The sequence below is a fragment of the Rhodococcus phenolicus genome (assembly GCF_001646785.1).
Taxonomy (GTDB): Bacteria; Actinomycetota; Actinomycetes; order Mycobacteriales; family Mycobacteriaceae; genus Rhodococcus; species Rhodococcus phenolicus.
Genome location: NZ_LRRH01000061.1, coordinates 1 through 178,978, shown reverse-complemented (window position 1 = coordinate 178,978; position 178,978 = coordinate 1). Strand labels below are relative to the sequence as shown.

The 178,978-nt window shown below is 69.0% G+C and carries 162 protein-coding genes, 5 tRNA genes and 2 pseudogenes; 96 read left to right on the top strand and 73 right to left on the bottom strand.

The annotated features are described in order from the left end of the window. Positions 1 to 31: 31 nt before the first annotated feature. The 10 genes from A8G15_RS17965 to dapB all read left to right on the top strand — a co-directional run bounded on the left by A8G15_RS17965 (position 32) and on the right by dapB (position 14,683). On the top strand, positions 32 to 1,009 hold the full coding sequence (locus A8G15_RS17965; RefSeq protein ID WP_082899973.1) for a bifunctional riboflavin kinase/FAD synthetase: 978 nt from the start codon (positions 32 to 34) through the stop codon (positions 1,007 to 1,009). A gap of 135 nt (positions 1,010 to 1,144) precedes the next feature. Further along, positions 1,145 to 1,414 (top strand): 30S ribosomal protein S15, encoded by a 270-nt coding sequence (gene rpsO / locus A8G15_RS17960; protein ID WP_068162391.1) that lies wholly within the window; start codon positions 1,145 to 1,147, stop codon positions 1,412 to 1,414. A gap of 311 nt (positions 1,415 to 1,725) precedes the next feature. Beyond that, the gene (locus A8G15_RS17955) at positions 1,726 to 4,002 is read left to right on the top strand and encodes a polyribonucleotide nucleotidyltransferase (protein ID WP_068162387.1); all 2,277 of its coding nucleotides are present in this window, start codon (positions 1,726 to 1,728) and stop codon (positions 4,000 to 4,002) included. 309 nt (positions 4,003 to 4,311) lie between these two features. Next, the gene (locus tag A8G15_RS17950) at positions 4,312 to 5,529 is read left to right on the top strand and encodes a nitrate/nitrite transporter (RefSeq protein ID WP_068162384.1); all 1,218 of its coding nucleotides are present in this window, start codon (positions 4,312 to 4,314) and stop codon (positions 5,527 to 5,529) included. A 23-nt stretch (positions 5,530 to 5,552) separates the two neighbouring features. Continuing rightward, positions 5,553 to 9,245 (top strand): nitrate reductase subunit alpha, encoded by a 3,693-nt coding sequence (locus tag A8G15_RS17945; RefSeq protein ID WP_068162382.1) that lies wholly within the window; start codon positions 5,553 to 5,555, stop codon positions 9,243 to 9,245. A 45-nt stretch (positions 9,246 to 9,290) separates the two neighbouring features. Beyond that, positions 9,291 to 10,967 (top strand): nitrate reductase subunit beta, encoded by a 1,677-nt coding sequence (gene narH / locus A8G15_RS17940; RefSeq protein WP_068162379.1) that lies wholly within the window; start codon positions 9,291 to 9,293, stop codon positions 10,965 to 10,967. Then, positions 10,967 to 11,632 carry a nitrate reductase molybdenum cofactor assembly chaperone gene (gene narJ, locus A8G15_RS17935; RefSeq protein WP_068162376.1) on the top strand — a complete coding sequence of 222 codons (666 nt, stop codon included), beginning with the start codon at positions 10,967 to 10,969 and terminating at the stop codon, positions 11,630 to 11,632. The genes narH and narJ overlap by 1 nt, the downstream gene beginning before the upstream one ends. A gap of 1 nt (position 11,633) precedes the next feature. Continuing rightward, the gene (gene narI / locus A8G15_RS17930) at positions 11,634 to 12,365 is read left to right on the top strand and encodes a respiratory nitrate reductase subunit gamma (protein ID WP_068162373.1); all 732 of its coding nucleotides are present in this window, start codon (positions 11,634 to 11,636) and stop codon (positions 12,363 to 12,365) included. 122 nt (positions 12,366 to 12,487) lie between these two features. Continuing rightward, positions 12,488 to 13,831 carry a M16 family metallopeptidase gene (locus A8G15_RS17925; RefSeq protein WP_068162370.1) on the top strand — a complete coding sequence of 448 codons (1,344 nt, stop codon included), beginning with the start codon at positions 12,488 to 12,490 and terminating at the stop codon, positions 13,829 to 13,831. A gap of 96 nt (positions 13,832 to 13,927) precedes the next feature. Beyond that, entirely contained in the window at positions 13,928 to 14,683 is a 756-nt protein-coding gene (gene dapB, locus A8G15_RS17920; RefSeq protein ID WP_068162367.1) for a 4-hydroxy-tetrahydrodipicolinate reductase, read from the top strand. Between the two features lie 9 nt (positions 14,684 to 14,692). Here dapB and A8G15_RS17915 read toward each other — a convergent pair whose 3' ends face one another. Beyond that, positions 14,693 to 15,490 (bottom strand): class I SAM-dependent methyltransferase, encoded by a 798-nt coding sequence (locus A8G15_RS17915; RefSeq protein ID WP_068162365.1) that lies wholly within the window; start codon positions 15,488 to 15,490, stop codon positions 14,693 to 14,695. A gap of 113 nt (positions 15,491 to 15,603) precedes the next feature. Here A8G15_RS17915 and A8G15_RS17910 point away from each other — a divergent pair, with 113 nt between their 5' ends. Further along, positions 15,604 to 16,080, top strand: a complete 477-nt coding sequence (locus tag A8G15_RS17910; protein WP_068162482.1) for a tetratricopeptide repeat protein — start codon at positions 15,604 to 15,606, stop codon at positions 16,078 to 16,080. A 10-nt stretch (positions 16,081 to 16,090) separates the two neighbouring features. Beyond that, positions 16,091 to 16,579, top strand: a complete 489-nt coding sequence (locus tag A8G15_RS17905; RefSeq protein ID WP_068162363.1) for a flavodoxin family protein — start codon at positions 16,091 to 16,093, stop codon at positions 16,577 to 16,579. Positions 16,580 to 16,600: 21 nt separating this feature from the next. On the opposite strand, the gene A8G15_RS17900 is transcribed toward A8G15_RS17905, so the two are convergent. The 3 genes from A8G15_RS17900 to A8G15_RS17890 are packed head-to-tail and all read right to left on the bottom strand — an operon-like array spanning position 16,601 to position 18,345. Further along, positions 16,601 to 17,242, bottom strand: a complete 642-nt coding sequence (locus A8G15_RS17900; protein ID WP_068162360.1) for a thioredoxin-like domain-containing protein — start codon at positions 17,240 to 17,242, stop codon at positions 16,601 to 16,603. Positions 17,243 to 17,247: 5 nt separating this feature from the next. Beyond that, complete coding sequence (locus A8G15_RS17895) at positions 17,248 to 17,685, bottom strand: SRPBCC family protein (protein ID WP_068162357.1); 438 nt, start codon at positions 17,683 to 17,685, stop codon at positions 17,248 to 17,250. A 60-nt stretch (positions 17,686 to 17,745) separates the two neighbouring features. Next, positions 17,746 to 18,345 carry a toxin-antitoxin system HicB family antitoxin gene (locus A8G15_RS17890; protein ID WP_082899971.1) on the bottom strand — a complete coding sequence of 200 codons (600 nt, stop codon included), beginning with the start codon at positions 18,343 to 18,345 and terminating at the stop codon, positions 17,746 to 17,748. A gap of 132 nt (positions 18,346 to 18,477) precedes the next feature. Here A8G15_RS17890 and thyX point away from each other — a divergent pair, with 132 nt between their 5' ends. From thyX to A8G15_RS17855, 6 genes and pseudogenes are all read left to right on the top strand, one after another. Continuing rightward, positions 18,478 to 19,233, top strand: a complete 756-nt coding sequence (gene thyX, locus A8G15_RS17885; RefSeq protein WP_068162354.1) for an FAD-dependent thymidylate synthase — start codon at positions 18,478 to 18,480, stop codon at positions 19,231 to 19,233. 62 nt (positions 19,234 to 19,295) lie between these two features. Continuing rightward, positions 19,296 to 20,204, top strand: coding sequence for a 4-hydroxy-tetrahydrodipicolinate synthase (gene dapA, locus A8G15_RS17880; protein ID WP_068162351.1), 909 nt, complete (start codon positions 19,296 to 19,298; stop codon positions 20,202 to 20,204). Continuing rightward, the gene (locus A8G15_RS17875; RefSeq protein ID WP_068162348.1) at positions 20,201 to 22,018 is read left to right on the top strand and encodes a ribonuclease J; all 1,818 of its coding nucleotides are present in this window, start codon (positions 20,201 to 20,203) and stop codon (positions 22,016 to 22,018) included. The genes dapA and A8G15_RS17875 overlap by 4 nt, the downstream gene beginning before the upstream one ends. A gap of 61 nt (positions 22,019 to 22,079) precedes the next feature. Next, complete coding sequence (locus A8G15_RS17870; RefSeq protein ID WP_068162480.1) at positions 22,080 to 22,703, top strand: TIGR03085 family metal-binding protein; 624 nt, start codon at positions 22,080 to 22,082, stop codon at positions 22,701 to 22,703. A 1,324-nt stretch (positions 22,704 to 24,027) separates the two neighbouring features. Then, positions 24,028 to 25,591: pseudogene (locus tag A8G15_RS32515) on the top strand (DNA translocase FtsK); the annotation flags it as partial. 182 nt (positions 25,592 to 25,773) lie between these two features. After that, on the top strand, positions 25,774 to 26,772 hold the full coding sequence (locus A8G15_RS17855; RefSeq protein ID WP_068162340.1) for a TerC family protein: 999 nt from the start codon (positions 25,774 to 25,776) through the stop codon (positions 26,770 to 26,772). 3 nt (positions 26,773 to 26,775) lie between these two features. On the opposite strand, the gene A8G15_RS17850 is transcribed toward A8G15_RS17855, so the two are convergent. Beyond that, complete coding sequence (locus A8G15_RS17850) at positions 26,776 to 27,060, bottom strand: YciI family protein (RefSeq protein ID WP_068162338.1); 285 nt, start codon at positions 27,058 to 27,060, stop codon at positions 26,776 to 26,778. Between the two features lie 52 nt (positions 27,061 to 27,112). After that, complete coding sequence (locus tag A8G15_RS17845) at positions 27,113 to 27,640, bottom strand: amino-acid N-acetyltransferase (protein ID WP_068162335.1); 528 nt, start codon at positions 27,638 to 27,640, stop codon at positions 27,113 to 27,115. A 150-nt stretch (positions 27,641 to 27,790) separates the two neighbouring features. Between A8G15_RS17845 and pgsA the strand changes: the two genes are divergently transcribed. The 5 genes from pgsA to pspM all read left to right on the top strand — a co-directional run bounded on the left by pgsA (position 27,791) and on the right by pspM (position 31,326). Continuing rightward, positions 27,791 to 28,468, top strand: coding sequence for a CDP-diacylglycerol--glycerol-3-phosphate 3-phosphatidyltransferase (gene pgsA / locus A8G15_RS17840; protein ID WP_068162332.1), 678 nt, complete (start codon positions 27,791 to 27,793; stop codon positions 28,466 to 28,468). Next, positions 28,469 to 28,978 (top strand): CinA family protein, encoded by a 510-nt coding sequence (locus A8G15_RS17835; protein WP_068162330.1) that lies wholly within the window; start codon positions 28,469 to 28,471, stop codon positions 28,976 to 28,978. It begins immediately after the preceding gene. Between the two features lie 104 nt (positions 28,979 to 29,082). Further along, on the top strand, positions 29,083 to 29,475 hold the full coding sequence (locus A8G15_RS17830; protein WP_068162327.1) for a helix-turn-helix domain-containing protein: 393 nt from the start codon (positions 29,083 to 29,085) through the stop codon (positions 29,473 to 29,475). Between the two features lie 200 nt (positions 29,476 to 29,675). Further along, positions 29,676 to 30,491, top strand: a complete 816-nt coding sequence (locus A8G15_RS17825) for a PspA/IM30 family protein (protein WP_068162325.1) — start codon at positions 29,676 to 29,678, stop codon at positions 30,489 to 30,491. Positions 30,492 to 30,516: 25 nt separating this feature from the next. Beyond that, on the top strand, positions 30,517 to 31,326 hold the full coding sequence (gene pspM / locus A8G15_RS17820; protein ID WP_068162321.1) for a phage shock envelope stress response protein PspM: 810 nt from the start codon (positions 30,517 to 30,519) through the stop codon (positions 31,324 to 31,326). A 68-nt stretch (positions 31,327 to 31,394) separates the two neighbouring features. Here pspM and A8G15_RS17815 read toward each other — a convergent pair whose 3' ends face one another. Further along, on the bottom strand, positions 31,395 to 33,083 hold the full coding sequence (locus A8G15_RS17815) for a class I adenylate-forming enzyme family protein (RefSeq protein ID WP_245687884.1): 1,689 nt from the start codon (positions 33,081 to 33,083) through the stop codon (positions 31,395 to 31,397). Between the two features lie 174 nt (positions 33,084 to 33,257). Between A8G15_RS17815 and A8G15_RS17810 the strand changes: the two genes are divergently transcribed. Beyond that, a complete protein-coding gene (locus A8G15_RS17810; protein ID WP_082899970.1) occupies positions 33,258 to 33,932 on the top strand; it encodes a TetR/AcrR family transcriptional regulator in 675 nt (224 codons plus the stop codon). Here A8G15_RS17810 and A8G15_RS17805 read toward each other — a convergent pair. The 3 genes from A8G15_RS17805 to A8G15_RS17795 are packed head-to-tail and all read right to left on the bottom strand — an operon-like array spanning position 33,929 to position 35,818. Continuing rightward, entirely contained in the window at positions 33,929 to 34,534 is a 606-nt protein-coding gene (locus A8G15_RS17805; RefSeq protein ID WP_068162315.1) for an energy-coupling factor transporter transmembrane component T family protein, read from the bottom strand. The genes A8G15_RS17810 and A8G15_RS17805 overlap by 4 nt on opposite strands. Beyond that, positions 34,531 to 35,211 carry an energy-coupling factor ABC transporter ATP-binding protein gene (locus tag A8G15_RS17800; RefSeq protein WP_068162313.1) on the bottom strand — a complete coding sequence of 227 codons (681 nt, stop codon included), beginning with the start codon at positions 35,209 to 35,211 and terminating at the stop codon, positions 34,531 to 34,533. Before A8G15_RS17800 ends, A8G15_RS17805 begins: the two co-directional genes overlap by 4 nt. 10 nt (positions 35,212 to 35,221) lie before the next feature. Continuing rightward, positions 35,222 to 35,818: a biotin transporter BioY gene (locus tag A8G15_RS17795; protein WP_068162310.1), complete on the bottom strand. Its 597-nt coding sequence runs from the start codon at positions 35,816 to 35,818 to the stop codon at positions 35,222 to 35,224. A gap of 231 nt (positions 35,819 to 36,049) precedes the next feature. On the opposite strand from A8G15_RS17795, the gene A8G15_RS31140 reads away from it, so the two are divergent. Beyond that, on the top strand, positions 36,050 to 36,223 hold the full coding sequence (locus tag A8G15_RS31140; protein ID WP_169833906.1) for a hypothetical protein: 174 nt from the start codon (positions 36,050 to 36,052) through the stop codon (positions 36,221 to 36,223). Positions 36,224 to 36,244: 21 nt separating this feature from the next. On the opposite strand, the gene A8G15_RS17785 is transcribed toward A8G15_RS31140, so the two are convergent. Both A8G15_RS17785 and A8G15_RS17780 read right to left on the bottom strand, forming a co-directional pair. Then, the gene (locus A8G15_RS17785) at positions 36,245 to 38,755 is read right to left on the bottom strand and encodes a bifunctional lysylphosphatidylglycerol flippase/synthetase MprF (protein ID WP_068162304.1); all 2,511 of its coding nucleotides are present in this window, start codon (positions 38,753 to 38,755) and stop codon (positions 36,245 to 36,247) included. After that, on the bottom strand, positions 38,752 to 40,083 hold the full coding sequence (locus A8G15_RS17780) for an alpha/beta hydrolase (protein WP_068162474.1): 1,332 nt from the start codon (positions 40,081 to 40,083) through the stop codon (positions 38,752 to 38,754). Before A8G15_RS17780 ends, A8G15_RS17785 begins: the two co-directional genes overlap by 4 nt. A gap of 58 nt (positions 40,084 to 40,141) precedes the next feature. Between A8G15_RS17780 and A8G15_RS17775 the strand changes: the two genes are divergently transcribed. Beyond that, a complete protein-coding gene (locus A8G15_RS17775; RefSeq protein ID WP_068162301.1) occupies positions 40,142 to 40,861 on the top strand; it encodes a PIG-L deacetylase family protein in 720 nt (239 codons plus the stop codon). Between the two features lie 126 nt (positions 40,862 to 40,987). Here the strand turns inward: A8G15_RS17775 and A8G15_RS17770 are convergent, their stop codons facing one another. Together A8G15_RS17770 and A8G15_RS17765 are read right to left on the bottom strand one after the other, a co-directional pair. After that, positions 40,988 to 41,887 (bottom strand): diacylglycerol kinase, encoded by a 900-nt coding sequence (locus A8G15_RS17770; RefSeq protein WP_068162298.1) that lies wholly within the window; start codon positions 41,885 to 41,887, stop codon positions 40,988 to 40,990. Further along, entirely contained in the window at positions 41,884 to 43,506 is a 1,623-nt protein-coding gene (locus tag A8G15_RS17765; RefSeq protein WP_068162295.1) for an FAD-binding oxidoreductase, read from the bottom strand. Before A8G15_RS17765 ends, A8G15_RS17770 begins: the two co-directional genes overlap by 4 nt. Before the next feature lie 20 nt (positions 43,507 to 43,526). Here A8G15_RS17765 and A8G15_RS17760 point away from each other — a divergent pair, with 20 nt between their 5' ends. The 7 genes from A8G15_RS17760 (at position 43,527) to recX (ending at position 49,885) form a co-directional block, all read left to right on the top strand. Further along, positions 43,527 to 44,147 (top strand): TetR/AcrR family transcriptional regulator, encoded by a 621-nt coding sequence (locus A8G15_RS17760; protein ID WP_068162293.1) that lies wholly within the window; start codon positions 43,527 to 43,529, stop codon positions 44,145 to 44,147. Next, on the top strand, positions 44,144 to 45,679 hold the full coding sequence (locus A8G15_RS17755; RefSeq protein ID WP_068162291.1) for a glycerol-3-phosphate dehydrogenase/oxidase: 1,536 nt from the start codon (positions 44,144 to 44,146) through the stop codon (positions 45,677 to 45,679). Before A8G15_RS17760 ends, A8G15_RS17755 begins: the two co-directional genes overlap by 4 nt. A 248-nt stretch (positions 45,680 to 45,927) precedes the next feature. Further along, positions 45,928 to 47,076 carry a glycosyltransferase gene (locus tag A8G15_RS17750; protein ID WP_211270189.1) on the top strand — a complete coding sequence of 383 codons (1,149 nt, stop codon included), beginning with the start codon at positions 45,928 to 45,930 and terminating at the stop codon, positions 47,074 to 47,076. Positions 47,077 to 47,143: 67 nt separating this feature from the next. Next, positions 47,144 to 47,338, top strand: a complete 195-nt coding sequence (locus tag A8G15_RS17745; RefSeq protein ID WP_068162470.1) for a DUF3046 domain-containing protein — start codon at positions 47,144 to 47,146, stop codon at positions 47,336 to 47,338. Positions 47,339 to 47,528: 190 nt separating this feature from the next. Further along, the gene (recA, locus tag A8G15_RS17740) at positions 47,529 to 48,566 is read left to right on the top strand and encodes a recombinase RecA (protein WP_068162285.1); all 1,038 of its coding nucleotides are present in this window, start codon (positions 47,529 to 47,531) and stop codon (positions 48,564 to 48,566) included. 58 nt (positions 48,567 to 48,624) lie between these two features. After that, complete coding sequence (locus tag A8G15_RS17735; protein WP_245687883.1) at positions 48,625 to 49,266, top strand: DUF459 domain-containing protein; 642 nt, start codon at positions 48,625 to 48,627, stop codon at positions 49,264 to 49,266. Positions 49,267 to 49,276: 10 nt separating this feature from the next. Continuing rightward, positions 49,277 to 49,885, top strand: a complete 609-nt coding sequence (gene recX / locus A8G15_RS17730; protein WP_068162463.1) for a recombination regulator RecX — start codon at positions 49,277 to 49,279, stop codon at positions 49,883 to 49,885. Between the two features lie 554 nt (positions 49,886 to 50,439). On the opposite strand, the gene A8G15_RS17720 is transcribed toward recX, so the two are convergent. From A8G15_RS17720 to gluA, 4 genes are all read right to left on the bottom strand, one after another. Continuing rightward, on the bottom strand, positions 50,440 to 51,369 hold the full coding sequence (locus tag A8G15_RS17720; protein ID WP_068162279.1) for an amino acid ABC transporter permease: 930 nt from the start codon (positions 51,367 to 51,369) through the stop codon (positions 50,440 to 50,442). After that, positions 51,366 to 52,046, bottom strand: coding sequence for an amino acid ABC transporter permease (locus tag A8G15_RS17715; RefSeq protein ID WP_068162276.1), 681 nt, complete (start codon positions 52,044 to 52,046; stop codon positions 51,366 to 51,368). Before A8G15_RS17715 ends, A8G15_RS17720 begins: the two co-directional genes overlap by 4 nt. Before the next feature lie 112 nt (positions 52,047 to 52,158). Next, complete coding sequence (locus tag A8G15_RS17710) at positions 52,159 to 52,992, bottom strand: glutamate ABC transporter substrate-binding protein (RefSeq protein WP_068162272.1); 834 nt, start codon at positions 52,990 to 52,992, stop codon at positions 52,159 to 52,161. Positions 52,993 to 53,068: 76 nt separating this feature from the next. Continuing rightward, positions 53,069 to 53,797: a glutamate ABC transporter ATP-binding protein GluA gene (gene gluA, locus A8G15_RS17705; RefSeq protein ID WP_068162269.1), complete on the bottom strand. Its 729-nt coding sequence runs from the start codon at positions 53,795 to 53,797 to the stop codon at positions 53,069 to 53,071. Between the two features lie 204 nt (positions 53,798 to 54,001). Here gluA and miaB point away from each other — a divergent pair, with 204 nt between their 5' ends. After that, positions 54,002 to 55,540, top strand: a complete 1,539-nt coding sequence (gene miaB, locus A8G15_RS17700; RefSeq protein ID WP_068162267.1) for a tRNA (N6-isopentenyl adenosine(37)-C2)-methylthiotransferase MiaB — start codon at positions 54,002 to 54,004, stop codon at positions 55,538 to 55,540. Continuing rightward, entirely contained in the window at positions 55,537 to 56,118 is a 582-nt protein-coding gene (locus tag A8G15_RS17695; RefSeq protein WP_068162263.1) for an Rv2732c family membrane protein, read from the top strand. Before miaB ends, A8G15_RS17695 begins: the two co-directional genes overlap by 4 nt. Positions 56,119 to 56,201: 83 nt before the next feature. Here A8G15_RS17695 and A8G15_RS17690 read toward each other — a convergent pair whose 3' ends face one another. Next, the gene (locus tag A8G15_RS17690) at positions 56,202 to 57,608 is read right to left on the bottom strand and encodes a DUF349 domain-containing protein (RefSeq protein WP_068162259.1); all 1,407 of its coding nucleotides are present in this window, start codon (positions 57,606 to 57,608) and stop codon (positions 56,202 to 56,204) included. A gap of 151 nt (positions 57,609 to 57,759) precedes the next feature. Between A8G15_RS17690 and A8G15_RS17685 the strand changes: the two genes are divergently transcribed. The 5 genes from A8G15_RS17685 to A8G15_RS17665 all read left to right on the top strand — a co-directional run bounded on the left by A8G15_RS17685 (position 57,760) and on the right by A8G15_RS17665 (position 62,881). After that, positions 57,760 to 58,473 carry a class III extradiol dioxygenase subunit B-like domain-containing protein gene (locus A8G15_RS17685; protein ID WP_068162256.1) on the top strand — a complete coding sequence of 238 codons (714 nt, stop codon included), beginning with the start codon at positions 57,760 to 57,762 and terminating at the stop codon, positions 58,471 to 58,473. Continuing rightward, positions 58,470 to 59,396 carry a tRNA (adenosine(37)-N6)-dimethylallyltransferase MiaA gene (miaA, locus tag A8G15_RS17680; protein WP_211270188.1) on the top strand — a complete coding sequence of 309 codons (927 nt, stop codon included), beginning with the start codon at positions 58,470 to 58,472 and terminating at the stop codon, positions 59,394 to 59,396. Before A8G15_RS17685 ends, miaA begins: the two co-directional genes overlap by 4 nt. A gap of 5 nt (positions 59,397 to 59,401) precedes the next feature. Further along, positions 59,402 to 60,268: a diaminopimelate epimerase gene (gene dapF, locus A8G15_RS17675; protein ID WP_068162252.1), complete on the top strand. Its 867-nt coding sequence runs from the start codon at positions 59,402 to 59,404 to the stop codon at positions 60,266 to 60,268. Positions 60,269 to 60,359: 91 nt separating this feature from the next. After that, entirely contained in the window at positions 60,360 to 61,811 is a 1,452-nt protein-coding gene (gene hflX / locus A8G15_RS17670) for a GTPase HflX (RefSeq protein WP_068162250.1), read from the top strand. 5 nt (positions 61,812 to 61,816) lie between these two features. Next, positions 61,817 to 62,881 (top strand): hypothetical protein, encoded by a 1,065-nt coding sequence (locus tag A8G15_RS17665; protein WP_425415102.1) that lies wholly within the window; start codon positions 61,817 to 61,819, stop codon positions 62,879 to 62,881. A gap of 6 nt (positions 62,882 to 62,887) precedes the next feature. Here the strand turns inward: A8G15_RS17665 and A8G15_RS17660 are convergent, their stop codons facing one another. Genes A8G15_RS17660 through A8G15_RS17645 form a run of 4 tightly spaced genes read right to left on the bottom strand, consistent with a single transcriptional unit; the run spans position 62,888 to position 67,008 of the window. Then, on the bottom strand, positions 62,888 to 63,145 hold the full coding sequence (locus tag A8G15_RS17660; RefSeq protein WP_068162247.1) for an HPr family phosphocarrier protein: 258 nt from the start codon (positions 63,143 to 63,145) through the stop codon (positions 62,888 to 62,890). Positions 63,146 to 63,181: 36 nt separating this feature from the next. Next, positions 63,182 to 65,245 (bottom strand): PTS fructose transporter subunit IIABC, encoded by a 2,064-nt coding sequence (locus A8G15_RS17655; protein ID WP_068162245.1) that lies wholly within the window; start codon positions 65,243 to 65,245, stop codon positions 63,182 to 63,184. 9 nt (positions 65,246 to 65,254) lie between these two features. Next, a complete protein-coding gene (locus tag A8G15_RS17650) occupies positions 65,255 to 66,244 on the bottom strand; it encodes a 1-phosphofructokinase family hexose kinase (RefSeq protein ID WP_068162242.1) in 990 nt (329 codons plus the stop codon). Then, positions 66,241 to 67,008, bottom strand: coding sequence for a DeoR/GlpR family DNA-binding transcription regulator (locus A8G15_RS17645; protein ID WP_068162238.1), 768 nt, complete (start codon positions 67,006 to 67,008; stop codon positions 66,241 to 66,243). Before A8G15_RS17645 ends, A8G15_RS17650 begins: the two co-directional genes overlap by 4 nt. Before the next feature lie 125 nt (positions 67,009 to 67,133). On the opposite strand from A8G15_RS17645, the gene A8G15_RS17640 reads away from it, so the two are divergent. The 3 genes from A8G15_RS17640 (at position 67,134) to A8G15_RS17630 (ending at position 71,430) form a co-directional block, all read left to right on the top strand. Then, positions 67,134 to 68,837 (top strand): phosphoenolpyruvate--protein phosphotransferase, encoded by a 1,704-nt coding sequence (locus A8G15_RS17640; RefSeq protein WP_068162454.1) that lies wholly within the window; start codon positions 67,134 to 67,136, stop codon positions 68,835 to 68,837. A gap of 52 nt (positions 68,838 to 68,889) precedes the next feature. Continuing rightward, a complete protein-coding gene (locus tag A8G15_RS17635) occupies positions 68,890 to 70,182 on the top strand; it encodes a uracil-xanthine permease family protein (protein ID WP_245687882.1) in 1,293 nt (430 codons plus the stop codon). 105 nt (positions 70,183 to 70,287) lie between these two features. Next, positions 70,288 to 71,430 carry an acyl-CoA dehydrogenase family protein gene (locus A8G15_RS17630; RefSeq protein WP_068162235.1) on the top strand — a complete coding sequence of 381 codons (1,143 nt, stop codon included), beginning with the start codon at positions 70,288 to 70,290 and terminating at the stop codon, positions 71,428 to 71,430. A 72-nt stretch (positions 71,431 to 71,502) separates the two neighbouring features. Here the strand turns inward: A8G15_RS17630 and lexA are convergent, their stop codons facing one another. After that, the gene (lexA, locus tag A8G15_RS17625; protein ID WP_068162233.1) at positions 71,503 to 72,207 is read right to left on the bottom strand and encodes a transcriptional repressor LexA; all 705 of its coding nucleotides are present in this window, start codon (positions 72,205 to 72,207) and stop codon (positions 71,503 to 71,505) included. Positions 72,208 to 72,481: 274 nt separating this feature from the next. Between lexA and A8G15_RS29990 the strand changes: the two genes are divergently transcribed. Both A8G15_RS29990 and nrdR read left to right on the top strand, forming a co-directional pair. Further along, positions 72,482 to 72,985, top strand: a complete 504-nt coding sequence (locus A8G15_RS29990) for a LysM peptidoglycan-binding domain-containing protein (protein ID WP_156665443.1) — start codon at positions 72,482 to 72,484, stop codon at positions 72,983 to 72,985. 186 nt (positions 72,986 to 73,171) lie between these two features. Next, on the top strand, positions 73,172 to 73,654 hold the full coding sequence (nrdR, locus tag A8G15_RS17615; RefSeq protein ID WP_068162230.1) for a transcriptional regulator NrdR: 483 nt from the start codon (positions 73,172 to 73,174) through the stop codon (positions 73,652 to 73,654). Between the two features lie 41 nt (positions 73,655 to 73,695). Here nrdR and hrpA read toward each other — a convergent pair whose 3' ends face one another. Both hrpA and A8G15_RS17605 read right to left on the bottom strand, forming a co-directional pair. Continuing rightward, positions 73,696 to 77,589 carry an ATP-dependent RNA helicase HrpA gene (hrpA, locus tag A8G15_RS17610; protein WP_068162227.1) on the bottom strand — a complete coding sequence of 1,298 codons (3,894 nt, stop codon included), beginning with the start codon at positions 77,587 to 77,589 and terminating at the stop codon, positions 73,696 to 73,698. Positions 77,590 to 77,731: 142 nt separating this feature from the next. Beyond that, complete coding sequence (locus tag A8G15_RS17605) at positions 77,732 to 78,703, bottom strand: TIGR03621 family F420-dependent LLM class oxidoreductase (RefSeq protein WP_068162226.1); 972 nt, start codon at positions 78,701 to 78,703, stop codon at positions 77,732 to 77,734. A 148-nt stretch (positions 78,704 to 78,851) separates the two neighbouring features. Between A8G15_RS17605 and A8G15_RS17600 the strand changes: the two genes are divergently transcribed. Further along, positions 78,852 to 80,045, top strand: a complete 1,194-nt coding sequence (locus tag A8G15_RS17600) for an aminotransferase family protein (protein WP_068162441.1) — start codon at positions 78,852 to 78,854, stop codon at positions 80,043 to 80,045. Positions 80,046 to 80,051: 6 nt separating this feature from the next. Here the strand turns inward: A8G15_RS17600 and A8G15_RS17595 are convergent, their stop codons facing one another. Beyond that, positions 80,052 to 80,318, bottom strand: coding sequence for a hypothetical protein (locus A8G15_RS17595; RefSeq protein ID WP_068162225.1), 267 nt, complete (start codon positions 80,316 to 80,318; stop codon positions 80,052 to 80,054). 89 nt (positions 80,319 to 80,407) lie between these two features. On the opposite strand from A8G15_RS17595, the gene A8G15_RS17590 reads away from it, so the two are divergent. Next, positions 80,408 to 81,097 carry a hypothetical protein gene (locus tag A8G15_RS17590; RefSeq protein ID WP_068162224.1) on the top strand — a complete coding sequence of 230 codons (690 nt, stop codon included), beginning with the start codon at positions 80,408 to 80,410 and terminating at the stop codon, positions 81,095 to 81,097. Here A8G15_RS17590 and A8G15_RS17585 read toward each other — a convergent pair. Continuing rightward, on the bottom strand, positions 81,077 to 81,793 hold the full coding sequence (locus A8G15_RS17585; protein ID WP_068162223.1) for a PhzF family phenazine biosynthesis protein: 717 nt from the start codon (positions 81,791 to 81,793) through the stop codon (positions 81,077 to 81,079). The genes A8G15_RS17590 and A8G15_RS17585 overlap by 21 nt on opposite strands. A gap of 82 nt (positions 81,794 to 81,875) precedes the next feature. On the opposite strand from A8G15_RS17585, the gene A8G15_RS17580 reads away from it, so the two are divergent. Continuing rightward, a complete protein-coding gene (locus A8G15_RS17580; RefSeq protein ID WP_068162222.1) occupies positions 81,876 to 82,796 on the top strand; it encodes a hydrogen peroxide-inducible genes activator in 921 nt (306 codons plus the stop codon). Between the two features lie 55 nt (positions 82,797 to 82,851). Next, positions 82,852 to 83,229 carry a VOC family protein gene (locus tag A8G15_RS17575; protein WP_068162221.1) on the top strand — a complete coding sequence of 126 codons (378 nt, stop codon included), beginning with the start codon at positions 82,852 to 82,854 and terminating at the stop codon, positions 83,227 to 83,229. Between the two features lie 16 nt (positions 83,230 to 83,245). On the opposite strand, the gene A8G15_RS17570 is transcribed toward A8G15_RS17575, so the two are convergent. Both A8G15_RS17570 and A8G15_RS17565 read right to left on the bottom strand, forming a co-directional pair. Further along, on the bottom strand, positions 83,246 to 83,794 hold the full coding sequence (locus A8G15_RS17570) for a twin-arginine translocation pathway signal (protein ID WP_425415103.1): 549 nt from the start codon (positions 83,792 to 83,794) through the stop codon (positions 83,246 to 83,248). 17 nt (positions 83,795 to 83,811) lie between these two features. After that, positions 83,812 to 84,591, bottom strand: coding sequence for a hypothetical protein (locus tag A8G15_RS17565; RefSeq protein WP_068162220.1), 780 nt, complete (start codon positions 84,589 to 84,591; stop codon positions 83,812 to 83,814). 477 nt (positions 84,592 to 85,068) lie between these two features. Here A8G15_RS17565 and A8G15_RS31910 point away from each other — a divergent pair. Together A8G15_RS31910 and A8G15_RS17560 are read left to right on the top strand one after the other, a co-directional pair. Next, positions 85,069 to 85,813, top strand: a pseudogene (locus A8G15_RS31910) (hypothetical protein). A 365-nt stretch (positions 85,814 to 86,178) separates the two neighbouring features. After that, on the top strand, positions 86,179 to 86,766 hold the full coding sequence (locus tag A8G15_RS17560; RefSeq protein ID WP_245687881.1) for a hypothetical protein: 588 nt from the start codon (positions 86,179 to 86,181) through the stop codon (positions 86,764 to 86,766). A gap of 281 nt (positions 86,767 to 87,047) precedes the next feature. Here A8G15_RS17560 and A8G15_RS17555 read toward each other — a convergent pair whose 3' ends face one another. The 3 genes from A8G15_RS17555 to A8G15_RS17545 are packed head-to-tail and all read right to left on the bottom strand — an operon-like array spanning position 87,048 to position 89,573. Further along, complete coding sequence (locus A8G15_RS17555; protein ID WP_068162219.1) at positions 87,048 to 88,421, bottom strand: cytochrome P450; 1,374 nt, start codon at positions 88,419 to 88,421, stop codon at positions 87,048 to 87,050. Positions 88,422 to 88,476: 55 nt separating this feature from the next. Further along, positions 88,477 to 88,668 carry a ferredoxin gene (locus A8G15_RS17550; protein WP_068162218.1) on the bottom strand — a complete coding sequence of 64 codons (192 nt, stop codon included), beginning with the start codon at positions 88,666 to 88,668 and terminating at the stop codon, positions 88,477 to 88,479. A gap of 44 nt (positions 88,669 to 88,712) precedes the next feature. Then, a complete protein-coding gene (locus tag A8G15_RS17545; RefSeq protein WP_068162217.1) occupies positions 88,713 to 89,573 on the bottom strand; it encodes a mycofactocin-coupled SDR family oxidoreductase in 861 nt (286 codons plus the stop codon). A 704-nt stretch (positions 89,574 to 90,277) separates the two neighbouring features. On the opposite strand from A8G15_RS17545, the gene A8G15_RS17540 reads away from it, so the two are divergent. From A8G15_RS17540 to A8G15_RS17515, 6 genes are all read left to right on the top strand, one after another. Beyond that, positions 90,278 to 91,114 (top strand): SDR family NAD(P)-dependent oxidoreductase, encoded by an 837-nt coding sequence (locus tag A8G15_RS17540; protein ID WP_068162436.1) that lies wholly within the window; start codon positions 90,278 to 90,280, stop codon positions 91,112 to 91,114. 216 nt (positions 91,115 to 91,330) lie between these two features. After that, entirely contained in the window at positions 91,331 to 91,978 is a 648-nt protein-coding gene (locus tag A8G15_RS17535; RefSeq protein ID WP_068162216.1) for a TetR/AcrR family transcriptional regulator, read from the top strand. A 50-nt stretch (positions 91,979 to 92,028) separates the two neighbouring features. After that, positions 92,029 to 92,223: a ferredoxin gene (locus tag A8G15_RS17530; protein ID WP_068162215.1), complete on the top strand. Its 195-nt coding sequence runs from the start codon at positions 92,029 to 92,031 to the stop codon at positions 92,221 to 92,223. Positions 92,224 to 92,249: 26 nt separating this feature from the next. Beyond that, a complete protein-coding gene (locus A8G15_RS17525; protein WP_068162214.1) occupies positions 92,250 to 93,491 on the top strand; it encodes a cytochrome P450 in 1,242 nt (413 codons plus the stop codon). A 192-nt stretch (positions 93,492 to 93,683) separates the two neighbouring features. Next, positions 93,684 to 94,853 (top strand): amidohydrolase family protein, encoded by a 1,170-nt coding sequence (locus tag A8G15_RS17520; RefSeq protein ID WP_068162433.1) that lies wholly within the window; start codon positions 93,684 to 93,686, stop codon positions 94,851 to 94,853. Between the two features lie 163 nt (positions 94,854 to 95,016). Continuing rightward, positions 95,017 to 97,410, top strand: a complete 2,394-nt coding sequence (locus tag A8G15_RS17515; protein ID WP_068162430.1) for a CaiB/BaiF CoA-transferase family protein — start codon at positions 95,017 to 95,019, stop codon at positions 97,408 to 97,410. A 64-nt stretch (positions 97,411 to 97,474) separates the two neighbouring features. Here A8G15_RS17515 and A8G15_RS17510 read toward each other — a convergent pair whose 3' ends face one another. Then, positions 97,475 to 98,677: a cytochrome P450 gene (locus tag A8G15_RS17510; protein ID WP_068162213.1), complete on the bottom strand. Its 1,203-nt coding sequence runs from the start codon at positions 98,675 to 98,677 to the stop codon at positions 97,475 to 97,477. Between the two features lie 392 nt (positions 98,678 to 99,069). Here A8G15_RS17510 and A8G15_RS17505 point away from each other — a divergent pair, with 392 nt between their 5' ends. The 9 genes from A8G15_RS17505 (at position 99,070) to A8G15_RS17465 (ending at position 108,725) form a co-directional block, all read left to right on the top strand. Beyond that, positions 99,070 to 99,675 carry a TetR/AcrR family transcriptional regulator gene (locus A8G15_RS17505; protein WP_068162427.1) on the top strand — a complete coding sequence of 202 codons (606 nt, stop codon included), beginning with the start codon at positions 99,070 to 99,072 and terminating at the stop codon, positions 99,673 to 99,675. Positions 99,676 to 99,973: 298 nt separating this feature from the next. After that, the gene (locus A8G15_RS17500; protein ID WP_245687880.1) at positions 99,974 to 100,687 is read left to right on the top strand and encodes an MlaE family ABC transporter permease; all 714 of its coding nucleotides are present in this window, start codon (positions 99,974 to 99,976) and stop codon (positions 100,685 to 100,687) included. Positions 100,688 to 100,729: 42 nt separating this feature from the next. Then, positions 100,730 to 101,539: an MlaE family ABC transporter permease gene (locus tag A8G15_RS17495; RefSeq protein ID WP_282582075.1), complete on the top strand. Its 810-nt coding sequence runs from the start codon at positions 100,730 to 100,732 to the stop codon at positions 101,537 to 101,539. 10 nt (positions 101,540 to 101,549) lie between these two features. Further along, positions 101,550 to 102,812 carry an MCE family protein gene (locus A8G15_RS17490; protein WP_068162210.1) on the top strand — a complete coding sequence of 421 codons (1,263 nt, stop codon included), beginning with the start codon at positions 101,550 to 101,552 and terminating at the stop codon, positions 102,810 to 102,812. After that, complete coding sequence (locus tag A8G15_RS17485; protein WP_068162209.1) at positions 102,812 to 103,834, top strand: MCE family protein; 1,023 nt, start codon at positions 102,812 to 102,814, stop codon at positions 103,832 to 103,834. Before A8G15_RS17490 ends, A8G15_RS17485 begins: the two co-directional genes overlap by 1 nt. Position 103,835: 1 nt before the next feature. Further along, on the top strand, positions 103,836 to 104,867 hold the full coding sequence (locus A8G15_RS17480; protein WP_068162208.1) for an MCE family protein: 1,032 nt from the start codon (positions 103,836 to 103,838) through the stop codon (positions 104,865 to 104,867). Then, positions 104,864 to 106,114 carry an MCE family protein gene (locus A8G15_RS17475; RefSeq protein ID WP_068162207.1) on the top strand — a complete coding sequence of 417 codons (1,251 nt, stop codon included), beginning with the start codon at positions 104,864 to 104,866 and terminating at the stop codon, positions 106,112 to 106,114. The genes A8G15_RS17480 and A8G15_RS17475 overlap by 4 nt, the downstream gene beginning before the upstream one ends. Next, positions 106,111 to 107,247, top strand: coding sequence for an MCE family protein (locus A8G15_RS17470; protein ID WP_068162206.1), 1,137 nt, complete (start codon positions 106,111 to 106,113; stop codon positions 107,245 to 107,247). The genes A8G15_RS17475 and A8G15_RS17470 overlap by 4 nt, the downstream gene beginning before the upstream one ends. Continuing rightward, on the top strand, positions 107,247 to 108,725 hold the full coding sequence (locus A8G15_RS17465) for an MCE family protein (protein ID WP_068162423.1): 1,479 nt from the start codon (positions 107,247 to 107,249) through the stop codon (positions 108,723 to 108,725). The genes A8G15_RS17470 and A8G15_RS17465 overlap by 1 nt, the downstream gene beginning before the upstream one ends. Before the next feature lie 31 nt (positions 108,726 to 108,756). On the opposite strand, the gene A8G15_RS17460 is transcribed toward A8G15_RS17465, so the two are convergent. The 3 genes from A8G15_RS17460 to A8G15_RS17450 all read right to left on the bottom strand — a co-directional run bounded on the left by A8G15_RS17460 (position 108,757) and on the right by A8G15_RS17450 (position 110,291). Then, positions 108,757 to 109,512 carry a LysR substrate-binding domain-containing protein gene (locus A8G15_RS17460; protein ID WP_068162419.1) on the bottom strand — a complete coding sequence of 252 codons (756 nt, stop codon included), beginning with the start codon at positions 109,510 to 109,512 and terminating at the stop codon, positions 108,757 to 108,759. A 78-nt stretch (positions 109,513 to 109,590) separates the two neighbouring features. Further along, positions 109,591 to 109,932, bottom strand: a complete 342-nt coding sequence (locus tag A8G15_RS17455; protein WP_068162205.1) for a DUF3703 domain-containing protein — start codon at positions 109,930 to 109,932, stop codon at positions 109,591 to 109,593. Beyond that, complete coding sequence (locus A8G15_RS17450; protein ID WP_068162203.1) at positions 109,920 to 110,291, bottom strand: ArsR/SmtB family transcription factor; 372 nt, start codon at positions 110,289 to 110,291, stop codon at positions 109,920 to 109,922. The genes A8G15_RS17455 and A8G15_RS17450 overlap by 13 nt, the downstream gene beginning before the upstream one ends. A gap of 105 nt (positions 110,292 to 110,396) precedes the next feature. Here A8G15_RS17450 and A8G15_RS17445 point away from each other — a divergent pair, with 105 nt between their 5' ends. The 3 genes from A8G15_RS17445 to A8G15_RS17435 are packed head-to-tail and all read left to right on the top strand — an operon-like array spanning position 110,397 to position 112,305. Next, positions 110,397 to 110,783: an ArsR/SmtB family transcription factor gene (locus A8G15_RS17445; RefSeq protein ID WP_068162199.1), complete on the top strand. Its 387-nt coding sequence runs from the start codon at positions 110,397 to 110,399 to the stop codon at positions 110,781 to 110,783. Next, the gene (gene arsB / locus A8G15_RS17440; protein WP_068162196.1) at positions 110,780 to 111,889 is read left to right on the top strand and encodes an ACR3 family arsenite efflux transporter; all 1,110 of its coding nucleotides are present in this window, start codon (positions 110,780 to 110,782) and stop codon (positions 111,887 to 111,889) included. Before A8G15_RS17445 ends, arsB begins: the two co-directional genes overlap by 4 nt. 2 nt (positions 111,890 to 111,891) lie before the next feature. Then, the gene (locus tag A8G15_RS17435; protein ID WP_156665446.1) at positions 111,892 to 112,305 is read left to right on the top strand and encodes an arsenate reductase ArsC; all 414 of its coding nucleotides are present in this window, start codon (positions 111,892 to 111,894) and stop codon (positions 112,303 to 112,305) included. Between the two features lie 48 nt (positions 112,306 to 112,353). Here A8G15_RS17435 and A8G15_RS17430 read toward each other — a convergent pair whose 3' ends face one another. Beyond that, positions 112,354 to 112,836: an ArsI/CadI family heavy metal resistance metalloenzyme gene (locus A8G15_RS17430; RefSeq protein WP_068162193.1), complete on the bottom strand. Its 483-nt coding sequence runs from the start codon at positions 112,834 to 112,836 to the stop codon at positions 112,354 to 112,356. 95 nt (positions 112,837 to 112,931) lie between these two features. Here A8G15_RS17430 and A8G15_RS17425 point away from each other — a divergent pair, with 95 nt between their 5' ends. After that, on the top strand, positions 112,932 to 113,291 hold the full coding sequence (locus tag A8G15_RS17425) for an Rv2640c family ArsR-like transcriptional regulator (protein ID WP_068162192.1): 360 nt from the start codon (positions 112,932 to 112,934) through the stop codon (positions 113,289 to 113,291). 93 nt (positions 113,292 to 113,384) lie between these two features. Here A8G15_RS17425 and A8G15_RS17420 read toward each other — a convergent pair whose 3' ends face one another. From A8G15_RS17420 to A8G15_RS17405, 4 genes are all read right to left on the bottom strand, one after another. Beyond that, positions 113,385 to 114,833, bottom strand: coding sequence for an amidohydrolase (locus tag A8G15_RS17420; protein WP_068162189.1), 1,449 nt, complete (start codon positions 114,831 to 114,833; stop codon positions 113,385 to 113,387). Between the two features lie 3 nt (positions 114,834 to 114,836). Beyond that, on the bottom strand, positions 114,837 to 117,341 hold the full coding sequence (locus A8G15_RS17415) for a DEAD/DEAH box helicase (RefSeq protein ID WP_068162187.1): 2,505 nt from the start codon (positions 117,339 to 117,341) through the stop codon (positions 114,837 to 114,839). Positions 117,342 to 117,411: 70 nt separating this feature from the next. Beyond that, complete coding sequence (locus A8G15_RS17410) at positions 117,412 to 118,449, bottom strand: alpha/beta fold hydrolase (RefSeq protein WP_068162185.1); 1,038 nt, start codon at positions 118,447 to 118,449, stop codon at positions 117,412 to 117,414. Positions 118,450 to 118,653: 204 nt separating this feature from the next. Beyond that, entirely contained in the window at positions 118,654 to 119,595 is a 942-nt protein-coding gene (locus A8G15_RS17405; RefSeq protein WP_068162182.1) for a proteasome assembly chaperone family protein, read from the bottom strand. A 201-nt stretch (positions 119,596 to 119,796) separates the two neighbouring features. Between A8G15_RS17405 and A8G15_RS17400 the strand changes: the two genes are divergently transcribed. Both A8G15_RS17400 and A8G15_RS17395 read left to right on the top strand, forming a co-directional pair. Then, positions 119,797 to 120,492: a hypothetical protein gene (locus tag A8G15_RS17400; RefSeq protein WP_068162180.1), complete on the top strand. Its 696-nt coding sequence runs from the start codon at positions 119,797 to 119,799 to the stop codon at positions 120,490 to 120,492. 172 nt (positions 120,493 to 120,664) lie between these two features. Continuing rightward, positions 120,665 to 121,801, top strand: a complete 1,137-nt coding sequence (locus A8G15_RS17395; protein ID WP_068162177.1) for a DUF4192 domain-containing protein — start codon at positions 120,665 to 120,667, stop codon at positions 121,799 to 121,801. A gap of 1 nt (position 121,802) precedes the next feature. Here A8G15_RS17395 and galE read toward each other — a convergent pair whose 3' ends face one another. Together galE and A8G15_RS17385 are read right to left on the bottom strand one after the other, a co-directional pair. Then, positions 121,803 to 122,798 carry a UDP-glucose 4-epimerase GalE gene (gene galE / locus A8G15_RS17390; RefSeq protein WP_068162174.1) on the bottom strand — a complete coding sequence of 332 codons (996 nt, stop codon included), beginning with the start codon at positions 122,796 to 122,798 and terminating at the stop codon, positions 121,803 to 121,805. 51 nt (positions 122,799 to 122,849) lie between these two features. Next, positions 122,850 to 123,536, bottom strand: a complete 687-nt coding sequence (locus A8G15_RS17385; RefSeq protein WP_068162171.1) for an iron-dependent transcriptional repressor DtxR — start codon at positions 123,534 to 123,536, stop codon at positions 122,850 to 122,852. A gap of 104 nt (positions 123,537 to 123,640) precedes the next feature. Between A8G15_RS17385 and A8G15_RS17380 the strand changes: the two genes are divergently transcribed. Both A8G15_RS17380 and A8G15_RS17375 read left to right on the top strand, forming a co-directional pair. Further along, positions 123,641 to 124,912, top strand: coding sequence for an acetoin utilization protein AcuC (locus A8G15_RS17380; protein ID WP_068162168.1), 1,272 nt, complete (start codon positions 123,641 to 123,643; stop codon positions 124,910 to 124,912). Beyond that, positions 124,905 to 127,652, top strand: coding sequence for a bifunctional acetate--CoA ligase family protein/GNAT family N-acetyltransferase (locus A8G15_RS17375; protein WP_082899965.1), 2,748 nt, complete (start codon positions 124,905 to 124,907; stop codon positions 127,650 to 127,652). Before A8G15_RS17380 ends, A8G15_RS17375 begins: the two co-directional genes overlap by 8 nt. Positions 127,653 to 127,760: 108 nt before the next feature. Here the strand turns inward: A8G15_RS17375 and A8G15_RS17370 are convergent, their stop codons facing one another. From A8G15_RS17370 to A8G15_RS17360, 3 genes are all read right to left on the bottom strand, one after another. Beyond that, a complete protein-coding gene (locus A8G15_RS17370; RefSeq protein WP_068162160.1) occupies positions 127,761 to 128,723 on the bottom strand; it encodes a sigma-70 family RNA polymerase sigma factor in 963 nt (320 codons plus the stop codon). Positions 128,724 to 128,915: 192 nt separating this feature from the next. Further along, on the bottom strand, positions 128,916 to 130,394 hold the full coding sequence (locus A8G15_RS17365) for a DUF7782 domain-containing protein (RefSeq protein ID WP_068162414.1): 1,479 nt from the start codon (positions 130,392 to 130,394) through the stop codon (positions 128,916 to 128,918). 51 nt (positions 130,395 to 130,445) lie between these two features. Next, complete coding sequence (locus tag A8G15_RS17360) at positions 130,446 to 130,814, bottom strand: DUF3099 domain-containing protein (protein ID WP_068162157.1); 369 nt, start codon at positions 130,812 to 130,814, stop codon at positions 130,446 to 130,448. A gap of 58 nt (positions 130,815 to 130,872) precedes the next feature. Between A8G15_RS17360 and A8G15_RS17355 the strand changes: the two genes are divergently transcribed. Then, positions 130,873 to 131,109, top strand: a complete 237-nt coding sequence (locus A8G15_RS17355; RefSeq protein WP_068162154.1) for a DUF3039 domain-containing protein — start codon at positions 130,873 to 130,875, stop codon at positions 131,107 to 131,109. On the opposite strand, the gene A8G15_RS17350 is transcribed toward A8G15_RS17355, so the two are convergent. Further along, positions 131,082 to 132,341 carry a YihY/virulence factor BrkB family protein gene (locus A8G15_RS17350; protein ID WP_082899964.1) on the bottom strand — a complete coding sequence of 420 codons (1,260 nt, stop codon included), beginning with the start codon at positions 132,339 to 132,341 and terminating at the stop codon, positions 131,082 to 131,084. The two genes, A8G15_RS17355 and A8G15_RS17350, sit on opposite strands and share 28 nt — an antisense overlap. A gap of 218 nt (positions 132,342 to 132,559) precedes the next feature. Between A8G15_RS17350 and A8G15_RS17345 the strand changes: the two genes are divergently transcribed. Beyond that, positions 132,560 to 134,284, top strand: coding sequence for a DEAD/DEAH box helicase (locus A8G15_RS17345; protein ID WP_068162151.1), 1,725 nt, complete (start codon positions 132,560 to 132,562; stop codon positions 134,282 to 134,284). A 112-nt stretch (positions 134,285 to 134,396) separates the two neighbouring features. Here A8G15_RS17345 and A8G15_RS17340 read toward each other — a convergent pair whose 3' ends face one another. Further along, a complete protein-coding gene (locus tag A8G15_RS17340; RefSeq protein WP_068162148.1) occupies positions 134,397 to 134,597 on the bottom strand; it encodes a DUF7455 domain-containing protein in 201 nt (66 codons plus the stop codon). A gap of 218 nt (positions 134,598 to 134,815) precedes the next feature. Here A8G15_RS17340 and A8G15_RS17335 point away from each other — a divergent pair, with 218 nt between their 5' ends. From A8G15_RS17335 to A8G15_RS17325, 3 genes are all read left to right on the top strand, one after another. Beyond that, complete coding sequence (locus A8G15_RS17335; protein ID WP_068162144.1) at positions 134,816 to 135,160, top strand: DUF952 domain-containing protein; 345 nt, start codon at positions 134,816 to 134,818, stop codon at positions 135,158 to 135,160. Positions 135,161 to 135,267: 107 nt separating this feature from the next. Further along, a complete protein-coding gene (locus A8G15_RS17330) occupies positions 135,268 to 135,750 on the top strand; it encodes a cation:proton antiporter regulatory subunit (protein ID WP_068162142.1) in 483 nt (160 codons plus the stop codon). Between the two features lie 9 nt (positions 135,751 to 135,759). After that, complete coding sequence (locus tag A8G15_RS17325) at positions 135,760 to 136,968, top strand: cation:proton antiporter (protein WP_068162137.1); 1,209 nt, start codon at positions 135,760 to 135,762, stop codon at positions 136,966 to 136,968. Positions 136,969 to 137,034: 66 nt separating this feature from the next. Here the strand turns inward: A8G15_RS17325 and A8G15_RS17320 are convergent, their stop codons facing one another. Together A8G15_RS17320 and ppgK are read right to left on the bottom strand one after the other, a co-directional pair. Then, positions 137,035 to 138,414: an RNA polymerase sigma factor gene (locus tag A8G15_RS17320; protein ID WP_068162134.1), complete on the bottom strand. Its 1,380-nt coding sequence runs from the start codon at positions 138,412 to 138,414 to the stop codon at positions 137,035 to 137,037. Positions 138,415 to 138,549: 135 nt separating this feature from the next. After that, entirely contained in the window at positions 138,550 to 139,326 is a 777-nt protein-coding gene (gene ppgK, locus A8G15_RS17315; RefSeq protein WP_068162131.1) for a polyphosphate--glucose phosphotransferase, read from the bottom strand. Positions 139,327 to 139,516: 190 nt separating this feature from the next. On the opposite strand from ppgK, the gene A8G15_RS17310 reads away from it, so the two are divergent. Next, on the top strand, positions 139,517 to 140,356 hold the full coding sequence (locus tag A8G15_RS17310) for an inositol monophosphatase family protein (protein ID WP_082899975.1): 840 nt from the start codon (positions 139,517 to 139,519) through the stop codon (positions 140,354 to 140,356). A 3-nt stretch (positions 140,357 to 140,359) separates the two neighbouring features. Here A8G15_RS17310 and cei read toward each other — a convergent pair whose 3' ends face one another. Further along, positions 140,360 to 141,043 (bottom strand): envelope integrity protein Cei, encoded by a 684-nt coding sequence (gene cei / locus A8G15_RS17305; RefSeq protein ID WP_068162128.1) that lies wholly within the window; start codon positions 141,041 to 141,043, stop codon positions 140,360 to 140,362. Positions 141,044 to 141,421: 378 nt separating this feature from the next. Here cei and A8G15_RS17300 point away from each other — a divergent pair, with 378 nt between their 5' ends. Further along, positions 141,422 to 141,724 carry a DUF4193 domain-containing protein gene (locus tag A8G15_RS17300; protein ID WP_068162126.1) on the top strand — a complete coding sequence of 101 codons (303 nt, stop codon included), beginning with the start codon at positions 141,422 to 141,424 and terminating at the stop codon, positions 141,722 to 141,724. A 59-nt stretch (positions 141,725 to 141,783) separates the two neighbouring features. On the opposite strand, the gene A8G15_RS17295 is transcribed toward A8G15_RS17300, so the two are convergent. Further along, positions 141,784 to 142,287, bottom strand: coding sequence for a DUF3093 domain-containing protein (locus tag A8G15_RS17295; RefSeq protein ID WP_245687879.1), 504 nt, complete (start codon positions 142,285 to 142,287; stop codon positions 141,784 to 141,786). 41 nt (positions 142,288 to 142,328) lie between these two features. Between A8G15_RS17295 and dut the strand changes: the two genes are divergently transcribed. Then, on the top strand, positions 142,329 to 142,799 hold the full coding sequence (dut, locus tag A8G15_RS17290; protein WP_068162123.1) for a dUTP diphosphatase: 471 nt from the start codon (positions 142,329 to 142,331) through the stop codon (positions 142,797 to 142,799). 1 nt (position 142,800) lies between these two features. Further along, a complete protein-coding gene (locus tag A8G15_RS17285) occupies positions 142,801 to 143,622 on the top strand; it encodes a DUF3710 domain-containing protein (protein ID WP_068162120.1) in 822 nt (273 codons plus the stop codon). A gap of 202 nt (positions 143,623 to 143,824) precedes the next feature. On the opposite strand, the gene A8G15_RS17280 is transcribed toward A8G15_RS17285, so the two are convergent. Then, on the bottom strand, positions 143,825 to 145,210 hold the full coding sequence (locus A8G15_RS17280; protein ID WP_068162119.1) for a WS/DGAT domain-containing protein: 1,386 nt from the start codon (positions 145,208 to 145,210) through the stop codon (positions 143,825 to 143,827). Between the two features lie 23 nt (positions 145,211 to 145,233). Then, positions 145,234 to 145,962, bottom strand: a complete 729-nt coding sequence (locus A8G15_RS17275; protein WP_068162116.1) for an alpha/beta fold hydrolase — start codon at positions 145,960 to 145,962, stop codon at positions 145,234 to 145,236. A gap of 136 nt (positions 145,963 to 146,098) precedes the next feature. Here A8G15_RS17275 and A8G15_RS17270 point away from each other — a divergent pair, with 136 nt between their 5' ends. Next, positions 146,099 to 146,473, top strand: coding sequence for an OB-fold nucleic acid binding domain-containing protein (locus tag A8G15_RS17270; RefSeq protein ID WP_068162113.1), 375 nt, complete (start codon positions 146,099 to 146,101; stop codon positions 146,471 to 146,473). Positions 146,474 to 146,568: 95 nt separating this feature from the next. Then, on the top strand, positions 146,569 to 147,231 hold the full coding sequence (locus A8G15_RS17265) for a DUF3159 domain-containing protein (protein ID WP_068162111.1): 663 nt from the start codon (positions 146,569 to 146,571) through the stop codon (positions 147,229 to 147,231). A 7-nt stretch (positions 147,232 to 147,238) separates the two neighbouring features. On the opposite strand, the gene A8G15_RS17260 is transcribed toward A8G15_RS17265, so the two are convergent. Continuing rightward, a complete protein-coding gene (locus A8G15_RS17260; protein WP_068162108.1) occupies positions 147,239 to 147,892 on the bottom strand; it encodes a potassium channel family protein in 654 nt (217 codons plus the stop codon). 13 nt (positions 147,893 to 147,905) lie between these two features. Further along, entirely contained in the window at positions 147,906 to 148,571 is a 666-nt protein-coding gene (locus A8G15_RS17255; RefSeq protein WP_068162406.1) for a potassium channel family protein, read from the bottom strand. Positions 148,572 to 148,768: 197 nt separating this feature from the next. Between A8G15_RS17255 and A8G15_RS17250 the strand changes: the two genes are divergently transcribed. From A8G15_RS17250 to dxs, 5 genes are all read left to right on the top strand, one after another. Further along, complete coding sequence (locus tag A8G15_RS17250) at positions 148,769 to 150,769, top strand: APC family permease (protein WP_068162103.1); 2,001 nt, start codon at positions 148,769 to 148,771, stop codon at positions 150,767 to 150,769. Continuing rightward, the gene (locus A8G15_RS17245) at positions 150,766 to 152,058 is read left to right on the top strand and encodes a class I SAM-dependent RNA methyltransferase (protein WP_068162100.1); all 1,293 of its coding nucleotides are present in this window, start codon (positions 150,766 to 150,768) and stop codon (positions 152,056 to 152,058) included. Before A8G15_RS17250 ends, A8G15_RS17245 begins: the two co-directional genes overlap by 4 nt. A gap of 132 nt (positions 152,059 to 152,190) precedes the next feature. After that, entirely contained in the window at positions 152,191 to 152,652 is a 462-nt protein-coding gene (locus A8G15_RS17240; RefSeq protein ID WP_068162097.1) for a MarR family winged helix-turn-helix transcriptional regulator, read from the top strand. Next, positions 152,652 to 154,229 (top strand): MDR family MFS transporter, encoded by a 1,578-nt coding sequence (locus tag A8G15_RS17235; RefSeq protein WP_425415101.1) that lies wholly within the window; start codon positions 152,652 to 152,654, stop codon positions 154,227 to 154,229. The genes A8G15_RS17240 and A8G15_RS17235 overlap by 1 nt, the downstream gene beginning before the upstream one ends. A 270-nt stretch (positions 154,230 to 154,499) precedes the next feature. Beyond that, complete coding sequence (gene dxs, locus A8G15_RS17230; protein WP_068162094.1) at positions 154,500 to 156,434, top strand: 1-deoxy-D-xylulose-5-phosphate synthase; 1,935 nt, start codon at positions 154,500 to 154,502, stop codon at positions 156,432 to 156,434. Between the two features lie 68 nt (positions 156,435 to 156,502). Here the strand turns inward: dxs and A8G15_RS17225 are convergent, their stop codons facing one another. The 6 genes from A8G15_RS17225 to A8G15_RS17200 all read right to left on the bottom strand — a co-directional run bounded on the left by A8G15_RS17225 (position 156,503) and on the right by A8G15_RS17200 (position 165,536). Beyond that, the gene (locus A8G15_RS17225; protein ID WP_068162401.1) at positions 156,503 to 157,900 is read right to left on the bottom strand and encodes a sugar porter family MFS transporter; all 1,398 of its coding nucleotides are present in this window, start codon (positions 157,898 to 157,900) and stop codon (positions 156,503 to 156,505) included. A gap of 141 nt (positions 157,901 to 158,041) precedes the next feature. Then, a complete protein-coding gene (locus tag A8G15_RS17220) occupies positions 158,042 to 160,153 on the bottom strand; it encodes a 3-hydroxyacyl-CoA dehydrogenase NAD-binding domain-containing protein (protein WP_068162090.1) in 2,112 nt (703 codons plus the stop codon). After that, complete coding sequence (locus A8G15_RS17215) at positions 160,154 to 161,374, bottom strand: thiolase family protein (protein ID WP_068162085.1); 1,221 nt, start codon at positions 161,372 to 161,374, stop codon at positions 160,154 to 160,156. 286 nt (positions 161,375 to 161,660) lie between these two features. Next, positions 161,661 to 163,454: a thiamine pyrophosphate-requiring protein gene (locus A8G15_RS17210; RefSeq protein ID WP_068162082.1), complete on the bottom strand. Its 1,794-nt coding sequence runs from the start codon at positions 163,452 to 163,454 to the stop codon at positions 161,661 to 161,663. A 208-nt stretch (positions 163,455 to 163,662) separates the two neighbouring features. Continuing rightward, positions 163,663 to 164,898 carry an HRDC domain-containing protein gene (locus tag A8G15_RS17205; RefSeq protein ID WP_068162077.1) on the bottom strand — a complete coding sequence of 412 codons (1,236 nt, stop codon included), beginning with the start codon at positions 164,896 to 164,898 and terminating at the stop codon, positions 163,663 to 163,665. A 62-nt stretch (positions 164,899 to 164,960) separates the two neighbouring features. Continuing rightward, positions 164,961 to 165,536 carry a DUF3000 domain-containing protein gene (locus tag A8G15_RS17200; RefSeq protein WP_068162075.1) on the bottom strand — a complete coding sequence of 192 codons (576 nt, stop codon included), beginning with the start codon at positions 165,534 to 165,536 and terminating at the stop codon, positions 164,961 to 164,963. 141 nt (positions 165,537 to 165,677) lie between these two features. Here A8G15_RS17200 and hemE point away from each other — a divergent pair, with 141 nt between their 5' ends. The 4 genes from hemE to A8G15_RS17180 are packed head-to-tail and all read left to right on the top strand — an operon-like array spanning position 165,678 to position 171,208. Beyond that, positions 165,678 to 166,775 carry a uroporphyrinogen decarboxylase gene (gene hemE, locus A8G15_RS17195; RefSeq protein ID WP_068162072.1) on the top strand — a complete coding sequence of 366 codons (1,098 nt, stop codon included), beginning with the start codon at positions 165,678 to 165,680 and terminating at the stop codon, positions 166,773 to 166,775. Beyond that, positions 166,772 to 168,154, top strand: a complete 1,383-nt coding sequence (locus A8G15_RS17190) for a protoporphyrinogen oxidase (protein WP_068162068.1) — start codon at positions 166,772 to 166,774, stop codon at positions 168,152 to 168,154. The genes hemE and A8G15_RS17190 overlap by 4 nt, the downstream gene beginning before the upstream one ends. A gap of 5 nt (positions 168,155 to 168,159) precedes the next feature. After that, positions 168,160 to 168,855, top strand: coding sequence for a hydrogen peroxide-dependent heme synthase (gene hemQ / locus A8G15_RS17185; RefSeq protein ID WP_068162066.1), 696 nt, complete (start codon positions 168,160 to 168,162; stop codon positions 168,853 to 168,855). Positions 168,856 to 168,862: 7 nt separating this feature from the next. Then, a complete protein-coding gene (locus A8G15_RS17180; RefSeq protein ID WP_082899974.1) occupies positions 168,863 to 171,208 on the top strand; it encodes a molybdopterin-dependent oxidoreductase in 2,346 nt (781 codons plus the stop codon). Positions 171,209 to 171,218: 10 nt separating this feature from the next. Here the strand turns inward: A8G15_RS17180 and A8G15_RS17175 are convergent, their stop codons facing one another. The 4 genes from A8G15_RS17175 to A8G15_RS17160 all read right to left on the bottom strand — a co-directional run bounded on the left by A8G15_RS17175 (position 171,219) and on the right by A8G15_RS17160 (position 175,574). Then, on the bottom strand, positions 171,219 to 172,184 hold the full coding sequence (locus A8G15_RS17175) for an L-lactate dehydrogenase (protein ID WP_068162063.1): 966 nt from the start codon (positions 172,182 to 172,184) through the stop codon (positions 171,219 to 171,221). 46 nt (positions 172,185 to 172,230) lie between these two features. Further along, a complete protein-coding gene (gene msrB, locus A8G15_RS17170) occupies positions 172,231 to 172,659 on the bottom strand; it encodes a peptide-methionine (R)-S-oxide reductase MsrB (RefSeq protein ID WP_068162060.1) in 429 nt (142 codons plus the stop codon). A 10-nt stretch (positions 172,660 to 172,669) separates the two neighbouring features. Next, on the bottom strand, positions 172,670 to 173,953 hold the full coding sequence (locus tag A8G15_RS17165) for a glycosyltransferase family 87 protein (protein ID WP_245687878.1): 1,284 nt from the start codon (positions 173,951 to 173,953) through the stop codon (positions 172,670 to 172,672). Positions 173,954 to 174,014: 61 nt separating this feature from the next. Further along, positions 174,015 to 175,574, bottom strand: a complete 1,560-nt coding sequence (locus A8G15_RS17160; protein ID WP_211270187.1) for an alpha/beta hydrolase — start codon at positions 175,572 to 175,574, stop codon at positions 174,015 to 174,017. A 176-nt stretch (positions 175,575 to 175,750) separates the two neighbouring features. Here A8G15_RS17160 and zapE point away from each other — a divergent pair, with 176 nt between their 5' ends. Then, positions 175,751 to 176,764: a cell division protein ZapE gene (gene zapE / locus A8G15_RS17155; RefSeq protein ID WP_068162053.1), complete on the top strand. Its 1,014-nt coding sequence runs from the start codon at positions 175,751 to 175,753 to the stop codon at positions 176,762 to 176,764. 76 nt (positions 176,765 to 176,840) lie between these two features. Here zapE and A8G15_RS17150 read toward each other — a convergent pair whose 3' ends face one another. Then, on the bottom strand, positions 176,841 to 177,395 hold the full coding sequence (locus tag A8G15_RS17150) for a GNAT family N-acetyltransferase (protein WP_068162051.1): 555 nt from the start codon (positions 177,393 to 177,395) through the stop codon (positions 176,841 to 176,843). A gap of 370 nt (positions 177,396 to 177,765) precedes the next feature. Between A8G15_RS17150 and A8G15_RS17145 the strand changes: the two genes are divergently transcribed. After that, the gene (locus A8G15_RS17145; protein ID WP_068162047.1) at positions 177,766 to 178,296 is read left to right on the top strand and encodes a 2-isopropylmalate synthase; all 531 of its coding nucleotides are present in this window, start codon (positions 177,766 to 177,768) and stop codon (positions 178,294 to 178,296) included. A 131-nt stretch (positions 178,297 to 178,427) separates the two neighbouring features. Here A8G15_RS17145 and A8G15_RS17140 read toward each other — a convergent pair. From A8G15_RS17140 to A8G15_RS17120, 5 genes are all read right to left on the bottom strand, one after another. Beyond that, positions 178,428 to 178,502: transfer RNA gene (locus A8G15_RS17140), tRNA-Val, on the bottom strand. A 20-nt stretch (positions 178,503 to 178,522) separates the two neighbouring features. Next, a tRNA-Gly gene (locus A8G15_RS17135) sits at positions 178,523 to 178,598 on the bottom strand. A 44-nt stretch (positions 178,599 to 178,642) separates the two neighbouring features. Further along, positions 178,643 to 178,717: transfer RNA gene (locus tag A8G15_RS17130), tRNA-Val, on the bottom strand. Position 178,718: 1 nt separating this feature from the next. Beyond that, positions 178,719 to 178,789 (bottom strand) — tRNA-Cys (locus A8G15_RS17125). Positions 178,790 to 178,814: 25 nt separating this feature from the next. Beyond that, a tRNA-Gly gene (locus A8G15_RS17120) sits at positions 178,815 to 178,887 on the bottom strand. Between the last annotated feature and the right edge of the window lie 91 nt (positions 178,888 to 178,978).

The window sequence follows — 178,978 nt, the reverse complement described above, 5'->3', positions numbered from 1 at the left end:
CGGCCCGGGCCCGGGCCGTAGGCTGCCCGATGTGCAGAGATGGCGAGGCCTCGAGGAAATACCTGCGGACTGGGGTCGTTGTGTACTGACGATCGGCGTGTTCGACGGAGTGCACCGCGGACATCAGCAACTGATCACGCGGGCGGTCAAATCCGCGAAGGAACGTGGAATCCCCAGTGTGCTCATGACATTCGATCCGCACCCGATGGAAGTGGTGCGGCCGGGCAATCATCCGGCGCAACTGACGACGCTGGCGCGCCGCGCCGAACTCGCCGAGGAGCTCGGTGTCGACGTCTTCTGCGTCATGCCGTTCACGCCCGAGTTCATGAAGCTGACCCCGGAGCGGTACGCCCACGAGATTCTCGTCGAACGGCTGCACGTCGCCGAGGTCGTGGTGGGGGAGAACTTCACGTTCGGAAAGAAGGCTGCCGGCACCGTCGACATGCTGCGGACGATCGGTGAACGGTTCGGATTCGCCGTCGACGGCCAGACGTTGCTCGCCGAACACGCGGTCACGTTCTCCTCGACCTACATCCGCTCGTGCGTCGACGCGGGCGACGTGGCCGCCGCGGCCGACGCGCTCGGCCGGCCGCACCGCGTCGAAGGGGTCGTCGTGCACGGCGACGGACGCGGACGCGATCTCGGGTTCCCCACCGCGAACGTCGCCCCGCCGATGCACTCGGCGATCCCCGCGGACGGCGTGTACGCCGCGTGGTTCACGGTTCTGGGACCCGGCCCGAGCCTGGGCACCGTGACGCCCGGCGAACGCTACGGCGCGGCCGTGTCGGTCGGCACCAATCCCACGTTCTCCGGGCGCACCCGCACGGTCGAGGCGTTCGTGCTCGACCACGAGGCCGACCTCTACGGCCAGCACGTCGCGGTCGACTTCGTCGAGCGGCTGCGAGGCATGGAGAAGTTCGACTCGATCGAGGCGCTGATCTCGGCGATGCACGGGGACGCCGACCGCGCCCGCGACATCCTCGCCCGCATCGTCGACGACCCCGCCTGACGCCACCCGGTCGGGGAGGGCTCGCGGGCTCTGGTAGCCTGGATTCTTGGTGTGTGCTGCGGTTCGCGGTGGCCGCACCGACGGGTTCGTGCCCGTTTTCGTATCACGCGGACGTCAGTGATCAGGAGTATCCCAGTGGCATTGACCACCGAGCAGAAGAAGCAGATCCTCGGCGAGTACGGCCTCCACGAGACCGACACCGGTTCGCCGGAGGCGCAGGTGGCACTGCTCACCAAGCGCATCGTCGATCTGACCGAGCACCTGAAGAAGCACAAGCACGACCACCACTCCCGCCGCGGCCTGCTGCTGCTGGTCGGTCGTCGTCGCCGCCTCCTCAAGTACGTCGAGAAGGTCGACGTCGAGCGTTACCGCTCGCTCATCCAGCGTCTGGGCCTGCGTCGCTGACGCGGACCCCGAGCACGACGATCTGCCTACGCTGATCTTTGCCGGTAGCCGACGGGAATGCCTCTACACTGGGCCTCGTCGGCTACCGGTGTTTGCGCCGGAAGCCCGGCGCGCAACGCCGCCTCGGTAGGCGGCGGACCGTATGCGCCGACGGTGTCGGTCCTCGGTAGTGACCTTCCGAATCCGGTGATCCGGGACCGGTGGGTTTCGATCGACGACCGCCTCCGCAAGTCGGTGCGCAGCCGCGGCCAAGGGGGCCGCGGCGCCCACGCGGGTACGGCGAAGACGAAGAGGGAAGAGAAGACACAGAGATGACCAGCAATACTGCAGTCGAGGTCGACGAGGGCGTGTTCGAGACCGCCGCGACCATCGACAACGGGGCCTTCGGTACCCGCACCATTCGTTTCGAGACCGGCCGCCTCGCCCAGCAGGCCGCCGGTTCCGTCGTCGCCTACCTCGACGACGAGACCATGCTGCTGTCGGCCACCAGCGCCTCCAAGCAGCCCAAGGAGCACTTCGACTTCTTCCCGCTGACGGTGGATGTCGAAGAGCGCATGTACGCCGCGGGCCGTATCCCCGGCTCGTTCTTCCGTCGTGAGGGCCGCCCCTCCACCGACGCGATCCTGACCTGCCGTCTCATCGACCGCCCGCTGCGCCCGTCGTTCGTCGACGGCCTGCGCAACGAGATCCAGGTCGTCGTGACGGTCCTGAGCCTGAACCCGAACGACCTTTACGACGTCGTAGCGATCAACGCCGCGTCCGCGTCCACCCAGATCGCGGGTCTGCCGTTCTCCGGCCCGGTCGGCGGCGTGCGCGTCGCGCTGATCACCTCGGACGAGAACAAGGCCGGCCAGTGGGTCGCGTTCCCGACGGTCGAGCAGCTCGAGAACGCCGTGTTCGACATGGTCGTCGCGGGCCGCATCGTCGCCGGGGGCGACAACCCGGACACCGCCGACGTCGCGATCATGATGGTCGAGGCCGAGGCCACCGAGAACGTCATCGCGCTCGTCGACGGGGGCGCGCAGGCGCCGACCGAGGCGATCGTCGCGCAGGGCCTCGAGGCCGCCAAGCCGTTCATCGCCCGCCTGTGCATCGCGCAGCAGCAGCTCGCCGCCGCCGCCGCGAAGCCCACCGGCGACTTCCCGCTGTTCCCGGCGTACGCCGACGACGTGTACGCCGCCGTCGAGACCGCCGCCTCCGCGAAGCTGGCCGAGGCGCTGACCATCGCCGGCAAGCAGGAGCGCGACGACCGCACCGACGAGATCAAGGTCGAGATCCTCGAGCAGGTCGCCCCGAGTTTCGAGGGGCGCGAGAAGGAGATCGGCGCGGCGTTCCGCTCGCTGACCAAGAAGCTGGTGCGTCAGCGCATCCTGCGCGACCAGTTCCGCATCGACGGCCGCGGCATCACCGACATCCGGGCGCTCTCGGCCGAGGTCGCGGTCGTGCCGCGCGCCCACGGTTCGGCGCTGTTCGAGCGCGGCGAGACCCAGATCATGGGTGTCACCACCCTCGACATGGTCAAGATGGCGCAGCAGGTCGACTCGCTCGGTCCCGAGACCACCAAGCGGTACATGCACCACTACAACTTCCCGCCGTACTCGACCGGTGAGACCGGCCGCGTCGGTTCGCCCAAGCGTCGCGAGATCGGCCACGGCGCTCTCGCCGAGCGCGCCCTCGTGCCGGTGCTGCCGAGCCAGGAGGAGTTCCCGTACGCGATCCGTCAGGTGTCCGAGGCTCTCGGCTCCAACGGTTCGACGTCCATGGGCTCGGTCTGCGCTTCGACGCTGTCGCTGCTCAACGCCGGTGTGCCGCTGAAGGCTCCGGTTGCGGGCATCGCCATGGGCCTGGTCTCCGACGAGGTCGACGGTGAAACCCGGTACGTGGCGCTGACCGACATCCTCGGCGCCGAGGATGCGTTCGGCGACATGGACTTCAAGGTCGCCGGCACGAAGGACTTCGTGACCGCCCTGCAGCTCGACACCAAGCTCGACGGTATTCCGTCGCAGGTGCTGGCGGGTGCGCTCTCGCAGGCCCACGACGCTCGCGCCACGATCCTCGAGGTCATGGCCGAGGCCATCGACTCGCCGGACGAGATGAGCCCGTTCGCTCCGCGCATCACCACCATCAAGGTTCCGGTGGACAAGATCGGCGAGGTCATCGGCCCCAAGGGCAAGATGATCAACTCGATCACCGAGGAGACCGGCGCCAACATCTCCATCGAGGACGACGGCACCGTCTACGTCGGTGCGGCGGACGGCCCGTCCGCGCAGGCCGCGATCGACAAGATCAATGCCATCGCCAACCCGCAGCTGCCCAAGGTCGGCGAGCGTTTCCTCGGCACCGTGGTCAAGACCACGGCGTTCGGTGCGTTCGTCTCGCTGCTCCCGGGCCGCGACGGCCTGGTGCACATCAGCAAGCTGGGCAACGGCAAGCGCATCGCGAAGGTCGAGGACGTCGTGAACGTCGGCTCGAAGATCCGCGTCGAGATCGCCGACATCGACAACCGCGGCAAGATCAGCCTCGTTCCGGTCGCCGAGGACGACGCGGCTGCCGCGCCGGCCGAGGGCGCGGAGAACGCCGAGGGCTGATCGGCGCCCGCGCCGGTCTGATCGGCGCCCGCGCCGGTACGACACCACGCGGCTCGTGCCGCCCCGCCCCGGAAGGACTTCGGTCCTTCCGGGGCGGGGTTCGTTGTGCCGAGGCCGACGCGGCCCTTCGGCCCGTTCCGGTGCCTACTTTGTGCTGTCCTGTGCCACAACGTAATTCACAAGAATAGGCCGGTTCGAGGCCGAAGGGAACGGATCGCGGCGAACCGATCCCGAATTCACAATCCCCCGGCGATGTAACGTTTCCCCCAAAGTTCCGCCAAGATCACCCGCCGGTGGTTTCGTGATGGTGTGAACACGGCAACGACACCGGGTACCGGTACGGGACGTGGTTTCAACCTCGCGCTCGCCACCTGGGTATCCGCGATCAACTTCTGGGCCTGGAACATGATCGGCCCGCTGTCCACGACCTACGCCCACGACCTGTCGCTCACCAGCACGCAGGCTTCGCTGCTCGTCGCCACCCCGATTCTGGTCGGTGCGCTCGGCCGGATCGTGGTCGGATCACTCACCGACCGATACGGCGGCCGGATCATGTTCATCGGCATCTCGCTGGCGTCGATCCTGCCGGTCCTGGCGGTCGGCGTCGCCGGCGTCGCCGGTTCATATCCGCTGCTCCTGGTGTTCGGCTTCTTCCTCGGCATCGCCGGCACCATCTTCGCCGTCGGTATCCCGTTCGCCAACGCCTGGTACGAACCGGCCCGCCGCGGTTTCGCGACCGGCGTGTTCGGTGCGGGCATGGTCGGCACCGCGCTCTCGGCGTTCTTCACGCCGCGGTTCGTGAACTGGTTCGGTCTCCTGACCACCCACGTGATCATCGCGGTCGCGCTCGCGGTCACCGCCGGCGTGTGCATCCTGTCGATGCGCAACTCTCCCGAATTCGTGCCCAACACCGATCCGGTGGTGCCGAAGCTGACGGCCGCGCTCAAGCTCGGCGTCACGTGGGAGATGTCGTTCCTCTACGCGATCGTCTTCGGCGGTTTCGTCGCGTTCAGCAACTACCTGCCGACCTACATCAAGACCATCTACGGATTCTCCGCCGTCGACGCCGGTACCCGCACCGCCGCGTTCGCCCTCGCCGCGGTGATCGCCCGCCCGATCGGCGGCGCGCTCTCCGACCGCATCCCCCCGAAGTACGTGGTGCTCGCCTCGCTCGCCGGGACGGCGGCCATGGCCTTCATCGCCACCTTCCAGCCGCCGCCGGACATCTGGTCCGCCGAGACCTTCATCGCCCTCGCGATCTTCCTCGGCATCGGCACCGGCGGTGTGTTCGCCTGGGTCTCCCGCCGTTCGCCCGCGCAGTCGGTCGGATCGGTCACCGGCATCGTCGCCGCGGCAGGTGGCCTCGGCGGCTATTTCCCGCCGCTCGTGATGGGCGCGACCTACGACAGCGTCGACAACGACTACACCGTCGGCCTGCTGCTCCTGGTGGCCACCGCCCTGATCGCCCTGGCCTACACCGCGTTGCGGTTGCACGCCCGCGAACCCGCACGCGACCCCGCCGCCTGACTTCCCTCCCGAAAGGAGCCACCGTGAATGCCCCCCAGATCGGCGGACCCGTCGACGAACTGCTGCAACGCAGCGGACGCTTCTTCACCCGGGGTGAGATCTCCGCCGACGGCCGCACCGTGACCCGTCAGGGCGGTCGTGAGGGAGACGTCTTCTACCGCGACCGCTGGAGTCACGACAAGGTGGTGCGCTCGACGCACGGCGTCAACTGCACCGGATCGTGCTCGTGGAAGATCTACGTCAAGGACGGCATCATCACCTGGGAAACCCAGCAGACGGATTATCCGTCCGTCGGACCGGACCGTCCCGAGTACGAGCCGCGGGGCTGTCCGCGCGGTGCCGCGTTCTCCTGGTACACCTACTCGCCGACGCGGGTGCGCTACCCGTATGCCCGCGGGGTCCTCGTGGAGATGTACCGCGAGGCGAAGGCCCGTCTCGGCGACCCGGTCCTCGCCTGGGCGGACATCCAGGCCGATCCCGAACGCCGCCGGCGCTATCAGGGGGCCCGCGGTAAGGGCGGACTGGTGCGGGTGACCTGGGCCGAGGCCACCGAGATGATCGCCGCCGCCCACGTCCACACCATCAAGGAGTACGGCCCGGACCGGGTCGCCGGGTTCTCTCCGATTCCTGCGATGTCGATGGTGTCGTTCGCCGCCGGTTCCCGATTCGTGGAACTGCTCGGCGGGGTGATGACGTCGTTCTACGACTGGTACGCCGATCTGCCGGTCGCCTCGCCGCAGGTGTTCGGCGACCAGACCGACGTCCCTGAGTCGGGGGATTGGTGGGATGCGGCATACCTCATGATGTGGGGATCGAACGTGCCCGTCACCCGCACCCCGGACGCGCACTGGATGGCGGAGGTCCGGTACCGCGGCACCAAGGTCGTCACCGTCAGCCCCGACTACGCCGACAACACGAAATTCGCCGACGAGTGGATGCCGTGTGCGGCGGGCACCGACGGCGCTCTCGCCATGGCGATGGGTCACGTGATCCTCACCGAGTGTTTCGTGCGGAACCGGGTGCCGTTCTTCGTCGACTACGTGCGCCGCTACACCGACCTGCCGTTCCTGGTGAAACTCGAGGAACGCGACGGCCGGTGGGTGCCGGGCAAGAACCTGACCGCCGCCGACCTCGGGCAGGACGTGGAGAACGCCGCGTTCAAACCGGTGCTGCTCGACGGTGCCACCGACTCGGTCGCGGTGCCGCACGGTTCGCTCGGCTTCCGGTACGGCGACGACGGGGTCGGCAAATGGAACCTCGAACTCGGCGATCTCGTGCCGGCGCTGACCGTCGCACCGCACGACGACGCGGTGGGGGAGAGCGCCCTGATCCATCTGCCGCGCTTCGACACCCTCGACGGGCACGGCGAGACCCTCGAACGCGGTGTCCCGGTGCGGCGCGTCGGCGAACACCGCGTGTGTACGGTGTTCGACCTGATGCTCGCGCAGTACGGTGTGGTCCGGCCGGGACTGCCCGGTACGTGGCCCTCCGGTTACGACGACCCGGCCGAGCCCTACACCCCGGCCTGGCAGGAATCGATCACCGGGGTGTCCGCGGCGCAGGCCATCCGCGTCGCGAAGGAGTTCGCGCGCAGCGCCGAGGAATCCGGTGGACGGTCCATGATCATCATGGGTGCCGGCATCTGCCAGTGGTTCCACGGCGACGCGACCTACCGGGCGGTGCTCGCGCTGCTGCTGCTCACCGGTTCGATGGGACGCAACGGTGGCGGCTGGGCGCACTACGTCGGTCAGGAGAAGTGCCGCCCCGTCACCGGTTGGGCCGCCATGGCCATGGGCACCGATTGGTCGCGTCCGCCGCGGCAGATGGCGGGCACCTCCTACTGGTACGCACACACCGGCCAGTGGCGTTACGACGGGTACCGGGCCGATGCGCTGGCGAGTCCGCTCGGCCGCGGCAGGTTCGCGGGCAAACACACGATGGACGTGCTGGCCGCAGCGAACGCGATGGGCTGGAGTCCGTTCTTCCCGCAGTTCGACCGGTCGAGTCTCGACGTCGCCGACGAGGCCCGCGCCGCCGGTGAGGAGATCCCCGCCTACGTCGCGAGCCGGCTCGCGACGGGCGATCTGAAACTGGCGGTCACCGATCCGGACAACCCGCGCAACTGGCCGCGCGTGCTGAGCATCTGGCGGGCGAATCTGCTCGGTTCGTCGAGCAAGGGCAACGAGTACTTCCTGCGCCATCTGCTCGGCACCACCTCCACCGTGCAGGCCGAGCCGACCCCGGAGAATCTGCGCCCGAACGGTGTCGCCTGGCCCGACGACATCCCCGAGGGCAAGCTGGACCTGCTCATGTCGATCGACTTCCGGATGACGTCGACGACCCTGCTGTCCGACGTGGTGCTGCCCGCCGCCACCTGGTACGAGAAGGGCGACCTGTCGAGCACCGACATGCACCCCTATCTGCACGCGTTCAGCCCCGCGATCGACCCCCCGTGGGAAACCCGCTCGGACTACGAGGCTTTCGGTGCGATCGCCCGCGCGTTCAGCGCACTGGCGGCGCGGCATCTGGGTACCCGCACCGACGTCGTGCTCGGCACGTTGCAGCACGACACCCCCGGTGCGATGGCGTATCCCGGTGGCACCGAGAACGACTGGCGGACCACGGGCGAGGTGCCGGTGCCGGGGAAGACGATGGGGCCCGTCGCCGTCGTCGAACGCGACTACGCCGCGATCGCCGACAAGTGGTCGACGCTCGGCCCGCTCGTCGACACCCTCGGCCTGACCACCAAGGGCGTCACCACTCGCCCGACCGCGGAGGTCGCCGAGCTCGCTGCGAAGTTCGGCGTGATGAATTCCGGTGCGGCGGAAGGTCGCCCGGCGATCACGACGGCCGAACGGATGGCCGACGTGATCCTCGCCCTGTCCGGAACCTCCAACGGCAGGCTTGCCGTCGAGGGTTTCCGGGAACTCGAGAAACGCACCGGGCGCCGTCTCGTGCATCTCGCCGAGGGCAGCGAGGAACGGCGCATCACCTACGCCGACACCCAGGCCCGCCCGGTGCCGGTGATCACCAGCCCGGAGTGGTCCGGCAGCGAGACCGGGGGCAGGCGCTATGCCCCGTTCACGGTGAACATCGAGGAACTCAAGCCGTTCCACACCCTCACCGGCAGGATGCACTTCTACGTCGACCACGACTGGATCGAGGAGGTCGGCGAACAACTGCCCACCTATCGTCCGCCGCTGGACATGACCCGGTTGTTCGGTGAGCCCGCGGTCGGGGAGAGCGGCCGGGACGGAATCGGGCTCAGTGTGCGTTACCTGACGCCGCATTCGAAATGGTCGATCCACTCCGAGTATCAGGACAACCTGTTCATGCTGTCGCTCTCGCGGGGCGGCCCGACCATGTGGATGAGTCCGGTGGACGCCGAGAAGATCTCGGTGCGCGACAACGACTGGGTCGAGGCCGTCAACCGCAACGGTGTCGTGGTGTGCCGGGCGATCGTCTCCCACCGCATGCCGGAAGGGGTCGTGTACGTCTACCACGCTCAGGAACGGACCATCGACACCCCGCTCACCGAAACCACGGGCACCCGCGGCGGAATCCACAATTCGCTGACCCGGCTGCTGATCAAGCCCACGCATCTGGCGGGTGGCTACGCCCAGAACGCCTTCGCGTTCAACTATCTCGGTCCGACCGGCAACCAGCGCGACGAGGTGACCGTGGTGCGTCGCCGGTCGCAGGAGGTGACCTACTGACATGAATGTGAGGGACGTGAGCGGAGCCTGCGGAGCGAGGAAATCATGAAGGTCATGGCACAGATGGCGATGGTGATGAACCTCGACAAGTGCATCGGCTGTCACACCTGTTCGGTCACGTGCAAGCAAGCGTGGACGAACCGGGCCGGCACCGAGTACGTGTGGTTCAACAACGTCGAAACCCGTCCCGGACAAGGATATCCACGAACCTACGAGGATCAGGAACGATGGCGGGGCGGGTGGGTACGAGACCGCAAGGGCCGGCTGCGGCTGCGGGACGGCGGCCGCCTGCACAAGCTGTCCCGGATCTTCTCGAATCCCAAGCTGCCGTCCATCGACGACTACTACGAGCCGTGGACGTACGACTACGAGAACCTGACATCGGCGCCGCTGGGTGAGCACATGCCCGTCGCTCCGCCGCGCAGCCTCATCAGCGGCAAGCCGATGAAGGTGTCGTGGTCGGCGAACTGGGACGACGATCTGGGCGGGTCACCGGAGATCGTGCCCGACGATCCGATCCTGAAGAAGGTCGGCGACCGGGTGAAGCTCGAACTCGAGCAGACGTTCATGTTCTACCTTCCGCGGATCTGCGAGCACTGCCTCAATCCCTCGTGCGTGTCGTCGTGCCCGTCCGGGGCGATGTACAAGCGCGTCGAGGACGGCATCGTGCTGGTCGATCAGGACCAGTGCCGCGGCTGGCGGATGTGTGTGTCCGGGTGTCCGTACAAGAAGGTGTATTTCAACCACAAGACCGGCAAGGCCGAGAAGTGCACGTTCTGCTATCCGCGCATCGAGGTGGGCCTGCCGACCGTGTGCTCGGAAACCTGCGTCGGCCGTCTGCGGTACCTCGGGTTGGTGCTCTACGACGTCGACCGGGTCCTCGAGGCCGCCTCGGTCGAGGACGAGACCGACCTGTACGAGGCGCAGCGCGATCTCATCCTCGACCCGCACGACCCCGAGGTGATCGCCGGGGCGCGCGCGGAGGGAATCTCCGACGAGTGGATCGAAGCGGCGCAGCGGTCCCCGGTGTACACGCTGATCCACACCTACAAGGTCGCGTTGCCGCTGCATCCGGAGTACCGCACGATGCCGATGGTCTGGTACATCCCGCCGTTGTCGCCGGTGGTCGACGCCGTCAGCCGTGACGGGCACGACGGCGAGGACCTCGGCAACCTGTTCGGGGCGCTCGACGCCCTGCGTATCCCGCTGCAGTACCTCGCGGAACTGTTCACCGCCGGTGACGTCGCGCCCGTCGAGGCGGTGTTGCGCAGGCTCGCCGCGATGCGCTCGTACATGCGCGACATCAATCTCGGGCGCGAAACCCAGCCGCACATCCCCGAGGCCGTGGGGATGACCGAGGAACAGATCTACGGCATGTACCGGTTGCTGGCTATCGCCAAATACGAAGAGCGATATGTCATTCCGTCCGCCTATGCCGCCGAGGGGCACCGGCTCGAGGAGTCGGTGACCGACTGCGCTCTGTCGTTCGACGGGGGACCGGGCATGTACGAGTCGGGACCGTTCGGCGAGGCCAGCGGCGGTCCGGTACCGGTGGCGGTGGAAACCTTCCACGCGCTGAAACAACGCCAGACCAGCGAGGGCATGGCCGCCAACGCCAGCCGCCCGTCGCGGGTCAACCTGCTCAACTGGGACGGAAAAGGGGTACCGGCGGGCATGTTCCCCGGCGCGCACCCCGGCGGCGAACCGGAGGGAGAGCGATGATGAGACTGCTGTCGCGAATCCGGCCCGCCCCGGGGGCGAGCCTGCAGGACCGGCTGGTGTGGCAGGCGGCGTCGCTGCTGCTCGCCTACCCGGACGAGGCGCTGACGCAGCGTCTCGACACGGTCGAGCAGTTGCGCGCACACGTGACCGGCCGTGCGTCCGACCTGCTCGGCCGCACCGCCGCCGCGCTGCGCGAGGCCGACCCGGTGGCTGCGGCGACCTCCTACGTCGACGTGTTCGATCTGCGGCGCCGATCCACGATGTACCTGACCTACTGGACCGGGGGCGACACCCGCAACCGGGGCTCCGAGATCCACGCGTTCGCGCAGGTGTACCGCGCCGCGGGCGCCGAACCGCCCGTGGGGGAGATGCCCGACCACCTGCCGGTCGTCCTCGAATTCGCCGCGACGGTCGATCCCGAGGCCGGCCGGCGACTGCTCGTCGAACACCGGGTGCCGATCGATGTGCTCCGCGAGGCACTGACGGAGGCGGGTTCGCCCTACGCGCACACCGTCGATGCGGTGTGCGGGACGCTGCCGGCGGCGACCGACCAGGAACTGCGGCGCGCGGCGCGGCTCGCGCAGGACGGGCCGCCCGCCGAGGCCATCGGACTGCAGCCGTTCACGCTGACCGTTCCACCCCGACGAGACGAAGGAGACCGGTGAGATGTCCGCAGGGGAGATCTTCTGGGATGTCGTGCCGTACGTGACGCTGGCGATCGTCGTCGTCGGGACCTGGTGGCGCTACCGCTACGACAAGTTCGGCTGGACCACCCGCTCGTCGCAGCTGTACGAGTCCCGGTTGCTGCGCATCGCGAGCCCGATGTTCCACTTCGGGATTCTCGTGGTGATCATCGGGCACATCATCGGCCTGGTGATCCCGGAGTCGTGGACCGACGCGATCGGGCTGAGCCAGCACGCCTACCACGTCCAGGCGGTCACGCTCGGTTCGATCGCCGGAATCGCGACGCTCGTCGGCATCGTGCTGCTGATCTACCGGCGCCGCACCCGCGGTCCGGTGTTCCTCGCGACGACCGCGAACGACAAGCTCATGTACATCGTGCTGGTCGCGGCGATCGTCGCCGGTCTGGCGGCGACCCTGCTCGGCTCCGGTGTGGTCGGTGAGGAACACAACTACCGCGAGACCGTCTCGCCGTGGTTCCGCTCGATCTGGATCCTGCAGCCGCGCGGTGACCTCATGGCGCAGGCGCCGCTGTACTTCCACATCCACGTGCTCATCGGGCTCGCCCTGTTCGCGTTGTGGCCGTTCACCCGGCTCGTCCATGCGTTCAGCGCCCCGATCGGCTACCTGTTCCGGCCGTACGTCGTGTACCGCAGCCGGGACGTGGCGGGGAAGGGACAGCTCGTGGGGTCACAGCCGCGCCGCCGCGGCTGGTGAGGCCACGGCACGGCCGGGCCGGCGAGCCGGTGAGCTCGTCGGCCCGGCGGCGCCGCGTGTAGGGTGTGCTTTTCCCACTTCGTACCCACGTGCCGATCGCCTCAGGACCGCAGAACACTTCCATGGCTTCCAACCGCCGTACCCCCTCCGCCACCACCGCCGACCTTGCCGCAGCCGTTGCGGATTCCGGTGTGCGGCGCACCGTCCTGCCCGGCGGTGTCCGTGTCGTCACCGAGCACGTACCGGGCGTGCGGTCCGCCGCCGTCGGCATCTGGGTCGGGGTCGGGTCCCGCGACGAGCAGCCGTCCGTCGCCGGTGCCGCCCACTTCCTCGAGCACCTGCTCTTCAAGGCCACCCCGACGCGCACCGCGCTCGACATCGCCGAACTCGTCGACGGGGTCGGCGGTGAACTCAACGCATTCACGTCCAAGGAACACACGTGCTTCTACGCACACGTCCTCGACGACGACCTCCCGCTCGCCGTCGATGTCGTCGCCGATGTGGTGCTGCGCGGACTGTGCCGCAGCGTCGACGTCGACGTCGAACGGCAGGTGGTGCTCGAGGAGATCGCGATGCGCGACGACGACCCCGAGGACCTGCTCGGCGACAGCTTCCTCACCGCCCTCTACGGAGAGCATCCCATCGGCCGCCCCGTCATCGGCTCGGTCGAGTCGATCGAGTCGATGCGCCGCAGCCAGCTCCACTCGTTCCATGTCCGGCGCTACACCCCCGAGCGGATGGTCGTGGCGGTCGCCGGCAACGTCGACCACGACCACACCGTCGAGCTCGTGCGCCGCGCCTTCTCCGACCACCTCCACCAGGGGGCCGAGCCGGCGCCGCGCCGGGAGGGGCAGGCGCGGCTGCGCACGGCACCGGCACTGAGCATCACCGAACACGACGGGGAGCAGACGCACCTGTCGCTCGGGGTGCGCGCGTTCGGGCGGCACGACGGACGCCGCTGGGCGCTGTCGGTGCTCAACGCCGCGATCGGCGGTGGCCTCAGCTCGCGGCTGTTCCAGGAGGTGCGCGAGAAGCGCGGGCTCGCGTACTCCGTCTACTCCGGGGTCGATACGTTCGCCGACACCGGCGCGTTCTCGATCTACGCCGGCTGCCAGCCGGAGAACCTGCGCGAGGTCACGACCGTCGTCCGGGAAGTGCTGCGCGACGTCGCCGAGCACGGCATCACCGACGCCGAATGTGCGCGGGCGAAGGGCTCGCTGCGCGGCGGCCTGGTGCTCGGACTCGAGGACACCGGGGCCCGGATGCACCGGATCGGGCGCAGCGAACTCAGCTACGGCACCCACTGGAGCGTCAGCTCCACCCTCGAACGCATCGCCGGGGTCACCTCCGACGAGGTGCGCGCCGTGGCGGCGGAACTGCTGAACCGGCCGTTCGCCGCCGCCGTCGTCGGGCCCTACCGTCGTGCCCGCGATCTCCCCGCATCGGTGCGCGGCATCGTCGGATGAGGCACGACCGGGCGTGCGCGACCGCCTGACCGGCGGGGCAACCTGGTTGCGTACGCTCTTGTGCGACGGACGTGACGGAAGGGCGTGACGAGAACAGTGAACGCAGCAGCTATCCGGGTGGGTGTGCTCGGAGCCAAGGGCAAGGTCGGGCAGGCGATCTGCAAGGGCGTCGAGGACGCGGCCGATCTCGAGCTGGTCGCGACCGTCGACAAGGACGACAGCCTCGACGCGTTCGTCGCTTCGGGCACGCAGGTCGTCGTCGACTTCACCAACCCCGATGTCGTCATGGGCAACCTGGAGTTCCTGGTGCGCAACGGCATCCACGCCGTCGTCGGCACCACCGGCTTCGACGACGAGCGACTCGGGCAGGTGCGCGGCTGGGTCGCCGAGTCGCCCGGAACTGGTGTGCTCATCGCGCCGAACTTCGCGATCGGCGCGGTCCTGTCGATGCGGTTCGCGCAGGCCGCCGCGCGGTTCTTCGACTCCGTCGAGGTCGTCGAACTGCACCACCCGAACAAGCTGGACGCGCCGTCCGGCACCGCCTACCGCACCGCCGCCCTCATCGCCGAGGCTCGTGCCGCTGCCGGTGTGGGCCGCAGCCCGGACGCCACCGCCACCGAACTCGACGGTGCGCGCGGCGCCGACGTCGACGGGGTGCGCGTGCATTCGGTGCGGCTCGCGGGCCTGGTCGCGCACCAGGAAGTTCTGCTCGGCACCGAGGGGGAGACCCTCACCATCCGCCACGACTCGATCGACCGGACCTCGTTCGTGCCGGGCGTGCTGCTCGGTGTCCGGGAGATCGGCGCTCGGCCCGGCCTGACCGTCGGGATCGATCCGCTCCTCGATCTCTGACAGGGCGGCTCACGGGGTGGCGGGGCGGCGGCCGGCGCCACGGGGAATCGTGGCCCGCGCATACCAGGCGCGGGCGTCGAGCGAGAAAGCCCCGGACGCCGGAAGATCCGCCCGGCACGCCTCGCGGACTGCGGTCCGCTGGTCGGCGGTCAGGGTCCGGAGGTAGCTGCCGGCCGGTCCGACCGCGAAGGTGAACGGCTCCCAGAAATCGTCGAAATCGGCGTAGTCCGCGCGGGCGATCAGTTTCCCCGCGATCACCTCGTCGAGTCCGGCGCGACGGAATCGCTCGGCGATGTCGCCCTCGGTGGTTCCGGCCATCGCGGTCTCTCCGGTGGCATCGGGGACGACGCTGCGCACCGCCGACCAGAACACCCGCAGCATCGTCATGCCGCCGGAGGCGATGTCCCACATGCACGCTGCGACGGTGCCGCCGGGCCGGGTGACCCGGGCCATCTCCCGTACTCCGAGGTCGGGGTCGGACATGAATCCGATCACCAGCGACGCCGCCGTGACGTCGAACGTATCGTCCGGCCACGGCAGATCCTCGGCCACACCCACGCGCACGTCGACCCCGGCATTGCGTTCCCGGCACGCCGCGGCGAACTGCGGCGCCGGATCGATCGCGGCGACGCGGTTCGGTCCCACCCGGGACACCATCTCCGCGGTCAGACCTCCCGGGCCGCAACCGACATCGCACACCCGGAGCCCGGAGGTCACTCCTGCGGCGTCCGAGAGCGCGGTCGCGAGTGTGGGGGCGTAGCGGCCCATGAACCGGTCGTACTGCTCGGCGGGGGCGGCGAACTGCATGAGACCAGTGGACGCTGTGGCCGCAGGACCGTCAAGGGTGCGCGCACGTGGGCGCGCTCACCTCGGCGGCGCTCGAGCGCGGGCACCGGGACACGGCCTGCGACAATCGGGCCGTGAAGAACGAACTGACCAAGGTCCTCGTGCCGATCGCGTTCATCGTGGTCGCGCTCGTCTTCTACTTCGTGCTGCTCGGCAGGGTGGGGATCGAACTGGTCGGTACCGGCGAGGTGGCGGCGGTCGGTCTCGGCATCGGCGTGCTGCTGCTGCCGCTCATCGGCGTGTGGATCGTCTACGCCACGATCCGGGCGGGACTCCAGCATCAGCATCTCGCGCGTCGCATCCACGACGAGGGTCTGGACCTCGACGTCAGCGGCCTCCCGCGGATGCCGTCCGGGCGCGTCGACCGGGACGCCGCCGACGCCCTTTTCCAGCAGGTCAAGCAGGAGTGGGAAGCGGATCCCGACAACTGGCGCAACTCGTACCGGCTGGCCCGCGCGTACGACCATGCCGGCGACCGGTCCCGCGCCCGCGAGACCATGCGCCGCGCGGTGGCACTCGAGAAGCTCGAACGCGACGGAAACCCGTCGTAGTCTGCACCGTGTGACCGACCTCGACGCCCCGACCGAACCGCGCGAGCGCGTCCTGCTCGTCGTCCACCACACGCCGTCGCCGCCCACCCGGGAGCTGCTCGAGGCGGTGCTTGCCGGGGCGAACGACCCCGAGATCACCGGCGTGCGCGTGCATTCGGTTCCGGCGCTCGGCGCGACCGTGCCCGACGTCCTCGGCGCCGACGGCTACGTGTTCGGTACCTCGGCGAACTTCGGATACATGTCCGGAGCCCTCAAACATTTCTTCGACACCGTGTACTACCCGTGCCTCGACGCGGTCGCCGGCCGCCCGTACGGACTGTGGGTCCACGGCAACAACGACACGTCCGGTGCCGTGACGTCGGTACGGAAGATCGTCACCGGCCTGGAACTGGTCCAGGCCGCCGCGGATGTCGAGATCACCGGACCGATCGACGGCGCGGTGCGGGAGAAGTGCTACGAACTGGGGGCCACCGTGGCGGTGACGGTCGCGGACGGGTAGGGCCGCCGCGACCGCATCCTCTCACCGTTCGGGGACGACCCCGGGTTCCGACGGGTCGGGAACCGGTTCGAAGGGCGGGGGATTCGCCGGGTCGAAACTCGTCGGCAGTGTCGCGCACGTGGCACCCGGCTCCGGGTAGGTGTTCGGGTTCAGGCGCAGTGCGTCGATGAACCGATCGATGCGCGGATCGTCGGCATCGTCGACGAACAGCCGATGTCCCCACGACTGCAGCGAGATCGGCTGTGCGAGATCCGGATACGGAGACATGAGCATGTAGGTCACACCGTCCACTCGTGCGGCGAGCAGATTCCGCTGCTCGCCGGAGACGCGCTCGGGGTCGTAGGCGATCCACACCGCACCGTGCTCGAGCGAGTGCACCGCGTTCTCGCTGCGGATCGGCGCCGGGTAGACGATGCCCGTGCAGGTCGCCCACACCGCGTCGTGGGGACCACCGAACGGGGGACTGTATTCGTACGCGACCCGCTGGGACGCTCCGACGTGATCGCCCGCCGGATAGTCGACGATCTCGATCCCCTGGATCTCGGCCGCCGGATCGGTTCCGGCCGCGGCATCGGGGTGTGCGTTCCCGTCGGTCTCGGATCCGCAGCCGGCGAGTACGGTCGCGAGGACGGCGGCGGCCACCACCGCGAACGGCTTCCGCATCGCGGTCAGACCGTCTTGGCGACGAATCCGGCCAGGCCCTTGCTGGCCGTCTCGACCGCCATCTTCTGGGCCTTCTTGACGAGGAAACCGGGCAGCGGGATCTTCGGGTCGACGGTGAGCGAGAACTCGACGCGAGTGCCGTCGGCCGACGGTGTGAGGGTGTACGCGCCGTCCTGCTGCTTCTGCTGGCTGCTCTCGACGAGCGTCCACGACATCGATTCGTCGCCGTTCCACGCGTAGTCGACGACCTGCTCGTCGGTGATGCCGATGATCGACACGGTCATGCGCACCCGATGCGGGCGACCGTCCGGATGGGTGCTCTCGATCGTCACGGACTTGTGGGCCGAGGACCACTCGGGAAGGCGGTCCACCGCTGCGATCGCGGCCATCACCTGCTCCGGGGTCGCCTTGATCTCCGAGGTGAGGGAACTGCTGACGGCCATCCGGTTTCACTCCTTGTTCCAGGTGCGGTGCGACGGCAATCTACCGCACCCGATCGGCACTCACGTGTCGTCGCGATCGGTGTCGCCGCTGTCGGGAGCGGGTCCGGATCGCTCGGGGCCGGGACCTGCGGGACCGGAGTCCTTCCGGGTGTCCGAGGTGCCGGGCCCGGGCGTGCCGGGGCGCCGATACGGGCCGTGCGGCCAGCGGTTCCGGTCGAATCCGGAGGACTGGTAGCGCATCTGGTCACGCAGCGCGCCCTGTACGGCCTGCGCGACCCACGTGTTGAGCGAGAGCCCGTTCTGCGCGGCGGCTTCCTCGGCGCGGGATTTGATCTGCTCGACGAGTCGCAGCGTCACGCGGCTGATGTCCCCGGTGACCTCCTCGAAGGTCGGGGGCTGGGTCTCGGCCTCCGGGTCGGGGCCGTGGTGGACCTCGACCACCGCGTCGCGCCCGTCCAGGCGGACCGTCACGCGGCGGTCCCCGAGCTGATCGGAGACCTCGGTGGCGAGATCGGAGAGCGCGTCGAGCATCGCGAGCCGGACGGGCGCGGCGATCGCGGTGGCCAGGGCGGCCGCGGTGCGGCGGGTCTGTTCGTCACCGAGTTCGGCCGCGGCGAGCACGGCGTCGGTCACGGCGGCTGTATAGGTGTCGATGTTCATGACGCCATCGTGATGTCATTTTTGACATCGGTCAAGCATCGCGGTGACATCACCGTGGCTTCGCCTCGGTGGGGCCGGCGCGTCACCGCTACCGTTCGCACCAGAGGTCGTGAGCGAAGGCAGGAGAATGCGATGGCGCCCGAAGTTGTCACACCCGAGGTCAGGCTCGTCGCCCGAACCGAATTCGTCGCCCCCGACGACGTACCGTGGGACACCGACGCCGACGGTGGCGAAGCGCTCGTCGAATTCGCCGGCCGTGCGTGCTATCAGAGCTGGTCCAAGCCCAACCCCCGCACCGCGACGAACGCCGGCTACATCAGGCATCTGCTCGATGTCGGTCACCTGTCCGTCCTCGAACACAGCTCGGCGAGCTTCTACATCACCGGTATCTCCCGGTCGTGCACCCACGAGCTGATCCGACACCGGCACTTCTCCTACTCCCAGCTCTCCCAGCGGTTCGTGCCCGGCGGCGACACGCCCGTCGTGGTGCCACCCGCGATCGAGGGTGACGAGGAACTCGAGCGGTTGTTCCTCGCCGCCGCCGAAACCAGCCGGGCGGCCTACACCGAACTGCTCGGGGCTCTCGACGAGAAGTTGTCGCACGTTCCCGCAGGCCCACTGCGTGCCAAACGGGTCCGTGAGGCCGCCCGCGCCGTGCTGCCCAACGCGACCGAGACACGCGTCGTGGTCACCGGCAACTACCGGGCATGGCGGCACTTCATCGCGATGCGCGCCACCGAGCACGCCGACGTCGAGATCCGGCGTCTCGCGGTGGAATGCCTGCGTCGTCTGCAGGAGGTCGCGCCGAACGTCTTCGGCGACTTCACCGTCACGACCCTGCCCGACGGCACCGAGGTCGCGGCCACCCAGTTCACGACCGACGGCTGAGCCGCAACTCGGGTGGGCGGGCGTGTGTCGCAGCGTCTTCTGCACGCGGTAGCCTTCTGACCATGACCAACGGTGATTCCGCTTCAGCTGTCGAGCTTCCGTTCGGCACCATCGCCACGGCGATGGTGACCCCGTTCACTGCCGACGGCAAGCTCGATGTCGATGCGGGAGTGCGTCTGGCGACCTATCTGGTCGACGGCGGCTGCGACGCACTGGTTCTCGCCGGCACCACCGGTGAGTCGCCCACCACGACCGAGAACGAAAAGCTCGAGCTGATGCGCGCGGTTCTCGCCGCGGTCGGCGACCGCGCGAAGATCATCGCCGGCGCCGGCAGCAACGACACCGCACACAGCGTCGAACTCGCCCGCGACGCGGCGCGCGCGGGTGCTCACGGCCTGCTCGTGGTCACCCCGTACTACTCGCGGCCCCCGCAGGCCGGCCTCTACGCGCACTTCACGGCCGTCGCCGACGCCACCGACCTGCCGGTGATGCTCTACGACATTCCGCCCCGATCGGTGGTGCCCATCGAGACCGAAACGTTGCGCCGGCTCGCCGAGCACCCGCGGATCGTCGCGGTCAAGGACGCCAAGGGCGATCTCAACGCCGGTGCCGAGCTCATCGGAACCACCGACCTCGAGTTCTATTCGGGCGACGACCCGCTGAACCTCCCGTGGCTCGCGGTCGGCGCGGTCGGCTTCGTCAGCGTCATCGGCCACCTCGTTCCCGGCCGGCTGCGCGAACTGCACACCGCGTTCGGAGCCGGCGACCTCGCCCGCGCCCGCGCGATCAACCTCGAACTCGTCCCGATCCTGCGTGCCGTCGCCCGCCTCGGTGGGGTGAGCGCGTCGAAGGCAGGGCTCCGGCTGATGGGCATCGACGTCGGGGAACCGCGACTTCCGCAGGTACCCCCGACCACCGCGCAGATCGACGCACTCGCCGCCGACCTGCACGCCGCGGGGGTGCTGTCGTGAGCCGCCCGTCGCGCGGCCGCGGCCGGGCCACCCGCAGCGCCGGCCCCCCGGCCACCCGTCCGCGCCGCACCCCGCAGAACTCCGCGGCGACGCAGCGACCCGACCGGCGGCAGCCCGTCGATCCGACAGCGCGTCTGGGCACACCGCCCAAGGCACCAGCGAAGGGCCTGCGCGTCGTCGCGCTCGGCGGTATCGGTGAGATCGGCCGCAACATGACCGTCTTCGAGCACCAGGGCAGGATCCTGATCGTCGACTGCGGCGTGCTGTTCCCCGAGGACCAGCAGCCCGGCGTCGACCTGATCCTCCCCGACTTCCGGTACATCGAGGACCGGATGGACGACATCGAGGCGATCGTGCTGACGCACGGTCACGAAGACCACATCGGCGCGGTGCCGTTCCTGCTGCGGCTGCGACCCGACATCCCGGTCGTCGGCTCCAAGTTCACATTGGCGCTGGTCGCAGCGAAGTGCCGCGAGCACCGGCAGCGGCCCGTGCTCGTCGAGGTCACCGAGGGCGAGAGCACCACGCACGGCCCGTTCGAATGCGAGTACTTCGCAGTCAACCACTCGATCCCCGACGCCATCGCCGTCGCGATCCGCACCGACGCCGGTCTCGTCCTGCACACCGGCGACATCAAGCTCGACCAGTTGCCCCTGGACAACCGGCTCACCGACCTGGCCGGGTTCTCCCGGCTCGGCGACGAAGGCGTCGACCTGTTCCTCGTCGATTCCACCAATGCGGAGGTGCCGGGCTTCGTCACTCCCGAACGGGAGATCGGCGCCGTCCTCGACGGGGTCATCGGCAAGGCAACCAACCGCGTCATCGTCGCGTCGTTCGCCAGCCACGTCCACCGCATCCAGCAGGTCGTCGACGTCGCCGTCCGGTACAACCGGCGGGTCGCGTTCGTCGGCCGGTCCATGGTCCGCAACATGCAGATCGCCCAGGACCTCGGATACCTCCGCGTCCCCGACGGGCTGGTCGTCGACATCGACACCGCGGCGAGCCTGCCCGGCGACCGGCTCGTGCTCGTCTCCACCGGATCGCAGGGCGAACCGCTCTCGGCGCTGTCGCGCATGGCCCGCGGCGAGCACCGCCAGATCAACATCCGCGCCGACGACCTCGTCGTGCTGGCGTCCTCGCTGATCCCCGGCAACGAGAACTCCGTCTTCGCCGTCGTCAACGGGCTCTCCAAGCGCGGCGCTACCGTCGTCACCCAGCAGAACGCCAAGGTGCACGTCTCCGGACACGCGTCCGCGGGCGAGCTGCTGTACCTGTACAACGCGGTGCGCCCGACCAACGCGATGCCCGTCCACGGCGAATGGCGGCACCTGCGCGCCAACGCGAAACTCGCCGAGGCGACCGGTGTGCCGCCCGAGCGGATCGTGCTCGCGGAGGACGGTGTCGTCGTCGACATGGTCGACGGTCTCGCCGAGATCGTCGGGCAGGTCCCGGTCGGCCACGTCTACGTCGACGGCCTGTCCGTCGGCGATGTCGGCGAATCGACGCTCTCGGACCGGCTCATCCTCGGCGAAGGCGGATTCATCTCGATCTCCCTCGCCGTCGACGCGACCACCGGTCGTGCCGTCAGTTCCCCCGAGGTGTCGGGCCGTGGATTCTCCGACGACCCGTCGGCACTGTCCGAAGCCGCCCGCCTCGTCGACAAGACGCTCGACGAACTCGCCGCGGAAGGCATCACCGAGACCCATCGCATCGCACAGGCCGTGCGGCGTGTGGTCGGTCGCTGGGTGTCGGAGACCTACCGTCGCCGGCCGATGATCGTGCCGACCGTCATTGCGGTGACACCCCCGGAGTGACCACCGCGGCGGCGCCGCCGCGGTGGTGACGGTGGGTGTTGTGCCGTGTACCGTCGGCGCGGTGACCCTGGCCAAACGTGAACGCGCAGCACTGATCCGCACGATGTCGGAGGTCGGGCCGGACGCGCCGACCCTCTGCGGTGACTGGACGACCCGGGACCTCGCCGCGCACCTGCTGGTGCGTGAGCGCCGGATCGATTCGATGCCCGGCATCGTCCTGCCGCAGCTCGCCGACCACACCGAGAAGGTCCGTCGCGCGGCCACCGACCGGCCGTGGGCGTACCTGCTCGCCGACATCGAGTCCGGGCCGCCGAAGTGGTCGCCGCTGTTCCTGGTCGACGCCGTCGCGAACGCGGGGGAGATGTTCGTCCATCACGAGGATGTCCGGCGTGCCGGCGAGGGCTGGGAACCCCGGCACCTGCCCGCCGAGGATCAGGACCACCTGTGGCGGCTGGCCCGGCAGATCGGGCGGCGCAGCTACCGCGGCAGCGACGTGACCGTCGTCTTCGAACGCCCCGACGGCTCGCGGGTCACCGTCCGGAAACGCGGACCCCGCACGGTCGTGCTGCGGGGAGAACCGGCCGAGCTGCTGCTGCACGCCTTCGGACGCGACCGGGTTCGGTTGGAGACAGACGGCGAACAGTCCGACATCGACGAACTCACTGCGTCGCAACGTGGCGTGTGACCGTAGGAAACAGCAGGTCACGGCTGTGGCTGTGACGCGAGCCGCGATCCGGTACCGGTGTTGCGGATGGTTCCGATGGGGTTCGAGCGGCTAACCTGACGGGTATGGCAGGAAAGTCGAGCAGTCGCGGATCGTCCACGACCTCCCGGTCGAGGTCGACAACGCGCGGCTCGGCCGGGACCTCCAGCCGGTCCGCCGCCGCGAGCCGGTCCGCCGGTGGTTCCACGAAGAGCGGAACGTCGAGGAATTCCACCGCCAAGGGCGGCGCGGCCAAGGGCGGCACCGCGAAGTCGGGTGCCGCGAAGAACGGTGCGGCCAAACGCCGGTCCGCACCGTCCTCCGGGCGCGCCCCGGCACGTCGGTCCGCCGCGTCCACGCGCCCGGCACGCGCGGCTGCGACCTCCGCCTCCGGCCGCCGCGGCCCCAGCGTGCTCGATTCCATCGGCAGGGGGATCGGGGCCGGATGGTTCATGATCGCCCGCGGTCTCGGCGCCACCGTCCGCACGATGGGCAAGGCGGGTGATATCGAACACGGTCACCGCCGCGACGGCATTGGACTCGGACTGATCGCGCTCGGCGTCGTCGTCGCCGGCAGCGTGTGGTTCGGCGTCGGTGGTCCGGTCGGCGGCTGGATCGAATCGGGGGTACGCGCGGTCACCGGCGGCGCCAGCGCCGTTCTGCCCCTGGTCGCCATCGGCATCGCCGTGGTTCTCATGCGCACCGAGCCGCGCCCCGAGATCCGCCCGCGTCTGATCCTCGGCGGCCTGCTCGTCGGGTTGCCCGCTCTCGGCCTCTGGCACATCGCCTCCGGGTCGCCCACCAGCCCGGAGGGCCGCTCGCAGGGAGCCGGATTCGTCGGCGCGGCGGTGGGGGGACCCCTCACCTCGGGCCTGACCGTCTGGTTGTCGGTGCCGCTGATGGTGCTGGCGGCCGGTTTCGGCATCCTGCTCGTCACCGGCACCACCGTCCGTGAACTGCCCGGCCTGTTCCGCGACTACTTCGGGCTGTCCTACCGCGCAGACGACGAGTACGGCGACTTCGACGAGTACGACGATCACGACGAGCCGCTGTACGACGACCACGATCCGGCATTGTTCGACGCCGACGGGTACCCCACCGAACGCCGCTCGCGGCGTCGCCGCACGCCGGCCGAGAACTATCCGACCGACGAATTCGACGGCAATGCCCGCACCGAGGTGCTGCCCCTGTGGGATTCGCCGCCGACCAAGCCGTTCGAGGCACCGCCCGCTCCGGAACCCGAACCCGTACCCGAACCGCCCCGGCAACGAGCCCGGCCCAAGCCCACTCCGAAGCCCGCACCTCCGCCGACGCCGGCCGTCGACGAGGCCGACGAACTCGACGCGATGGTGCCGGAACGGGTCGTCGACGGCGACTACACGCTGCCGTCCGTCGGGTTGCTCCAGAAGGGCGATCCGCCGAAGACCCGATCGTCGGCGAACGACCAGATGATCGACTCGATCACCGAGGTCCTCGAACAGTTCAAGATCGACGCGGCGGTCACCGGTTTCACCCGCGGCCCGACCGTCACCCGCTACGAGGTCGAACTCGGCCCCGGCGTCAAGGTCGAGAAGATCACCGCGCTGGCCCGCAACATCGCCTACGCGGTCGCGACGGACAACGTGCGCCTGCTGGCCCCGATCCCCGGAAAGTCCGCGGTCGGCATCGAGGTTCCCAACTCCGACCGCGAGCTGGTCCGCCTGGCCGACGTGCTCGCCGCGCCGAGCACCCGCAAGGATCAGCATCCCTTGGTGATCGGTCTCGGCAAGGACATCGAGGGCGATTTCGTGCACGCCAATCTCGCGAAGATGCCGCATCTGCTCGTCGCGGGGTCCACCGGTTCCGGTAAGTCCAGCTTCGTCAACTCGATGCTGGTGTCGCTGCTGATCCGGGCGACACCCGAGGACGTGCGGATGATCCTCATCGACCCGAAGATGGTCGAGCTGACTCCCTACGAGGGCATCCCGCACCTCATCACTCCGATCATCACGCAGCCGAAGAAGGCCGCGGCGGCGCTGGCATGGCTCGTCGAGGAGATGGAGCAGCGATACCAGGACATGCAGGCCAACCGGGTCCGGCACATCGACGACTTCAACACCAAGGTGCGTTCGGGGGAGATCACCGCGCCGCTCGGCAGCGAACGGGTGTACCGGCCGTACCCGTACATCCTGGCAATCGTCGACGAGCTCGCCGACCTGATGATGACCGCGCCCCGTGAAGTCGAGGAATCGATCGTGCGGATCACGCAGAAGGCCCGCGCCGCGGGTATCCATCTCGTGCTGGCCACCCAGCGACCGTCGGTGGACGTCGTCACCGGCCTGATCAAGACGAACGTTCCGTCGCGGCTGGCCTTCGCGACCTCGTCGCTCACCGACTCACGCGTCATCCTCGACCAGCCGGGCGCCGAGAAGCTCATCGGTATGGGAGACGGGTTGTTCCTGCCGATGGGGGCGGGCAAGCCGCAGCGTATGCAGGGCGCCTTCATCACCGATGAAGAGATCGCCGCCGTCGTCGACTTCACGAAGAACCAGGCCGAGCCGGAGTACACCGAGGGCGTCACGACTCAGAAGGCCGGGGAGAAGAAGGACGTCGATCCCGACATCGGTGACGACCTCGACGTGTTCCTCCAGGCCGTGGAACTGGTGGTGTCGAGCCAGTTCGGATCCACCTCGATGCTGCAGCGCAAGCTGCGCGTCGGTTTCGCGAAGGCCGGCCGGCTCATGGACCTGATGGAGACCCGCGGTGTAGTCGGTCCGAGCGAGGGGTCGAAGGCCCGCGAGGTCCTGGTCAAACCGGACGAACTCGACGGCCTGCTCTACTCGATCCGCGGAGGCGGCGGGGACGACGACACGGTCGCCGACCAGGCCTGATACGGATTACGCCCGCCGGTGTGGTTGAATGGACCTCGTTGTGGAGGGGAGTATCCCCGTTTCCGCGGCAGTTCCGTCAACACGTGCGGCAGCGTTGCCGTCCCGGGACTGTCGGTCTGCGCTCGCGCAGGCGGGAGAGACCTCCGGTGCCCTTTCAGGTCTACCGGAGGAAATGAACGTCCATGCATGTGACCCCCCTGGTCTGGCTCGTCACGATCGTGGTGATCGCCGCGCTGTTCGTGTTCGACTTCGTCTCGCACGTCCGCAAACCCCACGCACCCACCTTGCGCGAATCCGGATTCTGGTCCGCGGTGTTCATCGGCATCGCGATCGTGTTCGGTCTCGTGGTGTTCGCGCTGTGGGGACCTCAGTACGGCGGTGAGTACTTCGCCGGCTACGTCACCGAGAAGGCGTTGTCGGTCGACAACCTGTTCGTGTTCGTGGTGATCATGGCGACCTTCGCGATTCCCCGCGAATACCAGCAGAAGGTGCTGACCATCGGCATCGTGCTCGCTCTCGTGATGCGCGGTGCGTTCATCGCGGTCGGTGCCGCCGCCATCAACGCCTACAGCTGGGTGTTCTACCTGTTCGGCGTCTTCCTGCTGTACACGGCGATCAAGCTGATCATCGACCACAACCAGGACGAGGACGCCAAGCCCGACGAGGGCCGTGTCGTGAAGCTCGTGCGCAAGGTGGTGCCCACCACCGACCACTACGACGGCGATCGCCTGATCACCCGGATCGACGGCAAGCGCATGATCACCCCGCTGATGCTCGCGCTGCTCGCCATCGGATTCGCCGACGTGCTGTTCGCGCTCGACTCGATCCCCGCGATCTACGGTCTGACCCAGGAGCCGTACCTGGTGTTCACTGCCAACGCCTTCGCCCTGATGGGCCTGCGCCAGCTCTTCTTCCTCATCGGCGGCCTGCTGGACCGCCTGGTGTACCTGTCGTACGGCCTGTCGATCATCCTGGCGTTCATCGGCGTCAAGCTGGTGCTGCACGCGCTGCACGAGAACACGCTGCCGTTCGTCAACGGCGGTGAGCACGTCGCGGTCCCGGAGATCTCCACCGTCACGTCGCTGGTCGTGATCATCGGTGTGCTCGTCGTGACGACGGTTCTGAGCCTGCTCAAGAACCGCAGCGACGCCAAGCGCGCCGAAACCGAGGACGCGCGCTGATCGTCAGGAGTTGAACACGCCCATCACCGGCTGCCATGCGGTGATGCGGACGGCGTCGACGAGGTCGCGTTGCGCGAACGGGTCCTGGGCCATCAGTTCGCGCGCCGCGGCCTCGTCTGCGACCTCGATGAGGATCAGGGCGCCGGAGCCGTCCACCCACGGGCCCGTCGCCCGGACCGTGCCCGCGTCGACGAGGTCGCTCAGCCAGCCGCGATGCTTCGGGCGGTGTTCGTCGCGCGCGGCGACGGTGGCTTCGGAGTAGGTGTACTCGACGGCGAACAGGGCCATGGTTCCTCGCTGACGTTCGGGGGTTGTCCTTCGGGGCGTGATCCGGACCCCCTCACAGGGTGAGCAGCATCCGGGTGTTGCCGAGAGTGTTGGGTTTGACGTAGCTCAGATCCAGGAACTCGGCGACGCCGGTATCGTACGACCGGCACATTTCGGCGTAGACCTCGGCGGTGACCGGGGTGCCCTCGATCTCGGCGAAACCGTGCCGGCCGAAGAAGTCCACCTCGAAGGTGAGCACGAACAGCCGGTCGAGTTCGAGTTCCCGCGCGACCTCGATGAGCTTGGCCACCACGAGGTGTCCGGCACCGCGGCCCTTGACCCTCGGATCGACCGCGACCGTGCGCACTTCGCCCAGGTCCGACCACAGCACGTGCAGCGCGCCGCAGCCGATGACCTCGCCGCCCGCCTCGGCCACCCAGAACTCCTGCACAGCCTCGTACAGGGTCACGAGGTTCTTCTCGAGAAGGATCCGACCGGCGTAGATGTCGATGAGGCGCTTGATCTCCGGAACGTCCGACGTTCGCGCCCGGCGCACGATGATCCGGTCGTCGGGTTCGTGATCGGGCGTCGGAGAAGTCATGCGGTGAACAGTAGCGGGTGCTCGGAACGATATTGTGGGTCACGTGCCGGTCGGATTGTCGAGTTCATCCCTGATTCCGGGAGAGCTGCGTCCACCGGTTCGCGCTGTGCCGACTTCCGGTACTTCACCACGCTGCATCCGGAGGTCCGCATGAGCACGCCCCGTCCCCATGTCGCCGCCGGGGCCGGCAGCGCCGCCGCCCCGGGACCGAATGCTGGTGCCGCGCACGAGCCCGTGCCGCTGTGGAACATCGCGAACATCCTCACCATGCTGCGGATCGCGCTGGTGCCGGTCTTCCTGGTCCTGCTGTTCGTCGGCGACGGCCACGAGACCGGGTGGCGTATCGCGGCCACGGCGGTGTTCGCGGTCGCGGCGATCACCGACCGCATCGACGGCCAGCTCGCCCGCCGCCGCGGCCTGGTCACGGACTTCGGCAAGCTCGCCGACCCGATCGCGGACAAGGCGCTGATCGGAGCCGCGCTGGTCGGCCTGTCCGTTCTCGGCGATCTGTCGTGGTGGGTGACCGGCATCATCGCCGCGCGCGAGCTGGGCATCACGGCACTGCGATTCGCGGTGCTGCGGCACGCGGTGATCCCGGCGAGCCGCGGCGGTAAGGCGAAAACGCTGGTCCAGACGCTCGCGATCGGGGTGTATCTGTTGCCGCTGCCGGACGCGGTGATGCCCGTTGCGGTCGCGTTGATGGCCCTGGCGGTTCTGCTGACCATCGGCACCGGTATCGACTACGTCGTCCAGGCGGTGCGACTGCGGGCGGGGGTGCGCACGGAAGCGCAGCATCACCGCGCCGAACCGGGCGGAGCCGAAGCCTAGATGGACTCGGCACCGGATCCTCTCGTCGCCGCCACCCGCGCCGCAGAACTCGTACAGGCCCTCACCGAACGGGGGCAGACCGTCGCGACCGCCGAGTCGCTCACCGCAGGCCTGTTGTCGGCGACGATCGCGGGGGTGCCCGGAGCCAGCGCGGTGCTGCGTGGCGGACTCGTCGTGTATGCCACCGACCTGAAGGCATCGCTGGCCGGTGTCGACGCCGATCGTCTCGGGCGCGACGGCCCGGTCGCCGAGTCGACCGCCGCTGCACTCGCGGAGGGGGCTGCCGTGCGCTGCGGGGCGACGTGGGGTGTCGGACTGACCGGGGTCGCCGGCCCCGACGACCAGGACGGGCACCCGCCGGGAACCGTTTTCCTCGGGATCTGCGGCCCGGACGGCACCGTGGTGACGTGTCCCGCGGTGCGCGGGGACCGATGGTCCATCCGAGCCGGTGCGGTCGATGCCGCCGTGTCGGGGCTACTCGCGCGCCTGACATCGGACTCGGCGTTGTAGTGTCTGCTCACCGCGGTTTCGGCGCAGGCTGTCGCGACCGCGGGAACCCGGCAGCGTGTTCGCGCGTTGTCCGGGATAAGGCACGACGGACGAAGGAGGACGCGATGGCACTGTTGTTGCGTGAGGCAATCGGTGACAGCCTTCGGCGCACCCGGGTGTCGCAGAGCCGCACATTGCGCGAGGTGTCCAGCAGCGCGCGGGTCAGTCTCGGCTACCTCTCGGAGATCGAACGCGGACGCAAGGAAGCGTCCAGCGAACTCCTCGCGGCGATCTGCGACGCTCTCGAGGTGCCGTTGTCCGACGTGCTGTTCGACGTCAGCGAGTCGCTGGCGGATGCGACACCGCATCGCGGCCGGAAGGACGCCGCAGCTGCGGCGACGCTCGATTCCGGTGTGGCCGTGCACGGCCCTGCCGGCGATCCTGCTGCCGCACGAATCGCCCAGGACACCCGCGTGGTGATTCCCGCACCTGCGACGCGCGCGCTGGCTGCCGCCTAACATGGATCACGACCGCGACGGCTTGCCGGATGCGGACGAAAGCGACAAATTTTTTCGGGTCACCATCGGGGGGTGACCCGGACCCGACAGGTGGGACCGCCCGGTGAACGGTGAAGGTGCGGCGGTCCGAACCGGTGCGCGAGGGCCGCGCATCGGGTCGCGTTCGGCGCGGCGTACCAGATGGAGGCAGGATCACACCCATGGCTAATCCGTTCGTCAAGGGTTGGAAGTACCTCATGGCGCTTTTCAACTCCAAGATCGATGAGAAGGCCGATCCGAAGGTCCAGATTCAGCAGGCGATCGAGGACGCTCAGCGTCAGCACCAGGCCCTGTCCCAGCAGGCTGCGTCCGTCATCGGCAATCAGCGGCAGCTGGAGATGAAGCTCAACCGCCAGCTGGACGAGGTCGAGAAGCTCAACGCCAGCGCGCGGCAGGCCGTACTCATGGCCGACCAGGCCAACGCCTCCGGCGACACCGAGAAGGCCATCCAGTACACGAACGCCGCCGAGGCGTTCGCGGCCCAGCTCGTGACCGCCGAGCAGTCCGTCGAGGACCTCAAGGTGCTGCACGACCAGTCGTTGCAGGCCGCCGCCCAGGCGAAGAAGGCCGTGGAGCAGAACGCGATGGCGCTCCAGCAGAAGGTCGCCGAGCGCACCAAGCTGCTCAGCCAGCTCGAACAGGCCAAGATGCAGGAGCGCGTCAGCGAGTCGCTTCGCTCGATGGATTCGACTCTGTCCGCTCCCGGCACCACCCCGAGCCTCGACGCCGTGCGCGAGAAGATCGAGCGGCGCTACGCCGACGCCCTGGGCTCGGCCGAGCTTGCACAGAACTCGGTGCAGGGCCGCATGCTCGAGGTCCAGCAGGCGACCGTCCAGATGGCCGGACACAGCCGCCTGGAGCAGATCCGCGCGTCGATGAAGGGTGAGGCCCTGCCGGGCGGCGCCACGGGCACCTCCGCTCCCGCCGTGAACACCGCGAAGGAACCGCCGGCCGCCGGCGCCGCGGGAACGCAGTAATCGGCCCTCGGAACGTGATCCAGAGATGAGTACTCCGGGAGACGGCCGGGTCGGGAACCTTCCCGCCCCGGCCGTCGCCGCGTTCAGGGAGGCCGCCGACGGCGTCGTCGACGCGGCGCGTCGCTGGCATGATCCGGCGGCCAGGTTGCGCCGGAAGAAGCGGCGGGCCCGCCGTCGGGTCCGGATCTTCGGTGCCGCTTCCGGCATGTGGGGGATCGGCACCGCCACGCTCGTCGCCGCGTCCGCGCCCGACTGGACGATCGTCGCGACCGGCGGCACCACCGCCGCGCTCGCGGTCCCCGCGGTCCTGGCGGTCCGCAAGATGCGACGCCTCGACGCGGTGCCCCTGCCACCTGAGCCTCCACGGCGTCGCGTCCTGCCGCCGGACGGTTCCGTCGCCCGCGCACCGATGGCCCGGCTGGCCAGCAACGAGCAGAGCCTCGCGCATCTGCTCGGTGTCCTCGCCCGGTCCCAGGCGGTCGTCGCCGAGGATCTCGACGAGATCGGTGATGCAGCCCGCGCCGCGTCGTCGGCGCTCGAGGCCGTCGCGGTCGACGTCGTCGCACTCGAATCGGCCGCCCGCGGGAGCGCGGCGGCCGGGGCGCAGCTCGGCCAGGCACTCACCGCGGCCGGGCACCGGCTCGAGACCGGTGTCGACCAGTTCGAGGAGCTGGTGGCCGCGGCCGCGCGGTTCGCGGGTGCACCCGAGGGCAGCCGCCCCATGGCCGTGCTCGAACAGCAGCGTGCCGAGCTGATCTCCGCGTCCGACCGCCTGGAGGGCTGGGCGCAGTCGTGGCGCGAGGTCGACCGGATCGAACACCGCTTCCGTTCCTGACGGGCGCCACCCGACGGGCGATCACCGGGGTCGCCGGAGCGATCGGGCTTCCGCGAGGTCGGGGGCGATCAGCGGCTCACCGCCGGCCGATGGTTCCGCCGGAGTTCGGTCTTGAGGATCTTCCCCGCCGCCGACGTGGGGAGCGCATCGGTGAAGTGCACCTCGCGCACCTTCTGATACGGCGCGACCTGTGCCGCCACGTGGTCGAGGAGTTGCTCGGCGGTGTCGGCGTCCGGGACCGTGCCCGTGGTGGGAACGACATAGGCGACCGGGATCTCCCCGGCGTCACCGGCCGGAACCCCGATCACCGCGGACTGGGCGACGGACGGATGGGTCGCCAGGATTTCTTCGAGCTGCCCGGGATAGACGTTGTAGCCCTTGTAGATCAGCATGTCCTTCGCGCGGCCGACGATGTAGATGTTGCCGCGCTCGTCCCTGCGGGCGAGATCGCCGGTGAGGAGCCACCCGTCCCGGAACTGCGCTGCGGTCAGCTCGGGATGGCCGAGGTAGCCGTCGGCGATCTGCGGTCCGCGTGCGTAGAGTTCACCGACTTCGCCGGTCGGAACGATTGCGCCGGGGTCCGAGGGGTCGCGGATCTCGATCTCGGTGTCGAAGACCGGCACCCCGACCGATCCGACCGGCGTGGGGTCGCCGGCATCGAGGAGTCCAGAGCACAAACCCATGGTCGCTTCGGTGAGACCGTAGGACTCCACCACGATCGCATGGGGGAAGGGGGCGCGCAGCGCCTCGAGCGTGGAGGTGTCGATCGGCGCCGCGCCGGAGGTCAGCGAACGAACGGACGTGAACTCGCGGCCGGCCAGTGCCGGTGACGCGAGCAGCGCGTGGAAGAAGGCCGGCGAGCCGGAGAGTTGCGTCGCCCGGTGCTCCTCGACGAGGTCGAGGAACCGCGCGGGGTCGAAGCGGCCCATGATGACCGAGGTGCCGCCGATGATCACGTTGAGGTTCTGGGTGACCAGGCCCATCGCGTGGAACAGCGGTGCGACGGTGACGGCGCACGCCTGCCCGAGTGGTGACATGAAGCCGGTCCGTGCACCAGGGACCTCCTCGAGGTGCACTGCCCCGTCGTCGACGACGGGCACCGTGCCGGAACGCCACGTCGCCATCTGCAGCGCGTTGGCGACGACGTTCCGGTGCAGGACACGGACTGCCTTGGATCGTCCGGTGGTGCCGCCGGTGAAGGACAGATGAGCCAGATCGTCCGGTGAGATCGGTTGTGCCGGTTCGGGTTCGAATGTCAACAGCTCGTCGAGCGGGACGGTCGGCGACGTGGGTTCTCCGGGAGCGGGGGCGGCCGCCGTCGCGGGCACCGCGACCACCAGGCCCACGGTGGGGGCCGCCGCCGCCTCGATCAGCGGGGCCGTCGAAGCGTGCACGATCGCGGCGGTTGCTCCGACCTCGTCGAGCTGATCCCGGATCGCAGCGGGGGGAAGCGTCGGGTTGATCGGCGCGACCACGGCTCCGGCGAGCAGTGATCCGAAGTAGGTCACCGTGAACCATGCGGAGTTGGGCTGGCACAGAGCGACGGCGTCGCCGCGTCGGATTCCGTGCCGGCGCAGACCGTGGGCGACCCGCAGCGCGTGGTCGTGCAACTGGGCATACGTCAGCGAGAGGTCGCCGTCCAGGAGGGCCACGCGGTCGCGGTATCGCCGCGCCGCCCCGGAGAGCAGGGCGTCGATGCCGACCGGCGGATAGGTCAGACCGTCGGGCATGCCGACGGGAAGTCGCAGAGCAGTCACGGATGTCCTTGTCCCGAGCGAAGTGCGGTGCGCTGTGATCGGCGTCATAGAGCGGCCGATCGTTGCCGAGGCTACCTTACGAATGTTCAGTGGGGAAGGTCCGATTTTCCCGAAAATGCGACCTTCTGCGGTGTGGTGTCGGGGAACTTCGGCCTGTGGCTATACGCTTGTTCAGTGAGTATCGGTGCCGAGCCGAACCCGTCCCCGACCGAACGGAACACGATGAGCGCACAACCGCCGGGGCACGGCGCCATTCTCGAGGCGGCTCGTGCCGAATTCGCCGAGCGGGGTTACGCCGCCGCCACCATCCGGAACATCGCACAGCGCGCCGGTCTGAGCCTCTCGGCGTTGTACTACTACTACCGGAGCAAACACGAGGTGCTCGTCGCGCTCCTCGAGGACGGTCTCGCCGCCTACACCGAGGCGTGCGAGCAGGCCCTCGCAAAGGCCGGGTCCGGCGCCGCGGACCGGCTCGACGCACTGGTCGAGGCAACGGTCCGGTTCCGGGCGACCCATCCCGCGAAGAGCACCATCGGGCGGACGGAGCGGCGCAGCCTCGACCCGGAGCACCAGCAGGCCTATCGCGATCACGAGGTGCGCGGCACCGAGCGGTTCAGGGCGATCATCGAACAGGGAATCGCGGACGGCCAATTCCGGACGCCGTATCCCGACGAAGCGCGCCGCACCATCATCGCGATGTGCAACGCGATCGCCGAATGGTTCGACCCGGACGGCGGCGTCTCCCTCGACGAGGTCGTCGAGCGGTACGTCGCGATCGCCTTCACCGTCGTCGAATACCGGCCGCGGCGGGCGCGCCGAGGCGACCGGACGGTCCCGGGCATCGGTTAGTCGTCGACCCCGCGCGCGGAGAGCGCTTCACCCATCGCGTCCGCGGACCGCAGCGCTCCCACGACCACCGGCACCACCAGGGCGCGCACGGAGAAGCCCAGGCCCCGAGCCTTGCGCGCGTCGCTCACCTGCGTGACCAGCTCACCGAGCAGGGGAATGCAGCGAATGGTCATGACCAGCACCAAACCCACGCGTTCCGGATTCACGCCGACCCGGCGCAGCGGCCCCAGGCCGGTCACGATCGCGTCGAGCATGTCCGTCACCCGGGTCGTGAGGGTCACCAGCGCCGCGAGCGCGACGGCGAGCAGCAGCGAACCGCACACCACCACCGTGCGTTCCCAACCGGCCACCACGAGCTGGAACACGGCGATGAACGCGAGCATCCACAGCAGCGGACGTAGCTGGACGAGGGCGAGCCGGACCGGAATCCGCGCCACGGCATACAGCCCCGCCACGACCGCTGCGACGGGCAGCACCTGCCAGGGACGGTCGATCCACAGCGTCAGAGCGACGATCGCCACCGCGGTGACGGCGAGCTTGGGGCCGGCGGGAGCCCGATGCATCGGCGTGGCCGCCGGATGGTAGAGCCCGAGCGTCGTCATGCGACCAGCGACCGGTAGAAGTCGACGGCGGGGCCGGGCGCGTCGTCAGCGACGATTCGGCCGCCGTCGACGACGAGCACCCGGTCGAAGTCGGCGAGCAGATCGAGCTGGTGGGTCACGACGATCAACTGCTGATCGAGGTTCGCGAACGTGTGCGCGATGCGCCGGGCGTTGCGGAGGTCCAGCAGGGTGGTCGGCTCGTCCGCGACGAGGATCTGCGGGTCGGTGACCATGATCGAGGCCAGCGCCAGCAGCTGCTTCTGGCCGCCGGACAGCAGATGGCTGGGATGGTCGTGATGGCCACCGAGCCCGAAGTCGTCCAGGACCCGCCGGACTCGTTCGGCGCGTTCGGGTTTGCCGAGCCCGCTGCGGCGCAACGAGAAGTCGACGTCCTCGGCGACCGTCGGCATGACGATCTGATGGTCGGGATCGGTGAACACGAAGCCCACGCGGCGCCGCACCTCCCGGCCCTTGCGCGCGGTGTCGAGCCCGTCGACGGTGACCGTCCCGGAGCTCGGAACGACGAGACCGTTGATCATGCGGGCCAGCGTCGATTTCCCGCTGCCGTTGGCACCGACGATGCCGACCCGGCGTTCGGTGAGGGTCACGTCGATGCCGTCGAGCACGACCCGTTCGCCGTAGGCGTGCCGAACCGAAGCGAAGCGGATCTCACTCATCGGCGGACGGTCAGTGCGCGAAGTCGCCGGCGGGCTTCGGCGTCACACGTGTCGAGATCAGTCCCGGGTAGGCGCGGTGCACCTGCGCGGCGACCGCAGCCGCCACCACGGCCTTGAGCAGGTCGCCGGGCAGGAACGCCACGTTCGCGCTCAGCGCGGCCCACAGAGTCAGGTCGGTGCGCAGCAGCATCCCGGCGATACCGAAGGCGTACAGCACGACGATTCCGCCCAGGACGTTGATCGCGACGCCCGGAACCACCCGGTAACGGGGCAGCATCCGCGCGGTCAACCAGCCGATGACGGCGACGGCGGGAATCCAGCCGATCAGGAATCCGGCGGTGGGGGACGCAAGCGAGGTGAGCGTCGTGCGGCCACCCGCCAGGACGGGCAGCGCGAGCCCGAGGACGATGACCGTCGCGACCGAGAGCACACCCTTGCGGGCGCCGAGCAGCGCGCCGGCGAGCATCACCCCGAGGGTCTGCAGCGTGATCGGCACGCCCGACGAGCCGATGGTGATCTGCCCGGGAAGCCCCAGCGCGATGATCAGGGCCGCGAACACGGCGATCTGCGCCAGGTCGCGAGCGGGGGTGCGGCGGGTCGACGACACGATTTCTCAGCCTTCTGACGAGGGATGCGAACCCGTCGAGCCTAGGCGCCGCCGACGTGCTGCGCGTCACCACCCCGGTCCGGGCGGGACCCCGAGGCCCCGGCCCACAAGCTGCGGGTATCCACCCATCTTTCCCTGATTTACGGGCTGACCTGGTGTTTTCCGCTGATTTTGCTGTCAGGATCGACTGTGTGCCGCAACTGGTACACCGAGCGAGACGGGAGAGTGACGATGTTCTGGAAGATCGTGGGTGTGGTGGCGCTGGTGTGGGTCGCGCTGGCGCTGTTCGGTGCCCTGTTCGAGCACCTGTTCGGGATCCTGGTGGTCAGCGCGATCATCTTCGGCGGATACCTGCTCTACAAGGCGATCGCGGGTGACAAGCACGACGACATCATGAAGGTCTGAGCACCGAGGTCCGGATCGTTCTCACCTCCGCAGCAACTGGGCCAGCAGGCGTCGCCCCTGTCCGAGCGACACATCGGGGAGGTACGCGTGGCCGACGGCGACGCCGATCGCCGGTAGTGCCGCGGGGTCCGGGAAGACCATGTACACGGGCCGGTACTCCGGCTGGAACTTGGACTTGAACGCGAGCAGCGACCGGAACCCGTAGACCGGTTCGAGGGTGCGTCCGAGCATCTCCAGCAGGGTGTCGAGCGCGGTCCGGTCCACCGAGCCCGGCCGGCCGGCGGCGGCCAGGGGAGCCCCGGACAGGCTCAGGTATTCGAGGCCCTTCTCCTGGGCGGACAAGGCGGCCGACGCGATGAGGAACTCCATCGACGGGCGGAAGCCGTCGGATCGGCGCCGCATGAAGTCGAGGGTCAGCGCGACGAGCACACCGTCGCGATGGACGGGCATCCAGGAGGTGACCGCGTGGACGTGCCGATCGTCGTCGATCGCGAGCAGCAGCCGGACCTCGGGGTCGTGGAGTTCCTCGAGGCCGCCGAGTGTGAAACCCATCTCGGGAAGACCCTTGTCGGCGACCCATTCTTCGGAGATCGCCACGATCTGCTCGGTGACGGCGAGCGGGGCGTCGTGCATGCTTGTCCACTCGGCCGTGACACCGTCCTTGCGGGCACGGTTGAGGGCGGTACGCACGTCCTGGAACTTCTTGCCGGTGAACGCCAGACCGTCGAGCCGGATCACGGTTTCCTCGGCCACCTGCAGGCACGTCCAGCCGTGCTCGCGGGCGATGACGGCGGTCGGCTCGCCGACCGAGTACAGGCACGGCGTCCAGCCGTTCTCGGCGCAGTACGCGGCGAACTCGTCGATCGCAGCCAGGAGCGTGTCACGGTCACCGATCGGATCGCAGGTCGTGAGTGCGACGCCCGAATGCACGCGGTACGCCACGGCGTGCCGGCCGTCGGACGAGAACCAGTAGTGGTTGCCGTTCCAGGTCGTCATCCACGACAGGGACGAACCGCCGGGGACGTGCAGCAGCTCGCGGACCCGTCGCTGCGCGTCGACGTCGTGACCGAGCGCGGGAACCCGGAAGCTGCGCAGCATCAGCACGCAGAACACGAGCCACACCAGCACACCCGCCCACTCGAAGAGCAGTGTCGCTGCGGAGGTCAGGGGCAGCACCGGGGGCTCGAACAACTGGAGGTAGACCGGGGGGACCAGGCGCCGTGGCATGTCCCGCAGCAGGGTCCACGTCCCCGGATCGCGATCGAAGCCGTCGGACAGCAGTGAACCGGCACCGACGTAGACGACGGTGGCCGCCGCCAGGGCGCCGAGGGTTCCCAGCCACACCGGGGGATAGGTGCCGCGGGGCGCGCGGACCTCGAACAGCCGCCGGCTCGCCAGCAGGAGCACGAGGATCGCGACGAGGGCCAGGAGCGGGGCCAGTTCCATGTACACCGAACTGTGCCGGTGCTGCCCGTACAGCAACGACCGGGTCTCGTCCTGTTCTGTGGCCTCGGCGACGAGGCTCGCGGCGGCGACGCCGATCAGCGCGACGTGCGCCCACACCGACAGCAGCCACCCGGCGCGCCGCCCGCGGCGCAGCCCCTCCGCGGACACGAGCAGCACGATCGACGGCATCAGGTTCATCACGAGCGGCCCCAGCCCGGACAGCCGGAGCGCCTGCTGGCCCTTGCGGCATTCGTCGTGCAGAGCCGGGTCCGCACACACGTCCACCAGCTCGCGCGCGGAATAGGGAACCTGGTCGAACAGCATCCGCAGTGCTGACAGCGGGCCGATGGCGTGCGGCGAGAATGCCGCCAGCGCCGGACCGAGCACACTCGCGGCCACCACCAGCGCAACGAGCGTTCGCCGTTCGCGGACGGTGCCGCCCAGTGCCGGGCCCCGCGCCGAGCGTCCACACAACCACGGTCCGAGAACCACACCGACCGCGGCGGCGCACAGTCGCGTCACATCCTGCAGGTGCCCGGCGAACAGTGCGGCCGTCACCAGGAACACCAGCACCAGCGTCCGGATCCGGCGCCGCCACAGGGTGTCCATCACCGCGGTCGACGCCAGCAGCGTGCCCAGCACCCAGGGGAGCGGATCCTCGATCACGTGTCCGTGCAGGTCGATGCCCCAGGTGTTCGGGACGGTCGAGGCGATCCACGCGACGAGCAGCGCCAGTGCCGCACCGAGGCCCTGCGTGACGATCGCGGTCACGACGAACCGGCCCGTGCCGATCCGGCGTTCGACGGGGACCGCCACCGACAGGATCACCACGGTCGCCAGGACGTATTCGGTGAGGCCGGAAGCGAACAGGCCGGACGACCACAGCACCCAGGGGTGCCCGTCCCCGAAGCTCGCGACCCCCGAGGACACCCACCGCGCGAGGTCGTGGGACGGCCCGTGCCGGAGCGAGCCGGTGGCGATCCCGAGCACCCACAGTGCGGCGAGCAGGACGAGCGACGCCGGTGCGTGACGCAGCGCGGTCGTCGCCCGCCTCGCCGGTGCCGCGAGCGCGGGCCGTGCGCTCACGAGGTGAGACCGAGTCGGTGGCTCAGCCACGGCATCTCCTTCTCGAGGGCGGCGGACCACAGCGAAAAGGTGTGTCCCCCGGGCAGTTCCGTCAAGTGCACGTCCATGCCGGCGTTGCGCGCCGCGTCCGTGAGCTGCTCGATGCCGGAACGGTATTCGCGATCGTCGAGACCGACGACGAACGCGCCCGCGCTGTCGGGAAAACGGTTTCGGGCGAGCAGGTCCGCCGGATTGTTGCGTGCGAAGGCGGCGGCGTCCCCGCCGAACGCCTCCTGCACCGTCCGGTCGCGGCTGCCGAGGGTGGGTTCGGCCTGACCCGAGATGTCGAGGAAGGTGGGGTACACATCGGGCCGGACGGTCGCCAGTTGCAGCGCGCACGTGCCGCCGTAGGAGAGACCGCCGATCGCCCAGGCCCGGGGATCCTCGTCGACCTGGAGATTCTGTTTCACCCAGGCCGGAACGTCCACGGTCAGATAGGTCGCCGCATTGCCCAGGTGCGAATCCATGCACAGCGGGTTGGCGAACTGGCCGCCGGTCCCGTCGGCGAGCACCACCACCGGGGCGAGCCCGTCGTGTTCGGCGGCGAACGCATCCATGGTCTGCGTCAGACGTCCACCGACGAGCCAGTCCTCGGTGCTTCCGGGCTGACCCGCCAGCAGGACCAGCACGGGCAGGGCTGGACGCGGATCGGTGAAATAGGCCGGGGGTAGGTAGATGCGTGCCTCGCGCGCCGGGAATCCGGAGGTCGCCGCGGGTATCGGGGCGGAGACGACCGCGCCCGACGCCGGCATGTCCGGCGGTGCGGACCACTGCGCCGACAACGGTGTCCCGTCGACGGTCGTCGCGGTGCGGGCCTGCGCTTCGGTGAGGGGAACGGTTCGGAACTCGGAGAGGCCGAGCGCGGAGCGGATCGTCGGATAAGCATCGAAGACGAGGTTGATCTGGCCGCCCGCAGCCGCGACCACGGCGCACGCGGCGACGATCAGCGCGATCGCGAACGGAATGCGACGGCGGTCGCGCCGCCGGAACGGCCATCGGAGGGCCAGCAGCGCGAGGGCGAGCATCCCCGTCGCCGACCACCAGTACACCGAATGCGGCAACGGATCCGGAAACGGACGCCACACCTTCTCGATCAGGACGGCCGCGAGCCCGGTCACCACGAGGGCGATCGCGAGCGCCGCGGGAACACCGAGAGGCGGCCAGCGCCGGTGGCGGCGGGCCAGGAGCACCGCGAGCCCGAGCGCGGTCAGGCACCAGAACGTCACCGCGGCGGCCGTGGTGATCAACCGTATGCCGAGGACCGCATCGGCGACACCGGACCACGACATGAGCACAAGTATGCGCGAGCACCCGCGCACTGAGCCGTTATCGCAGATAGTGGACGTTATGGAAGCGATACCGGAGGACTGGGGACGCGGACTGGTGATCGCCGCGCATCCCGACGACATCGAGTACGGCGCGGCTGCTGCGGTCGCGCGATGGACCGGCCAGGGCAAGGACATCCGGTACGTGCTGGCCACCAGCGGCGAGGCGGGAATCGCCGGGTTGGCACCCGGGCAGTGCGGGCCGCTGCGCGAAGCGGAGGAACGAGAGTCCGCGCGGATCGTCGGGGTCGAGCAGGTCGAGTTCCTCGGACACCGCGACGGCACCCTCGTCGCCGGCCCGGACCTGCGCCGCGACATCGCGGCCGCGATCCGGCGGCACCGCCCGCACCTGGTGGTCACCGGCAACTTCGGGCTCACCTGGTTCCCCGGGATCCTCAACAGTGCCGATCACCGCGCGCTCGGGCTCAGCGTGCTTGACGCGGTCTCCGACGCCGCCAACGAGTGGATCTTCCCGGAACTGACCGAACAGGGACTCGAACCGTGGGCCGGGGTGCGGTGGGTCGCGGTCAACACCACCGCACCGACGCACGCCGTGGACGTGACCGACACGGTCGACGTGGCGGTCGCATCCCTGTCCGCGCACCGGCGTTATCTCGAGGCGCTCAGCGATGTGCCCGTCGAGGAGCAGGCGCGGGCCCAGGTGACGATGGCGTCGGGACCGCTGCCGGGGTTCGACGCGGACCGTGCCGCCGGGTTCGAGCTGTACACGTTCGCCGGCTGACAAGGGCTTCGCGTTTGTGCCCGATACGACGGTCGGTGTACCGAAATATCGGTCGCCGATCGTCATGTCGGGTGCATCCGGATCCCGGCCACGATCGACAGCGCGGTGACCACCGCGGCGCCGCGGTCACCCGTGAGGCTCGGGAACGAAAACGCGTCCGGCGCCGGGCACCGCCTCGAGGTCGAGGGGCAGCGGCCCGATGCGTTCACCGTCGGCATACGCGGTGATGCCGGGGCAGTCGAGCTGCACCGATCGCGCCCGGTACACCGACACCTCGTCGAGGTCGACGTGGGTGCCGCGGTAAACGGTCGGAAACAGTCGCAGCAGCCGTGATCGGCTCGCCGAGGTCACCACGATCACGTCGAGCATCCCGTCGTCGAGCAGCGCGTCCGGCGCGATCCGCATCCCGCCGCCATAGGTCGTCGAATTGCCCACCGACACCATCGTCGCTTCGGCCTCGAAGGTCTTGCCGTCCATGGTGATCCGGTAGGGGAGCAGGCGTAGATCGGCGAGTTCGGCGAGCGTGGCGGCGTTGTAGCGCAGGTGGCCGCGCGGCCACCGCATCCGATTCGCGCGGTCGGTGACGAGGGAATCGAACCCGCTGGCGAGTACCGTGCCGAACCACAGCGGCCGCAGTCCCGTCGGGGTTGCCCGGCCGAGGTCGATCGTGCGGATCCGGCCGCCGGCGATCACATCGACGGCGGCGACGGGGTCGGCGGGGATGCCCAGGACCCGGGCGTGGTCGTTGCCGGTTCCGGCCGGAACGATGCCGAGCGGAATCCCGGTGCCCGCCAGCGCCTGCCAGGCCAGGAACACCAGGCCGTCGCCGCCGATCGCGACGAGTGCCCTGGCGCCGTCCGCGACCGCGCGGACGGCCAGTTCCGCGGTTTCGGCGGCGGAGGTGCCTGCGATCTCGGTGACGTCGAAGCCGCGGTCGCGCAGGCGACGCAGGGCCGTGGCGCGCACCGCGGCGGCCCTGCGGCCGGGAGCGGCCGGATTGGTGAGGACGGTGACGGAGCCGGTCACCCGATCAGCTTCCCAGGATTGAGGATTCCGCGGGGGTCGATCGCGTGCTTCACCGCACCGAGCAGGTCGAGCCCGAGACCGCCGACCTCCGCGTCGAGCCACGGCAGGTGATCGCGGCCGATCGCATGGTGATGGGTGATGGTGCCGCCCGCGGTGACGATCGCGTCGCCCGCGGCGCGTTTGGCCTGCGACCACTGCGCGATCGGATCCTCCGATTGCGCGCACACCACCGTGAAGTACAGCGATGCGCCGGTCGGATAGGTGTGGGAGATGTGGCACATCACCAGCGGGGGCGTGCCCTGCGCGGTCAGGTCCGAGACGAGCGCGTCGGTCACGGCGCTGCGGAGTGCGGGCAGGCGGGACCAGGTCGTCGCGGTCTCGAGGGTTTCGGCGAGCGCCCCGACCCGCAGCAGGGCATCGCGCAGATGCGGCGCGTCGAACCGGCCGTGCTGCCACGCGCGGGCCGGTGCGGCGCCGAGATCGGTGCCGCCGGACGACGCAAGCAGTGCCGCGACCTCTGCGGCGCGGGCCCGCACGTGCGCTTCGCCGCCCTCGACGGTGGTGACGGCGAGGCAGCCGCCGGGAGCGTCACCGCCGATGTTCTCGTGCAGCGCGAGATTCATGCCGGTTTCGGTTTCGTCCGACAGTCGCAGGACCGTCGGCAGCGCATCGGTCTGCGCGAGGACGCGCAATGCGGCGGCGCCGGTCGCGAAGTCGGGGAACGACCACGCGCGGAACTCGGTGGTCGCCGGCACGGGACGAATGCGCACCCCCACCGCGGTGACGATGCCGAGCGTGCCCTCCGAGCCGAGGAACATCCGGCGCAGGTCGGGACCGGCGGCGGACGCCGGCGCCCGGCCGGCCCGCACGGTGCCGCGGGGAGTCGCGACGACGAGGTGATCGACCATGTCCTCGAACCGCCCGTACCCGGCCGATGCCTGGCCCGCCGATCGGGTGACCGCGAACCCGCCGAGGGTGGCGTGCCGGTAGCTCTGAGGAAAGTGCCCGAGCGAGAAACCGTGAGCGGCCAGCAGCTGCTCGGCCTGTGGTCCGGTCGCGCCGGCCTGCAGGGTCGCCAGCCCGGACACCGGATCGAGGTCGGTCAGGGCCGTCAGCCGGCGCAGATCGACCGCGACCACCGCCTCGAACGGGCCTCGCACCGGATCGACCCCGCCGACGACGCTGGTGCCGCCGCCGAACGGAACCACCGCGATCGCCTCGGCCGAGCAGTAGGCGAGCACCGCGAGGACCTCGTCGTGACTGCCCGGGAACAGCACGGCATCGGGAGCGTCCTGCTCGTCGCGGCTGCGGCGCCGCAGCAGGTCGAGGGTGCTCTTGCCTCCGGCGTGCCGCAGCCGGGTCCGGTCGTCCCCGGCGAGGTGATCGGCGCCGACGACGCGGGCGAGCCCCTCGAGGTGTTCGGCCCTCAGCCGGCCAGCGGTGAGCCGTACCTCGGCCTCGGGAAGGTCGCGCTCGCGGGTGGTGTCGATGCCGAGCGCCTGCTCGAGCAGGTCGCGTACCGGCGCGGGCAGGTCGGTGCGGCGGTCCTCGGTTCCCCACGCGTCCCACGCCATCGGCGGGGCTTGGTCGGGGTATTGCGGGACGAACTGGGAGCTCATGAGTTACAGTTTTACATACAATGTCGATCCGTAACGATGATTCGAGAACCACCGGCCCGCGCGAAGCGCCCACGATCGAGGACCAGATCCTCGACGCCGCCTACACCTGCATGCTCGATTTCGGGCTGCGCCGCACCACGCTCGCCGAGGTCGCCCGGCGTGCCGGGGTCAGCCGCCCGACCGTCTATCGCCGCTGGCCGGACACCCGCGCGATCGTTGCCGACCTGCTCACCCGCGAGATCCGCCGGCTCGCCCCCGAGTCGTCCGGAACCGGCCCTACCCGGCAGCGACTCGTTCACGCAGTGGTGACCACCGCCGGCGCCATCGGCGCCCACCCGCTGTTCGAGAAGATCGTGAACACCGACCCCGAAGTACTGACCACCTACATCGTCGACCGGCTCGGCACGAGCCAGCGCATGCTGCTCGACACCCTGACCGCCGGCATCGGCGAGGGGCAGCGCGACGGCTCGATCCGCCCCGGCGACCCTCGCCGGATCGCCGTGATGGTGCTGCTCACCGCGCAATCGGTGGTCCAGTCGGCGCGTGCGGTCGCCGACACCGCGCCCCGCGACGACATGCTGACGGAACTCGGTTACGCCGTGGACGCCTACCTGGCCCCCAACCCCGAAGGAACACCGTGACCGGACCCGGATCCGCCGCGCTGTCCGCGCCGCGCCGACACCGCGAACTCGAGCGGCTCGCCGACGACCCCGCCGTCGACGTCCTGGTGATCGGCGGCGGGGTCACCGGCGCCGGAGTCGCCCTCGACGCCGCCGCCCGGGGCCTGAGCACCGTCCTGGTCGAACGGCACGATCTCGCGTTCGGGACCAGTCGGTGGAGTTCGAAACTCGTCCACGGCGGACTGCGGTACCTCGCGACCGGCAACGTGGGGATCGCACACGAGAGTGCCGTCGAACGCGGCATCCTCATGACCGTCACAGCGCCACACCTGATCCGGCCCATGCCTCAACTGGTCCCGTTGCTCCCGTCCGTCGGACGCGGCGAATCCGCGCTGGTCCGCACCGGTTTCCTCGCCGGCGACGCACTGCGCGCGGTCGCCCGCACTCCCGCCGCGCTGCTGCCGCGGTCCCGCCGGGTGGCCGCCGGCCGTGCCGCCGCCCTCGTCCCCGCGGTGCGGCGCGACGGCCTCCGCGGGGGCCTGCTCGCCCACGACGGGCAGCTCGTCGACGACGCGCGGCTCGTCGTCGCGCTCGCCCGCACCGCCGCGACCTTCGGTGCCCGCATCCTCACCCGCGTGTCCGCGCATGCTGCCACCGCCGAGACGGCCGTCCTGCGCGACGAGATCACCGGCGGCGAGTTCACGGTGCGTGCCCGCGCGGTGATCAACGCGGCGGGAGTGTGGGCGGGCCACGTCGATCCCTCGATCACGCTGCGCCCCAGCAGGGGCACCCATCTGGTCCTCGACGCGGCCGCCCTCGGGCATCCCACCGCAGCGCTCACCGTCCCGATTCCCGGCGCGACGAACCGGTTCGTGTTCGCCCTGCCCGCTCAGCTCGGCCGCGTCTATCTCGGTCTCACCGACGAGGACGCACCCGGCGAGATTCCGGACGTCCCGCACGCGACCGACACCGAGGTGGAGTTCCTGCTCGACACCGTCAACACGGCACTCGCCACCGAGCTGACACGGGCCGATGTACTCGCCACCTATTCCGGGCTGCGCCCGTTGCTTCAGCAGGCCGGGGGCGGCGCCACCGCGGACCTGTCCCGGCAGCACGCGGTCGTCCGCGCCGAAGGCCGTCCGATCGGCATCGTCGGCGGCAAGCTGACCACCTACCGGAAGATGGCGCAGGACGCGGTGGACGCGGCCGTCGCCACCACCGGGCTGCCCGCCGGTCCCTGCAACACCCACCGGATCCCGCTGGTCGGTGCCGCGGACCGCACGGCGCTGTCGCGGCTCACCGCGCCGGAATCCCTGGTGCGTCGTCACGGGACCGAGGCCGCGCTGCTCGCCGCCGACCCCGGGCGACTGCATCCCGTCGTACCCGGACTCGATGTGTGCCGCGCCGAATTCGACTTCGCGATCACGCACGAAGGGGCGCTCGACGCCGGCGACATCCTCGACCGCCGCACCCGCATCGGCCTCGTCCCCGCCGACCGGGAGGCGGCGCACGAGGCGGCGCTGTCCGTGCTCGCCGACCACGGACTCGACTAATGGGAGGTACCAAGCCTGGCCGTCCGGCAGACTTGGGCACCTGGTAACCGCTGGTGGATGAGCACTCTTCTCGACCGGACCGAGTGCCGAGTCCTGACGTCAGACCGTGCCTCCACCGGCGCACCAGGAGGTCTGCATCGCTGATGGGATGTCGTGCCCGGCCACGGTCGTGAGCACTCGACCATTAGTCCGCGAACCGACTGACCGGGGACGGTGGGCCGGGCCGCGTGATGTGGCAGGCTGTGCCGATGCGAGTTGCGGTGGTGGCCGGACCGGATGCCGGACATGCGATCCCGGCGATCGAACTGTGCCGGCGGCTGGCGGACGCCGGAGACGATCCGATCCTGTTCACCGGTGAGCGCTGGCTGGGCACGGAGTTGCCCGGCGTCACGTTCGCGCTGCTCGCGGGACTCGATCCGAGGCCCGGCGACGACGACAGCGACGCCGGGGCCAAGCTCCACGCCCGCGCCGCGCACATCGCGACCGAACTCCTGCCGGATCTGAGTGCGCTGCTACCGGACCTGGTCGTCTCCGATGTCATCACCGCCGGCGGGGGAATGGCCGCCGAACGGCTCGGCATCCCCTGGATCGAGCTGTCCCCGCACCCGCTGTACCTGCCCTCCCGGGGTCTGCCGCCGATCGGCAGCGGTCTCGCGCCCGGCCGCGGGATTCGTGGCCGGGCCAGGGACGCGCTGCTGCGCCGCATGACCGCGCGTTCGGTGCGCCGGGGAGACCGCGAACGCGGCGTCGCACGGCTGGGCATCGGGCTGCCCGAACAGGACCCGGGGCCCGCAGCGCGCCTGATCGCGACCCTGCCCGCCCTCGAGGTACCGAGACCCGATTGGCCCGGCAACGCGCACCTGGTGGGTCCGCTGCTGTGGGAACCGACGGAGACGGTGCTCACCCCGCCACCCGGCCCCGGGCCGCTGGTGATGGTCGCCCCGTCCACGGCGACCACGGGGGTGGTGGGCATGCTCGACGCCGTGTGCACCGCGCTGGACGGGACGGGGATGCGCGTCGCGGCGACCATGCTCGACGGAGCGGACGGGGTACTGCCGGACTGGGCGGTCGCGGGACGGGGCCGTCAGGACGCCCTGCTCGGGCAGGCCGACGTCGTCGTGTGCGGCGGTGGCCACGGGATGCTCGCCAAGGCGTTGGGTGCCGGAGTGCCGGCGGTGATCGTGCCCGGCGGCGGTGACCAGTGGGAACTGGCCAATCGGGCGGCCCGGCAGGGTAGTGCGCTGGTGGTGCGCCCGCTCGATCCGGCCGCGGTGCGCACCGCGATCGAGACGATCCTGAGCGAGAAGCGTTTCGCGGCGGCGGCCCGCAGCGCCGCCGCGACCGCGGGCCGGGTCGAGGATCCGGTGCAGGTCTGCCGGACCGTGGCCGCGGCCTGAACCCGCCGGTGGGGACGTTGCCCCACCGTTTCGACGTGAGGCGCCGCCGCCCACTACCGTGGGCGGGGTGCGATTGACGGAATTCCACGAGCTCGTCCGGATCGAATTCGGGCAGCTCCACGGCGACGCGTTGCTCCGCGACCACGTGATCCTCTCGCTCGGTGGTCTCACGCCGGCCGAGGCGATCGAAGCAGGTCAGGAGCCGCGGGAGGTGTGGCGGGCCCTGTGCGAGGAGTTCGACGTGCCACCCTCCCGTCGTTGACGGGACGAGCCGGAACGCACCGTTCGAACAATTGTTCGCCTATGCTGGTGTCGTGCACGGTGGCGTAGTTGTCCACAGGCGGCGGATCGATCCACAGATCCGGCGGCTCACCGGTCGCCACGACGAACTTGTCGGTGCCGGGCTCTAACGTCGTCGACAAGCAGGACGAGATTCGATGAAGGGGACCACGATGGCAGCACAGGCACACGACCGCGAGAAGGCACTCGAGCTCGCCCTCGCACAGATCGACAAGAGCTTCGGCAAGGGCTCCGTGATGCGACTGGGGGAGGAAGCCCACCAGCCGATCGCGGTGATCCCGACGGGATCGATCGCACTCGACGTCGCACTCGGTATCGGCGGTCTGCCGCGGGGCCGCGTCGTCGAGATCTACGGACCGGAATCCTCCGGTAAGACCACGGTGGCGCTGCACGCGGTCGCCAATGCGCAGGCCAGCGGGGGCATCGCCGCGTTCATCGACGCCGAGCACGCGCTCGATCCCGAGTACGCCCGCAAGCTCGGTGTCGACACCGACGCGCTGCTGGTGTCCCAGCCGGACACCGGTGAACAGGCACTCGAGATCGCGGACATGCTGATCCGCTCCGGCGCGCTCGACATCATCGTCGTGGACTCGGTCGCGGCGCTCGTGCCTCGCGCCGAGATCGAGGGCGAGATGGGCGACAGCCATGTCGGTCTGCAGGCCCGGCTCATGAGCCAGGCGCTGCGCAAGATGACCGGTGCGCTCAACAACTCCGGCACCACCGCGATCTTCATCAACCAGTTGCGCGAGAAGATCGGCGTCATGTTCGGTTCTCCCGAAACCACCACGGGCGGTAAGGCTCTGAAGTTCTACGCCTCCGTCCGGCTGGACGTGCGGCGGATCGAGACGCTCAAGGACGGCGGCGACGCCGTCGGCAACCGCACTCGCGTCAAGGTCGTCAAGAACAAGGTTTCGCCGCCGTTCAAGCAGGCGGAGTTCGACATCCTCTACGGCCAGGGCATCTCCAAGGAGGGCTCGCTCATCGACATGGGTGTCGAGCAGGGCATCGTCCGCAAGTCCGGATCCTGGTACACGTACGAGGGCGATCAGCTCGGTCAGGGCAAGGAGAACGCCCGCAAGTTCCTGCTCGAGAACACCGACATCCGCGACGAGATCGAGAAGAAGATCAAGGAGAAGCTCGGCATCGGTGCCGTCGTCACCGACGAGGGCGAGGAAGCCGCCGACTTCTGACGCACGACTGCGTCGGGTGGTGGGTACGGTCCACGGCCGTACCCGCCACCCTGTCATCATGGTCGCCATGACCGCGCAGCCGATTCGTTTGTGTTTCTTCGGTGATTCGTTCGTGGCAGGAGTCGGCGACCCCGCCCACCGCGGCTGGACGGGTCTGCTCGCCGAACGCGCCCGGCCGGCGCTCGGCGACATCGATTTCACCGTCTACAACCTCGGTGTCCGCCGCGACACGACCGCCGACGTCCGGGTCCGCTGGTTCGACGAGGCCCGCCGCCGCTTCCCGGACGGGTGCGACAACCGGCTCGTCTTCTCGTTCGGTGTCAACGACACGACACAGCAGGGAGATTCGACGCGGGTACTGCCCGAGGAATCGGTGACCAACCTCACCGCGATCCTCGACGAGGCCCTCGCGTGGGGATGGCCCGTTCTCGTCGTGGGGCCACCGCCGGTCGCCGACGACCGGCAGAACGCGCGGATTGAACGCCTCGACGGCCTGTTCGCCGAGGCGTGCGCCGTCCGGAACGTGCCGTACCGTCCGGTCTTCGAGCACCTCGACGGCGACACCGCGTGGATCCGGGAAGCGGCAGCGGGGGACGGGGCGCACCCGTCCGTACAGGGGTACCGGGATCTCGCCGACATCGTCCTCGACGCGTGGGTCACGTGGATCGGCTCGGTCGATGCTGTCGGTGGGTTCCGATAACGTGCCGGCCATGGACGATTCCACGACTCCGGACCCGCATGCGACCTCCTCGTCCGGGCGGGGTCGCCGGCGCACGCGCCCGGAGCCCGGGGGAGGCACCGAAACCCAGGCCAAGGACGTGTGCCTGCGTCTGCTGACCGACCGGGCGCGCAGCCGTGCCGAACTCGCCACGAAGCTCGAACAGAAGGGGTTCACTGCGGAGATCGCCGAGCGGACCCTGGACCGGCTCGCGGCGGTGGGCCTGATCGACGACGCGGACTTCGCCCAGCAGTGGGTGCGGTCGCGGCACCTGTACGCGGGCAAGGGTAAACGCGCAATCGCACTCGAACTGCGCCGCAAAGGAATCGGGCAACAGGAAGCGGCCGACGCGCTGGACCGGATCGACAGCAACGACGAACGCGACCGTGCTGTCGAACTGGTCCGCAAGAAACTGCGCACTCAACCGCCGCTTCCCACCGAGGGTGATCGACGCGAGATCGCGGCCGAGCGGGACAAACTCGTGCGCCGCCTCGTCGGGATGCTGGCGCGACGTGGCTATTCCCAGGGAATGGCGTTCGACGTGGTGCGCAGCGAACTCGCCGAATTCGGTTCGGAAACAGAAGGTTTCGCGGACAGCTGATCTCGCCGGACTCGGCCTTCACGCAGTGTCGTCGACGCGGTCGAGAGGCGGGAACTTGTGACGGCGCGGCGCGTGTGATCCAGCCGTCGAGGTCGACTGAATCGAGATCGGGGGGAAATGTCGTGCAGTCGAAAATTCGGCGCGGCGTGGCGGTTTCGGCCACAGAGGCAGCGGGGCTCATCGGATGTCTCACTGCCGGTGGTGGAGTCGCCGTCGCGATGCCGGGAGGGCGTCGGCGGCGGGGTGGCCGACCGACTGCACCTACAACACGATCGATCTGGGCGCCACTGCGACGTGCTACAGCGGCGGCGGCCAGTTCCGTGCCGTCGTGACCTGCACTGCGGTCGACGGCAGGACCGTCCCCCGGGTGCCCCCGCGATGGATGAGACCCGGTGAAGGAGCGTCGTTCGTGTTCTGCCCGGAATTCACCGTCGCGGCGATCCACGCGGGAATCGAATCACAATCGGGGTGAGACCCGGCAGTCCGGTCACGGCCGACGGCCAGAGAACGCGCGGTGGCGGTGCGCCGCCCGAAAGCGAGCGCACCGCCACCGTTCACGTCACGGACTTCTTCTCGTTCCCGGTGATGTCGAGCCCCGGAACCGTCAACCCGGACAACACATTGTCGGGCGCGCCGTCCTCCGGCGCCGCGGCGGGCGGGCGGCGCTTGGTGCCCTTGCGCAGGCGCCGTTCCACCCGGGTGGCGAGCACGGTCAGCGAACTGTTCAACACGATCATGATCGCCGCGACCACCAGCAGCGACGGCAGATAGTTGCCGTAGAACGCGCCGAGCTGCTGTCCGGAGCGCACGACCTCGACGTAGCCGATGAGGTAACCGAGCGCCGAGTCCTTCAGCGCCACCACCATCTGCGAAATGATCGCCGGCAGCATCACCGTCACCGCCTGCGGAAGCAGAATCAGGCGCATCACCTGGTTCTTGCGCATGCCCAGCGCGGCAGCGGCCTCGGACTGCCCGCGGGGCAGCGAGCGAATGCCGGCGCGGACGAGCTCCGCGATCACCGACCCGTTGTAGAGCGTCAGGCCGGTCACCACAGCGGCCAGCGCGAGATACGAGGACTTGAACACCTTGTATTCGGCGAACACCTGATACATGAAGATCATCAGGATCAGCACCGGTACGGCGCGGAACAGTTCGACGATGAAACCGGACACCATGCGCACCGGCCGGTGATCGGACAACCGGCCGATGCCGAGGACGAATCCGAGGATCAGCGCGAGCACGATGGACAGCGCCGCCGCGATCAAGGTGCCTCGGATACCGGGAAGCAGATAGGTCGTCCACGACGTGGACTCGAGGAACGGTTCCCACTTGTCGGCGGTGAGCTGCCCCTTGTCGTCCAGCGCGCGGTACACGAAGTATCCGGCTGCGACGAGCAGGACCACGGCCAGCGCGGAGATCGCATGGTAGGTCGCCCGGGCCCGCGGGCCGGGAGCGTCGTAGAGGACGGTTGCGCGGGCGCTCATCGGGCCACCTCGTAGCGCTTTCCGAGCCAGCCGAACAGCAGGCCCATCGGGAGGGTGAGGATGACGAAGCCGAGGGCGAAGATGCCACCGATGAGGAAGATCGCCGCTTCGGTCTCGATCATCTCCGACATCAGCAGCGATGCCTCGGCCACGCCGATCACGGAGGCGATCGTGGTGTTCTTCGTCAGTGCGATCAGGACACTGCCGAGCGGAGCGATCACCGCGCGGAACGCCTGGGGAAGCACGATCAGCCGCAGATTCTGGATGAACGTCAGCCCCAGCGACCGTCCCGCCTCCGATTGCCCGACATGGACTGTGTTGATGCCCGAGCGCAGCGATTCGCACACGAACGACGCGGTGTAGACGCTGAGGCCGAGCACCGCGAGACGGAAGTTGTTGTCGATGATGAACGTCGGTGAGGATGCGGGCGCCAGATTCACGCCGAGGACCTGGGACAGGCCGAACAGGCAGAAGATGATGATCAGCGTGAGCGGGGTGTTGCGGAAGATCGTCACGTACGAGGCGGCGAACCCGCGTGCCACCGGAATCGGTGACACACGCATCGCGGCGAGGATCGTCCCGAGGACGAGCGCACCGATCGCGGACAACACCGTCAGCTGGATGGTCGTCCAGAACGCGTCGAGTAGTTGGCTGCCGTACTTGTTCAACAGATCCACAGATCAGCTCCAGGTCTCGGTTCGACACCGGGCAGTGCCCTCGGCGGGGCCGGGGACGGTCGTCGCCGATCCGGCCGGTCCGTCGTTCCCCGGGCCGGCCGGATCGGAAGGGTCACTCGACGGTCGGCGGGTTCTCGGGCGAGGGCTGGTAGCCGGAATCGCCGAAGTTGGCGTCGAAGGCGGCCTGCCACGCGCCGCTCGCGATCATCTCGGTGATGGCCTCGTTGATCGCGGTGCGGGACGCCTCGTCGCCCTTGGCCAGGCCGATGCCGTAACGCTCGGTCGTGAACGGCTCACCGACGACCTTGAGTTCACCGGGGTACTGCGCGGCGTATCCGGCGAGAATGATGTCGTCGGTGGTCAGGGCGTCGACGCTGCCGTTGCGGAGCAGTTCCACGCACGCCGAGTAGGTGTCGACCTCCTGCAGCTGCACCTGCTGCGCGAACTTGTCCTTGACGTTCTGTGCGGGAGTCGAGCCCTTCACCGAGCACAGCTTCTTGTTGTTGTTCAGCGATTCGGGGCCGGTGATGTCGGTGTTGTCGGAACGCACCAGCAGCGACTGACCGGCGATGAAGTAGGGACCGGCGAAGTCCACCTTCTCCTTGCGGGTGTCGGTGATCGAGTAGGTGCCCACGATGTAGTCGACCTCACCGTTCTGGATGAGCGTCTCGCGCTGGGCGGACGGCGCCTCCTTGAACGTGATGTTCTCCTCGGTGACGCCGAGCTGATCGGCGACGTACTTGGCGACGTCGACGTCGAATCCGGTGAAGGTGCCGTCCGGGTTCCGCAGCCCGAGGCCGGGCTGATCGAACTTGATGCCGATGGTGAGGTTCCCGGCCTCGGCGGATTCGAGGGCGCTGCGCTGTTCGTCGCCGCCACATGCGGTGGCGGCGAGCGCTACGGCGATCGCTCCGATGCCCAGGCGGATGGAGCGGGACAGTTTCATTCGGACTACCTCCAGTGGTCGGGGGCTGGGTGGGCTGTTCGTCGGACGGGTCGGCGGCGCCGGCGACTCCGGGAGATCAGTGGCTGAGGATCTTGCCGAGGAAGTCCTTCGCCCGATCGGACTCGGGGGCGGTGAAGAACGTGGTCGGATCGGTGTCCTCGACGATCTGACCGTCCGCCATGAACAGCACGCGGTCGCCGGCCTTGCGGGCGAAACCCATCTCGTGGGTGACGACCAGCATCGTCATGCCTTCCTTCGCGAGCGAGGTCATCACGTCGAGCACCTCCTGGACCATCTCGGGGTCCAGTGCGGATGTCGGCTCGTCGAACAGCATCACCTTGGGGTTCATCGCCAGGGCCCGGGCGATGGCGACGCGCTGCTGCTGGCCGCCCGACAACTGGGCCGGATACTTCTCCGCCTGGTTGGCGATCCCGACCCGCTCGAGCAGTGCGAGTGCGTCCTTCTTCGCCTGTTCCTTCTTCTTCCCGCGGACCTTGAGCGGTGCGAGCATGACGTTCTCGAGGATCGTCTTGTGGGCGAACAGGTTGAAGGACTGGAACACCATGCCCACGTCGGCGCGTAGGGCAGCCAGGGCTTTGCCCTCGGCGGGCAGAACCTTGCCGTCGACCTCGATCCGCCCGGAATCGATCGGTTCGAGTCGGTTGATGGTGCGGCACAGGGTGGACTTGCCAGAACCCGACGGCCCCAGCACGATCACCACCTGCCCGCGCGGGATCTCCAGATCGATGTCCTGCAGCACGTGCAGGGATCCGAAATGCTTGTTCACGTCCGTCATCGAGATCATCGACGACGGTGTCTCCCCGCGGGGAGCATTCTCCGGAGCGACAGCCTCTGGTGCCATGGTGGGACCCTATGCCGTGGCAGCCGCACAGGACCGGATTTCGCGGCGCGACGCGCGGCGGGAAACGGAACTTTTGCGACAGGGGCAGGTGTGGTCGCCCGACCAGGGCAGATGCGGCGCAGTCCCGGGCCTGAGCTACCCTGAGACGTGTCATTGATCGACGATGAAACCATCTCCGACTCCCCGGCCGACGCCCGAACCTACGAGGTTCGCACGTACGGCTGCCAGATGAACGTGCACGACTCGGAGCGGCTCTCGGGTCTGCTGGAGGAGGCGGGCTTCGCGAAGGTCGCCCCCGGGGGCTCTCCGGACCTGGTCGTCTTCAACACCTGCGCGGTGCGGGAGAACGCCGACAACAAGCTGTACGGCAACCTCAGCCATCTGCGTCCGGTCAAGGACGAGAACCCGAACATGCAGATCGCCGTCGGTGGATGCCTCGCCCAGAAGGACCGCGACGTCGTCGTGAAGAAGGCGCCCTGGGTCGATGTGGTGTTCGGCACCCACAACATCGGCAACCTGCCGGCGCTGCTCGACCGCGCCCGGCACAATCGCAGGGCCGAGGTGGAGATTCTCGAATCCCTCGACGCGTTTCCGTCGACCCTGCCTGCCAAACGTGAGTCCGCCTACGCCGGATGGGTGTCGATCTCCGTCGGCTGCAACAACACCTGCACCTTCTGCATCGTGCCGTCGCTGCGCGGCAAGGAGGTCGACCGGCGGCCCGGAGACATCCTCGCCGAGGTGCAGGCCCTCGTCGACGAGGGCGTGCTCGAGGTGACGCTGCTCGGGCAGAACGTGAACTCCTACGGCCGGTCCTTCGCCGATCCCGATCAGCCCCGCGACCGCGGCGCGTTCGCCGCGCTGCTGCGCGCGTGCGGGCAGATCGAGGGTCTCGAACGCGTCCGGTTCACGTCGCCGCATCCGGCGGAGTTCACCGACGACGTGATCGAGGCGATGGCGCAGACCCCCAACGTGTGCCCGCAGTTGCACATGCCGCTGCAATCCGGCAGCGACCGGGTTCTGCGCGCGATGCGCCGGTCCTACCGCAAGGAGAAGTTCCTCGGGATCATCGAGCGGGTGCGGGCCGCGATGCCGCACGCGGCGATCACCACCGACATCATCGTCGGGTTCCCCGGCGAGACCGAAGAGGACTTCCAGGACACGCTCGACGTCGTCGAGAAGGCCCGCTTCACCAGCGCGTTCACCTTCCAGTACTCCAAGCGCCCCGGCACCCCCGCCGCGGACATGGACGGCCAGCTCCCCAAGGCGGTCGTGCAGGAACGCTACGAGCGGCTGATCGCGCTGCAGGAACGGATCACCCTCGAGGAGAACCGCAAGCTCGTCGGCACCGAGGTCGAGTTGCTGGTCGCCGCGGGCGAAGGCCGCAAGGACGCCGAGACCGCGCGGATGAGCGGCCGCGCCCGGGACGGCCGCCTGGTGCACTTCCGCCCGGACGGAAACGTCGACGGTGCCGTTCGTCCCGGCGACATCGTCACGATCGTGATCAGCGATGCGGCACCGCACCACCTGGTGGCCGACACCCCGATCCTGACGCACCGCCGCACGCGGGCGGGCGACCATTTCGAGCAGGGACGCATGCCCAAGACCCCGCCGATCGGCGTCGGGTTGGGGCTGCCGAAGATCGGGGTTCCCGAACCCCTTCCGACACAGATGGGATGTGACGCATGAGCGCCGCACACGACGACGGCGTGAACGACCCGATGAACGAGGTCCGCGCAGACCTCGAGCAGGCGGAACGCAAGATCGCGAGCGAGATCGATCCCGGCGCGCGGGCGCTGGTCGTCGCCGTCGCGGTGCTGGTGCTGCTCGGATCCTTCAGCCTCCCGCACGCCGGGGCGGCCAACGGATGGGAGATCCTGTCGTTCGGGCAGGATGCCGTCGCCGAGGACATCGCGCTGCCCTCCCGCATCTTCGTGTGGCTGGCGCTGGTCTTCGGTGGTGTGTGCTCGATCCTGGCGTTGCTCACCCGCAAGTGGGTGCTCGCGTGGCTGGCCCTGGCGGGATCCGCGGTCTCCATCGTCTTCGGCATGCTCTCGATCTGGAGCCGGCAGACGCTGCCGGTCGAATCGACGGCGTCCGGCCCCGGGTTCGGCCTCGTCCTCGGCTGGTTCGCCGTGATGGTCCTGACCTTCCACTGGACGCGTGTCGTGTGGGCGCGCACCTCGCTGCAGCTGGCCGCGGAGGAGGAACTCCGCCGGGCCGCCGCCGAGGAGGAACGGAAGGGACTGTTCGGCGACGACCGGTGACGAACCGCCCGTAGCGAGTCCGGCACAGCGAAACCCCGCATCACCGGTTCCGGTGATGCGGGGTTTTCCGTCCGAGCCCCGGGTCAGCGCTCGCCGACGGCGCCTTCGGCCGCGTCGGCCCATTCACGCCACTGCTGCGCCTGCGCCAGTGCCTTTTCCGCATCCTTCGCGCGTCCCGCGGCAGTCGCCTTCGCGGCCTGTTCCTCGAACTGGCGCACCCGCTCACGGAACTGCGCGGCACGGGCCAGCGCTTCGGGGTCGGTACGCCGCCATTCGGACTCGGCCGCTTCGCGCACCTGCTTCTCGATCGCCCGGAGCCGGCCCTCGAGGTCGTGCACCCGCTCGCGCGGAACCTTCCCGATCGCCTCCCACCGGTCCTGCAGCTCCCGCAACTGCGTGCGGGCGACGTCGATGTCACCCTCCGGATCGATCGTGGTGGCCGCGAGCAGCGCCTCCTTCGCTCGGGCGTTGTCCTCGAACTCCGCGTCGCGTTCCGCGGTCGCGGCGTTGCGGGCCGCGAAGAACACGTCCTGGGCGCCCTTGAAGCGCTTCCACAGCTGGTCGTCCGCCTCGCGGGGTGCCCGGCCGGCAGCCTTCCACTCGGTCAGCAGATCGCGGAACGCAGCAGCGGTCGCCCCCCAATCGGCCGAATCCTGCAGCGCCTCCGCGCGCGCGACGAGTTCCTCCTTGCGGCCCTTCGCGGCGGCCCGTTCGCGGTCGAGTTCGGCGAAGTGCGCACCGCGGCGACGATTGAACGCCTCCCGGGCCTTCGAGTAACGCCGCCACAGCGCGTCGTCGACCTTGCGGTCCACCCCGCGGATGGTCTTCCACTCGTCGAGGATCTCCCGCAGCCGGTCTCCGGCGGACTTCCACTGGGTGGATTCGGCGCCGATCTGCTCGGCCTCCGCGGCGAGCGCCTCCTTGCGGGCGGTGTTCTCCGCCCGCTGGTGTTCCTTCTCGTGCTTGGCGGCGGTGGCGGCCTTCTCCGAGTCCGCGACGATCGTTGCGAGCCGTGCGGCCAACCCGTCGAGGTCGCCGATCACCGCAGCCGTCGGCAGCGACTCGGCCAGTGCCTCCGCGGCGGCCCGCGTCTTCTTCGCGTCGCCGGAACCCGAGGTCAGCCGGGACTCGAGGATCGCGACCTCGGTTGCGAGATCGTCGAAACGCCGCCCGAAGTGTGCGAGGCCTTCGGCCGCGTCACCGGCCTGCCACGAACCGATGCACCGCTCACCCTCGGCGGTGATCACCCACGCGGTGCCGTCCTCGTCGACCCGGCCGTACAGGCTCGGGTCGCTCGCGGGCACCGCCGGAGCCGCAGCATGCACGTGCGAGGCCACCGGGTGCGGTTTCGGGGCGGGCTCGGCACCGGGGCGCGGGGCGCCCGGGCGCGGACCCCCGGGTGTGGGGGCGGCCGGTTTCGGAGCCGCGGGTGCCGGCACGGCACCGGATTCTCGAGTTGCGCTCGTGTCCTGTGCGTTGGGGTCGGTCATCGGGTCCTCATCTCTGCCGCGCGGCACGGCTGCCTGGTCGCATGGCTCATCCGTAGGTCCGCCGCGGGTCCACCCGCGACGACGTCCGTCCACTATTGAAACAGGTCGCACCCTCGCGGGGCGGCGGGTCCGGTCGACTACCGTGGCTCGTGTGCTGATCGCTGCGGTATTCGTGCCGTCCCCGCCTCTCCTCGTGCCCGAGCTGAACGGCCTCGCCGCAGACGAGACCGACGAGCTGCGTGCCGCCGCGCTCACCGCGGTGTCCGAGATCGCGGACTGTGCGGACTGGACCGTCGTCGGAACCGGTCCGGCCCCGGCACGGGTCACACCCACCGCCTCCGGGTCCTTCCGCGGCTACGGTGCGGACGTCCGGGCCGAGCTCGGACCGGAGGCGACCGGCGACGCCGACCCCGGGCTGCCGTTGCCCGCGCTGATCGCGGGCTGGTTGCGCGACCGTGTCGCCCCCGCCGTCCGCGCGGACGTCCACGTCGTGCCGGCCGATGCGGCCCGCGACGAGTGCACGGCGCTCGGCCGGCGGCTGCGCGCCGGGCTGGACGAGGGCGAAACCCCGCGTGGGTTGCTGGTGATCGCCGACGGTGCCGCGACCCTCACCGCGAAGGCGCCGGGCGCGTTCGACGCGCGCGCCGAGGCCGTCGAGACGGACCTGACCGCCGCGCTCGCGGCCGGGGACCCGCCGGCACTGACCTCGCTCGACCCCGACCACTGCGCCGAGATCGTCCTCGACGGTCGCGCCGCATGGCAGGTGCTCGCCGGCGCGTTCGGCGCGGCCCCGAGCGCGGTGAAGATCGCCTACAGCGGCGCACCGTACGGCGTCGGCTATCACGTCGGGACCTGGCGGCCGTGACCGCGCCGGTCCCCGTCGCGGTCGTCGGCCCGACCGCCACCGGCAAATCCGATCTGGGTCTGGACCTGGCGTGCGCACTCGGTGGCGAGATCGTCAACATCGACGCGATGCAGCAGTACCGCGGCATGGACATCGGCACCGCGAAGCTGACCGTCGCCGAACGCCGGGGCATCGCGCACCATCAGCTCGATGTGCTCGACGTCGTCGACACCGCCACGGTCGCCCGTTATCAGGAGGCCGCCATCGCGGACATCGAGGCGATCCGCGCACGCGGCTCCGTCCCCGTCGTCGTCGGCGGGTCGATGATGTACGTGCAGTCGCTGCTCGACGAATGGGAGTTCCCGGCGACGGACCCGCAGGTCCGCGCCAAATGGGAGGCGGTGCTGGCGGACGGGGGACCGGCGGCGGTGCACGCGGCGCTGCAGCAGGCCGACCCGGTCGCGGCCGCCACGATCCTGCCGACCGACGGCCGCCGCATGGTGCGGGCGCTCGAGGTGGTCGAACTGACCGGCCGGCCGTTCGCCGCGTCGCAGCCGCAGCGCGGCGAGCCCCGCTGGGGCACGGTGATCCTCGGCGTGGACCGGGACACCGCCGAACTCGACGAGCGCATCGCGCGGCGAACCGACCTGATGTTCGAGCGCGGACTCGTGGACGAGGTGCGGGGCCTGCTCGACCACGGCCTGCGCGACGGGGTGACCGCCAAACGGGCCATCGGGTACGCCCAGGTCCTCGAATACCTGGACGGCGACTGCGATCTCGATCACGCGCGGGAGCGCACGTTCATCGGCACCCGCCGCTACGTCCGGCGGCAGCGATCGTGGTTCCGGCGCGATCCGCGCGTCAACTGGCTCGACGGCGCCGATCCGGACCTGACGGCCACGGCCCTGCGCATCGTGGCCGCGTCGAGCGGCTCGATAAGCTGAGCGGCATGGAGTTCAGCAAAGGGCACGGCACCGAGAACGATTTCGTGATTCTTCCCGATCCCGACGCCCGGCTGGACCTCGCGCCCGAGCGCGTCGCCGCGTTGTGCGACCGTCGCCGCGGTCTCGGCGCCGACGGCATCCTGCGGGTCGCGCGGGCCGGCGCGCTCGTGGATCGGGGTGTGCTCGCGGCACTGCCCGACGGCACGGGCGCCGACGATTGGTTCATGGACTACCGCAACGGCGACGGCTCGATCGCCGAGATGTGCGGCAACGGTGTCCGCGTCTTCGCGCACTACCTGTGCGCCCAGGGTTTCGAGAACCGCACCGAGTTCGTGGTCGGCAGCCGCGCCGGGGGTAAGCCCGTACAGGTGCACGCCGCCGGACCGGTCGACGGCGAGGTCACCGTCGACATGGGTGTCGTGCGGGAGCTGGGGGAGTCCGCCGCGACCGTCGAGGGCCGCGTGTACAAGGGCCTGGGCGTCGACGTCGGAAACCCGCACCTGGCGTGCGTCGACCCGCAGTTCGCGGGAACCGGTCTGGCCGCGCTGGACCTGTCCGCTCCCGGTTTCGATCCCGGCTTCTTCCCGCACGGGGTGAACATCGAGTTCCTCACCCCGATCACGTCGGGAGCGGTCGAGATGCGCGTCCACGAGCGGGGTGTGGGGGAGACCAGGTCGTGCGGCACCGGGACCGTGGCCGCGGCGACGGCCGCGCTGCGCTTCGACGGAGCCGACTCCGGCGTCGTTCAGGTCCGGATACCCGGCGGGGCGGTGGAGGTGCGGATCGAGGATGCGCGGGCGTCCCTGCGCGGCCCGTCCGTGCTGGTCGCGACCGGGACGATCTCGGACGCGTGGTGGTCGGCGCTCTCCTGAATCCCGGTATGTCCGGGATGCCGGGAAAAACTCGAATGCACGGACTCCGGTGGCGTGGGACCATGGATCCTGTATGACGAACACACAGCGTATGACGAAGACACCGCGCAACGGGGAGTCCGTGACCGAGGACCGCACCGAATACGACGGATGGACCACCGACGACCCGTCGGTCGGCGAGATGCAGCTCGAGGATCGCAGCGCACTGCGCCGCGTCGCGGGCCTGTCCACCGAACTCGAAGACATCACCGAAGTCGAGTACCGCCAGCTCCGCCTGGAGCGGGTGGTGCTCGTCGGCGTGTGGACCGGCGGGACGGCCGCGCAGGCCGAGGCGAGCCTCGCCGAACTCGCCGCCCTCGCCGAAACCGCGGGCTCCGAGGTCCTGGAGGGCCTCGTCCAGCGCCGCGACAAGCCGGACGCCGCGACCTACATCGGATCCGGCAAGGCCGACGAGCTGCGCCAGGTCGTCATCGCGACCGGCGCGGACACCGTGATCTGCGACGGCGAGCTCACCCCCGCCCAGCTCACCGCACTGGAGAAGGTCGTCAAGGTCAAGGTCATCGACCGGACTGCGCTCATCCTCGACATCTTCGCCCAGCACGCGACCTCGCGAGAGGGCAAGGCGCAGGTCTCCCTCGCACAGATGGAATACATGCTGCCGCGTCTGCGCGGCTGGGGTGAATCGATGTCCCGGCAGGCCGGTGGCCGCGCCGGCAGCAACGGCGGTGTGGGCCTGCGCGGTCCCGGCGAGACGAAGATCGAGACCGATCGGCGTCGCATCCGCGAACGGATGGCCAAGCTCCGCCGCGAGATCAAGGCGATGAAAGCGGCACGCGACACCAAGAGGACCCGGCGGCTGCGCAATCGCATCCCGTCGGTCGCGATCGTCGGCTACACCAACGCGGGCAAGTCGAGTCTGCTCAACACCCTGACCGGTTCCGGGGTCCTTGTGCAGAACGCGCTGTTCGCGACGCTCGATCCGACCACCCGGCGCGCGGCTCTTCCGGACGGACGCGAGTTCGTGCTGACCGACACCGTCGGATTCGTGCGGCACCTCCCGACCCAGCTCGTCGAGGCGTTCCGCTCCACGCTCGAAGAGGTCGCGGACGCGGACCTGCTGATGCACGTCGTCGACGGATCCGATCCGTTGCCCACCGAGCAGATCAAGGCGGTCCGCGAGGTCGTCACCGAGGTACTGCGCGAATCGGATGCGCCCGCCCCGCCGGAACTGATCGTCGTGAACAAGGTCGACGCCGCCGATCCGGTGATGCTGATGCAGCTGCGCGGGTTGCTTCCCGACGCGGTTTTCGTGTCGGCGCACACCGGCGAAGGCCTGGACGAACTGCGTGACCGGCTCGCGCACCTGCTGGAGGACCCGGACGTCGAGGTCGAGGTCATGCTGCCGTACACGCGCGGCGACCTTCTGGCACGTATCCACACGGACGGGCAGATCCTCGAATCCGCGCATCAGGAAGACGGCACGCGCGTCCATGCCCGGGTATCGAAGGCGCTGGCCTCGGCGTTGGTCGAATACGCCGGCTAGTGCGGGTGCCGGGGGCCGCGCCGGTCGCGGTGACGATCGTGCTGGCGGCTGCGCTCGGCGCCGCGACTCCTGCAGTGGCCGACCCCGGGGATGTGCCGGTCGCGGATGTGCAGGAGGGGGTGCTGTGCACCCCCTCCGACGCCGGCCTCACGGAACTGTCCGGACTGGTGATGCTCGACGGCCGCCTGTTCGCGGTACCCGATGCCGGAGCCGACGAATCGGTTGTCGAACTGGCCGGGGACTGCTCGACGGTGCGGCGGATCTCCGCACCCGTCGACCCGTACGACGTGGAGGACCTCGCTGCCGGTCCCGATCAGCGGTTGTGGCTGGCCGACATCGGCGACAACGCCGCGCGACGGGAGACGGTGGCGCTGATCTCCCTCGATCCCGACACCGGGGCCGGTGAGCTCTACCGCCTGACATACCCGTCCGGTGCCCGGGATGCCGAGACCGTGCTGATCGGCCGCGACGGTGTGCCGCTGATCGTGTCCAAGGCACTGTTCGGGGCGAGCACCGTGTACCGGCCTGCAGGTGGAAAGACCCTGGGGGACCTCGCGTCGCCCGGCCCGAATCCGCTCGAAGAGGTCGGCACCCTCCGGCTCGGACCCACCGACACGCCGGGCGGACCGCTCGCCGGGGGCTCGTCGACCCTGATCACCGGGGGCGCGCTCGGTGGCGAGGGCACGGTCGCGGCCGTGCGCACCTACACCGATGTGTACCTGTTCCACGCGCCGGACGGCGACCTCGCCGCGGCACTCGCCGCCGGCCCGCAACTGCGGATCCCGGTCGTCGGCGAGCCGCAGGGCGAGGCGATCGCGTTCACCCCGGACGGTGATCTGCTCACGGCCTCCGAGGCCGACGGGGGGCCGTTGCCGCAGATCCGGGTGTGGCGCGGTGTGACCGGTTTGTTCGAGCCCCCGGAGACCACCGCATCCGGGACGCGCGGCGTCGCGGTCGCCGAAGTGTCGGTGGCCGCGGCCGCGGCGGCGCTGGTCGTGGCCGTCGCGGCGGGTTGGTGGTGGCGCAGACGCCGACGCCCGGCTCGGGGCCGGGCGTCGGCGGGTCGCTGATACCGGTCAGGCGTCGAGGTCGGCGACCACGAGTTCGGCGATCTTCGCGAGTACGGCGTCGTCGTCACAGGTGACGGTGACGGCCGTGCCCTGGGTGGCGCCGAGCGTCATGATCATCAGCGCGGAGCCCGCGTCGACGGGTTCGCCGCCGTCCACGGCGAGGGTGACCGGAACACCGGCCTCGACGACGGCATCGGCGATGATTCCGGCGGGACGGGCGTGGAGGCCGATGGACGAGCCGACGGCGACGGTGGTGCTGGACATGGGTTCTCCTTCGATCGGTCGAACGGGTTCGGCGGGTCAGGCGGCGACCGGCCGGGCGGCCGGCGCGGTGGCGGTCAGGTGGGCGGGGCGTTTGACTTCCTTGGCGAGCGTGACGCACAGGGCGCCGATGACGGTGCCCGCGGCCAGCGCGACGAAGAACCACAGGACGCGGTCCATCGCGAAGATCACGAACACACCACCGTGGGGCGCGGTGAGGGTGACGTCCGTCGCCATCACGATCGCACCGGTCACGGCTCCGCCGATCATCATCGACGGAATCACCCGGAACGGGTCGGCTGCGGCGAACGGGATGGCGCCCTCGGAGATGAACGAGGCGCCCAGCAGCCAGGCTGCCTTGCCGTTCTCGCGTTCCGCGGGGCTGTAGAGCGTCGGCCGCAGGGTCGACGACAGGGCCATCGCCAGCGGCGGCACCATGCCTGCGGCCATGACCGCGGCCATGATCTGCAGCGACGCGTGGTTGTCGACGGCCAGGCCGGCGACGGCGAACGCATAGGCGGCCTTGTTGACCGGGCCCCCGAGGTCGAAGCACATCATCAGGCCGAGGATCATGCCGAGGATCACCGCGGAGCCGCCGGACAGGCTGTTGAGCCAGTCGGTGAGCCCGGTGGTGATCGCGGCCAGCGGCCGGCCGAGTACCAGGAACATCAGGGCACCGACGATGAGCGTGGCGAGCAGCGGGATGATCACGACCGGCTTGAGTCCGCGCGCCCACACCGGGAGCGGAATCCGGCCCACCCACAAGGCGGCGAAACCGGCGATGATGCCGCCGACGAGACCGCCGATGAAGCCGGCCCCGACGAACACCGCCACCGCGCCCGCCGTGAATCCGGGTGCGAGACCGGGCCGGTCGGCGATCGCGAAGGCGATGTAGCCGGCGAGCGCGGGGACCAGGAACGAGAACGCCAGCGATCCGAGCTGGAACAGCACCGCGCCGAGATAGGTGCCGAGCCCGCCGGCGGGCAGATTCCACAACGTGTTGTCCACGACGATGTCGGCGGCCGAATCGGAGATGTCGTATCCGCCGAGCAGGAAGCCCAGTGCGATGAGCAGACCACCCGCTGCGACGAACGGGATCATGTAGCTCACGCCGGTGAGCAGGATCTGCCGGATGCGTGTGCCCCAGCCGAGTTCCGCCGCCGCGGCCTCGTCGGACTCCGTGGGGGCCGTGCCCGCCTCGACGGTTGCCGTCGACGGATCGGCCGCAGCGCGGACAGCCTCGGCGATCATGGTGTCGGGTTCGTTGATGGCGCGTTTGACGCCGGACGCGACGACGGGTTTTCCGGCGAAGCGTTCGCGGTCCTTGACGCCGACGTCGGTCGCGAAGATGACCGCATCCGCGGCGGCGATGGCGGCGGGGGGAAGGGGAGTGCTGCCGCTCGATCCCTGGGTCTCGACGCGAACGGTGACTCCCGCCCGCTCACCGGCGGCGGTGAGCGCGTCGGCCGCCATATAGGTGTGGGCGATCCCGGTCGGGCATGCGGTGACCGCGACGATCGTCCGTTCGGTGGTGCCCGCCGCGGGAGTGCCGGCCGGGGCCGTGCTCGCCGGCGGGCTCTCCGGCCGCGGTTGCGGCTGTGATTCCGGTGACGGCTCGGGTGGTGGCGGCAGCACACCCTCGACGAGTGCGATGACGTCGGTCTCGGTGGCGGCGGCACGCAGCGACGAGACGAACTCGGGCCGGACCAGGGCCCGGGCCAGCGAGGACAGCAGTTTCATGTGTTCGGCGCCGGCGCCCTCCGGCGCGGCGATGAGGAACACCAGGTCGGCCGGGCCGTCCGGGGCACCGAAGTCGACCTTGGGGGACAGCCGCGCGAACCCGAGCGACGCGGCGGTGACGGCCTCCGACCGGCAGTGCGGGATCGCGAGTCCGCCCGGAAGACCGGTCGCCGACTTGTCCTCGCGGGCCAGGGCGGCGGCGGCGAGGGCCTCGGCGTCGGACGCCCGGCCCGCGGCGGTCAGCCGCTCCGACAGCGCGGTGATCACGGCTGCCTTGTCGGTGCCGAGGTCCGCGTCGAGCGTGATGAGGTCCGCGGCGATGATCGCGGGTCCGCGGTCGGGTCGGGATGCGATGTCTGGCATGACAGGTCCTTACAGGTGGTGGGGCAGTGCCGGGGATCGGGGATCCAGGTCGGTGATGCGGACGGCCGCCGGATCGACCGAGTCGGGTCCCGGCAGTTCTGTTCCGGGCAGGGTGACGGCGGCGCATCCGTAGGCCACCGCGTGCCGGAGCCGTTCGGCCGGGCCGAGGCCCGCGCGTTCGGCGACGAGGTAGCCGGCGAGCGACGAATCGCCGGCGCCGACGGTGCTGCGGGCTGTGACCGCGGGTGCTACGGCCCGCCACGCCCCGTCCGCGGTGACCAGCACCGCGCCGGCCGCGCCCAGCGTCGCCAGGACCGCACCGACGCCGCGGGCGACGAGGCTGCGGCCGGCCGAGACCACCGGGGCGGTGTCGCCCGCGGCGGCTGCGGCCTCGAGCGCCGCGGGGTCCGTGCCGGTCAACTGGGCGAGTTCGTCGGAGTTCGGTTTCACCAGGTCCGGTGCGGCCTCCGGGAACCGGGCAGCGAGAGCCAGGAGCGGCGCCTCCGACGTGTCCACCGCGATCCGGGTGCCGGTGGCACGCAGCGCTCGGACCAGATCGGCGTACCAGTCGTCCGGAACACTCGGCGGCAACGATCCGGAGAGCACGGTCCAGTCCGCGCCGGCCGCCCGTGCGACCACGGCGGCCTGCAGTTCGGTGCGTGTCCGGGGGGCGTACGCACTGCCGGGTTCGTTGAGCTTCGTGGTGGTGCCGTCGGGTTCGGCGACGGTGGTGTTGGTCCGCGCGAGAGCCGCGGTTTCGATTGCAAGACAATCGATTCCGTGTTCGCCGAGGGCGGCGAGGAGGGGGTCTCCGGCGTTGCCCGGGAGGATCGCGAGCACCGGGTGGCCGGACGCGTGCAGGACCCGTGCCACGTTGATGCCCTTGCCTCCGGGGTCGACGAGCACCTCGGCGGTGCGGTGCACGGCTCCGCGGACGAGCGGACCGGACAGCGTGACGGTGCGGTCCAGACTCGGATTGGCGGTCAGTGTGACGATCACGCCGTCACCACCTCGATTCCCTGGTCGATGAGCTGTGTGCGGTCGGTTTCGTCGATCTCGCAGTCGGTGACGAGGACGTCCACGGCGGAGAGGGGCGCGAAGCTCAGCAGGTGGCGGCGGCCGATCTTGGAGGAGTCGGCCACCACCACGACACGGTCGGCTGATTCGACCATCCGGCGTTTGACGGCGGCTTCGTCCGCGTCGGGTGTCGACAGGCCGTGATCGACGGACAGGGCGTTGGTGCCGACGAACGCGACATCGACGTGCAGCATGCCGAGGTAGCGCAACGCGTCGTCGCCGACGGTGGCCTGGGTGATTCCGCGGACGCGGCCGCCGAGCAGATGCAGTCGAACGGAGCCGAGCCCGGCGAGCCGTGCCGCGATGGGCACCGAATTCGTCACGACGGTGAGGTCGACGTCGGTGGGCAGAGCCGAGACCATCCGGCCGGTCGTGGTGCCCGCGTCGAAGACGACGCTCCCGCCGGAGCTCGGAAGGAACTGTGCCGCGGCCGCGGCGATGCGGTCCTTGAAGTCGGCGCGGGTGTGTTCGCGTTCGGTCAGCCCCGGTTCGGTGACGGTGAGGGCTGCGGCCGGCACGGCGCCGCCGTGGACGCGCCGCACGTGACCGAGCCGTTCGAGCAGTGCGAGATCGCGCCGGACGGTTTCGGTGGTCACGCCGTAGCGGGTCGCGAGGTCGGCGACGGACATGCGACCGCGGCGGTCGATCAGCTCGCCGATCGCCTGCTGCCGTTCTTCTGCGTACACGGTGCTCCTCGTCGAATGTGGTTTCATGTTGTTTTACGCCCGTATGTGTTGACATGTCAATGGGTCGGAGTAATCTCGATCACATCGACCCCGGACTGTGACGAGGAGGAAGCATGGAGGACGCGATGCCCCTGACGGACGATTCGCTGCACCGGCCGACGACCACGGGGGCGCCGAGCGAGCTCCGGGGAACGCCCGTGGTGCCGGGTGTGGCCTACGGACCCGTGATCCGGCCTGCACCCCGGCCCGATCTGCCGACCGAACACGCCACCGTTCCCGACACCGCCCGCGAAGCGGAGGCCGAGCGGTTCGTCACCGCGGCCGGTGCCGTCGCGAAGCGGCTCCGGGACCGCGCGTCCGCCGCGTCCGGTGCCGCCTCCGAAGTGCTGCTCGCCAATGCCGGTCTCGCCGAGGATCGCGGCTGGATCGGCGCCGCCACCGGCAGGATCCGCGGCGGATCCGACGCCGTCGCCGCGGCAATCGCGACCACCGAGCAGTTCGCGACCATGTTCACCCGGCTGGGCGGGCTCATGGCGGAACGCGTGACGGACCTGCGCGACATCCGCGACCGCGTCGTGGCGGAACTGAGCGGGCATCCGGAACCCGGGATCGAACTGCCCGATGTGCCCTCGGTGCTCCTCGCGGAGGACCTCGCTCCGGCCGACACCGCCGGACTGGACCCCACCCGCATCGTCGGCCTGGCCACCACACTGGGCGGCCCTACCAGCCACACCGCGATCATCGCGCGCCAGCTGGGCATACCGTGTGTCGTCGCGACCACAGGGCTCGACGCCGTCCCGGCGGGAACCCCGGTCCTCCTCGACGGTTCGACCGGTGAGATCCGCACCGACCCCGACCCGAACGCCGCGAACGCGGCCGTCGCGACGGACCGGCAGGAACGCGCCCGAGCGGCCGCCTGGACCGGGCCGGGTGCCACCGCCGACGGACATCCGATCGCGATCCTCGCGAATGTGCAGGACGGTGCCGGAGCGCGCGCGGCCCGGCAGACCCCCGCCGAAGGTGTCGGCCTCTTCCGCACCGAACTGTGCTTCCTGGACCGGGACATCGAACCGTCGGTCGCCGATCAGGCCGGCATCTACGCGGAAGTGCTCACCGCCTATGCCGGCCGGAAGGTCGTCGTGCGGACCCTCGACGCGGGATCCGACAAGCCGCTCCGGTTCGTCACCCACCCCGACGAGCACAATCCCGCACTCGGTGTGCGCGGTATCCGGATCGGGGCCACCGCTCCGGGGATCCTCGGGCGGCAACTCGACGCGGTCGCCGAAGCCGCTGCGCGTACCGGCCAATCGCCGTGGGTGATGGCACCGATGATCTCGACCGTGGCGGAGGCGGCGGACTTCGCCGCACAGGTCCGGGCCAGGGACCTGGTCCCGGGTGTCATGGTGGAAGTGCCGGCCGCGGCGCTGCTCGCCGACCGGATCCTCGAGCACGTGGAGTTCCTGTCCATCGGCACGAACGACCTCGGCCAGTACACGATGGCCGCCGACCGCATGTCCCCGCAGCTCGCGACGCTGACCGACCCCTGGCAGCCCGCGGTGCTCGCACTCGTCGCCCGGACCGCGGACGCCGGTCGCGCAGCCGGCAAACCGGTCGGAGTGTGCGGGGAGGCTGCGGCGGATCCCCTGCTCGCGTGTGTCCTCACCGGGCTGGGTGTCACGTCGTTGTCCTGCGCGGCGGCCGCGGTCGCCGCGGTCGGTGCCCGTCTCGCGACCGTCACCCTCGATCGGTGCCGCTCGGCCGCCGATGCCGCCCTGGCCGCATCGGATCCGGCCGCCGCGCGCGAGGCGGTTGCCCGCGTCCTGGGATGATCCGGGGTGACGGCTGCGCGGCGCCGCCCGTCGAGGCATACGATTCCCTGTCGTGAACGAACCGGTGAAGACCACGAAGAGGACCCGCGTCGGCGTGGGCTGGACCCTGCACGGAGACGGCCGGCGCATCGCCGCGGGTGGGGTCGTCGCCCCGGACGAACGGCTGTCGTGGCCACGCACGATCGGCATCGGCATGCAGCACGTCATCGCGATGTTCGGGGCCACCCTGCTGGTGCCGACGATCACCGGGTTCCCGGTCACCACCACCCTGCTGTTCTCCGGAATCGGCACCGCGCTGTTCCTGCTGATCACGCGCGGCCGCGTGCCGAGCTACCTCGGTTCGTCGTTCGCGTTCATCGCGCCGCTCACCGCATCGGCCGCCGACGGACCAGCCGCCCAGCTCGGTGGTATCGCCGCGGTGGGCCTGCTGCTCGTTGTCGTCGGACTGGTGGTCAAAGCGCTCGGCGCGCGCGTGATCGACGCCGTGATGCCCCCTGTGGTGACCGGTGCGATCGTCGCCCTCATCGGGCTGAACCTGGCGCCGACCGCAGCCGGTTCGTTCGAAGCCCAGCCGCTGATCGCGGCGATCACGCTCGTCTCCATCCTCGTGGTCACTGTGCTCGGCCCCGGGCTTCTGGGACGGCTCGGCATTCTCGTCGGTGTGGTGATCGGCTGGGTGTTCGCCGCCGTCACCGGCGGGCTGGCCGACGATCGGGTCGCGGCGTTGCGTGAGGCCGCCTGGTTCGGTGTCCCCGAACTGCGGGGGCCGACATTCGAACTGTCGGTGGTGCTGGTGGCGTTGCCGGTGGTGATCGTGCTCATCGCGGAGAACGTCGGCCACGTCAAGGCGGTTGCCGCGATGACCGGGCGCAACCTCGACGACGTCGCCGGCGACGCGCTGTTCGCCGACGGCCTGGCCACGACGCTCGCCGGATTCGGCGGCGGCTCGGGCACCACCACCTACGCGGAGAACATCGGTGTCATGGCCGCCACCCGCGTCTACTCGACCGCCGCGTACTGGGTGGCTGCGGCGACCGCCGTCGTCCTGGCGTTCTCCCCGAAGTTCGGTGCGCTCGTCTTCACCGTTCCCGACGGCGTGCTCGGCGGCGCGACCCTGGTGCTCTACGGCCTGATCGGCATCCTCGGCGTCCGCATCTGGATGGACGCGAAGGTCGACTTCACCGATCCGGTGAACCTCACGGTCGTGGCGGCGGCACTGGTCGCCGGTATCGGCGACCTGACGCTGTCGATCGGATCGGTCGAACTCGGCGGCATCGCGTGGGGATCGATCGGGATCCTCGTCGCGTACCCGATCCTGCGGAAGCTGGCCGGTCTCCGGCGCTGACGCGGGCGAGAACGGTCACAAAACGTGCTCGCTCCTGTCAGCGTCACAGCCTGTCGTCCTTGCCTACGGTAATCGTGACGTACGCCGCGACCTACAGGAGCGCACATGGAACGCACCCTCTTCGAGCCCGAACACGAACTCTTCCGCGAGTCGTACCGGAAGTTCCTCGAGCAGGAGGTGGCACCCTTCCACGAGCAGTGGGAGAAGGACAAGATCGTCGACCGCGAGGTCTGGAAGAAGGCCGGGGCACAGGGCTTCCTCGGCATGGCCGTTCCCGAGGAGTACGGCGGAGGCGGCGTCGACGACTTCCGGTACAACGTGGTGCTCACCGAGGAGACCACCCGCGGCGGCTACAGCGGTGTCGGTTTCATGCTGCACAACGACGTCGTGGCTCCCTACCTCCTCGCGCTGACGAACGAGGAGCAGAAGCAGCGCTGGCTGCCCGGATTCTGTTCCGGTGAGATCATCACCGCCATCGCGATGACCGAACCCGGCACCGGTAGCGACCTGCAGGGCATCAAGACCCGCGCGGTGCGTGACGGCGACGACTGGATCCTCAACGGCTCCAAGACGTTCATCACCAACGGCATCAACGCCGACCTGGTGATCGTCGTGGCCTGCACGGACCCGGAGAAGGGCGCTCAGGGCTTCTCGCTCCTCGTCGTCGAGCGTGGCATGGCGGGCTTCGAGCGTGGCCGCAACCTCGACAAGATCGGTCTCGACGCGCAGGACACGGCGGAACTGAGCTTCGACAACGTGCGGGTGCCGGCGGCGAACCTCCTCGGCGAGGAGGGCCTCGGCTTCATCTACCTGATGCAGAACCTCCCGCAGGAGCGTCTGTCGATCGCCGTGGTCGCCGCGGCGGCGATGGAGCAGGTTCTCGAGAGCACCCTGCAGTACTGCCGCGACCGCAAGGCGTTCGGCAAGCCCATCGGCAAGTTCCAGAACACCCGATTCGAACTGGCCGAGCTCGCCACCGAGACGCAGATCGCACGCGTGTTCGTCGACAAGTGCATCGTGGAACTGAACGCCGGCACTCTCACTGTGCCGGAGGCGGCGATGGCGAAGTACTGGACCACCGACAAGCAGGTCGAACTCATCGACCGGTGCCTCCAGCTGCACGGCGGCTACGGCTACATGCGTGAGTACCCGGTCGCGAAGGCGTACCTCGATTCCCGCGTCCAGAAGATCTACGGCGGCACCAACGAGATCATGAAGGAGGTCATCGGCCGTTCGCTCAACGTCTGATCGCCCCCTCCGGAAACGACGCCGGGGCGGTACCGCACATGCTGTACCGCCCCGGCGTCGTCGTGGAGGACCTCAGATCTTCCGGATCACGGTGACGACCTTTCCGAGAATGACGGCGTCGTTCCCGGGAATCGGTTCGAACATCGGATTGTGCGGCATCAGCCACACGTCCTTCTTCACCCGTTTGAACGTCTTGACCGTGGCCTCGCCGTCGAGCATCGCCGCGACGATGTCGCCGTTGTCGGCGACATTCTGCTGCCGTACCACCACCCAGTCCCCGTCGCAGATCGCGGCGTCGACCATCGATTCCCCGACGACCTTGAGCAGGAACAGCGATCCCTGGCCGACGAGTTCTCGGGGGAGCGGGAAGACGTCCTCGACGGATTCCTCGGCCAGGATCGGACCACCGGCCGCGATCCGGCCCACGACCGGCACCATCGCGGCGGACGGAACCGCCGTCGCGGGAACGGTGGTCTCGCCGGGGGCGTCGGGCACGACCGCGCTGTCCTCGAGACCGCGCACGTCCACGGCGCGCGGCCGGTTGGCGTCGCGGCGAAGGAAGCCCTTGCGTTCGAGCGTGCGCAACTGGTGGGCCACCGAGGAAGTGGAGTTGAGACCGACGGCGTCGCCGATCTCCCGGATGCTCGGCGGGTAGCCGCGTGCGGCGACCGAATCGCGGATGACTTCGAGGACGCGGCGCTGGCGCTCGGTGAGTCCGGCTGTCGAATCGGTGGTCACCGTCCGGGTCGTGCCGCTCGCGGAGTTGGCGTCCGTCATGGTCGTGACCTCCGTGCGTCGAGTGTCGGATGTGCTGGATGTTGTGCATCGAATCTATCCGTATTCGCGCGCGTTATCAAACATCTGTTCGAGATTTCCGGCCCCGAAAAGCTGACAGCTCGATGCCGGCGTGGTAGAAATTCGAACAGATGTTCTTTCGAACCTGTGATCGAACAGGGGATCGGCATCGATCGAACGATTGAGCGATCGACGTAGAGAGGCGCAGGTCGCGCCGCCGATCGAGTACCGCTACCGATCGAGCACGGAGGATCCGATGGGTACAGCAGCAGTTCGTCGAATCGAGGGAAACCACTTCACGGTCGCTCCGGGGCGGTTCGAGACCCCCGTCCCCGGCCGGGACGCGCGGGTCCACCGTTTTCCGGTTCGGCCGCCGTTCCCCCGCCCGGAGGCGGGACACACCGCATACCGGCGTCCGGTGTCGGCTCCGGTCTCGTGCGCCGACCGCACCCGGCCCGCGGCCCTGCCGTTCGCAGCGGCCGCGCGGCAGACAGTGCTCACGGTGCTGCTCACCGCGCTCGCGTTGATCGCGATCCTCGGAGTGGCGCACCTGCGGACCAGCCAGGTCGCGGCGGACGTGCCGCGCACCGACGTCGCCGTCGTCAGGATCGGCGAATCGCTGGCCGACGTCGCGGCCCGGATCGCTCCGGAGGCTGCCGCAGCCCAGGTCGTCGAGCGGATCGTCGAACTCAACGTTTTGTCCGGCACCACCGTGCGTCCCGGCCAGCAGCTCATCGTGCCCGTGATCGGCCGCGGGTGAGCGAACATGTACGGTCGGGTACCGGACCGCCGGGACGAATCGGGCCGGCAGGTATTGTCGATTCCAGTCAGAAACACCACCCCGTGTGGTCGCGTCGAGGCAGCTCCACCTCAGGGCGGGGATGACCTCGGGAGGACGGTTCGACGCCGGCGTCGCGGCCAGCACGGCAGCGACGAAGGAATCGACATGTATTGCCCGTACTGCCGGCACCCGGATTCCCGGGTCGTCGATTCGCGCGAGGCCGATGAGGGCGCCGCGATCCGCCGGCGCCGAGCATGCCCCGAATGCGGTCGCCGATTCACCACGGTCGAAACCGCGGTCCTGTCCGTGGTCAAGCGCAGCGGCGTCACCGAGCCGTTCAGCCGCGAGAAGGTCGTGCGCGGCGTGGCACGCGCGTGCCAGGGTCGCGCCGTCGACAACGACGCGCTGAATCTGCTCGCGCAGCAGGTCGAGGACGCGGTGCGTGCCAAGGGTTCTCCCGAGATTCCTAGCCACGAGGTCGGTCTGGCCATCCTCGGCCCGCTCCGGGATCTCGACGAGGTCGCCTACCTGCGCTTCGCGTCCGTGTACCGGTCGTTCAGTTCCGCCGAGGACTTCGAACGCGAGATCAAGGAACTGCGCGAGCATCAGGAGCGTCGCGACACCGACGCCGGCGCCACCGAGGACTGAACCGTCCCCGGCGTGCCGGGCGCGCCGCCTACGCGGGCAGCTCAGCGGATTGCGCTGATGGCCTTGAGGATTCGCTTCTCGGACACCGGGATTCGAGTGCCCAGCCCCTGCGCGAACAGGCTCACTCGCAGTTCCTCGATCGACCAGTACACGTCGTTGACGTCCGCGCCGGCCCGCCGTTCCTCGGGCAACCGCGCGAGCAACCGGTCGTACTCGGCGTAGACCCGGTCGAGTACATCCATGCCCTGGGCGTCGCGGTGGGCGCTCGCCGGCAGCGCCTCGAGACGTTGCGCTGCCGCCGTGAGGTAGCGCGGCAGGTCCGCGAGGCGGCGACTGCCGAGTTCGGTCACGAATCCGGCGAACAGCAGGGACGACAGTTGTTCCCGCACGTCGTCGGCGGCTTCGCCGCTCACCCGATCGAGCAGTACCCCGACCTCGTGCGCCCGGGAGAGAGCCGGCACGACCAGTTTCAGCAGTGCCGAGACCCGGCCCGGCAGGTGCGCCCGCACCGTCTTGGTCATCGCCTCGAACTCGGCGGGCGTGCGGATCGGCGCGCCGTGGGCCGCGACCAACTCGTCCACCGCGCAGGCCCGGCAGTCCTCGAGCAGCGCGTCGAACGACCCGTCCGGATTGCGGCCGAGCGCGAGCCGTTCCGCGTTGGTCAGCCCCGCGGTGGCCGCCCGCGCCTGGGCCGGAACGGCTGCCAGCAGCAGCGCCCGCAGGCCGGTGCGCGTCGCGGCGCGTTGCGCCTGCGGGGTGCTCAGCACCCGCACCGCGACACCCGTACCCTCGCTCACCAGCGCGGGATAGCCGGTCACCTGCTGGTTCCCGACCGTGCGCGTGACGGTCTCGGGCAGTGTCCCCAGTGTCTCGGCCGTCCACACCAGGGCCGGAGCGCGCTCGGTGCTCGACGCGGCCCGCGCAACCTCGGCTTCGACCCGCACCGCCAGCTTCTTCCGCAGGGCCGCCAGGCTCTTGCTGTGCCCGAGAACCTTCCCGCGTTCGTCGACCGCCGCGAACGTCAGCCGTAGATGCTCGGGCAGCGCCGCAACGTCGAAATCGCTCGGCTCGATGCGGCAGTTCCCGAGCCGCGACAGCTCCCGGGCCATCGCGTTGACGAGCGGTTCACTGCGCGGGGTCACCGACGCGAGTGCTGCCGCCGCAAAATCGGGTGCCGGGACAACCTGGCGCCGAAGCTGTTTCGGAAGCGTCTTGATGAGTGCCGTCACCAGCTCGTGACGCATGCCCGGGACGAGCCAGTCGAATCCGACCGGTCGGATACCGGCGAGCAACGCAACGGGAATGCGGGCGGTGACGCCGTCCTGTTCGGTCCCCGGCTCGAACTGGTAGGTGAGCGGAAACTGCACATCGCCCTGCCGCCACGCGTCGGGATAGTCCCCGTCGAGCACCGCCGCGGCGTCCTGGTTCACGACGGTTTCCGGTGTGAACGTCAGCAGCTCGGGATCCTGCTGCCGCGCCTTCTTCCACCATGTGTCGAAGTGCCGGGCCGACACGGCATCCGGTCCGACCCGCGCGTCGTAGAACGCGAACAGCGTCTCGTCGTCGACGAGGATGTCGCGCCGCCGGGCACGATGCTCGAGTTCCTCGACGTCCTCGAGCAACGCGCGGTTGGCGTGGAAGAACTTGTGCCGTGTCCGCCATTCGCCCTGCACCAGCGCGTGCCGGATGAACAGGTCGCGCGAGACCTCCCGATCGATCGCGCCGTACTGCACCGGGCGCTGTGCAACGAGCGGGATGCCGTAGAGCGTGACGCGCTCGTAGGCCATCGCCGCCTCGCGTCTCGTCGACCAGTGCGGTTCCGAATAGGTGCGCTTGACCAGGTGCGGGGCCAGCTTCTCGACCCATTCGGGTTCGATCCGCGCGGCCATGCGCGCCCACAACCGCGACGTCTCGACCAACTCCGCGGCCATCACCCAGCGCGGTGGCTTCTTGAACAACGACGACCCGGGGAAGATCGCGAACCGCGAGCCGCGGGCACCCAGGAAGTCCCGCTTGTCGCCCTCGCGCAGTCCGATGTGGGAGAGCAGGCCGGCGAGCAATGATTGGTGGACCGCGTCGTCGGAGACCACCTGGTGCCGGGTCTCCCAGCCGAGGTTGAGGGTGATCTGGCGCAGCTGCCCCTGCAGGTCCTGCCATTCGCGGATCCGCAGCCAGTGCAGGAACTCGTTCCGGCACATCTTCCGGAACTGGTTGGAGGACAGCTCCTTCCGTTGCGCCTTGAGGTAGTCCCACAGACGCAGGAATGCGAGGAAGTCCGAGCCCTCGACCGCGAAGCGGGCGTGCTTCTCGTCGGCCGCCTGCTGGAACTCGGCGGGCCGTTCGCGCACGTCCTGGATCGACAGCGCCGCGACGATGATCAGCACCTCGCGCAGGCACCCGTTGCGGTGACCCTCGACGATCATCCGCGCCATCCGCGGATCGACGGGAAGCCGTGCGAGCTCACGGCCGGTCGCGGTGAGCTTCGGCAGTTCGTCGCGCTTGGCAGGTTCGAGCGCACCGAGCTCTTCGAGCAGCGCGATGCCGTCGCGGATCGCGCGAGGGTCCGGGGGCTCGACGAACGGGAACGATGCGATGTCGCCCAGACCGAGCGCGGTCATCTGCAGGACCACCGACGCCAGGTTGGTGCGCAGGATCTCCGGTTCGGTGAACTCCGGGCGGGCTTCGAAGTCCTCCTCGGAGTACAGCCGGATGCAGATGCCGTCGGCGACACGGCCGCAACGACCGGACCGCTGCCGCGCCGATGCCTGCGAGATGTCCTCGATCGGCAGTCGCTGCACCTTGGTCCGCACCGAATACCGGGAGATGCGCGCGGTGCCGGGGTCGACGACGTAGCGGATGCCGGGAACGGTCAGCGACGTCTCGGCCACATTGGTCGACAGCACGACCCGGCGTCCGGTGTGCGGGGTGAAAACCTTGTGCTGTTCGGCCGCCGACAGTCGCGCATACAGCGGCAGGATGTCGGTGTTGCGGAGCTTGCGGTCGCGCAGGGCATCGGCGGTGTCACGGATCTCGCGTTCGCCGGAGAGGAACACCAGGATGTCGCCGTCCCCGGCCGCCTGCAGTTCCTCCACGGCCTCGCACACCGCGTCGACCGGATCCCGGTCGACGAGTTGCTCGCCGACCTCCACGGTCAGCGGCCGGTAGCGGATCTCGACCGGGAACGTCCGTCCCGACACCTCGACGATCGGTGCGGGTGTCCCGTCGGGGCCGGCGAAGTGCCGGGCGAACCGCTCGGGGTCGATCGTGGCCGAGGTGATGATCACCTTCAGGTCGGGGCGGCGCGGCAGCAGCTGCTGCAGATAACCGAGGATGAAATCGATGTTGAGGCTGCGCTCGTGCGCCTCGTCGATGATCAGCGTGTCGTAGCGGCGCAGCATCGGATCGCGCTGGATCTCGGCGAGCAGGATGCCGTCGGTCATCAGCTTGACCAGCGTCGAGTCCGAGACCTGGTCGGTGAACCGCACCGTGTAGCCGACGGTCTCGCCCAGTTCGGTGTCGAGTTCCTCGGCGAGGCGTTCGGCGACCGCCCGCGCGGCGATCCGGCGCGGCTGGGTGTGTCCGATCAGCCCGCGCACACCGCGGCCGAGTTCGAGACAGATCTTCGGGATCTGGGTGGTCTTCCCGGAGCCGGTCTCGCCGGCCACGACGACCACCTGCCGGTCGCGGATCGCGGCGGCGATGTCGTCCTTGCGCTGCGACACCGGCAGCGTCTCGGGATAGGTGATCACGGGCACGGCGGCGGCACGGTCGGCCAGGCGCAGGCGGGCCCGGTCGATCTCGGCGGCGACCGTGGTGAGCGCGTCGGCGCCGCGGGCGCGGTCGAGCTTGCGGCGGAGCCGCTGCTCGTCGCGCAGCGACACCTCTGCGAGGGCCGACTTCAGGTCGCGACGGTTCGGGGCGGGAGAGATGGACATGCTGAAGAGACAGCCTAGCGAAACGAGACGGTCGTGCCCGTCCGCAGGGGCGCCTCCGGACCATCGGGAGGCTCGCCTCCGGACCATTGGGGAGGCTCGCCTCCGGACCATTGGGGAGGCTCGCCTCCGGAACGCCGAGTCGTCACTCGGCCGGCGCGGAAGTCGTGGGGGAGCGGTGGGTGGCGCGAACCCGTGCGATCACCCTCGCGAACACGTCCCGGTACGGAGCGTGGACCGTGAAGTGGGTGAAGCCGTATCGAACGCGGGCGTCCAGGATCTGCGCGGCCATCTCCTCGACCGTCCCGATGAGCACGAACGGGGTGTCGAGCAGGTCTCCCACGGACAAGCCGAGGCGCTCGGCGGCGACGGCTGCCGCGGCTTCCCGGTCGTCCGTTTCGATCACCGTCTGGACCAGGGTGTGCCACTCGATGTGATCGGTCCTCGGTCCGGCGCAGGCCCGCGTGAACCGGACGCGCTCGTCGGCCTCGGTGGCCGATCCGATCCGGAACGTCCCGGGCGGGCGGCCCGGTACCTGGTAGGCGCCGGCGACACTGACGATGTCCGCGTGGGTACCCGCGATCGCGAGGATCCGGTCCCCGGTGCCCCCGATGATCAGGGGCGGGCCTTCACCGCCGAACCCGCGCCGCTGGACCGGCTGCAGCACCGGCATGCCGAAGGCGTCGCGCATCGCGGCCTGCTGCTCGTAGGCGGGATGCGCGAACAGCCGGCGCAATTCCGTGACGGTCGTTTCGAGATGGTCGGCGCGGGCGCCGAAGCTCTCCCACGCGATACCGGCGGACTCGAACTCCCACCGCATGTGGCCCGCACCGAGACCCACCTCGAGCCGGCCGCCGGTGAGCGCATCGGTTGTGGCGATCTCGCGGGCGAGCAGCGACGGATTCCAGAACGCGGCGTTCAGCACCAGCGTCCCCACCCGCAACCGCTCGGTGGCGTGCGCGGCGGCCACCAACACCGGGAACGGAGCAGGCACGCCGAGATGGTCGGCGGCGAAGAGCGCATCGAACCCCGCTTCCTCGACGGCCCGGCAGGACCGTGCGAAGGCTTCCGGGGATTCGACGCCGAGGACGTTGACGGAGAACCGGAAGTCGGTCATGTATCCCAGGGTGACGGGTACGCGGGAGACGCGCCGGAATTATCGCCGACGCATACAGGGTCGTTGCCGACGCATACGATGGCCGGCAGGGATCGTCGGTCGTGGACAGGAGTGGATCGTGGGCGCGTTGTGGCACGGATTTGCCGACATGGGTGTGATCGAACGCGACGGCGCGTTCGTCGTCGCTCGTGGTGAGGGCGCCTATATCTGGGACGACGCAGGCACCCGCTACCTCGATGCGACCGCGGGCCTGTGGTTCGCGAACATCGGGCACGGCCGCACCGAGATCGGTGAGGCCGTGGCCGCGCAGCTCGCGAAGGTCGCGCACTACTCGAACTTCGGGGACCTCGCGCTCGAACCGACGGTCGAGCTCGCCGAGCGGCTCGCCGCGATCGCACCCGTCCAGGACAGCAAGATCTTCTTCACCTCCGGTGGCTCCGATTCGATCGACACCGCCGCGAAGCTCGCCCGCCGCTACTGGCAGGAGGTCGGTCGTCCCGGCAAGACCCTGCTCGTCGGCCGGCAGAAGGCGTACCACGGCATGCACATCGGTGGCACCTCGCTCGCCGGCATTCCCGTCAACGGCGAGGGCTACGGGCAGCTGTGGGACGACACCGCGACGGTGCCCTGGGACGACGCGAAGGCGCTGCTCGAACTCATCGAGAAGGTCGGATCGGACACGATCGCCGCGTTCTTCGCCGAACCGATCATCGGTGCCGGTGGGGTGTACCTGCCGCCGGACGGCTACCTCACCGAGATCCGTGACATCTGCCGTGACCACGACATCCTGTTCGTAGTCGACGAGGTGGTGACCGGCTTCGGGCGCATCGGCGGCTCCTGGTTCGCGTCGTCGCGGTTCGACCTGCAGCCCGACATCATGACCACCGCGAAGGGCCTGACCTCCGGCTACGTGCCGATGGGCGCGGTGTTCGTCGCGCCGCGCGTGGCCGAGCCGTTCTTCGCCGGTGGGGTGTGGTGGCGCCACGGCTACACCTACGGTGGGCACGCCGGGTCGGCTGCCGCGGCACTGGCCAACCTCGACATCCTCGACGACGAACGGCTGCTCGACGAGGCTGCCCGCCTGGAGAAGACGCTGCATGCCAAGCTCGCACCGCTCGCCGGCCACCCGCGCGTCGCGGAGGTCCGGAGCGGTCTCGGTGCGGTCGCCGCGGTCCAGCTCGCCGACCCGGGCGAAGCACCGGGATTCGTGAAGGAACTTCGCGCGCATGGGATTTCGGGTCGAGCGGCGGGGCAGGGGGCGATGCAGATCTCGCCGTCGTTCGTCATGACCGACGAGCAGGTCCAGGATCTCGCCGACGGATTCGCTGCCGCGCTGGGCTGATCCGGGTCAGCGGCTACGGGGACGCAGCCGGCGCAGTGCCCGGCGTATCCGGGTGACCGGCGTCGGCGGGACCTCCGTCAGCGGGACCTCGTTCGAGCCGTCCTGTGCGGCGGTCGCCTGCGCGTACCGCTCGTGCAGGACCGAGCGCACCTGGTCCGGTGTGTATCCCCGGCGCTTGCGTTCCGCGCGTACCGCGACCGCTCCGGTCGCCGCGACCCCGACCACGCCGGCCAGCCCGACCAGCTTCCACCACTGCCTGCCCCGAAGTGCCATGGCCCTGACCCTATCCGGGCGGCAGGTCGCGCCACCCGGGCGGAGCCGGCCCACCGATCCTTCCGTCCCGGCATGGAAGGCTGTCGGGCATGGAGCACAGCGCGGCACGGTCCCGGATCACCCTCGACGAGGCGGTGGCGATCACCCGCACCGGGGACCTGTGGATCTTCCGGGGCAGCAGTGGAGCCGACCGGGCGATCCAGACGCTGACGAACGCACCGGTCAATCATGTGGGGATGGCGGTCGTTCTCGACGACCTGCCCCCGTTGATGTGGCACGCCGAGCTCGGAAAGAGCCTGCCGGACATGTGGACCGGACGGCACCAGCGCGGGGTGCAGCTCCACGATCTGCGCAGCGCGGTCCGGGTGTGGAGCGCCCGGTACGGGCAGCGCGGCTGGCTCCGCCAGATCTCGGCGCAGGTCGGCGCGGAGCAGGAGGACCAGCTTCTGCGGTCGATCGCCCGGCTCGACGGCACGCCGTTTCCGTCCACCGCGAAATTGACTGGCCGCTGGTTCGCCGGTCGCCTGCCGCGACGTCGGAAGGCGCCGGACGTGAGCATCGAGAGCGCGTACTGCGCCGAGGTGGTTGCCGTGACGATGGAGGAGATGGGGCTGCTCGAGCAGCGACGGCGTGGCAGCAACTGGTACGACCCGGGCCGGTTCTGGAGCGGTGACCGGCTTCCGCTCGCACCCGGAGTCGAGTTCGGCGGCGAGATCGAGGTGCTCCTCGACGAGGAAGATCTCGCGGCCGGGAGAGAATCAGCCGGCGAGGGTGCGTGACGCGCAGCGCTCGACGCGGCCGCCCACCTCGACGCGCCCGTCCGGCAGCCACGTCGTCCGGATCCGTGATCCGCGACCCTGGGTGATGTCGAGGTCGCGTCTCAGATGTGCGGTCAGGCGGACCGCGGCCGCACCGGTCGCCTCGTCCTCGGGAATGCCGAAGGCCGGGGCGAACATCCGGGTCCGCACGGCGCCTGCCGCTTCGTCGGTCCACGCCCACACGTACGACTCCGCTGTGTCCGCACGGTCGCCGGGACTGCACCGCTCCACGTCGTCCGCGGACGGTCGTTGTTCGAGTACGAACGCCGGCGCCCACTCCGCACGCGCACTCACCCGGACGATGTCGCCGGTGTACCGCACCGATACCGGTCCGGCCGGGACCTCCAGGGTGTCGATCGGTGTACCGCGGTCGCGGAGCCACCAGGACAGTCCGACCGTGGGGTGTCCTGCGAAGGGAAGTTCGACCGCGGGCGTGAAGATCCGCGCGCGTGCACGCGTCCCACCGGGCCGGGGCGGTTCGACGAAGATCGTCTCGCTGTACCCGAGTTCCGCGGCGATCCGCTGACGTTCGGCGGTGCCGGCACGGGGCCGACCGCCGGCGGCGCCGACATCTGCGTCGAGCACGATTCCGAGCGCATTGCCGTGTTGTCCGCGGTCGTCGGTGAACACCCGGACGACGTCGAGCTGGAGGGTCATCGACCGACCCTAGCGCGGTGCCGGAGTCCGGTCCGCAGGTATTCCAAAGGTAAAGATGATCGGTCCGGATATACTGATAGGCGTGTCCGATCAGCAGTATCAGCCGACCCTGTCGCAACTCCGAGCGTTCGTCGCCGTGGCCACCCACCGTCATTTCGGTACGGCGGCTGCGCGCCTGAATGTGAGCCAGCCGACGCTGTCGCAGGGCCTCGCGTCGCTCGAGGCCGGTCTCGGCGTGCAGTTGATCGAACGCAGCACGCGTCGTGTGCTGGTGACCCCGGACGGCGCCCGGCTGCTGAACCAGGCCAAGGCCATCGTGGAGGCCGCCGACGGGTTCGTCGCCGCGGCCGCGGGCGTCACCGATCCACTGAGCGGACCGTTGCGTCTCGGCCTGATTCCCACCGTCGCGCCCTACGTGCTGCCGACCCTGCTGCCCGAACTGCGGACCCGCATGCCGTCGCTGTCGCTGCACGTCATCGAGGACCAGACGGCGCGGCTGCTCGAGTCGCTGCGCGGCGGAACCCTCGACGCCGCGGTGCTCGCCCTGCCGTCCGGGACATCGGGACTGGTGGAGATCCCGCTCTACGCAGAGGACTTCGTGCTCGTCGTCCCCCCGGACCACACGCTCGCCGGTCGCGACGACGTACCGCTGACCGTGCTCGACGAACTTCCGCTGCTGCTGCTCGACGAAGGGCACTGCCTTCGGGACCAGACTCTGGACCTGTGCCGGTCGGTCGATGCGCACCCGCTCTCCGGCGACACCCGGGCGACTTCCCTCGCCACGGTCGTGCGATGCGTCGCCGGTGGACTCGGTGTCACGCTGATCCCGGCGTCGTCGGTGGCGGTGGAGTGCGCGGCCGGGGATCTCGCGGTCGCGCGGTTCGACGCACCGACCCCCGGGCGCACCATCGGCCTGGTGTTCCGGTCGTCGAGCGGTCGCGCCGACGACTATCGCGCGCTTGCCGATGTACTGCGGGACGTCGCGCCGGAGGGCGCTCGCTAGCGGACCTCCACCCGAACATCCTGCGGCCGGCGGACGGGGGGAGCATCATGGCGACATGTCGCGTCCCGAGATCGGTCTGCAGGTGTTCGTCCTCGATACCCCGGATCCACACGGGCTGGCCGCGTTCTATGCGGCCCTGCTCGGCTGGGACCTCGACGACGCCGCCACCGACGACCGCTGGGTGCAGTTGCGGGCGCCGGCTGGGGGAGGGCTGGCCTTCCAGCGGGCGCCCGCGCACGTCCCTCCGAGCTGGCCCGGTGAGACGGTGCCCCTGCGTGCCCACCTCGACCTCCACGTCGCCGACCTCGTCGCCGCGGAGAGCTGGGCCCTGCGGCACGGGGCGGTCCGCGTGCTCGGGCCGAACGAGAGCCCGACGTTCCGCACCTATCGCGATCCCGGCGGCCACGTGTTCTGTCTCGTGGTCGCCGGATGAGGCGGACCCGGCCGGATCAGACCGGATCGAACGCCGAGATCAGCCATCTGCCCTCGACCTTGGACAGCGTCACCAGGACACTGCTCGACCGCGCGGTCGGGTCGGGTTCGTCGGCGCTCGTGGTCACCTGATTCGTGAAGACCAGCACGGTGGCCGCCTCCGCCTCCAGGTCCGAGACGGCAGCTCGCACCACCGTGGCGGTTGTGGCGACCGACTTCTCGCGCGCGGCCGGCGCGACGACCTGATCGGTGAATTCCGTGTAGTACGCGAGGAAATCCCCCGTCAGAAACGACTTGGCGGTCGCAAGATCCTCGTCGATCGTGTCGGGAGCGTAGGACAGCAGCGCTGTCGTTCCGCTGGTGGCGGCGTCGAGTGCCGCGTGTGCCGCGTCATCATCGGTGCGGAGGTCGTCCCGGTACAGGCCGAAGTACACCCCGGACGCCACCGCAACGGACACGAGGGTCAGCAACGGCAGCAGTATCCGCGCGGACATCAGCCGCCGGGGACCGGCCGTGGCGGTCGCCTCGTCGGTATCCGCTTCCACCTGCCCGGCGTCCACCGGCATCTTCTCGGATTCGATCGTCACGGCACGAACTCCACTTTCGACATCTTCGCCTGCTCACCGTCACGGGTGACGGTCACGCTGAGCCGCCACACCCGTGGTTCCTGGTCGGCACCCGCGGCATTCGTCACCTTCGAGGTCGCGGACACCAGCACCACCGCGGAGTCGTCCGTCATCGATTCCACGGCGGCCGCATCGATCGTTCCCTCGGTCGCGACGTTCGACTCCTGGACGATGCCGACGACCTCCTCGGCCCGGCTTCGGAAGTCGTCGTGGAACTCGCCGGTCGAGTTGTCGAGAACCCGCTGGACATCGGCGTCGGCGTCGCTGAAATCCAGCGTCGTCAGCGTCACGACACCCTGCCGTGCCGCCGCTTCGAACTCCGCCGCGCGGCGGTCTCGATCGCGCGCGTCGACGTGATGCCACACCATGTAGGCACAGGATGCGACGGCCGCACAGATCACTGCGATGGCAGCCGCACCCGCGAGCATCCTTCGACGGCCACCCGCCGCTGCGCCCTCCGGGTCGGTCGCTTCCGTCGCGGTGGCTTCGGGTCGAGTGTCCGCGCCGGAGACGACTGCCCGCGGCGATTCGGCGTTCCCGTCCGTGTGGGCGGTGCTGTCGGCCGCTGCGGTGCTGTCGGACAGCTCGCCGGAATCTCCCGCGTCGGCCGAGCGTGCCTGCAGACGCAGCCGCGCGGCGCGAGCGCGGGCGTCGGCGGCGACCGCTTCGGCTTCGGCTTCCTCCGCGGCGAGAAGTAGCGACTCGGCGTCTGTCGGCGACGGCGCACGGTCCGGCATGGGCACCTCCTTGGTTCGAGCACCGAGCGAACCTCGACCCGGCACGGGCGCTCCGCCCGTACACTTCCGCATCTTCGGGTTCGGCGTCAACGTTCGGCCCGACGAAATGTGTCTTGCCGCCCTGTGCCGTGATAGTCCGAAATGATCCGGAACACAGGGAGAATCGGACAAACGCTGTGATGTGCCACAGTTGGAGGTGGTCGCGGCGGGAGGGTCCGGGGGAGTTGGGTTCGCGACGATCGGCAACCGGGGCGGTCCGGGACTGTGGGGTGACTCCCCGGGGGCCGAAAGTGTCACTGCCAGAGTTTTGTTCGCGGGACGATGAGGGTTGTCGCCGCCGTGGAGACATCGTGATCCGTCCCTGTCCGAGTGCTGTCCATCGAACTCTCGGAAGGTGGGCGAATGCCCAACGAATATCCCGCCGCGTGTACAGGACTGTCGGTGCCCGGGGAGTGGAGCGGCATCACGCCGGAATGGATGACGGCGGCTCTGGCGCAACGCATCCGGAGGTCCGTGTCAACGGGTGGATGCCGATGTCGCGACGACGGGACGAACCGCCGTGTCGGGCTCGCGCTGAGCAATTTTCGAGGGCGAGGGTCCGGCCACTGTCATTCTGAAAGCGGGCGATCCGGCCCGAGGAACTCATTCGTGCGACGCGCGGTTTGTTTCATGAGCCGCGGCTCTTCGCCGTGGGGAGGAATGGAGATCGCGCCGCTCCCGGCCGGCCTCGAGCGGCTGGGAGCGGCGGCGTCTCCGGAGGTTCGGACGCTCACGATCGGTCGCCTGATCGACGACATCCGGACTCGGGACATCCGCACCCTGACCCGTTCGACGCGCACCCTTGTCCACCCGCATATCGGAAACACCTATGTGCTGCCGGACGGCGACGTGGGATTTTCTCGACTCGCAGGTAGTTCGGAAAGGGAACTGGTCGCTCGATCTCGGTTGCTTCTGCAGGGGCGCCGACGGTCGAGGACCGTCGGCGCGCCGAGCGTGACCTGGTCGAGGAATATCGAGGGATCTGTGGCAGCGCCCGGACATTGCCTTTGCGCTTGCGGAGCGCTGTTCGGCGGCGTACGCCGATCTCGGGACGAGCGCCGACCTCGATGCTTCGGTGCCTGAGGTTGAACCGAGCGTAACGTGTAATCGCCACCCGGGGGCCGCCGGTCTTCCGGGCCGGACGTTGCCGCGCCGCCCGGGCGTTGTTGCCGAAAGCTCGTAATGTGTTGGTGTGAACGATGGTTCGCATGTCGTTCGTGCCTCGGCGTGCCGGCCGGTGCGTGAGGCGGGTCAGCTCGACCGCGGGTGTGGCGGGTGGCTGAACCTGTTTCAAATGAGACCCTTGTCACATCTGGCAAACCAACCTACTGTGTGTTTACTAGGTTCTCGGTTCGCAGGGGGTTGCCGTGACACATCGTTGCCGTGCGACGCGCACACGGGTGCACGCGTTGCCGGGGATTCGAGGGGAATGCAGTTCGAAAGAACCCGGTACGCCACGGCCGACGAAGCGCACCGCGCTTGCCGGCCGGCGCCGGACCGGTCGATCGTCAGGGTAATTCGGTCTCGTCAGGCAGAAAGGAACTTTCCATGACCGCTCGGCAGTTGGACACGGCGAACCGGAAGGACTCGGGGGATACGGGGTCGATCGCGGAATCCGACCCCTTCGACTCCCGGTACCGACTCGACGTCGTCGCGCTGAACACCGCGGATGTCGTCCGGTTCGCCGGTGGCTGGCTGTTCGATCGCGTCATGGCCGGCTGGAACGTCACGGTCTTCGTGCAGGATGCATCCGATCTGCGCCCGCTGCGGATCCTGGGGGTGGGCACGGGCGATCTGGAATCCGTCCTGGAGTCGCGCCGCAACGGGATGTATCCGCACACCGTGGCGGTCGAGTCGGACCTGTACAGCTCGGATATTCGAGTACGGGACGGCGTCCACGCCGCGCTGGGGCACCACCCCACGGAAGTGACCCTGTGGGGCGATCGGATTCCGCCCGAACTCGACAGTGACGTACGACTCGTGCAGCACCGCCTGAGTCTGGCCGCGAGGGCGTTCAAGGCCCAGGCCCTCGTCGCGGCGGGGGCGACGGAACCCGACGTGGCGGCCGCCGAGACCTTCTGTACCGGCCGCCTGTCGCGGCCTCGGGTGCGATCGGACCTCCTGCCCGCCGGGTGACTCCCCGCGGAGGCGGCGCGGTCATGGCGACTCGGCTGCTCTCCGACCGGAATGGCTTGTATCGAAAGTTATTTCGATCACGAGTGGGACGGCTGCGGCGTCGTGGCCCGCACCCGATCTCCGGCTGGTGAACGCATCCGTCTGTCGTCGTGCGCGAGCGCACGCGCGACCCCTGCCATGCGCACCATCGCCTCGACCGCCTCCGGGAAGGTGGTCGAGGCGATGGTGCGCGCACAGGCACGTTCGCGCCGATCGATGGTGTGTTCAGTCCACAGGTGTGATCACTGCAGGTCCCCGATCTGTGCCGCGTCGCGGCGCACCGTCACCGGGGCCGCGAGATCCTGCTCGTCGCACAGACGTTGGAGCTTGTCGAGCGTTTCGTCGAGTCCGGGGCCGAGTCGCTTCCCAGGAGTGAAGGTCGCCGGCAGATTGCGCATACCCTGGATGACACCGATCGTCTCGTAGTGAACGGTGCCTTCCGGATCGCACCGGTAGTCGGGCATACGGTCCAGGACGGCGGTGAGCATCGACTTGAACACCGTGCGCGCCACGTTCGATCCGATGCACCGGTGTATTCCGAGTCCGAAGCTGAAGTGGCGATTGGCCTTGCGGTCCATGATGATCCGGTTCGGATCGGGGAACAGGGAAGGGTCGCGGTTCGCCATCGCCCAGGACAGCCAAAGACGCTCGCCTTCCTTGAACTCGGTACCTCCTGCCTCGAAATCCGTCGCGATCGTGCGTCCGTCACCGGGTGCGGGCGTGAAGTAGCGGAGGAATTCCTCGGTCGCGGAGTCGAGCAGGGTGTCGCGTTCGCGGCTGAGTTCGTCGCGTTGTTCGGGATTCTCCGAAAGCCATTCGAGGGCGTGCGCGGTCAGCGCCGTCGTGGTGTCGAAGCCGCCACCGATGATCAGCCCCAGCATTCCCAGCAGCTCGAGGTCCGGGGCGGGTTCACCGTCGATGCGCAGGTCGATGAGCGCGTTGACCAGCCCCGGCCGTGGGTTCTGACGGATCTCGTGCATGTTGGTCAGCAGATCCAGCCCCATCGCCCGGTGCATCTCGGCGACCCGTGCGGCGTCGGGAGAGCTCTCCGGTGTGTACACCGACGCGTGGACCGGTTCGCTGTAGATCGACCACTGCTTCAGCGGGATTCCCAGCATCGCCAGGGTCAGTACCGCGGGCACCACGTTGGCGAGGTCGTCGACGAAGTCGATTCGGCCCTGCTCGATCTTTTCGTCGAGACTCGCGCGGACGACCTCGTCGATGAACGGCTTCCAGCGCTGCACCGCTGCCGGCGACAGATAGGGATTGAGTGCCTGTCGGTAGTCCCGGTGTTCCGGATCGTCCATTTCCAGAATGCCGCCCCGCACGAGCGACGCCCGCTGGGCCGTCGGGATCGAGATGCCCTTGTAGCCCTTGCGTTCGTTGTTGATGTCGTGGTCGTTCGAAATATGCGGACACCGGGCCAGTTCGAAGACCGCGGCACTGCTGCTGGCGACCCAGTGGCCTTCGTAGGTGTCCGACCACGCGACCGGACACGTTTCGTGCATCTCCTCGGTGATCGACTCGAACCGATGCCGGTATTCGGGTGTGTGGCGGTCGAAGTGGTATCGATTCTTCTTGCGATCCTCGTCGGTGATGATGTTGTCGGTCGTCACGATGAAGTTCCCCTCGGCTGGTCGCGGTGCACGATGCTCGGCTGGTCGGGTGTGATCAGAAGATGGACACGGCTTGTTCGGGGCACGATCGCGCTGCCTCCCGCACCTGTTCTTCCTGATCGGCCGGGACCCGGTCGAACACCGCCGACGCGTGACCGTCGATCTCGCTCAGCTCGAAGGCGCCCGGGGCGCTCATCGCGCAGAGTGTATGCCCCTGGCACCGTTGCGAATTGACTTCGACCTTCATTGACTGTTCCTTCGCGTTGTCGTGAATCCGTGCACGTCGGGGGATCAGACGTGGTAGTCGTACCACTTGAGGTAGCCACCGCCGTCCACGCGCAGCTGCACGCCGGTGACGTAGCGGGCCTCCTCGGAGACGAGGTAGACGATCGCGTTGCTGATGTCCTCGGGCTCGATGTAGGGAATGCGCATCGCCTGCTGTACCCCGAACGCAGGCTCGGCATCCGCGCGGGTCGGATGCTCGAGATCGGGGCGGAAGGATCGGTACATCGGTTCGCTCTGCAGCATCGCGGTGTTGCAGTTGGTCGGATGAACGACGTTGGCGCGGATGCCGCGCGGCGCGAGGTGAGTGGCGAGGTCGTAGACGTAGTGGGTCAGCGCCCGCTTGGAATGCACGTAGGCCATGCCGCCGAGATCGGAACCCGGATTGTCGACCTTCGAGGTGTCCATCAGTGCGGCCGTCGAGCCGGTTGCGACGATCGCGGCGCCGTCGCCGAGGTGCGGCAGCGACACCTGGATGGCGTTGATCGTGCCGATCAGGTTCGTGTCGATGACATCGCACCAGGCCTGGATCTGCGGTTCGCCCTTCATTCCGGCGACGCCGGCCTGGGCGACAACGATGTCGAGTTTCCCGAACTCGGCGATCCCCGCCTCCACCGCCGCCCGCAACTGCGCGACGTCACGTACATCCGCCTGTGCCGTCACGATCCGGCGTCCGGTCTTCTCGACCAACCGGGCCGTTTCCTCGAGATCCTCCGGGCGGGCCATCGCGTACCCGATCGTCGAGATGTCCTGGCACAGGTCGATCGCGATGATGTCCGCACCCTCCTCGGCCAGGCGAACTGCGTGACTCCGTCCCTGCCCACGCGCAGCGCCGGTGACGAAAGCAACCTTGCCTTCAACTCGTCCCACGATGTTTCCCTCCTGTGTCTGTTGTCGCTCGGGCCGTCGGCCGGGTACCGGGCGAACCGGGAGTCTCGGCTGTCGGTCGGGCACCTCGGGGTACTCGGGGCGGGGCCCGCGCGTGGTCGGTGAAAGGGAGCTGTGCGTGGGGTGGATCCCCGGCGAATCGCCATTGCCCCCAAATTGGAATGGTCATTTCCCGTGGCGAGAATCATACTCTTCACCGAGGGTTCGGGCAAGGATTCGGACATTCACCCCGCCGGGAGTCGTTGGCGGAGCCGGGATGTCGCCGATTCTATGTTCGTTCGCGCAGCGAAATGGTCTCGTCGAACGGTGAAGAACAAGGGATTCTCTGTCCTCCGGAACGTCCTTTCCCGTACGCTCGCGACCGGCGGGACCTTGCGTCGAGTTCGGGGATCGAAGGAGGCGGAACTCGCCGTTCCTGCGTCGGTGCATTCCGACAGCGCCGCCCGGGTGCCGCGGCACGAGAACTGCAGCGCATCGGGGGGTGCACGCGGCCACGGCCGACGGCGCGGTGCGTGCAGCTCGAAGCTCCGTGGCCTGGCGTCCGACCGTTGCGCGGTTTCTCCGATGTACACCACGTTTCCGGTGCGCACGACGTCGGCTTCCGGCGGCGCTCCGGCAAACGTCAGACCGGTCGAGACGAAGATGCGTCCCGTGAGCGGTCTCCGAATCGAAAGGAAATGGAATCGATGGTCAACGAACTGTCCGGCAAGGTCGCCGTCGTCACCGGTGGAGCATCGGGGATCGGCCGAGCGATCGTCGAGCGGTACATCGCCGAGGGTGCTCGGGTGGTCGTGGCGGATGTGGAACGTGAGCGTGGAGAGGATCTGGTCCGGGCCTGCGGCCCGGCGTCGGTGTTCCGGTACACCGACGTCGGGGAGATCGAGCAGGTCGCGGCCACGGTCGAATTCGCGGTCGATCGCTTCGGCGGACTCGACGTCATGTGCAACAACGCCGGGATTCCGGGAAAGATGCACAAGAGCTTCCTCCACGACGATCTCGCCGACTTCGGAAAGGTCATGGCGGTCAACCTGCTCGGTGTCATGGCGGGCACCCGGCACGCGGCCTTGCACATGGCCGAGCACGGGGGTGGGTCGATAGTCAACATGTCCTCGATCGGCGGTGTTCAGGCCGGCGGCGGCGTGATGACCTACCGGGCGTCGAAGGCCGCGATCGTCCAGTTCACGAAGTCGGCGGCGATCGAGTTGGCGCAGTACGACATCCGCGTCAACTGCATTGCGCCGGGCAGCATTCCCACGGCCCTGCTCGCGACGTCCATGACGACGATGGCCGACGAGCGCAGCGACCGGCTCACGCGTGCGGTCCGCGCATCGATGCAGACCGACCGGCCGCTCGAACGGGACGGGACCCCGGAGGATGTCGCAGAAGCGGCGCTGTACTTCGCGGGGGATCGGGCGCGCTATCTCACCGGTACGGTGCTGCCCGTCGACGGTGGTACGACCGCCGGAAAGCCGTTGCGCAGGAAGGTTGTTCCCACGCAGTCCGTAGCTGCGCCGTCGTCCTGAGGGAGGGAGCCCGACCGTGTGGTTTCGCAGGCCGACAATTTAAATCAACTGCTTGACTTAACGTCAGCGGTGGGTTCTACTGTGATGGGGATCACGGGGGATGGGGTCGAGGAGGCCGCCCGGGTGAAGGCTCGGGTGGCCACCCCCGATCGGAACGTCCCCACCCGAAACGAGGACCGATGCCTCGCTGGGTGGGGCACACAAGGAGCGGATGCGATGACCACCGCACATCGAACAGCTCGCGCCGAGCGTGTCAGCGCGACCCGGGGGGCGATTCTCGCTGCCGCCGAGCGGCTGTTCGCCGAGCGGGGCATCGCGTCCGTCTCCAACCGGCAGGTCAGCGAAGAAGCCGGCCAGGGAAACAACGCTGCCGTCGGATACCACTTCGGAACCAAGATCGATCTGGTCCGGGCCATCGTGCGTAAACACAACGCGCACGTCGAACGACTGTGCCACCAGATGGTCGCGCAGGTCGGCGACTCCACCGATGTCCGGGACTGGGTGACCTGCCTGGTGCGTCCGCTGACCGAGCATCTCGATTCACTCGGAAACCCCACGTGGTACGCGCGATTCAGCGCACAGCTCATGCCCGATCCCACGTTCCGCGACGTGGTGTCGGGGGAGTCGCTGACCTCCCCGTCACTGATGACCATCATCGAAGGATTGGAACGGTCGTTGCCCGACCTGCCGGCCGATGTTCGCCGCGAACGCTTCGCGATGGCCCGATTGCTCATCGTGCACACGAGCGCCCAGCTCGAGCGCACGCTCGCGGACGGCGGCAACGGATCCGATTGGACCGCGACGGGCACCAGCCTGATCGACGCGATCACCGGTCTGTTGCTGGCACCTGCCACGACCGGCTGACCAGCGGTTCCCGGCGCAGCGGCCCCTCACGCACCCAGAAGGAAGACGCCATGAAGGTCTACGTGGACCAGGACAGATGCATCGCCGCAGGGCAGTGTGTCGCGCACGCCGACGAGGTTTTCGACCAGCGAGACGACGACGGCATCGTCGTGCTGCTCGACGACAGCCCATCGGAGGACCTCGCCGACGGTGTTCGCGAGGCCGCGGCGATGTGCCCCGCACTGGCTGTCCGTATCGAGGAATGACCCCGCGACCCATCACGAGGAGCAAGATGTCCGACACGCTGTCAGGACCCGAAAGTTTCACCGCTGCAGACGTTCCCGAGTACCCGATGGACCGGGACGCGGAATGCCCGTTCGCTCCACCGCCGCAGGTGCGGGACATGGGCGCGCAGCGTCCGCTCAGCCGGGTTCGCATCTGGGACGGCAGCACTCCGTGGTTGGTCACCGGCTATGCCGAACTCAAGGAACTGATGTCCGACCCGCGGGTCAGCGTCGACGACCGCAAGCCGGGGTTCCCGCACTGGAACGAGGGCATGCTCTCGACGGTGCACAAGCGCCCGCGCTCGGTGTTCACCTCCGACGGGGAGGAACACACCCGGTTCCGGCGGATGCTCACCAAGCCGTTCACCCTCAAGCGGGTCGACGCGCTGCGCCCGGCGGTCCAGCGGATCACCGACGAGCACATCGACGCGATTCTCGCCGGACCGCAGCCCGCGGATCTCGTCGAAACCCTCGCGCTCCCGGTTCCGTCCCTGGTCATCAGTGAGATGCTCGGTGTGCCCTATGAGGACCACGAGTTCTTCCAGTCGCACGCCACGATCGGCGTCGACCGGTACGCAACCGCCGAGCAGGCCGCCGAAGGCCGGACCGGCCTGGCGAAGTACCTGATCAAGTTGATCGAATCGAAGATCGACGAACCGGCCGAGGATGTCGTGTCCGCACTGGGCGAACGCGTCCGAACCGGTGAGATCAGCATGAAGGAAGCCGCGCAGCTCGGTACGGGCCTGCTCATCGCCGGCCACGAGACCAGCGCCAACATGATCGCGCTCGGAACTCTGGCGCTGTTGCGACACCCCGAGCAGCTCGCCGTTGTCCGCGACACCGACGACAAGAAGGTCCTGGCCAACGCGGTCGAGGAGTTGCTGCGCTACCTGAGCATCATCCAGAACGGTCAGCGCCGCGTCGCGGTGGAGGACATCGACATCGCCGGCGAGACGATCCGCGCGGGTGAGGGCATCATCGTCGATCTCGCCCCGGCCAACTGGGACGCCAAAGCGTTTCCCGAACCGGAGAAACTGGATGTGCACCGGCCGGCCCGTCTGCACGTCGGTTTCGGCTTCGGGCCGCACCAGTGCGTCGGACAGCAGCTCGCGCGGGTGGAGCTGCAGATCGTCTACAGCACTCTGCTTCGCCGTATTCCGACTCTGCGCCTGGCGATTCCGTTCGAAGAAGTCGAGTTCAAGCACGACCGGCTCGCGTTCGGTGTCTACGCGCTGCCCGTCGTGTGGTGATCACCGGGTCGGGGAGACCTCCGATCCTCCCGTACGGTCCTTCCGCGCTCGGTTCCGATCGGGCAACCGGAGGGGCGAACTCCGAATATGTTGTAATGCAGCAGTTTCGGGTTTCGAACAGAATTCGACGGACATCGAACCGATGTCGCGTCCGACATGTGTGAACCAATCGATCCGATCTGGAGAGTCAAGATGCCGGTTCCGAATTCGACCCCGTCGCTGTATCCGCCCGGGGGCTTCGGTCCCCCGAAGGACCGGCGAGGGCACGCCGCAGGCGGGCTGGGGTTGCCCGCAGGTACGAAAGTGTTCTCTGCCGACAACCACATTTCGCTGGCGGACGACATCTTCTTCGAGCGATTTCCGGAAGAGTTGAAGGACCGTGCTCCCCGCGTCTGGTACGAGGAGGGTGCATATCAGCTCGGACGGAAGGGCAAGTCCTTCCTGCCCGGCGATTTCAGCCACGTGCTCATGCAGTACGACCCGCTGGAAGGGTCGGGCAGTACACACCTCGACGCCCGAATTCGGGATCTCGCCGAAGACGGAATCGACGTCGAACTCGCGTTTCCCAATGCATTGCTTGCCCTGCTGTTCTACCCGGACAAGGAAATTCGAGAACTCTCCTTCCGCGTCTACAACGAGTACATCGCGGAACTCCAGGAAAATTCCGACGGCCGGTTCTACGGCGTCGGCCTGATCAATTGGTGGGACGCGGACGGTGCCCGGCGTACGCTCGCGGAACTGAAGTCGCTCGGTTTGAAGACCTTCCTGCTTCCGCTCTCGGCGGGCAAGGACAACGACGGCAACCAGATCGATTACGGCAGCTCGGCGATGATTCCGGTCTGGGACGAGATCGAGGCCTCCGGGGTCCCGCTCTCGCACCACATCGGAGAAGCACCACTGTCGAGTCCGTGCGAGGTCAACAGCGTTGCGGTCGGCATGATGCACAATGTCGCACCGTTCCGGGAGATGTTCGCCAAGTACATCTTCAGCGGAATCATCGACCGGCATCCGGGCCTGCGGATCGGCTGGTTCGAAGGCGGGATCAACTGGGTGCCGGCCGCCATCCAGGACGCCGAGCATCTGCTCGCCTCGTTCCGGCACATGCTCGATCGACCCGTCGAACACGACATCCGGCACTACTGGGACGAACACATGTGGGCTTCGTTCATGGTGGATCCGCTGGGTTTGTCGATGGCAGACGAGATCGGCATCGACAAGATCATGTGGTCGTCCGACTATCCCCACAACGAGAGCACGTTCGGGTACTCGGAGAAGTCTCTCGCAGCGGTCGTCGACGCCGTCGGTCCGGATGCCGCGGCCCGCGTCGTCAGCGGGAACGTGATCGATTTCCTCGGCCTGTGACGATGCTCGAGCTCCGAGGACGAAGGAGCCCGTGGACGGGGAGGGCCTCGGGACGGGCCCGTCCCGAGGCATCGGGATCGGCGTGCGTGCGACCGGAACGGGAGGTTTCGTGGACAGGGACGATTCGGCGGGGCCCGGCTCGGCACCGCTGAGCGGATACGTCGTGGTGGAGTTGTCGACGGGCATCGCCGGTGCGTACTGCACGAAGATGCTCAGCGACGCCGGTGCCGACGTGGTGAAGGTCGAACCACCCCGCGGTGATCCGCTGAGGCTCTGGAGTGCCTCCGGCGCCCGGATCGAACCCGGCAGTGACGGAGCGCTGTTCACGTTTCTGGCAGGAGGCAAGTCCGGTGTCCTCGCAGATCCGGGCATCGGTGCGGATCTCGGTGCGGTGCACGCTCTCCTCCGCACCGCGGACGCGGTGGTGTGGTCGCGTGGATCGGCCGTCGCCGAGCACCCGTCGCTGCATCCGGAGCAGATCCGGCGGACCCATCCGCATCTGACCGTCACTGCGATCACCCCGTTCGGCCTCGACGGCCCGTGGAGTGACCGGCCGGCCACCGAGTTCACGGTCCAGGCGTGGTCCGGTGGGATCATCGGCCTCGGCCGCGGCGCTCCCGACCGGGCACCGGTCCACATCGGGGGCCGGGTGGGGGAGTGGCTGACCGGTGCGACGGCCGCGGCAGCCGTCCTGGCCTCGCGAGCGCGCACCTTGGTGACCGGCGACGGAGAGCTCGTCGACGTGTCCATGCTGGAAACTCAGGTCCTCTCCCTCACCTACCATCCGGTCTCGTTCTTCGAGGGCCTGGGACGTCCGTTCCGTACCGAGCGGCGGCTCACGGTCCCGGGAGTCGCGACCGCGCAGGACGGTCTGGTGGCGCTGGGATGCGGAACGGCTCAGCAGTGGTTCGACCTGTGTGTCATGGTGGGGCACCCCGAATGGATCGACGAGGATTCGCCGTTGTCGATCACCGAGCAGGCCAACAAGATGGCCCCGGAGATCCGGGCGTGGATCGCCGAGCGGACCACCGAGGAGATCCTCGATCTGGCCAGTGCCTTGCGCATTCCCAACGGTCCGGTGGGAAACGGAGGGAATGTCACCGGATTCGATCAGTACCGCAGCAGAGGGTCGTTCACGGTCAATCCCCGGGGAGATTTCGTCCAACCGGGCCGCCCGTACCGCATCGAACCCGGCACCCTGCCCGACCCGCAGCCGTCACCCGCCCTCGGGGAACACACGCACGACTGTCGCCGCCGCAGCGAGACGCCGCGCCCGGTGAGGGACCGAGCCCCCTCCGGGGCCGGATCTCGGTCCGTCCGGCCGTTCGGCGGCCTGCGCGTACTGGACATGACGAGCTTCTGGGCAGGTCCGTCCTGCACGCACGCCCTCGCGATGCTCGGTGCCGATGTCATCCATCTCGAATCGGCGTCTCGGCCGGACGGTACCCGGCTGATCGCGGGTGTGCCGGTGTCCGAGGACGACTGGTGGGAGAAGTCCCCGATCTTCTCCGGTCTGAACACCGGCAAGCGAAGCTTGGCACTGGATTTCCGCACCGAGCGTGGTCGCGAGGTGCTCCGCCGGCTGATCGCGACGTGCGACGTGATCGTCGAGAACTACACTCCGCGCGTACTCGACCAGCTCGGACTGGATTTCGGCACCGTCCGCGCCCTGCGTCCCGACGCGATCCTGGTCCGGATGCCGGGGTTCGGCCTCGACGGCCCGTGGCGGGACAATCCGGCGTTCGCATATGTCATCGAGGACAGTGCGGGCCTGAGTTGGCTGACCGGTCATCCCGATCAGAATCCCGTGGAGCCGTACTCGGTCGGCGATCCGAATGCCGGTGTCCATGCGCTCGTGGGCCTGCTCGTGGCGCTCGAACAGCGGCGCCGCACGGGTGTGGGTGCTTTGGTGGAGGCCCCCATGGTCGACGCGGCGCTCAACATCGCGGCGGAACAGGTGATCGAGTATTCCGCGTACGGAACGATTCTCCAGCGTGACGGGAATCGCGGTCCTGTCGCCGCGCCCCAGAACCTGTACCGGACCGACGAACTCGACGAGTTCGGACGTCCCGACTGCTGGGTGGCCGTCGCGGTCGAGACCGACGAGCAATGGTTGTTCCTGCGGTCCGCACTGGGCGATCCCGGATGGGCAGCGGACCCCGAACTCGGGACCGCTGCGGGCCGCCGACGCCACCACGATCTTCTCGACGAGCAGCTGGCGAGGTGGTGCCGTGGCCGGACCGCGGACGAGATCGTGGGGGTGTTGTGGGATGCCGGTGTGCCGGTGGCGAAGGTGATGCAGCCACACCGGCAGACCGAGATACCGCAGCTCGCCCACCGGGGCTTCTTCGAAGAACTCGACCATCCGGTCTTCGGGCGGGCACGGCACAGCACGATGGCGGCGCGGTTCTCCGAAGCGCCGGCCGTCGTCCACACTCGCCGTGCGCCGCTGCTCGGCGAGCACAATCGCGAGATCCTCGCCGAACTCGGATTGGACGACAGAGAGATCGCCGAACTCGAAGACGACGGCGTCCTCGGGCGAACACCCGTGTGGTGACGAGCCCGTGAACGCCGGATACGACGAAACGCCGCCGGAACCGGCGGCGTTTCGCTCCGTGTCGTCAGGGAACGAAGGTCGGCAGCGTGTCCCACCCCCGCACGGTCGACGTCGGCGACAGGGCCGCGTTCGCCGTATCGACCTGCCACTCGGGGAAACGCTTCAGGATCTCCTCGAGTGCGACACGACCCTCGAGGCGGGCCAGTGCCGACCCGAGGCAGAAGTGCGTGCCGACGCTGAACGTCAGATGCTGGTGAGGCGCGCGATGAATGTCGAATGCATCGCTGTCGGTACCGAACTGGCGAGGATCCCGGTTCGCGGCGGCGATCAGGAACATCATCACACTGCCTTCGGGAACCGTGGTTCCGTGGTACTCGACGTCCCTGGTCACGTACCGCGCAACGTGCGGCGCGGGAGGCTCGAACCGGAGCAGTTCCTCGACCGCCCTGGGAATCAGCGCCGGGTTCTCGACGAGCTGTCGGCGCTGGTCGGGATGCTCGGCGAGTACCTTTCCCGCCCAGCCGATGAGCCGCGTGGTGGTTTCGTTGCCTGCACCGGAGACGACATTGACGTAGGTCAGCAGCTCCTCTCGGGTCAACCGGCGGACCGTACCGGTCTCGTCCTCGAACTCGACCTCGAGCAGCTCGGTCATGATGTCGTCCGACGGATGTTCGGCGCGCCAGTCGATGTAGGCGCCGAATATGTCGCCGCTGACCATGCCGTCGGACGCCGCCTTCATCCGACCGCCTTCCTCCGTCCGCATCTGCTCGTTCGCGAAATCCCGGATCGATTCCTGGTCCTTCTCCGGAATTCCCAGGAGCATGCCGATCGTCCGCATCGGCATCTGTGCACCGATGTCGGCGACGAAATCGAGTCGGCCCGATCCGACGTGGGGGTCGAGGGCCTCGGCGCAGAACTGGCGGATCTTCGGCTCGAGAGCCTGGATTTTACGCGGAGTGAACATCCGCGCCAGCAGTTTTCGGTGAATGTCGTGGATCGGCGGGTCTTCGAAGATCAGTACGCCCGGAGGGATCGGGATGTTCGCCTTGATGAGTTCGAGAATCGCACCTCGGGCGGAGCTGAACGTCTCGTAGTCGATCAGTCCCTGGTTGACGTCCGCGAAGCGGCTCAGGGCGTAGAAGTCGTGAGTCTCGTTGTAGTAGAGCGGTGCTTCTTCGCGAAGGCGTTTGAACATCGGGTAGGGATCGGCATTGATCTCGACGTCGTACGGGTCGTATCGAACGTCGTTGGCCGCGCTGATCGTCACAGGTCTGCCACCTTTCGGAGGATTCGGATTCGCGTGCGCGCTGTGCAGGATTGCAGTCGGAGCGATGTCATCGACTGCTACCAGTGTCGGGCCCCGAGTGTCGCGATGCAAGCATTATTCTCTGTTTTCGAGAGTAGAGTTCTCGGTGCGTCCCGGGGTGGGGCGGGGGGAATTCGAAAGGCGCGAGGTGGCAACGTTTTCGGAATGCACCGGCGAATGCGTCCCGAGGCCTTCTCGGGCAGTGCGGGGAGTCGCCGCGGCGCGCGTTGGCTCGCGCCACGAGTGCGGCGGGAAGCGCCCGGTTCTCGCTCGCGGACGGGTATCGAGAACCATCCTGTTGCGGCATCCCGGCGTGGTCCCCCGCGAATCCGATGATCGACTTGGAGGGTGCTGTGCAGGTCACGAGGTCCTACGACACTCTCCTGTCCAAGGGGGAGGATCGCCGGCAGCAGATCGTCGCAGCCGCCCAGCGAATGCTCACTCGCAACGGGTGGCGTGGTACGACGATCGCGCAGATCGCGCAGGAGGTGGGGGTCACCCCCGCCGGCCTGCTGTACCACTTCTCCTCCAAGGAGCAACTGCTGCACGCCGTGCTCGACGCACGTGATGCGGACGACGACGAGCGAGCCGACCGGACGGGAGATCTCGCCGAGGAGATCCGGAAGGCCGCGTGCCGAATCGAACAGTCACCGGGTCTGGTGGGGACGTTCGTGGTGATGCTGGTCGAGAATCTGATGCCGGACGCACCCCTGCACGGCCGCCTCCTCGACCGGTGGCGTCTGTCCGTCGAGATCGTTGCCGAGTCGATTCGCTCCCAACAACGTTCGGGCCGGTACCGGAAGGATGTCGATGCGTCGGTGCGTGCGGTCGAGATTGTCGCGTTCATCAACGGAATGGAGATCTCGTGGTTGCTCGATCGGTCGATCTCGCTCGGTGACGTCTTCGCCGAGTACTCCCGTTCGCTCGAGCGGGATCTCGCCGCTGTGGGGGTGAAGTGAGGATCTGACCCGTTCTTGCAGCAGTGCAATTCGTGGGATCGATTGTGCGCCAGTAGCGTTCCTCGTGAATCTGCGGGACCTTAGTCCTTGAGTTCTGGAGAATCGGCTGTAAGCTTCACGGTAGGCGAGAATGCCGTTCGCAGATGGGGCAAAGATGCGATCCGAAGCGAGAGAATCGAACTGGAGTCGGGGTGTCTCCGGTGCGCCGCGTGAGTGGCCTGTGCCGGGGGGATGGGTGAACGGCCTGCTGTCGGGCAACTGGTCCGAACCGGTTCGTGCGGTCGGCGGATTGTTCGCAATGTCGGCCGACGCAGTGAAGTTCCTGTTCCGCAGGCCTTTCCAGGCGCGCGAGTTCCTCGAACAATCCTGGTTCGTCGTGCGGGTGTCGCTGCTGCCGACATTGCTCGTGGCCATCCCGTTCACGGTGCTCGTCAGCTTCACTCTCAACATCCTCCTGCGCGAACTCGGCGCCGCGGACCTCAGCGGGGCGGGGGCGGCATTCGGTGCTGTCACCCAGGTCGGTCCGATGGTGACGGTGCTGATCGTCGCAGGAGCCGGAGCGACCGCAATGTGCGCGGATCTCGGCTCACGCACCATCCGGGAGGAGATCGACGCGATGGAGGTCCTCGGAATCGACCCCGTGCAGCGGTTGGTCACGCCGCGGATGCTCGCGTCCGGTCTCGTGGCGATGCTGCTCAACGGACTGGTGTGCATCATCGGGGTCATGGGCGGCTACACCTTCTCGGTGTTCGTCCAGGACGTCAACCCCGGAGCGTTCGCGGCCGGAATCACCCTGCTCACCGGCATCGACGAGGTGATCATTTCCTCGATCAAGGCGCTGCTGTTCGGTCTCATCGCGGGACTCGTCGCGTGTTATCGCGGGCTGACCGTCTCGGGCGGTGCGAAAGCGGTGGGAAACGCCGTGAACGAAACGGTGGTGTACGCGTTCATGGCCCTGTTCGTCGTCAACGTCGTGGTGACTGCCATCGGCATCCAGCTGACGGCCAGGTGAGGACACGTGCCCCCGAGTTACGAGTATGCGCGAACGGTCGGTATTCTGCGCCGTCCCGTCGACGGACTCGGCCGAGTCGGCGACCATGCGATCTTCTACGTCCGTGCCCTTGTCGGCGCCCCCGTCGCCGCCTGGCGCTATCGAAGGGAAACCCTGCGGCTCATAGCCGAAACCAGCATGGGCGCAGGAACTCTCGCGGTCATCGGCGGGACGGTCGTGATCGTCGGATTTCTCACGCTGGCGACCGGCGGCACACTTGCGGTGCAAGGCTACAGCTCGCTCGGGAACATCGGCATCGAAGCACTCACCGGTTTCCTCTCCGCCTTCATCAACGTGCGGATCTCGGCTCCGGTCGTCGCCGGGATCGGTCTCGCAGCTACCTTCGGCGCCGGCGCAACCGCGCAGCTCGGCGCGATGCGGATCAACGAAGAAATCGACGCACTCGAATCGCTCGGCATCGAACCGATCGCCTACCTCGTCGGCACCCGCATCGTCGCGGGCCTGATCGCCATCACGCCGCTCTACGCGCTGGCCGTCGTCGCGTCGTTCCTCGCGAGCCGATTCACGACCGTGTTCCTGCTCGGTCAGTCCGCCGGACTCTACGACCACTATTTCGCGACGTTCCTGAACCCGATCGATCTGCTGTGGTCGTTCCTGCAGGCATTCCTCATGGCGTTGACGATCTTGTTGATCCACACGTACTTCGGGTTCTTCGCCGCCGGTGGGCCTTCGGGGGTCGGCACCGCCGTCGGGAACGCGGTCCGCACATCGCTCATCGCGGTGGTCTCGGTCACCTTGCTCGTCTCGCTGGCGGTATACGGCGCCAACGGCAACTTCAACCTGTCCGGATAGCGAGGTGGGAATGGGACCGAACGTGCTCCGCCCCCTCGCGGGGCTGGCGGCGATCGCGGTGCTCGCCGCGATCGTCGCCGGTGCGGCCGCCCTGTTCGACGGCCGATTCACCGACAGCGTGCGGGTCACCGTGCTCTCGCCCCGCGCCGGGTTGGTGATGTATCCCGATGCGAAGGTGAAGATGCGCGACGTCACGGTGGGCAGGGTGGACTCGATCACCGCCCGGCCGGACGGCCTGGCCGAGATCGCGCTCGCGCTCGATCCCGCTCAGCTGTCGGCGATTCCGTCGAACATCTCCGTCGAGATCGCGTCGACGACGGTGTTCGGGGCCAAGTTCGTGCAGTTCCTTCCGCCGGACGACCCGTCCCCGGTGCCCCTGCAAGCGGGACGGGTACTCGAATCGGACCACGTCACCGTCGAGATCAACACCGTCTTCGAGCAACTCGTCAACGTCCTGGACCGGATCCGGCCGGAGAAGCTGAACGAGACGCTCGGGGCGGTCGCGGCCGCGATGAACGGTCGCGGAGACCGTTTCGGGCAGATGCTCGTCGACCTCGACTCGTTCCTCGGTACGGTCGAACCGGCGCTGCCCGCCCTGACCACGGACCTGGCATCGGCGCCGGCGGTGGTCTCCACCTATGCCGACACCGCACCCGACCTGATCACCACCGGCGCGAATTCCGCATCCATCGGTGACACCGTCGTCGACGAGCAGCACAATCTCGATGCCTTCCTCGTCGGGCTGATCGGACTGTCCGATGCCGGACAGCCCGTACTCGCCGACAACCGGGAGGGGCTGACGACTCTGCTCGATCTGCTGGTGCCGACCACGGCCCTGACCGACGAGTACAACGAGGCGTTGACCTGCTCGCTGACCGGGCTGGCCGACCTTGCCGATTCGAAACCCGTGGACGTGGAAGGTCTCGGTCTGTCCGCGAACTTCCTGTGGGGCACGGATCCGTACCGGTACCCGGAGGATCTGCCCAAGGTCGCGGCCTCCGGTGGACCCCAGTGTTCGGTTCTGCCGGTGCCCTACGAAGGGCGCCCGCCGTTCGTCGTCGCCGATGTCGGAGCCAACCCGTTCGATTCCGGACGGCAGTCGGTCACCGTGGAGGGACTGTCACAGGCTCTGTTCGGGCCGATCGCCGCCCCCGCCGTATCGCCCGCGCTGCCCGATGTGGGACCGGTGGCCTCGGGCGAGGCGCCCGCAGTACCGTTCGGTCTCCCCGGACTTCCGAATCTGATTCCGGCACTGCCGAATCGGGGTCCGTGATGAACGCCCGCAACGGCCCGATCCTCAGATTCGGGGCCTTCGCCGCCGTCATGCTGGTGCTGTCCGCGTTTCTCGTCCTGGTGTTCGGGGAATACCGCACCGGCTCGACGACGACCTACTCGGCGGTGTTCGAGGATTCGTCGGGTCTGCGCTCCGGCGACCCGGTGCGGATCGCCGGGATTCGCGTCGGCACCGTCGGCGCCGTGTCGCTGCGCGACGACCATTCGGTCGCGGTGACGTTCGACGCGAACCGCGACCTGGTGCTCACCACCGGGACGACTGCGGCGGTACGGTATCTGAACCTGGTGGGAGACCGCTATCTGGCTCTCGGCGAAGGACCGGGTTCCACGCAGATCCTCACCAGCGGGGCCGAGATCCCGGTCGAGCAGACCGACCCGGCGCTCGACCTCGACCTGTTGCTCGGCGGCTTCAAGCCGGTCATCGACTCCGTCGATCCGACCGAGGTCAACGCGCTCACGTCGTCGCTGCTGCAGATCCTGCAGGGACAGGAAGGCACCGTCGATTCACTCCTGACCCGGACCTCCTCGTTCACGAACGAACTCGCCGCGAACAGCGAGATCGTCGAGAGCCTGACCGACAATCTCGAACGGGTGATGACCACACTGTCCGACAGCGGAGACGATTTCACCGCGACCGTCGACCGCCTCGAACAGCTCGTCGGCCAGTTGTCGGCGGAACGAGATCCCATCGGCGCGGCCGTCGAAGCACTCGACGCCGGCACTGCGTCGATGACGGACCTGCTCACACAGGCGCGGCCGCCGCTCGCCGGCACGGTCGACGAACTCGCCCGGCTGGCACCACTTCTCGACGACGACAAGCAACGCCTCGATTCCGCGCTGGAGAGGGCCCCCGAGAACTTCCGCAAGCTGGTGCGGGTGGGCGCGTACGGAAACTTCATCCAGTACTACATCTGCGCCATCTCGGTACGGGTGACGGACGAGACCGGCGAGACGGTCCAGCTGCCGTGGATCGAACAGGACACGGGAAGGTGCGCTCCCTGACATGCTGCGCTATCGAGGTACCAGCCTGATCCGGAACGGCATCGTCGGAACCGTCCTGATCGCGTGCATCCTGCTCGTCGGTCTGCAGGCGCAGGCGTTCATCACCGCGGCGACCACGCTGCCCTATCGCGCGACCTTCGTCGAGGCGGGCGGCCTCCAGGCCGGTGACGACGTCATCGTCTCCGGTGTCGAGGTCGGCACCGTGTCGAAAGTGTCGCTGCTCCACGGCGATGCGCTGGTCGAGTTCTCGGTCGATTCGTCGGTGCGACTCGGCGCGGCCACCTCCGCCCACATCAAGACCGGTTCGCTGCTCGGCAAACGAATCCTGACGCTGGTGTCGGACGGATCGGGTCTCCTGCGCCCGAACGAGGTGATCCCCACCGACCGCACGTCGTCGCCGTACTCGCTCACCGACGCGGTCGGGGACCTGACGACGAACGTCTCCGGAATCGACACCGACGCGGTGAACCGATCCCTGGACGTGCTGTCGACGACGCTCGACCGCGTCGCGCCGCAGCTCGGCCCGACCTTCGACGGACTGACCGAAGTGTCCCGCTCGCTCAACGGCCGCAACGAGTCTCTGCGCGACCTGCTCACCGCGACGAGCGACGTCACCGGCATCCTGGCCGACCGCAGCGCGCAGGTGAACACACTGATCCTCGATGCGAATGCCCTGGTCGGTGTCCTCGCCGAACGTCGTCAGGCGATCGTCGACCTCCTCGCGAACACGGCCGCGGTCTCCCGGGAACTGTCGGGCCTGGTCGCCGACAACGAAGCCGAACTGGCGCCGACGCTCGACCGGTTGAACTCCATCGCGACGATGCTCGAGGAGAACCGGGACAACATCGCCGCGGCGCTTCCCGGACTGGCGAAGGTCGCGTTGACCCAGGGCGAGGCGGTCTCCGGCGGCCCCTTCTACAACGCGTTCGTCGCGAACCTCATCGACGGGCACATGATCCAGCCGTTCGTCGACCAGGCCCTCGGTGTCGATCCGCCGGCCGTGTTCCCCGTCCCCGGTCAGGAGCCCAGATGACACGCGGCGTAATCGCGCGACCGATCGCGGCGGTACTGATCTGCGGCCTCGCCGTTGTCGCCTCGGTCATCGGATACCGGGAGATGTTCGGTCCCAGAACCATCCGTGCGGTGTTCACCACAGCAACCGCGATCTACGAGGGCGACCAGGTACGCGTCTCGGGGGTCGAAGTGGGGCACATCGTCTCGATCGAACCTCGCGGGACCGACGCCGAGATCGTCATGGCCGTCGATCGGCACGTGCCGATCCCCGTGGACGCGAGTGCGGTGATCGTGGCGCAGAGCCTGGTCTCGGCCCGCTACGTCCAGTTGACACCCGCCTACCGCAGCTCCGGTGAGACGATGGCCGACGGTGCCACGATCCCCGTCGAACGCACCGCGGTCCCCGTCGAATGGGACGAGGTCAAGACCCAGCTCACCCGCCTCGCGGCCGAACTCGGTCCGGACGGCGACCTCTCGTCCAGTGCGGTGGGACGATTCGTCGACAGCACCGCGGACGCGCTCGACGGCAACGGTGTCAAGCTTCGTGACACCATCGAGCAATTGTCCGGCGTCGGAAGGACTCTCGCCGACGGCAGCGGTGACCTTGTCGACATCGTCGCGGCACTGCAGACGTTCGTGACGACACTGCGGGACAGCAATGTGCAGATCGTCCAGTTCGAGAACCGGCTCGCCACCCTGACGAGCGTGCTCGACGACAGCACCACCGACCTCGACGCGGCGGTGACGAACCTGTCCGTCGCGGTGGGGGACGTGCAGCGGTTCGTCGCGAACAACCGCGACCGTGCCGGTGAACAGATCCAGCGCTTGGTGAACGTGACCGGGAATCTCGTGGAGAACAAGGACGATCTCGAACAGTTGCTGCACATCTTCCCGACGAGCATGGCCAACTTCTACAACATCTACAACCCCGACACCGCCACCGAAGCAGGGGTTTTCGTGGTCAACAACTTCTCGAACCCGATCCAGTTCGTCTGCGCCGGCATCGCCAGCGTCGAGAACTCGACCTCGCAGGAATCGGCGGACAAGTGTGTGCGCTACCTCGGTCCGCTGCTCAATCAGCTGACGTTCAATTACCTTCCGACGCCGATCAACCCGGTGAAGGGGCCGTCCGCGCGGCCGGAGAACCTCATCTACACCGAACCTCATCTGGTTCCGGCGGTCGTCGGCGCGGACGAACCCGTGCCGGGGGCGCCCGCGTCGACTCTGCTCGACATGCTGCTTCCCGGGGGAGGGGCACCGCGGTGACGAGACCCCGAACATCCGCCGTCCGGCGTCGCCGCGCCGTGACGCTCGCTTCGACCGCATGCCTGGCACTGACGGTGACCGGCTGTACTTGGGACGGGGTGAACTCGCTGCCCCTTCCGGGAACACCGGGCCGGGGCGAGGGCTCCTACACCTTCACCGTCGAGATGGCCGATGTCGGCACTCTCGAGTCGAATTCCCCTGTGATGATCGACGACGTCGTCGTCGGCAGCGTCGGACGCATGGTCGTCGACGGCTGGCACGCCGACATCGAAGTGTCCGTGGAGAGGGACGTCACCGTCCCCGCGAACGTGGTCGCCACCATCGGGCAGACCAGCCTGCTCGGATCGAGTCACCTGGCGCTGAACCCCCCGGCCGGTTTTCCGCCCGAGGGCCGACTGGTTCCCGGAGCCACGATCGGCCTCGATCGCTCCTCCACGTACCCGTCGACCGAACGAACCCTCGCGGCCGCGGCGGTGGTCCTCAACCGCGGTGGTCTCGGCCAGATCGGCGACATCGTCACCAACCTCAACGACGCCCTCGGCGGGCGCGAGGACGCGGTACGCGACCTGCTCACCCGCCTCGACACGTTCGTCGGCACACTCGACACCCAGCGCGCAGACATCGTCGAGACCATCGACGGGCTCAACCGGCTCGCCGGCACCGTGTCCGGCCAACGGGACGTCGTCGCGGACGTGCTGGACCGGCTGCCTGCCGCCCTCGAAGTGCTGCTGCAGGAACGACCCGCGTTCACCACGGCGCTCGACCGGCTCCGGACGTTCAGCGACACCGCCACCGCCGTCGTCACCGACACCCGGCAGGATCTGGTGACCAACCTCGAACACCTCGAACCGACACTGCGTGCCCTCGCCGACGTGGGAACCGATCTCGACAAGGCACTCGCGTATGCGACGGTCTATCCGTACGGGCAGTCCGTCATCGACCGGGCGGTGCGCGGAGACTATCTGAACCTCTTCGCGACGGTCGACCTCACCGTGCCCCGGCTCCAGCGCGAATTGCTGCTCGGCACCCCGTGGGGCGATCCGAATGCGGTCGTGCAGGCTGCGGTCGGCGATCCCGGCTACGCGCAGCCGACCCGCGACCCGCTCGGCGCCGGGGTGGGAGGTACCCGATGATCCTGTCGCGCTTCGTCCGCTTCCAGCTGGTCGCGTTCGCGGTCCTCGGGCTCGTGGGGCTGCTCGTCACGACGTTCGTCTACATCCAGGTCCAGTCGCTCGTCGGCGTCGGACGCATCCGCGTCACCGTCGATCTACCCACCGCCGGCGGTCTGTACCGGTTCGCGAACGTGACCTACCGCGGCGTCGAGGTCGGAAAGGTCACCGCCGTCGACCTCACCCCGGACGGCGTGCAGGCCACACTCTCGATCGACGACGACCACGACATCCCGGCAGACCTGGAAGCCCACGTCCGGAGTGTGTCCGCGGTGGGGGAGCAGTACGTCGACCTGCGACCGCGAAGCGACGGAGCGCCCTTCCTCGAGGACGGGGCCGCGATCGCCGCGACCGACACGACCGTGCCGCAACCCGTCGGTCCCATGCTCGACAATCTGAGCGCCCTCGTCGGGAGCATCCCCACCGACAAACTCGACGATCTGCTCGACGAGATGTACGCCGGTGTGAGTGGTGCCGGCTACGATCTGGGTTCGCTGCTGGATTCGTCGTCGACGCTCGCGGCGGACGCGAACTCCGTCGCGGACCGCACCCGGACGCTGATCGAGGACACCGTGCCCCTGCTCGATTCACAGGTCCGGAGCCTCGACGCGATCGACGTGTGGACCCGCAGTCTCGCCGGAGTGACCGGACAGCTCGTGTCGGACGACCCGCAGTTGCGCACGGTGCTGCGGACCGGCCCGGGTTTCGCGCAGGAGACCGCCGCGTTGTTCGACACGGTCGATCTGACATTGCCGGTGATGCTCGCGAACCTCACGACCGTCGGGCAACTCGCCGTCACCTACAACGCCGGCCTCGAGCAGCTGCTGGTGTTGCTGCCTCCGGCGGTGTCCATGATCCAGGCCGTGCAGCCGTCGAAGAACGCGTCGGGGCTGGGACTCGGGGACTTCCGGATCGGCGGGATCTCCGATCCTCCGGCGTGCACCGTCGGGTTCCTGCCACCGTCGCAGTGGCGGCCGCCGTACGAGACGGATACCGTCGACACCCCGGAGGATCTGTACTGCAAACTCCCGCAGGATTCCCAGATCGCCGTTCGCGGCGCCCGCAACATCCCGTGCGCCAACGACCCCGCCAAGCGCGCGGCGACCGCCGCGCTGTGCAACAGCGACCAGGAGTTCGTGCCGCTCGCCACCGAGCAACCGGTCGTCGGTCCTTACCCCCACGATCCGAACCTCGAGGCCCAGGGCCTGCCGCAGGACTCGCGGTACAACCCCGACGGTTCCCTCGTGCCGCCCGAGACCACCCTGCCGCCGATCCCGAGCGCGCACGGAATCGGTGGCGCACCGGCCGGAACGGAACCTGCTTCTGCACAATATGATCCGCGCACGGGCCGGTACTTCGGGCCGGACGGGCAGTTGTACCGCCAGGGTGACCTGGCCGCAGGCGCCGCACCCGCCTCGTGGCAGGACATGATCCCGCACTGAGCCGGGAACACGCTCGGGTCCCGGACGCGACTCAGCCGCGCCGCTTCCGGACTCGGCCGGCGCTCTTGGGCTGGCCGGCGTTGCCGCGCCGCGTCTTCGGCTTCTTGTCGCCCACGACCTTCCGGGGCTGCGAACCCTGGCGCTCCCCGCGCCGTTTCGTCTTCTTGTCGGAATCCTCCTGCCGCCCTCGCGAACTGTTCGCGGTGCGGCCACGGACGATCCCGACGAACTCGTCGACGAGATCGGTCGTGCGGTCGGTGAGCCATACGAGGCCGACCTGCGACTGCGGGGCGTCCACCACCGGGCGGTAGGTCAGATCCTTGCGATGATGCAGGCGGGCCAGCGACTGCGGGGTGATCAGGACCCCGACCTCGGAAGCGACGTGCGAGATCGCGCCCTCGGTGGTCTCCGGACGTTCGAACGCGTCCTCGCCGGGAAGCTGCGCCCAATCCAGCACGTCGTCGAGCGGGTGCAGGACGGTCTCCTCTTCGAGGTCGGCCACCGCCACCTCTTCTACCGCGGCGATCGCATGCTCGTTCGGCACGACGACGACCGAGACCTCGGTGTACAGACCGATGACCGACAGGCCGTCGCGTTCGAGCGGCAGCCGCAGCAGCGCGGCGTCGGCCAGGTCCTCCCGGATGCACGCCGCGCCGGACGTGGACGGCACCGGGACCAGTTCGATCGGGACATCGGGCATCCGCTCGCTCCACACGCGCACCCATTTGGCGGGGGTGACCCCCGGAACATAGGCCAGCCGGAACACCTGCGGAGACTCGTCACTCACCCGGTCAGCGTACCGGTCCGACATCGGCCGTCGCGTTCCGTCGAACGGCCACGTCTCGGCGCGGTGCTCGTCCCGCGATCAGCGGGACAGGGCGGCGGCGAGATCCTCCGGGATCGGCATCGGGGTTGTGAGACCGGCGGCGACACGGCCGGTGTTGCCGTCGGGGTACCGGCCGGTGAGCGACCCCGGTGCGGCGACGACGATACGCAGCACCTGGCCGACTGCTTCGCGCCGGTCCCGTTGGCGCAGCGCCGCCCTCAGCATCGCCGCGTGGTTGCAGGTGTGCAGCCACGGGTTCGGCTGGGAGGCGATGTGGGCGCGTTCGAGGTGATGCCACCGCAACTGTTCGCTTGTGGCGGTCTTCGCGGCCGCCATCTCCTGCCGGTACACGCGGCGGGCGGCCGGGGTCATCCGTGGCATCGTCGAACCTCTCGTCTCGTCAGTGCTCGGGGGCAGCATCCGTCGGCATCGGTGTCGGGGCAACAATTCGGGTCGACCGCGAGGACCAGCCCGACCAGGTCGTCGAGGGCGTGACCGATCCGCGGATCCGCCAGCTCGTAGCGGCTGCGTCGTCCCTCCGGAACTGCCACCACCAGGCCGCAACCCCGCAGGCACGCAAGGTGATTGGACAGGATCTGACGCGACACGCCGATCTGCTCGGCCAGTTCCGACGGGTATCCCGGACCCGACCTCAGGATCAGCAGGATCTGCGTCCGGGTCGTGTCGGACAGGGCGTTGCCGAATCGTGCGAGTGCGTCGCGATGGCCGGCTGTCTCCATGGACCAAATAGTACAGCGTTTTCTGTATTCAGAAAAGTCTGAATGGTTGAGCCGGACGGGTGAACCTCCCGAAGTCTCTGATTCGAAATGTGTCAATATAGATGTATGTCGAATCAACATGCTCCCGGCGGAGACCTGTGTTGTTCTCCGCTGGCGCGTGAGCCGCTGACCGAGGACCGTGCCGGTGACCTGGCTCGAATGTTCAGAGCGTTGGGCGATCCGGTTCGGCTGCGCCTGCTCTCGCTCGTCGCCTCCCACGCCGGGGGTGAGGCGTGCGTGTGTGACATCTCCGACTCGTTCGATCTGTCGCAGCCGACGATCTCGCACCATCTGAAGGTGTTGCGCGAGGCCGGACTGCTCGACTGCGAACGCCGCGGCACCTGGGTGTACTACTGGGTGATTCCGACTGCGCTGCAGCAGCTCTCGGCGATGCTGCTCGTCGAGGGTGAGCCCGCGGTCCCGGTGTCCCGATGCGCGGAGATCACGGCATGAGCGGGACGACCGCGATCGAGCATCCGGCCGTGGTCGGGAAACTCTCGACGCTGGACCGATTCCTTCCGGTGTGGATCGGCGTCGCGATGGCCGCCGGCCTGGTGCTCGGGCGGATGATCCCCGGCATCGGTGACGTCCTGTCCGCGGTGGAGATCGACGGCATCTCGCTGCCGATCGCCCTCGGCCTGTTGATCATGATGTACCCGGTCCTGGCGAAGGTCCGCTACGACCGCCTCGACACCGTCACCGGCGATCGTAGGATGCTCGCCGGATCGCTGGTGCTGAACTGGATGGTCGGCCCGGCGCTGATGTTCGCGCTCGCCTGGATCTTCCTTCCGGATCTGCCCGAGTACCGGACCGGGCTGATCATCGTCGGCCTCGCCCGGTGCATCGCGATGGTGATCATCTGGAACGACCTTGCCTGCGGCGACCGCGAAGCCGCCGCCGTCCTGGTGGCGATCAACTCGGTCTTCCAAGTCGTCATGTTCGCCGGGCTCGGCTGGTTCTACCTCTCCGTGCTGCCCGGCTGGCTGGGCCTCGAGCAGACCACCATCGACACCTCACCGTGGCAGATCGCGAAATCGGTGCTGATCTTTCTCGGCATCCCCCTGCTCGCCGGGTTCCTCACTCACCACTACGGGGAGAAGGTCAAGGGACGCTCCTGGTACGAACAGAAGTTCCTGCCGCGGATCGGGCCGTGGGCGCTGTACGGCCTGCTGTTCACGATCGTGATCCTGTTCGCCCTGCAGGGGGAGCAGATCACCTCGCACCCGGTCGACGTGGTGCGCATCGCGATCCCGCTGCTGGCGTACTTCGCAATCATGTGGGGTGGCGGCTACCTCCTCGGAGCCGTCGTGGGCCTCGGATACGAACGCACCACCACCCTCGCGTTCACCGCCGCGGGCAACAACTTCGAACTCGCGATCGCCGTCGCGATCGCCACCTACGGCGCCACCTCCGGGCAGGCCCTCGCCGGGGTCGTCGGCCCGCTGATCGAGGTGCCGGTCCTCGTCGCCCTGGTCTACGTCTCGCTCGCCCTGCGCAAACGCTTCACACCACCTGCAACCACGACCACCGTCGCCCCGGCGGCAGTGAAGGAGTCCTGACCATCGTGGCCACACCGTCCGTTCTGTTCGTCTGCGTCCACAACGCCGGCCGCTCCCAGATGGCCGCCGGGTTCCTCACCGCTCTCGCCGATGGCCGGATCGAAGTCCGTTCCGCCGGCAGCGCACCCGCCGGGCAGGTCAACCCCGCCGCGGTCGTGGTGATGGCCGAAGTCGGCATCGACATCTCCGCACAGAACCCGAAGATTCTCACTGTCGACGCCGTGCGGGCATCGGATGTGGTGATCACCATGGGTTGCGGCGACACCTGCCCGGTATTCCCCGGAAAGTCCTACCGCGACTGGGTCCTCGACGACCCCGCAGGTCAGGGCATCGACGCGGTACGCCTGATCCGCGACGAGATCCGCGCCGAGGTGGAAGCCCTGATCGCCGAGCTGGCACCCGCCTCGCGGTCGTGATGCCGCCGGGTGGTGCCGGAAGGTCGTCCCCAGCGACGTTCCGGCCGGTCAGCAGCAGGACTTCGCGGCGACCGTGCGGTCCTCTGCCGGTCCGGCGGTGCCGCAGCACACACCGCCCTCGGCGGTGGCCGGGTCGTCGAGGTGCCGGGGGCTCGATCCGAACGTCGCGGAGTCGGCGAGGACGGTGTAGACCTCCCATTTCTCCCCGGCCGGTCCGGTGACCCACACCTTGTCCTGGGTGGCGAAGCAACAGGTGGTACCGATCTCCTCGTCGGTGAACAGTCCTTCGCCGGTCAGGCGGGCGATCTCGGAGTGAACCTTTTCGCTCGACTCGACCTCGACCCCGAGATGGTTGATGGTGCCGCCCTTGCCGGGGTTCTCGAACAGGACGAGCTTCAATGGCGGATCCGCTATCGCGAAGTTCGCGTACCCGGGTTCGAGCTTGGCCGGTTCGGTTCCGAACAGCTTCGTGTAGAACGTGACGGCTGCGTGCAGGTCGTCGACGTCGAGGGCGAGTTGTGCGCGTGACATGTCAGCCTCCACCTGTGTGGCTTATATCGAAATACTTCCGATTTCAGAATGCCACCTTTTCGACATAAGTCAAGATAGCCGGTAGGATCTTCGGCATGCCCAAGGCGCTTCCGGTCCTCGATGTCACCGCACCGATCTGCTGCGCGCCGGTCTCGGCCGCACCCATGACCGACGACGCCGCGCTCGAGGTTGCCCTGCGGCTCAAGGCCCTGGCCGACCCGGTCCGGATCAAGCTGATGTCGATCCTGCTCACTGCTCCCGATGGTGCGGTGTGCACATGCGATCTCGCCGATGGTGTCGACCTCGCCGAATCGACCGTCAGTCACCACCTCGGTCAGCTCCGCAAGGCCGGGATGGTCGAATCGGAGCGCCGAGGGATGAACGTCTTCCATCGCGCTCGCGGCGACGCCCTCGATGCGCTGCGTGTCGTGTTGGATCCGAACTGCTGCAGGTGACCCCACCGGTACGCGTGCTCGTGGTCTCGTCACCGCGGCGACCTCGCGGGAGTGACCCCGTCACCGGCCGCACGCGGCGAGCAGGCGAAGGACTCAGCTCCCGGCGAGAGGTCCGTGAGTCCAGTGCCCGCCCACCATCGTTCCCCACACGGCGGTCTCGGCGAGTGCCGCGCCGGCCGACGGAAGCACGTCGGTGTCCAGCACCACCAGATCGGCGACATCACCGGTCGTGATCCGGTCCCGGCCGCCGGTGGAGGCGGCGAGTGCGACCGGCCACGGTAGCTCGTGTTCGCGGTGCCATCCCCGTCCGTCGGGGAGCGTGCGATCGACGGCGGCCGCCAGGGTCAGCCACGGGTCCAGCCGCGCGACCGGGGCATCCGAACCGAGCGCGAGCGTCGCGTTCGCGCCGAGGAGCGTGCCGTACGGGAACGCGCGGCCGGTGCGACCCGCCCAGTACCGGTCGGCGAGATCGGCATCGTCGTGCACGTGCGCGGGCTGGATGCTCGCAGCGACCCCGAGTTGCGCGAAGCGGGCGAAATCCGCGTCGGCGACCAGCTGCGCGTGCTCGATGCTGCCTCGTGCGCCCGTCGACTCGAAGCAGTCCAGCACGTGCTCGCAGGCACGGTCGCCGATCGCGTGGATCGCGGAATCGATGCCGTGGTCGCGTGCCCGCGACATCCACTGCGCGAGTTCCTCCGGCGGCACGGTCAGTACGCCGTGGTCGCCGCCGGGATACGGATCGTGGCAGTACGCGGTGCGTGTGCCGAGGGAGCCGTCGACGATCACCTTCATCGGGCCGACCGTGGCCAGGCCGGCGGTGCCGGGGATCTCGCCGCCGGTGCGCAACCCGGCGTCGATCGCGGCATCGAGCCACTGCGGCCAGATTCCGCAGCGCACCCGCAACCGGTCGGTTCCCGCCGCGATTCGCCGCGACCACGCGGCGACGTTGTCGGAGATCTCGAAATCGACGATTCCGACCACCCCTCGGGCGGCGGCCACTCGGGTCGCCTCGTCCACCCACCGGTCGAGCACCGCAACCTCGCTGCGCTGGATCTCGTTCATCAGCGGCATGAACTCGGCTTCGCGCAGCAGGCCCGTCGGATCTCCCGCGAGCGAGAAGTGCCGTAGTGCAGCGGAATTGAACCACCCACTGTGCAGGTCGGCGCTGATCGCGACGAGGGGCCGGTGCGGGGCGATCGCATCGAGCAGCGCGGCGGTCGGCGCGTCCGGCCACAGACCGTCCCGGAAGCCGTGCGCCACAACCACATCCGGCTGCGGGTGCTCGAGGTGTGCCGCGAACAGGGTGACCGCTTCTGCGGCCGAGCGCGCGCCCGACAGGTCGAGCGCGGCCTGCGACAGCGCCCACTGATCGAAGTGGACGTGCGAATCCCACAATCCCGGCAGTACCAGGCGGCCTGCGAGGTCGACCACCTCGCCGCTGTCGTCGTGTGTGGCGCTGCCGTCGCCACCGATCCGGCCGTGACGGATCGACAGGTCGACCGGATCCGCGCCGGGAGTCAAGCGGGCCCGACGAAGGAGCAACGCTCAGCCCTCGACGATCTCGAACTCGTCGAACACGACTTCTCCGGCCGCATCCGACTCGGACAGGTTCACCTCGCCGATCAGCGCCCAGCCGTGGTCCCCGGCGGGATCCGCGAGCGTCTGGCGCACCCGCCACAGGGCCGGTTCCTGCACGACGGAGAACAGACCCGGACCGCGCGCGTCGGGGCCGGTGCCGATCTCGTCGTACTCGTCGAAGTACAGCTCGAGCAGGTCCGCCCAGTCCTCGGCCTCGAGGCCGTCACCGAGCGCCGCCAGATCGTCCCACCGTTTCCGCGACGCCAGCTCGACACGCTTGAACATCGCGTTACGGATCATCACCTTGAACGCGCGGGTGTTCGCCGAGATCGGACGGGGGGTGTCCGCGCCGAACGCGAGCTGCTGATCGTCGGATTCGACACCCGGGTTGGCGAGCTGTTCCCATTCGTCGAGCAGCGACGAATCGACCTGGCGGATCAGCTCACCGAGCCACTCGGTGAGATCCTCGAGCTCCTCGGTGCGTGCCGAGTCCGGCACGGTCTGGCGCAGTGCCCGGTACGCGTCCGCGAGGTAGCGCAGTACGAGCCCCTCCGACCGGGCGAGCCCGTAGTGGGAGACCAGTTCGGCGAAGGTCATCGACTTCTCGACCATGTCCCGCACCACCGACTTGGGTGAGAGCGGCGTCTCGGACACCCACGGATGCCCCGCCCGGTACGTCTCGAACGCCGGCTCGAGCAGTTCCACGAGCGGCTTGGGCCAGGTGACCTCCTCGAGCAGCTCCATGCGCTCGTCGTATTCGATCCCGTCCGCCTTCATCTGGGCGACGGCTTCACCGCGCGCGGCGTGCTGTTGCGCGAACAGGACCTGGCGCGGGTCGTCGAGCGTCGATTCGATCACCGACACGACGTCGAGCGCGTAGGTGGGGGACTCGATGTCGAGCAGTTCGAGGACCGCCAGCGCGAAGGGTGACAGCGGCTGGTTCAACGCGAAATCGCGTTGCAGGTCGACGGTCAGCCGTGCCCAGCGACCGTCCTCGTCGGGGGCGTCGAGGCGTTCGACGATGCCCGCCTGGAGCAGGCCCCGGTACAGCTCGACGGCCCGCAGGATGTGCCGGCGCTGCGCCTTGCGGGGCTCGTGATTGTCCTCGAGCAGGTGCCGCATGGCGTCGAAGCAGTTGCCGGGCCGGGCAATGACGTTCAGCAGCATCGAATTGGTGACGTGGAACCGCGAGACCATCGGCTCCGGCGCCGCGGCCACGATCTTCTCGAACGTCGCTTCGCCCCACGACACGAAACCCTCGGGCGCCTTCTTGCGCTGGACCTTCCGCTTCTTCTTCGGATCGTCGCCGGCCTTGGCGAGCGCGCGGTGGTTCTCGATCTCGTGCTCGGGGGCCTGCACGACGACCGTGCCCATCGTGTCGAACCCGGCACGCCCGGCGCGACCCGCGATCTGATGGAACTCGCGGGCCTTGAGCTGGCGCATGCGGGTGCCGTCGAACTTCGTCAGACCCGTCAGCAGAACCGTGCGGATCGGCACGTTGATCCCGACACCCAGTGTGTCGGTCCCGCAGATGACCTTGAGCAGTCCGTCCTGCGCGAGACGCTCGACGAGCCGCCGGTACTTCGGCAGCATCCCGGCGTGGTGCACGCCGATGCCGTGCCGCACCAGCCGCGACAGTGTCCTGCCGAAGCCCGTCGAGAACCGGAACGCGCCGATGGCCTCGGCGATCGCCTCCTTCTCCGCCTTGCTGCACATGTTGACGCTCGTCAGTGCCTGAGCGCGTTCGAGGGCCGCGGCCTGCGTGAAGTGCACGACGTAGACCGGAGCCTGATGCGTGGTGACCAGCTCCTCGATGGCCTCGCCGATCGGCGCGAGCGAATACGAGTAAGTCAGCGGCACCGGCCGTTCGGCGCCCGAGACCTCGGTGGTGGGCCGGCCGGTGCGCCGCGTCAGATCCTCCCGGAACCGGCCGACGTCGCCGAGGGTCGCCGACATCAGCAGGAACTGGGCGTGCGGAAGCTCGATCAGCGGCACCTGCCACGCCCAGCCGCGGTCCGGCTCGGAGTAGAAGTGGAACTCGTCCATGATCACCTGACCGATGTCCGAGTCGGCGCCCTCGCGCAACGCCAGGTTCGCGACGATCTCGGCGGTCGCGCAGATGATCGGCGCCCCGGAATTCACCGAGGCGTCACCGGTCATCATCCCGACGAGGTCGGCGCCGAACACCTCGCACAGCGCGAAGAACTTCTCGCTGACCAGTGCCTTGATGGGGGCGGTGTAGAACGTGCGCTTGCCGGTGGCGAGCGCGAAGAAGTGCGCGCCGAGCGCCACCATCGACTTTCCCGAACCCGTGGGCGTCGCCAGGATGACGTTCGAGCCGGCGACGAGCTCCATCAACGCTTCCTCCTGCGCCGGATAGAGCGTCAGGCCCCGGTCGCTCGTCCAGGAGGTGAAGGCGTCGAACAGCGAGTCCTCGTCGACGGGGTCGGGGATCAGATCCGGCAGCAGCACCGTTACAGGCTAGTCGGCTCCCGCACCCACCCGAGCCACGGTCCACGTCCGCCCGGGCGTCGCAGGGGAATCAGGTGGCGCTGCGCTCGTCGGCACCCATCGCGTCGAGGACGGCCATGCGGGTGGCGGGCCCGCCGCTGATCTGGCTTTCGCTGACTCCGGCGATGAGCAACTGCCGCCATCGGTCGGCGTCGAACTCGAGCGGAGGAGTCGTGCCGAGGAATTCCTCGACGACCCGCAGGAAGCGGATCGGATCGTCCCGGAACGGGAAGTGTCCGGCTCCGCGGAAGACGTCGAGTCGCGAACCGGGCATCGCCGAGTGCGCGAGATAGCCGTGTCCGACGGGGATGACGGAATCGTGGTCGCCCCAGATGAGCTGCACCGGCAGGTTCTCGGTCAGATAACATCGGTCGAGCATGGTCACGACCTGCCCGCGCCAGTCGACGACCGCGCGCAGCGTGCGCAGGTACGCCTCGTAGGCGGTGGGATCGGGGAGTTCACCGAGCACCCGGACCAGGTCGGACGTGTCGTGCAGGAGAGCGCCAGGGCGCAGCGGGGTGCCGTGGAGCTTGTTCAGCAGGCTGCCGGTGAGCCGGATCGCGGGCATCGCACCGGGCAGTCGCAGCAGCTTGAGTACTTCGCTGAACACCGGCATCGACGCCAGGCGCAACACCGGGTGCACGTCCTTGGTGACGCCGCCGGCGGAGACGAGGATGAGCCGGTCGACGAGGTGCGGGAACTGGTAGGTGAACTGCATCGCGACACCGCCGCCGAGGGAATGCCCGATCACGGTGACCTTGTCGATGTTCAGGACGGACAGCAGATCGCGCATGCCGTTGGCGTACGCGGCGACCGAATAGTCGGCGCGCGGCTTGTCGGAACGGCCGTGGCCGAGCAGGTCAGGAGCGATCACGGTGTAGTTCTGCGCGAGATGCGGGATGATCTCCTGCCACGTCGACGAGTTGTCGCCGATGCCGTGGATCAGCAGCAGTGCGGGACCGCTGCCGGCGAGCCGGAAGGCGCGGCGGTACCCGTGGATCGTGCGGAACACCATGCGCGGTTCCGAGTCGGGAACCGGGCGGAGTTTCCGTGTGCGCGCTGTACCCATGAACGTCTCCTGACGACGTCGCAAGAATCCGAGGTCCCGGGGGACCGCCGGAAGGCCGGCCGGTGTGTGCTTACCCGCTGGACCGCTGTTGCATGCTTCGCTGAGCGTACCGACTGTATGTGGGCCACACAACACGAAGAGTAACGGCAGAGTAACCGTTGGGTAATCGCCGCAGGTGGGGCTGCGGCCGGACCGTAACTTGACCTACGGCGCCGTGCCCGGATCGTCGTCGCGACGCTCGTACTCGGCTAGGAACCGCTCGAACTCCGCGCCCAGTTCGTCGCCGGTCGGCAGGCTCTCGTCGGCGGGCAGCGGGGAGGCCTGCTGCTCCTGCGCGGCCACGTAGCTGTCGTACTGCCGTTCGAGGGCGCGGACCACGGTCTGCACCTCCTCGTTGTCGCCGATGTGCTCGTCGACCTGCTCGCGCACCCGCGCTGCGGCCTCGCCGAGCGCATCCAGCGGCAGCTTCAGATCCGAGACCTCCGCGACCTGCTCGAGGAGTGTCTCGGCGGCGGCCGGATAGTCCGTCTGCGCGAGGTAGTGGGGAACGTGCACCGAGAACCCGACCGCTTCGTGACCGTGCTGGGCCATACGCAGCTCGAGCAGCGACGACGCACCGGCCGGAACCTGCAGTTCGCCGGACCAGCGATGGTGATCGGTGATCAGGTCCTTGTTCGTCGAATGGGCCGTGACCCCCAGCGGGCGGGTGTGCGGGATCGCCATCGGAATCGCGTTGATCCCGACGGTGCGCCGCACCCCGAACTGCTCGGCCAGCAACCGCACCGCGGTGATGAACCGCTCCCATTTGAGGTCCGGTTCCACCCCCGCGAGCAGCAGGAACGGCGTTCCGTCCGCGTCGACGATCGCGTACAGATTCAGCTCGGGCGCGGCGTAGTCGGAGAAGTGATCGGACTTGAACGTCATCAGCGGCCGCCGGGACCGGTAGTCGATCAGCTCGTCGACGGAGAACGAGGCGACCAGTTCGGTCTCCAGGCTCTCCCGCAGGTGCGTCGTCGCCAGCCGCACCGCATGCCCGGCGTCGGCGAACCCTTCCAGTCCGTGCACGAGCACAGGCCCCTGACCGTCCGGCGACGTCAGGCGCGGAGCGGGGAACTCCAGCTCGTACATGCGGGACTGCTCGTCCATGCAAACCACTCCGATCGTCTGAACCAGCCGCGGTACCCCGAGGGACGCGACGTGGCATGGTGGACAACAAGTCTAGTTGAACCGGTGAACGGCTCATGCCCGGGCACGGGACCGGGTCGTCGAACGTCGGAGGTCCCAGTGGTAGCGCACGATCGTCGAGAACCCCACTCGCGGGACCGGTTCCGGGGAGCCCGCGCGGCAGTGGTGTCGACGCTGCCGGCGTTTCTCGTCGTCACCGCGTGCGCGACCTCGGTCCCCGGGACGCCCGTCCCGCAGGGGCCGACGGTCGACGGTCTCGCCGCGACCGGACCGGTGGCCACGCCGACGCGGCCGCTCGCGGAGCTCCTGTTGCCGGCCGAGAACTTCCCCGAGCCGTACGCGGCGGTCGTGCTGCCGCCGCAGGCGGTCGCCCAGGCCGCGCCCGATCTGACCGGCATCCCGGTCGGTGCGAAGGTCGACCCGGCGGGGTGCCTGCCCCCGGCGCAGGACTACGGGCCGGACGGAACCGCGATGGCAGTGGGCACCGACAACGGCCGCCGGGCCACCATCACCGTCGAACTCGTCGCCGGGGCGGCCGCGCTCGGGGATCTGCGAACCCGCCTCGCGGACTGCCCGAGCGTCGAGACCACCCATCGCGGCGCCACCGCGACGGTGACGACGGTTCCGGAATCGGCGCCGCCTGCTCCGACGCCGGGTGTCGACACCCTCGAACTGTCCCGCACGGTGCGGTCCGGGGAGGGCGGGGACGCGGTCACGCAGTCGATGCGGACCCGCATCGCACAGGTCGGCGATCTCCGCGTGCTCGTCACCTACATGTCGTTCGGGGACGGCGACCCGGATCTGGACAACCTCGGAACCGTCTACGACGCCGCGGTCGCCCGGGTCCTCGCGGGGTGACCGGTAGCGGGCCGCGGAACACTATCGGCCGGGTCCGACAACCCGGGCGCGCCCGCCTCCGGGGAACCTCGGTGCGACGAGCGTTGTCCACAGGCGCCCGATCCATCCCCAGATTCGGCGAATCCGGTCCTCGGGCCGCTCGGACACGGTGCGCATCGGGGAAGGTCGGCGCATGACCACATTCGCTTCGTCCTCCCGGCCCCTGCGGCTGACCGAACCCGGCGAACTGATCGCCGCCGTCCCCGCGCTGCTCGGCTTCACCCCGACCCGCTCGTTGATCGTCGTGAGCCTGACCCCGTCCCACGACACCCCGGGCAGCGCCACGATCGGCGCCGTCATGAGACACGACCTGCTGCTGCCGGACGTCGGCGACCCGGTTCCCGACGTGATGGGCGCCGCGTTCACCCGATTCGGCACCGTCTGCGCGCGGGACGGCGCCGACGCGGTTCTCGTCGTCCTGGTCGATGCCGGACTCGAACGTCCGGGCGGGCCGGCGGTGGGCGCGGCCCGCCGGATCGTCGACGACCTGGTCGAGGAACTCGCCCGCCACGGTGTCGACGTCGCCGGGGTGCACGCGGTGCCGGAGATCGACACCGGACGGGAATGGTTCACGTTGTGCGGCGACTCCGCGTGCGACGACGCGAGCCGCGGGACGGTGCCGGATCCGAACGCATCACCGGTCGCCGCCGCCCGCGTCTACGAAGGTGGCCTCATCCGGCGATCACGCACCGAACTCGCGGGGGTGCTCGAGCCGCTGTCGATGCCGGTGCGCAGTCGCGTCGCCGGGTATATCGACGACGCCGTCGATTCCCGCGACCTGGCCTACGAACTTGCGGTGCGTGCCGGAGGCCGGGATCACGCGGACCGGCTGGAACTCGAATCGGTCCTCGACCGGATCGCCGATCTCGACAACGGGATCGAGCTGCTCGCCCCGGAATCGGCGGAGCTCGCCGTGCTGCTGTCGAACCCGACGGTCCGCGATGCACTGCTGGCGCTCGCCGCCGGCCCGTACGCGGATGCGGCCGAACGGTTGTGGATCACACTGACGCGGACCCTGCCCGATCCCGAGCGTGCCGAGGCGGCCGCCCTCGTCGGGTTCGGAGCATACGTCCGCGGCGACGGGCCGTTCGCCGGGGTCGCGCTCGGCGTGGCTCTCGAGTCGAACCCGCGACATCGGCTCGCGGACCTGCTCGATCAGGCGCTGCAGGCGGGACTGCGCCCGCACACCGTGCGCGGCCTCGCCGACACCGGATACGAGATCGCGGCGCGGCTCGGTGTTCCGCTGCCGCCACCGGATCCCGTCGTCTGACTCAGCGTCGCGCGGCGTGCGAGCGGTCGCCGAGATCGCGGAGGTAATCCCATGCATCCGAGACGATTTCGTCGAGATCGGTGTGCTCGGGCTGCCATCCGAGTTCGTCGATCGCACGACGGCTCGACGCGATGAGGACGGCCGGATCGCCGGCGCGGCGCGGCGCGTCCACCGTGGGGATCGGCAGGCCGGTGACGCGTTCGCAGGCCGAGATGACCTCGCGGACGGTGAATCCCTCGCCGCTGCCGAGGTTGTAGATCGAGTGTGTGCCCGGCCGCGCCGAGGTCAGAGCCAGCAGGTGCGCGTCTGCGAGGTCCTTGACGTGGATGTAGTCGCGGACCGCGGTGCCGTCCTTGGTGGGCCAGTCGGTGCCGAACACCGACATGCGGTCGCGCTGCTTCAGTGCCACCTGCAGCACGAGCGGAATGAGATGGGTTTCGACGACGCGGTTTTCGCCCGCGCCATGGTAGGCGCCGGCCACATTGAAGTAGCGCAGGCTCGTCGCGGCCAGTCCGTGTGCCCGGGCGTACGACGAAATCGCATGGTCGATGGCGAGTTTGGACGCGCCGTACGGGTTGGTGGGCCGGGTCGGAGCGTCCTCGGTGATCGGAACCTGTTCGGGCTCACCGTAGGTCGCGGCGGTCGACGAGAACACCAGGCGCGGCGTTCCCGAGAGCCGGATGGCCTCGAGCAGGGCGAGCGTGGTGACGACGTTGCCGTGCCAGTACTTCTCGGGTACCTCGACCGACTCGCCGACCAGCGACTGCGCGCCGAAATGCAGGACGCCGTCGAACCGGGGCGTATCCCCGCCGACCCCCAGGACGTCGTCGGCGACCTTCGCGATGTCGCCCTCGACGAACTCGGCGCCCGCGGGCACCGCGTCGGCGTTGCCGGTCGACAGGTCGTCGACGATCACCACCTCGTGGCCCTGCTCGAGCAGAACGGTGCTGCAGACGCTGCCCACGTATCCGGCACCGCCGGTCACCAGAAGCTTCACGATCGTCGACTCCTCTTCGCCGGCCCGTACCGCCGGCGAAGAGGACCTCGGTCAGACCTGCTTCACCTGAACGGCGTGAGCCATTTCATCGGACAGTTCGAAGCCGTCGTGACCACCCACGCTGATGATCACCGACCCGGGCTTCGTCTCGACTGTAACGCGCGCGTCCGGAACGACTCCCGCCTCCCGCAGCCGCGCGATCACGTCGGGGTCGGACTGTACGTACTCGGCCAGGCGGCGCACGACCACCGCGGTCGGCTTGCCGCTGGGGATCTCGGTCAGGCGCACCAGCTTCTCGTCCGTCGGCGCTGGACGGCTCAACCCGAGCTGGGCCAGCCCCGGGATCGGGTTGCCGTACGGGGAGGTCGTCGGGTTGTTGAGCACCTCCACCAGACGGCGCTCGACCTCTTCGCTCATGACGTGTTCCCAGCGGCACGCCTCGGCGTGCACATTCTCCCAGTCCAGGCCGATCACGTCGACGAGGAGCCGCTCGGCGAGCCGGTGCTTGCGCATGACCGACACCGCGAGATCGCGGCCCTTCTCGGTCAACTGCAGATGCCGGTCGCCGGCGACACGCAGGAGACCGTCGCGCTCCATCCGCGCAACGGTCTGGCTGACGGTCGGTCCGCTTTGCTCGAGGCGTTCGGCGATGCGCGCCCGCAGGGGCACGACGCCTTCCTCCTCCAGGTCGTAGATCGTCCGGAGATACATCTCCGTTGTATCGACCAGGTCCTTCACTCTCACACCCCTTCGTCTGGGGCCGATTCTAGCCGGACGAAACGTATGGTGGGGGCGCGCGCGGTGCTCGCGCCGACAAGGGCCGCGCAGTAGCGTCTGCAGGCATGAGCACCACATCCGCCGCGACCGGCAGTTCGGCACATCTGCGCGGCGATCGCGTCGTGGTGTGGAGTCCCGACTATCTCGGCTACCGCTGGGGACCGACCCATCCGATGAACCCGACCCGGCTCGATCTGACGATGGCGCTGTCCCGGAGCATCGGGCTGCTCGACGGCGTCGAAACCGTCCGTCCCACTGCCGCAACCGATGCCGACCTGCTGCGGATCCACACCGCGGGATACGTCGACGCGGTCAAACGGGCCGGGGCGCAGCCCGACGCCGGGCAGGCCGAACCCGATGCCGAGCACGGGCTCGGTACCGAGGACAACCCGATCTTCCCGCACATGCACGAGGCCGGCGCGATCCTCGCGGGCGGCACGCTCGCCGCTGCCCGGGAGATCGCCGCCGGCCGCGCGCGGCGCGCGGTGAGCATCGGAGGTGGCATGCATCACGCCATGGCCGACTGGGCGGCCGGGTTCTGCGTCTACAACGACGCCGCGATCGCCATCTCGTGGCTGCTCGATCAGGGCTACGACCGTATCGCCTACATCGATGTCGACGCCCACCACGGTGACGGCGTCCAGCACGCCTTCCTCGGCGACCCCCGGGTCCTGACCGTGTCCATCCACCAGCATCCGGCCACGCTGTGGCCGAACACCGGATGGTCCAGCGAGATCGGATCCGGCGCCGCCGAGGGCACGGCCATCAACATTCCGGTACTGCCCGGCACGGTGGATTCCCTGTGGCTGCGCGCATTCCACGCCGTCGTCCCCGGTGCGATCGCCGCGTTCCGGCCGCAGATCCTGATCAGCCAGTGCGGCGCGGACAGTCACCGCGAGGACCCGCTCGCGGACCTGTCGCTGACCGTCGACGGTCAACGCGCGTCGTACCTGGCGATGCGCGACCTCGCGGACCGGTACTGCGAGGGCCGCTGGCTCGCCGTCGGCGGCGGTGGATACGGGCTCGTGCGCGTCGTGCCCCGCGCCTGGACCCACCTGATCGCCGCGGCACTCGACCGCGAGATCGATCCGTCCACCGCCGTTCCCGAGGACTGGCGCGAGCGCGTCGCGACGATGGCGCCCGGAGTGGACCTGCCGAGCACGATGGGGGAGGGCGGCGATGTGTCCTATCTGACGTGGGACGGCCCCGGTGGAACTCCGGAGACCGGCGTCGCCTCCATGGACCGGGCCCTGACCCGGATCGATTCCGCGATCATCGCCACACGACGTGCCAGCTTCCCGCTGCTCGGACTGGACCCGGAGGATCCTCGTGACTGATTCCGACAGCACACCCGCCGCTTCGGCCGCGGACTCGGCGAAGGCAGCGGCCGAAGCGGAGAAGAAAGCCGCCCAGGAGCGCGCGGTCGAGGTCGCGCGAAACTTCCCGCGTCACTGGGTCGCCGATGTCCTGGCGTCCGACGGGGGTGCCGTGCACCTGCGGCCCATCGTCCCGGACGACGCCGAACGGCTCCTCGAGTTCCACAGCAAACTGTCCGACCGCACCCGGTACCTGCGCTATTTCGGCCCCTACCCGACGATCTCGAAGAAGGATCTGTTCAACTTCACCGTCGTCGACCACCACAAGCGTGTCGCCTTCGTCGCGGTCCTCGGGGACGAGATCATCGCTGTCGGCCGGTACGAAGGCCTGCCCGGTGAAGGGGACGGAAAGTCCGCCGAAGTGGCGTTCACGGTCGCGGACGCGCACCAGGGACGCGGCCTCGGGCCGATCCTGCTCGAACACCTCGCCGGTGCGGCCGCGGAGAACGGACTGCACCGGTTCGTCGCGGAAGTCCTCGCCGAGAACCGCAACATGATCACCGTCTTCCGGGAAGCCGGATACCAGGTCAGCCGCAGCTTCGACGGCGGGGTGGTACGGCTCGAGTTCGCGATCGACCCGACCGAGGCGCTGGTCTCGGTCCGCAACGCCCGCGAACGCGCCGCCGAGGCCCGCAGCGTCCGCAACCTGCTCAGCCCCGGCAGTGTCGCGGTCATCGGCGCCTCCACCGACAGCCGGAAGGTCGGCAACGCGGTGCTGGTGAACATGCTGCGCAGCGGGTTCAGCGGACCCGTCTACCCGGTCAACGCCGAACATCGCTCGGTGCGCGGCGTGCGTGCCTACCCGACCGTGCGCGACATTCCCGACGAGGTGGACCTCGCGATCGCCGCGGTGCCCGCCGACGCGATCGACGCCGTACTCGACGACTGTCTCGCCAAGGGCGTCAAGGCGCTGCTCGTCGTGTCGTCCGGGTTCGGCGAGACCGGCCCGGAGGGCCGCGATTCGGAACGCCGCCTCGCGCACGCCGCACGGGCACACGGCATGCGGCTGATCGGACCGAACGCCCTGGGCGTCGCGAACAACGATCCGGCCGTGCGGCTCAACGCGACGCTGGCACCGGTACTGCCGGCGGCGGGCAACGTCGGATTCTTCTGCCAGTCCGGCGCCCTGGGCATCGCGATCCTGGACGAGGCCGCCAAGACCGGCGTCGGTCTGTCGTCGTTCGTCTCGGCCGGCAACCGCGCCGACCTGTCCGGCAACGACCTGCTGCAGTATTGGGACAGCGATCCGGTGACCGAGGTCGTGCTGTTGTATCTGGAGAGCTTCGGCAACCCGCGGAAGTTCTCGCGCATCGCCCGCCGGGTCGCCCGCAGCAAACCGATCGTCGCGGTCAAGAGTGGCCGGCATGCGGTGCCTCCGGCGCTGGCCGCCCGCACCGGCGAGATGGACGACACGATCGTCAAGGATCTGTTCGAACAGGCCGGTGTCGTTCAGGTCGAATCGATCGCGCAGTTGTTCGACTCCGCTCTGTTGTTCGGCTACCAGCCGCTGCCGGCCGGCCCACGGGTCGCGGTCGTGGGGAACTCGACCGCCCTCGGACTGCTGGCGGTCGACGCCGCCCGCAGTGAGGGACTGCATCCGGGCGCCCCCATCGATCTGGGTGCGCAGGCGAGCCCGCAGGATTTCGCCGACGCCGTCGCGCGGGCCGTGCACGCCGCCGACATCGACGCGGTGATCGCCGTGTTCGTTCCCCCCGTCGCCGTGACCGTCGAACCGTACGCGCAGGCCCTGCGCGACGTCGTCGCCGGTTCCGACAAGCCGGTGGTCAGCACGTTCCTCGCCACCGAAGGCATCCCGGACGTGCTGGCCGTCCGTGACACCGACGGCAACCCGATCCGCGGATCTGTGCCGTCGTATCCGGGACCGGAACGCGCCGTCCGGGCGCTGGCGCGGGCGTGGCGGTACGCGAAATGGCGCAGCCGCCCCACCTCCCAGGTGGTCCGTCCGTCCGGTATCGAGCCGGAACGCGCCCGCACACTCGTCGCCGGCTGGCTCGCCAATTCTCCCGAGGGTCGATGGCTGTCGGATGCCGAAGCCGCGCTGCTGCTGTCCTGCTACGGGGTGCATGTCGCCGACTTCCGGACCGTGACCACCGCGGACGAAGCCGTCGCGGCCGCCGAGGACATCGGGTTCCCGGTCGCGGTGAAGGCCACCGGAGCCCAGTGGCGGCACCGACCGGATCTGAGCGGTGTGCGTCTGGACCTGCTCGACGCCGAAGCAGTCCGAGTCGCCTACCGCGCGCTGTCGTCGGCGTCCGGCGAGCCGCTCATGCACGTGCAGAAGATGGCCACCAAGGGCATCGGCTGTGTGGTGCGGGTCCAGGACGACCCGTCGTTCGGGTCGCTGATCTCCTTCGGACTCGCGGGTGTCATCTCCGATCTGCTCGGCGACCGTGCCTATCGGGTGCTGCCGCTCACCGAGGACGAGGCGGCCGAGCTGATCGACGCCCCCAAAGCCGCCCCGCTGCTGTCCGGATACCGCAACGCCGCTCCGGTCAGCAAGGCTGCACTCGTCGATTTCGTCCAGCGCATCTCGGCGCTCGCGGACGATCTGCCCGAGGTACGGGAGATGGCGTGCGAACCGGTTCTCGCATCGGCGACCGGCGCCGATCTGACCGATGCGCACGTGAGGATCGGCCCCGAACCGCACCCGCTGGACCTCGGCCCACGCCGGTTGCGCTGAACCCGCCCTCGCCCCGTCACCCGGGGGAGGACGGTGAGCCGCTGCAGACACCACGATCCCCGAGAACCCAGCCCGGTTCTCGGGGATCGTAGGCGCTGACGTGCCCGGTCAGCTGGCGTAGGCGCGGAGGCGTTCTGCGCGGTCGCCCTCGCGGAGCTTGCCCATCACTTCGCGTTCGATCTGCCGCACCCGCTCACGGGACAGGCCGAACAGCTTGCCGATCTGGTCGAGGGTGCGCGGCTGACCGTCGTCGAGGCCGTACCGCAGGCGGATCACCTGCTGTTCGCGCTCGTCGAGGGTGGCCAGCACGCTGCGGACGTCGCTGTGCAGCAGGCCCGCGATCACGGCGTTCTCGGCAGAGGTCGCCTCGGCATCCTCGATGAAATCGCCGAGCGGCGCTTCCTCGTCGTTGCCGACCGGCATGTCGAGGCTCACCGGGTCGCGGCTGTGGTCGAGCAGATCGGAGATCTTTTCCACCGGGATACCCGACTCGGCCGACAACTCTTCGTCGGTGGCCTCCCGGCCGAGCTGCTGATGCAGTTCACGCTTGATCCGCGCAAGCTTGTTCACCTGTTCGACGAGGTGGACGGGCAGCCGGATCGTGCGGGACTGATCGGCCATGCCGCGGGTGATGGCCTGCCGGATCCACCAGGTCGCGTACGTCGAGAACTTGAAGCCCTTCGCGTAGTCGAACTTCTCCATGGCGCGGATCAGGCCGAGGTTGCCCTCCTGGATCAGGTCGAGGAGCGGCATGCCGCGTCCGGTGTAGCGCTTCGCCAGCGACACGACCAGACGCAGGTTCGCCTCGAGCAGGTGGCTGCGCGCGGCCTTCCCGTCGCGCACCAGGATCGCCAGATTCTGCTTCTTGGCGGGACCCAGCCGCTTCTTGGTCTCCAGCAGATGCTGCGCGTACAGGCCGGCCTCGATCCGCTTGGCCAGTTCCACCTCGTCCGCGGCGGTCAGCAGGGCCGTGCGGCCGATGCCGTTCAGATAGACGCGGACCAGGTCCGCAGCCGGGCTCTGGGAATCGAGGTCGGAATCGACTCGAGCGTAGGTGTCGGGGCGTGCCATGACGTGCCTCCTCATCGGTGGTGTCTCACAGCGTTCAACGCTCCGGTCCGCTCGGAAGTTCCCGAGGTTCCCGAGAGGCGATGGCGTTGACCTGCGCCGATGGCGCGCCCGTCCTGAGAAGTTGCTGAGAAGATCCGCCGAGGGAACCCGCGGGAACTGCCGCCGGATCTCCGTCCGGTCACCGCTTCGGGGTCACACCGGCTCGATCAGTCCGTGCCGTACCAGGCCGTGGACGAGCGGTACCGCCTGTTCGACGAGGGCTTCCTCGTCCTCGTCGTGGGCGACCGCGAGCAACGCGATCAATTCCTCGAGCACCAGGCCGTCCGGACGCATACCGGCGAGCAGCGCCGCGGCGAGATCGTCGATCTCGTGCTGCCAGGCGGGCCCGTCACCGCGGTGCACTCGTGCGACGACCTGCCGCCAGCCGTCCTCACCGGGCAGGAACACCCGCTCGAGGGCGGTGTCGGCGCGTACCGCGAACCGTGCCCCGAGGACATCGTGGTCGCGCAGCCACGCGAGCCGCTCGAAGTAGGCGATCGCCTCCGCGCCGAGCGGATCGGTGAAACCGTGCCGCAGATCCTCGGCCAGAACATCCGACGGTGCGTCGGTGCGACGCAGGTACACGAAACCGAAGCCGACGCCTTCGACGCGGTGGCTGTCGAAATGATCGAGCCACGCCTCGGCCCGATCGGCGACGGCGGGATCGCGCGGGTCGGCATCTCCGTCCTGCAGCCACGTCCCGACGTACAGGGCCGGGTCGGCGACATCGCGCTGCACGATCCACGCGTCCACCCCGTGCGCGGGCAACCACGACGCCACCCGGGCACGCCAATCCTCGTCCTCCACGTGCACCCACGACGCGAGGATCGCCGCGGTCCCGCCGGGTTCGAGATGGTCGACGGCCTGCGACAGCATCAGCTTGCTCGCGCCGTCCAGATCCAGACCGGAATCGCGGTAACTGTGCTCGACGCGTCCGGCGCTCACCACGAACGGAGGATTGGCGACGATCCGATCGAAGCGGCGACCGGCGACCGGCTCGAACCACGATCCTTCGAGCAACTCCAGTTCGACCTCGTTGAGGGCGGCGGTGGCCTCCGCCAGCGCCAGGCACCGGGGATTGACGTCGGTCGCGGTGACCGTTCCGGCGAAGTCGGTGGCCCGCACCGCCTGCACACCGCAGCCCGTACCCAGATCCAGGACGGTCCGGACCGGATCGGCCGGGATGGCCCGGAGCAGCGACAGCGATGCCTGTCCGACACCGAGGACATGGTCCGGCCGCGTGGGGACCGGACGGATCGCGCCGTCGAGATCGGACAGCATCCACCGGGTGCCGGTGCCGGCGTCGAGGGGCCGCAGGTCCAGGGCGGCGCGCACTCCGGCACCGTCCTGCTCGAGCAGGCCCGCCGCGACCGCGGCATCGACCGCGAGCGGAGCCAACGCCGCCGCGACCTCGTCGACGCCGCAGGTGTCGCCGAGCAGGAACAACCGGATCAGCGTCCCGAGTTCGCCGCCGCGGACGGCCGCGCGACGAACCGGTACGGGCTCGCTGCGGCCGAGCGCGGCATGCGCGTCGGGCCCGAGAAGCTCGAGCATGGTGTCGGTGTCGTAGCGGCAACGGAGCAGCGCAGTGCGCAGCGGTGAGCAGATCGACAGCAGCAGGTCACGGTCCACGTCCTGCATTCTCGCAGCCCGCCGGCGGGCCGACGGCGGCGAGGTGGTCGGCTATCCGTCGATGACGTGGGGTTTGGGAGGCTCCAGCGCCTGCGTCGCGGCGATGTCCGCACGGCGGCCGTCCCACCGGCTCGGTTCGTCCTTGGAGCGGGGCGGCCGGTCGTTGGCGATGAGCACGGCGATCCAGGGGAGTGGAACGGACACACCGATGATCGCCATGGAGATCCAGGGATTCTCGAACGCGCCGTAGGCCAGCGCCGCCACGATCAGCGCCGGGATGCGGAATGCCATGATCGTCATGTACTTGCGGACCCGTGCCCGGTGCTGGTCCTCGAGAGACGTGGCGGCCTCGGTGATCAGAACCGGGTTGTCGGGTGATCCACTCTCGGGGGATCCACCGAAACCTGAAGTTCTCGCCATATTCCTACTGTCTCACTCCGCCGTTTCGAATGCACACGCGGTGCGGCATCATGGAACGGTGAGCACCCAGATCAAGGAACGGCCCGACACCACCACCGACGAGTCGACCGACGACGACACTCCGAAGTTCTTCCACTACGTGAAGAAGAACAAGATCGCCGAGAGCGCGGTCATGGGTACGCACGTCGTCGCGCTCTGCGGCGAGGTGTTCCCGGTCACCCGGTCGCCGAAGCCGGGTTCGCCCGTGTGCCCGGAATGCAAGAAGGTCTACGACGGCCTGCGCAAGGGCGACTGAGCCACCGAGTCGGACGAACGAGCCGGGGGAGTCCCGGCCCGGATGATCGGGTCGGGACCCGCCGCCTTCTCCTCGTCCGTGACCGTGTCCGTCGACTCCGGTCGATCGGTCGTGTCCTCGGGGAAGTTCTCCGGGCCGGTGTCCTCCGGCCGGCTCTCGATCGGGCACGATTCCGGCTCCCGATCGCCCGGGCGGATCAGATCCGACAGCCGTACCTGACTCGTCGTCAGCCGCCGGGTCAGGTTGGTCACCGGCCCCAGTTCCGGTGACGGCTGCTGCGCGGCCTGCTGGGCCAGCCATTCGCGCCACTGCTCGAGTCGGGTGGCCCGCGCCGGCCAGAATTCCTGCACGGTCGCGTTGAACTCGGCGCCGAGCACCACCGCGAAGCCGAGGAAGAACGTGAACAGCAGGAAGGCGATGGGGGTGGCCAGCGCGCCGTAGGTGTAGCCGGTGCCGGCCAGCCAGCTCAGATACCAGCGCAGTCCCTCGCTGGCGGCGAGGAAGAACGCGCCCGCGACGACGGCGCCGCCCAGCAGCCGGTGCCACGGCAGCGACTTGGGCAGCGCCACCTTGTACAGCGTGGTCAGCCCCACCAGAAGCAGCAGGCCCACCGCCGGGTAATAGAACGTGTCGACGATCCGGGACCCGAGGTCGTACCAGGACTCGGGCAGTGCCCGTCCGATGAGGTTCGGCCCGAGCGCCACCAGCGGCAGCGTGAACACCGCCAGGATGAGAAACATCACGTACAGCAGCAACGCGAACACGCGCTGCCACACCGGGTGGCGGTGCTCCTGCTGGCCGTGCGCTTCGACGATCGAATCGACGAAGGTGGAGATCGCGGACGAGCCCGCCCAGAGCGACAGCAGGAATCCCAGCGACATCAATTCGGGACGCCCCCGGCCCAGCACGTCGGTGGCGGTCGGGCTGATGATGCCGTCGACGACGTTCTCGCTGAACACCGTGCGGCTGAAGGTGATGGTCTTGGACAGGATGATGTCGACGGTGTCGGGTCCGAACCATCCGCCCACGTAACCGAGACTTCCGATCAGCCCCAGCACGAGGGGCGGCAGCGACAGCGTCTGCCAGAACGCGGCGGTCGCCGCCTTGCTGAAGATCGAGTCGCCCCACGCCTTGGCCGCGGTCCGGCCGATCACTCGCAGCACGGTCCGCACCGGCCGCGGGACGCGCCGGTGAGGAGTCCGAGGTGCGGGGGTTCGGGATGTCTCGCTCATGTACTTCCAGCATTCCTGACGACCCGCGGGGACGTGCGGCCGCGGTCGGTGTGTGCGGGTCGAATTCTGCCACGATCGCGTGCGAAACCTCGGCGGCCGGGCGGTTCGCGGCAGGGAACGGCCGCCGGAGACGATAGGCTGCCACACGGTCGGCGGAAGGTCGGGACGACGCAGCGGGAGCCGGCCGATCGTGAGCGGAGAAGGAGCACAAGCAACCGGTGAGCACCGAAACCGTAGGCACGGCCACAACTTCCGCCCCGGCGGGCCAGCTCCGCGCATGGCAGCGGCGCGCCCTGACCAAGTACCTCGCAACCGGACCGCGGGACTTCCTCGCCGTCGCGACACCGGGCGCAGGAAAGACCACCTTCGCGCTGCGTGTCGCGGCCGAGTTGCTGCGCGACCGCACCGTCGACCAGATCACCGTGGTCGCGCCCACCGAGCACCTCAAGCACCAGTGGGCGGCGTCGGCGGCACGCAGTGGCATCGCCCTCGACTCGAACTTCACGAACTCGACCGGCCAGACGTCCAGCGACTACCAGGGCGTCGTCGTCACCTACGCACAGGTGGCGTCGCACCCGTTCAAGCACCGCGTCCGGACCGAAGCGCGACGGACGCTGGTCATCCTCGACGAGATCCACCACGGCGGAGACGCGAAGAGCTGGGGTGAGGGCATCCTCGAGGCCTACGGTGACGCGACGCGCCGTCTCGCCCTGACCGGAACGCCCTTCCGCAGCGACGACAGCGCCATCCCGTTCGTGGTGTACGAGCCGAACGAGGAAGGGCTGATGCAGTCCAGGGCGGACCACTCGTACGGGTACTCCGACGCCCTCGCCGACGGCGTCGTCCGCCCGGTCGTGTTCCTCGCCTATTCCGGCGAGGCGCGGTGGCGGACGAGCGCGGGGGAGGAGTTCACCGCGCGGCTCGGTGAGCCGCTCAGTGCCGAGCAGACAGCCCGGGCGTGGCGCACCGCCCTCGACCCCGACGGCGACTGGATCCCCGCCGTCCTCGGCGCCGCGAACACCCGGCTCGAACAGTTGCGCGCGGGCGGCATGCCCGACGCGGGCGGACTGGTGATCGCGACCGATCAGACGGTGGCGCGTGCCTACGCGAAGATCCTCGAACGCCTCACCGGCGAGATGCCCGCCGTCGTGCTGTCCGACGATCCGACCGCCTCCGAGCGCATCTCCCGGTTCAGCGACGGAGACCAGCGCTGGATGGTCGCGGTGCGCATGGTGTCCGAAGGCGTCGACGTGCCGCGCCTCGCGGTCGGTGTGTACGCGACGAGTGCCTCCACCCCGCTGTTCTTCGCCCAGGCCATCGGCCGGTTCGTGCGGTCGCGGCGCAAGGGGGAGACGGCCAGCGTGTTCCTGCCGTCGGTGCCGGTGCTCCTGGACCTGGCGGCCCAGCTCGAAGCCCAACGCGACCACGTGCTCGGCAAACCGCACCGGGAGAAGGAAGGCTTCGACGACGAACTGCTCGCCGACGCGAACCGGCGCAAGGACGAGCCGGGCGAGGAGGAGAAGGCGTTCACCTCGCTCGGTGCGGATGCCGAACTCGACCAGGTGATCTACGACGGATCCTCGTTCGGGACGGCCACCTTCTCCGGCAGCGACGAGGAGGCCGACTACCTGGGGCTTCCCGGACTGCTCGACGCCGATCAGATGCGCGCACTGCTGCGCCAGCGGCAGGAGGAACAACTCGGCAAGCCTCGGCAGGCGGCCCCGGAACCGCCGCCGCAGGTCGTCGAGCGCGTCGCGACCGCCGACACGCTCGCCCAGTTGCGCCGGGATCTGAATTCCCTCGTGGCGGTCGTGCACCATCGGACCCGCAAGCCTCACGGGGTCATCCACGGGGAGCTGCGTCGCCAGTGCGGTGGCCCGCCCACCGCCCTGGCGACGGCCGAGCAGCTGCGCGACCGGATCGCGGTGCTGCGCAGTTGGTGATCGGGCGACCGTCGGACCGGTCGGCACCCTCCGCGAACGACGAAGCGGGCACCCACGGTGTGGGTGCCCGCTTCGGGTCGGGTTCGGAAGCCGTGCGGCTCCGGACGGCGGATCAGACGGTGGCGGTGGCGTCGTCCTCGGTGAGGATCGTGGCGCCCATCTCGCGGAGCCGGTCGGTGTGTTCCTTGGCGTGGTGGCCGCAGAACAACAGCTCACCACCGGTGGCCAGAACGGCGCGGACGCGAGCAGCGGCGCTGCACCGGTCGCACCGGTCGGCAGCGGTCAACTTCGGGCTGGTCAAGGTACCGGGCATGACTCCTCCAAACTGGCCACCACCACTACGGTCGCCTGGGGTCTGGTCCGCCGCACCGGGGGTGGCGCGGTAGATCTACTCTGACAGACGTTGTGCGTTCATGTGTTGTTCCCGTCGGCGCCGGATCGTGGTGTGTTTCACGTATGGGCAGCGGAAACGCCGGGACGTGGACATATACCGAGTGTTTGTTCGCTCACAGCGCAGCGGGAGGAGTATCGGTGACCGGGAGTCTGCTGCACATCTGCGGCCGGGACGACTGGACGGCGGCACAGCGGGACGGGGCGATGACTCCGGCCTCGCTGGCGGACGTGGGGTTCGTCCACCTGTCCACGCCGGAGCAGGTCCATCTGCCGGCGAACCGCTTGTACGCCGGCCGCCGCGATCTGGTCCTGCTCCACGTCGCACCGGAACGGCTGCCGGATCCCGTGCGATACGAACCCGGTGTGCCCGGCGATCCGGAATCGATGCGCTTCCCGCATCTGTACGGTCCGCTGCCCGTCGAGGCGGTCGTGGACGTGACCCCGTACGAGCCGGACGCCGACGGACGGTTCACCGCCCTGTGAATCGCCGGGCATCCACCGAATTCCCCGGTGCCCGCGAATAACCAGGCAATCCGGACAGGTGTGAACCCGGGCTGCCGACGGTGGCCGCACAGTCCTACTCTTGCGGGATGAACGTCGATGTGACGCCACTTCCGGGTATCGGGGTACGCAAGGATTTCGTGCTGGCGTCGGGGCGCCGGATCGGGGTCATCACCCACCGGGACGGCCATTCCGACCTGATCATCTCCAAGGCCGACGACCCCGACGCGTGCGCCGCCTCCCTGCCGCTGACCGTCGAGGAGGCAGCGACGCTGAGCAATCTGCTCGGCGCACCGCAGCTCGTCGCCCAGCTCCAGGAGGACCACCGGGATCTGCCCGGGATCATCACGCGCCAGCTCCACGTCCACGAAGGTTCGCGTTTCGACGGCAGCGTCCTGGGCGACACCGCGCTGCGCACCCGCACCGGCGTCTCGGTCGTCGCAGTGATGCGCGCAGGTCAGGTGGCGCCGTCCCCGAAACCCGACTACGTCCTCACCGGAGGTGACATTCTCGTGGCGGTCGGCACCGTCGACGGCCTCGACGCCGCCGCCAAGATCCTGCGGAACGGCTGATCCGACCGCATGAATTCGACCAACCTCGCACTCATCGAACTGGGTGCGGTCTTCTTCGCGCTCGGAGTTCTCGGGCGTGTCGCCGCCAGATTCGGCATGTCCCCGATCCCGTTCTATCTGATCGGCGGGCTGTGCTTCGGCAACGGGGGATTCATCCAGCTCGGGGACATCAGCGAATTCAGTCACCTTGCCAGCGAGATCGGCGTCGTGCTGCTCCTGCTGCTGCTCGGACTCGAATACACCGCCAGCGAACTGGTCACCGGCCTCCGCCGCTCCCGTACCGCCGGAATCATCGACCTCGTCCTCAACGCGACCCCGGGCGCCGTCCTCGCGCTGATGCTCGGGCTGGGTCCGATCGGCGCGTTCGTGCTCGCGGGCGTCACCTACATCTCCTCGTCCGGCATCATCGCGAAAGTCCTCGACGACCTCGGACGGCTCGGTAACCGGGAAACCCCGATCGTGTTGTCGATCCTCGTCTTCGAGGATCTCGCCATGGCCGTGTACCTGCCGATCCTCACCGCGATCCTCGCCGGTGTCAGCCTGCTCGGCGGCCTCGAGGCGGTCGCGATCTCGCTCGGACTGGTCACCGTCGTCCTCGTGCTGGTCCTGAGATACGGCCGCTACGTCTCGCTGGTTCTCGACAGCCCCGACCGGGAAACACTGCTGCTCAAGCTGCTCGGTGCGGCACTGCTCGTCGCGGGGATCGCCTCGGCGCTGCAGGTCTCGGCCGCAGTCGGCGCGTTCCTGCTGGGGATCGCCATCTCCGGTTCCACCGCACACAATGCGTCGCGGGTCCTCGAACCGTTGCGCGACCTGTTCGCCGCGATCTTCTTCGTGTTCTTCGGGCTCAACACCGATCCGACCGCGATCCCACCGGTCCTCGGGTGGGCGATCCTGCTGGCCGTGGTCACCTCGCTCACCAAACTCGCCACCGGGTGGATCGCCGCCCGACAGCACGGCATCGCCGTCATGGGCCGGGCCCGCGCGGGCACCGCGCTCATCGCACGCGGCGAGTTCTCCATCGTGATCGCGGGTTTGGGCGTCGCGTCCGGTCAGGTCGACAGCAAACTCGCCGCGATCGCCTCCGCGTACGTGATGATCACGGCGGTGCTCGGTCCGGTCGCGGCACGCGTCGTCGAACCCCTGATGCGCGCCCTCACCAGCCGCAGGTCCGGGCAGCCGGCCACATCACCCGGCACCGAGCCGGATCTCCTCTGACCACCCCCGAACGCGGTCAGGACCACCCTGTCGGGTGGCCCTGACCGCATTCCGGAACGGAAACCTCTAGTCGAGGTAGTCGCGCAGCACCTGCGAGCGCGACGGGTGCCGCAGCTTCGACATCGTCTTCGACTCGATCTGGCGGATGCGTTCACGCGTGACGCCGTAGACCTGGCCGATCTCGTCGAGCGTGCGGGGCTGGCCGTCGGTGAGACCGAACCGCAGCCGCACGACACCGGCCTCGCGCTCGGACAACGTCTCGAGCACCGACTGCAACTGGTCCTGCAGCAGGGTGAAGGACACGGCATCGACCGCCACGACGGCCTCGGAGTCCTCGATGAAGTCGCCGAGCTGGCTGTCGCCCTCGTCGCCGATCGTCTGATCCAGCGAGATGGGTTCACGCGCGTACTGCTGGATCTCCAGCACCTTCTCCGGCGTGATGTCCATTTCCTTGGCGAGTTCCTCCGGCGTGGGTTCGCGACCCAGGTCCTGGAGCAGCTCGCGCTGGATACGGCCGAGCTTGTTGATGACCTCGACCATGTGCACCGGAATACGGATGGTGCGGGCCTGGTCGGCCATCGCGCGGGTGATGGCCTGGCGGATCCACCATGTCGCGTAGGTGGAGAACTTGTAGCCCTTCGTGTAGTCGAACTTCTCGACCGCACGGATCAGACCGAGGTTGCCCTCCTGGATGAGATCCAGGAACGCCATGCCGCGGCCGGTGTAGCGCTTCGCGAGCGAGACGACCAGACGCAGGTTCGCCTCGAGCAGATGGTTCTTCGCGCGGTTTCCGTCGCGGCAGATCCAGTTCATGTCGCGGCGCTGGGCCACCGGGAGCTTCTCGCCCTTCGCGGCGAACTCCTGCATCCGGAAGGTCGCGTACAGACCCGCCTCGATGCGCTTGGCGAGCTCGACCTCCTCCTCGGCGTTGAGCAGCGCGACCTTGCCGATCTGCTTGAGGTAGGCACGCACCGAGTCGGCGGACGCGGTGAGCTCGGCATCCTTGCGGGCCTGCCGCAGGGCCTCGGACTCCTCCTCGTCCCACACGAAGTCGCCGGACGCCTTGTCCTTCTCGCTGGGCTCGTCGGCTTCGGCCTCGGGGTCCTCGTCCTCGACCACGACCTCTTCGGTGCCCGCGAGGTCCTCGTCACCGATGTCGAGGTCTTCGAGCTGGGTGTCGTCGCCGTCGAAGTCGTCTTCGCCGGCGCCCTTCGTCGCCTTCTTCGCCGCGGCCTTCTTGGCGGTGGTCTTCTTCGCGGCCTTCTTCGCGGGTGCCTTCTTGGCTGCGGCCTTCTTCGCGGGTGCCTTCTTCGCCGCGGCCTTCTTGGCCGGCCGCTTCGTGGCGGGCGCGGTACCGGTCGCAGGGTCCGCGGCGGTGCCCGCGGCGTCCGCGACGGGTGCCGATTCGGCGGGAGAATCAGCGGTGTGGATGTCGGTGGCTGCCACGTACGCCCTTTCGTGACGAGGTAGTGCGGCGTCGCGCCAGAGTGGCTCCGGCGGAGAGGTCTTTCGGGATCGGGCCGGGTTCACGGCCGGCTGTGCACCATTGTAACGATCGCCGTGACGATCGATGTGCCGGACTCAGGGAGTGATGCCGGTTTCCGCAGCGTAGGCGGCTCCGGCGATGCCGGCGGTGTTGCGCAGTTCGGCCGCGACGACCGGCGTGACGTTCGTCAGCAGCGGAATCCACTTGTCGCCCTTGCGGCTGATCCCGCCGCCCACGACGAACAGGTCCGGCCACAACAGCGCCTCGAACCGCGACAGCACCCGGGAGACCTCCTCGGACCACCGCTTGTAGGACCAGTCCCGGTCCTCCTTCACCTTCGACGCCGCGCGGTGCTCGGCTTCCTTGCCGTCGACCTCCATGTGACCGAACTCGGTGTTCGGCAGCAGCACTCCGTTGTTCAGCACCGCCGAACCGATACCCGTACCGAACGTCAGCAGGACGACGACACCACGCACATTTCTCGCTGCCCCGAAGCGGTCCTCGGCGATGCCGGCGGCATCCGCGTCGTTCAGGACCGTCACCTCGCGCCCCCCGAGCGCCGCCGAGAACAGTGCGCGCGCGTCGGTCCCGATCCACGTCGGGTCGATGTTCGCGGCCGTCCGGGCGATACCGCCGGTCACCACGCTCGGCAGTGTCAGGCCGACGGGTCCCGCCCAGCCGGCCTCGGCGACGATCTGCGCGACCGTCTCGGCGACGGCAGCGGGTGTGGACGGCTGCGGAGTGAGGATCTTGATGCGGTCACCCACCAACTGCCCGGTGGACAGGTCGACGACGCCACCTTTGACGCCGCTTCCGCCGATGTCGATGCCGAATCCGAGATTCGCCGAATCGGGGCGGGTTTCCTGCGTCATCTCGTAACTCCCTGTCGTCGATGGGGTCGGGGGTCGCTCGTGCCGTCACACTAGTGCGAACCGGGCGGGGAGGTGAGTGGTGCGCAGGCGTGGCGTGTGTTCGGATGGGCGGGTGAGCGAATTCCAGCGACTCGGCGCTTCCCGGGGACTCGACGACGCCGTCCCGGCCGCACCCGACGATCGCGACGCGCTGCGCACAGTGGCGGTGGCGGTCGCGACGGAAGCCGCCGCACACGTCCGTGCCCGCAGGCCCGAGCTGTTCGGGACGGATCCCACGGGTGAGACCGGTGCGGTCCGCACGAAGTCGACCGACACCGATCCCGTCACGGTCGCCGACACCGAGAGCGAGGATCTGATCCGCCGGCGGCTCACGCACCTGCGGCCGGGCGACGGATTCCTCGGCGAGGAACGCGGCGGCGATTCCGAAGTGGGCGCGCATCGGGTGCGGTGGGTCGTCGACCCCATCGACGGCACGGTCAATTTCGTGTACGGCATCCCGGCGTTCGCAGTGTCGGTGGCCGCCCAGATCGACGGGTGCTCGGTCGCCGGGGCCGTCGTGGACGTGACCACCGGCGACACCTACTCGGCGGCGCTCGGTGCCGGAGCGACGCTCACGGCCGCGGACGGCACCGTCTCGTTCCTGCGTTGCACCCCGGTCACCGAGGTGGGGCTGGCGCTCGTCGCGACCGGATTCTCGTACGACGCCGGGCGCAGAGCCCGGCAGGGCCGGCTGGTTGCCGAACTGTTACCTCGGGTCCGCGACATCCGGCGCATCGGGGCGGCCGCGCTCGACCTGTGCATGGTCGCGGCCGGCCGGATCGACGCCCACTACGAGCACGGGCTGAACCCGTGGGACTGGGCGGCCGGCGCGCTGATCGCGGCGGAGGCGGGTGCGACGGTCCGGCTGCCCGCCGGGTTCGGGTCCGGTGGGGAGCTCACCGTGGCGGCCGCTCCGGGTATCGCCGACGGGTTCCTGGCGTTGCTGAGCGAGATCGGAGCGGACGGCCCGATCACGACCGCACGGACGTAACGCTCAGCAGCGGGCGGTGCGGGCCGCCGCGAGCAGGTCGATGTCCAGCGGAGCGGTCTGCCCGTCGACCGCAGCCTCCCGGAGAGCCTGCAGGACCTCCTCGGCGTCGGCGTTGGGGGAGATCTCCCGCGAGTAGGTGCCCAGCGCCAGATCGACGGTGTCGTCGGTGCGCGTGTCCTGGATCAGTTCGGCACACGGGGCGACCAGCCACACCGTGCTCGCGGCGGCGAGCCCGGCGGCACCGAAGCGGATCTGTCCGTGGCACTGCATGTTCTGATCGACGTAGACCGGGTCGTTGCCGGCCTGCACGTCCGGTGCGCTCGCGAAACCGTAGTCGCCGAGCTGGGCCGCCACATGTGTGGCCTGCCCGCGCTCGCCGTTGGCGTTGAACACGCGCACCCGGGTCGCGGCCACCGGCGCGGGTTCGACGTCGAGCAGCGTCGAACGGTCCACCGTCTCGCCCAGGGGCGCGGGCGTGGGACCGCCCGGTTCGGTTGCCGCGGTCGGTGGGGCGTTGCATGCGACGGTGGTGGCGACCGGTTCCGAGGACGTGAACACCGAGACCCACACGACGATCATGATCGTCGCGAGGATGGCGAACAGGACGACGACCGGGGCCTTGCGCCGCCGGACGAAGGGCCGGCCGCGCTTGTCCGTCGCGCTGCCCTCGGTGATCAGGGAAACCACGCCGCCCTGCCTCTCGTGTCGGTGTCGGTGCGGACATCACTGTAGAGGTCGCCGCGGTGGCGGGCCGATCGGCGCACCGCGCCGAGGTGAACCACCCGAGGAATGTCTCGAGTTGCTGTGGCGTTGGTGACAATTGATCGTCAATTCGTGCACACGCGCGAAACGGTTGAGAAATTCGCTCCGCCGTCGGCTATTGTTCGGCGGCCCGGTCGTCGAGGGAGGCGGCCACGAGGGTTCGGAAAAGGAAGCTCCGGGTATGTCCGGGACCGGGACACCACCGGCGGGAACTTCCCGTGAGAGTCGGGCGTTGCCCAGGCCGGAGAGCACGAACAGTGCTCGTCGGAAGAGCACCTGCACGAGGACTAGAGGTAAGAGGATATGGCGACTGACTACGACGCACCGAGGCGAACCGACAGCGACGAAGTGTCGGAGGACTCACTCGAGGAACTGAAGGCGCGACGCAACGAGGCGCAGTCCGCGGTCGTAGACGTCGACGAATCGGATACTGCCGAATCGTTCGAGCTGCCCGGAGCGGACCTCTCCGGTGAGGAACTGTCGGTGCGCGTCGTCCCGAAGCAGGCCGACGAGTTCACCTGCTCGAGCTGCTTCCTGGTTCACCACCGCAGCCGGTTGGCGAGCGAGGAGAACGGCGTCCTGATCTGTAGGGACTGCGCGGCCTGACGGCAGTTCCGGGGACAGCGGGAGACACGGCCCGCGTCCCCGGGGAGACCACGGCCGTGTCAGCTCTTCGAGGTGTCCGCACATCCCAAGGCGGCCAGCAGTTCTGCTGGCCGCCTTGTGCTGAACAGCCAATAGGGTGTCGGGTCGTCCGGGTCGTCCAGCACGACCAGCGCCATGGTGCCCACCCACGGCCGATGCGAGAGATACGCGGCCGGGTCGAACTGACGGCCCATGGCGGCGCTCTTCGCGCTGGCCGGGACGGCGACACCGCGGGCGATCAGATCGAGCGGCAGGTGAGCGCGGTCCACGACGAGCTCGCCGTCGACCACCCGGATCTCCTTCCGGGACAGCCACCACAGGATCCACACCGGAACGACCAGCAGGACCGCGTAGGGCAGCCAGTCGGGCATGCCCGGGGCCGCCATGTTGAGCTCGGCGGCGACCAGTGCGGCCACACCGAAGCCGATGGGCCACCACCACAGCGGCACCCACAGACGTTCGGAGTAGGTCGGGGAACCGGTTACGCTCGCGGCGGCCGCTCCGGGACGAGATGATTCAGACACGCCGTTCAGAGTAGTCGCCCGCACGAGTAGTCTCGGTCCACGTGACCGACCTACCAGCCGTCCCGCTTCGTCGCCTCGACCCCGGGATCCCCGTGCCGCGTCGGGCCCACGCCGGTGACGCCGGCGTCGACCTGTGCACCACGTCCGACGTGACCATCGAACCGGGCAGACGGGTGCTGGTGGGTACCGGCATCGCGGTGGCGCTGCCGGTCGGCACCGTCGGGCTGATCCACCCGCGATCCGGCCTGGCCGCGAAGTTCGGCCTGTCCGTCGTGAACACCCCCGGCACCGTCGACGCCGGATATCGCGGCGAGATCAAGGTCTGCCTGATCAACCACGATCCCGAGAAGTCGATCGAACTGCGACGCGGCGATCGCATCGCGCAACTCGTCGTCCAGAAGGTCGAACTGGTGGACTTCGTGGAGGTCGACGAACTCGACGACACGACCCGCGGTGCAGGTGGCTACGGATCGAGCGGCGGGCACGCCGGCCTCGTCAAGGAAGGTTTGTGACATGTTCGGACGCCGCAAGAAGAACCGCGACGTGTCCGCCTACGACGAGTCGGGCTACGACGATGCCGGGTACGAGCAGTACGGCGACGGGGTCTCCGGCGAGGCTCCCGCTCCGGGAACGGGTCCGTTCGACATCGACGACATCGGTGAGGACGCGATCGGCACGACCCGGCTCGACCTCGGATCGGTTCTCGTTCCGCTCCCGCCGGGCGGCCAGATCCAGGTCGAGATGGCTCAGAACGGCGCCCCGCAGGCCGTGCACCTGGTGACCCAGCACGGCCGGATCACCGTGACGGCGTATGCGGCACCCAAGTCGCCGGGGCAGTGGCGCGAGGTCGCCGGTGAGCTCGCCGACACGCTGCGCAACGACAAGGCCGCGGTGAGCATCGAGGACGGCCCGTGGGGCCGTGAGCTGCACGGCGTCACACCGAACGCCGACCTGCGGTTCATCGGCGTGGACGGGTACCGCTGGATGATCCGCTGTGTCGTCGCGGGACCGTCCGGTGCGGCTGCCGCGAACACGCCGCTGGTCGAGATCGCGCGGGCCGTCGTCGCCGACACGATCGTCCGTCGTGGAACCGATCCGCACCCGGTGCGCACGCCGCTGCCGGTGGTGCTTCCGCAGGCCCTGGCCGAGCAGCTCGCCGCGGCAGCCCAGCAACAGCAGGCCCAGCAGCAGGCTCAGCAGGGGCAGCGCCCGCAGCAGCAGGCCCCGGTCCGGCAGCCCGAAGCGCCGGTTTCTCCGCCTCCCGCGCCGGCCCCGCAGCCGCCGCGACCGCGACGCGGCGAGTCCGGCTCGGCCATGCAGCAGCTCGGCTTCTGAGCGGCGCGCCCGGCCTGGAGCTCACCCGATGGATGACCGCGCCATCAGGTCGATGTGAGGGGCGCGGCAGCGTCGGGACGCGGATCGCACCCGAGCGGCTGCTGCCTGCCGGACGAAGGTTGACGCGGGACAGTGCTCCCGGCTGCGGTGATTCGTGCGGGGGACCGAATCCACGTCGGCGCACACCGTCTCTCGCGTCCGGTCACTCCTCGCGACGGATCGTCGAGGCGACCTCGGCGAATGCTCCCTCGAGCAGGGTGGCGTAGCGCTGGGCGTCGGGCATGACGTCCGGCGAGGTCATCACCGTGAGGGTGAGATCGTCCCCGAGACCGAACAATCCGTGGATGAGTCCGGCCTCCGACGTGAGGGGCGGGCTGCCGGCACCGAACAACAGTCGCCGGCCGGCCATGGCCCACGGCGTGGTGTCCGCGACCCGGATGCTGGTCAGCACGGTGTGCATGCGGGGGGAGGTGCGGGCCTGCAGGCGGCGCCGGTTCGCGGCGAGTTCGATCGGCAGCAGGAACGAGGGAATCGCGGTGGCGTCGTGCAGGCGGCGCAGGGTCGCGGCCGTCGCCGCGGCCCGGCCCTCCGCGAGCGACGCCTGCACCGCGGTGGTGCGCTCCGGGAGCGAGACGATGCCGGGATGCAGTGCGACGTCCGTCCAGCCGATGCGGTTGACGCCGAGCGTCTCGGGCGCCGCACCGACCGCCAGGGTGACGAACGCCGTCAGATCGGGCGGGCACTGCCCGTCCGTCTCGGTGAGATACCGCTGGAGCGCCACCGACAGGGCGGTGAGCGCGAGCGCGGTCACCGTGACGTTCCGGGGCAGCGGCCCGATCCGGCCCAGCCGGAGGACGAGCAGGGTGCGGCGATCGCCGGGATCGCGGTTGAGGCCCGTGGGGGTGAGGTTCGGTGGGGGTGCCGATCCGGGGATCCCCGCGGCCTGTGCCTGTTTCGCGTCGCGGACAGCGGCGCGCATCGTGCGGACGTACCGCACGGCGGCGCGGGGGGCGCGCGCGATTCCACGTGCCGCCGCAAGCGCGCGATTGACGCGCGGCACCGCCGGTCCCAGCCCCGGGAAGTGCACCGCTTCGGTGCCGTTGCCGAAGAAGCCCTCCCACAAGGGATGGACGATCGGCCCGGAGATCAGCGAGTGGTTGCCGCGGAACACCACCACCGTCGCGGTCGCGGTCGCTCCCGGCACGTCACGGACCTGGTGGAAGACGTCGATCCGCCAGGCGGTCGCCCGGGCGTCGAGCGCGTCGGCCGCCAGGCCGTCGATCGCGTCCAGCAACGATGCCCAATCGAGCCCCACCCGCTCGTCGTGCACCACCCGCTCCTCGATCGGGAGCTCGTCGGCCACCCAGTAGGCGTGGTCCAGGTTCGCGGGGACACCGACGAAGCGGCGGTTCATCTGCCCGTAGAACGGCGCTCGCCGACGGAAGTGCTCGGTGACCTCCGCAGCGGTCGGGGGCACCTCGGCCCCGGAATCGAAGACCCAGAAGTTCACGGGGTCGAGGTGGTGACCGCGATCGGCCTCGAGAACGTAGGCGGCGTCGATCGGCTGGACTTGTGATGTCGGTGACATGCCGCTGCTATCGCACGGACCACTCAGTCGGTTACACGATCCCACGCCGACAGGCAGCCGGTTCCGAGCACGGAGGGATCTGTACCGATGGCGTCGAGGCCGACGGTGGTCAACGCGGCACGGGGGAGCAGTGCGGCCCACTGCTGTGCGACCGCCACCGGATGGACGGCATCGTCGGCAGCGGCGGTGATCCCGACCGGCACGGTGACGGTCGCGAGCCCATCCGTGTCGAGGGCGTGGAAGGCTGCGGCCTCCTCGAGCGCGGACGGCAGGTCCGGCCACTGGGCACGCCACGATCGGGACAGTTCCCGGCCCAGCCACTCCGGACTCGATTCCACCATCGCCGCGATCACGGGTTCCAGTCCGTGGGTACGCAATTCGTGTGCCGTCCACCGGGCGCTGGCCGCGGCGGGCGCGTTCTCCGGGGAGCCGGTCCACGCCGGCAGCGCCGCCAGCACACCGCACGCGGAGGACGGGTTGTGCGCCGCCCAGTGCAGCGCGACCGCGGCGCCGATCGACACACCGCCCGCCAGGATCGCACTCGCGCGCGCCTCGCGGTCGAGGGCCTCGAGATAGCTGTCCACGACGCGGCGCGGGTCGGGATCGACCGCGACGACGCGGATGCCGCGACGCTCGAGCGGGACCCGGAAGGCCGCATCCGCGAACTGTGCATCCGAGCCGGTGCCGGGCAGGACGACGGCGGTCAGCGGAGCGTTCCGGACGGGGGAGGCGGTCGGTTCGGCATCGGGCATGTGTCGATACTGCCGAACGGGAATCCGGGGCCCCACACCGGATGTGGTTGCGGATCTCGATTCGGTCTACAGTGGCCCTCAGAGACCCCAACGTGCGGAATGCGATCCATGCCGCACCCGTTTCAGGAGCGCTGTTATGGCACCCGCCACCGGTTACTTCCGCCGACTGACCCGCCGGCTGACCGAGGACCTCGAGGACATCGATGCCGAGGAGATCGCCGAATCGTCCCAGGCGACCGGTGCCCGCAAGGCCGTCGAGTGCACACGGGGCGAGGAAGTGACGATGTTCGGGCGGCTGCGCAGCGTGGAGACCTGTTCGAAGGCCGCCAGCGCGACGGTCGAGGCCGAATTGTTCGACGGCACGGACGCGGTCGTGCTCGCGTGGATCGGCCGCCGCCGGATCCCGGGCATCGAACCGGGCAAGACGATTCTGGTACGTGGTCGCCTCGGTGAACGCGACGGCGCGAAGATCATCTACAACCCCTACTACGAGCTGCGCGAACGCGTCTGATCGGTCGCCGCCTCCCGGCGATCCCCCACGCAGGCAGGATCCGGGCGGACGCTCGCGCGGAAGCGCCGGTACCGCGTTGTGGCACCCTCGTAGGAGTGAGCGACAGCAAGCAGCCGACGGTACTCGAGCAACTCGGTGGATTCAGCGGGTTGGTGTCCTCGACGCTACCCGTCCTGGTCTTCGTCCCCGTCAACAGCATATGGGGGCTGACCGCGGCGATCTGGTCGGCGATCGCTGTCGCGACCGCGGTGCTGGTGTGGCGGCTGGTACAGCGCACCCCGATCCAACCGGCGGTCTCCGGTTTCATCGGTGTCGCGGTGTGCGCGTTCATCGCCCACCGGACGGGCGACGCCAAGGGCTATTTCCTGTTCGGGATCTACAGCAGTCTCGCGTACGGCGCGGTCTTCCTGGCATCGGTGCTGGTGCGCTATCCGCTCGTCGGCGTGATCTGGGGCATGCTCAACGGCCACGGCAGCGGGTGGCGCGCCCATCGGGACGCGGTGCGCGCCTACGACCTCGCGACGATCGCGTGGGCCCTGGTGTTCCTGGCCCGGTACCTGGTGCAGAACCACCTCTACGACGCCGACCGCACCGGCTGGCTCGCGGTCGCCCGGATCGGGATGGGCTGGCCGCTGACCGCGATCGTGTTGCTGGTGACGCTGTGGGCGGTGCGTCGCGCGGATCGCATCGTCGAACCCGCCGTCGCCGCGGAGGAGGGCTCGCTGCCGGGTGGCGAGAAGCGCCGCGACGACGACTGACGGTGGTCTAGAGCCCGATCGCCTCGCGCAGCTCCTGCTCGACCTCGACGGACGCGACGAACAGCAGTTCGTCGCCGCCCTCGAGCGGATCGTCCGGCTGGGGCACGATCACCCGCTCGCCCCGCAGGATCGTCACCAGTGCCGCGTCGCGCGGCAGGGCCAGTTTGCGGACCGGTTTCCCGGCGAGCGCGGTCGTGTCCGGCAGGGTGATCTCGACGAGATTGGCACCCTTGCGCAGCGTCATCAGGCGCACCAGGTCGCCGACCGAGACCGCTTCCTCGACGAGGGCCGCGAGCATCCGCGGCGTGGACACCGCCACGTCGACACCCCACGACTCGTCGAACAACCATTCGTTGCGCGGGTCGTTGACGCGGGCCACCACCCGCGACACCGCGAATTCGGTGGTCGCGAGCAGGCTGAGGACGAGATTGGTCTTGTCGTCGCCGGTCGCGGCGATGACCACGTCGTAGCTCTGGAGCTCGGCCGCCTCGAGCAGGCTCAGCTCGCAGGCGTCGGCGTGGACCCACTTCGCGTCCGGCACCGACTCGGGTTCGACGTGCTCGAGTTTGCGCTCGAGCAGCATGACTTCGTGTTTGTTGCGGATGAGTTCGCGCGCGATCGAGCGCCCGACAGCCCCCGCACCGGCGATGGCCACCTTCATCGGCCTGGTCCTCTCAGTCGTTCTCGGCGGGCGGGCTCGCGGCCAGGGCGAGAGCCTCGGCGACGGTGCCCGACACCGCCGCGATGTACACCTGGTCGTCGGCCTGCAGCACGGTCTTGCGGTCGGGCAGCACGCCGGCGCCGAAACGGATGATGAACGCGACCCGCGACTGCGTCGCCGCCTCGAGTTCGGTGACGTTCCGGCCGATCCACTCCTCGTTGAGGCTGACCTCCGCGACCGCGACCGTGCCGGTGGGGTCCCGCCAGCGGGTGGTCTCGGCGTCGCGGACGAGCGAGTGCAGGAACCGGTCCGTGGTCCACGGGACGGTCGCGACCGTGGGGATGCCGAGGCGTTCGTAGACCGCCGCGCGCTTGGCGTCGTAGATGCGGGCGACGACCCGCTCGATGCCGAATGTCTCGCGCGCCACACGCGCGGAGATGATGTTGGAATTGTCACCGGAGGACACCGCGGCGAACGCGTCGGCGCGTTCGATTCCGGCCCGGACGAGTACGTCCCGGTCGAATCCCATTCCGACGATCGTCGTTCCCGGGAAGTCGGGGCCCAGGCGCAGGAAGGCGCTCGGGTCCCGGTCGATGACGGCGACGTCGTTCCCCAGCCGGACGAGGGCCGCGGCCAGCGACGATCCCACACGGCCACATCCCATGACCACCACGAACACGTTCGACTCCGTTCCGCTGTTGCGCCCGACCGGCAACGTCGATCATCCGGGATCGCCGGAGTTGCCGAACCGAAACCGTACCGCTCCGGGTGACGGATGCGTGTACTTCCGGTCCGGCGGTCCTTCGGGATCCGACCATATCGGGCAGCGGAGCGGGTCCGCGGTCGATCGTCCGCGGGACGGCTTACGCTTTGCGAGTGTCCAAACTTTCGACCGCCACGAAGCGGTTGTTGTTGGGGAGGCCGTTCCGGAGCGACACGCTCGGCCACACCCTGTTGCCGAAGCGAATCGCCTTGCCGGTCTTCGCGTCGGACGCCCTTTCGTCGGTGGCGTACGCGCCCGAGGAGATCTTCCTCGTCCTGTCGATCGCAGGCATGTCGGCGTTCGTTTTCGCCCCGTGGATCGGGGTCATGGTCGCGATCGTGCTGGCCGTCGTCGTGGCCAGCTACCGGCAGAACGTGCATGCCTATCCATCCGGTGGTGGCGACTACGAGGTCGCGACGGTCAACCTCGGCCCGACCGCCGGCCTGACCGTCGGCAGCGCCCTGATGGTCGACTACGTGCTCACCGTCGCCGTGTCGATCTCGTCGGCCGCGGCGAACATCGGCTCGGCGGTGCCGTTCGTCGCGCAGCACAAGGTGCTGTTCGCGATCACCGCCATCGCGATCCTGACCGCGGTCAACCTGCGCGGCCTCCGCGAGGCCGGCACCGCCTTCGCCATTCCGACCTACGCGTTCATGATCGGTGTGCTGGCCATGCTCGTGTGGGGCCTGACCCGCATCTTCGTCCTGGGGGAGGACCTGCAGGCCGAATCGGCCGCGTTCGAACTCACGGCCGAGCACTCGGACCTGACCGGCATCGCGTTCGCGTTCCTCATCGCGCGCGCGTTCTCCTCCGGCTGTGCCGCGCTGACCGGGGTCGAGGCGATCAGCAACGGCGTGCCTGCCTTCCGTAAGCCCAAGTCGCGCAACGCGGCGACCACCCTGCTGCTCCTCGGTGGCATCGCGGTCACCCTGTTGCTGGGCATCATCGTGCTCGCGGAGAAGGTGGGCGTCGTGATCGCCGAGGATCCCGCGACCCAGCTGCAGGGCGCGCCGGACGACTACCACCAGAAGACGCTCATCGCCCAGCTCGCATCCACCGTCTTCGACAACTTCCCGCTCGGCTTCTACCTGATCACCATCGTCACGGCCCTGATCCTGGTGCTCGCCGCCAACACCGCGTTCAACGGGTTTCCGGTGCTCGCGTCGGTGCTGGCGCAGGACCGGTACCTGCCGCGCCAGCTGCACACCCGTGGCGACCGGCTCGCGTTCAGCAACGGCATCCTGTTCCTCTCGGGCGTTGCGATCGTGTTCGTGTGGGTGTTCGGCGCCGAGGTCACCCACCTGATCCAGCTCTACATCGTCGGGGTGTTCGTGTCGTTCACGCTGAGCCAGACCGGCATGATCCGGCACTGGACCCGGCACCTGGCGACCGAGACCGATCCGGTGCAGCGCCGCCGCATGAGCCGTTCGCGCGTGGTCAACACGATCGGCCTGATCATGACCGCGACCGTTCTGGTGATCGTGCTGATCACCAAGTTCGTCGCCGGCGCGTGGATCGCCATCGTGACGATGGTGGCGATCTTCGGTCTGATGAAGGCGATCCGCCGGCACTACGACAGCGTCGCCGAGGAACTCGAGAACACCGAGTGGAACGGGGTGCTTCCGAGCCGCACCCATTCGATCGTGCTCGTCTCGAAGATGCACCATCCGACGATGCGCGCCCTCGCCTACGCGCGGGCGACCCGGCCGGACACGCTCGAGGCGGTCACCGTGAACGTGGACGACGCGGACACCCGGCAGCTGGTGCGCCAGTGGGAGAGCAGCGACATCACGGTGCCGCTCAAGGTCGTCGAATCGCCGTACCGGGAGATCACGCGCCCGGTGCTCGAGTACGTCAAGCGCGTCCGGCGCGACTCGCCGCGTGATGTGGTGACCGTGTTCATTCCCGAGTACGTGGTCGGGCGCTGGTGGGAACAGATCCTGCACAACCAGAGCGCGCTGCGCCTGAAGAGCCGGCTGCTCTTCCAGCCCGGGGTCATGGTCACCAGCGTGCCCTGGCAGCTGCACTCCTCGGCAGGCGTGCGCAAGGAACGAATCGACGCGGCGCCCGGCGCCGTACGTCGCGGAATCGACGATCAGGAGGAACAGCGGTGAGCCGGCACGAACGGCAGGTCCCCGGTACGGATTGGTCAGGTCGCCGGATCGAGGTGATCCTCGGGAATCCCGCCCACGGAGGCTCGTTCGTCGCGCGACACGAGGGGCGGGTCGTGTTCGTGCGGCACGGGCTGCCCGGCGAGCGGGTGGTCGCGGTCGTCACCGAAGATCGCGGCGGGTCGTTCTGCTTCGCCGACGCGGTCGAGATCCTGGAGGCGTCGCCGGACCGGGTGAGCCCGGTGTGCCCGATCTCCGGGCCGGGCGGCGCCGGTTGCTGCGATCTGTCCCACGCGAGCGTGCCCGCGCAGCAGCGGATCGGCGCGGCGGTCGTGGCGGAACAGTTGCGGCGGCTGGGCGGTGTCGAGCGCGCGGTCGAGGTCGAGTTGCTTCCGGGGGGCGCTCCCGACGGCACCCGGTGGCGGACCCGGGTGCGCCTGGCGGTCGACCGGGCCGGAAACCCGGGCTTCCGGCGACATCACAGTCACGACGTGGAGACGGACCTCGCGTGCCCGCAGATCGAGGCGCGGGCCTATGCCGGACTGACCGACCGGGTGTGGCAGCCCGGCGCCGAACTGCAGGTGGTGCTGGACGCGGAGGGCGAGCGGCACGTCGTGGAGATCGCGCCTCCGCACGTCTCGCGGACGGGCCGACGCAGTCCCGGCCGCCGGGGTACGTCCGCGCGGCGCGCGGCGGCGAGCGCACCGCGCGCGGAGAAGGTGATCGAGGGGTCGGGCCGGCCCGTCGAGCGGGTGGGGACGCGCGAGTGGACCCTGTCCGCCACGGGCTTCTGGCAGGCGCACCGCGGCGCCGCGGCGACCTATTCGGCGGTCGTGGGGGAGTGGGCCGATGTTTCCGCGGGAGCGACGGCCTGGGACCTGTACGGCGGAGTCGGGGTGTTCGCGGCAGCGCTGGCCGAGCGGGTCGGCGAGAGCGGCCGGATCGAGTCGGTGGAGTTCTCGCGCGGAGCCGTGGACGACGGCGCGCTCGCGCTGGCCGATCTGCCGCAGGTGCGGTTCCATCACGCGCGGGTCGAGCGGACGATCGCCGATCTGCCACGTCCCGAGCTGGTGGTGCTGGATCCGCCGCGGGCGGGTGCCGGCCGTGAGGTGATCGAGACGATCGCGGCGGCAGGTCCCGAGCGGATCGTGCACGTCGGGTGTGATGCCGCGTCCTTCGGCCGCGACGTCGGGCTGTATCGCTCCCACGGTTTCGAACTCGCCGACCTGCGGGTGTTCGCGGCGTTCCCGTCCACGCACCACGTGGAGTGCGTGGCCCTGTTCACACGCTGATCGTCGAACGACGAGAGCCCGGTACGGCTGCCCCGTGCCGGGCTCTGTCCGTTTTGTGGGTAATTGCTTGCAGCAATCAACTAACGTATAGTTGCATGACGCAAGCAATTGATTTTCGAACGGAGTAGTCGGATGGCGGTTCCCCCGGACACGGCGAGCGCCTTGATGGATGTGATCTTCGTGCTCGGCCGCACGCTTCGGACCACGCTCTCGCACATGGACGACGACCTGCTGCCCGCCGCACTGGCGGGAGTTCTCTTCCTGCTGTGGCGTACCGGCGAATGCCGGCCCAGCGAACTCGCCGCCGAGATGTGCGTGAGCCAATCCGCCCTCAGTCGCCAGATCGGGGAACTCGTCGAGCGGGGCTACATCGAAAGACATCCCGACCCCGACGACAAACGCGCCCACCGGGTGCGGGTCTCCGAAGCGGGCGCCGACGTGCTGCGGGGAGTCCGCAGCCGGCGCGCCGCACGGCTCGGCGAAGCCCTCGCCGACTGGAACGAAGCCGAAACGGACGCGGCGCTCCGAATTCTCGGTCGCCTCAACGACACGCTTGCGCCCGTTCTCACCGATAACGCACGAAGGACCGCTTGATGACCCAGACAACGCACGGAGTCGCACCGGGGGCACACCCGGGTGACTCGATGACCCACCGGGAGATCCTCGAGGTACTCGCCGGTCTCCTCGCCGCACTGTTCACGGCGATGCTCAGCAGCACCATCGTGGCGACGGCCCTGCCCACCATCATCGGTGACCTGCAGGGCAGCCAGACCCAGTACGCGTGGGTCATCACCACCGCGCTGCTCGCGAACGCCGCCAGCACCCCGATCTGGGGCAAGCTCGCCGACCTGTTCAACAAGAAGACACTCGTGCAGTCCGCGATCGTGATCTTCGTCGCCGGTTCCATCCTCGCCGGTGTCGCCCACAACGTGCCGGTGCTGCTCGCCGCACGTGTCGTCCAGGGCCTGGGCATGGGTGGCCTGACCGCACTCGTCGTCGCGATCATCGGCACGATCATCCCGCCGCGCGACCGGGGCCGGTACTCCGGTTACATGGGCGCCGTCATGGCGGTGGCCATGTCCGGCGGCCCGATCCTCGGCGGCGTCATCGTCGACAGCCCCCTCGGCTGGCGCTGGTGCTTCTACGTGTGCGTGCCGATCGCCGTGCTCTCGCTGGTGCTGCTGCAGCGCACTCTGCACATGACCACCGAACGCAAGAGCGACGTGCGCATCGACTGGCTCGGCGCGACCCTGCTCACCGCCGGTGTCAGCGTCCTGCTGGTGTGGGTCTCGTTCGCCGGCTCGAGCTTCGAGTGGCTGTCCACCGAATCGGCCGTGTACGTGATCGTCGGCCTCGCCCTGCTCGTCGCCACCGTGATCGTCGAGTCGAAGGTGGCCGACCCGGTCATCCCGCTGAAGATCATCACCGAGCGCACCACCGGGCTCGCCATCATCGCCTCCATCGCCGTCGGTATCGGCCTGTTCGGTGCCACGACCTTCCTCGGTCAGTACTTCCAGACCGCACGCGGCTTCAGCCCCACCGAAGCCGGCATGCTGACCATTCCGATGGTCCTGGGCACGCTCGTCTCGTCCGTCGTCTCCGGCCAGCTCATCACCCGATTCGGTGAGTGGAAGGCATTCCTGATCGGCGGCGCCGTCCTGCAGTTCGCCGGATTCGCGCTGCTGGGCACGATCGATCACGCGACGTCGCTGTGGTTGATCGGCGGATACATCGCGATCGTCGGCCTCGGCACCGGCATGCTCATGCAGAACCTGGTGCTCGCGGTGCAGAACACCGTCAGCGTCCGCAACATCGGTGCGGCCAGCAGTTCGGTCGCGTTCTTCCGGACCTTCGGCGGTGCGATCGGCGTCTCCGTCCTCGGCTCGATCCTCGCCAGCCGGGTCGCCACCCTGTCGGCCGAGGGCTTCGCGAAGCTCGGGATCGACGCCGGCTCCGGTGACGGGGGCGGCAACCTCGACCTGGCCGCGATGCCGGAGCCGATCGCGGCGATCATCCGCGGCGCCTACGGGGACGCCACCGGCCGGCTGTTCCTCGTCGCCGCCGCGTTCGCGGTCGTGACCCTCGTCGCGGTCGCCCTGATCCCGAAGCGGCAGCTCCGGACCACCATCGACATGGTCCCGGAGGAGAAGGAGCCCGTGGCAGTGTCCTGATGCCGGGGCTATCGGTCGGAGCGGTCGACGCCGCGCACCACGCGAACATCACGCGAGGTGCGCGGCGTCGCTGTCTCGTCGCGCGGAGCCGATGTCCGGAGGGGCATAGGCTGTGATGTACCTCACGATGACCCTCCGCTGAGACGATGACCTCGGTGTGAGACCCGCCGTGGGGGAGGTGTGAGGACGGGAGTGCCCCGCGCGCTCCGTAGACTGAGTGGAACCGCTCGCGCGGCGTCGCGCGAGTCGAGCCGGAGGGAGCAGAACCAGTTGGGTGTCCTTTCCCGCATCCAGTCGCCCGACGACGTGCGGCGGCTCACGCCCGCCGAGGTCAAGGAGCTCGCCGGTGAGATCCGTCGATTCCTCGTCGAGAAGGTCTCCGCCACCGGTGGTCACCTCGGTCCGAACCTCGGTGTCGTCGAACTGACTCTCGCGTTGCATCGCATCTTCGATTCACCGCACGACCCGATCCTGTTCGACACCGGTCACCAGGCCTACGTGCACAAGATCCTCACCGGTCGTGCCGACGGCTTCGACACGCTGCGTCAGAAGGGCGGCCTGTCCGGCTACCCGTGCCGCGCCGAGAGCGAACACGACTGGGTCGAGTCGTCGCACGCGTCGGCGGCCCTGTCCTACGCGGACGGCCTGGCCAAGGCGTACGCGCTCAGCGGCCGGCGCGACCGCACCGTCGTCGCGGTCGTCGGGGACGGCGCGCTCACCGGCGGCATGTGCTGGGAAGCGCTCAACAACATCGCCGCCGGCAAGGACCGGTCGGTGGTGATCGTCGTCAACGACAACGGCCGCTCCTACGCGCCGACGATCGGCGGGCTCGCGGACCATCTGGCGGCCCTGCGGCTCCAGCCCGGCTACGAGAAGGTTCTCGACAACAGCCGCCGCTTCGTGAAGAAGCTGCCGTGGATCGGTCCGGCTGCATATTCCGTGCTGCACGGGATGAAGGCCGGGATCAAGGACGCGGTCAGCCCGCAGGTGTTGTTCACCGACCTGGGCATCAAGTATCTCGGTCCCGTCGACGGACACGACGAACTCGCCCTCGAAGGGGCCCTGCGCCGCGCCAAGGCGTACGGCGGGCCGGTGCTCGTGCACGCGGTCACCCGCAAGGGTGCCGGATACGCTCCGGCCGAGAACCACAAGGCCGACCAGATGCACGCGACCGGGATCATGGATCCGCGCACCGGCCGGTCCACCTCGTCGACATCGGCACCGGACTGGACGTCGGTGTTCTCCGACGAACTCATCGCGCAGGCGCAGGACCGCAGCGACATCGTCGCGATCACCGCCGCGATGGCCGGACCCACCGGGCTCGCGAAGTTCGGAGAACGGTTCCCCGACCGGATGTTCGACGTCGGTATCGCCGAGCAGCACGCGGTCACCTCCGCTGCCGGCCTGGCCCTGGGCGGCATGCACCCGGTGGTCGCGGTGTACTCGACGTTCCTCAACCGCGCGTTCGACCAGTTGCTCATGGACGTCGCGCTGCTGAAGCTGCCGGTCACCCTCGTGCTCGACCGTGCCGGCATCACCGGCGCCGACGGCGCCAGCCACAACGGCATGTGGGACTTCTCGCTCCTGGGAATGGTGCCGGGTATGCGTGTGGCGGCGCCGCGCGACGGCACGACGCTGCGCGAGGAACTCGGCGAGGCACTCGCGATCGACGACGGGCCGACCGCCGTACGATTCCCGAAGGGCGCGGTGGGCGAGGACATTCCGGCACTCGAACGGGTCGACGGTGTCGTCGACGTGCTGCGGATGCCGGAGGGACGCAGCGGCGACGTACTGCTCGTCGCGGTCGGCGCATTCGCCGGCCTGGCACTCGAAACCGCGGAACGCCTGGCACAGCAGGGCATCACCGCAGCGGTCGTCGACCCGCGGTGGGTGCTCCCGGTGCCGGCCGCGGTGACCGAACTCGCCCGCAATTTCCGTGTCGTGGTGACCGTCGAGGACAGCGGCGTGCACGGCGGCGTCGGATCCGCGGTCGCGGCGGCGCTGAGCAACGCCGACATCGACGTGCCCACCCGGGAACTGGGTGTGCCGCAACGTTTCCTCGACCACGCCTCCCGCGGTCAGATCCACCAGGAGCTCGGGCTGACCGCGCAGGACGTCGCTCGGCGCATCACCGGATGGGTCGCCGGTCTCGACTCCGCCGACCCGGCGGAATCGGTCGAGGAGCGCAAGCGCGGCGTCGGCTGACTCGTGAAACGGCAGTCGATCCCCGGGCCACGGCCCGGGGATCGACTTTTTCGGGGACCGCTGCGACGTCAGGCGTGCATGTCCTCGAGTTCCATACCCTTCGTCTCCGGGATCTTCGCGCGGACGAAGAAGAACGACAGGAGCGCGAACAGCGCGAACAGGCTGTAGAGGAACCACAGTCCCACGGTGTTGGTCAGCGGCGGGAACGCCAGGGTGACAGTGAAGTTCGCCAGCCAGTTCGCGGCCGTGCTCAAACCCAGTGCGACCGCGCGCATTCGATTGGGGAACATCTCGCCGAGCATCACCCACATGATCGGTCCCCACGTGGCGGCGAAGAACACCACGAACATGTTGGCGCCGACGAGCGCGACCGCACCCCACGGGCTGGGCAGTTCGACGTTCTCGCCTTCGCCGACGGCCTGCGAGAACGCGACGGCGGCGAGCAGCAGGCTCACGAACATCCCGATCGAGCCGATCATGAGCAGGATGCGCCGGCCGATGCGGTCGACGAACAGGATCGCCACGAACGTCATCCCCACGTTGATCACCGACGTGATCACCGAGGTCGTGAACGACTGGTTCTCGCTGAATCCCACCGACTTCCACAGTGTCGTCGAGTAGTAGAAGATCGCGTTGATACCGACGAACTGCTGGAAGATCGCCATGATGATGCCGATCCACACCAACGGCTGCAGTCCGAACCGCGGTCCGCGGATGTCGCCGAACGAACGGGTCGACTCGCGGCGCAAGGTCAGACGGATCTCGTGGACGCGTTCGTGCGGTTCGAGCTCGCCGGTGATGTTCGCGAGGATCTCCGCGGCCTCACGGTCGAGGTTCTTGCCCACCAGGAACCGCGGGGACTCCGGGATCATCAGTGCCAGAACCCCGTACACGATTGCGGGGACGACGCCGACCAGGAACATCCAGCGCCACGCCTCGAGACCCCACCACAGATCGTTCGACGGCCCGCCGGCGGCGTTCTGCAGCACCGCATCCGACAGCAGGGCCGCGAAGATACCGACGGTGATGGCGAGCTGCTGCAACGAGGCGAGGCTGCCGCGATAGCGGGCGGGAGCGATCTCGGAGATGTACGTCGGGGCGATCACGGAGGCGATGCCGATGCCGACACCGCCGAGCACACGCCAGAGCATCAGATCGGGGACGCTGAACGCGAGTCCGGATCCGATGGAGGAGACGGTGAACAGCGCCGAGCCGAGCAGCATCACCTTCTTGCGGCCCCACCGGTCGGCGAGTTCACCGGCGAACCAGGCACCGACCGCGCAGCCGAGCAGGGCGATCGCGACCACGAAGCCGGTGAAGAAGTCGCCGAGCCCGAAGTTCCCCTGGATCGAGTCGACGGCCCCGTTGATGACGGAACTGTCGAATCCGAACAGGAATCCGCCGACCGCCGCGGCGACGGTCACGGCGATGACCTTGGCTGCGTGCCCACCGGAGGGTTGCGTCATCGGCCACCTGCTTTCCTCGGGCATCGCTGCCGCGCTGCGAGACGAATTTCACGCTACGCCCGCAGTACCCGATCACAGGCCGGATTAGACAACGACGGCGCATCACCGTGCGGTGATGCGCCGTCGCGGAGCGAGACGTGATCAGCGTGGGACGTCGGCGACTCCCGGTTCCAGGAATCGCTTGCCGTTCACCGCTTCCGAGACCCCGGTGCGATCCAGGTACGGGGTGATGCCACCGTTCCAGAACGCGAAACCGCCCCCGAGGATCAGGCACAGGTCGATGTCCTCAGGGGCAGCGACCACACCCTCCTCGAGCATGATGCGGATCTCCTCGGCGAACGCGCGGCGGGTGCGCTCGAGCACCTCCTCGGCGGTGGAGGGCTTGTCACCCTGCGGCCACAGTGCGGCGACTTCGGGGTCGACGGCCTGGCCGTTCTCGCCGTAGGTCCACACGCCGGGCTTCCTGGCCTCGACGAGAGCCGACAGACCGGCGGACGGGGTGAACCGATCCGGGTACGAGGCCTGCAGCGTCTCACCCGTGTGAAGCGCGATCGCCGGACCGACGAGCGCGAGCAGCGTGAACGGGCTCATCGGCATACCGAGCGGGGCAACCGCGTTGTCCGCGACGTCGAACGGGGTGCCCTCGTCGACCGCCGAGATGACCTCGCCGAGCGTGCGGGTGACGAGGCGGTTGAACACGAAGCCCGGCTTGTCGCCGCACAGCACCGCCGACTTCTTCAGCGACTTGGCGGTCGCGAAGGCCGTCGCGAGGGTGGCGTCGTCGGTCCTGTCGCCCTTGATGATCTCGAGCAGCGGCAGGACCGCGACCGGGTTGAAGAAGTGGAAGCCGACGACCCGCTCCGGATGCTGCAGATCCGAGGCCATCTCCGTGATCGACAACGACGAGGTGTTGGTCGCCAGGATCGTCTCGGGGGTGACGTGCTGCTCGAGCTCGGCGAACACGTTCTTCTTGACGTCCATGTTCTCGAAGACGGCCTCGATGACGAAGTCGGTCTTCGCGAACGCGGCCTTGTCGAGCGAACCGGTCACCAGCGCCTCGAGGCGGTTCGCGGCATCCGGAGACAGGCGACCTTTCGCCTGCAGCTTGCCGATCTCGGTGTGGACGTAGCCGACACCCTTGTCGATGCGTTCCTGGTCGATGTCGGTGAGGATCACCGGGACCTTCAGCTGCTTGACGAACAGCAGCGCGAGCTGGCTGGCCATCAGACCGGCGCCGACGATGCCGACGCCGGTGATCTTGCGGGCCAGCGACTTGTCCGGGGCGCCGGCCGGGCGCTTGGCGCGCTTGTTGACCAGATCGAACGAGTAGAGGCCGGCACGCAGCTCGTCGGACATCAGCAGTTCGGCGAGGGCCTCGTCCTCGGCCGCGAATCCGGCCGCGAGCGACGCCGCGTCGGAGATGTCGGTGCCGCGGGCGGTCTCGAGCAGCTCGATCGCGCGGTTCGGGGCGGGCGCGAATCCGCGGGTCTTGCCGGCGACGAGTGCCTTCGCCCGGCCGACTGCCGCGTCCCAGCCGGCGCCGCGATCGATCTCCGGGCGGGCCGGGGTGACGTCACCTGCAAGCACCTTCGCGGCCCACAGCAGCGACTGCTCGAGGAAGTCCGCCGAGCCGAGGACGATGTCCGCGTAGCCGAGGTCCGCGGCCTGCTTCGCCTTGATGGTGCGGCCGTTGTTGAGCGGATTCTCCAGGATGAGCGTGACCGCGTTGTCCGGGCCGATGATGTTGGGCAGCAACTGGGTGCCGCCCCACGCCGGTACCAGACCGAGCATCGTCTCGGGCAGGCCGAGAGCCGGAACGTTGTCGGCGACGGTGCGGTAGTGGCAGTGCAGGCCGACCTCGAGGCCGCCACCGAGGGCGAGCCCGTTGACGAACGCGAATGTGGGGATCTCCGAGGTGCGCAGCCGGCCGAACACCTTGTGGCCGAGCCTGCCGAGCTCGAGGCCCTGCTCGCGGGTGGTGACCGACGGGACGCCCTTGAGGTCGGCGCCGGCGGCGAAGATGAACGGCTTGCCCGTGACGGCGATCGCGGCGGGGTTCGCGGCGAAGGCCTCGTCGAGCGCGGCGTCGAATGCGGCCAGGCCTCGCGGCCCGAACGAGTTCGGCTTGGTGTGGTCGAAGCCGTTGTCGAGGGTGATCAGCGCGACGCGACCCTCGATGCCGGGTACCGACACCAGCTTCGTGTACGCGTTGGTGACGACCTCGTCGGCGAATGCGTCGATAATTGCGGTCATTTACTTGTCTCCCGCCCGGTAGTCGGCGTGGTTGGGGTTCTCCCAGATGACGGTGCCGCCCATGCCCAGTCCGATGCACATGGTGGTCAGGCCGTAGCGCACGTCCGGGTTCTGCGCGAACTGGCGGGAGAGCTGGGTCATCAGGCGCACGCCCGAGGAGGCGAGGGGATGGCCGCACGCGATGGCGCCGCCCCACTGGTTGACGCGCGGGTCGTCGTCGGCGATGCCGAAGTGCTCGAGGAACGCGAGCACCTGCACGGCGAACGCCTCGTTGATCTCGAACAGGCCGATGTCCTCGATCTTCAGGCCGGTGCGGGCCAGCAACTTCTCGGTCGCGGGGACCGGGCCGATGCCCATGACGGCGGGATCGACACCCTGGAACGCGAAGCCGACCATGCGCATGCCGACCGGCAACCCCAGCTCGGCGGCGGTGTCCTCACCGGCGAGGATGCACGCGGTGGCGCCGTCGTTGAGACCGGCGGCGTTACCGGCGGTGATCCGGCCCGCGGTGCGGAAGGGAGTCTTGAGCTGCGCGAGGTCCTCGACGGTGGTGCCGGGGCGCGGCGGCTCGTCCTCGGTGGCCAGGCCCCAGCCGGCGGCGGAGCGGGTGGCCACGGGGGTGAGGGTGTCGGCGATGAAGCCGGCCTTCTTCGCGGCGTCGTACTTGTTCTGCGACGCGACGGCGTAGGCGTCGGTGCGGTCCTTGGTGATCGACGGGAACCGGTCGTGCAGATTCTCGGCGGTGTTGCCCATGACCAGTGCGGACGGGTCGACGAGCTTGTCGGCGAGGAATCGCGGATTCGGGTCGGCGCCCTCACCCATCGGGTGGCGGCCCATGTGCTCGACGCCACCGGCGATGACGACGTCGTACTGGCCGAAGCCGATGCCCGACGCCGTGGTGGTCACGGCGGTCATCGCGCCGGCGCACATTCGGTCGATCGCGAAGCCTGGGACCGTCTCGGGCAGCCCCGCGAGGATCGCCGAGGTGCGGCCGATGGTCAGGCCCTGGTCGCCGGTCTGCGTGGTGGCCGCGATGGCGACCTCGTCGACGCGCTCCGGCGGCAGCTGCGGGTTGCGGCGCAGCAGCTCGCGGATCGCCTTGACGACCAGGTCGTCGGCGCGGGTCTCCGCGTAGATGCCCTTCGCCCCGGCCTTGCCGAACGGGGTGCGGATGCCGTCGACGAAGACGACACTGCGTTGCGTTGAGGTGGTTGGAGCCACGCTGGTTCCTCCTGATGGAGCGATGCTCTCGTCTCGTCACTGTGCGCGACGAGCGGGTCGGTTCCGGACCGTGGACGATCCGTCTGGTGATGAGCCTACCCGTCATTACCGACGGGTAACTTATCACCTCCGCCGACGGCGGGCGCCGCTGTTGCGCGCTTGTGATGCCATGGTGTCGATCACGTGTCCCACTCGAGACGGCCGAGCATCAGGTGGTGCCGCGACACTGCGGAGCCGGCACCTGCGCGGCATGCCGCCCCGTCACGCACGGCAGCAGGTCACGGGCTCACCCGTTCTCGTGGGGCAACATCTCCTGAACCTTGGTCGCGAGCCCCGTCTTGACGAAACCCCACGCGTCCTCGTCGCCCTGTAGGACCGAGGCTGCGGCGGACTTGAACTGATCCCAGGTCGCGTGCGGCGGGATGGGAGGCATGTTCGGGTCGGTGTGCACGTCCAGGAGGGTCGGGCGGTCCGCCGACAGAGCCGTCTCCCACGCCCAGGCCAGTTCGTCCGGGGCTGTGACGGTGACGCCGTCGAGGCCGAGACCGGCGGCGAAGGCCGCGTAGTCGACGTCCGGAAGCGTCTGCGATTCCACGAACTTCGGTGCGCCCGACATCGCCCGCATCTCCCACGTCACCTGGTTCAGGTCGTTGTTGTGCAGCACCGCCACGATCAGCCTCGGATCGTCCCACCGCTGCCAGTACCGCTTGACGGTGATCAACTCGGCGAGGCCGTTCATCTGCATCGCCCCGTCGCCGGCGAAGACGATCACGGGCCGGTCCGGATGCGCGAACTTGGCGCCGATTCCGTAGGGCACCCCCGGCCCCATCGTCGCGAGGGTCCCGGACAGCGATCCGCGCATCCCCGGCCGGAACTTCAGTTGCCGGGCATACCAGTTCGCCGCCGATCCCGAGTCCGCCGTGACGATCGCATCGTCGGGCAGCCGGGTCGACGCCTCGGCGAACATGCGCAGCGGGTTGATCGGGTGGGCGTCCACCGCGGCCTGTTTGTCCATCGTCTCCCACCACCGGGCGACATCGGATTCGATCTTCTCCCGCCACGACCGGTCCTCTCGGCGTCGCAGATGCGGAATGAGCGCGCGCAGAGCACTTTTCGCGTCCGAGACGATATTGACCTCGTACGGATAGCGCATGCCGATCATGCTGCCGTCGATGTCGATCTGCACCGCGCGGGCCTGCTCGAGACCGGGGAGGAACTGGGTGTACGGGAAGCTCGAACCGATGGTGAGGAGGGTGTCGCAGTCGCGCATCATCTCGTAGCTCGGGCGGGTGCCGAGCAACCCGATCGCGCCGGTCACCCAGGGCAGTTCGTCGGAGAGCACGTCCTTGCCGAGGAGCGCTTTCGCCGTACCCGCGCCCAGCAGATCGGCGACCTGCTCGATTTCGTCGTGCGCCCCGCGTGCGCCCTGCCCCACCAGCATCGCGACCTTCGTGCCGGCATTGAGCACCTCGGCGGCGCGGGCCACGGCATCGGCGTCCGGGTCCACGGCCGGACGGTCGAATCCGACGCTGGACGGGACCATCTTGAACGCGTGGGCAGGCGGGGAGTAGTCGAGCTCCTGCACGTCGGCCGGGATGATCAGGGCGGTCGGGGCGCGCCGGGTCAGTGCGACCCGGAACGCCCGGTCGAGGACGTTCGGCAACTGCTCGGGCACCGTCACCATCTGCACGTAGTCGGAGGCGACGTCCTTGTACAGGCTGAGCAGATCCACTTCCTGCTGGTACGACCCGCCCATCGCGCTGCGGTTGGTCTGCCCGACGATCGCGACCACCGGCACGTGATCGAGTTTGGCGTCGTACAGGCCGTTGAGCAGGTGAATCGCGCCGGGCCCGGAGGTCGCCATGCACACCCCGACCCGATCGGTGAACTTCGCGTAGCCGACGGCCTCGAACGCGCTCATCTCCTCGTGCCGGGACTGGACGAACTGCGGGTCGTCGTCGGCGCGTCCCCACGCGGCGAGGATGCCGTTGATGCCGTCCCCGGCGTAGGCGAAGACGTGCTCGACACCCCACGCGCGCAGACGTTCGAGCAGATAGTCGGAAACTTTCTGGCTGGACATCGGAGGAGTCCTCCTCGCGGATCGCCGGACCGTCATCGGACTCGGTACGGGTTCCCCGCTGCGACGCGTCTATTCAAGGCGCGGTGAAGACCGCCGGTCCGGGCCTCCCGGGACCACGGCGTGCTCGGTGGCGCCGAGGCCGCCTCGCGGCCGGAGCGGCAGCGATCGGGATCGGTCGGCGCCTGCGCTGAGACACCGCCCGTCCCGGTCAGGCCGCCAGGATCTTCGCCAGTCTCGGTGCCACGAGTTCACGCTGCCACGAGCGGGCTCCACCGTCGGCGAACCGCGTCGCGATGTAGCCGGTCACATCGGCACCGGGCGCCGGATCCCAGTCCCAGCACAACCGCCGCACGAGTTCCGGGCTGACCAGATTCTCGACCGGAACCTGCACGGCCTCGCTGATCGCGGTCATCTCCGTACGGGCGGCGGTGAGGCGAGCCGCCGCCTCCGGATGATGGCGCGCCCACCGGTTCGCCGGCGGGGGACCGGTGAACGGCTGCGTGAGCGGCGGCAGTTCCGACTTGGGCAGCGCCCGGGCACGTTCGATCGCGGACAGCCACACCCGGGACAACCGTCGTTGCCGCGGCCCACCGAACACCGGCAGGGCACGCAGTTCCTCGGGACTGCGCGGCGCGGCCTCCGCAGCCGCGATGATCGCAGAATCGCGGAGCACCCGCCCCGGAGCCACATCGCGGCGTGCGGCCATCTCGTCCCGGGTGGTCCACAGTTCCCGCACGATCGCGAGGCGCCGCGGATCCTTCACGGTGTGGATCTTCGACGTGCGCCGCCACCGGTCCGGTTTCGGCGCCGGTGGCCCCGCGGAACGGACGTGCTCGAACTCCTCGGCGGCCCACTGCGACTTTCCCTGCCGATCGAGTTCACCGGCCATCGCGTCCCGCAGATCGACGAGGATCTCCACGTCGAGTGCCGCGTAGTTCAGCCACGACTCGGGCAACGGGCGCGTCGACCAGTCGGCCGCGCCGTGGCCCTTGCGCAGCTCGAGCCCGAGCATGCGTTCGACGATCGCGGCGAGCCCGACCCGCTCGAACCCGGCGAGCCGGCCGGCCAGTTCCGTGTCGTACACCGACTCCGGATGCAACCCCACGTCCGCCAGGCACGGCAGGTCCTGGTCCGCGGAGTGCAGAACCCATTCGAGTCCGTTGACGGCATCGGCCAGCGGTGCGAGCGCACCGGCGGTGGGAATCGGATCGATCAGCACTGTTCCGGCACCGGCGCGGCGCAGCTGGATCAGATAGGCGCGCGACGAATAGCGGTAACCGGAGGCACGTTCGGCGTCGACGGCGAGAGGCCCCGTTCCCGCGGCCAGCGCAGCCGCGGCGGCGCCGACACCGTCCGCGGTGGTGATCACCTCCGGGACACCGCCGCGGGGGGAGAGCAGGGGAACGGGGGTCCGCACGGACTCGTTTTCTTCTGCTACCGACATGAAATGGACTCTAGACCGATCCGGATCGGCGGAATGCCGACACCGGGACCGGTGCCCGCGGATCAGTGCTGCAGACGCACCACACCGGCAGGGGGAAGACCCGCCGCATACGCGAGGACCTCGCAGAACGCCTCCACGTGCGGACCCAACTCCCCGGACAGCGGGGTCCACGACGCCCGCAATTCCAGCTGGTGAGCGCGTGCGGGACCGGCGATGTCGCCGAACCGCACCGAACTCGTGGACGTGACGGTACCGCCGAGAGCGGTCAAGGGCTGCCCGTGCGCGTCGAGCGCATCGACGAGCCAGCTCCACGCCACCTCCGGCAGCAGTGGATCGGACGCGAGGGTCGCGTCCACGTCCGCCTGGATGTAGGCCACCAGCCGCATCGTGCCGTCCCAGGCCTCGTCCCCGGCCGGATCGTGCAACAGGATCAACCGCCCGAACGCGTCGCCTTCGGACTCCTCCGGCACCGGTCCCGACTCGTCGTGCAGCACCTCGGCGCCCAGCGCGAAGCTGAACGGTGCGAGTCGTTGGGGCGGCCGGATCGGACCGACCTCGATCTCCGGGCGCACCGTCGCCGCGTTCATCGCTTCGATCGCGGCGCGGAACTGGGCGGGTTCTGCGGGCGAGGTGGTCACGACAGCGGACGTTAGTGCCGGTGACGCACGGCACGCGGGAGGCGCGCCGATTCCGGCGGCCGACGGTGGCGTGGCAGCATGGGCACCATCCCGTGCCCGCCGTGGCGGGTACCGAACCATGCTCCTGGAAGACGAGGATCGATGACCGGCCTGGAAGACACGAACGTCGGCTCCACCACCCCCGCGGAGTACCCGAGCCGACGCCGGCTCGGCACGGCACCGTTGCTCGCCGCGGCGCGCGGCGCCGAGCCCACCCACCGGCCCGTGTGGTTCATGCGCCAGGCCGGCCGGTCCCTGCCCGAATACCGGGAGATCCGCGCCGGTATCGGCATGCTCGAATCCTGCTTCCGACCCGAACTGGTGTGTGAGATCACCCTCCAGCCCGTCCGTCGCCACAAGGTCGACGCTGCGATCCTCTTCTCCGACATCGTCGTGCCCCTCAAGGCGGCCGGCATCGACCTCGACATCGTCGCCGGGACGGGTCCGGTCGTCGCGCACCCGATCCGGTCCGCCGCGGACGTCGCTGCACTGCCCACCCTCGAGGCCGGGGAGGTCGGTGCCGTTGCGAGTGCGGTGGGACTGCTCACCCGCGAGCTCGGTGAGACCCCGCTGATCGGGTTCGCCGGAGCGCCGTTCACCCTCGCCTCGTATCTCGTGGAGGGCGGGCCGAGCCGCAACCACGAGCGCACCAAGGCACTCATGCACTCCGATCCGGCCACCTGGCACGCGCTGCTCGGCCGGCTGGCCGACATCACCATCGCGTTCCTGCAGGCCCAGCTCCACGCGGGGGTCGACGCGATCCAGTTGTTCGATTCCTGGGCCGGAGCGCTCTCGCTCGCCGACTACCGCGAATACGTGCTGCCGCACTCGCAGCGGGTCCTCGCCGAGATCGAGGCGGCCGGTGTGCCGCGCATCCACTTCGGGGTCGGTACCGGTGAACTGCTCGGCGCGATGGGCGAGGCCGGCGCCGACGTCGTGGGCGTCGACTGGCGGATCCCGCTCGACGTCGCGGCGGGGCGCGTCGGCCCGGGCAAGGGCCTGCAGGGCAATCTGGATCCGGCGATCCTGTTCGCCGGATGGGAGGTCGTCGAGCGCGAGGTACGCCGGATCGCCGCCGAAGCGGATCGTGCCCGCGCCGCCGGCGCCACCGGGCACATCTTCAACCTCGGCCACGGCGTGCTGCCGGACACCGATCCCGCCGTGCTGACCCGCGTCGTCGAGCTGGTGCACTCGCTGTGAGCACCCCGACCGTCGTCGCCGTCGGCGGGCCGACCGTTGCGATCATCGGCGGTGGTGTCACCGGCCTCGTTGCCGCATATCGGCTGCGGACGAGCCTCGGCGCCGACGCCCGGATCGTGATCCTGGAACAGTCGGACCGGCTCGGCGGGAAACTGCGCACCGTCCCCTTCGCGGGCGGGCCCGTCGACGTGGGCGCCGAGGCGTTCATCGGCCGGCGACCCGAGATGCCGGCGCTGCTCGACGAACTGGGTCTGGCCGACCAGACGGTGCACCCGGCCGGCGCACGACCGCTGATCTACGCCGGCGCAGAACTGCATCCGATGCCGGTCGGCACCCTGATGGGCATCCCCGCCGATGCGCAGGCGTTGGCCGGGCTCGTCGACTCCGCCACGCTGGACCGGATCGCCGCGGAACCGGACGTGCCGTTGCACTGGGAACGCGGCGGCGACATCTCGGTCGCCGAACTCGTCGGGACACGGTTCGGGGATCAGGTGGTGCGGCGCAGCGTGGATCCGCTCCTCGGCGGGGTGTACTCCGGGCTGTCCGACACAGCCGGTGTGCGGGCGACTCTCCCCACGCTCGCCGCGGCACTCGACGCCGGTGCGCCGAACCTGAGCGAGGCCGTTCGCCGGGCGTTGCCGCCCCCGTCGACCGCGCCGGTCTTCGGGACCCTCCGCGACGGCTACGGTGTGCTGCTCGACGCCCTCGAGCGGGCCGCCGCCGCCGAGATCCACGCCGGCACGCCCGCCTCCGCGCTGCGCCGCGCCGGCCACCGATGGTCGATCGACCCGGTCGGGGAGGTCGACGGCGTCGTGCTCGCGGTACCGGCTCCCCAGGCCGCGGCACTGCTCGCCGACGTGGCACCGGCCGCGGCCGCCGACGCGGAACGGATTCCGCTCGCGTCGTCGGTGGTCGTGGCGCTCGCGCTGCCCCGGGACTCGGGGCTGCCCCGCAATTCCGGGATCCTCGTCGCAACCGGTGAGGATCTGTCGGCGAAGGCGTTCACGCTGTCGAGCCGCAAGTGGCCGCACCTGGCCGAACGCGACGTGGAACTGGCCCGGGCGTCGTTCGGGCGGTTCGGGGATGCCGCGCTCGTCGACGCCGACGACGACCACCTGATCGCACTGGCCCGCACCGACCTCGCGACCGTCACCGGCGTGACCGCGGAACCGGTAGCCGCGTTCGTGCAGCGCTGGCACGGCGGCCTGCCGCAGTACCGCGCCGGACATGACGAGATCGTCGCGGCACTCGAGGCCGCGGTCGCGGACCTCGACGGCATCGAAGTGGCCGGCGCGATGCTGCACGGTGTCGGCGTGCCGGCGTGCGTCGGATCGGGCACAAAGGCCGCAGCACGGCTCACAACACGAATGGCAGGATGAGAAGCATGGCACGTCTCGATTTCGACAAGCTCAATTCGACCCTCCGCTACGCGATGTGGTCGGTGTTCCAGGTGCGGCCGGGCGTGCTCGGCGACGATCGCAGCGAAGCGCTCGAGGACCTGCAGAAGTTCCTCGCGGCGTACGAGAACACCGATGTCGTGGTGCGCGGAATCTACGACATCGCCGGCATGCGTGCCGACGCCGACTTCATGATCTGGACGCACGCCGAACGCATCGAGGATCTGCAGAAGTTCTACGCGGAGTTCCGTCGTTCGACGATCGTCGGCCGGGCGAGCAACCCGGTGTGGTCGAACGTGGCGCTGCACCGCCCCGCGGAATTCAACAAGAGCCACGTCCCCGCGTTCATCGCCGGCGAGGACCCGGGCAACTACATCTGCGTGTACCCGTTCGTGCGGTCCTACGAGTGGTACCTGCTGCCCGACGAGGACCGGCGCCGGATCCTCGCCGAGCACGGCAAGGCCGGCCGCGGCTACCCGGACGTGCGGGCGAACACGGTGCCGGCGTTCGCGCTCGGCGACTACGAGTGGATCCTCGCCTTCGAGGCCCCGGAACTCGACCGCATCGTCGACCTCATGCGTGATCTGCGCGCGACCGAGGCGCGCTACCACGTGCGTCTCGAGATCCCGTTCTTCACCGGCCCGCGCATCGACGCCGACCGGTTGATCAACGCGCTGCCCTGACATGGGGATGCCGGAGCAGGAAGCCGAAACGAATCGTCAGCCGCACCCGCACATCCCGCGGGTCAGGTATTCACACATCTCCCACTGGGGGATGTACGAGGCGGAGGCGGCGAACGGGGAGGTCACCGCGGTGCACCCGTACCCGGGGGACCGCGACCCGTCGGCGATTCTCGGCAACCTGCCCGGCTCGGTGCGGCACCGGTCCCGCATCACCGGTCCCGCCGTGCGGCGCGGCTGGCTCGAGAACGGACCGGGGCCGAGCAGCAGCCGCGGCAGCGACGAATTCGTCGCGGTGTCGTGGGACGAGCTCACCGAATTGCTCTCCGGCGAACTGCGGCGCGTCGTCGACACCCACGGCAACCGCGCGATCTTCGGTGGTTCCTACGGCTGGTCGTCCCCTGGCCGGTTCCACCACGCGCAGAGCCAGGTGCACCGGTTCCTGAAGATGCTGGGCGGCTACACCCGGTCCGTGCACAGCTATTCGCTGGGCGCGACCGGTGTCATCATGCCCCGCGTCGTGGGCGCCCACTGGAAATTGTTCGCGCGCTCCACCAATTGGGACGTCATCGCCCGCGAGACCGAACTGATGGTGTGCTTCGGCGGGGTGCCACTGAAGAACACCGCGGTCAACGACGGCGGCACCAGCAACCATCCGACCCGCGATGCGCTGGACCGGCTGCGGGCCCGGGGCGGACGCATCGTGTCGATCAGCCCGCTGCGCGACGATCTGCACGGCGCCGCCGAGTGGCTGGCCCCGCGTCCCGGCACCGATGTCGCGATCATGCTGGCCCTCGCGTACGTCCTCGCGACCGAGGACCTCGCCGATCGCACGTTCCTCGACCGCTATTGCACCGGTTACGACAAGTTCGAGGACTATCTGCTCGGCCGCACCGACGGCGTCCCGAAGACCCCGGAGTGGGCGGCGGAACTGTCCGGTCTGCCCGCCGGTGATCTCGCCGACCTCGCCCGCCGCATGGCGGCCGGACGCACGCTGGTCACCGTCACGTGGTCGCTGCAGCGGGTCCGGCACGGTGAGCAGGCGCCCTGGGCGGGCGTGACGCTCGCCGCGATGCTCGGCCAGATCGGTGTTCCCGGCGGTGGATTCGGCCACGGCTACGGTTCGATGAACGAACCCGGCCTGGCGCCGGTGCCGTATCCGCTGCCGACGCTGTTCCAGGGCCAGAACCCGGTCGACGAGGCCATCCCGGTCGCCGCGATCTCCGACCTGCTGCTGCGGCCGGGGGAGCAGTACGACTTCGACGGGCAGCGCCGCACCTTTCCCGACATCCGGCTCGTGTACTGGGCCGGGGGCAACCCGTTCCATCATCACCAGGACCTCGGCCGGCTGAAACGGGCACTGGCCAGGCCCGACACGATCGTCGTGCACGATCCGTACTGGACGCCGATGGCCAAGCACGCCGACATCGTCGTGCCGTCGACCACGTCGTTCGAACGCGAGGACCTCTCGTGCACCCGGAACGATCCGCTGCTGGTCGCCATGCAGGCCGCGACTCCCCGCTATGCGCAGGCCCGCGACGACTACGACACGTTCGCCGCGCTCGCGCACCGGCTGGGGTTCGGTCCGCAGTTCACCGAGAACCGCACTGCTCGTCAGTGGCTCGAGCACCTGTACGAGCAGTGGCGCGGCTTCGTCCTCGCCGACGGTGGAGACGCACCGGAATTCGACGAGTTCTGGCGGCGCGGGCACGTGCGGATGCGGACCGAGGACGGTCTGACGCTGTTCCAGGACTTCCGCGACGATCCGGACACCCATCCGCTCCGCACACCCAGCGGGCGCATCGAGATCTTTTCGGCCGACATCGACGGATTCGGCTACGCCGACTGCGCGGGGCATCCCACCTGGTACGAACCGGAGGAGTGGCTCGGCGGCGCGCGGGCGCAGAAGTTCCCGCTGCACCTGATCGCGAACCAGCCGCGCACGCGGCTGCACAGCCAGCTCGACCACGGCGCCACCAGCCAGGCGTCGAAGATCCGGGGGCGCGAACCGCTGCGGATGCACCCGGAGGCGGCTGCGGCGCGCGGCCTGGGCGGCGGCGACATCGCGCGGGTGTTCAACGATCGCGGTGCGTGCCTGGCCGGTGTGGTGCTCGACGACGGGATGCTCCCGGATGTCGTGCAGCTGTCGACGGGTGCCTGGTACGACCCTCTCGACCCGTCGGACCCGGACTCGATGTGCGTGCACGGCAATCCGAACGTGCTGACGCCGGATGTCGGCACGTCGTCGCTGGCCCGGGGATGCACCGGCCAGCACGTGCTGGTGGAGATCGAACGGTTCGAGGGCGAACTGCCACCGATCCGCGCATACGACCCGCCCGTGGTCGGCGCGCGCTGAGCCTGCGTAGTCAGCCTTCGAGAGTGGCCTGGACCTCCCGCAACGTCCGCGCCGACTCCCGCAGGCCGGCGCGTTCCTCGTCCGACATCGGCACCTCGAGGACCCTGCCCGCGCCGCGACCGTCGACGACGGTCGGCAGTGACAGGCACACCCCGGCGGAATCCCCGGTTCCGCTCTGCAGGGTCGACACCGGCAGCACCCGGTGCTGATCCCGCAATACCGACTCGACGATGCGGGCCGTGGACAACCCGATCGCCAGATTCGTCGCGCCCTTGCCGCGGATGATCTCGTAGGCGCTGTGCACCACCTGCTGCGAGATCTCCGCGCGGGTCGCGGCGTCGAAGGTTGCCCCGTCCTCGGCGACGAATACGTCGGCGGGCACCCCGCCGATCGTCACGCCCGACCACAGCGTGATCTCCGAGTCGCCGTGCTCACCGACGACGACGGCGTGCACGTTCTCCACCGCCACTCCCGCGCGATCGGCGATCAGGAAACGCAGACGACCGGAATCGAGCACGGTGCCCGACCCGAAGATGCGCCCGGGAGGTGCACCGGTCGCGGTGATCGCGGCGTGGGTGACGATGTCCACGGGATTGCTGACGAACAGCACGACCGCGTCGGGGGACCGCTCGAGCAGCGCGGGCGTCAGTGACTGCACGAGGGCGACGTTCGACGCTGCGAGATCCAGCCGGGACTGCCCGGGCCTCTGTTTGGCACCGGCGGTCACGACGATCATGTCCGAGCCGGTGGTGACATCGAGGTCGGCGCCACCCCCGATCCGGCACGGCGGTGCGAACTGGGTGCCGTGATTGAGGTCGAGAACCTCGGCGCCGACCTTGTCGGCGTCGGTGTCGAACAACGCCAGGGCCCCGGCCGAACCGCGGATCAGGCACGCGTACGCGATCGCGGTGCCGACAGCGCCCGCGCCCACGATCGACAACTTCACCTTCGATCTGCCCGCACTGTGATCGGCCATGCCCCGATCCTCCCGGCTGCGAGGGGATTCCGCAGCCGGAAGGCCGTCACGCCTTCGGGACGAGGCGCAGGGAGATCGAGTTGATGCAGTATCGCTGATCGGTCGGCGTCGGATAGCCCTCGCCCTCGAACACGTGCCCGAGGTGGCTGTGACACGACGCGCACAGCACCTCGACCCGGCGCATGCCCAGCGAATCGTCGGGCCGCAGGATCACCGCGTCGGAATCGGCCGGGTCGAAGAACGACGGCCATCCGCAATGGGAATGGAACTTCTCGCTGCTGCGGAACAACTCGGTCCCGCAGGCCCGGCACTGGTAGACACCTTCGGTCTCGGTGTCGGTGTACTCGCCGACGAACGGGCGTTCGGTGCCGGCCCGACGCAGCACTGCGAACTCCTCGGGGGACAGGAGCGCGCGCCATTCGTCGTCGCTGCGTTCGACCTTGGGGGCGGGTTCCGGACGGGGGGTGGAAGTCATGCCGCCGAGGCTAGTCGCGGACGGCGGGTGCGGCCACGCGCTCCCCGGGTTCCTCGGGTTCGCCGGCGGCGACGGGCTCCTTCGGCAGTAGGAACGCCGGTTCGATCCCCGCATCGAGCCGCCCCTCGCGGCGCGCGGCGAGGTACCGGTCGACCAGCACCGCGAACACGACGATGAGCAGCAACGACCATCCGAACGTCGTCTTCATGTACTCGGCGGCCCGGCCCATCTCCGGCCAGCGGGCCGACAGCCAACTGTCGTAGCTGAGGAAGCCGTACACAGCCAGCCAGGCCGGCCAGTTCCGCATCACCGAATTCGGCAGCACCACCGTCATCAGCAGGGGGAACAGCATCATCGAGTAGTACATCTGGCCGAGCGAACCGAGCAGGAACGACGCGGTCAGCAACACACCGGTCGCGGTGCCGACGAAGAACAGTTCGTCCTGGCGGCAGTAGCGGTACAGCAGCCACAGCGACACCAGCACCATGACCCCGAGGACGGCGCGGAGCCCCAGGACGAGCCATGCCGGCAGGCCGTAGTACATGCCGTTGCCGACGATGGCGCTGTTGAAGTAGTCGCGGGCCTCGAGGAGGTACGGCGTCGTGTGCTCGACGAACTGCCAGGCGTCGACAGACAGCGGCCACGCGATCGCCATGAGAGCGACGGGAACCCCGACTGCCGTGACGAACACCTTCCACTGCCCGCGAACCAGCGGAAGGAACAACAACGGTGCCAGGACGGGCTTCACCGCGAAGGTCAGGCCGAGAGCCGCCCCGGCCCACAGATCACGACGTTTGAGCAGCAATGTCAGGAACGCGATCTCGCCGAGCAACACGAGCCCGTTGATGTTGGTGAAGACCAGCGTGTTCGTCACCGTCTCGGAGGTGAACGCGCCGAGCACGAGGATCGGCGCGATCACCGAGTCGAGGCCGTAGCCGAACATGCGCAGCAGCAGGTACAGGGCGACGAGCACGGCGATCGCGTTGGCGAGGATGAACAACCAGCGGGAGCGTTCGGGATCGATCACGGCGATCGGCGAGATCAGCAACGTGCCCGACGGCGGATACAGGTAGTGCGGATCGACCCACTTGAAATTCGCCGTGTACACCGGCTGCCGGTTGAGGAACGCCAGCGCCGCGTTGTAGACAGGTGCGAAGTCGTCGGTCCGGAAGCCGTTGACGGCCTTGATCACGACACGATGGAGCACCGTGAGAACGGCCAACGGCCACACAACGCACTTGACCACCTCCACGGTGGTGCGGGCGGTGCGGGGCTCGAGACGACTGAGGAACACTACGGCACGGTACACCGGAGCGACCGCCTCGTGATCGACCCGCCCCGACGCGCCCCTGCGCTCAGGCCGGACACAGGCTGCCGTTCGGCGGCAGATCGCCGGTCTCCAGATACGCCGCCACCCGGGCCTGCGCGCACGTCGAATGCAGGGTCGCCGAATAACCGGCGCCCTGCCAGGACACGACGGCCCATCGGGCACCCACCGCGGTGAGGGCTCCGGTCACCGATTCGAGACCGCCGCTGCCGACGATCGGGTCGGCGGGCGCCCCGAAGACGAGCACCGGCACGTCCACCCCGTCCGGCAGCGGCGGCGCCGGCATGCTCGGCCATGCCGAGCACGCCGTCAGTCCGGTCGCGGTGTCGGCGCCGAACAGCGGGTAGCTCGAACCCCAGGTCTGCTGCAGCTCCAGCGCACGGGTGGGGGTGGGCCGGCGCTGCGTGTCGCTGCATCGGGACACGAACTGGCCTGCCGACGCCAGCTGCGCCTCGGCGGGGTCGACGAGTTCGAGCAGCGGCATCACGTCGCCGTCACGGGCAGCGGCCAGCGCATCGGACAGTTCCCGGACCCGGGACTGCAGATCGGCCCGGGGGCTGCCGAGGAAGCCGGTGAGAGCGGTCAGCAACGCGTTCGACGACAACGGTGCGAGCTCCCCGCTCGCCGCCTTCGCGTGCAGTTCCTCGAGGACGGCACGAGGGTCGGCGCCGAGCGAGCACTCCAGCGCCACACACTGGCGGGCGAACGCATCGACCGCGGCTTCGGCGCCGCGTGCCCGGCTCTCCGCGAGAAGTTCGGCGTCCGCGGTGGCGGCGGCGGGCGAATCGAGGATCAGCCGGCCGACGTTCTCCGGGTGCTCGGCGGCATACGCCAGCGCGATGGTCGCGCCGTTGCCGATACCGAGGAGGCCGATCCGTTCCACGTTCCAGGCCAGCCGCAACTGCTCGAGGTCGTCGGCGGCATGGGCCGCACCGAACATCAGCTCCTGCGGCTGCAGATAATCGGTGCACGCGATGGTGGCCTGGCGGCCGAGTTCGGCGACCCGGGTCGGTCCGTCGCCGGTGCGGCCGAACTGGCCCAGATCGCCGAGCGCGCGGAGGTCGGCGGGGAAGACGCAGTCGATGGGCTGCGACGCGCCGATCCCGCGACGGTCGACCGCGACGATCGACCGTGTGGCGAGCACACCGGACATCGGGCCGGTGGCGAGGGCGGCGAGCGCGGTCCCGGACGGCATGTTCGATCCGGTGGTGAGCACGAGCGGAGCTGCCTCGGTCGGCGTCTGCGGCACGCGTGCCCGCAGCACCCCGAGCGGGAACGTCCCCGGGACCGTTCCGGCCTCGTCGATAGGAGCGGTGATCTCGGCGCACTCGAGGATCAGCCCGGTCGGGCCGGCCGGGAGCCTCTGCGCCGACAGGGTATCCGCGGTGCAGTCGCGCCACGCCAGGTCCTGCTCGGGAACGGGTAGTTCGGGTGCGGCGGCGTCCTCCTCCTCGGTTGCGGGCACGGCGCCGTCCCCGACGTCCTGAACCACCGCGACGTCGGGTCGTGCCGAAGGTCCCGTTCCGCAGGCTGCGACCGTCGACGCGAGTGCGACGAGTGAGACCGCGAGCACACCGGTTCTGCGCATGCCGACAGCCTGCCAGGTCACCGCGATCCGGGTGCGCACCGGTCCGCGCGGACCATACGCGCCGATGTGACGCGAGTACTCTCACGAGGTGACGATCGGGTGACGGGGATGTGAAGTAGGTCGCATTCCGCCGCTGGTGTAGGTATGGCCTCATCACCCGCCTCTACCCTGGAGGAATGCAGGAACGTCTCGTCGATCGCAGTCCCGTGGTGCCGGCCGAACAATTGGTTGCACAGCTCGTGCCGCCCGCGATGTTCGACGAGGTGAGTTTCGCTTCGTACATCCCCGACCCGAACCAGCCGAGCCAGGCCGCGGCGGTCCGCGCTGCCGAGGAGTTCGTCGGCAAGGTCGGCAAGATCCGCGGCGGCAAGCGCGGCCTCTTCGGCCGCAAGGCGCCGTCCACTGGCGCAGGCCTGTACCTCGACGGCGGGTTCGGTGTCGGTAAGACCCACCTGCTGGCGTCGATCTTCCACAGCGCACCCTCGCCCAAGGCATTCGGCACGTTCGTCGAACTGACGCACGTGGTCGGTGCGCTCGGTTTCAACAAGGCCGTCGAGGAGCTTTCCACCCACAGCGTGCTGTGCATCGACGAGTTCGAACTCGACGATCCGGGCGACACGATGCTGGTCTCGCGCCTGCTGACCGAGCTGTCGGCACGTGGAGTGTCGATCGTCGCGACCTCCAACACACTTCCCGGCCAGCTCGGTGAGGGACGGTTCGCTGCCCAGGACTTCCTCCGCGAGATCAAGAAGCTCTCGTCGATCTTCGAGACGCTGCGCGTCGACGGCCCGGACTACCGGCACCGCGACCTGCCGCCCGCGCCGGAGCCGATCGCGGCCGAGGAACTGATCGAACGCGCCGAGGCGGTCCCCGGTTCCACGCTCGACGACTTCGACGAGCTGTGCGCGCACCTGAGCACCCTGCACCCGTCGCGCTACGGCAAGCTCATCGAGGGCGTGACGGCGGTGTTCCTCAACGGCGTGCATCCGGCGCAGGACCAGTCCGTCGCGTTGCGTCTGGTGGTGCTCGCCGACCGCCTGTACGACGCCAGCATCCCGGTCACGGTGGCCGGGGCGAAGCTGGACGAGATCTTCACGCCGGAGATGCTGGCCGGCGGCTACCGCAAGAAGTACCTGCGTGCGACGTCGCGTCTGCTGGCCCTCTCGCGTTTCGAGGTCGCCGCCAGCTGACGGGGGAGCGCCGCACCGGCCCGCCGGTGTCCACCGACCTCCCGCGTGTATCCGAGGGGTCGGCGGACTCCCGATCTCACAGTTCGCGTTGCATGACGAAGTCCTGGTGCGTCTGTGTGCCCACCTGGAACGAGCGCGTGCCGACCGTCCGGAATCCCTGCTTGGTGTAGAAGCGCCGGGCGCGTTCGTTCTCCTGGTTCACTCCGAGCCACAGCCCTGCCCGGCCCGTCTCTGCGGCGTGCTCGACGATCGCGGCCATCAGTGCCGCCGAAACACCGGTGCCGTGGCGGCCGGGCAGCACGTACAGCTTGCTGATCTCCACGGCCGGTGTCGCCGTGATCATCGCCGCCACGTCAGGGTCGGCGGGAGGTGCGTCGATCGCCATGAGGTAGCCGACGATCTCGCCACCGACGCTCGCCTTGAGCACGATCCGTGTCGGATCGGTCAGGTACTCGCCGAAGCGTTCCGCCGAGAGGGTCCGGGCGATGAACGCCGCGATGTCGTCCCGGTTCGCCCCGGGAGGGCATGCGAGCGGGAACGTGGTGGCCGCGACGTCGGCGAGGGTTTCGGTGTCCCAGATACCGGCCCGGGCAACGGAGACGGCGGATTCTTCGACTGAAGGCATGGACATGGATCCAGTAGACCACCCGCTCGGTGCTGGTGGGCGGCGCCTCGACCTGCCCCGACTCGACCTGCTCCGGAAATGGCTGAACCCCAGCCTTGGATGGGGGGTCATGGCTGGGGTTCATCTACCATCGGGGGGGATGGCATCACCGACAATACATGAGGGGTTCCTCAGGTTCCACTTCGGGCGGTCACGTTTCGATCACGTATCCCCGACGTTGCCCGGTTGCCTTTCCTCGTCCGACGCTTTACTGTGACGTGTCATGAAGCGCGTACTCGTAGTTCACCGCCGTAGCGGGGTCTGATTCGGACCGACCCCTCGCTGCGGGTCGTTGAGCTACCTGTCGGTCCTTCCTTCTCGTGGAAGACCTCCTTCGATGAACGCCTTCACTTCTCTCGCTTCCGATCGTCGCTCCGCTGCCCGTTCCTTCGGTTCGTGCACCGAGACGGATCGCCTCTCCTCGCTCGACCCGTTCGCAGCTCGCTACGGTCGCGCCCTGCCGCTCGCGCTCCGCGCCCATGCCGCCGGCATGTCCTGGGACGAGTTCACGACGACCTACGCCCCGCAGAACGGTCCGCTGCATCTCGGCGGCTGGAGCGCCGCCGCGCTGACCGGGGGACTGTGCGCCTACGAGGCGACGTTTACCCTCGGCGGGTCGATCCACCGCAGCGCCTCCGTCGCCACCGGCCCGGTGTCGGCAATGACCGGCATGATCCACGAGCTCGGGTTCCGGCTGGAGATCCGCTCGTTCCACCGGCAGGACATGGGCGAGTGCCACGCGACGTTCCTGTTGTGCGAGGCGCACGACGAGCGCAGCTGCTGGGTCATGGGGCTCGGTGCAACGGCCGCGGAGTCCACGCTGCGCGCGATGACCGCGGGAATCAACCGTCTGTACGGCGAGCGCTGATCCGCGCGGCCGGGGTGGCAGCCGCGTGCGAACCAGCGCTCGCGGCTGTCTCGCCGTCCGGCCGCTGCCGGCCTATACCCGTGCACTACGACGAAGACCCCCTTCGTGTGAAGGGGGTCTTCGTCGTATTCTGGTGCGCGATACTGGGATTGAACCAGTGACCTCTTCCGTGTCAGGGAAGCGCTCTCCCGCTGAGCTAATCGCGCCGGCTCGAAAACGCCGGTTGTGGAGCGGATGACGGGATTCGAACCCGCGACCCTCACCTTGGCAAGGTGATGCGCTACCAGCTGCGCTACATCCGCATGCACGTGATTTTCAACCGATCGACCCACGTGCAGGTCGATCGTGGTGCGCGATACTGGGATTGAACCAGTGACCTCTTCCGTGTCAGGGAAGCGCTCTCCCGCTGAGCTAATCGCGCGAGGTGGAGACGGGAATCGAACCCGTGTGCACGGCTTTGCAGGCCGTTGCCTCACCACTCGGCCACTCCACCGTAAAAGGTCGAGTCCAACCTCTCGAGCGGATGACGGGATTCGAACCCGCGACCCTCACCTTGGCAAGGTGATGCGCTACCAGCTGCGCTACATCCGCATTCGCACCGTTCGGCGTCGTGCTCTCCGTGGTGCGGTTGAGAACATTAGCCGACCATCGTCGAAACGCACAAATCCGCAGGTCAACGGCC

Coding starts and splice junctions, on each gene's coding strand:
- A8G15_RS17430 (WP_068162193.1), bottom strand. CDS start 112,836: ATGTCACGCGCACAACTCGCCCTCGACGTCGACGACCTGCACGCAGCC.
- A8G15_RS17285 (WP_068162120.1), top strand. CDS start 142,801: ATGTTCGGACGCCGCAAGAAGAACCGCGACGTGTCCGCCTACGACGAG.
- A8G15_RS17330 (WP_068162142.1), top strand. CDS start 135,268: ATGAACGTCGATGTGACGCCACTTCCGGGTATCGGGGTACGCAAGGAT.
- A8G15_RS17525 (WP_068162214.1), top strand. CDS start 92,250: ATGTCCGACACGCTGTCAGGACCCGAAAGTTTCACCGCTGCAGACGTT.
- A8G15_RS17325 (WP_068162137.1), top strand. CDS start 135,760: ATGAATTCGACCAACCTCGCACTCATCGAACTGGGTGCGGTCTTCTTC.
- A8G15_RS17750 (WP_211270189.1), top strand. CDS start 45,928: ATGCGAGTTGCGGTGGTGGCCGGACCGGATGCCGGACATGCGATCCCG.
- arsB (WP_068162196.1), top strand. CDS start 110,780: ATGAGCGGGACGACCGCGATCGAGCATCCGGCCGTGGTCGGGAAACTC.
- A8G15_RS17160 (WP_211270187.1), bottom strand. CDS start 175,574: ATGCGCAGAACCGGTGTGCTCGCGGTCTCACTCGTCGCACTCGCGTCG.
- A8G15_RS17485 (WP_068162209.1), top strand. CDS start 102,812: ATGAACGCCCGCAACGGCCCGATCCTCAGATTCGGGGCCTTCGCCGCC.
- A8G15_RS17370 (WP_068162160.1), bottom strand. CDS start 128,723: ATGGCACGCCCCGACACCTACGCTCGAGTCGATTCCGACCTCGATTCC.
- A8G15_RS17640 (WP_068162454.1), top strand. CDS start 67,134: ATGCCCCTGACGGACGATTCGCTGCACCGGCCGACGACCACGGGGGCG.
- A8G15_RS17955 (WP_068162387.1), top strand. CDS start 1,726: ATGACCAGCAATACTGCAGTCGAGGTCGACGAGGGCGTGTTCGAGACC.
- A8G15_RS17300 (WP_068162126.1), top strand. CDS start 141,422: ATGGCGACTGACTACGACGCACCGAGGCGAACCGACAGCGACGAAGTG.
- A8G15_RS17925 (WP_068162370.1), top strand. CDS start 12,488: ATGGCTTCCAACCGCCGTACCCCCTCCGCCACCACCGCCGACCTTGCC.
- A8G15_RS17445 (WP_068162199.1), top strand. CDS start 110,397: ATGTCGAATCAACATGCTCCCGGCGGAGACCTGTGTTGTTCTCCGCTG.
- A8G15_RS17780 (WP_068162474.1), bottom strand. CDS start 40,083: ATGTCGTGGTCCGGTGTCGCCGATGCGGTCCTCGGCATACGGTTGATC.
- hrpA (WP_068162227.1), bottom strand. CDS start 77,589: ATGTCCATCTCTCCCGCCCCGAACCGTCGCGACCTGAAGTCGGCCCTC.
- A8G15_RS17825 (WP_068162325.1), top strand. CDS start 29,676: ATGGCTAATCCGTTCGTCAAGGGTTGGAAGTACCTCATGGCGCTTTTC.
- pgsA (WP_068162332.1), top strand. CDS start 27,791: ATGAGCACGCCCCGTCCCCATGTCGCCGCCGGGGCCGGCAGCGCCGCC.
- A8G15_RS17150 (WP_068162051.1), bottom strand. CDS start 177,395: ATGTCCATGCCTTCAGTCGAAGAATCCGCCGTCTCCGTTGCCCGGGCC.
- narJ (WP_068162376.1), top strand. CDS start 10,967: ATGAGACTGCTGTCGCGAATCCGGCCCGCCCCGGGGGCGAGCCTGCAG.
- A8G15_RS17210 (WP_068162082.1), bottom strand. CDS start 163,454: ATGTCCAGCCAGAAAGTTTCCGACTATCTGCTCGAACGTCTGCGCGCG.
- A8G15_RS17550 (WP_068162218.1), bottom strand. CDS start 88,668: ATGAAGGTCGAAGTCAATTCGCAACGGTGCCAGGGGCATACACTCTGC.
- A8G15_RS17410 (WP_068162185.1), bottom strand. CDS start 118,449: ATGGGTACAGCGCGCACACGGAAACTCCGCCCGGTTCCCGACTCGGAA.
- A8G15_RS17145 (WP_068162047.1), top strand. CDS start 177,766: ATGAACGCCTTCACTTCTCTCGCTTCCGATCGTCGCTCCGCTGCCCGT.
- narH (WP_068162379.1), top strand. CDS start 9,291: ATGAAGGTCATGGCACAGATGGCGATGGTGATGAACCTCGACAAGTGC.
- A8G15_RS17425 (WP_068162192.1), top strand. CDS start 112,932: ATGCCCAAGGCGCTTCCGGTCCTCGATGTCACCGCACCGATCTGCTGC.
- hemE (WP_068162072.1), top strand. CDS start 165,678: ATGACCGGCCTGGAAGACACGAACGTCGGCTCCACCACCCCCGCGGAG.
- A8G15_RS17405 (WP_068162182.1), bottom strand. CDS start 119,595: ATGGACGAGCAGTCCCGCATGTACGAGCTGGAGTTCCCCGCTCCGCGC.
- msrB (WP_068162060.1), bottom strand. CDS start 172,659: ATGACTTCCACCCCCCGTCCGGAACCCGCCCCCAAGGTCGAACGCAGC.
- A8G15_RS17855 (WP_068162340.1), top strand. CDS start 25,774: ATGCATGTGACCCCCCTGGTCTGGCTCGTCACGATCGTGGTGATCGCC.
- A8G15_RS17835 (WP_068162330.1), top strand. CDS start 28,469: ATGGACTCGGCACCGGATCCTCTCGTCGCCGCCACCCGCGCCGCAGAA.
- A8G15_RS17590 (WP_068162224.1), top strand. CDS start 80,408: ATGGAGCACAGCGCGGCACGGTCCCGGATCACCCTCGACGAGGCGGTG.
- A8G15_RS17280 (WP_068162119.1), bottom strand. CDS start 145,210: ATGTCACCGACATCACAAGTCCAGCCGATCGACGCCGCCTACGTTCTC.
- pspM (WP_068162321.1), top strand. CDS start 30,517: ATGAGTACTCCGGGAGACGGCCGGGTCGGGAACCTTCCCGCCCCGGCC.
- A8G15_RS17450 (WP_068162203.1), bottom strand. CDS start 110,291: ATGGAGACAGCCGGCCATCGCGACGCACTCGCACGATTCGGCAACGCC.
- A8G15_RS17480 (WP_068162208.1), top strand. CDS start 103,836: ATGCTGCGCTATCGAGGTACCAGCCTGATCCGGAACGGCATCGTCGGA.
- A8G15_RS17600 (WP_068162441.1), top strand. CDS start 78,852: ATGGGTGTGATCGAACGCGACGGCGCGTTCGTCGTCGCTCGTGGTGAG.
- A8G15_RS17915 (WP_068162365.1), bottom strand. CDS start 15,490: ATGCAGTTCGCCGCCCCCGCCGAGCAGTACGACCGGTTCATGGGCCGC.
- dapF (WP_068162252.1), top strand. CDS start 59,402: ATGGAGTTCAGCAAAGGGCACGGCACCGAGAACGATTTCGTGATTCTT.
- A8G15_RS17220 (WP_068162090.1), bottom strand. CDS start 160,153: ATGACCGCAATTATCGACGCATTCGCCGACGAGGTCGTCACCAACGCG.
- A8G15_RS17845 (WP_068162335.1), bottom strand. CDS start 27,640: ATGACTTCTCCGACGCCCGATCACGAACCCGACGACCGGATCATCGTG.
- A8G15_RS17395 (WP_068162177.1), top strand. CDS start 120,665: ATGACCACATTCGCTTCGTCCTCCCGGCCCCTGCGGCTGACCGAACCC.
- A8G15_RS17850 (WP_068162338.1), bottom strand. CDS start 27,060: ATGGCCCTGTTCGCCGTCGAGTACACCTACTCCGAAGCCACCGTCGCC.
- A8G15_RS17530 (WP_068162215.1), top strand. CDS start 92,029: ATGAAGGTCTACGTGGACCAGGACAGATGCATCGCCGCAGGGCAGTGT.
- A8G15_RS17575 (WP_068162221.1), top strand. CDS start 82,852: ATGTCGCGTCCCGAGATCGGTCTGCAGGTGTTCGTCCTCGATACCCCG.
- A8G15_RS17205 (WP_068162077.1), bottom strand. CDS start 164,898: ATGTCGGTAGCAGAAGAAAACGAGTCCGTGCGGACCCCCGTTCCCCTG.
- recX (WP_068162463.1), top strand. CDS start 49,277: ATGGACGATTCCACGACTCCGGACCCGCATGCGACCTCCTCGTCCGGG.
- gluA (WP_068162269.1), bottom strand. CDS start 53,797: ATGATCTCGATGACGGACGTGAACAAGCATTTCGGATCCCTGCACGTG.
- lexA (WP_068162233.1), bottom strand. CDS start 72,207: ATGACGGACGCCAACTCCGCGAGCGGCACGACCCGGACGGTGACCACC.
- A8G15_RS17830 (WP_068162327.1), top strand. CDS start 29,083: ATGGCACTGTTGTTGCGTGAGGCAATCGGTGACAGCCTTCGGCGCACC.
- A8G15_RS17570 (WP_425415103.1), bottom strand. CDS start 83,794: ATGCCGGTGGACGCCGGGCAGGTGGAAGCGGATACCGACGAGGCGACC.
- hflX (WP_068162250.1), top strand. CDS start 60,360: ATGACGAAGACACCGCGCAACGGGGAGTCCGTGACCGAGGACCGCACC.
- A8G15_RS17765 (WP_068162295.1), bottom strand. CDS start 43,506: ATGAGCTCCCAGTTCGTCCCGCAATACCCCGACCAAGCCCCGCCGATG.
- A8G15_RS17490 (WP_068162210.1), top strand. CDS start 101,550: ATGGGACCGAACGTGCTCCGCCCCCTCGCGGGGCTGGCGGCGATCGCG.
- A8G15_RS17360 (WP_068162157.1), bottom strand. CDS start 130,814: ATGGCGAGAACTTCAGGTTTCGGTGGATCCCCCGAGAGTGGATCACCC.
- A8G15_RS17585 (WP_068162223.1), bottom strand. CDS start 81,793: ATGACCCTCCAGCTCGACGTCGTCCGGGTGTTCACCGACGACCGCGGA.
- A8G15_RS17275 (WP_068162116.1), bottom strand. CDS start 145,962: ATGCCCGATGCCGAACCGACCGCCTCCCCCGTCCGGAACGCTCCGCTG.
- A8G15_RS17760 (WP_068162293.1), top strand. CDS start 43,527: ATGTCGATCCGTAACGATGATTCGAGAACCACCGGCCCGCGCGAAGCG.
- A8G15_RS17595 (WP_068162225.1), bottom strand. CDS start 80,318: ATGGCACTTCGGGGCAGGCAGTGGTGGAAGCTGGTCGGGCTGGCCGGC.
- A8G15_RS17560 (WP_245687881.1), top strand. CDS start 86,179: ATGACCGCTCGGCAGTTGGACACGGCGAACCGGAAGGACTCGGGGGAT.
- recA (WP_068162285.1), top strand. CDS start 47,529: ATGGCAGCACAGGCACACGACCGCGAGAAGGCACTCGAGCTCGCCCTC.
- nrdR (WP_068162230.1), top strand. CDS start 73,172: ATGTATTGCCCGTACTGCCGGCACCCGGATTCCCGGGTCGTCGATTCG.
- A8G15_RS17180 (WP_082899974.1), top strand. CDS start 168,863: ATGCCGGAGCAGGAAGCCGAAACGAATCGTCAGCCGCACCCGCACATC.
- A8G15_RS17455 (WP_068162205.1), bottom strand. CDS start 109,932: ATGCCACGGATGACCCCGGCCGCCCGCCGCGTGTACCGGCAGGAGATG.
- A8G15_RS17225 (WP_068162401.1), bottom strand. CDS start 157,900: ATGACGCAACCCTCCGGTGGGCACGCAGCCAAGGTCATCGCCGTGACC.
- A8G15_RS17535 (WP_068162216.1), top strand. CDS start 91,331: ATGACCACCGCACATCGAACAGCTCGCGCCGAGCGTGTCAGCGCGACC.
- A8G15_RS17630 (WP_068162235.1), top strand. CDS start 70,288: ATGGAACGCACCCTCTTCGAGCCCGAACACGAACTCTTCCGCGAGTCG.
- narI (WP_068162373.1), top strand. CDS start 11,634: ATGTCCGCAGGGGAGATCTTCTGGGATGTCGTGCCGTACGTGACGCTG.
- hemQ (WP_068162066.1), top strand. CDS start 168,160: ATGGCACGTCTCGATTTCGACAAGCTCAATTCGACCCTCCGCTACGCG.
- A8G15_RS17735 (WP_245687883.1), top strand. CDS start 48,625: ATGGTCGCCATGACCGCGCAGCCGATTCGTTTGTGTTTCTTCGGTGAT.
- A8G15_RS17350 (WP_082899964.1), bottom strand. CDS start 132,341: ATGAGCGAGACATCCCGAACCCCCGCACCTCGGACTCCTCACCGGCGC.
- A8G15_RS17260 (WP_068162108.1), bottom strand. CDS start 147,892: ATGAAGGTGGCCATCGCCGGTGCGGGGGCTGTCGGGCGCTCGATCGCG.
- A8G15_RS17690 (WP_068162259.1), bottom strand. CDS start 57,608: ATGACCGACCCCAACGCACAGGACACGAGCGCAACTCGAGAATCCGGT.
- A8G15_RS17540 (WP_068162436.1), top strand. CDS start 90,278: ATGGTCAACGAACTGTCCGGCAAGGTCGCCGTCGTCACCGGTGGAGCA.
- dapA (WP_068162351.1), top strand. CDS start 19,296: ATGACCAACGGTGATTCCGCTTCAGCTGTCGAGCTTCCGTTCGGCACC.
- A8G15_RS17695 (WP_068162263.1), top strand. CDS start 55,537: ATGAGCGCCGCACACGACGACGGCGTGAACGACCCGATGAACGAGGTC.
- A8G15_RS31140 (WP_169833906.1), top strand. CDS start 36,050: ATGTTCTGGAAGATCGTGGGTGTGGTGGCGCTGGTGTGGGTCGCGCTG.
- A8G15_RS17710 (WP_068162272.1), bottom strand. CDS start 52,992: ATGAAACTGTCCCGCTCCATCCGCCTGGGCATCGGAGCGATCGCCGTA.
- A8G15_RS17340 (WP_068162148.1), bottom strand. CDS start 134,597: ATGCCCGGTACCTTGACCAGCCCGAAGTTGACCGCTGCCGACCGGTGC.
- A8G15_RS17720 (WP_068162279.1), bottom strand. CDS start 51,369: ATGAGCGCCCGCGCAACCGTCCTCTACGACGCTCCCGGCCCGCGGGCC.
- zapE (WP_068162053.1), top strand. CDS start 175,751: ATGCAGGAACGTCTCGTCGATCGCAGTCCCGTGGTGCCGGCCGAACAA.
- A8G15_RS17805 (WP_068162315.1), bottom strand. CDS start 34,534: ATGACGACGCTCGGGCTCTACCATCCGGCGGCCACGCCGATGCATCGG.
- A8G15_RS17520 (WP_068162433.1), top strand. CDS start 93,684: ATGCCGGTTCCGAATTCGACCCCGTCGCTGTATCCGCCCGGGGGCTTC.
- ppgK (WP_068162131.1), bottom strand. CDS start 139,326: ATGACGCAGGAAACCCGCCCCGATTCGGCGAATCTCGGATTCGGCATC.
- A8G15_RS17890 (WP_082899971.1), bottom strand. CDS start 18,345: ATGAACATCGACACCTATACAGCCGCCGTGACCGACGCCGTGCTCGCC.
- A8G15_RS17605 (WP_068162226.1), bottom strand. CDS start 78,703: ATGACCGACTTCCGGTTCTCCGTCAACGTCCTCGGCGTCGAATCCCCG.
- A8G15_RS17380 (WP_068162168.1), top strand. CDS start 123,641: ATGAGCACCACATCCGCCGCGACCGGCAGTTCGGCACATCTGCGCGGC.
- A8G15_RS17800 (WP_068162313.1), bottom strand. CDS start 35,211: ATGAGTGAGATCCGCTTCGCTTCGGTTCGGCACGCCTACGGCGAACGG.
- A8G15_RS17660 (WP_068162247.1), bottom strand. CDS start 63,145: ATGTCCAGCACCACCGTCGCCGTCGGCTCGTCCATCGGCCTCCACGCC.
- A8G15_RS29990 (WP_156665443.1), top strand. CDS start 72,482: ATGGGTACAGCAGCAGTTCGTCGAATCGAGGGAAACCACTTCACGGTC.
- A8G15_RS17900 (WP_068162360.1), bottom strand. CDS start 17,242: ATGCGGAAGCCGTTCGCGGTGGTGGCCGCCGCCGTCCTCGCGACCGTA.
- A8G15_RS17895 (WP_068162357.1), bottom strand. CDS start 17,685: ATGGCCGTCAGCAGTTCCCTCACCTCGGAGATCAAGGCGACCCCGGAG.
- A8G15_RS17270 (WP_068162113.1), top strand. CDS start 146,099: ATGGCACCCGCCACCGGTTACTTCCGCCGACTGACCCGCCGGCTGACC.
- A8G15_RS17565 (WP_068162220.1), bottom strand. CDS start 84,591: ATGCCGGACCGTGCGCCGTCGCCGACAGACGCCGAGTCGCTACTTCTC.
- A8G15_RS17655 (WP_068162245.1), bottom strand. CDS start 65,245: ATGCCAGACATCGCATCCCGACCCGACCGCGGACCCGCGATCATCGCC.
- A8G15_RS17475 (WP_068162207.1), top strand. CDS start 104,864: ATGACACGCGGCGTAATCGCGCGACCGATCGCGGCGGTACTGATCTGC.
- A8G15_RS17175 (WP_068162063.1), bottom strand. CDS start 172,184: ATGGCCGATCACAGTGCGGGCAGATCGAAGGTGAAGTTGTCGATCGTG.
- A8G15_RS17240 (WP_068162097.1), top strand. CDS start 152,191: ATGGCGGTTCCCCCGGACACGGCGAGCGCCTTGATGGATGTGATCTTC.
- thyX (WP_068162354.1), top strand. CDS start 18,478: ATGGCGCCCGAAGTTGTCACACCCGAGGTCAGGCTCGTCGCCCGAACC.
- A8G15_RS17235 (WP_425415101.1), top strand. CDS start 152,652: ATGACCCAGACAACGCACGGAGTCGCACCGGGGGCACACCCGGGTGAC.
- A8G15_RS17775 (WP_068162301.1), top strand. CDS start 40,142: ATGGAAGCGATACCGGAGGACTGGGGACGCGGACTGGTGATCGCCGCG.
- A8G15_RS17500 (WP_245687880.1), top strand. CDS start 99,974: ATGTCGGCCGACGCAGTGAAGTTCCTGTTCCGCAGGCCTTTCCAGGCG.